This window comes from Streptomyces rubrogriseus, from assembly GCF_027947575.1.
Taxonomy (GTDB): Bacteria; Actinomycetota; Actinomycetes; order Streptomycetales; family Streptomycetaceae; genus Streptomyces; species Streptomyces rubrogriseus.
On record NZ_CP116256.1, the window covers coordinates 7,283,356 to 7,508,384 of the forward strand.

Sequence of the window (225,029 nt, forward strand, 5' to 3'; positions counted from 1 at the left end):
GCGTGCCCGGCGGCGGGCAGGCCGCTCCGGCGCGGCCGGGCTCCGAGGTGCCGGCCGGTGCCACGGACCTCCGCGGCGCCCCGGCGGAGCCGGACCGGCGTACCGGGCAGCCCACCGCGCCCGGACAGCCCACGCCCATGCGGCGGGACGGGGACCGGCTGCGCTTCGTGGGCGCCGCGACCCGGCGGATCGCCCGGGGCATGGACCTGGACGAGATCGTGATGGGGCTGTGCCGGGCCACCGTGCCCACCTTCGCGGACGCCATCCTCGTCTATCTGCGCGAGCCGCTGCCGGTCGGCGACGAGCGGCCCACCGGCCCCCTGGTCCTCAGGCTGCGGCGCACCGACCGCATACCGGCCGAGCGGGACACCGAGGGCGGCTTCGCACCCGCGGCCCAGCCGGAGCCCTCCGAGCTGGAGACGGTCGGCGCCGAGCTGTGCGAGGTGCGGCCGGGCAGCGCGCTGGCCGAGGTGCTGCGCGGGGTGCGCCCGGTCTTCACGGACACCCCGGCCGCCCGCGCCGCGCTGCCCGAACTGCTGGGCGAGGAGCGCGACTTCCCCCTGCCCGACGGCCGCAGGGCGATCCTCGCGCCGCTGCGCGGCCGACGCCGGGTGATCGGCGCCGCGCTGTTCCTGCGCGGCCCGGAGCGCATCCCCTTCGAGGCCGACGACCTGCTGGTGGCCGCCCAGCTCGCCACGCACAGCGCGCTGGGCATCGACAAGGCGGTGCTGTACGGGCGGGAGGCGTACATCGCCGACGAGCTGCAGCGCACGATGCTCCCGGAGAACCTCCCGCGCTGCACCGGCGTACGGCTGGCCTCCCGCTACCTCCCGGCCGCCGAGACCGCGCGGGTGGGCGGCGACTGGTACGACGCCATCCCGCTGCCGGGCAGCCGGGTCGCGCTGGTCGTCGGGGACGTGATGGGCCACTCCATGACGTCGGCGGCCATCATGGGCCAGCTGCGGACCACGGCGCAGACCCTGGCCGGGCTCGACCTGCCGCCGCAGGAGGTGCTCCACCACCTGGACGAGCAGGCGCAGCGACTGGGCACCGACCGGATGGCCACCTGCCTGTACGCGGTGTACGACCCGGTCGCGCACCGCATCACCGTCGCCAACGCCGGCCACCCGCCGCCCGTGCTGCTGCACCTGGGCGGCGAGGCCGAGGTGCTGCGCGTCCCGGCCGGCGCCCCGATCGGGGTGGGCGGCGTGGACTTCGAGGCCGTGGAGCTGGACGCCCCGGCCGGCGCGACCCTGCTCCTGTACACCGACGGGCTGGTGGAGTCCCGGCTGCGGGACGTGTGGACCGGCATAGAGCAGCTGCGGGAGCGCCTGGCGGCGACCGCGCAGCTGACCGGGCCGGACCATCCGCCGCCCCTGGAAGCCCTGTGCGACGAGGTGCTGGACATGCTCGGCCCGGGTGACCGGGACGACGACATCGCGCTGCTCGCCGCCCGTTTCGACGGCATCGCGCCCAGCGACGTGTCGTACTGGTTCCTGGACCCGGAGGACGCGGCGCCCGGCAAGGCCCGGCGGCTGGCCCGGCGGGCGCTCGCCCGCTGGGGCATGGAGGACCTCACGGACGCGGTGGAGCTGCTCGTCAGCGAGGTCGTGACCAACGCGGTGCGGTACGCCTCCAAGCCGGTCACCCTGCGGCTGCTGCGCACGGACGTGCTGCGCTGCGAGGTCGGCGACGACGTGCCGCAGCTGCCCCGGCTGCGGCAGGCGCGGGCGACCGACGAGGGCGGTCGCGGGCTGTACCTGGTGAACCGGCTGGCCCGGCGCTGGGGCGCGACGCGGCTGAGCACCGGCAAGGTGGTGTGGTTCGAGCTGAACCGCGGCTGAACCGCGGCCGGTCCGCGGCCGGTCCGCGGCCGGTGAACGGCGTCGCGCGAAGGGGCGCCCGGTGAGCACCGGGCGCCCCTTCGCGCGCGTCAGCGACCGCGTGCGGCCTACTGCCCCCAGTCCACGCCGGGGAGGTCCGGGTCCCCCGACTCGGTGGACCCGCCGTCCGGCGGCGGTTCGGTGGACGGGCTGTTCGACGGCGAGTTCGTCGGCGACTCCGGCGGTTCCTCGGTCGTCGGGTCGTTGGACGGCGGCGCCTCGGTCGTCGGGTCGTTGGACGGCGGCGGTGCCTCGGACGTCTCCTCATGGGTCGGCGACTTGGTCGGCGACTCGGGGGCCGTCGGCGACTTGCTCGGCCGCACCGCGGCGCCCTGCTTGGTCTCCAGGTCGAACTCGGTGACCTCGTCCATGACGCCGAAGGTGTACGCGGCCCAGATCTCCGCCGGCGGGCCACCGCCGTTGACGCGGTAGTCGACCCCGGCCGCCTTGTACATCGGGACCTGCTTGTGCGGCGGCTCGTCGTCCTCGCCGAACAGGCCGACGGAGGTGACGAGGCCGGGGGTGAAGCCGCTGAACCAGGCGGACTTGTTGTTGTCGGACGTACCGGTCTTGCCGGCCACCTTCTGCCCGTCGCGCAGCGGGTTCTCCCGGACGGACTTCTTGGCCGTACCGTCGTTGACCACGCCGGTGAGCACCGAGGTCACCGTGTCGGCGGCCTCCCGGCTGATGACCTGCTCGCCGATGGGGTCGGGCATCTCGACCTTGCGGTCCTTGTGCTCGACCGACTTCACGATCGCCGGGGTGACCTTCTTGCCGTGGTTGTCGAAGGTGGCGTAGACGCCTGCCATCTCCAGCGGGCTGGCGCCCATACTGCCCAGGGTCTGCGCGGGCACGGCCTGCTCGCCCTCGGTGTCCATGCCGAGGTCGGCGGCGACCTTCATGACCTCGGGCATGCCGACGTCGATGCCCATCTGCGCGAAGACGGAGTTGACGGACTTGTTCATCGCCTCCTGGACGTCGATCTCGCCGTAGTCGTGGTCGTCCTCGTTGGGCGGTGCGAAGCCGACCTCCTTGTCGCCGTCCATCACGGGGCGCTCGCTGTCGCCGTCGTAGAGGGTGTTGGCCGTGATCGGCACGCCGTCCTGGGTCTCGGCGTCGTGGTCCACGGCGGCGGCGAGGATGACCGGCTTGAAGGTGGAGGCGGGCTGGTAGTCGTCGCGGGTGGCGTTGTTGGTGTAGTGCTTCAGGTAGTTCACGCCGCCGTACATCGCCACGACGGAGCCGGTCTTCGGGTCGACGGAGGCGGCTCCGGCCTGGACGTCGGCGTCGACCTTGCGCTTGTCGGGGTCCAGCTTGCCCGTGAGCTGCTTCTTGACCGCCTCTTCCAGCGCGGCCTGCTTCTTCTTGTCGATGTTGAGGGTGACGGTGTAACCGCCGAGGTCCACCAGGGCCTTGGCCTGCTCCATGTCCTCGGCCGCGCCCTGGGCGACGAGCTGCTTCTTGAGCGCGTAGTCGGCCGCGTCGACCAGGTAGCCGACCTGGCCCTCCTTGCCCGCGGCGGCCTTGGGCTCCTTGGGCTCCGGGAACTTCATGCCCTGGCGGTCGCCCGCGCCGAGCCACTTCTGCTCGACCATGTTGTCCAGGACGTAGTTCCAGCGCTGCTGGACGAGCTTCTTGCCGGTCTCGCTGGCGATCGCCCAGTCGTACTGGTTCGGCGCCTGGAGCAGCGCGGAGAGGTACGCGCCCTGTTCGACCGTCAGGTCCTCGGCGTCGACGCGGTAGTAGGCCTGTGCGGCGGCCTGGATGCCGTAGGCGCCCCGGCCGTAGTAACTGGTGTTGATGTAGCCGGCCAGGATGTAGTCCTTGGACTTCTCCCGGTCCAGCTTGAGGGAGATGACCAGTTCCTTCAGCTTGCGCGAGACCGTCTGTTCCTGGGTCAGGTAGTAGTTCTTGACGTACTGCTGGGTGATCGTCGAACCGCCCTGCGCGCCCTTGCCGGAGAGGGTGTTGAGCACGCCGCGCGCGGTGCCCTTGAGGTCGACGCCGGCGTCGTTGTAGAAGGTCTTGTTCTCGGCGGCGACGAAGGTGCGCTGGACGTCCTTGGGGATCTTGGCGAGGTCGACGATCTCGCGGTTGCGCTCGCCCGTGCGCGCCATGATGCTGCCGTCGCTGTACTTGTAGACGTTGCTCTGCAGATCGGCCTCGGGGTTGCCCTCGGGGATGTCGATCATCATGTACAGCACGATGAAGGCGCCCATGCCGAGCAGGCAGAGGCCGAAGAACGTGCCGAGGATCTTCTTCCAGGTGAACAGCCGGCGTATCCGGCTCTTCCCGCCCGCGGCCGCGCCCGCGCCCGACGAACGGCGGCGTTTCGGCGCCGCGCGGCGTCCACCGCGCTGTCGCGCTTTTCTCTCTTCCGCTCGTCCCATGGGTCCGATCCGCTCCGCTTCGGTCATCTGTGGGCACGTCTCGCTCACGCGCCACACAGGTTCGTCGCTCAGGTCAGCTCAGAAAGCTAACACCGGGAGATGTGACAAACGGCAACCGATCCAGCCTTGTACGGACGTGAGAATCAGCACCCGCTCCATAGGAACCGACGTACGAGAGGGGTTCAAGGTTGTGATCCGGTGGTAAAGTGATATCACTTAGAGAGCAAAGAGAGAACGGGGGACCACCCATGTCCACGCACGATGCCCCGCAGGTCACCGCGGATGTGCCCGAGATGCCGGCGCCGCGGGTGCGCGAGAACCAGGCGCACAGCATCGGCGGCGGTTTCGCGCTGCTGCTCGGACTGGTCGGGCTGCTCGTCGGCGCCGGTCTGATCGCAGGCGCCACGGCGGTCGACTCGACCGGCGGCAAGGCCGTGCTGATCATCGGCGGCATCCTGATCGCCCTGGCCGCCTTCCTCGCGATGTGCGGCCTGAACATGGTGGCGCCGGGCGAGGCCCGCGTGGTGCAGCTCTTCGGGCGGTACCGGGGCACCATCCGCCAGGACGGCCTGCGCTGGGTCAACCCCTTCACCTCCCGCACCAAGATCTCGACAAGGGTGCGCAACCACGAGACGGCGGTCCTGAAGGTCAACGACGCCTACGGCAACCCGATCGAGCTGGCGGCGGTCGTGGTGTGGCGGGTGGAGGACACCGCGCAGGCCACCTTCGAGGTGGACGACTACGTCGAGTTCGTCTCCACCCAGACCGAGGCGGCCGTGCGGCACATCGCCATCGAGTACCCCTACGACGCCCACGACGAGGACGGCCTCTCGCTGCGCGGCAACGCCGAGGAGATCACCGAGAAGCTCGCCGTCGAACTGCACGCGCGCGTGGAGGCGGCCGGCGTGCAGATCATCGAGTCGCGCTTCACGCACCTCGCGTACGCGCCGGAGATCGCCTCGGCGATGCTCCAGCGGCAGCAGGCCGGCGCGGTGGTCGCCGCGCGGCGGCAGATCGTGGACGGCGCGGTCGGCATGGTCGAGGCCGCGCTCGCCCGGATCAGCGAGCAGGGCATCGTGGAAATGGACGACGAGCGCAAGGCGGCGATGGTGTCCAACCTGATGGTCGTGCTCTGCGGGGACCGCGCCGCCCAGCCGGTCCTGAACACGGGGACGCTCTACCAGTGACGAACCCGCCCGAGGATTCCGCGCCCGAGGGCTCCGCGCAGGGTTCCGCGCCGTCCGAGGGCTCGGCCCCGAAGCGTCGGCCGCAGCAGCGCAAGCAGGTGCTGCTGCGGCTGGACCCACAGGTCTACGAGGCGCTGGCCCGCTGGGCGGGCGACGAGCTGCGCTCGGCCAACGCCCAGATCGAGTTCCTGCTCCGCAGGGCGCTGGCCGAGGCCGGCCGGCTGCCCGGCGGCACCGGACCGCTGCCACGCCGTGGCCGCCCGCCGGGGGGCGGTGGCCCGGGGGCCGCGCCACCCTCGTGAGCGACTCTCGCCGGCCGCGCCTCCGCCACCGGACGAAGGCGCGGCCTCCGTCGTAGCGGAACCGTGACAATCGGCCCCCACCTGCGGTCCTGTGCCCGGGCCGGTCCCGCCCCGTACCCGCCGCCACGATCTCTGCACCGTGCGTATACATGGTGCGTATACACCGTGTGTAGAGTGCTCCGCATGTCCATCGGTCACACCCTCCTGGGGCTCCTGGAGTCCGGGCCGCGCCACGGTTACGACCTCAAGCGCGCCTTCGACGAGAAGTTCGGTCACGACCGGCCGCTGCACTACGGCCAGGTCTACTCGACGATGTCCCGCCTGCTGAAGAACGGCCTCGTCGTGGTCGACGGCATCGAGGCGGGCGGCGGTCCCGAGCGCAAGCGGTACGCGATCACCGACGAGGGGATCACCGACGTACAGCGGTGGCTCGCCACGCCGGAGAAGCCCGAGCCGTACCTCCAGTCGACGCTGTACACCAAGGTCGTCCTCGCGCTGCTCACCCACCGCGACGCCGCCGACATCCTCGACACCCAGCGTTCGGAACACCTGCGCAGCATGCGCATCCTCACCGACCGCAAGCGCAAGGGCGATCTCGCGGACCAGCTGATCTGCGACCACGCCCTCTTCCACCTCGAGGCCGACCTGCGCTGGCTGGAACTGACCGCCGCGCGCCTCGACAAGCTCCGTGAGGCGGTAACCCGATGACTCCCCCCGCAGGTTCCCTGCTCTCGGCGGACCAGCTCCGCAAGGCCTACGGCCCCACCCTCGCCCTCGACGGCGCCGAGTTCTCCATCCACCCCGGCGAGGTGGTCGCCGTCATGGGCCCCTCCGGGTCCGGCAAGTCGACGCTGCTGCACTGCCTCGCCGGCATCGTGCCGCCCGACTCGGGGACCATCACGTACAACGGGCGCGAGCTGTCGGCGATGTCCGACGCCCAGCGCAGTGCGCTGCGCCGCTCGGACTTCGGGTTCGTGTTTCAGTTCGGCCAGCTGGTGCCGGAGCTGACCTGTGTCGAGAACGTCGCCCTTCCGCTGCGCCTGAACGGCACCTCCCGCAAGGAGGCCGAGCGGGCCGCGCTGAGCTGGATGGAGCGGCTGGAGGTCGACGACCTCGGGAAGAAGCGGCCCGGCGAGGTCTCGGGCGGCCAGGGGCAGCGGGTCGCGGTGGCGCGCTCGCTGGTCACCAACCCGCGCGTGCTCTTCGCGGACGAGCCGACCGGCGCGCTGGACTCCCTCAACGGGGAGCGCGTGATGGAGCTGCTCACGGACGCCGCCCGCTCCACCAACGCCGCGGTCGTGCTGGTCACGCACGAGGCACGGGTGGCCGCCTACTCCGACCGCGAGATCGTCGTACGCGACGGCAAGTCCCGGGACATGGAGCGGGTCGTATGAACGTGCGCCAGTGGGCCGCCGACCTGATGCTGGGCGTCCGCTTCGCCTTCACCGGCGGCCGCGAGGGCTGGACCCGGGCCGTGCTGACCGCCGTCGGCGTCGGGCTCGGCGTGGCGCTGCTGCTGCTGACGACGGCGATCCCGAACGCGCTCGCCGTGCGGCACGACCGGGAGGCGGCGCGCTCCGACATCACCTTCGCCACCGACCCGATGCCGAAGGCGAACGACACGCTCGTGCTCGCCAGGCTCGACGACACCTTCCGCGACGACGACGTCCGGGGCCGGGCCCTGGAGCCCGAGGGTCCGCGGGCACCGCTGCCGCCGGGGGTGGAGAAGTTCCCGGCGGTGGGCGAGATGGTGGTCTCCCCCGCGCTGAAGGAGCTGCTGAACTCGGACTCCGGTGCGCTGCTGCGCGAGCGGCTGCCGGACCGGGTGGTCGGCACGATCGCCGAGGAGGGGCTGATCGGCTCGGCCGAACTCGCCTACTACCGGGGCGCGGAGGGGCTCGCGGAGCACATCACGTCGGGCCGGATCGAGCGTATCGACCGGTTCGGCGACCCGGACCCCGGGGAGGAGCGGTCCGACCCGGTACTGATCCTGCTGGTCCTCGTCGTCTTCGTGGTGCTGCTGATGCCGGTCGCGGTGTTCATCGCCGCCGCCGTGCGGTTCGGCGGCGAGCGTCGGGACCGGCGACTCGCGGCGCTGCGCCTGGTCGGCTCCGACAGCCGTATGACCCGGCGGATCGCCGCCGGTGAGGCGATGGCGGGCGCGGCGCTCGGGCTGGTCTTCGGTGCCGGGTTCTTCATGGTCGGACGGCAGCTCGCGGGCAGTGCCGAGGTGTTCCGCATCAGCGTGTTCCCCAGCTACCTCAACCCCTCGCCGGTGCTGGCGCTGCTGGTGGCGGTGGCCGTGCCGACGGCGGCGGTGCTGGTGACGCTGTTCGCGCTGCGCGGGGTGGTCATCGAGCCGCTCGGCGTGGTGCGTGCGGGCCGGCCGGCCCGGCGCCGACTGTGGTGGCGGCTGATTCTGCCGCTGGCCGGACTGGCGATGCTCTACCCGATGATCGGCAACGGGCGCGAGAACGGCGACTTCAACCAGTACCTGGTGACCGGCGGCGTCGTCCTGCTCCTGGTGGGCGTGACCGCGCTGCTGCCGTGGGTCGTGGAGAGCGTCGTCGCCAGGCTCGGCTCCGGCGGCGTGGCCTGGCAGCTGGCCGTGCGCAGGCTCCAGCTGAGCAGCGGGACGGCGGCCCGGATGGTCAACGGCATCGCGGTGGCCGTCGCCGGGGCGATCGCGCTGCAGATGCTGTTCGCCGGCGTGGACGACGACTACACCAAGTCCACCGGGCAGGACGTGTCGTGGGCGCAGATGGAGGCGATCCTCCCGAGCGGGGTCCCCATGGACCAGGCGGCCGTGAAGTTCCGCGACACCAAGGGCGTCGAGGCGGTCAACGCCTTCTCCGAGGCCTGGCTGGGCGACCGGTCCAAGGACCCGGACCACGGCACGACGCTGACCGTGGGGGACTGCGCCTCGCTGCGGGAGATCGCCAGGCTGTCGTCGTGCGCCGAAGGGGACGTGTTCGTCGTCCACGGCGCCGAGTGGGACGGCGAGGAGGACGTGCCGAAACTGGCCGCGCCGGGCCGGAAGCTCTACGTCGACCCGTCCTACGACGGCATCCCGAAGCGCCATGAGATCCCCTGGACGGTGCCGCAGGGCGTCAAGGCCGCGAAGCCGCGTACCGGTCTGCTGGCCGGGACCGACCGGGGCGGCGTCCTGATGACCCGGGAGGCGATGCCGGAGGCCCTCGCGCCGGCGCTGGACGGACACGCCTACCTCCGGCTGGACCAGTCGGTGCCGGACGTGCACGACCTGGTTCGGAACACCACCGTCGCCATCGACCCGCTGGCGGACGCGGTGGCCTGGGCGGCGACCGAGCGGACCGACCGGTTCGACGCCATCCGCACCGGCCTGTTCGTGGGGGCGGCGTGTGTGCTGGCGCTGATCGGCGCCAGTCTGCTGGTCTCCCAGCTGGAGCAGCTGCGCGAGCGCAAGAAGCTGCTGTCGGCCCTGGTCGCCTTCGGCACCCGGCGCCGCACGCTGAGCCTGTCGGTGCTGTGGCAGACGGCGATTCCCATCGTGCTCGGCCTGCTGCTCGCCTCGGTGGTGGGTCTGACCCTGGGCACGGTGCTGCTGAAGATGACGAACACCCCGGTCAGCGTCGACTGGACCGGCGTCCTGGCCATGACCGGCATCGGCGCGGGGGTCGTCCTGGTGGTGACGCTGTGCAGCCTGCCGCCACTGCTGCGGCTGATGCGGCCGGAGGGGCTGCGCACGGAGTAGGCCCCGCGGGTGCACGACCGAGGCACCGAGGACCGAGGGCCTGAGTGAGCGAGGGACCGGGGGACCGCCCGGCCGGGTGGTCCCCCGGTCCCTCAGTCGTGCACCGTCCGCACCGGCAGGTCCGCCATCGCCTCGCGCAGGGCCGCCGCCAGTTCCGCGTACTCCGCCGAGCGGGCCGCGCCCGTGCGCATGGCGAGGGCGATACGGCGGGTGGGGGCCGGGTCGGTGAAGGACGCGGTGAGGAGCTGGCTGGAGCGGGAGGTCTCCACCCGGACGGCGGTGCGGGGCAGCAGCGTCACCCCGAGGCCGCCCGCCACCAGCTGCACCAGCGTCGACAGACCGGCGGCCGAGGTCGTCGCCGGGACGCCCGCGCGGCCCGCCTCCCGGCAGATGTCGAGCGCCTGGTCGCGCAGGCAGTGCCCCTCGTCGAGCAGCAGCAGCTTCAGCTCGCGCAGCACCGAGCGCTCCAGGCCCTCCCGGCCGCCGAGCCGGTGGTCGAGCGGCGTGACCAGGACGAAGTCCTCGTCGAAGAGCGGGAGTTCGGTGACGCCGGGGACACCGAGGGGCACCGCGAGCAGCAGCAGGTCGAGCCGGCCGGTCGTCAGGCCCTCCAGGAGGCTCGCCGTCTGCTCCTCGTGGACCTGGAGGTCGAGGTCGGGATAGCGCTCGTGGACGAGGCGCAGCACCGTCGGCAGCAGGTACGGCGCCACGGTCGGGATGACGCCGAGCCGCAGCGCGCCGGTGAAGGGCGCCCGCACCGCCTCCGCCTCCTCGATGAGCGCGCCGACCTCCGCCAGCACCGCCTTGGTCCGCACCGCGAGCCGGGCTCCGGCCGGGGAGAGCAGCACCTTGCGCGTCGTACGCTCCAGGAGGGTGACACCCAGTGTCTCTTCCAGGGCGGAGACGGCGCCCGAGAGCGCCGGCTGGCTCATGCCGATCGCGGCGGCGGCGTCACGGAAATGCAGGTGCTCGGCGACCGCGTCGAAAGCCCGCAGCTGAGCGAGGCTGGGCTGTCTCTTCTTACTGGACACTAATAGCTACCTCCGATCAACTCGACCGAGTGTAGCTATTTCACTAATCAATGCACCCTGTGCCAACATCACTAACGTCCAACCCATGGGAAACGCTCGCAAAATGGGCGTTTCTTCGCTGCGCTTTTGGAGAGCACGTGCTCACTGTCGGTGACAAGTTCCCCGAGTTCGACCTGACCGCCTGCGTCTCGCTGGAGAAGGGCAAGGAGTTCCAGCAGATCAACCACAAGACCTACGAGGGTCAGTGGAAGGTCGTCTTCGCCTGGCCCAAGGACTTCACCTTCGTGTGCCCGACCGAGATCGCCGCCTTCGGCAAGCTGAACGACGAGTTCGCCGACCGTGACGCCCAGATCCTCGGCTTCTCCGGCGACTCCGAGTTCGTGCACCACGCCTGGCGCAAGGACCACCCGGACCTGACCGACCTGCCCTTCCCGATGCTGGCCGACTCGAAGCACGAGCTCATGCGCGACCTCGGCATCGAGGGCGAGGACGGCTTCGCGCAGCGCGCGGTCTTCATCGTGGACCAGAACAACGAGATCCAGTTCACGATGGTCACCGCCGGCTCCGTCGGCCGTAACCCCAAGGAGGTCCTGCGGGTCCTCGACGCCCTGCAGACCGACGAGCTCTGCCCGTGCAACTGGAGCAAGGGCGACGAGACCCTGGACCCGGTCGCGCTGCTCTCGGGAGAGTGATCTGACATGTCCCTCGACTCCCTGAAGTCCGCCGTCCCGGACTACGCCAAGGACCTGAAGCTCAACCTGGGTTCGGTCATCGGCAACTCCGACCTCCCGGCGCAGCAGCTGTGGGGCACCGTGCTGGCGACCGCCATCGCCTCGCGCTCCCCCATCGTGCTGCGCGAGCTGGAGCCGGAGGCGAAGGCGAACCTCTCGTCCGAGGCGTACTCGGCCGCCAAGTCGGCCGCCGCCGTGATGGCGATGAACAACGTGTTCTACCGCACCCGGCACCTGCTGTCGGACCACGAGTACGGCACCCTGCGTGCCGGTCTGCGGATGAACGTCATCGGCAACCCGGGCGTCGACAAGGTCGACTTCGAGCTGTGGTCCTTCGCGGTGTCCGCCATCAACGGCTGCGGCATGTGCCTGGACTCGCACGAGCAGGTGCTCCGCAAGGCCGGCGTGGACCGCGAGACGATCCAGGAGGCGTTCAAGATCGCCGCCGTGGTCGAGGCCGTCGGCGTCACGCTGGACGCCGAGGCGGTCCTCGCCGCCGAGTAGTCCCGCACGGGATTCGTCCCGGCGCGGCAAGCACGGCACGGGCCCCGCCCACCGAGAGGTGGACGGGGCCCGTTCGCGTACCGGTGCCCGGGCGGCGGCGCGCCGCCAGGACCTGTCTGACAATGCACGTCGTCGCCCGCAGACGAGAATTGTCAGACAAGCCCTAGGGGGTGTCCGGCGACGGGCCGTCCGCCGGGGGTTCCGGGGGCTTCGGCGGCCCCGGCACGCGGTCGACGGCCGGGGCGGCGTCGGTCGAGGTGGCTCCGTGCGGTCTCGGCGTCCGGCGCAGGGCGGCCTCGCGGGAGTACGCCCGCAGGTAGCCCACGACGGTGTTGGTCACCGCCACCAGCGGCACGGCGACCACGGCGCCGCCGATGCCGGCCACCATGCCGCCGGCGGCCACCGACAGCACCACCGCGAGCGGATGGACCCGCACCGCGCGTCCGAGGATGAACGGTTGCAGGATATGCCCCTCGATCTGCTGCACCGCCAGCACCACGACGAGCGTCATGACCGCCGCGAACACGCCCTGCGTCACCAGCGCCACCACCACCGCGAGCGCACCCGACACCACCGCGCCGACCAGCGGGATGAAGGCGAACAGGAAGATGAACACGGCCAGCGGGACGGCCATCGGCACGTCCAGGAAGTAGATGCCGAGGCCGATGAAGATGGCGTCGATCAGCGCGACTATCACCGTGCCGCGCACGTAGGCGGTCAGCGTCCGCCAGGCGCGCGGGCCGGCCCCGGCCACGCCCGGCCGGGCTGCCGCGGGTACCAGCTTCAGCGACCACTGCCAGATGCGCTTGCCGTCGTAGAGCAGGAACAGCGTCGAGAACGCGGCCAGCAGGATGCCGGTGAGCGCCTCGACGACGACCGTGACGCCTTCGAGTCCGGCCGACGTGATCTGGTCGGTGTTGGCGCCCACCGCGTCGCGCAGGTTCTTCGCGATCTCGTTGATCTGTTTGTCGGTGACGTGGAAGGGGCTGTTCAGCAGCCAGTTGCGCAGTTCGTCGATGCCGTCCTGGACCTGGTCGGAGAGGTTGTCGATGTTCTCCATGACCTGCCAGGTGACGAACCAGCCGATCAGTCCCATCACCACGAACCCGAGGATCGCGGTCAGGGCGGTGGCCGGCCCCCTCGGCACCCCGTGCCGGCGCAACCAGGCCACGGCCGGCTGGAGCAGCGCGGTGATCAGCAGCGCGGCCACGAACGCCAGCACCACGAGCTGTACGGCGCTGATGACCCGCATCAGCACCCACACGGTGCCCGCGAGCACCAGCAGCCGCCACCCCGCCTCCGCGGCCACCCGTACTCCCCAGGGCACGGCCTGAGCCGGATCGGGACGGTCGGCGAGTGCGACCGGACGGTGGGCGGCGAGGTGCTCGACCGCGGAGTCCCCGGCCTCGTCCTCAGCCGTGTCGTCCAGGGGCCGGCTCTCGTGGTCGGAGACCGGCCCGGGTCCGTGGTCGGCGTCGTCGCGCCGTGCTTCCTCGCGGCGCTGCTCCAACCGCTCGCTCGCCCGCGTCAGTCCGGCGCCGAGCCGGCCGAGCCACCCTGGCACTCGTGACATGATCCGTCCTCTTCCCCCGTCCTTCCCCACCACTCCCCCCTGGAGTCGTTCCGGTCCGACCGTACATGGCGGGAGCGCGAAAGCCCCTCACCACAAGACGGTGAGGGGCTGCGCGAGGTTGAGCGTGGACCGCGGCGCCGGGGAAGGCGGGCGACTACGGGCTCAGTACCAGTGGTTGGCCTGCCAGAAGGTCCAGGCGTCGCACGGGCTGCCGTAGCGGTTGTCCATGTAGCTGAGGCCCCACTTGATCTGGGTGGCCGGGTTGGTCCGCCAGTCGGCGCCCGCGGAGGCGTACTTGCCCGCCGGGAGGGCCTGGAAGAGACCGTAGGCGCCGGAGGAGGCGTTGACGGCCTGGTAGTTCCAGCTGGACTCGTGGTTCACGATGTTGCTGAAGCACTGGAACTGGCCGCTGGGCACCATCTGGCGCGCCATCGCCTGGATCTGGCTGGTGCTGTAGGAGCTCTGGACGGTGAAGCTGCTGGCGTCGCGCTGGGCGTCGCGGCTGGCCGCTTCCTTCTCCGCCTCGCGCTCCTTGGCCTCCGCCGCCGCCTTCTTGGCCTTCTCCTGCTTGTCCACGGCGGTCTTGGCGGCTGCCTTGCGGGCCGCCTCCTCGGCGTCCTTCTTGGCGCTCGCGTCCGCGGCGATGGCCTGCACGTCGGCCTGCTGCGTCAGGGACGCGGTCTGCACCTGCGCCTGCTCACCCATGGGGATGTCGGCAAGCAGAGTCGTGCCTGCTGCCGTCGCCTCCGCGTCGTCGTTGCTCTGCGCGACGCTGCCCGAGGCAACTCCGACGACGCTTCCGACGGCGGTGACCGCCGTGGCCGAGGCCACTGCGAATCCCCGGACCGAGATCCGGCTCACACGGTTTCCTTCCAGCATCGCCCGCTTCGGTGACCCTCGCGGACGCAATCGTGCCCCTGGCGCTGGCCTCCCCAACTACGGGTCACGGGAGGCACGGGCCCGGTGGACAACTCCCTGTGCGGGAGCGCCGCGTGGTGCTCGGGCGGCATACGACTCTGCTATGGAGTTGGATCTGGTGCTTCTGGGGCGCCGTACCTCCCCCACTGCCCTAAAGGTGTGGGAGGTACCCCCAGAGGTACACCTGTGTCGTATGCGGGGCCTGACAGGAGTGAGACTCTGCCGTAACCCGGCGGGGTGAGGCAATTCTGTGTTGCGTGTGAAAGCTCACATCTCGTTTGGCCCAGGGGATTCACGGAAATCGGCACACGCCGAGGCGCCGCCCGGCTAGGCTCTGGGCCTTTCCGGACGGCGCCGAACCGGCGGGTAACCGGCTCTCCCGCGGGCAATCGACCCGTCACGGGTCGGACTTCACGGAAGCGTCAGATGTGACCGTCCTCCAGCATTTCGGTCACGAGCGCCGCGATCTGGGACCTCTCGGAGCGCGTCAGGGTGACGTGCGCGAAGAGCGGATGCCCCTTCAGTTTCTCGACGACGGCGACGACTCCGTCGTACCGGCCCACCCGCAGATTGTCCCGTTGTGCCACGTCATGGGTGAGTACGACCCGTGAGTTGGCCCCGATCCGGGACAGCACGGTCAGCAGCACGTTCCGCTCCAGCGACTGCGCCTCGTCCACGATCACGAACGCGTCGTGCAGCGAGCGCCCCCGGATGTGGGTGAGCGGCAGCACCTCCAGCATCCCGCGCGCGGTCACCTCCTCGATGACCTCGCGGCTGGTGACGGCCGACAGCGTGTCGAAGACCGCCTGCGCCCAGGGGCTCATCTTCTCGGCCTCGGAGCCGGGCAGATAGCCGAGTTCCTGCCCGCCCACCGCGTACAGCGGCCGGAAGACCATCACCTTCTGGTGCTGCCGGCGCTCCAGGACCGCTTCGAGGCCCGCGCACAGGGCGAGCGCCGACTTGCCGGTGCCGGCCCGGCCGCCCATCGACACGATGCCGACGTCCGGGTCGAGGAGCAGGTCGAGCGCGATCCGCTGCTCGGCGCTGCGCCCCTTGATGCCGAACGCCTCCCGGTCGCCGCGCACCAGCCGGACGTTGCCGTCGGGCGTGACCCGGCCGAGGGCCTTGCCGCGCTCCGACTGGATGGTCAGACCGGTGTGCACGGGCAGGCCGGCCGCCTCGGGGACGTAGACCCGGCCCTCCTCGAAGAGCACGTCCACCTGCTCACCCGGCAGGGTGAGTTCGGACATTCCGGTCCAGCCGGAGGCGTCCGTGATGGCCAGCTCGGCGCGGTACTCCTCGGCCAGGAGTCCGACGGAGGACGCCTTGATCCTGAGCGGGAGGTCCTTCGAGACGACGGTGACGTCGAATCCCTCCGCCTGGAGGTTGCGGGCGACCGCGAGGATGCGGGAGTCGTTGTCCCCCAGGCGGTAGCCGGTGGGCAGCACGCTGGGGTCCGAGTGGTTGAGCTCGACGCGGACGGTGCCGCCGAGGTCCCCGATCGGGATGGGGGCGTCGAGGCGACCGTGCCGCACCCGGAACTCGTCGAGCAGGCGCAGGGCCTGCCGGGCGAAGTAGCCGAGTTCGGGATGGTGCCGTTTGGCCTCCAACTCCGTCACCACGACGATGGGGAGCACGACCTCGTGCTCGTCGAAGCGGTTCAGGGCGTTCGGGTCGGCCAGCAGGACGCTGGTGTCGAGAACGTAGGTGCGCCTATCTGGCTTGTGGCGCTTTGTGCTGGTCACCACGGAAGGACGTACCCCCTCGGAAGAGGTCGGGGAGCGACGGAGTGGACGCTGGGCCGGGAGGGCGGGAACGAGCCGCGCCGGGAGGGCGGGAACGAGCCGACCGGTCGGGGGGCCGCCGGACGGTCGTCGTCAGGCAGGTCCCTGGGGCCGCCCTGCACTGGCGCGGACCGGGGACCGGTCCTCCGCCGCGTCTTCCGTGCCGTGACCGCACGGTGGGGCTGGTGCAAAGGGCCTCCCGGGCGGACGGCTCCGTGCCGTCCGCTGAGATCCGACACCCGTGGTTCGGGCGTCGACCTGCTTGGTTTATGCCCTCGAACAAGCGCCGCCATGCCACGTCACGGGACGGCGCACCGGTGAACTCCTCGTTACGGGCGTACCGCTCGCAGGCGCCGCCCGCCCGGGCAGAAAAAACGGGCCGGTCCGTGGGGGGGAGACGGACCGGCCCGAGGGGGGGTTTCCACCATAACCCTTCGTAAGTGATGCTGCGTGCATCGGCGTGCCACAACTACTCTCCGGAGTCGTCCGGCGACGCCCGGATGACCACGGAAGCCCTTATTCCGGCCTGAACTGTGGCCAAATCGCCGCGCACCTCCGGGTGGGCGGTGATGCGCGTGCGACTGGAGCGGTGCGGCGGCGCCCGCCGACCGGCGCGACGGCGCGGAAGCCCGCTTCCCCCGTCCGGGTGACGCGACCGGCACGGTCGGCTTGACCGGGTCCGGTCCGGCGGCCACTGCGCACGGTCCGGCGATCGATCCGGCACCGCGCAGCCCCCTCCACTGCGCGGTGCCACGCGCGCAGCTTTGCTCACGCGAATTACCTGGCTCCGAACCTACGCGACCGGGCGGGTCGTTTTCGACCCGAAGAGGACATCGATGAATAACGATGTGGAAACCCTGTGAGGATCGACGGGTGATTGCGTACCCTGCCGCCTCCGTGCACGCGGATATTTGCGAAGGTGCGCCACTTAAGCCCGGAAGATCCACCCCTGGACGACCGAGCGCGACCGAGCACGAGCGAGGACGACCACGGACGGCCACGGACGCCACGGACGACCGAGGACGGAATCTGTCCTACTTCGTACCTAACCTCGCCTCATGACGAAGACGACGGGGATCACTTGGGCCGCGGCGAGCGCACGACGCCTGGAACGGCAGTTCCTGGCCAGGCGGGCTCGAACGGGCACGTCCGTCGCCGACGTGGCCGCCGCGATGCTCGGCGTCCACGCCCAGGTACTGTCCGCGGCCGAGCTGTCGGTCGGCCTGCGGGCCGACGGCGTGACCCGCGCGGACGTACGCGACGCCCTGTGGCCCACCGCTCCGCTCGCGCCACCCGCGCCCGGGCCCGTGCCCGCGCTGGTGAAGACGCACGGCCCGCGCGGGACGGTGCATCTGCTCCCGGCCCGCGACCTCCCGATGTGGTGCGCCGCGCTCCCCGCGATCCCGGCCGGCACGGCCGCCTTCCCCACCGGCGTACGCCTCACCGGGGAGCAGGCCGGGCAGGTCGTGGCCGCGATCGCCGACGCGCTCGACGGCGCCTTCCTGACCATCGACGAACTCGGCGAGGAGGTCGTCGCGCGCACCGGCCCGTGGGCCGGCGACCTGGTCATGCCCGCCTTCCAGACCATGTGGCCCCGCTGGCGCCAGGTCCTGCACCGGGCCGGCCAGTGCGGCGCCCTGTCCTTCGGCCCGAACCGCGGCCGCAGGGTGACGTACACCCGGCCGCCCCACTTCACCCCGCTGCCGCCCGAGGAGGCGTCACGGCTCCTCGTACGCCGATACCTGTACGCGTACGGACCTGCGACGCCGCAGCACTTCGCCCGCTGGCTGGCCGCGCCACCCGGCTGGGCGAAGGCCCAATACGCCGAGCTGGCCGCCGCGGGCGAGATCGAGGAGGTCCGCTTCGAGGGCGCCCCGGCGTGGGTGGCGGCGGGCGACACCGACTTCCCCGAGGCACCGGAGCGGGACGAACTGCTGCGCGGGGTGCGGCTGCTGCCGTACTTCGACGCGTACGTCGTCGCCGCGCAGCCGCGGGAACTGCTCTTCCCGGGGGCCGCCTACCGGCGGGCGCTGGCGGGCGGGCAGGCGGGCAACTTCCCCGTGCTCCTGGTCGACGGGGTCGCGGCGGGCGTCTGGCACCAGCGCCGCCGGGGCCGCCGTACGACGGTCACGGTCGAACCGCTGGCCCGTTTGACGGCACCACAGGAACGCCGGCTGGCGGACTGCGTGGAACGGGTGGGGGCCGTACTGGAGGCGACGGCGGAGCTGGTGATCGGAGAGGTGACGGTGGGGGCGCACGCGTGAGGACGCGGGCCCGTGTCCGTCCGGCGGGTGTCAGGGCCGCGTGCCGGGTGGGCTCGTGGCATCCGGCTTGCGCACGTCGAAGAGGTGGCGGGAGCTGTGGGCGACGAAGGGCCCGTCGGCCTCGATGCGTTCGTGCAGGTCGCGCAGCCGGTCCCGGTACGCCTCGACGGTGAACCCGGGGACCATCCACACCACCTTGCGCAGGAAGTGGACCACGGCACCGATGTCGAGGAACTCCATCCGCAGCCGCTCCGCCCGCAGCTCGACGACCTCCAGGCCGGCCGCCTCGGCGTCGGCGCGCTCACGCTCGGGGTCACGGTGCCGGCGGCTGTCCTCGGGCAGCGGACCGAGGAAGTACTCGATGAGCTCGAAGACGCTGGCAGGCCCGACGTGCTGGGCGAAGTAGGTGCCGCCCGGCATGAGCACGCGGGCCACCTCGTCCCAGTGCGGCTCGACGGGATGCCGGCTCACCACCAGGTCGAAGGCGCCGTCCGCGAAGGGCAGGGGCGCGTCGTCGGCCGAGGCGACCACCGGGACTCCGCGCGGACGCAGCAGCCGGGTGGCCTGGGCGACGTTGGGCGCCCAGCCCTCGGTGGCGGCGACGAGTGGGGCCCGGTGGGGACCGGCGGCTTCGAGGGCGAAGTCCAGCACCTCCCCTCCCCCGGTCTGCACGTCCAGTACGGCGGTGGCCCCGGCCAGCCGCCCGGCCATGGACCGCGCGTACCCCCAGGAGGGCCGGGCCTCGGTGGCCCGCCCCTCGAACCAGGAGAAGTCCCACCCTTCGGTGGGGACGGCGGAGCCTTCGGCCACGAGGTGCTCAAAGGTTCCGGGGTCGGCAGGGGGTGTCATGAGGAAGGCTCCGCTCGATGGCTCTGGGCAGCGAGGTTTTCGCGGGCTGACGGGTCTGCGGCCGGTTCTGCCGCCGGTTCTGCCGCCGGTTCTGCGGCCAGTTCCATACAGCGCCGGCGGGCCGGGGAGAAGTCGTAGGGCATCCAGCCGGAGGCTACGAGCGCGCTGACGGAGTCGGCCTCGCCCGCACCGTCGGTGGCAGGGTGCAAGGTGTCCCAGGCGTCGAAGAGGGCATCGTCGTCCGCACCCAGGCCGGAGTCCTCGATGGCGGCCTCCAGGGCGTCTTCGAAGGCGCGCCGCTCGGCGGCCACTTGAGCCACCCGTGGATCACCGACGGCGACACCGTCGTCGAGTGCCTCCTCGGCGGCGTCGATGCGGTCGGACTCCTCCCGCAGGGCGGGATGCGTGGCCAGGGCGACGAAGCGGGTGGCCTGGACGGCCGCGCCGAGCGGGCCGAGGATCCGCTCGGTGACCAGCAGACTGTCCAGGTCCGCCTGGCGCAGGGAGCCCTCGGGCAGGCTCTTGAGGCGTTCGGTGACGAAGTCGGAGAGCAGGCCCGTCCGGCTGCCTTCGGTGCGCATCCGCCGCACGGCGGCCCGCTGCCGCCGCAGTTCCGCCTCCCGTTCGGCGAGGGATTCCTCCAACCGCTCCAGGATGTCCTCGACACCTTCCGCGCTGTCCCCGCCGGTGGAAGCCGTGCCGGTGGCAAAGGCGTCACGGATGTCGTCCAGGGCGACCCCGGCGTCGGCGGTCTTGCGGATCCACAGCAGGCGGATCATGTCGTCGTACCCGTAACGACGGCGGCCGTCGCCGCCCCGCTCGGGCTCGGGGAGCAGGCCGATCTCGTGGTAATGCCGGATCGCCCGTGGCGTGCTGCCGACGAAGGCCGCCGCGTCACCGATCTTGACCTGGCGGGGCGGCACGAAGGACGAACACATGGGCAGGGACCCTTCCTCACGGCATCGGGACGTAGCTCCACCGGATCACATTCCGCTACGGAAGGTGCAACCCGTACGGCACGAGGCCACCGCCGGCCACCCACTCACCCTCAGGGCACCAGCGGCCGGACCCGCTCGGCGGCGAACCGGACGAACCCCTCCGGATCGGGCTCGTCCCCGGTCGGCTGGAGGATCACGGTGTCGGCCCCGGCCTCGGCCAGCCGCCGCACGGCGTCGGCAACGGCCTCCGCGTCTCCGGCGACCCCGAGATCCGGCACCGCCCCGACGCCTTCGGCGACCAGCTCGTCCCGAAGCCGTTCAGTGGCACCGGGTCCGGTGGCGGTGAGGAGGTACACGACGACCCGGTGCGCTTCCGTACGCCCGCTCGCCACCCGCCCTTCGTCGATGAGCCGCCGGGCGCGGCGCACCCCGTCGGGCGGGGTGTTCGCGGTGAGCACGGTGCCGTCGGCGGCCTCACCGGCCAGCCGCAGCGAGCGCGGCCCGGTGGCGCCGGCGAGCACCTCGACGGGCTGCTCCGGCGGCCAGTCCAGCGCGACGTCGTCGAGTCGGACGTAGCGCCCCGTCGACGTCACCCGCCCGCCCCTCAGCAACTCCCGCAGCGCCACGAGATGCTCCCGCAGCAGCGTCAGGGGCGACTCGGCCCGGGCCCCGACCTGTCCCATCCAGTCCTGCACCCCGTGCCCCACGCCGAGGACGGCGCGGCCGGGGAACATCCGGTGCAGGGTGGCGGCCTCCATCGCGGTGACGGCCACGTTCCGCAACGGCACGGGCAGCAGGCCGACCCCGACCCGCACCCGCTCGGTCCACGCGAGGGCGGCGGCGGCCGTGGAGATGCCGCCCTCCCGGAAACAGTCCTCCCACAGCCACAACTCCTCGAGCCCCACCTCGTCGGCGACGCGAGCCACGGCACGGAGCCGCTCGGGGGCGAGCTGGGGGCGGAACACAGCACCGAGTCCAGTCATGGCGCCTTCCTACCCTCGGCCGAGCCCCCGTTCAACACCATTTCGGGGCCGCCACCCCGGGGAGGGGCCGGTCTCACGCCACATGCTTCGGCACGGTCAACGGTTGACGGCCTGGATCTCCGAACCTCCGGCGTGATCGCCTGCGGGATGTCCGCCGACGGGTTGTACGACTTCCCGTTCACGTACCTGTCGTGCTGCTCGGCATCCCACTGGTAGCCCGTGGACTCGGCCTCTCAGACAGGCTCTTTGGCTTTTCGAGCTGCTCCGGAGTGCACTTCGGGGCGTAGTAGCACGCGGGCGGCATCCAGTTCGTCGCAGCGGATACGGAGCCGACGGACGCTCCGAGACCGTGCCGTTCCCGTCAGGCTCACCATGAACGCCCGTGTGACTTCCTTCAGGGCTGGCACTTGGCACTCCCCCTCTGGGACAACAACTTCCGCACGACCCAGACACCCTTGTCGTTCATACTCAATTGGGTGTTGTACAGCACGTAACTGTTCTTGGTCACAGGCGTTTTATTTGTCTTCTTCGGCTTCAGATACATGTCATAGGCTTTTCCCTGGTCTTCGCAGTACACGAGCGAGGCCTCCTCGTTTCCGCGCATGTTGACCACCGCGTCGTAGAAGCGGTAAGCACCCGTCACTCGTGCGTTCTCCTTGACGTACGCCTCAATGAACTCTTGCGTACCGGCAGCAGCTTCGCCCTCGTAGTAGTAGAGGTACGCCTTGTCGAGCGGGTCCTGATTGACGATCGCCAGATCCACAGCCTTGATGGACTGCTCCCCGTCGGCGAGAACAGCGTCCTTGTCCTTGTCCCCAGTCCTGGGCCAGTCGAAGGTGTAGGAGAGATCAGCGGGCAGTCCAATCGTCGGCCGGGCGGGCTCCGACGTCCCGGACGCAGCCGGTGACGCCGCTGGGGCGGAACCTTCAGTGTCCGCTCCTGCAATCTTGTCGTTGCCCTCAGAACTGTCACCACTTCCGCACGCGGACAGCGTCAAGGCCGCAGCGGCGGTCAGCGTGAGCCCCGCGATGAGGGTGGGTCGGCGGCGAATCACTGACGGCTCCTGGGTGGGACGAGGCTTCTCTTCAGCGAAGTAACGCTATGACCAGGGGCAGGCGGCACGCGAGAGGCACCTGTCTCCCCGGCCTCCCGGAAGTTCAAACGCCTGCACTTGCGGCTTCGACGCCAGTTGGACCCCGGCTCTTCGGCCAGTGCCTCGTCCTACCCCACAGTGTCGGCCCGGACCTCGCCCCGCACGGCCGACGAGCAGACAGAGGATGGTGCGCGTCCGCGACCAATGAGGACTGGCGAACACGGTCAGCGGTTGATGGCCTGGATCTCCTGGACGACGACGTCCTGGGTGGCGCCGAACGTACCGTCGGGAAGGTCGCCGCCCGCGCCGCCGGTGCCGGTCCAGTGGATTTCCCACGTGACCGTCGCCTGGAGCGGGAACGTGCCGTCGCCCGAGGAACGCAGGTACTTCACGCCGCACGGCGGTGCGTCGTCCGCCCTGCCCTTCTCGTAGGGAGCGCCGATACGGTCGTTCTTGATCTCGCAGACTCCCGACGCCGGGTAGGTCTCGGCGTCCGGGGTGCCCGGCTTGATCTGCAGCGAGACCGGCTCGGCCGTGGCCGTCGCCTCGATGCCGATCTCCTCCACGGACGCGGTGACCGAGACCGGCTTGAACTCGGCACCGTCCAGCCACGCCCACGTCGGAAGGTTCACCTTGGTCGCCTCGGCGGGCGCCAGCGTCACCTTGGTCCCGGGGACGCGGATCTCCGCGTAGGCGAGTTCGGCGAGGACCTCCGGGGTGACCGCGTTCTCCTTGTCCGCGGGTGGCGGGTCACCCGTGTCCACCCAGAAGTAGTCCGTGTCGCACTTGTCCCAGCCGGGCGGGAAGCTCTCGTTCACGTACGAGCCCCACCAGAAGCCCTCGCCCGTCTTGTCCTTGTTGAAGCCCTTCTTCTCATCCTTCGCGTTGTACTTCTCCCGCTGCTTGGCATCCCACTCGTAGCCCGTGGACTCGGCCTCCCAGATCGGTTCCAGGTAATCCTGCAACTCCTCGGGCGTGTACTTCGGGGCGTACCAGCACGCCGGCGGGCTCCAGGACGTGGACGACGTCACCGCACCGACCGAATCGCCGCTCCCGTTCTTCGAACGGTCGAAGACGACGCCGCCTACGGTGACTGAAACGGTGCCATTACCGTCGGCGTTGGCTTGTTGGTCCGTGGAGCCGCGACTGCCGCCCTCGCCTCGTCCGCCCGCGAAGGCCGACGGGGCCGATATCACCGAGACGAGAACGATCGCGGCTACGGTCGCACACCTCAAGGATTTACTTACGGCTGGCATTCTTTACTCCCCCGAGTCGACGCGATGTCGGTCGTCTGCCAGACGCCCTCAGCGTTCTTCGCAAGCTTTGCGTGGTAAAGGACGTAGCTGTCCGCCGTTGTCGGCGTGTCCTTGACCTTTCCCGTCTTTTTGTCCTTGATGAATGACTTGCTCTCGTCCGAACAGTAAGTGACGTACGCCTCAAGCTCCCCCGAGAGACTGACCTTGTAGTCGAAGTACCGCGTCTCACCAACCCAAGTGTGGTTCTTTTTGATGTACCCCGACGCATACGTGATCGAGTCACTCAAGGCGGACTCGGAATTGTAGAAGCCAAGCGCCTTGGTGTCGGTACTCCCCTCGAAGATCGCCTCATCAACAGAGTTGACACTCAGTGTGCTGTCCGCGAGGGCTGCATCCTTCGTCGCGTTACCCGTCTTCTCGTACTCGAAGACATTCTTGGCATCGGAAGGGAAGGTGATCTTCGGTCGGCCTGCGGTGTCCGTCTTGCTCGGACTCGGGGCAGCTGACGTCTCACTACCCGTGTCAGCACCCGCGATCTTGTCGCTGTCTTTTGCGGCACCGTCGTCGTCGCTTCCGCACGCGGACAGCGTCAAGGCCGCTGCGGCGGTCAGCGTGAGCGCTGCGAGCAGGGTGGGTCGGCGGCGATTCACGGTCAACTCCTGGAGGGGCGAGGCTTCTCTTCAGCGAAGCAACGCTATCCACCGGGGCCCGGGGACACCAGAGTGAAGCCCGTGGTCATGCCGGGGTCCACACGATGACTCGGCCGCCCACCAGGCACCTTCGGTCGAACAGCTCATCACCACACAGGCACTGGTGACCGATCCTTCACTGGACACGCCCAACGCCCACACCCGGACAAAGAGAGTCGCCGGTCGGTCGCGCGTCGGCCGCTAGGGCTGGCACTCGGCCGCCCCCCTCGTGGAGAGGATCTGCGATGTCTGCCAGACACCGTCAGCATTCTTGTCGAGCCTGGTGTTGTACTGGACATAGCTGTTCTTGGTGACGGGCGTCCTGGCCACCTCGCCGGTCTCCTTGTCCTTGCTGAACCCCTTGCTCTCGTCGGCGCAGAACGTCAGAACAGCCGAAGTCGTGCCCTTCAGCGTCACGTCCCGATCGAAAAACCGAACCTGACCGGTCACGGTAGCGTTGGCTTTTTCGAACTGCCCGACCCACGACACTGCTGCTTCCAGCGCCTTGCCCGTGTTGTAGAAGCCAAGCGCCTTGCCCTCAGGGTCCGTACCGCTGATGGCAGCGTCGACGGCGCGCATCCGCTCTGCGTTGTCGGCGAGAACGGCGTCCTTGACCGGGTCTCCGGTCTCTGCGTCTTCGAAGGTCAGCTTCAGGTCCGGCGGAAGCTCCACCTTCGGCCGGCCGACTGCCGCAGTGGACGAGGAGGAGGGGCTCGGCGAGGCAGACGGCTTGTCCCCCGCGTCCGATCCGGCGATCTCGCCCTCCCTCTTGCCCGGGTTGTCGTCGTCGCTGCCACACGCGGACAGCGTCAAGGCCGCAACGGCGGTCAGCGTGAGTCCCGCGATGAGAGTGGGGCGGCGGCGAATCACTGACGGCTCCTGGGTGGGACGAGGCTTCTCTTCGGCGAAGCAACGCTATCCATCTAGGGCGAACGGCACCAGCGCGGAGTCTGTCTCCATATGGTGTCCAGAGGGTCCAAATTCACTGTACATATGGCGCCTTGGGCCGCGACAGATTCGCACGGAGGGCACCTGAATGGGAAGACGGCGGTGGCGGGACGGGGCGGGGGCTCTGGTCGTGGTGGGTCAGGGTGGCGAAGGTGCGCGTGTTCCGTTGGAGATCGCCGGCTCGTATCGCGCGCGCAGCAAAGGGCTGTTGGGGCGCGACTCGGTCGACGGGGCGATGCTGCTGACGCCCGCCAACAGCGTGCACACGTTCCGGATGCGGATGGCCATCGACGTGGCCTATCTCGACCGGCGGCTCACCGTCATCGCCGTGCGCACGATGCGGCCGGGCAGGCTGGGGCTGCCCCGGCTGCGGGCGCGGCACGTGCTGGAGGCGGAGGCCGGGGCGATGGGTGAGTGGGGGTTGCGGGTGGGGGCGCGGGTGGAGGTCGTGGAGGGCTCGGCCGAGTCGGCCGGCGGGGCCGGCCGGCGGGACTAGTCGTCCGTGACGTCGACGGCGTGGTCGCCGCATCCCTCGAAGACGCTCGGCGTGCCGTGCGTGATCACGAGCAGGTACGAGGTCGGCACCATGGCGCAGTCCTTCTCCTTCCACTGCACGGCGAGGACCGTCCAGATGACGATGAGGACGACGACCACGATGGACGGCACGCTCCGCGTCGTGTGCCATGAGCTGCCACCGTGCGCCGGGCGGGGGACGCCCGGGCCGCCGGGGTCGCCGGGGTCGCCGGGGTCGCCGGGGTCGCCATGCGGTGGTCCGCTTCGGGCCGGCGAACGTTCCCAGGGGCGTCTGCCCTCCGGCTCCCCCGTGTCGTTCGGTGTCATCTCCTGGACTTCTCCCCCGCTCGGTGCAGTCTCGCCGTTTCAAGGTGCCAGGGATCGATGTCCCGGTCCTCGGCGGGGAGTGCAGGGCTGTTTGTCGTGGAGTGCGGTTCGGGCTTCGGTCGGGGAGATGCCGTAGGCCTCGCGGAAGGTGCGGCTGAAGGCGGCGGGGTGGCGGAATCCCCAGCGGGCGGCGATCTCGCCGATCGTGCGGTGTCGTAGGCGGGGGTCGCCGAGGTCGGTCCGGCTGCGTTCGAGTCTGCGCCGGCGGATCGTGGCGCTGACCGTTTCCGGCTCCTCCTCGAAGAGGGCGTGCAGCAGGCGTATCGAGATGTGGTGGTGGGCGGCGGTCGTCGCCGGGCCCAGGTCCGGGTCGTGCAGGTTGTGGTCGATGTAGGCGTTGATACGGGTGAGGAGCACCCGCCTGCGGCTCTCGGCCGGTAACGCCGGCGGGCTGTCCAGGCGGGCGGCGAGGAAGGTGACCGCGAGGTCGAGGGCCACGGTTCCCAGGCGGCGCAGCTCCGTCGGACCGCAGTGCGCGGTGTTCTCCCGCAGTCCGGCCAGGTAGGAGGTGAGCAGCGCGCCCGAACCGGTGCGGGCGGGCAGCGGCGTGGCCACCAGGCGGTCCGTTTTGTCGCTCGGCAGCGGCAGGGCGGTCCGGGGCAGCCGCAGCACGCTCACCCGCGAGGGGCGGCCCTGGTCCTGGAACTCGCAGGCCAGGGGCTGTGAGGTGTCGAAGAGGGCCACGTCTCCCGCCCGGAGGAGGGCGTTGTTGCGACGCTGCTCCAGACCGATCGGGCTGCCGTGGACGAGGAAGAGGTAGTAGTTCTCCGGGTCGGCCGCGCGGATGTGGTCCGGGGTCCGGCGCGCCGACATCGGGGAGAAGGAGAAGGCCGAGAAGTCGGTGTCCACCAGTTCCAGCGTGGTGACCTCGCCCTTGAAGTGGTCGGCGTGTTCGCTGGCGATCGACACCGGCATCACCGCCCGGCTGACCATGTCGCCCCACCAGCCGAACCCCTCCGGGCCGCTGACGCTGTTCGTGGAGAGGAACACCGAGGCCTCCCCCGTTCCGGTCTGCTGCACCGCTGTCCCCCGCTGCATGCGCCTCCGCCCCCGCCTCGGTCGCTCGTCTCCGGGCATTGTCCGCCGCCGTCCGGCCACGCGGGAGCGGTCGGCCGGTCAGTTCGGGAGTTCGGGCAATCCTGCGCCGATCGTCAAGGATGTCTGCGCGCTCGGCCGAGGACAGGGGGTGCGGGTGTACCTGACGGTAGTGAACCCGATCGGTGACGGAGAGGCTCGGTAGGAGATTTGAGCGGTTCGGGTGGCGGCGCCTCGCCAGGGCGGCGGATGGGGGAGGTGGCGGCCGTGGTCTCGGCGATCACGGCCGTCGCGGGGCTCCTCCTGGCGGTCTTCGGGATACCTCTCGTCGGGAACTCCTCGCCGATCGGGCGGAGCGTGGCGGACTCCGGCCGGACTTCCGGTGCGGCCCCGGCCGCGTCGCCTTCGGCTGCGGATGCGGGTTCGGGTTCGGATGCGGCCTCGGCGTCGGCCTCAGCTTCGGCTTCTGGTTCCTCGAAGGCGCCCTCTTCGGCGGCGCCTTCGGGTTCCGCGCCGACTGGGCAACCTCCTGCCGGAGGAGACGAGCCGCGCTCCTCGGCTTCGGCGTCGGCTTCGGCTTCGTCCTGCTCGTCGTCTCTGCCCAAGGGGTGGCGGCGGGTCGAGGTCCCCGCGCTGACCGTCTGCTTCGGCCGACCGGGCGGCTGGGGCGAGAAGCCCGCCAGTGAACTGCAGAGCTCCTGGGGTTCCCCGGACGGCGGGTACGACCTGACCGTCAAGCGGGACAGGACGTACGGCTCGACCGCTCGGGCGGCCTCCGCCGGGCAGCTGGCCTGGTATCGCGACACCTCCGAGTCGTCGATGGCCGACGTCGGGGTCACCACGCACAAGACGCGCCAGAACGGTCGGGACGCTCTCTGGCTGGAGATCGACTACCACTGGGAGAAGCAGAGCGCACCGCGCAAGCGCCTGGAGGTCTTCGTCGCCGGGAAGGCCGGTTACGTGTACCAGTTACTGGTCGACACCGAGGCGACCTCGCAGCGGCCGGCCGAGCAGAGCCGCCTGTTCGCGGCCGCGCGGAGGACCCTGCTGATCGACGTCAGCACGGGGTGACGTACGCGAGGGGACGCGGCCGTCGTGAGGGCCGTCAGCGCGGCGAGGGCCGTCAGGGCGGTCCGGGTGGGGTGTGGGCGGGGGTGGGTTCGGTACCTCATGGCGCGTCAGGGTTCCGTGCGGGGGAAGGAGACCTCGACCCTGCGGTTCTTCTTGCGGCCGGCCTCCGTCGAGTTGTCGGCGATGGGGTACTGCTCGCCGTAGCCGCGGACCTCGTAGGTGATGCCGGCGTCGTTGAGGGACTGGGACAGGACGTCGTGTACGGCGTTGGCCCGGCGTTTGGAGAGTACGTCGCCGTGGGCGGAGGAGCCGAGGTCGTCGGTGAAGCCGAAGACGCGGACTCTTGTGGCGTTCTGGGTCCTGATCTCGTCGGCGATGCCTCTGATGCGCGACTTCGCCTCCGCGCCGAGCTTCGAGCTGTCCTTGCCGAACAGCACCTCGGCCTGGAGCGCGAGCGTCACGCTGGTGTTGGTGTCCTCGCGGCGTTCGTCGCCGCTCTGCTCTTCCACCACCGACTTGATGTCCAGCACCTTCGCCTGCGCGAGCGTGGCCCCGTCCGGGAGCTTCAGGTCGGGGTCGTTGGGGTCCACCTCCACGGGGGCGGAGGCGGAGGGTTCGGTGCCCGGGGGGTCGTCGGCTGCGTAGGACTGGCTCACGCCAACGCTGGCGGCCGTCAGTACGGACGTCGTGAGGAACACTGCGACGCGGCTGTACCGCATTGTTCGCTTCATCCCGAGATCTCAATGGGCGCGGAGGCGAAAGTGGGGAGTTGGAAGGTGACCTTGCCCGTATCGGTCGGGGGTGCCGGAAACTGCATGAAGACGGGAATGGACGCTCCCGGCTTGATCCGAGGCATGTCCGTGGTCGTCAAGGGTCGGCCGTCGGTGTCACGCAACACGTAATAGCGCTTCTTCTTCGCAGGGTCCACAAGAGTGGCGCCGCCGAGTGATCCACCGTGGCGCATGATCTCCGTCTCGTCCCCCCTGGTCTGAATCGGGACGCGCGCCGCCTCAGCGCCGTCGTTCTTGATCTCACCGCTCACTGTCACGAAACCCCCCGCGTCACGTTCGGCGGAGTCGATAGTCAGCAGTAGGCCGTCCTCGCCTTTGAGTTCGGCCAGGGGAGAGTCGGTGCCCTCCTGCGCCGTGGGATCCGACTGCTCCCCTGCTGTGGCGGATGCCGATGCCTCAGCCTTGTCGTCGTCACCACCCCCACTGCTGCAACCGACCATGCAGAGGGTCAACCCGACCGCGACAGTCAATGCAGTCGCTCCGTTGCGGACCTTCAAGGCGAACCGGATGCCCATGACTCCGCTCCCTTCGTCACTCGTCGTCCCGATTAGCTGTCGGCCAGATGAACGTCGAACAGGTCCTGGGGCTTCGGCAACTCTGGGAGATCCTCCGGATCCAGTTCCCAGTCCTGATCATCGCAGGTGATCCTGGGAAGCACATCGTCCTTCCCGTCCCCGTCGGGCAGCTCGAATTCACAATTGGGTTCGATCACGGCAGTGGCAGATGCTTGCGCGTGCTTGTCCTCTGTACCGGGAACAATCGAGTCCCCGACCGGATCGTCCGTCGTGACCTCGACCCTGTATACGAGCGGGCCGTCCGGCTCACAACTGTCGACTTGGGCGTCGTTCTGTGCCGCAAGTTCAGAAGCACGCCAGCACGAGTCGCCGGGCCCAGTCCCCAAACCGTCGAAGATGCGATCCCACGAAGCGGGGTCCGACAGGTTGTCCGCCCACTCCCCCGCGAGCTGATCGCGGGTTTCCTGCGCTGCGGCGAGGGCGGCGGCATCAGCTGCCGTCTGTGCGCCGTTGCGGTTCGTCGCGGCTTGGCCGACCGCGAAGTACGCGAGCGCGAGGAAGAGCAGACCCGCCACCACTGTGACGTAGATAGGGAAGGCCTGCCCTGCGTCCCGTTGGCTGGAGTACAGCGTCAGTCGATGACCTCGTCGATCTTGTCCGTGATCGCGTTGTAGATCGTCTCGCCGATGTCCGTCCCCGTGATCGCCAGCACGATCGCCACCACCACGGCGATGATGCCCAGGTACTCCACCGCCGTCTGGCCCTTGTCGTGTTGGGTGGTGAGGCGGGTGTGCAGGTATGCGGCGGCGGTGTGGAGCCAGTTGGTCATGGTGTTCCCCTCCAGGGTGGGCGGAGCCGTGTTCCTCGTGCGGGTGGGCGGCGGTGATCTGCTGGCTGGTCGTGCCGGACGTCAGGGCGTCCACGATCTCCACCTCCCTCGCGCTCGGTTGGGACCTCGACCTGTCGGGAGTACCAGGTGTCGACTGTCCCACAACGGATTGCGAATGCGAAAGGTATTGCGGCGAAGTGAGGCCAATGGGTCCTTGGGTGCTGTGAGTTGACTTCTCCTGTTCATGTGCAGTCGCACTCCCCTACTCACCCGTGATCGTTCCGAAGTCCGTCCCCGAGCCCAGGATCAGGCCGGCGCCGAGGAGGATCATCGTGGCCGGGACCATGAAGGTCGTGATCATCAGCGTGGCCTTGGGGACCGCTCGGGCGGCCTTGCGGCGGGCGTTCTGGGCGTCCGTGCGGCGCATGTCCTTGGCCAGCGAGACCAGGGTGTCCACGATGGGGGCGCCCAGTTCCTCGCCCTGCTGGAGTGCCGTCACGAACATCGCCACCTGCTCGGAGTCGTTGCGCCGGCGCAGCTCCGTGAAGGCCTCCCGGCGGCTCATGCCGAGGTCCATCTGGCGCAGCGTGATACGCAGTTCGTCGGCCCAGGGACCTTCGTAGCGCGTGGACACCCGGTCCAGGGCCTGGCGGAACCCCAGGCCCGCGCTGACCACGACCGCGAGGACGTCCAGGAAGTCGGGGAGCGTGCGCTCGATGACGTCCTTGCGGACGCGGATCGCGGACCAGATGCCCACCTCCGTCCAGAACGCGCCGAAGGCCAGCAGGAGGAGGGCCACCAGGTACTGGCCGCGGAGGACGAAGACCAGGAAGCCGAGCGCGCCCAGGAAGCCGTAGACCGCGCGGCGGGCGGCGTAGCGGTCGATGGTGAGGCCGCCGGGGTTGCCGGCCAGGTCGATCCTGCGGCGGTAGCGGGCGACCAGGGCCGGGCCCATCAGGCGCAGTACGGCGGGGGCGTAGCGCATGCCCATGCGGTCGATGAGGGAGTGCGCCGCGCCGGTGCGGGTGGCGCCGACCTCCAGGGCGAGGGCGAGGTCGTCGGGGAGCTTGGCCTCGGCGCGGTACATGCGGACGCCGGCGAAGACGCCCCAGACGGCCAGGGCCATGAGGAGGGCCAGGAGGATTCCGGGGAGTGCGGGGGGCATGGCGGTCTCTTCCCTCCTCTCAGACGTCGATGCGGGACAGGCGGCGGATGAGGACGAACCCGACGGCGTAGAGCGCGAAGGCGGTGATCACGGCGGCCTGGCCGGCCGGGGAGCCCGTCATGCGTTCCAGGGCGCCGTCCTTCACCCCGTTCATCAGGAGCAACGAGCCGATGCCCAGGACGGGGACGGCGTACGACGTCATCGTGACCTGGGAGAGCTGGGTGCGGACCTCGCGCCGGGTCTCCTTGCGTTCCTCCAGGGTCTCCGTCAGGTTGCGCAGCGCGCCGACGACCTGGCCGCCCGCGCGGTTGGACAGCACGAGGGTGGTGACCAGGACCACCAGTTCGCGGGAGGGAAGGCGGCCGGCGAGTTCCCCGAGGGCGTCGTCCATCGAGGCGCCGATGGCGAGTTGGTCGGCCACCTTGCCGAGTTCCTCGCCGGCCGGGGCCTCCAGTTCCTCCGCGGCCATGCCGATGGCGGTGCGCAGGGCGAGTCCGGCCTGGGTGGCGTTGGCGAGGATGCGGGCGAGTTCGGGGAGCTGGTTGATGAACTTCTCGATGCGTTTCTGACGTTGCCAGTTGAGGAACTGGATCGCCGCGCCGATGCCGAGGAGGCCCGCCAGGGGGCCGAAGAAGGGGGCCAGGGCCGCCTGGCCGATCAGCCACAGGCCGGCGACCGTCGCCAGCATGTACGCGAAGAACTCGCCGGGGGTCACGTCCAGCCCGGTCGCCGACAGGCGGCGTTCCAGGTTCCGGCCCAGCCCGGTGCGGCGCAGGCGGCGGTCCAGGGTCGGGAAGCGGCGTCGGCGTCCGGCCGACGGTGCCCGGCCGGTCGCGGTGAGGCGGTCTACCAGGGCCGCGCGCTGGGCCTTGCCGGCGGCGTAGGAGTGCAGGCCGACGACCGCCAGGACGCAGGTCAGCAGCGTGACGCCGGTGGTGAGCGTGACGAGCGTGTCGAGTTCCGGTTCCATCGGGCGGTCCTACCTGGCTTCTCGGGTGGTGAGCTGGTCCGGTGTGTGGGCCACGCCGAAGGCCTGCGGGATGGGCTGGCCCGCCATGTAGAGGCGTTCGGCGGTGCGGTGCGGGAGCGGGTGGTACTCGTACGCGCCGAGGACGCGGCCGTCGGCGGTCATCGGGCGGGCGTTGAAGCGGGCGACCGTGGCCAGGCGGTAGGGCTCGCCGCCGTGGCTGGCCAGCATGGCGATCTCGGTGATGCGGCGGGCGCCGTCGGCGAAGCGGGTGAGCTGGATCAGGACGTCGACGGAGCTGTTGATCTGGTCGTGCAGGGCGACGAAGGGGATCTCCACGTCCGACATCGAGGCCAGCGTCTGCAGGCGCATCAGGGCGTCCTCCGCGCTGTTGGCGTGGACGGTGGCCAGCGAGCCGTCGTGGCCGGTGGACATGGCCTGGAGCATGTCCAGGGACTCACCGCCGCGCACCTCGCCGACGACGATGCGGTCGGGGCGCATGCGCAGCGAGTTGCGGACCAGGTCGCGGATGGTGATGCGGCCCTGGCCCTCGACGTTGGGCGGACGGGACTCCAGGCGGATGACGTGCGCCTGCTGGAGCTGGAGTTCGGCCGAGTCCTCGATGGTGATGATGCGGTCGGACTCGGGGATGAGGCCGGAGAGGGCGTTGAGGAGGGTGGTCTTCCCGGTGCCCGTCGCGCCCGAGACGATGATGTTGAAGCGGGCCTGCACCAGGCCCGCCAGCAGGTAGAGCATGTTCTCGTCGAGCGAGCCGAGGCCGATCAGCTCCTGGAGGGTGAAGGAGCGGGGGAAGCGGCGGATGGTGAGGGTGGCGCCGGTGAGGGAGAGCGGCGGGATGATGACGTTGACGCGCTCGCCGGAGGGGAGGCGGGCGTCGACCATCGGGTTCGACTCGTCCACGCGGCGGTTGACCGTCGAGACGATGCGCTCGATGGTCTGCATCAGCTGGTCGTGGGAGGCGAAGCGGAGGGGGAGCTGTTCGACGCGGCCGGCCCGTTCGACGAAGATCGCGTCGGGGCCGTTGACCATGATCTCCGTGATCGAGGCGTCCTCGAGGAGCGGTTCGAGGATGCCGAGGCCGAGGGCCTCGTCGACGACCCGGCGGATCAGCTGGGAGCGTTCGACCGTGGAGAGGACCGGGCCCTCGCGGCTGATGATGTGCCCGAGGACCCGCTCCAGGCGGGCCCGGCGCTCGGCCGTGGCGAGCGCGCTCATCTCGGCGAGGTCGATCTCCTCCAGGAGTTTGGCCCGGTAGGAGGCGACCAGGTGGCCGTCCTCGCCCCGGCTGCCGTGCTCCTCGGGGGAGTGGATGCGTGCGCGCAGGCTCATGCGTCCTTCGCTCCTCGGTCAGTGGTCCAGCGGCATGGTGGCGGTCTTGCGGGCCGGATCGAAGTCCCATCCGGGCACGATCGACGGGATCTCGACGGTGGCGGTGACCGTCACCTCGTCCCCGCCGTACGACTCCGGACAGTCGGTGCCGTCCGCCAACCAGCTGCTGACGGCCGCCGCGCACGCCGCCTGCGCGCTCTCCTGGAGCGAGGCGCTGCGCGCCCCGGCGCGGGCCGCGGTGCCGGCCTGCTGGGCGGTGTACGCGATCAGGCCGAGCTGTACGACGGCCATGCCGACGACGACCAGGATCGGGAGGAAGCCGAGGTACTCGATGGCCACCTGGCCCCGGTCCCTCGCCCGTTGCCCGCGGGAGTACGGCATGTCAGTCGTCCTCCTCTTCCACGGCCCCCGCGTGGCCGTGCACGGTGAACGGGAGGCTGAGGGTGCCCGGGAAGAGGAGGGGGACCTCGATGCGCACGTCGGCGGTGACGAAACCGCCCGCGGTGCCGCAGTCCACACCGGCACCTCCCTCCCACGCGCCCGGCAGCTTGTCCAGGCCCGCCTCCTGGCAGGCGCCCTGCCGCGCCCCGCGCCCGGCCGCGGTCGCCGCCCGTACCGCCTCGTCCGCAGCATTCCCCGCGAGCGTGTACGTGTATCCCACGAGCACGAGCTGCCACAGCACCACCAGCGTCGCGATGATCACCGGCGTCATGCCGAGGAACTCGATGGTGACCTGACCGCCGTCCCGGGCGCGGTCCCGCCCGCGTAACCCGCTCACCCGGCACCGTCCTTCCGGCGCCGGAAGCCGGACGCGCCCCGGTCCCCCTTGAGCCGGCCGTGTCCCTTCCGGCCCGTGTCGGGCACGCCGGCCAGGCCCAGTTCGCCCGCGAGGGCCCACAGGGCCTGCTTCACGGTGCTCCTGCCGTCCAGTTCGTGGACCCGGCCCGCGTCCACGGCGCCCTGGAGCTCCTTGAAGTTGGCGGGGACCGTGGTGGCGGCGATCGCCGTGCCGGTGATCTTCTGGATCAGCGGGGGCTGGATCTCCGTACCCCGGGTGTGCCGGTTGACGACCACGGTGGTCTCCGCCGCCTTGCGGATCTGCAGCCGTTCCCACATCCGCACCGCCCGCTTGGCGCCCCGTACGGCGACCACGTCCGGGGTGGTGACCAGCAGCGCCGTGTCCGCGCTCTCCACGGCGGCCGCGCCGGCCCCGCCGAGCTGGGCGCCGCAGTCGACGACGACCACCTCGTACCGGGAGCGCAGGGCGCCCACGATCTGGCGGGCGGCGCGGTCGGTGATCTCCTCGCCGCGTTCGCCCTCGCCGGGGGCGAGCAGCAGGGCCAGGCCGCTGTCGTGGCGGAAGACGGCGTCGGCCAGGACGCGCGGGGAGAGGTCGGTGATGGCGGCCAGGTCGGCCACGGAGCGGCGGAACTGGACGTCCAGGTAGGAGGCGACGTCGCCGGTCTGGAGGTCCATGTCGAGCAGGGCCGTGGACCGGCCGGAGGCCTGGGCGGCCAGGGCGAGTTGGACGGCGGTCAGGGTGGCGCCCACACCGCCCTTCGCGCCGCTGACGGTGACGACGGTGCCGCCGCTTCCGGTGAACACGTCGACGGCGCCGCCGAGGTGCCGGCGTACGCCCGCCGACCACTGGGCCACCGCCTGGACGCGGCTGGCGAGTTCCTCGTAGCCGAGCGGGAGGGCGACCAGGCCGCGGGCGCCGTGGTCCATGGCGGCCTGGAAGAGGCCGGGGCCGGGGTCGGAGGTGACGAGGACGACGCCGACGGCCGGGAAGCGGAGGGCGACCTCGCGGATCAACTCGAGGGCCGGGACCGGTCCGATGCGCTCGTGGACGACGACGACCTCGGGCAGTTCGTCGACCGATTCGGCGGCCAGGCGGGCGAGGGTGTCGACGAGCTGCGTGGAGTCGGTGACCGGGGCGACCGGTTCGGCGTCCGGCAGCTGGCTGAGCAGGGTCGTGAGGGACCGTACGGCGTCCGGGTCGCCGACTGCCGGGAGGATCCTCGTCGCCATACGGCTCTCACTTGTCCTTCGCGAGTTCGTACGTCCGGTCCTTGTCGGGGACCGTGGTGTCGCCGCCGGGGGCCACCAGCGCGAGCCGGACGCGCCGGGCGAACGACTCGGCGTAGGTGATGCGCTGTGCGTCGATGGTGGACAGGGCGAAGGTGATGGGGACGGCGTCGGTGGGTTCGCGGTCGCGGCTGTCCTCGTCGGGTTCGAGCGAGGTGAGTTCGCCGACGTCGATGACCCTGGCGCCGGTCACGATGATCTTGGACTGGTCGGGGTCGCCCTCGCGCGGGCCCTCGAAGGTGGCGTACACGTTGACGGTGGAACCCGGGGTGATCTTCCCGGCGACGCCGGTCGCCGCGTCGATCATGATGGCGACCTCCTGCTGTCCGGGCCGCAGGGCGGGCGTGTCGACGATCATGTCGGTCTGGAGCAGCGAGCCCGCCTTCAGCGTGGTCACGGCTATCTTGCCGCGGACCCGGGACAGGTCGGTGACGGCGTTCTCGGACAGCCAGCGCTCGGGCATCTCGACCTTCTCGAACTGCGTCGCGCCGAGCTCCGTGTAGGGCTCGATGTCGGACTTCACCCGGTACGCGGTCACCTCGGGGCCGACCTTGGACTTCACGTCGTTGATGACGGACAGCACGCCGGCGAAGGCGCCGAGGGCGCAGAGGACCGACAGGATCAGCAGGATGATGCCGCGGCGCTGACGGGAGTTCATGGGCCGTGCAACCTCATTGGGGGTCGGACGTCCGGGCGGTTCGGACGGGGGCGGGCGGGCAAGTGGCGGGCGGACGGGGGCCGGGCGGGCGAGGGCGGGAGCGCGGACGCCGACGGGGACGGGAAGCGGACGGGGACGGGGCGCTACGGACCTACCCAGTCAGGGCTCGTCTCTCACGACGGCGGCCGAGGGCGGGATCGCGGCGGTGGCCGAGCGCGCGGTCCCGGCCGTCGCCTCCGGCGCCGTCGTCGTAGACCGGTGGCGTCGCGGAGCAGAACACACAGCGGTCGCCGATGACGTCGATGCCGCACCAGTGGCAGGTGCTCCGCCGTACGGACGTGACGAGTTGGTAGAGGACCGAGAGGTCGGGGAGGTACGCGCAGAACTCGGTCAGCCGCCCGGTCCCCCACCAGGTGGCGGACTCGGCGGGCAGGGCCGTCTCGCGCAGCCCCTGGACGTGCCAGGACGGGGCGAGCGAGCCGGTGACCCAGTCGGTCGGGTGCTGCCCCTTGGCGACCAGCAGCCAGGTGCCGAACTCGGGTCCCGTCAGGGCGGCTTCCGGTCCGATCCGCACCAGTTGCGGCACCGGGTGGGCGACGACGCCGAACTGGCTGCCGGGCATCCAGGACCTGGCGTGCGCCTTCAGGCCCACGGGGACGTGGTCGAGCCGGGCGACGGAGCCGAGCAGGGCACCGGCGTGGATGTAGTGGGTGAGCAGCCGGCCGGCGGAGGCGAGGACTCCCGGGCTGAGGTCGCAGGAGGCCAGCTGGCGCAACTGGCGGGCCAGCACCGCGATGCCGAGCGGCGGCAGCGGCGGCCGGAACAGGGCGATGCGGTCGGTCTCCAGGAGGGCGCGGACGGTGTGCAGGCGGCGTTCCACACTCGCCGGGACGGCCAGGGAGCACACCACGATCACGTGTCCGTGCTGGTCGACCAGCGACTGGAGTTCGGCCAGTACGTGCTCCAGTGGGCGCCGGTCGACGTCCTGGAGCACGGCCGCGGGCAGGGTGCGTTCGTCCTGTGGCGGCAGTGCCAGGTCGGCACTGGTCACGGCAATGGCAGTTGGCACGCGCGGCTCCCCGTCTCCCATGCCCGTCGGCCCGCCGGTGTTACTCCGGCACACCCGGATGACTTCACTGCGTGACTACCTGAGCACTGTATCCACGCCTCTGTGACCGGAGAACAGCGTTTCTCCAGCCTGTGGAACAACTTGTGTTGCACAAGATGCGTCAAATCAGGGCAGGTTGAGCGTTTTCGATGTCGAGCCACCGCTTTCCGGACGGTGCGCCTCGGCCGCCAACTTGGTCCGTACCTACCTCTTGACACCTTCAATTGGTCTGGACCACCTTGTACGTCAGCGGTGGCCACCGTCCCCCATTCCGCCCCACCCCACCCCCGGAGGCAGCAGTGGACCCCGTACGCAGACGCAGCCGCGGAAGACGTGTCGGCTCCTTGACGGGCGCCGTCACCGCCGCCCTGGCCCTCGCGTTCACGGCCGTCGGCCCGGCCTCGGCCGCCGACGTCAACAACGCCAAGAACGCCGGTTTCGAGTCGGGTCTGAGCAACTGGACCTGCTCGGCGAACAGCGGCACCACCGTCGCCTCTCCGGCGCACGCGGGCTCCGCCGCGCTGAAGGCCACCCCGGCGGGGCAGGACAACGCCCGCTGTTCGCAGAGCGTCGCGGTGAAGCCCAACTCGACGTACACGCTGAGCGCCTGGGTGCAGGGCGGCTACTCCTACCTGGGCGTGACGGGCACGGGCACCACGGACGTGTCGACCTGGACCCCGGACTCGACGGCGTGGAAGCAGCTGAAGACCACCTTCAGCACCGGCTCCTCGACGACCTCCGTGTCCGTGTACACGCACGGCTGGTACGGGCAGGCGGCGTACTACGTCGACGACCTGTCCGTCTTCGGCCCCGACGGCGGTGGCGGCGACGGCGACCCCGACCCCACGGTCCCGACCGCTCCGGCCGGCCTGAGCGTCTCCGGCACGACCCCGAACTCCGCCTCCCTCGCCTGGAACACGGTCTCGGGCGCCACCGGCTACAACGTCTACCGCGACGGCACGAAGGTGACCGCGGTGACCGGCACGTCGGCGACGGTGACCGGCCTCGCGGCCTCGACGTCGTACTCCTTCCAGGTCACGGCGACGAACGCGGCCGGTGAGTCGGTGAAGTCGGCGGCGGTCACGGCCCGCACCACGGCGCCCGACGACGGCGGCGGGGACGGCGGCGACCTGCCCAAGCACGCGGTGACCGGCTACTGGCAGAACTTCAACAACGGGGCGACGGTCCAGAAGATCTCCGACGTGCCGTCCGCGTACGACATCATCGCGGTGGCCTTCGCCGACGCGACCACGACGCCGGGCGCCGTGACCTTCAACCTCGACTCGGCCGGACTCGGCGGCTACACCGTCGACCAGTTCAAGGCGGACGTACGGGCCAAGCAGGCCGCGGGCAAGAAGGTCATCATCTCGGTGGGCGGCGAGAAGGGCACCGTCTCGGTGAACAGCTCCGCCTCCGCGACGAACTTCGCGAACTCCGTGTACTCGGTGATGCAGGAGTACGGCTTCGACGGCGTCGACATCGACCTGGAGAACGGCCTCAACCCGACCTACATGACGCAGGCCCTGCGCGCCCTGTCGGCGAAGGCGGGCCCGGACATGATCCTCACGATGGCCCCGCAGACGATCGACATGCAGTCGACGCAGGGCGGCTACTTCCAGACCGCGCTGAACGTGAAGGACATCCTCACGGTCGTCAACATGCAGTACTACAACAGCGGCACGATGCTGGGCTGCGACGGCAAGGTGTACGCCCAGGGCACCGTCGACTTCCTCACCGCCCTGGCCTGCATCCAGCTCGAGGGCGGCCTCGCCCCGTCCCAGGTCGGCCTCGGCCTGCCGGCCTCGACCCGCGCGGCGGGCGGCGGCTACGTCTCCCCGTCGGTGGTCAACGCCGCCCTGGACTGCCTCACCAAGGCGACCAACTGCGGCTCCTTCAAGCCCTCGAAGACGTACCCCGACCTGCGCGGCGCGATGACCTGGTCCACCAACTGGGACGCGACGGCGGGCAACGGCTGGTCGAGCGCGGTGGGCGCCCACGTGGACGCGATGCCGTAACTCCGGCCGCCCCTACCCGTCCGCCCGACTACGCCGACCCGGCCCCTGCCCGCCTACGTGCGGGCGGGGGCCTGTCGCCGGCGTCAGCCGTCTCCCCACGTCGCGCGCAGGTCGGAACACCGCACCAGTACGGTCGCATCCGTCAGCGCGATCTCGTGCACGCAGCCGTCCGGTGTGGGGGTGATCTCGTCGAGGACCACGGTCTGGGCCTCCGTCCAGTCGATCTCCCGGCGGCTCTCCATCGAGAAATACGCGACCCCGACGTACTCGATACGCAGTCCCTCCTCGTGTTTCCACGCGTTCGGAGCGAACCGGATGCTCATGCTCTCGTTCCTGCCCACCGGGACGTGGACGTTGGACAACTCCAGGTCCTTCACGCACCGAGCGCTCCGGAAGTTGTAGTGGTCCGCATCCGTGGCGAACTTCCGCGCCCCCGGTGGCAGATCCTCACTCAGCCTGGGCAGTTGCTCCAGGTACTCCCCGGGATCCACGTGAAACCCGGGCAGTCGCGGGTCCCAATCGGCCTTTACGTACTTCATCCCTTGCAGCTCACTCCTTCGGCCGCCAGACGCGGACGCTTCCATTTGTCCCCGGTGATGTCCATGGTGCCCTTGTCGCCAAGCCGCCCGGTACCTCTCATGAAATCTACGGCCTTCCCCTTCAGCGCGTTCTCGACACTTCGCGGAACATCTACTTCTGCAGCCGACTTCCGGTGTTTGTTGAACCATCCGTCGCTGCCGAAGATTCCGACTTCACGGCCACGTTTGTCGTACACGTGTATCTCAAAGTCAGTGCCCTTTGTGCCTTCCTGCCACGTGTCCATTCTTCCTCGATATCCCTTCCCCAGCCCCAGCGGGTCCTTGGGGCCTCGGGGGGCGAGGCCGAGATAGTCGATCCATGTGTGGGGATTGTGCACGTAGGCGACTGGGTTGGGAGCCGGCTCAAGACCCAACGGGTCCGGCGCCGTGTACCGACCCGTGAGTGGATCGTAGTAGCGGTGATGGTTGTAGTGCAGCCCTGTCTCGGGGTCGAAGTACTGCCCCGGGAACCTGAGCGGCGTGTAGGCGGTGGCTTCCCTGCGCCATTCGGTCACCCCCCACAAAGTGGCCCGGGCGCGCCACGCCACTTCCCCTTGGTCCGACAGAAGTTCGGTCGGAGTACCAATCAGATCAGTCACAATGGCGAAGAACCGAGCGTCGACCTGTTCTCGGGTCTCCTTGTGCGTGACTGTCTCGTTCTGACTGAGAGGAACTACCCCTGTGTGGTCCCAGGACAAGGTCACGGCGCACGGCCGGTCGTCCGCGACAGTGGTCTGTTCGACCAGCGTCGGCCCGTCCCAGGTGAAGTCCGTCTGCTCCGCCACCAACTCACCGTCCTCGGCCAGGCGCTGCTTGGCGATGCGTCGGCCGAGCGGGTCGTACAGGTAACGCCACGTGGTTCCGTCCGGTGTGATCACGGAGGTGAGGTGGTCCTCTGCGTCGTAGGCGAAGCGCCACGTGTCGGGCTTGCGGGAGAGTCTGACCCGTCGGCGTAGGACCATGCGCCCGGCGTCATCGTGCTCGTACCTCACGCTGCCGGCGGTCCGTACAACCGTTCCGGTATATGCGCGGGTGCCACGAGCCTCCGTCTCGGCATGGTGGTCGGGCCAGGTGGCCTGGGCGACGTTGCCCATGGAGTCGTACGCGTAGGACTCGGACCAGCCCTCAGCGTGGATCGAGGTGACGTGCCCGACCGCGTCGAGGTCGAACCGTCTGAATCCGTGTTCGACGTCGGCGAGGCCCACGAGGTGGCCGTCAGGGCGGTAGTGGTAGCTTCGATCGCTGAGCGTCGCGCCGGACACGCTGACAGACTGGGCACTGAGACGGTTCGCCGGATCCCAGACGTACGAAATGGAGACTCGCTCTCCAACGTGCCGGGCCGTCTCACGACCGACGGTGTCGTGACTGAATGCCACGCTCCCCCCGTCCGTTGTCAGCGATGTGCGATTGCCTGCCGGGTCGTACGCGAAGGCGGACGTCGCTCCGGAGGGGGTCACTCGACGAGTCTCACGTCCCAGTACGTCATAGTCACGGCGCAGGGTGCGCCCGTTCGTGGTCTCGGCCACGATGCGTCCGTTTTCGTCCCAGTCGAGGGAAAGAGTCGCGTCGGGGCCGACAGCTTGCAACAGTCGGCCCTCCGCGTCATATGTGTATGTCGTGTTCGAACCAGCGGCGCTTTTCCAGTCGATGCGCCCCAGAGGATCACGGCCGAAGCGAATCGTCTGTCCCAGCGGTGTGGTTCGGGCAATGAGCCGACCGGCGGCGTCGTGCTGGTAGGAGTGGGTCCGGCCGTCGAAGTCCGTCTCTGACGTCAGCAGGCCGGTCGAGTCGTAGGAGTAGGACCAGTCGAGACCTTGGGGATTAGCGACCCGAGTAAGACGCAGTTCGGTGTCGTACTGAAAGTCGTAGCGACTCCCGTCCGGCAGGACACGCGCGGCGAGAAGGTCGAACGTGGTGTATTCATAACGCGTCCTACCACCTTGCGGGTCCACGTGCTCAAGGCAGTTTCCTTCGCCGTCATAGAACCACGTCTCACTATCGCCACTGGGATTGGTACGGCGAACCAGTCGCCCCTCCACCGTCCACTCCAGGCGGGTCGAGTGGCCCAGGGAATCGGTGATGACGACCGGTCGCCCAAGTGAGTCACGTTCGTAGCGGACAGCCGACCCCATGGGATCGGTGACCTCCTCGGGCAGCCCGCTGCGGTCGCAGCGAACGCGCGTCACTTGTCCGAGAGCGTCAACGACCTTTGTCAGTTGCCCACACGACCCGTACTCGTACCGGGTGACACTCCCGCCCGGGTCGGTGATCGCAGTACGGTTCCCTTTTTCGTCGTATTCCTGATGCCAGACAGCGCCGTCCGGGTACCGGACAGTGACAGGCAACGTGTGCTCGTTGTATTCCGCGGCCGCCGTACTGCCGTCCGCCCGAGTCACTGCGGTCAGATTTCCAGCCACGTCGTATGCGTACCGCGTTGACAGCCCGACTTCATCAGTGACGGTGACCAGCCGCAGACTCTCGTCCCATTCCTGAGTCATGGCGGCTCCCCGCGGGTTGGTCTCGCGGATCAGGCGGAGCGCCGTGTTATGGGTGTAGGCGCGGGTGTGGCCCAAGGAATCGGTCACACATGTGGTTCTCGTCTCGTCGTCGTAGGAAAGAGTCGAGGCCAGCGCGGAACCGGAACCGCCAGTGGCCCTCACTCGTCCTTGACCGTCATAGGCGTACCAATAATTGACGTTGTTACGGTCCGTCCACGAGGTGATGCGCCCCTCGGAGTCATAGGTGTAACGCATAGACGTGCCTGATGAATTGATTTCGCCCACCAACCGACCAGAATCGTCGTACTCATATCCGAGCAGGCTGGTGGGTGCGGCATGCGGGTCTGCGCAGTCGAGTAGACGCAAGCCCGTGATGCGCGACAGAGACGGGTGGTGGTCCAAAGCGATGTGGTATCCGCCGGAGTGAATCATCTCCGTCGGGATGTCGCCCTCGGCGTAGACGACGGTGATGCGATTGCCGTTGCGGTCCTGGACGTGCTGGAGGGGCAGGTCCACCGCCGTGCCGACCGCCGCGACGACCGGGCTGTGAAACACCTGCGTCAGGCCGCTGTCCGGGTCGGTGACACGGAGAGCGCCGTCGACATCATCGTCCCAGGCGAGGGTCAGGCGGGAACCTGCGGTTTCCGGGCATACCGCCTCGCCCGTCTCCGGATCGGGAAATGGAAAGCAGATGCGGGCGCCGTCCGCCCCTGCGTAAACGATGCATTCGTCGTCGACCTGCACGCGCTGGTCCAGCGTGGAGGCCCAAGACGGGCCGAACCAGCCGCCCCAACGGTAGGAAGAGAGGTGGGTCCGCTCCAGCACCAGGGGCAGCACTCCCGGCAACGACACGTCGGTGCGGGTCAGCACCATGTCGCCAGTAGCGACGTCGATCGGATCCCGCACGAACTTCTTGATCTCGTTGCGGATCGAGGCGGGCAGCTTGTCGAAGCCCGGATTGAGTCTCAGCCGCTCGAACGTCGCGCAGTTCAGCTTCAGGCCCTTGCCGAGCTTGGCCAGGTCGGCGGGTTTGAGGGCCTTCAGGCCCTTGCCGAGGGCCTTGCCCAGGGCGCCGAAGCCGACGCCCAGCAAGGCGCCCTCGGTGAGGATGCCGGCGAGTTTCTCCGGGTCCTTGAAGGCTTCCGGGTCGCGCAGGAGCGTGTCGAAGGCGGAGAACTTCATGCCCTCCTTCGCCATCTTCCCGGCCGCCGCGACCCCGCGGATCTCCTTCAGCGTCTTCAGCGCCCGCTCGACCGCCCGGATGACCTCCATCACCCCGCGGATCGCGGACGCCAGGACGGTGCCCTCCTGCTCGATCCGGGCGACCAGCGCGACCACCTTCGCCGCCCGCGAGCCGGCCATCAGCGTCGAGACGACCGCCGACGTGCCGCCGGTCAGCACGGACAGGGCGAGCCCCGCCAGTTCCAGTTCGGCGATCTCCGCCAGGATGACGCCGATCTCCGAAAGCAGCTCGTGCGCCTTGTCCGCGAAGTCGTCCAGCGCCTTCGCGCCCTCGCGGAGGGAGTCGGCCATCTCCGTGGCCTGCTTGCGAGCCGACTTGGCCCGCTTGTGGAGGGCCTTGGCGGCCTTGCCCTCCCACTCCACGTCCGCCAGTGACTTGCGCGCCGCCTCGGCCGCGTCGTCCAGGCCCTCGGCCAGCGCGCGCCACTTCTTGGCGAGTTCCCGGATGCCGTCCGGGTCCACCGCCGGGTCGGTGATGCCCAGGAACTCCAAGCCGTCGGCGACCGTGTCGCCGAACATGTGGTTGAACTTGTTGATGTAGTGCAGCGGGTTGAGGTCGACCACGCCCCGCTCAGCCCTTCTTCGCCCGCGCCGCAGCCGTCAGCAGCACCTCGAGCAGGTCGAAGGCGTCGGAGACGTCGCCCATGAACTTCGCCTCCGTCTCCCACTCCTCGTCCAGCTGCTTCGTCAGCTTCACGAGCGTGGTCATGCCCTCCTCGATGTCGTCCTTCGCGCCGAGGAGCGACCCCAGGGCGCCGAGGGCGGACAGGTCCTGCGATGCGGACTCGAACTCCTGCAACGGCTTGGCCGTGTGGTGTCCCACCGCCCGCAGCCCCGACGCCGCCTTGTGCAGCGACGCTGCCTCTTTCGCCAGGTCCGCCATGCCGGCCCTCCCCCGTGACTCACCCTGTGCACCTGCCAACGCGACGACGGTAGTGAGGGCGGTTCTACGGCAGGTATGGGCGGAGCCAAGGGACGGCAAAGTCCGACTGTGACCTACGTCCTCAAGGCGCCCCGTACGCCGCCGCGCTCGCCCTCGGCAGAGTCGTTCTGCAGGGAGGGAGCGAGCTGCTTCCGGCTCGGCACCGACACCACCGGCAACGAGGCCGACCACCTGCTGTGAATCCCGCTGTGAAGTCCGTGTGAAACATTTCCCGGGGTCCACCGCATCAATGAGGTGAAGGCGGTACACGGCGGCGGGGAGAGCGCGTAGATGAGGCAGGGGCGGGCGGACGAGTACGCCGAGTTCGCGGTGGCGCGGGCCGGGCACCTGTACCGGTCCGCGTGTCTGCTCACCGCCGGGGACACGCATCTGGCCGAGGATCTCGTGCAGGAGACCTTCGGGCGGCTCTACGTGCGGTGGGGGCGGGTGTCGCGGGCGGAGAACCCGGCCGCCTACGCGCAGACCGTGCTCACCCGCGCCTTCCTCGCCCATCAGCGGCGGCGCAGCAGCGGGGAGCGGGCGACCGACGTGTTCCCCGATCTGCCCGGCGCCGGTGACGGGGACGCGTCCCTGCGGCTGACCCTGCTGGACGCGCTCGCGCGGCTGCCCGCCAAGGACCGGGCCGTGGTCGTCCTGCGGTACTGGGACGACCGCTCGGTCGAGCAGACCGCCGACGTGCTCGGCGTCAGTTCGGCGGCGGTGCGGACGCGGTGTTCGCGGGCGCTCGGCCGACTGCGGGGGCTGCTGGGCGAGGACCTCTCGGAGTACGCCAGACCCTAGGGGGTGTCGTTTGGATCTTGCCGGGGTCGCGGGCCCTGGCACGCACATCTGCGGCGTTGTCGTCGGTTGCCAACGCTCCGCGTTGTCGCCCTCCTCCGCCTTGCAGCTGCACGCACCAGACCCCGCTCGGGTCGGCCACAGGGCACCGTCGGCCGCGGCCGGCCTGATCCAAACGACACCCCCTAGGCGGCCCCTGCCCGGACCGTCTCTCGTTCGCCGCTCGGAGCGGCTCATTTCGACTCACGTGTGGAAAGGGTGGTTCACCATGCTCGAAAACGATCGTCAGGACCCCTTCGAGGACCGGCTGGGCGCCGCCCTGCGCGACGCCGGTGACGGCTTCGAGGCCGATCGGGCGTCCCTCGTCACCGCCGGGCGGGTCCGGGGGCGGCGGGCCCTGCTACGGCGCAGGGCGGCCGTGGTGAGCGGGGTGGCCGGGGTCGCGCTGGCCGGGGTGGGCGGGGTGCTGGTCCTCCCGGCGGACGACCCGGCCGGCCCCGACCGGTCCCGGACGGCCTCCGCCGCCTCCGCCGGCACCGCGACCGCTGCCGCGGCCGCCTTCTCCGGCGACGACCTGCTGCGCGAGCTCAAGGGCCTGCTTCCCGGGGGAACGTACGGCGAGGAGTCGGCCCGGGGCTCGGACCACCAACTGGGCCCGGCCGTGCGGCTCGTGTACGACGACGGGGACGGGGCCGCCGCCGTCGGCATGGGCTTCGCGCGGGTGGAGCCGGGCAGCGCCCGGGTGCGGGAGCTGATGGCGTGTCCCGACCACAACATGACGCCGTACGACGACTGCTCCTCCGACCGGCTCGCCGACGGTTCGCTGCTCAGGCTGTACCAGGGCTACGAGTATCCGGATATGCGCGTGGACACCAAGCTCTGGACCGCCGACCTCGTCACCGCCGAGGGACAGCACGTCAGCGTCTCCGAGTGGAACTCCCCCGCGGAGAAGGGCGCCCCGGTCAGCCGGGACGAGCCTCCCCTGTCGACGGAGCGGCTGCGGAAGCTCGTCACCGCCGGGGTGTGGCGCGAGGTGGTCGACGCCATTCCCAAGAGCCCCAAGCCGTCGCGGTCGGCCGCGCCCCGCACCGAGCAGCCCGCGGCCTCGGGGAAGTCGGTCGGCGACACGCTCGCCGCGCTGCTCCCCGAGAAGCTGGACGTCGTCGCGCACGGCGGGCAGGAGTCGGAGTACGCGTACGTCGTCGTGGACGACGGGCGGGGCCGCAGCCTCGTCCAGATCAACGTGCAGTACGGGATGGCCGACGTCGCCGGGCAGCTGTACGCCGACGGCGAGACCCTGCCCGACGGCACGCGCGTCGCGACCCGGCAGGGTCCCGGCGAGAAGGCCGGTTCCGGCGTGGTGATGTGGACCGTTGACACGCTGCGCCCCGGGCCGGCGGGCTTCCGCGTGGTCATCAGCGCCTTCAACACCGACGACCAGAACGAGGACGCCACCCGGGACGCGCCCGCTGTGAGCATGGAGCGGCTGCGGGAGATCGCGCTCAGCGAGGAGTGGGACCGGTTGCGTTGACCGCGCCCGATGCCGCGTCGGCCGGCCGGCCCTTGGGGACCTCCGACCGACCTGCCACGTGAACAGACAGTCGGGTGGGCCCAGGCGGCGAGGTGTACGACTGCTGGCCGTGCCTTGCCGCCGACGCCTGACCGGTTCCGGACAGGTCCTCAACAGTCCGGAAGAGCAGCATCTCGACCGGTCACATCGGCTCCCACTCGGACTCGGATTCAGCCGGATCCTGGTTGGTGTCCTCGCTCCGGTAGTCCTTCGGAAGGTTGAGCACGAGGTCACCGGAAGGGCCACGGTAGAACCTGGCACCGGGGGCCTCGGCCATGATTTTGTCTTCCACGTACTTGCGGGCCGCTGGGACTTCAGCGAGCCACTTCGGCATGATCCAGTTACGGAAGAGCATGCCGTGACCACCCGAGGCGACCACTCGGTAGCCGTACTTCTTGCCGATGAACTGGTTCGCGGCCTCGAAGGCCCACTGGCAGGCCGCGCAGGCCAGCTTGACGCCGCCGATGTCGACGGTCTTCCTCCCCTGCTCTTCTGTACGCTGATTGGCCTTCCAGTGGGCGATGTGCTGACCGAGCAGCGTCAACTCGGCGTGCTGCGATCCCGGCTGGCCACCGTTGGTGTCCCCGACGCGGGAGCCGCTCCAGTCGGGGTTGCCCATGGCGTTGACGACTGCGCCCAGTTGTGGCCTGTTGTAATTGCCTTCGAAGTAGTCGCCGGCTTGTGCCGCCCGGACCTTGAAGAGGTCCTTGTCCATGCGCCGGTCTCCGTACGGCGGCACGGATTCGTCTCGTACACCGGCCAGTTCGTGGTTGATGCCGTCCCGCTGATCTTCTGTGACGTGGTTCCTGCCGGTGTTGCCGGCGATGCCCAGCCGGCCGTTCGGCATGACGGAGGTCGCCAGGTGCGGTGTTCCCCCTTGCGGGATCTGATCCATCCCGAGTCGCCCCAACCGGTCGAGCATCCGCAGTTCGGGCGAGCGGGAGTTCGAGACCCGCCCCGGGCCCTTCTTCCTGCGGTACATCCGGGCCTTGTAGACGGGAACCTCCGCGGCGCTGGAGTAGTGCTTGGCGGCGAATTCGGCCTCGAGCCGTGCCTTAAGCAGTTGACGTTCTCCACCATGGGCGGGGCGCATCCTCTGCGAGTCGGGCGCGCCGCTCTGCCACTCGCCGGTGGTCGCGTTGAACCACTCCGTCGGCTTCGCCTCCTCCTTCGCCTCTCCGGTCACGGGCGCAGGCGCTCGCTGGACAGTTGTGGCGCCTGAAGCGGCGGTGCGGGTCCCGGGCGCGACGGCCTCGGCACCGGTTCGGGCCTGACCGCGTCCAGCGCCGCGCTGGTTCCTTGATTCCTCAACCACTCGGGTCGCCGCGACGTTCCCGACCGCGCGCTGGAGGGTCAGGGCAGCCGTAGCGGACAGCTGTCCAGACTTCAGCTCCGGACGCGCCGACGCCGGTCTGCCGACGGCCGGTGCACCCTTGGGGGTTTCCTTGCCGAGTGCTTCGGGCAGGTCTCGCGCGCGCAATGGGAATCCTCTCGGGGCCCGGGACGGATCTCCCTTGATATCGTGCCGGGGGCCTTCGAACCAGAGCGGTTTGGGCAGGATCCGGTGCCCGAGGTGGCCAGATCTGGTCCTGATCTTCCGGCCCGGTCGGCTGCCCGGGCAGCCACCGTTCCCTCTCCCGTTCCGAAGGAATGTCCCGGGCCTGCGCCTGTCCGGCCAGTGGAGGGGCGCCCTCACCGGCACCGACAGCAGCAGTCGGCACGTCTACGCTGACCGCCGAGTCAGTCGACGGTGCCCCTTTCGACCTGGTTGCGGACTAGAAGAACTCCGACCACGGCTGGTCCCAGATCTGCTTCACGCACAGGACCAGGAACAGCAGCCCGGCCACGGCGAGCATGCCGTTGCTGAGGCTGCCGTTGCGCCATTCGCGGGGTGTGCGCGAGGAGTTGAGGAGCCACATCAGGGTGAGGGCGAGGAAGGGCATGAAGGCGGCGCCCAGGACGCCGTAGATGATGATCAGGCGGAAGGGCTCGTCCTGGAACAGCAGGATCATCGGCGGGAAGGTCAGCCAGAGCAGGTAGGCGCGGAAGGCCCAGGAGCGTTCGCGGCGGCCCGAGGCCAACTCGTCGCCCCGCGCCTCGCGTTCGCCGCGGCGGCGGGCCAGGAAGTCGGCGAACATCAGACTCACGCCGTGCCAGACGCCGATCAGCGAGGTGAAGCTGGTGGCGAAGAAGCCGATCAGGAAGAGCTTGCCGGTCGCCGTGCCGTACTCCTGCTCCAGGACGTCGCCGAGCTGGATCAGGCCCTTGTCGCCGCTCGCGATCGCGATGTTGGCCGAGTGCAGCAGCTCGGCGCCGACGAGGAGCATCGCGACGACGAAGATGCCGGTGGTGGCGTAGGCGACCCGGTTGTCCAGCCGCATGACCTTCATCCAGCCGGTGTTGGTCCAGCCCTTGGCGTTGACCCAGTAGCCGTAGGCGGCCAGCGTGATGGTGCCGCCCACGCCGCCGATCAGGCCCAGGGTGTTGAGGACCGAGTCCTTCTCGTCCGGGAGGACCGGGAGGAGGCCGGCGAAGGCGTCGCCCAGGTTGGGCGTGACGCGGATCGCCAGGTACAGCGTGACGACGAACATGACGCCCACCAGGACGGTCATGACCTTCTCGAAGACGTTGTACTTGTTGAACCAGACGAAGACCAGGCCCACCAGGCCGCAGGCGATGCCCCACCATTCGAGGTCCATGACGTCCGGGAAGAGGGCCTGGAGGGGGAGGGCGCTGGACGACATCGCCGCGGCGCCGTAGACGAAGCCCCAGATCACCGCGTAGATCGCGAAGAACCACGTGGTCCAGGAGCCGATGCTCGCCCAGCCGTCGAAGAGGGTGCGGCCGGTGGCCAGGTGCCAGCGGCCGCACGCCTCGGCGAGGGAGATCTTCACGAGGCAGCCGATGACCGCCGCCCAGAGCAGGGTGTAGCCGAAGTTGCTGCCCGCGATGAGGGTGGCCACGAGGTCGCCGGCGCCCACACCGGTCGCGGCGACGACGATCCCCGGGCCGATGTAGCGCCAACTGGACTTACGGGGGGCCTGGTCGGCCCCGGCCGATACGCCTGCGTCTGAGGTGTTGCCCGTGGTGTCCGCCATGGAGGTCAAGAAAGCCCATGGCCGCCGGTGCGACAAGAGGGCGTGCACGGATCTTCACCCGAAACGCTTACTCCGCGCGGGCCTTGGTCTCCTCGGCGCCCTCGGCGTCCTCGGCGTCCTTCTCTGCCCCGTCCGCCGTGTCCGCCGTCTCTTCGGCCTCCACCTCGGCCTCCACCTCGGTTTCGGACTCCGCCTCGCCGTCCTCGAAGTACGCGTCCAGGACCTCGTCCAGGGCCGATTCCCACTCGGCGAAACGGCTTCGGGAGGCGGCCTCGATCTCGATCGGGTACCAGCGGCGGTCCGGCGTGTGCACCGTGACCGTGAACCGCTTGCCGAAGCGGCCGGTCTCCGTCTCGACCGCCCCGACCTCGTCCCAGCGGAACTCACAGCCCTGGTCGTCGAGGGAGAGCCGTACGCCCTTGTGGTCGGCGACGATCCTGGCGCGGCGGTCGGAGGCCTCGAAGACGGGGCCGTCCACGGGGGCCTCGTCCTCCGCTTCCCGGGCGTCCTCGGCGTCCGCGGCGGGCGGTTCACCGGCGACCGAGGGCTCCGCGGTCTCCGCGGACTCCGCGTCGGCGTCCGTCTCCGCCTCGTCGCGTCTCACGTCCTCGGGCTCACCGGACACGGGTGCGGTGAGCCCGGGGATGAATGCCGGGTCGAATCCGGCGCCTTCCAGGGGCTGGCTCGTCGATCCTCTGCGCTGCTCCACGCGGGCAGTATGGTCGACGATCCTGTGTCGGACACAGCCAGCCCCGACTTCGTTATCAGACGCCTACACGAGCCGCCCGTACGAGCCGTACAAGCTACGAGCTACGAGCCGTACGAGTTACGAGTCGCGCGAGCCCCCGCCTACACGAACAGGCTCACCACCGCGGCCACCACGAACCCGGCGACCGACAGGACGCTCTCCAGCACGGTCCACGTCTTGAGCGTGTCCCGCTCGCTGATGCCGAAGTACTTGGCGACCATCCAGAAGCCGCCGTCGTTGACGTGCGAGGCGAAGATGGAGCCCGCCGAGATGGCCATGATGACCAGCGCGACGAACGCCTGCGAGTGGTCGCCCTCGGCCAGCAGCGGCGCCACGATGCCCGCCGTCGTCACGATGGCCACCGTCGCCGAGCCCTGCGCGACCCGCAGCACCACGGAGATCAGGTAGGCGAGGACGATCACCGGCAGGCCGACGTCGTTGAAGGTGTCGGAGAGTGCCTGGGCGACGCCGCTGGCCTTGAGGACGGCGCCGAAGACACCGCCCGCACCGACCACCAGCAGGATGTTGCCGACCGGCTTCAGCGAGGCCGTCGAGACGGTCTCCAGGGACTTGCGGGACCAGCCGCGCCGGATGCCGAGCAGGTAGTAGGCGAGGAGCAGGGCGATGGTCAGGGCGACGAACGGGTTGCCGAAGAACTCGATCACCGAGCGGAGGGTGGACGGGTCCAGGGCGATGGAGGAGAAGGTCGCGGCGAGGATCAGGACCAGCGGGGTGCCGATGATGCCGAGGACCGTGCCGAGCGCGACCGGGGTCTCGGTGGGCGCGACGCCCGCCGTGCGCTGCTCCTCGATGACGGCCTGCTTGGCCTCCTCGGACGCCTCGACCATGTCCTGCGGCACGGGCACGAAGATGCGGCGGCCGATCCAGGCGGAGAACACCCAGGCGGCGAGGACGGCGGGGATGCCGCAGACGATGCCCATGAGGATGATCCAGCCGAGCTTCACGTTCAGCAGTCCGGCGGCGGCCACCGGGCCGGGGTGCGGCGGCAGGAAGGCGTGGGTCATGGACAGGCCGGCCAGCAGCGGCAGGCAGTAGAGCAGGATCGACTTGCCGGAGCGCTTGGCGGCGGCGTAGACGATGGGCGCGAGGACGAAGATGCCCACGTCGAAGAAGACCGGGATGCCGAAGATCAGGCCGGTGAGGCCCATGGCGAGCGGGGCCCGCTTCTCCCCGAAGAGGCCGAGCAGGCGGGAGGCCAGCACCTGTGCGCCGCCGCTGACTTCGAGGATCGCGCCGAGCATGGTGCCCAGGCCGATGATGATGGCGACGTGGCCGAGGATGCCGCCCATGCCGGACTCGATGGTCGAGACGGCGTCCGACTTCTGGACGGTGCCGAAGAGTTCGGTGACCGACAGGCCGGCGAGCAGGCCGACGGCTATGGAGACGGCGAGCAGCGCCACGAAGGGCTGCAAGCGCACCTTGATGATGAGGAAGAGCAGCAGCGCGATGCCGATGGCGGCGACGGTCAGCAGACCGGCGGTGCCGTCGATCAGGGTGAGCAGACCGCCGGTGTGGGGTGGGGCCTCGGAGGCGGCGGCAAGAGGGAGGGACGAGTAGGACATACGGGGGTCCTCTGGATAAGTACATGGAGCTTTCGGGCAGGGAGGAGCGCGGCACGGCGCCCCGAGGGGTGGGGCGCCGTGCCGTTCACAGCAGTCGGGCGGAGCGGAGGGGAAGGTCAGCCGAGGACGGCGAGCGCGTCGATCTCGATGAGGAGGCCCGCGGGCAGACCGACGTAGACGGTCGTGCGCGCGGCGGGCGGCTGGGTGAGGCCCTGCTCCGCGAAGTAGGCGTTGTAGATCTCGTTCATCTCGGCGAAGTGGTCCACGTCCGTGAGGTAGACGCGGATCATCATCACGTCGTCCCAGGAGGCGCCGCCCTCCTCCAGGATCGCCTTGACGTTGGCGAGGGTCTGGAGGGTCTGCTCGCGCAGGGTCGGGCCGGCCGGGGTGGGGGCCTTGCCCTCCTCGTGGGGGAGGAAACCGACCTGGCCGGCGACCTGGAGGATGTTGCCCTTCTTCACGCCGTGGCTGAACTTCGCCGGGGGGACGGTGTGGGTCGCGGGGACGAGAGCGATCTTGTCGGTCATGCGGTGACTTCCTTGACTGGGGTCCTGCCGGAGTACTCGCCGCTGATGGCGTCCGCAGTACGGCGCACCAGCGGGAGCAGGGTGAGGAGTTCGTCTGCGGTGACGACCACGTTCGGCGCGGAGACCGACATGGCGGCCACCACCCGGCCGTCGGCGCCCCGGATGGGCGCGGCGACGCAGTTGATGGACTCCTCGTGGCCACCGAGGTCGGTGGCCCAGCCCTGTTCGCGCACCTTGGCGAGTTCCTTGAGGAACCCGTCGGCGTTGGGTGTCGAACGGGCCGTGTACATGGGGTAGTCGAGCTGCTCGGCCACGGCCCGGCGCTCGTCCTCGGGGAGGTCGGCCAGCAGCAGCTTGGCGACGGCCGCGACGGTGATGGCGACGGGCTTGCCGATCCGGGAGTACATGCGGACCGGGTAGCGGCTCTCGACCTTGTCGATGTAGAGCACCTCGTCCTCCTCGTGGACGGCGAGGTGGACGGTGTGTCCGACCTGCTCGTTGAGGCGTACGAGGTGGGGGTGGGCGATCTCGCGGACGTCGAGGTTCTCCATCGCCTCCTGGGCGAGGGAGATGAGCCGGGCGCCGAGGCGGTAGCGCTGGTCGGACTGCCGGTAGACGAAGCCGTGTTCGTGGAGGGTGCGCAGCAGCCGCAGGGCCGTGGACTTGTGCACGCCCAGGCGCTCGGCGACCCGGCCCAGGTCGGCGGGGCCCTCGGCGAGCAGCGGCAGGATGCTGAGCGCGCGGTCGACGGTCTGACTCATGGCGTACGTACCTCCTCCTCGGCCCCTTCCGCGGCGTGTGTCCAGCCGGGGCCGAGTCGCAGTCTCCCCCACGCGGCGTCGTCGAGGGCGACGAGGCGGTCGGCGTGACCGCGGGCGGGGGGTGCGGCGAGGTCGGCGGGGACGGTGAGGGCGGCGGCGGCCCAGAGGTGGCCGTGGCGCAGGCGCTCGCGTACGGGCTTTCCGCGCAGGGTGGCGGAGAGGAACCCGGCGGCGAAGGCGTCGCCCGCGCCGACGGCGGCGACGACGTCGACGTGCAGGGCGGGCACGGAGGTGGCGTCGGTGCCGTGGAAGGCGGTGGCGCCGCTCGCGCCCTGTTTGACGACGAGCAGCTCCGGCTCGGGCAGCGCGGCGCGGACGGCCTCGGGTCCGCCGAGACCCCAGGCGTCCCGTGCCTCGTCGTCGCCGACGAAGACGAGGTCGGCGCCGCGGGCCAGTTCCAGGAGCACCTCGGGGCCGTGTCCGTGCCGGGCGTCGCGCCACAGGCCCGGGCGGTGGTTGACGTCGAAGGAGACCAGGGGCCGGCCGGGTCGGCGGGCGGTCAGCTCGCGCACCAGGCCGAGGCAGTCGGCGGAGAGCGCGGGGGTGATGCCGGACAGGTGCAGGACGCGGCCGGAGCGGATCGCGTCGAGGTCCATGGTGTCCACGGACATCGCGGAGGCGGCCGAGCCCGCCCGGTAGTAGGCCACCTCGTGCGCGTCGGTGGCGCGGTCACCCGCGGTGCGGAAGTAGACGCCGGTGGGGCGGGCGGGGTCGCGGCGCACGGCGGAGACGTCGACGCCGTAGGCGCCGATCGCCTCGACGAGGTGGTCGCCGAAGCCGTCGGCGCCGGCCCGGCCGATCCAGCGGGCGGAGTGTCCGGCGGCGGCGAGCACGCAGGCCACGTTGGACTCGGCGCCGCCTATGGCGCGGTCGAAGGAGGGGACGTCGGCGAGGCGCCCGGGCCGGGAGGGCAGGAAGGTGACCATGGACTCGCCGAGCGCGACGACGTCCACGACGTCGGGGGCGGTGCTGGTTCGTCCGATGGCGGTCACGATGGTGGGGGCTCCTCGTCGCGTCTCGCGGGCGGCTGCTCCGTTGACCCCGCGTTCGCCGAGATGTTAGACAGCAGTAAGCGATATACGCAACGATCGTTGCAGGATTTGCAACGGATCAGATCAGGGAGGCTCCATGGCCCTCGACAACGGCCCCGCAGGCGGCCGCGAAGCCCTCGCCGAGCTGGCCGGGGAGCGTGTCGACCACCGCTTCAAGGGCCTCCCGCCGGACGCCTACGGCCTGACCGTCGCCGAGCTGGCCGGACAGCGCCGCAACCTCTTCACCGGCGGTTTCACCACCCCCGTCCTCGCGCTGTCCGCCGAGCGCCTGGAGCACAACCTGAAGCTCATGGAGACGTACTCCGCCCGGCACGGCCTCGCCTTCGCGCCGCACGGCAAGACCTCCATGGCGCCGCAGCTCTTCCACCGCCAGATCGAGCACGGCGCCTGGGGCATCACCCTGGCCGTGCCGCACCAGGTACGGGTGGCGCGGGCGTTCGGCATCCAGCGGGTCTTCCTGGCCAACGAGCTGGTCGACGCCGCCGCCCTGCGCTGGATCTCCGCCGAGCTGGACGCCGACCCGGACTTCGGCTTCCTCTGCTACGTCGACTCCGTGCGCGGCGTCGAGCTGATGGACGCGGCCCTGACGGACGCGGGCGCCGCCCGCCCGGTGGACGTCGTGGTCGAGCTGGGCGCCGGTGCGGGCGCTCGGACCGGTGTGCGCACCGAGGCCGAGTGCGCCGCGGTCGCCGACGCGGTGGCCGGCGCGCGGACGCTGCGGCTGGCCGGTGTCGCCGGGTACGAGGGCGAGGTGCCGGACGCCGACCCGGAGCGGGTGCACGCGTGGCTGCGGCGGCTGGTCGCGCTCGCCGTCGAATTCGACAAGGCCGGGCGGTTCGACGGCCTGGAGGAGATCCTGCTGAGCGCGGGCGGCAGCGCCTGGTTCGACGCGGTGGCCGACGTGTTCGCCGAGGTCCCCGACCTGTCCCGGCCGGTGCTGAAGCTGCTGCGCTCGGGCGCGTACGTCTCCCACGACGACGGCCACTACCGCGAGCTGACCCCCTTCAACCGGGTCCCCGAGGAGGGCGCCCTGGAGCCCGCGTTCCGGCTGTGGAGCCAGGTCGTCTCCCGCCCCTCCCCCGAGCAGGCGTTCACCAACGCGGGCAAGCGGGACGCGGCGTACGACCTGCACCTGCCCTTCGCCCAGGTGGTGCGCCCCGCGGACGGCGGTCCGGAGCGTCCGGCGACCGGCGTCGAGGTGACCGGTCTGTCCGACCAGCACGCCTGGCTGCGCACGGGCGGGGAGGCGGACCTGGCGGTGGGCGACTGGGTCGGGGCGGGCCTGTCCCACCCGTGCACCTCCTTCGACAAGTGGCAGCTGATCCCGCTCGCGCAGGCGGACGGGACGGTCGTCGACTACATCCGCACGTTCTTCTAGAGGACCCGGGATCCAGGAGGAGTCAGGCATGGAAGAGCTGGTCATCAGGGACGCCGACGTCGTGGACGGCTCCGGCGGCGACTCCTACCGAGCCGACGTCGTGGTCGACGGCGGCCGGATCGTCTCGATCGTCAAGGAGGCGGCGGCCGCCGGCTGCCAGCGCCCCAAGGCGCGCCGGGAGCTGGACGCCGAGGGCCTGGTCCTGTCCCCCGGCTTCATCGACATGCACGCCCACAGCGACCTGGCGCTGCTGCGGGACCCCGACCACAGCGCCAAGGCCGCCCAGGGCGTCACCCTGGAGGTCATCGGCCAGGACGGACTGTCGTACGCGCCGGTCGACGACCGCACCCTCGGCGAGGTGCGCCGGGCGATCGCCGGGTGGAACGGCCACGGGGACGACGTCGACTTCGACTGGCGGTCGGTCGGCGAGTACCTGGACCGGCTCGACCGGGGCATCGCGGTCAACGCCGCGTACCTGATCCCGCAGGGCACGGTGCGCGCCCTCGCCGTCGGCTGGGACGACCGGGAGGCGACGGAGGCGGAGCTGGAGCACATGCGGCGCCTGGTCGCCGAGGGCCTGGAGCAGGGCGCGGTCGGCCTGTCGTCGGGGCTGACCTACACGCCCGGGATGTACGCCAAGGACGCCGAGCTGACCGAGCTGTGCCGGGTGGTGGCGTCGTACGGCGGCTACTACTGCCCGCACCACCGCTCGTACGGGGCGGGGGCCCTGAAGGCGTACGAGGAGATGGTGGAGCTGACCCGGGAGGCGGGCTGCCCGCTGCACCTGGCGCACGCCACCATGAACTTCGGCGTGAACAAGGGCAAGGCGCCCGAGCTGCTGACCCTGCTCGACGAGGCACTCGCGGGCGGCGCCGACATCACCCTCGACACCTACCCGTACACCCCTGGCTGCACCACCCTCGTGGCGCTGCTGCCGAGCTGGGCGAGCGAGGGCGGTCCGGAGCAGATCCTGAAGCGGCTGGCGGACGACGACACCGCCGAACGCATCCGGCACCACATGGAGGAGATCGGCTCCGACGGCTCCCACGGCGTGCCCATGGAGTGGGAGACGATCGAGATCTCCGGCACGGGCGACCCGGCGCTCGCCGAGTACGTCGGCCGCACGGTGCTGGAGTCGGCGCGGCTGCGCGGCGAGAGCCCGTGGACGGTCGCCCGGAACCTGCTGCTGGCCGACCGGCTGGCGCCGACCATCCTCCAGCACGTCGGCCACGAGGAGAACGTGCGCGCGATCATGCGGCACCGGGTCCACACCGGCGGCTCGGACGGCATCCTCCAGGGCGCCAAGCCGCACCCGCGCGCCTACGGCACCTTCCCGCACTACCTGGGCCACTACGTGCGCGAGCTGGGCGTGCTCCCGCTGGAGGAGTGCGTCGCCCACCTCACCTCGCGCCCGGCGGCCCGGCTGCGGCTGCCGGACCGGGGGCTGGTCCGCGAGGGGTACCGCGCCGACCTGGTGCTCTTCGACCCGGCGACGGTGGCCGCCGGCAGCTCGTTCGAGGAGCCGCGGGTGCTGCCCACGGGCATCCCGTACGTGCTGGTCGACGGGCGTTTCGTGATGGAGGACGGGCGGCGCACCGACGTGCTGGCCGGACGGTCGGTGCGCCGGGTTCCGCGCTGAGCCCGGGCCGGTCCGCCGGGGCCGGCGCGGGCAGCCCCTACGGCTTGGGCAGGACGCAGCCGCTGCGCGAGAGGTCGAGCTTGTTGTCCAGGCCGAAGCAGGCGGGGATCTGGTAGGTCTGCTGGCCGTAGTTGATGCCCTCGCGGACCGTCACGGTGCCGTCCTCGGCGACCTCGCAGGGGTTGTTGTCGGTGCAGCGCCCGCCGTCCTCGTTGCCCGTGTTGTTGACGGCGACGACCTCGCCGGTGGCGTTGTCGACGACGGGCGATCCGGAGGTGCCGCCGATGGTCTGGCAGGCGGAGGTGTAGCGGACCGAGTCCTTCCAGGTCCACTCCCCCTCCTTCAGGCGGTAGGCGAACCCGTCGACATTGCAGGCGTAGGTGCGCTTCCAGTAGCCGGAGACGACGGTGATCGCGGTACCGGCCGTGGGTCGGGTGTCGTTCAGGGTGAGCGGGCTGATCCCGTAGGAGCCGCGGATCTGGGCGTACGTGCTGGTGAGCTGGTAGAGCGAGACGTCCGTGTCGGTCATCGTCGCGTAGGCGATCTTGCCGGCCCGCAGCGTGCCGACCCGGGTGCCGGAGGCGTTGAGCAGCCCGAAGGTGCGGCTGGAGGGCTGGTCCACGACGACCTCGCCGGCCGCCGGGAAGCCGGTCTCCAGGCAGTGGCCGTTGGACATGACGAGCGCCGGGTCGTCGTCCTCGGAGGCGGGCAGGCGCACGACCGAGCCGGAGCAGTTGCTGAGCGCGACGGTGCCGGCGAAGGACACGGCGCGGACGGCGGGAGCCGCGGATGACACGGGCGACGCGGTAGCCGCGGTAGCCGCGGATGACGCGGGAGCCGCGGGTGACGCGGCCGCCGGTGCCACGCCGACCCCGGTGACGGCCAGGGTGGCGAGCGCGGCAAGGAGAGGCTTGTTCATGTGGGGGTCCCCTCTTTGGAGGGCACCGGCCGGAGGTCGTCCGGGCGGCGCCGTATTGTCATGAGCATTCTCATGACGGAGAGGGGTGCGGACAAGGGCCGGTAACCGGCCGCCAGTTGGCGCGAACCGGCCCGCCGGCACCGTCACCGGCGGCCGCGGCCACCCGGACGGGGGCGTCTCACGTGGCGGAAGACACGGCCCATGGGCCGTAACCGGGTCGTAAGCTCGCGGACATGCAGGTGATCCAGTCGACCAAGCTCGCCAACGTCTGTTACGAGATCCGGGGCCCGGTGCTCGAGGAGGCGATGCGGCTGGAGGCGGCCGGGCACCGCATCCTGAAGCTGAACACCGGCAATCCGGCGGCCTTCGGCTTCGAGTGCCCGCCGGAGATCCTGGAGGACATCCTCCGCAACGTCTCCACGGCGCACGGCTACGGCGACGCGAAGGGCCTGCTGGCGGCGCGCCGGGCCGTCGTCATGCACAACCAGACCCTCGGCATCGAGACGGACGTCGAGCACGTCTTCATCGGCAACGGCGTCTCCGAGCTGATCGTGATGGCGATGCAGGGCCTGCTCGACGACGGCGACGAGGTCCTCGTCCCGGCCCCGGACTACCCGCTGTGGACGGCCGCCGTCTCACTGTCCGGCGGTACGGCGGTGCACTACCGCTGCGACGAGCAGTCCGACTGGATGCCCGACCTCGCGGACGTGGAGCGGAAGATCACCGACCGCACCAAGGCACTGGTGATCATCAATCCGAACAACCCGACGGGCGCGGTCTACGACGACGCGATGCTGCGCGGGCTGACGGACATCGCGCGCCGGCACAACCTGCTGGTCTGCTCCGACGAGATCTACGACAAGATCCTCTACGACGACGCCACCCACACCCCGACCGCCGCGATCGCCCCCGACCTGCTCACCCTCACCTTCAACGGCATGTCGAAGGCGTACCGGGTGGCCGGTTACCGGGTCGGCTGGATGTCGATCTCCGGGCCGCGCGCGCACGCCGAGTCCTACATCGAGGGCCTGACGATCCTGGCGAACATGCGCCTGTGCGCCAACATGCCGGGCCAGCACGGCGTGGTCGCGGCGCTCAGCGGGCGGCAGACCATCAACGAGCTGGTGCTGCCGGGCGGGCGGCTGCGCGAGCAGCGGGACGCCGCCCACGAGGCGCTGACCAGCATTCCCGGCGTGACCTGCGTGAAGCCGAAGGGTGCGCTGTATCTCTTCCCACGGCTCGACCCCAAGGTGTTCAAGATCAAGGACGACCGGCGGATGGTCCTGGACCTGCTGCGCCAGGAGAAGATCATGGTCGTCCAGGGCACCGGCTTCAACTGGCCCGAGCCCGACCACTTCCGGGTGGTGACCCTGCCGACGGCCGCGGACCTGCGCGAGGCGGTGGGCCGGATCGGGAACTTCCTGGACGGCTACGGCCAGCACTGAGTGTCCCGAACACCGTCAACTTTAGATTGAATCTAATATAGGATGGCTTCCTGAAGCACTCAGGAGGCCATCCATGTACGAGCCGATCCGCAGCAAGTCGGTCCACAGCACGATGGCCGGCACCACCACGGACTTCCCCGGCCGATCCCGGGACGAGGAGCTGGACATCCAGCTCGCCGGCCATCTCGCGGCGCTGCTCGCCGTCACCGACGAACTGCGCGCGCTGGGCCCCGACACCGGCCTGGACGCCGCCGCCGAGCGGCTGGCCGAGCAGGTGACCCGGCTGCGGGGAGGGCAGGCGCCGACCCGCCTGCAAGTGGCCGCCGCCCGCACGGAGCCGCTACCGGCGGCCCTGCACCGGCGGGCGCACACCCTGGCGGCCCGCGCCCTGGTGGTCGCGGCCTCCCGCGCCGACACGGCGGTCGCGATCCTGACCGCCGAGCGCATGGACGCGCACTCCGCGGCCCTGGAGCCGCGCCCGCTCGCGTCCCGCTAGCCCTCCCGGGCCCCCGAACGGCCCCGGTCCGCGCGCACCCGCAGCGACGCGCGGACCGGGTGCCACACATCCTCCGTCCGCCGGTCAGCCGAAGATCACCGTCAGGACGACGAAGACCAGGATGATCGCGAGAACGATCGCCCACACGGGCCAGGTACCGCGGCCGTCCGGGTCCTCCGGGCCGCCACCGCGCGGGCGGTCCTCCTTCAGCTGCGGGTCGGGGTCCCGCGGCCGGTCCCGCTTGTAGAAGTCGTCACCGTCTGCCATGCCCGGCCCCTCTCCCTTTCCCTGTTCTCCGCGGTCGCGCTCCTCCTGGTTCTCGCGGTCGCACTCCCCCGAGTACCGCGCGCAGAGTGGCGCATGCCCGTCGCGCGCCGGGGCGTTGTCGGTGGGCGCGCCTAGGATCGCTCCGCGTCAAGGGGATCAGGGGCGTCGGCGGCCCGGCGGCCGGCCCACCGAGCGAGCGGACGGAGAACGCCGTTGTCCTCGATACACGACTTCGCGACCTGGGAGCCGTTGCTGCGGCTCGTGCGGGCGTCCCACCCGGAGCGGCTCGCCGGGCCCGGGGGTCACGTCATGGGGCAGATCGGTCTCGGCGGGTGGAGCGTGCCCGTGCGGCGGCCGCACCCCGCGCCGGGGCGCGCGTCGCTGGTGGAGGACATGCAGGACGAGTTCACCGCGGTGGAGGCGATCCAGGCCGCCCTGAGGGCCCACGGCAAGGACTCGGTGTCGTTCATGGTCGAGACGCTCGCGGACGGGAGGACCGCGCTCCATGTCGTCGACTCCGGCCCCGCCGTGGAGCACGGCCTCGTCAGCCCCTTCGTCGGGACCCTGGTGCTGGTCGAGGGGGCGGTCCCCGAGCCCTGGCGGCGGCTGCCCGAAGCGGTGCCGGGGGCGGTTCCGGCGCCGTCGGCGGACCCGGCGCTGCTGGAGCGGACCCTGCGCGAGCGGCTCCCCGAAGCGGTCGGCGCGACCGAGGCGGAGATCGCCGAGGCGCAGGCGCGCCTCGGTGTCACGCTGCCCGACGAGCTGAAGGCGCTCTACCGCGTGGTCCGGGCACGGTGGCAGGACTGGCGCGGCGACTACGCGGCGCAGGAGCGCGTCGTCGACGCGGTCGGCTGTGAGCTGCTCCCCCTGGACCAGCTGTACGTCGCGGACGCGCGGTCCCGCCCGTGCCTGTGGCAGTTCGCCGCCACGGACGCCGTCGTCACCGCACCGGACGCCGCCGTGCAGGGCCTCGTCGGCTCGCCCGGCTGGATCGCCTTCGGCGACAACGGCGGCGGCGACCGGCTCGCCCTCGACCTGACCCCGGGGCCGGGCGGGCACACCGGGCAGGTCGTCATGATCGGCCACGAGGACAGCATCGGCGCCGGACTGCTCGCCGAGTCCCTCACCGACATGGTGGTGAACGGCCGGGCGGAGTGGAACGCGGGCCGGAACCGGGACGAACCGCCGGTGGTCGCCCGGCTGAACGTCCTCGGCGACGACGTGTCGGCCGCCGCCCGTCCCGAGCTGGAGGTGCTCGTGCTCGGCGGGCGGGAGGGCGAGCCGCGCAGCCTCGCCCCCGTCGCCGGACTCCCCCGGCTGCGCACCCTCGACGCCTACCCGGGCACGCTCGCCGACCCGCTGGAGATCGCCGGGCTGACGCGTCTGGAGTACCTGCGCCTCGGCCCCCGGGACTGGCGCGTCCTGCTCGACGCGGGCGCCGTCCCCCCAAGTCTGCTGGCGGCCCACATCGCGGTGCGGGGCGAACACCACCCGCCGGAGATCATCGCCCTCGCCAACGAGCTCCTGTCCCTGTGGGACCGCCCGCTGATCAGCCGGACGGTCCTCGAAGGCGACCTGGGCACCGACCGGACGGCGGAGGGCGGCGCCCGGTGAGCGGGGACGGTCTCGAGGGGCTGCTGGCGGCCGTTCACCGGCTGACCGCGCAGCGCACGGGCACGCCGGTGTGCGGGACGGCGGGGCACGGCGCGGGGCACGTGTGCCTGGTGCCGCCCGCGGGGGCCGGTCTGCCCGGCATCGAGGAGGCGATCGGCTCGCGGTTCGGGGAGCCGCTCCGCCTCGTCACCGGCGGCACCACCGAGGCGGCGGGCGGGCCGGCCGGGCTGCCGCTCGGCACGCCGTTCGGGGAGCGGGTCGTCGAGATGCGGGCGTGGCCGTACGGGGACCGGTGGATCGGCTGCGGCACGGTGCGCGCCGACGACGCGGACGGTGCCGTCCGGCCCGTGGTGCTCGTCGCCGAGCGGGCGGATCCCGCGGCCGGGGCGAGTGCGCCCGCGACCTGGGTGGACGGGATCGTCGCCGTCACCGGGTGGGGGACGGCGCGGGCCCGGGCGGTCGACTGGCCGGCGGTGGAGGCACGGCTCGGGACGCCGCTGCCCGGCGACTACAAGCGGCTCGTCGAGATCTTCGGCGGCGCCGGTGCCTTCGACGGCTACCTGCAACTCCAGGTCCCCGACGCGCACGACCGGAGCGCGGACATCGTCCGGCACACCGCGTGGCTCGGGGAGTGGGCCCGCACGCACGGCAGCCGCCTGTGGGAGCCGTACCCGGTGTATCCGGCCCCCGGCGGGCTGCTGCAGTGGGCGAGCACCGAGCAGGCGGACGGTTTCTACTGGCTCACCGGGGATCCCGACCCGGACAGGTGGCCCGTACTGGCGAAGGAGGACGTCCCCGACTCCTGGCAGCGGTTCGACGGCCCGGCCGGGGAGTTCGTCCACCGCATGCTCACCGAGCCGGACCACCCGTTCTCCACGGCCCGCTGGTTCGACGTCCACTGGTACCAGGACTACGGACCGGCGGCCTCGGACGAAGGCCGGGTCTGACGGCACCATCGGCACCATCGGCACCTGGCGGACCGTTCGGAGCGCCGACCGCCGTACCGGCCGCGATGCCGGGCGGGCCCGGACGTGCCGGAAGGGCGGGCCCGGACGTGCCGGAAGGGCGGGTCCGGACGTGCCGAAGGGCCGGGTCCGTCGCACGCCGTTGTGCGGGGACCCGGCCCGAGCGGGGCTTCCCCGCGCTCCGGGGTGCGAAGAGCTACTGGAGCGCGGGGAGACCCCCTACGTGACCGGCCTTCGTGACGACTTCGCGGGTCAGGGCTAGTCGGACCGGCCACGGAGCTGGGTGGGGACGGTGCTCAGCCCAGGCGCCGCACCAGGGCCCGGTACTGGTCCCACAGTTCGGCGGGCGTGTGGTCGCCGAAGGTGTTCAGGTGCTCGGGGACGAGTGCCGCCTCCTCGCGCCAGACCTCCTTGTCCACACTGAGCAGGAACTCCAGGTCGGCGTCGGCGAGGTCGAGTCCGTCGGTGTCCAGGGACTCCTTGGTCGGCAGCACGCCGATCGGGGTCTCGACACCGTCCGCCTTGCCCTCCAGACGCTCGACGATCCACTTCAGGACGCGGCCGTTCTCACCGAAGCCGGGCCAGACGAACCGGCCCGCGTCGTCCTTGCGGAACCAGTTGACGTAGTAGATCTTCGGCAGCTTGGACTGGTCCCCCCTCTGCGAGGCGGACTTGCCCACGTCGACCCAGTGCCCCATGTAGTCGCCCATGTTGTAGCCGCAGAACGGCAGCATGGCGAAGGGGTCGCGGCGCAGCTCGCCGACCTTGCCCTCGGCGGCGGCGGTCTTCTCGGAGGCCACGTTGGCGCCGAGGAAGACGCCGTGGTTCCAGTCGAAGGACTCGGTGACCAGCGGTACGGCGGTGGCGCGGCGCCCGCCGAAGAGGATCGCGGAGATCGGCACGCCCCTGGGGTCCTCCCACTCCGGCGCGATGATCGGGCACTGCGCGGCGGGCGTGGTGAAACGGGCGTTGGGGTGCGCGGCGGGCGTACCGGACTCGGGCGTCCAGTCGTTGCCCTTCCAGTCGGTGAGGTGGGCCGGGGTCTCCTCGGTCATGCCCTCCCACCACACGTCGCCGTCGTCGGTGAGGGCGACGTTGGTGAAGACCGAGTTGCCCCAGAGGGTCTTCATGGCGTTGGCGTTGGTGTGCTCACCGGTGCCGGGTGCGACGCCGAAGAAGCCGGCCTCGGGGTTGATGGCGTACAGGCGGCCGTCCTCGCCGAAGCGCATCCAGGCGATGTCGTCGCCGATGGTCTCCACGGTCCAGCCGGAGATCGTGGGCTCCAGCATGGCGAGGTTGGTCTTGCCGCAGGCCGACGGGAAGGCGGCGGCGACGTACTTGGGTGCACCGGTGGGCGGCGTCAGCTTCAGCACCAGCATGTGCTCGGCGAGCCAGCCCTCGTCGCGGGCCATGACGGAGGCGATGCGCAGGGCGTAGCACTTCTTGCCGAGCAGGGCGTTGCCGCCGTAGCCGGAGCCGTAGGACCAGATCTCGCGGTCCTCGGGGAAGTGCGAGATGTACTTGGTGCTGTTGCAGGGCCAGGGGACGTCCGCCTGGCCGGGCTCCAGCGGGGCGCCGACGGAGTGCACGGCCTTGACGAAGAAGCCCGTCTCGCCCAGCTCGTCCAGGACCGGCTGTCCCATGCGGGTCATGGTGCGCATCGAGGCGGCGACGTACGCGGAGTCGGTGATCTCGACGCCCAGCGCGGAGAGCGGGGAGCCGAGGGGGCCCATGCAGAAGGGCACGACGTACATGGTCCGGCCGCGCATGGAGCCGCGGAACAGGCCGCCTTCTCCCTGGTCACCGGTGAAGATCTCCCGCATCTCGGCGGGGTCCTTCCAGTGGTTGGTGGGCCCGGCGTCCTCCTCTTTGGCGGAGCAGATGAAGGTCCGGTCCTCGACGCGCGCGACGTCGGTGGGGTCGGAGGCCGCGTAGTACGAGTTGGGGCGCTTGATCGGGTCGAGTTTGCGGAAGGTGCCCTTCTCGACGAGCTCCCCGCACAGGCGCTCGTACTCGGCCTCGGATCCGTCGCACCAGACCACTGTGTCCGGCTGGGTCAGTTCGGCGATCTCGTTCACCCACGAGATCAGTTCCTGGTGGTTGGTGGGGACGGGGGGAGCCGCGATGTCGCGCGCCACGATTGCTCCTAGATGAGGGGTTTTTTGTTGGAGGCCCCGTGGGGGCTGCGACCCGGATGCGTGACGTGTGCCTCGTGGGCGCTCATCCGGTGTCGACCGCACTCATTTGATCATCCGACCTGAGTGCCCATCTGTCCAGAGGGCGTCACAACTGAGCGGCGTGAGGATCGCCACGCCGCCGGATCGGGGGTGCCCCGCCGGACTTCCCGTGAGACGATGGCCACTCGCCGTTCGTCATACGTCCGTACTGACACGTAACTTACGGAACCGTAGGTACGATGCGCCCATGACTGCGTCCGTCCCCGACGCGCCCAGGGACCTGCCGGCCGGCGGCCGCGGGCCCGTGGCGCTCTCCCTCCCGCATCCGGTCAAGCCGAAGCTGCGCGGTTGGCTGCACCTCGGTATGTTCCCCGCCGTCCTGATCGCCGGTCTGGTGCTCACCGCGCTCGCCGAGACGTCCGAGGCCCGCATAGCCTGCGGTGTCTACGTCCTCACCGCCTGCCTGCTGTTCGGCGTCAGTGCGCTCTACCACCGGGGCGACTGGAGCCCGCGCATGGACGGCGTCCTGCGCCGCCTCGACCACGCCAACATCTTCCTGATCATCGCGGGCACCTACACCCCGCTCACGATGCTGCTGCTGCCCGGCGCCAAGGGCGAGTGGCTGCTGTGGGGCATCTGGGCGGCCGCCGCGGCCGGGATCGTCTTCCGCGTCTTCTGGGTCGGCGCCCCGCGCTGGCTCTACACCCCCTGCTACCTCGCCATGGGCTGGGCGGCCGTCTTCTACCTGCCCGAGTTCATGCGGGCCGGCGGCATCGCCGTCCTCGTCCTGGTGATCGTCGGCGGTCTGCTCTACAGCGCGGGCGGCGTGATCTACGGCCTCAAGCGCCCCAACCCGTCACCGCGCTGGTTCGGCTTCCACGAGGTGTTCCACTCCTTCACGCTGGCCGCCTTCATCGCGCACTACGTGGGGATCTCGCTGGTCGCGTACTAGCCGCCGAGGGTCGTCGTCGCACGGTCGCCAACCGGCCGTCGCGTGGCCGACAATGATGCCTATGACCGCGGCACGTTCCCCCCTCTCCCCCGCCGGGGCCCCGCGGCCGGGCCTGCGGGAGCGGAAGAAGATCCAGACCCGTGAGGCGATCCGCGCCGCGGCCTACGGGCTGATCCGTCAGCAGGGGTACGAGGCCACTACGGTCGAGCAGATCGCCGAGCGCGCCGAGGTGTCGCCGTCGACCGTGCTGCGCTACTTCCCGACCAGGGAGGACATCGTCCTCACCGACGAGTACGACCCGGTCATGGCCGCGGAACTCGCCGCCCGGCCCGCGGGGGAACCGTGGTCGGACTCCCTGCGGCACGTGCTCCGCAAGGCCCTCGACCTCGGCGCCGGTGAGGAGGCCGAGCTGGCCCGGCTGCGGACGCGGCTGCTGGCCGAGGTCCCCGCCGTGCGGGCGCGCATGCTGGAGAACATGTCGGCCACCGGCCGGATGCTCGCCCGCGCCATCGCCGACCGCACCGGCCTCGACCCGGCCGGCCTCGAGGTCAGGATCGTGTCGATGTCCCTGGTCGGCGGCCTGATGGAGGTCTCCAGGTACTGGGCCGAGCACGACCACGAGGAGAGCCTGACCGAGCTGGTCGACCGCGCCCTGGACGCCCTGGAGAACGGGCTGCCCGCCCTCCGGGAAAGCCACCGGGAGGGCGACCGGGGATGCCACCGGGCGGACCGTCGGGACGGCCCTCGAAAAGACTGAGGCCCCGGCCCGGCCCCGTGGGATCCTGACCGGGTGAACGGTCCCGAGATCCACGTCGAGTTCGCCCCCGAGCTGCACCTGTTCGTCCCGCGCGCCCGCCCCACCGGCGCCGCCCGCGCGGCCACCGACGGCGTCTCCACCCTCGGCCATCTCGTCGAGTCCCTCGGGGTCCCGCTGACCGAGGTCGGCGCCCTGCTCGTCGACGGCCGCGAGGTCCCGCCGGGCCACATCCCGACGGGCGGCGAGTCGGTGCGCGTACGGCCCGTCCGGCACCCCCAGCGGGTTCCGGGCGCTCCCCTGCGGTTCCTGCTCGACGTGCACCTCGGTACCCTCGCCCGCCGCCTGCGGCTGCTCGGCGTGGACACGGCGTACGAGTCGACGGACCTCGGCGACCCGGCGCTCGCCGCGCTGTCGGCGGCCGAGAAGCGGGTCCTGCTCAGCCGCGACCGCGGACTGCTGCGCCGCCGCGAGCTGTGGGCCGGCGCCTACGTCTACAGCACCCGCCCCGAGGAGCAGCTCCAGGAGGTACTGGACCGGTTCCGGCCCGCGCTCAGCCCCTGGACGCGGTGCACCGCCTGCAATGGACTGCTCAGGACGGCCACCAAGGAGGAGGTGGCGGAGCAGCTCGAGGGCGGCACCCGGCGCTCGTACGACGTCTTCGCCCAGTGCACCGCGTGCGGCCGCGCCTACTGGCGGGGCGCGCACCACGAGCAGCTGGAGGCGATCGTGGAGCGCGCCGTGAGCAGGAGTACTCAGGGCGGTTGAGCAGTTCGGCCGATCACCGGCGGCCGGGCCGCGCGGTGTGATGGTCGGCATGACCACCGCGCCCCGGCTCCCCTCCGCCCAGCTCACCCACGCCCGGCTGTCCGCCCGCGCCCTGACCACCGGCTCCGTGGCCGGACTCGTCCTGCTCCTGCCGACCGTCGTCCTCGCGTGGACCGTCGTGCTCGCCTCCGAGCGCGGCAGCCGCTGCCTGACGTACGGCGAGCAGTGCTCGGGGGTGCCCGGCGACGCCCTGTGGGCGTGCTTCTGGGCCTCGGCCGCCCTGGGCGCACTGGCCCTGGCCTGGCCCCGCACCCGGTGGGCGCCCGCCAGGTGCGGGGCCGTGGCCCTGCAGTGGGGCACGCAGCTCACGCTGGGCGCACTGATCCTCGCCGGCGCCTGACGCCCCGGGCGGGCCGGACCGGTGCGCGCCGGCTCAGCTGCTCGGGGCGACGCCCAGTGCCGTACGCAGCCGGGCCGGGTCGGTGGTCGGTGCGTCGCAGGTGAAGTTCCGGCAGACGTACGCGGCCGGTGCCCCGCCCACCAGGGGCCGGTCGGCGAGCAGCGGGAACTCGTCGCTGCCCTCCGTCCCGAAGGCGACGACCGCCCCGGGCGCGGTCCCGAGCAGTGCCGTACGGTGCAGCCCGCGCGCGGCGGGGTCGGCCGGGTCCGGGGCGACCACGGCGACCTCGCGCGGGCCGTCGAGCAGCGCCTCGGCGGCCGCCAGGCCCCAGCCGATGAAGCGCGGGACGCGCGGGCCGAGCGCCTTCACCACGCCGAGGGCGCGTTCGGCGGCGACGCGGTGGGGTGCGGAGCCGGTGTGCGCGGCGTACGAGAGCAGGGCGCCCGCGGCGGCGCTCCAGCCGGACGGGGTGGCGTTGTCGGTGGGGTCCTGCGGGCGGCGGATCAACTGCTCGGCGTCGGCCGCGGTGTCGTACAGCGAGCCGGACTCGTCGGTGAAGCGGGTGAGGACGTGGTCGAGCAGGAAACCGGCGAAGTCCAGCCAGACGCCCTCCCCGGTGACCGACGCCAGCGCGAGGAAGCCCTCGGCCACGTCGGCGTAGTCCTCCAGCACCCCGGCGTTGGCTCCGGCCCGGCCGTCCTTGCTGGTGCGGGTGAGCCTGACCTGCTCGTCCAGGTGCAGGCGCACCAGCAGGTCGGCGGCGGCGACGGCGGCCTCGACCAGGTCGGGGCGTTCGAAGTAGGCGCCGGTCTCGGCGAGCGCGGCGATCGCCAGGCCGTTCCAGGCGGCGACCACCTTGTCGTCCCGGCCCGGGGCGGGGCGACCGTCCCGCGCGGCGAGCAGCCGCTCCCGCACCGACGCGACCCGCGCGGCGTCGAAGACGCCCTCCTGCTGCGGCAGTTGCAGCACGGAGGCGCCGTGCTCGAAGGTGCCGTCCTCGGTCACGCCGAAGTACTGCGCGGCCAGCTCCGCGTCCTCGGCGCCGAGGATCTCGGTGAGCTGCGCGGGCGTCCACACGTAGTACGCGCCCTCGACGTGCCGGCCCGTGCCGTCGTCGCTGTCCGCGTCCAGTGCGGAGGCGAACCCGCCCTCGGCGGTGCGCAGTTCCCGCACCATGAAGTCGGCGGTCTCCAGCGCGACCCGGCGGGCCAGGTCCGAGCCGGTGGCCCGCCACAGGTGGGCGTACACGCGGCACAGCAGCGCGTTGTCGTACAGCATCTTCTCGAAGTGCGGCACGACCCACTCGCGGTCCACGGAGTAGCGGGCGAAGCCGCCGCCCAGCTGGTCGTAGATGCCGCCGCGGGCCATCCGCTCGCAGGTGTCGGCCGCCATCTGGAGCGCGCCCTCGGCGCCGGTGCGGGCGTGGTGGCGCAGCAGGAACTCGATCACCATGGACGGCGGGAACTTCGGCGCCCCGCCGAACCCGCCGCGCTGCGCGTCGTACTCGCGGGTGAGCCCGAGCAGCGCCTGCCCGAGCTGCTCCTCGCCCGGTGCCTGGGCGTCGCCGTAGGCGATCTCCCGCCCGGCGAGGTCCCGAACGATCTTCCCGGCGACCTCGTCGACCTCGCCGCGCCGTTCCGCCCAGGCCTGCTGGACGCCCTGGAGCACCTGGCGGAAGGAGGGCATGCCGTGCCGGGGCTCGGGCGGGAAGTAGGTGCCGAAGTAGAAGGGCTCCGCGTCGGGCGTGAGGAACACGGTCATGGGCCAGCCGCCCTGACCGGTGGCCGCCTGCACGGCCTCCATGTAGACGGCGTCGACGTCGGGGCGCTCCTCGCGGTCGACCTTGACGCTGACGAAGTGCGAGTTGAGGTACTGGGCGGTGGGCCCGTCCTCGAACGACTCGTGCGCCATGACGTGGCACCAGTGGCACGCGCTGTAGCCGACGCTCAGCAGGACGGGGACGCCGCGCCGCCGGGCCTCTTCGAACGCCTCGGCCTCCCACGGCCACCAGTCGACCGGGTTCTCCGCGTGCTGGAGGAGGTAGGGGGACGTCGCCTGCGCAAGTCGGTTGGGCATGCCCCCATCCTCGCGCACGTGCCGCCGCCCCATCCGTACGCCACGGGTGCAGCGGCGTACGGACGGGGCGGCCGGAGCCTCGGGGAGGCTTGGGCTCAGTAGTCGACGCGGTCGGTCTTGGCGATCCAGGCGTCGAACGGCTGGGTGCGGTGGGGCAGGTCGAGGTGTTCCACGGTCATGGGCCAGTTCGCCTGCGGGCGCTTCTCGAACAGGTCGTAGAACTTGCGGTCGTCGAAGCCGGCCACGGCGGCGTCGTGGCGGTCGGCGGAGAAGACGAGGCGGTCGACGCGGGCCCACAGGGCCGAGGAGAGGCACATCGGGCAGGGCTCGCAGGACGTGACGAGCGTGCAGCCTTCCAGGCTGAACGTGTCGAGCGCCTTGCAGGCCGCGCGGATGGCGCTGACCTCGGCGTGCGCGGTGGGGTCGAGGCCGGCGGTCACCTGGTTGTTGCCGAGGGCGACGATCTCACCGCCCTTGGCGATCAGGGCGCCGAAGGGGCCGCCGCCGTTGCGGACGCTGGCGGTGGCCAGCTCGATCGCCTTGTCCATCCAGGCGCGCTCGAACTCGCGGATGCCGGTCTCGAGGGTGTCGGTCGTCATGCGTGCTCCTTCTTGGGCGGGGCGGCGTGCGGGAGTACGGCGTGCGGGCCGGTGCGCTTCACGGGGAGGATGCGTAGGAGCAGTACACAGCTCGCCGACGAGACCCGGCCAGGGGCCGAATACATGAACTACGGGTCGGCTGCGACCGACGCCTCGTAGATTCCTACAAGGGCGGACGACCGCCCCGGCGGGGGTCAGTCCCCGTCGGCCTCGAAGGTGCGCAGCAGGTCCGCCGCCACGCTCACGGCGATGGTCGCGGGCTCCTTGCCGGTGATGTCGGCCAACCCGATCGGGGTCTTGATCCGGTCGATGACGGCGTCGTCGTGGCCGCCCTCGTCGGCGAGGCGCTTGCGGAACCGCGCCCACTTGGCCGCCGACCCGATCAGTCCGACGGACCCCAGGTGGTCCGTGCGCAGGGCGGCGTCGCACAGGGCGGCGTCCTCGGCGTGGTCGTGGGTCATGATCAGGACGTGGGTGCCGGGCGGCAGCTCGGCCAGCACCTCCTCCGGCAGCAGCGGCGTGTGGTGCGTGTGCACCTGCGCCACGGCGTCCGACAGCACGCCGAGCCGCTCCTCGGCCAGCAGCTCGGCGCGGCTGTCGACCAGGTGGAGGTCGAGGTCCTGGCGGGCCAGGATGCGCGCCAGTTCCAGACCGACGTGGCCGACGCCGAAGACCGCCACCGCCCGGACCACCGGCAGCGGTTCGAGCAGTACGGCGACGGTGCCGCCGCAGCACTGCACGCCGTGCCGGTTGGTCACCTTGTCGTTGAGGGCGAAGTCCAGCATCTCCGGCTCCGGTGCGGCCGCCGCGATCATCTCCCGGGCCCGGTCGACGGCGACGGCCTCGACGTTGCCGCCACCGATCGAGCCCCAGGTTTCGGTCCGCCCCACGACGAGCTTGGCACCGGCGTCGCGTGGGGCGTGGCCGCGCACGGTCGCGACGGTCACCAGCACGCCGGGCTCCCGGCGGGCCCGCAACCGCGCGACCGCGGCGACCCAGGTCATGTCAGGCACCGCTCAGCGCTTCCACGCCGGTGCGGACCGCGCCGCCGGCGGCCGCCTCGTCGCTGACGCGGCCGTTCCCGGCGGTGCCGCCCTGCCGGGCCGACTCGATCGCCCAGTACACCGCCTCCGGCGTGGCGGGCGAGGCCAGCTCGACGGCCGTCCCCCGCGGCCCGAACGCGGCGGCCGCCTGCCGCAGCGCCTCGCGCACCGAGAACGCCAGCATCAGCGGGGGCTCGCCGACCGCCTTGGACCCGAACACCGCACCTTCCTCGGTGGCGTTCTCCAGGAGGGTGACGTTGAACTCCTCGGGCATCTCCGAGAAGCTCGGCAGCTTGTACGTGCTGGCGGCCTGGGTCAGCAGACGGCCGCGGTTCGGGCCGTCGCCGGTGTCCCAGCGCAGGTCCTCCAGCGTCAGCCAGCCCGCGCCCTGCACGAACCCGCCCTCGACCTGGCCGATGTCGATCAGCGGGGACAGGCTGTCGCCGACGTCGTGCACGATGTCCACCCGCCGGATGCGGTACGCGCCGGTGAAGCCGTCCACCTCCACCTCGGTCGCGGCGGCGCCGATCGCGAAGTACTTGAACGGCGACCCCCGGAACGTCTTGGCGTCCCAGTGCAGCCCCTCGGTCCGGTAGTAGCCGGCCGCGGAGAGCTGGACCCGCTGGAAGTACGCGGTGCGCACCAGGTCGTCCCAGGCCAGCTCCTGATCACTGCCCAGGCTCCGTGCGACGCCCTCAACGATGCGCACGTCCGCGGCGTTGGAGCCCAGTTGGCTCGCGGCCACCCGCAGCAGCCGTTCGCGCAGCTGCTCGCAGGCGTTCTTCACCGCCCCGCCGTTCAGGTCGGCTCCGGAACTGGCCGCCGTGGCGGAGGTGTTGGGCACCTTGTCGGTCCGGGTCGGGGCGAGGCGCACCTTGTGCAGCGGGATGCCCAGCGTGGTCGCGGCCACCTGGAGCATCTTGGTGTGCAGGCCCTGGCCCATCTCGGTGCCGCCGTGGTTGATCAGGACGGAGCCGTCCTTGTAGATCAGCACCAGCGCGCCGCCCTGGTTGAAGGCGGTGAGGTTGAACGAGATGCCGAACTTCACGCCGGTGACCGCGAGGGCCCGCTTGGTGTGCGGGTGCGCGGCGTTGAAGGCGGCGATCTCGCGCTCGCGGTCGGCGATGTGGCCGTTGTCCTGGACCTGCCGCCAGACGGCGGCGATCCGCTCGGGCTGGGTGACCGGCTGCCCGTACGGGGTCGTCTGGCCCTGGCCCGGCCGGTAGAAGTTGCGTTCCCGCAGCTCCTTGGCGTCCACGCCGAGCCGCGGCGCGCAGCGGCCGAGGATGTCCTCGATCACCAGCATGCCCTGCGGGCCGCCGAAGCCGCGGAAGGCGGTGTTGGAGACCGTGTTGGTCTTGGCGATGCGCCCGGCGACCCGGGCGTTGGGGATCCAGTACGTGTTGTCGATGTGGCACAGCGCGCGGGCGAGCACCGGCTCGGACAGGTCCAGGCTCCAGCCGCCGTCCGCGGTCAGCGTGGCGTCGAGGGCCTGGATGCGGCCCTCGGTGTCGAAGCCGATCTTCCAGGTGGCGTGGAACCCGTGCCGCTTGCCGGACATGGTGAGGTCCTGGGTGCGGTTGAGCCGGAACCGCACCGGGCGGCCGGTCAGTTTGGCGCCGAGCGCGGCGACGGCCGCGAACCCGTGCGGCTGCATCTCCTTGCCGCCGAAGCCGCCGCCCATCCGCAGGCACTGCACGGTCACCTCGTGGGCGGGCACCCCGAGCACGTGCGAGACGATCTCCTGGGTCTCCGAGGGGTGCTGGGTGCTGCTCTGGATGAACACCTGCCCGTTCTCGTCGACCTGGGCGAGGGCCGCGTGTGTCTCCAGGTAGAAGTGCTCCTGGCCGGAGAACTGGAACTCGCCGGTGAACACGTGGGCCGAGTCGGCGAAGCCCGCGTCGACGTCGCCGTGCGTCATGACGGGACGGGCGCCGTGGTAGCTGTCCGCCGCGACGGCGTCCTGGAGCGTGATGACCGAGGGCAGTTCCTCGAGGTCCACCTCCACTGCCGCCGCGCCGATCCTGGCGGCCTCCAGCGTCTCGCCGAGCACCCAGGCGACCGCGTGGCCGTGGAACATGACCTCGTCGGGGAAGAGCGGCTCGTCGTGCTTCATGCCGGCGTCGTTGACACCGGGCACGTCGGCGCCGGTCAGCACCCGCACCACGCCGGGCACCGCGAGGGCGGCCCCGGTGCGTACTGCCGTGACCCGGCCGCGGGCCTTCATGACCTGGACCGGGTAGGCGTGCAGCACGTCCTTGGTGCGCTGGACCAGGTCGTCGGTGTACAGCGCGGCACCGGTGACGTGCTGGACCGCACTCTCGTGCGGCATGGAGACGCCGACGACGGGCTTCTCGGGACGCTCGGACAGGTGGCTCATGACGGCACCGCCTCGGTGGTCTGTGCGTACAGCTTCAGCAGGCTCTGGCCGAGCATCGCGGCCCGGTATCCGGCGCTGGCCCGGTGGTCGCTCATCGGCGTGCCCTCGCCCCGCAGCACCTCGGCCGCGGCCTCGGCGGTCCCGGTGGTCCAGGGCCGGCCCTCCAGGGCGGCTTCGGTGGCGAGCGCGCGGACCGGGGTGGCGGCCACGCCGCCGAGCCCGATGCGGGCCTTGCGGACGGTGCCGTCCTCGACGTCGAGCGCGAAGGCGACCGCCACGCTGGAGATGTCGTCGAAGCGCCGCTTGGCGATCTTGTGGAAGGCCGTGACCGGAGACAGCGGCAGCGGCAGGCGCACGGCGCGGATCAGCTCGCCGGGCCGGCGCACGCTCTGCCGGTAGCCGGTGAAGTAGTCGGCCAGCGGGACCTCGCGCTCCCCGTCGGCGTCGGCGAGCACCAGCGACGCCTCCAGCGCCAGCAGCACCGGCGGGCTGTCGCCGATGGGCGAGCCGGTGCCCAGGTTGCCGCCGAGGGTCGCGCCGTTGCGGATCAGCCGGGACGCGAACTGCGGGAACAGCTGTGCCAGCAGCGGGACGCTGCCGTCCAGGCGGCGTTCGATCTCGGTGAGCGTCAGCGCGGCCCCGATCTCGACGTGGTCGGACTCGACCCGCAGGTCGCGCAGTTCGGGCAGCCGGTCGACGGCGATCACGCAATCCGCCCGGCGGGAGCGGATGTTGACCTCGACGCCCCAGTCGGTGCTGCCCGCGACCACCACCGCGTCGGGCCGCTCGCGCAGCAGTCGCAGGGTCTCGGCCAGGGTGCTGCGGCGCAGGAAGGCGCTGTCGTCCTGGCGGTACTCGGTGGCGACCGGCGCGGGCGGTTCCTGCTCGCGGCGCCGGGCCAGCGGGTCCTGGTCGGTGGGCGTGCCGACGGCGAAGGCGGCGTCGCGGATCGGCCGGTAGCCGGTGCAGCGGCACAGGTTGCCGCTGAGCGCGTGCAGGTCGAAGCCGTTCGGCCCGTGCTCGGCGTCGCCGCTGTCGCCGTCGTCGGCGCCGGTGGTCGCGCCCGGGCCCCGGTCCGCGTGCGCGCAGCGGTCGGGACGGTAGTACTCGGCCGCCATGCTGCAGACGAACCCCGGCGTGCAGTAGCCGCACTGGGAGCCGCCGCGGACCGCCATCTCCTCCTGCACCGGGTGCAGGACGGGCGGCGTGCCGGGCGCCTCGACGGTGGCGAGGCCCTCGGAGGTGACGACCTCCTGCCCGTCGAGCGCCGCGACCGGGACCAGGCAGGCGTTGACCGGCACCCAGTCGGTGGGCTTGTTCACCCCCGGGCGCGCCACCAGGACCGAACAGGCGCCGCACTCGCCCTCCGCGCAGCCCTCCTTGGTCCCGGTGAGGCCGCGCTCGCGCAGGAAGTCGAGCACCGTGGTGTGCGGGGCGGCCGGTGCGATCGGTGCTTCTTTTCCGTTGACCGTGATCCGTGCCGTCACCATGACAGACCTTCAATTCGAATCGGGGCAGATCGATTCGGGGCGGGTGGATTCGAGGCGGGTGGATTCGGGGCAGGTGGATTCATCGTGTTCGCCAATTTCGGGCAGCTTTCTATGTCCGGACGCGCCGCGGTGGAGAGGCGAGCGCACATCGGCACGCGACAACGGCATGCCGTGAAGTGGTGAAAGTGAGGGGGAAACCCGGAATGTGCCACGCGGGGGGCACAGCGGAACGGCGTGTCAGCAGCCGTGCGCGACCCGACCCGAAACCCACACCGTGCGGCGGGCGAGGCGGCTCAGGTCAGAGTTGGTGTACATCTGCCGGTCGCCTCCTGTCGGTAGTCATGGGTCGGCTTCCCTGGCAAATTAGTGGCTTCGGTCACCGGGGTCAAGAGCGGAATTCGTCGATTTTCCCGGCCGGTGCGGACCACACCTCCCCAGGGTCTCCTCGTCGCAGGACACTTGACCCACGCTTAACCGGGGAAGGACCCGGGGATGGGCCGGAAGGGCCCCTGGGACGCTTGGGGCCACCGGGGCGCCTGGGGCGACCCGGCAGGACACCGATGCCGCCGGAGGGGGCGCGACATGCGGGACAGTCATCGGGCGGAGGCCGAAGGGCTGCTCAGGCGGGCCGTGGAGGAGGAGGTACGGCGTTCGGGCGGACGCACGGACGGGAACGTACTGCTCTCCCGGGCCCGCGCCGCGCTGGACGCGATGGCGGGCACGGCCGGCGAGGAGTACTCGGCCTACACGCACGCCCTCGACGAGGCGGCGGCGGGACAGCTCACCTTCCGCCAGCGCTACGCCCGTGAGGGCGCCGGCACGCCCCTGCTGGTGGCCGCCGTGGCCGCGGTCGCCGCGGTGGTGGCCGACGTGGCGCTGGGCACCGGCACCGGCACCGCGGTGGGCGCGGGCGTGACGGTCGGGGTCGTCGGCGCGGCGGCGACCGTGGTGAAGGTGGTCGGGGCCCATGTGCCGGCCGCCCACCACCGGGCCGGGGCGGTCAGCCAGCCCGGCGGGCCCGAGCAGTTGCGGCTGCAGTGGCTCACCGCGCTGGAGGTGCGCGGCATCCGGCCGTTCCTGGACCAGCAGCGGATGCTCGCCGCGTCCACCGGACCGGCCAAGACCGGGCCGAAGCTGCGGGGCGCGGACAAGAGCGCGGCCGCCCGGGGACGCAGCGCGCTGGAGCAGTCGTTCGGGCAACTGCCCGAACCGGAGGGCGCGTTCGCGGGCCGGCGGGCGGAGATGGCGCGGCTGCGGCAGTGGGTGCAGGCGGCCCGCGCGAGCACGGAGACCAAACCGACGGTGGTGGTGCTGCACGGGGCGCCCGGCAGCGGCCGTACGACGCTTGCGGTCCGGGCCGTCCACGAGCTGCGGGACTACTTCCGCGGGGCCTGCCTGGTCGACCTGCGCGGGGCCGGGTCGGCGGCGGGCGGCTCCACGGCGGGCGGCTCCACGGCGGGCGGCGGCGGGTCCGGCGGACCGGGACCGGCCGGCTCCGTGGAGGGCGGGGAGTCGCCGCTGAGCACCCGGGACGCCCTGCTGCACCTGCTGAACCGGCTCGGGGCGCCGCGCGAACAGCTGCTGTTCCGGGAGCGCTCGTCCGCGGACCAGCAGGTCAAGCGGCTCAGCGAGCTGTACCACCAGCATCTGACGGGTGTCCCGGTCACCGTCGTCCTCGACGACGCCTCGGATCCCGAGCAGGTGCGCACGCTGGTGCCGGAGCGGTCGGACAGCCTGGTGCTGGTCACCGCGCGCCAGGCACTGCGGCTTCCGCCGGACCTGCCCGCCCGGGTGTACGACCTGCCCGTGGAGGCGCTGGACGCGGCGGGCGCGGAGGAGCTGCTGGGCGCCGCCGCCGAGGACGCGTCCGGCCCGTACGACGCCGAGTCGAGCGAGCAGATCCGGCAGCTGTGCGGCGGGCTGCCGCTGGCGCTGCGTATCGCCGGGTCGTCGTTGGGCCCGCGCTCGCCGCGCGCGCTGGCGACCGACCTGGCCGCCTACGGCCCGGTGGAACCGGTCGAGCGGGCGCTGTGGCTGCGCTACACCGACCAGTCGGAGCTAGGCCCGGCGGCTGCTGCGCCGGCTGGCGCTGGCCGGGCGCACCTCGCTGGGTGCCGCCGCCGCGGCCGCGCTGCTGGCCACGGACGAGACGGAGGCGACCCGGCAGCTCGCGGCGCTGTCGCGGGCGGGACTGATCGACCACGTCCGGGGCAGCCGCTACCGCCTGCACGACGTGGTGCGCGCCTTCGCCCGCGCCCGCCTCGCCGACGAGGAGGAGCCCGGCGAGCGGACGGCCGCACAGGAACGGCTCATCGCCAACTACGCCGAGCTGGCCGACTCCGTACTGCGGCTGGTCGACGGCAACATGTCGACCCGCTCCAACCAGTTCGGGCAGTACGGCTTCACGTCCCTGGACGAGGCGCTGCGCTGGCTGGACGACGAGTCGAGCTTCATCACGGCGGCGCTCAGGCACGCGGAGGGCGTCGACCAGGGCACGGTGCTGAACCTGCTGGGCGCGCTGTGCGACTACTGCCTGCTGCGCGGCGACCTCTACCGGCTGGGCGAGATCAACGAGCTGGCGCAGTCCGTGGACCAGGGGCTGCTGGTGCGCTCGGTGCAGTGGCGCACCGGTATCGCGGCCCGGCAGCTCGGTGAGCTGGACAAGGCGCGTACGACGCTGGCCTCCGTGGTCGACCTGTACCGGGACGCCCATCACGACGCCGGTGCGGCGCGGGCCCTGTGCTCGCTGGGGATCACGCTGCACCACCAGGGCAACCTGACCGACGCGGCGGCCAAGCTCCAGGAGGCGCTGGACCTCCAGGCCGCGCCGGAGCTGGCCACGGACCGGGCGTGGACGCTGCACGCGCTGGCGGCGGTGCAGCGCGACCGGGCCCGGCTGGCCGAGGCGCTGGAGCTGCTCACCGAGTCGCTGGTGCTGCACCGCGCGGGCGAGTCGGTGCACGGCCAGGCGTGGGCCCACTTCCAGCTCGGCCAGCTGCACCTGCGGATGGGCGACGTGCCGGGCGCGGAGTCGGACCTGCGGGCCGCCCTGGACCTGTACGGCCGCACCCAGGACGCCCGCGGCGAGGCCTGGGCGCTGACCCAGCTGGCGCGGGCCCGCCTGGTGGACGGGGACGTGTCCGCGGCGGTGGAGGGGCTGCGACGGGCGGAGACCCGGCACCGGGAGAACGAAGACGCGCGCGGCAAGGCGTGGACCATCTACTACCTGGGCCAGGCACTGGAGGAGACGGGCGCCCTGGACCAGTCGGTGCGCGCACTGGAACGCTCCCGCACGATGTTCTCCCGGATGCGGGACGTGTACGGCCTGGCCTGCGCCCGGCACCACTCGGCGCGGGTCACCCGGGACCAGCGCGCCGCCCAGACCGGTTCCCTGCGCAACTCGGGCTTCGCCCGGCAGCTCCTGGTCGACGCGCGCGCCGACTTCCAGCGCATCGGCGTCGGGCACGGCGAGGCATGGACCTGCCTGGAGCTGGCGGTCGTGGACGCGGGCAACGCGCGTACGCCGCAGGCGCTGGCCCTGTGCGACGAGGCCGCCGCACTGTTCGCCGGGTACGGCGACCGGCGCGGCGAGGACTGGGCCCGCTTCCTGCGCTGCACGCTGCTGCCCTACGCCGCCCCCGGCGGGGTGGAGATCGGCACGGCGGTGGCGCAGGAGGAGCTGGCCCAGCTGTCCCGCGCACGCCATCCCGCCCGCGACACCAAGCTGAACGACTACGTGGACGCCTACCAGCTCCTGCTGGAGCGCGGCGTACAGCTGGAGGCGGGCTGGCAGGCCTGGCGCCTGGGCATGGTCCCGGGCCGCCAGGCGCGGGAGGTGATGGGCGTGGCGGTCACGGCCTGAGGCTGGGCGTGGCGGTCACGCCCTGAGGCCGGGGCCGCCCGCCCTCGGGGCGGCCGACCGGGGTCAGCCCCGCTGGGGCTTCGCCTCGGGGCCGGCGGAGGCGTCCTGCTCCGCCGGCTCCTTGAAGTCCACCTTGCCCATGTGCCGGTTCATGGACTTCATCAGACCCCACACCGCCAGGGCCATCACCGCGAACACGATGAACCCGAGGACACCGGGGGTGACCTTGTCCTCGTCGAGCTCGGCGAGGGTGACGAGGTGCGTCATTGCCAGGCTTGCGCTTGCACTCATGTCAGGCATTGTCCCGGATGCCCGCGAAGAGGTCGTCCTCGGGGAGGGAGGTTTCCACGAGGGACTTGGCCAGCTCGTACTCCTCGGTCGGCCAGACCTCCTTCTGGATCTCCATCGGCACCCGGAACCAGCCCCCCTCGGGGTCGATCTGCGTGGCGTGCGCGATCAGCGCCTTGTCGCGGATCTCGAAGAAGTCCGCGCAGGGCACGTGCGTGGTGAGGGTGCGCTCCTTGCGCTCGAACTCCGACCAGCGCTTGAGCCAGTCCTCGTAGGGCGACTCCAGGCCGCGGTCCAGCAGCGCGTGGTGCAGCGCCTCGGTGCGGGGCCGGTTGAAGCCCTGGTTGTAGTAGACCTTCAGCGGCTGGTACGCCGTCCCGTACTCGCCCTCCGGGTACTTCTCGGTGTCCGCCGCGCCCTCGAACGCCACCATCGTGATCTTGTGGGTCATGATGTGGTCGGGGTGCGGGTAGCCGCCGTTCTCGTCGTAGGTGGTGATCACCTGGGGCCGGAAGGAGCGGATCTTCCGCACCAGCTCGCCGGCCGCCTTGTCGACGTCCTCCAGGGCGAAGCAGCCCTCCGGCAGCGGCGGCAGCGGGTCGCCCTCGGGCAGCCCGGAGTCGACGAAGCCGAGCCACTCCTGCCCCACGCCCAGGATCTCCCGGGCCTCGTCCATCTCCTTCCTGCGCACCTCGTGGATGTTCTCCTCGATGTACGCGTCCCCCTGGAGCTTCGGGTTGAGGATGGAGCCGCGCTCCCCGCCCGTGCAGGTCACCACCAGCACGTCCACCCCCTCGGACACGTACTTCGCCATGGTGGCCGCGCCCTTGCTCGACTCGTCGTCGGGGTGGGCGTGAACGGCCATCAGTCGCAGCTGGTCAGTCAAGACTCAATCCTCGGTCAGTCGGCGCCCCGGCGTGCAGCGGCGCAATCGCAGGCTTCTATAGTGACCGAATCGGGAGCGGAATAATTCCGGGGCCCGAGAACCCGGACCCGCTCCCGCGGAGAGGACGATCATGAGCACGGCGAGCACGCGGACTCCTCAGGGCCGCTACGGCCGCTCCTCGGTCGAGCAGGCCGACCGCACGCTCAAGATCGTCGGCGCCGTGCTCGGCGCGCTCCTGCTCGCACTGATCGGCTGGTTCGGCTACCACTACGTCGGTCAGAACAAGATCAGCGGCGAGCTGATCGGCTTCGAGCTCGCCGAGGACTCGGTGCAGGTGCACCTGGAGGTCCGCAAGGACGCCGGCGTCACCGGCTACTGCACGGTGCGCTCCCAGGCGGAGGACGGCGACGAGGTGGGCCGGGCCGACTTCCGCTTCGACGGGGACGACACCCGCATCGACAAGGTCGTCACGCTGCGGACCAAGGCCGCCGGGACGTCGGCCGAGCTGCTCGGCTGCCATCCGGAGTGATGCGGCGAGCCCCACTGGCGCCAATACCTGCCGCCTGACCTGCGGTGACAGGAATCTGGTGGCTTATGTCCTCCCCCTTTGGCCACTGAATTGTTAGGCTCGTGGTTTCGCCCTTCCGTGAAGGAACATCCTTCTGGGTAGGGCGTTGATTTGTATTCCCAGTACCAACGAGGAGCACCCGTGACCCAGACCAGCGAGAACGTCACCTGGCTGACCCAGGAGGCGTACAACAAGCTCAAGGAGGAGCTTGAATACCTTACTGGTCCTGCGCGCACCGAGATCTCTGCCAAGATCGCCGCGGCTCGTGAGGAGGGGGACCTGCGTGAGAACGGCGGGTACCACGCGGCGAAGGAGGAGCAGGGCAAGCAGGAGCTCCGCGTGCGCCAGCTGACCCAGCTGCTCGAAAGCGCCAAGGTGGGCGAGGCCCCGGCCGCCGGCGGCGTCGTGGCGCCCGGCATGGTCGTCACGATCGCCTTCGACGGCGACGAGGACGACACGCTGACCTTCCTGCTCGCCTCGCGCGAGTACGCGAGCTCGGACATCGAGACGTACTCTCCGCAGTCCCCGCTCGGCTCGGGCGTCCTCGGCCACAAGGTCGGCGACGACGCGCAGTACGAGCTGCCCAACGGCAAGCCGGCCTCGGTGAGGATCCTCAAGGCCGAGCCGTACAACGGCTGACCCGCCGCCTACTGCCGACGAGCCCCCGGTGTCCCCGTGACACCGGGGGCTCGTCGATGTCCTGCCGCCCTGCCGACCGGTCGTCCCTCTCGACCCTCGTCGTCAGCCGGCCGCTCTGCGGTACTTGCGCACTGCCAGTGTCCTGAAGATCAGGACGATCACGATCGAGTAGGTGAGCGTCGCCCAGACCGGGTGCTGCATGGGCCAGGCGTCCGACTGCACGACGCCCGGGTTCCCGAACAGCTCGCGGCACGCCTGGACGACCGCGCTGAACGGGTTCCACTCGGCGACATGGCGGAGCCACGGCGTCATCTGGGTGGGGTCGACGAAGGCGTTGGACACGAAGGTCACGGGGAACAGCCAGATGATCCCTCCGGAGGTCGCCGCCTCCGGTGTCCGAACGGACAGGCCGATCAGGGCGCCGATCCACGTGAAGGCGTACCCCAGGAGCAGAAGCAGCCCGAAGCCCGCCAGCACCCTCCCGATGTTGGTCGGCTCCGCCGATCCGGTGCGCCAGCCCACGAGCAGCGCGACGATCGCCAGGACGAGCAGGGTGATCGACGTCTGCACCAGGTCCGCGACGGTCCGTCCGGTCAGCACCGCGCCTCGCGCCATCGGCAGGGACCGGAAGCGATCGACGAGCCCCTTCTGCATGTCGTCGGCGATACCGGCCGCCGATCCGGCGGTGGCGAAGGTGACGGTCTGCGCGAAGATCCCCGCCATCAGGAAGTCCTTGTAGACGTCCGAGTCGGTGGTGCTGCCGACCTTGATGGAACCGCCGAAGACGTACGTGAACAGGATGACGAACATCACCGGCTGGATGATCCCGAACAGGACCATCTCCGGGATCCGGGTCATCCGGATCAGGTTTCGGCGGGCGATGACCAGCGAGTCCCGGACGGACTGGCCGATGGGGTTGGCGGACGCCGTGACCGGCGCGGCGTCGGTGGCGGCGCTCACTTGGCGGTCTCCTTCTCCTGCTCGTGGCCGGCGTCGTCCGCCGAGCCGTTCGTCTCGTCCGCCGCCTCGGCCACGTGGCCGGTGAGGGAGAGGAACACGTCGTCGAGGGTGGGGCGGCGCAGGCCGATGTCGTCGATCTCGATACCGCGGACGTCGAGTTCGCGGATGACCTCGGCGAGCAGCTTGGCGCCGCCCGTGACGGGCACGGTCAGCTTGCGGGTGTGCTCCTCGACCGTGGTCGAGCCCTTGCCGAATCCGGCGAGCACCTCGGAGGCCGTCGCCATGCGGCCGCGGTCGTGGACCACGACCTCGACGCGCTCTCCCCCGGTGCGGGCCTTGAGCTGGTCGGAGGTGCCCCGGGCGATGACGCGGCCGTGGTCGACGACCGCGATGTCGTGCGCGAGGTGGTCGGCCTCTTCCAGGTACTGGGTGGTGAGCAGGAGGGTCGTACCGCCCGCGACCAGCTGTTTGATGACCTCCCACAGCTCCTGCCGGTTGCGGGGGTCGAGGCCGGTCGTGGGTTCGTCCATGAACATGACGGGCGGGGAGACGACCAGGGCGGCCGCCAGGTCGAGCCGGCGGCGCATGCCTCCCGAGTACGTCTTGGTGGGGCGGTCGGCGGCGTCCGAGAGGTGGAACTGGTCGAGCAGCTCGGCGGCCCGCGCCTTCGCCGCCTTGCCCTTCATCTGGTAGAGCTGGCCCACCATTTGCAGGTTCTCGCGGCCCGTCAGGTACTCGTCGACCGCGGCGAACTGGCCGGAGAGGCCGATGGAGCGGCGTACCTCGTTGGGCTGCCTGAGGACGTCGATGCCCGCGACGACCGCCTTGCCGCTGTCGGGGCGCAGTAGGGTCGTGAGGCAGCGGACGGCGGTGGTCTTGCCCGCGCCGTTCGGCCCGAGCAGGCCCAGGACCGTGCCCTCGGGAACGTCGAGGTCGACGCCGTCGAGAGCCCTTACGTCACCGAAGGTCTTCACCAGGCCTTCGGCATAGATGGCGCCTGGCATGTGAGTCTCCACGTCGTCGGGGATTCTTCGGAAAGCCTAGGTTTGTACGTTTCGCCGCGCTCAGCGAGCGATTTACGACACACCATAACGCGATGTATCGCGTCTCACAATGCACTTGCTCGAACGAGTGACGAAGTGGCCGCCGGTGCCCCGCCCGGCTCAGGCGATGACGGTGTATCCCGCTTCCCGCAGCGCGCGGCCGACCTCGGTGCAGTGCTCCGGACCCTTCGTCTCCAGGTGCAGTTCGACCTCCGCCTCCGTGAGCCCGAGCCGCGGATGGGTTCGGACGTGGCTCACGTCGAGGACGTTAGCGTCGACCACTGACAACACCCCGAGAAGTGTGGCCAGCGCCCCGGGCCGGTCCGTCAGCCGCAGCCGGACCGCCAGGTAGCGGCCCTGCGCCGCCATGCCGTGCCGCAGCACGCCCTGCATCAGCACCGGGTCCACGTTGCCGCCGGACAGGACCGCCACGACCGGCCCCTCGAAGGAGCCCGGCGCGCTCAGCAGCGCCGCCACCGGGCTCGCCCCGGCCGGTTCCACGACCAGCTTGGCCCGCTCGAGACACAGCAGCAGAGCGGTGGACAGCTCGTCCTCGGAGACCGTGCGGACCTCGTCCACCAGGTCGCCGACGATCCCGAACGGCACGTCACCGGGCCGCCCCACCTTGATCCCGTCGGCCATCGTCGCCGGGTTCTCCACGGCGACCGGGCGCCCGGCGGCCAGCGACGGCGGGTAGGCGGCCGCGCCCTCCGCCTGCACGCCGACGATCCGCACGTCCGGCCGCAGCGCCTTCACCGCGACCGCGATCCCGGCCGCCAGTCCGCCCCCGCCGATGCCGACCACGACGGTCCGCACCTCGGGGCACTGCTCCAGGATCTCCAGCCCGACCGTGCCCTGGCCCGCGATGACGTCGGGGTGGTCGAAGGGGTGGATGAAGACCGCGCCGGTCCGCTCCGCGTGCTCCTGCGCGGCGGCCAGCGTCTCGTCCACCACCTGGCCGTGCAGCCGCACCTCGGCGCCGTAGTCCCGGGTCGCGCTGATCTTGGGCAGCGGTGCCCCCTGCGGCATGAACACCGTCGATCGCACACCGAGCAGCGACGAGGCCAGCGCGACGCCCTGCGCGTGGTTGCCCGCGCTCGCCGCGACCACGCCCGCGGCCCGCTGCTCGGGGAGCAGCCCGGCGATCCGCACGTAGGCGCCACGCAGCTTGAACGAGCCCGTCCGCTGGAGGTTCTCGCACTTGAGGTGCACCGGCGAGCCGACCAGCTGGGAGAGGTGCCTGCTGCCCTCCATGGCCGTCACCCGCGCCACGCCCGAGAGCATCTTCTGGGCTCCGCGCACGTCGTCGAGGGTGACGGGAGCGACGCGGGACGCTGTGCTGTAGCTCATAGCCTCCAGCATCGCAGTTCACGGGCGCCGTGCGCCGTTGTGACCAACCTCCGAGACCCGCTTTGCCCAGCGCCGGTACGCCCTGCCGCCCGGCCGCGTACCCTGTCCCCCAATTAGCAGCCCTCCACGAAGTGAGCCCCCGGCCATGCCCACAACACCTGAAATGTCGATGGACATGACGACCGCCGGTGACACCGGTCTTCTCGAGACGCTCCAGCACGAGGTCGCGCTCTTCGCCCGACGTGCCGAACAGACCCGGCTCGGCGGGGTCGGCCAGGTGCGCAACTCCATGGACCGCGCCGCCTACCTGCTGCTCAACCGCCTCGACAAAGAAGGCCCGATGGGCGTGAAGGCGCTCGCCGCGAGCATGGGGATCGACTCCTCGACGGTCACCCGGCAGGTGGCCCCGCTCGTCGACACCGGACTCGTCAAGCGGACCTCGCACCCCGAGGACGGACGCGCGGTGGTCCTCCAGCTGTCGCCGCGCGGCGTGGCGCGGCTGGAGGAGGTCCGCTCCTCCCGGCGTCAGCTCATGGCCGAGCTGACCCACGACTGGGCGCCGCAGGAGCGCGAGACGTTCTGCGCGCTCCTCGCGCGCTTCAACGGCGCCCTGTCCGCCCGGATGGCCCCGTCCGGCGTGTCGCCCACGGACGCCCCCTCGGGCTCCTGAACGCCCCTTCCCGCCCTTCCGGAGCTTTTCCCGAGCTTTCCCGGGTCTCCCAGAGCTTTCCCGGGCTTTCCGGAACGGGGTTCGTACCGAACCCTTGACCGGCGGCCCGCCCCTGGCCTGATATGAGACCTCAGGGGTCGTCGCCGTCTGGGCGGGAGGCGCGGTGCGAGAACGGCATGCGTCCCGAAATGCCCGCCGGGCCCGCGAGTTCGAGGCGTTCGTCGCGGGCGCGGCCGGGCGGCTTCTGCACGCCGCCACGCTGCTCACCGCCGAGCCCCCGGACGCCAACCCGCGCGCGCGGCGCCTGCTGGCCCTGAGCCTGGCCCAGACGTACGCGGACTGGGACCGTCTGCACGGGGAGGACCCGTACGACCGCGCCCGCCAGCACCTGGCCACGCGCTTCGCCCGTGCGGCCTGGCACCGGTACGGCGCTCTCGGCCGGACCCGTCGGCACCCCGCCGGACCCCTGGGCGGGCTCGCCCCGCAGGAACGCCTGCTCCTGGTGCTCAGGCTGTACGAGGGTGTCGCCGAGGAACAGACGGCCGCGTTGCTGGGCCTGCCCGTGGAGCGGGTACGGACGATCTGCGACCGGGCGACCGCCGCTCTGCTGCGCCCGCCGCCGTCACCCGCCCGCCCGGTGACGGCGGACGCGAGGGCGGCGACGCCGTGACGGACCCGACGACCGGCACACGCGCGTGGCGCCCGGGGAGGTACCCGTGAACCGCCCCCGGCGCGAGGCCGCCGCACGGCGGATCATGGAGCAGTCACCCCCGCGCGTGCCGCCCGACCTCTACGCGGAGGCCGTCCGCCGGGGCGGCCGCATGCTGCGGCGCAGGACCGCCGCCCGGCGCCTGATGTGGCTGCTGCTGGGCGCCGCGGCCGTGGCGTTCACGGTGTGGGCGCTGACCGTGCAGCCCTGGGTGGAGCCGCCCTCGGAGACGACCCCACCCGTGACCGGCTGGGAGGGCTGGTGAGCCCTCTTTCCTAGCCCAGCGCCTGCTGGAGGTCGGCCAGCAGGTCGTCGGCGTTCTCGATGCCGACCGACAGCCGCACCAGATCGGCGGGCACCTCCAGGGCGGAGCCCGCCGCGGAGGCGTGCGTCATCCGGCCCGGGTGCTCGATCAGCGACTCGACGCCGCCGAGGGACTCGCCGAGCGTGAAGACCTTCGCGCGGTTGCACACCTCGACGGCGGCCTGCTCGCCGCCCTCGACGCGGAACGACACCATGCCGCCGAACGCCTTCATCTGCTTGGCGGCGACCTCGTGCCCCGGGTGCTCGGGCAGCCCCGGGTACAGCACGCTCGTCACGCGCGCGTGCCGGGAGAGCATGTCGGCGACCTTGGTCGCGTTCTCGCTGTGCCGGTCCATGCGCACGGCGAGGGTCTTGGTGCCGCGCAGCACCAGCCAGGAGTCGAAGGGTCCGGCGACCGCACCCATCGCGTTCTGGTGGAAGGCCAGCTCCTCGCCCAGCTCCTGGTCGCCCACGATCAGCGCGCCGCCGACCACGTCCGAGTGCCCGCCCATGTACTTGGTCAGCGAGTGCACGACGACGTCCGCGCCGAGCGCCAGCGGCTGCTGGAGGTACGGGGTGGCGAAGGTGTTGTCGACGACGAGCCGGGCGCCGGCGTCCCGGGCGACCTGGGCGACCTGGGCGATGTCGGTGATGCCGAGCAGCGGGTTGGAGGGCGTCTCGACCCACACCGCCTTGGTCTTCGGGGTGAGGGCGGCCCGCACGGCGGCCGCGTCGCTCGTGTCGGCCACGGACCACTCCACGCCCCACCGGGTGGCGACCTTGGCGAAGAGGCGGAAGGTGCCGCCGTACGCGTCGTTCGGGATCACCACGTGGTCCCCGGGGCGCAGCAGCGTACGCAACAGGCAGTCCTCGGCCGCCAGTCCGGACGCGAACGCGAGGCCGCGACGGCCGCCCTCCAGGGCGGCGAGGTTCTCCTCCAGCGCCGTACGGGTCGGGTTGGCGCTGCGGCTGTACTCGTAGCCGCCCCGCAACCCGCCGACGCCGTCCTGCTTGTAGGTCGACACCTGATAGATCGGCGGGACGACCGCGCCCGTCAGGGGATCGGCGGTGTTGCCCGCGTGGATCGCGAGCGTCTCGAAGTGCTGACTGATGTGCCTGTCGCTCATGGGCACCGAGGGTAGCCGTGCGGAACGCCTCGCGCGTTTTCCACAGGGCGGGGGACGGGTTGGCCAATTGTCGGCGGCGTCTGGTTCGCTTGAGACATGGAGATTCTCTGGGTCCTGATGGCACTGGTCATGCTCGGCTTCGTGCTGCTCCAAGTCTCGCGGCGCCGACGCGGCGCGGTCGGCCTGGTCGAGCCCGGCCACCCGGACGCCGCCGACCCCGCGAACTACGGCTTCGCCCGCGAGGAGGAGCTGGACATCCGGATGCCGGGCCCCGACCAGGACCTGCTCGACGTCCTGGACCTGGTGCAGCGCACCCAGGACTACCGGGGGGCGATGCAGCTCCTCTCCGGCACGGAGGCGGAGGGCGAGCGGCGCTGGCAGCGCGTGCAGGCCTTCGCGGGTGCCGCGTCGCTGGAGCTGCGGCAGCGGCCCGGCGGTGTCGGGGAGACGCCGGGCGGGCAGTGGCTGCGGGTGTGGCGGGCCGAGGCGCCCAAGGACGCGGGCGGCGCGGCGGTGCACGCCGAGTTCCTGGTGCAGCAGGCGTGGCGGACGTCGACGCCGGGCTCGGACGACTTCCGGATCATCATGGAGGAGGCCAGGGCGGCCTGCGGCGAGGCGGCCCTCCTCGCGCCCGGGGACCCGGTCCCGTACATCGTCGAGCTGTCGGTGGCCCGAGGTCTCGGCTACTCGCGCGAGGAGTTCGAGCAGCTCTGGCTGAAGATCCTGGACCGCGCTCCCAACCACATGGGCGCGCACCTGGCCGCCCTCCAGTACTGGTGCGAGAAGTGGCACGGCTCGCGGCAGCTGGCGTACTCGTTCGCGGAGGCGGCGGCCGCCCGTGCGCCGCGGGGCTCCCTGCTGGCGGCGATGCCGCTGTTCGCGGTTTTCGAGCACCTGCCCGAGGTCAATCTGGTCAGCGGCTTCTACCAGAGCGAGGTCGTCACCAAGGCCGTCCACGGCGCCCTGCACGCGGTCCACTCGGCCCGCCCGGACGATCCCATGCAGGCGCACGTCCGCCACCTTCTGGTGTTCTTCCTGGTCCGCGGCGAGCGCTGGGCCGAGGCCATGAACCAGTTGACGGTCATAGACGGCCACGTGGGCGCCCTGCCGTGGACGCTGTCCGCCGACCCGGCGGCGGAGTTCGCGGTGTACCGCGCGCTCGCGGTGGCGGGGTACGAGGCGAACGGCGGCAGCCCGGCCACGCTGCCGCACTGAGCACGCCGTCGCACTGAGCAGCGGGCACGCCCACAGGGACGCGGTCCGGCCGTCATCGGCCGGACCGCGTCCCTGTGGGCCTCGTCCCGCTGAGCCGCCTCGGACGCTCAGCCCTCGCTGCCGCTGCGGGCGGGCAGTCGCCACCCCGGGCGCGGGAAGTGGCAGGTGTACCCGTCCGGGTAACGCTGCAGGTAGTCCTGGTGCTCCGGCTCGGCCTCCCAGAAGGGGCCGACCGGCTCCACCTCGGTGACGACCTTGCCGGGCCACAGCCCGGAGGCGTCCACGTCCGCGATCGTGTCCTCGGCGATCCGCTTCTGCTCGTCGTCCACGTAGTAGATCGCCGAGCGGTAGCTGAGGCCGATGTCGTTGCCCTGGCGGTTCTTGGTGCTCGGGTCGTGGATCTGGAAGAAGAACTCCAGGAGTGCGCGGTAGTCGGTCGCCTCGGGGTCGAAGAGGATCTCGATGGCCTCCGCGTGCGTGCCGTGGTTGCGGTACGTCGCGTTCGGCACGTCACCCCCGGTGTATCCGACCCGGGTCGCGGTCACGCCCGGAAGCCGACGGATCAGCTCCTCCATCCCCCAGAAGCATCCGCCCGCCAGCACGGCCCTCTGTGTCTGCGCAGCCATCGCGGCCCTCCAAAATCTCTCGGCTCGGTCGCCCACCCCCCCTCAACACGGGAGGGCTCCCGACGATTCCGCACCCGTCCGGCCGGCCATATGATCACGGCAAGGGGAGGGGAGTAAAACCTGTGAAGATTCATGTCAAGCGGGGCTTGGCCTCGCTCGTGGGCCTCGCGCTCGCCGGCACGGGCCTGGCCACCGTGGGCACCGCTCCGGCGGTGGCCGACTCGTACGACTGTCCGTCGGGCTACTTCTGCGGCTGGACGGGCGAGAGCGCCAACGGCTCGATGTGGAAGACGAACAAGAGCGTCGCGGACCTGGGCGGCTGGGACAACAAGATCCGCTCGTACGTCAACCGCACGACGAGTGTCGCCTGCGTCTACGAGGACAAGCACTACGCGCCGGGCGGCGGCTACTGGGCCCAGGAGCCGAACTCGCCCGGCGAGCTCAACGGGGACCCGGTCGCGACGACCAGCTCGGTCAGGTTCGTCCGCACCGAGCGCGAATGCAGTCAGCCCGCCTACCCCAGCTGGTCCTCCGAGACCTCACCGAAGGCCCTGGGCTTCGGGGACCTGAACGGTGACCGCAAGGCCGACGTGGTCACCCGCGACGAGGCCGGGCGGCTCTGGTTCTCCCCGGGCGACACCACCGGCCGGCTGATCGGCACCGGCGGCTGGAACGCCATGAGCGCCCTCACCCGGCACGGCGACTTCAACCGGGACGGGCGCGAGGACGTGATCGCCCGCGAGGCCGCGACCGGCAAGCTCTGGCTCTACCCCGGTACCGGAACCGGTTCCCTCGGCTCCCGCAAGCTGATCGGCAAGAGCGGCTGGAACGGCATGAGCGGGATCACCGCCTTCGGTGACCTGACCGGTGACGGCCACTCCGACCTGATCGCGGTCGAGAAGGCCACGGGCAGACTGTGGCTCTACCCGAGCACCGCCACCGGCGCTCTCGGCGCCCGCAAGCTGGTCGGCACCGGCGGCTGGAACGCCATGAACGCGCTGATCGGCATGGGCGACGTGACCGGCGACGGCCGGCCCGACCTCTACGCACGCGAGGCGTCCACCGGCAAGCTGTGGCTCTACCCGGGCACCTCGACGGGCAGGCTCGGTTCCCGCACGCTCGTCGGGACCGGTGGCTGGAACGCGATGGCGCACTTCCTCCCGGTCGGCGACTTCTCCGGCGACGGCGTGCCGGACCTGGCCACCGTGACCAACGAGAGGTACGTGCTGAACGGCTACCCGGGCAACCTGGGCTGGCTGGTCACCTACCGGGGCCGCGGCAACGGTTTCCTGACGTCCGGCGCGCCCACCCACGGGGAGTGGTGGGGACTCAACGGCTTCGTCTAGCACGAGCTAGTACGCCCTCGTACGACCAGAACCCCGAGGACGACCACCCCGCCCGGCACGGCGACGAAAACCACTGGCCGGGCGGGACGGGCCGACCCCACGCTGTACGCCATGCAGCAGCCCCAGCACGAGGTCCGGGCGGTCCACACCGCGTCCACCGTCACCGTCTACCAGGCGTACTCCCCGGAGATCGGCCTCCCGGCCGTCCGCGAAGGACGCTTTCCCGCCGCCTGGAAGCGGGACCGGATGACGTGGGTCATCAAGCCGCGTTCACAGACCTCAGTCGAGTCTGTCGGCGACGCCGGTGTGTCTCGGGGTGTCAGCCGTCGAAACGATCCCACTCGACCAGGTTGGCCAAGGGGGCGAGGGCACTGCGGTGGGTGGCGCCGGCCCAGGCGCTGAACCCGTTGCCGATTCCTTCGTCTGTGACATGCAGGACGAGGCCCGGAGCCACGTAGAAGCGCGTGGGAGCCGCAGGCCAGAACGGGCGCAACGGCACGAGAAGGAGTGCCTCGGCGAGCCGGTCGACCTGCTCTGCGGTGAGCCGAAGGGACAGCGCCACGTAGTCGGCGCCCATGGAGGCCTCGAAGAGCGAGAACTGGATGAGAAAGCCACTGAGTGGTTCCCGCTCGGCGATCGCCGGTTGGTCGTCCTCACTGAACCAGACGGTCGGATCCGTTTCGGGGTTGTCGAGCGTCCACAGCAGCGACCAGAAGAAGCCTCCCTGATTCTCTTCGCCGAAGACGAGCATCTCCCCGGTGGCATCGGTATGAAGCTTGGAAGGGGGAAAGAGTCGGTTCTGCACTCCCAGGCAGCGTGGGCGGTGCTGTGCCAGCCGGTAGAACTCCCTCAATCCGTCGGGCAGATCCCGGGGAAGCTCCGAATTCGACGGTGGCTCGTCCGTCTCGGACTCAGCGGGGTACCAGCCGGTGACGAACTGTTCGAGCGCACTGGCTCGCTGACCGTCCACATGCCGGAGCCACTCAAGGGTCGGAAGGCCCGATGGAGGGAGATCGGGACGCACGCGGGCCAAGTCGAGCCTGCTCAGGGGCGAATGAAGCCGAAGTGAGCAGTCGGAGAGTACGTGTACGCCGCTACCCGGTCGAACGACCGTTCCGGCCTGAGTCACGGATCCGGTGCCGAGATAGACGAGACCTTCCGAGTTGCGCACCGCCAAGTGAACAGGCAACTGCGCTTCACCTGCGCCTCGCTCCCAGGGCTCTTCCAGGAGCCGTTGCCCTACCGGAGTCGGAGCAGGGCCGAGAAGGCGGACCTCATCAGCGTTCCAGACGCAGCTTCTGTCGAGGGCATCCCCAGCTGCCACAATGATCAGTGTCCCGGCGTCGCCGATGCCAACAGTGGCGCTCCCGAAGGTAAAGCTCTCCGTGGCCGCCGTGTCACCGCAGAGCGTGTATGCCTGCTCCTCGTCCACGAGTGACATGGGCGACATACCGCGAGAGTGATCAACCATGGCGACATCTTCCTCTACGGTCCGGTGTCGGGTGTCACTCATGCCAGGAGCCGCCTGCCAGCAGGGTCCGTAAGGTTTGTGAACGCTGCTTGACGCGGGTCATCAAGCCGCTTTAACAGACTTCGCAGGGGGCGTCATACGCCACGCGAGGAGTCGTCTCGTTGGGCTTGCCAGAGAGAGCGCAGCATGGCGACCGCTCGCTGCGCGGCCTCGTGGGGCGTGGGTCGGGGTGCGTGAACCCTCGGGCCCGCCAGGTCCCGGCCACTGAGTGAACGGGCGGGGACCGCGGCCCAGTCATCGCGGTCCACCACGGCTACGTGCCCGTGCTGGTGGGCTGCTTCGTCCTGCCAGTCGTCCGGCGGTGCCATGAGGACACGCAGCGTCCGCTCGTCGAGCCACTCCAGTCCCAGAACTTGACGGCCGAACTCGTTCCCGATGAGAGAAGCCACGGCGCCCGATTCCAGGTCCAGAAGCAGCAGCTCCCCCTCGAAGAAGTAGCCACCGTCGTACTTACCGGCGCCTACCGCGAGCAGCGGGTGCCGGGGGTGGAAGGCCAGTGCGTGCACGGGGAAGCGTGAGCGAACGAGCGCGCGCCGGACGAAGGAGCGGCTGTCGTAGACCGCGACCGGCGTTGCTCTGCCGTGTGCCGGCGCGCCTGCAACGGCCAAGAGGCCGCGCTGCTCGTCGTGGACGACCTGGAACGGGTCTCCGACACCGAGGAAGGCCCAGCCCTCAGGGGGGTGTTCGCCAGAGGCTGTCATGCCGTGATCTTCTCAACCGACCTGCTTGGCGAGGTAGCTGGTTGGCGCGAGATCATGAGGACATGACGAAGCAGGGCAAGGCAGCGCCTCCAGCGGAGCAATCCGTCAGTGAGCCGGTGCTCTCCGCTTACCAACGCGCGCTGCGAGACCGGCTGCTCGCTGCCCCGGTCGTTTCCCCGCCCGCGCCTTGGCGCCCCGTCTTCGAGTACGCGTACGGCATCCCTGTCGGCGGACTACTCGGCGTCGGCTTCGCATCGCACCCCGCAAGCGGTCGAGACCTGGTCATGGCCGTCTCGCACGACGGTCACGGTCTCTTCGACGCCGTCACCGGCGAGAAGATCGCCAGGGATCGCGACCCCGACCCCGAGGGCAGCACCCCCGACGGTGTCGCCGACCTGACCTGCCCCGGACTGGGTCCGATCGCCGGCAGCCGCGTACACGTCGCCGGGCTCTTCGGCGGAGGACTTCACCGCACCACCGAGGACGGTTGGACCTTGGAGGTCGTCACCCCAGCTTGGCCCAACGACCGGGTTCTGCTGTCCCGCGACGGGGGCCTGCCCCACGCCGGTCCGCACGGGGAGCGGTGGTGGCACATCTTCCACGCCTCGTACTCCGAGATCCGGGCGGTCGGTTTCTCGCCTTCCGGGCGGACGATCGCCGTCGCGACGAGCAGTGACCTCTCACTGTGGACTCGGGTGACCGCTCAACAGGACTGAGCCGGTCGGCACCGCGTAGCGGTAGCGTCAGCCGGGTGGAGTCCTGTTGCGATCGTGCACCCGATGGCCTGACGAAGCGGGCCCGGAGCTTCGTCGTCACCCACGGCGTCAAGGTTGATGTGCCATGGGTGAACCAACACTGGGAGCATTGGCTGGCTGCCGGGATCCCCTCAGCGGAGGTCGACCGCGCAGTGGCGTATCAGGAGCGTTGGGGTGGTCTCGTCCTTCCTCCCGCTCCGCATTACGACGGCGGACCGAAGTACCTCGGTACCGACGTTCCGGAAGGTTCTCCGGCGGAGGGCTGGTGGTTCGAGGCCGGGCCTCAGCGGACAGCCGTGCCCTACTCGTTCATGATCGGCCCCCAGGGCGAGTTCGGCATTCATGCCGATCGCTGGACGCCCCTGCACCGAACCATCGAAGGATGGGTGGAGGCCCTCGCGCTCGCCCACCATGCATCGACGTGGGCGAGACAGACAACCAAGATCACAGGTGACGAGGTCGACGCCCTGGCCCTGGACACCTTCGAGCCGGTGCAGGAGGTCGAGGGCCTGACGGACACGTGGTGGCGGGGCTCCGACTCGTTGGTGGCCGTCTATGCGGGAGAGGCCGAATCCCTCTCAGCTCCCCGATGCCGCACCGCGCTGGTCTACTCCGGGCTCGACGAGTGGGGACTGTACGGCGGGGTTCCGGACGGGAAGAACGAAAAGGGGTTGTGAACGCGGCTTGACGTGGGTCAAGCCGTCGTTCCTGTGGATGATGTACCGCTGCGGGTGGGCCGCCAAGGAGGGGCAGGAGACCGTCCTGGCCGTGGAGATCGGTCGCGAGGGCTTCGAGTGGGCCCTGCGTCACGCGTGCCTGTCGAGCTACCAGCCCGGCGTGCACAGCGACCGGGCCGCCTGGCAGCGCGGGTTGAAGCGCTCGCCCGCCCGCGTCCAGTGGGACCCCGAACGCGACCTGCGCCTCCAGCCCCTGCCCTACCGCTCCCTGCAGCTCGGCCTGGCCGGCGAGGCCGCGCGCCGGTACGCGGACGAGTGGACGGTCGCCATCCGCGACGTGACTCCACTCGCCCACGAGGTCCACGCCCTCGTACGGGACGGTGACCTCGGCGCGGCACGGCGCCTGCTGCCCCGGGAGCAGCCGTATCCGGCCGCGGGAGAACTGCTGAGCAACCTGCGGTCGTGATGGCGCTGTCGGCGTGGACGGGTCAGTCCACCTCGACGCCGAAGTCGCGCAGCAGCTCCTCCAGGCCGCCCGGGTAGCCCTTCCCGCCCACGACGAAGTCCCAGTCGCCGTTGGACCTGCGGCGGAAGGAGCCGAGGACCAGGGCGGTCTCGTGCGGGCGGCCGTCGGAGACCTGGAGTCGGCCCAGCTCCGTCAGCGCCGGGTCGAGGAGGCGGATGCACGCGTCCGTGAAACCGGACAGGTCGGCGTCCGGATTCGCCTCCGGGTCGACGGCGGCCACCAGCACGAGGCGGTCGGCGTCGTCCGGCAGGGTGTCGAACGAGGCACAGAGCGCGGCCTTGTCGGGTGCGGTGGCGGACAGTGTCCGTACCGAGCCGTCCGGGGTCCGCGGGTTGTTGTAGAAGACGAAGTGGTCGTCGGTCAGGATCCGGTTGCCCCGGCACACCAGGGCGCACACGTCGAGGGCGACGCTCCCGGACCAGGACATGCCGAGGATGTTGTAGTCGTCGGGCACCGACGGGTCCGGGGCGGGCGGCGGGGTGGAGTCCGGGCGGCCGCCGTCGCCCAGCCGGCCGCGCAGGCCGTGGCGGTGCAGCAGGTCGACGAGTTCGGCCCCCGAGACCAGCTCCAGCGGCTTGCCGTTGGCGAAGGTGTGCGAGCCGGGGCCGAACCCCGAGGTGGTGACGAGGACGCCCTTGTTCGCCCCGGCGTCCTGGACGGTCCCGTACAGGTCGCGTACGGCGGTGGGCGGCACCGTGCTGCGGTACCGCTTCACCTGGACGACGATCTGTCCGCCCCGGATCGGGGTCGGGTCCAGGGCGTGGACGTCCACCCCGCCGTCGTTGGAGCGTTGCGTGGTGACCGCCCGCATCCCCATGGCCTCGAACAGCTCGGCCACGAGTCCCTCGAAGGCGATCGGGTCCATCTCGTACAGATCGGGTTCCTCGACGTCGCCGTGGGTGGTGACCCGGTGGCCGACCTCCTCGGGCCGGCGGCCCGGCCTGATCGCGACGAGCTGGTCCGGGCGGGCCGACACCTGCCCGCGCAGCGCGTCGGCCAGGCAGCTCTCCGCGTCCACCTGGGCCAGGTGCAGTTCGCGGAAGGAGGAGCGCTCGGCCATGACGGTGGCCAGGAAGATGCGGTCCGGCCGGCCCGTCGTGGGGTCGTGTCCGTCGACGAAGCCGTTGAGGGCCACCGACTCCAGGGCGCCGGACTCGTCGGCGGCGAACAGTTCGTGCAGCACGAGGAGCACGCACTGCGCGATGACCGCCTTGTAGAGGGCCCTGCGCTGTCCCACCGGTCGGGGGGTTTCCCGGTACTGGTCGGCCGCGTACATGTACCGCACGTACTTGGACTGCGGGACGACATCGCCCGCCGGCAGCTCCCAGTCGAGCACCAGTTGCCGGGCCACGGGGTCGTAGGTCATGGCGACCCGGCGGGGGAACCCCTCGGGCCAGGCCGTCGAGGTGTACAGGGCCGCGGAGAAGTACTCGACCACGGCTTCGGGCTCCCGGCGTCCGACGCCTTCGATCACCGCGGCCAGGGACGGCAGCTCTTCGGCGCGCATGAGGGTGGAGGGCCGGAAGACCGATGCCCGGCATCCCGAGGCCAGCAGCTCCTGGAGCACCGCGACCCGTGCGTCCAGCTCCTCGGTGCGGCGGATCGCGTCGGCCTGCTTGTACTCACGGTAGCTCTGAGCGGCCCGCCGCTCGTAGGCCCGTGCCTCCCGGGCGTCCTGTCTGTGCTGCCGTGCCTCGGCCTCCAGCCGGCGCTGTCGCTGCCGCTGCATCTCGGCCCAGACCCCGAAGGGCCCCGTGGTGCGACGACTCATGGGTTGTCAGCCCTCCCCCCTGCACCGGTTGTCCCCACAACCAGTTGTAGCGGGTCGACTTTATCCAGCAATCGCTGCCGCGCACATCCACTCGCCGCCCTTAACGACCGGGCCGGGATCAGTCCGCCGCGCGCAGCCCCGCGATCAGGGTGCGTACCAACTGCCGGGCGTCGTAACTCGGGTTGGGGGTCTCCGCGCCGATGCAGAGGTTGCCGACGCCGCGCATGAGCGCCAGGGGCGGTACGTCGGTGTCGATCTCGCCGGAGTCGGTGGCGGCGGCGAGGAGGTCGGTGCAGACGGGGACGAGGCGGTCGAGGAAGTACGCGTGGAGGGTCTCGAAGCCGGCGCTGTCGGACTGGAGGACCGCGGCGAGGCCGTGCTTGGTGACCAGGAAGTCGACGAACAGGTCGATCCAGCCCGCGAGCGCCGCGTACGGGGTCGGGCTGCTCGCCAGCAGGGCGGGACCGGCCTCGGCACAGGCCTCCACCTGGTGCCGGTAGACGCCGATGATGAGGTCCGCCCGGGTCGGGAAGTGACGGTAGATCGTGGCCGTGCCGACCCCGGCCTCGGCCGCGACGTCGCGCACGGGGGCCTCCACGCCCGATCTGACGAACACCGCGGCGGCCGCGTCGAGCAGGGTCTTCTCGTTGCGCCGGGCGTCCGCGCGCTTGGGCCGGGAGGCCGCCTGTCCCGTCGCCGCTTCGCCGTCCTTCACCGTGCCGTTCCCTTCACCGATTGATAAACGGGACACCGTTCCGTATTGTTGGGCGAGTAAACGGGACGGCGTTCCGCTTGGTGTCCTCATGATGCCAGAGCCCCGAGCCCGCCACCAAGTCATGCCCCCGATGGAGGAACCGTCATGCAGTACCGCACCTTGGGCCGCACCGGTGTGCAGGTCAGCTCGCTCGCGCTCGGCGCCATGAACTTCGGCAGCATCGGGCGTACCACCCAGGACGAGGCCACCGCCATCGTCGACGCCGCCCTGGAGGGCGGGATCAACCTCATCGACACCGCCGACATGTACGGCCGCGGCGAGTCGGAGGAGATGGTCGGCAAGGCGATCGCCGGGCGTCGCGACGACATCGTGCTGGCCACGAAGGCGAACATGCCGATGAGCGACGAGCCCAACCACCAGGGCTCCTCGCGCCGATGGCTGGTCACCGAGCTGGACAACAGCCTGCGCCGCCTCGGCGTCGACCACGTCGACCTCTACCAGATCCACCGGTGGGACCCGACCACGAGCGACGAGGAGACGCTGTCCGCGCTCACCGATCTGCAGCGCGCCGGGAAGATCCGGTACTTCGGGTCCTCCACCTTCCCCGCGTATCGCATCGTCGAGGCGCAGTGGGCCGCCCGCGAGCACCGGCTGGGCCGCTACGTCACCGAGCAGCCCAGCTACTCCCTCCTGCAACGCGGGATCGAGAGCCACGTGCTGCCGGTGACCGAGCAGTACGGGCTCGGCGTGCTGGCGTGGAGCCCGCTGGCCTCCGGATGGCTGTCCGGGGCGGTGCGCGCGGGACGCGAGGTCGCCACGCACCGGTCTGCGGTCCTGCCCGAGCGCTTCGACACCGCGCTGCCCGCCAACCGGGCCCGGCTCGACGCCGTCGAGCAGCTGGCCGCGGTCGCCGACGAGGCCGGGCTCACCCTGATCCAGCTCGCGCTCGGCTTCGTGACCGCGCACCCCGCCGTCACCGCCGCGCTCGTCGGGCCCCGCACCCTGGACCACCTCCACTCCCAGCTCGCCGCCGCCGACACGGTGCTCTCCGACGACGTCCTCGACGCGGTCGACGCCGTCGTCGCGCCGGGGACCGACCTCGCCGCGCACGAGAAGTTCGACGCCACGCCCGCGCTGCTCGACCCGGCGCTGCGCCGTCGGCGCCACCCGGCGGCCGCCTGAACGGCGGACGCCGAACCGTCAGCGCCCCGGGCGGCCCGCCCCCGCCGCCGCCTCGCCGCGCCCCCGGTAGCGGTACACGACGTACGGCCGCACCAGGTAGCCGAGCGGTGCCGTGAAGGCGTGGATCAGGCGCGTGTAGGGCCACAGGGCGAACAGGGCCATGGCGAGGAGTGCGTGCAGGCGGTAGACCAGCGGGGCCTGGGCCATGGCGGTCACGTCCGGGTCCAGTGCGAACAGGCTGCGGAACCAGACGGAGACGCCGAGCCGGTAGTCGTACGTGGACGCCGCCGTCGCACCGGACGCGGTGGCCGTCAGCCCGGCGAGGACGACCGTGAGCATCAGGGGGTAGACCACTCGGTCGCTCCGGCTGGTCGCGGCCCGGATCGCGGGGGTGCGCAGGCGGCGGTACAGGAGGAGGGCGAGGCCCGCCAGGGTCGCCAGGCCCGCGGTGCCGCCCGCGATCAGGGCGTTGGCGTGGTAGAGGTGCTCGCTGACGTGGAGGCGGTCGGTCAGCGACTCGGGGACCAGGAGCCCGGCCACGTGGCCGGCGATCACGAACAGCAGGCCGTAGTGGAAGAGCGGGCCCGCGATGCGCAGCAGCCGGCTCTCGTGCAGCTGGCTGGAACGGGTGGTGAAGCCGAAACGGTCGTAGCGGTAGCGCCAGGCCGTCCCCGCCACCAGCACCACCAGGGTCAGGTACGGCAGGACGCCCCACAGGGCGGTGTGCAGGTGCCTCATCGGCGGGCTCCGTCGTCGTGCGGCCGGGGCTGGGCGGGGAAGGGGCCCAGGACGTCGAGGCCCACCGCCTCGGTCGGCGGGCCGGTACGGGTCAGGCGCAGGGCCTCCTCGCGGCTGGCCGGTGCCCGGCCCGGCAGGCACCGGCCGACGGCCTGGAGGAGGGCGGCGTAGGGGCTGCGGTGGGCTTCGAGGGCGTAGCGCAGGACCTCGATCGCCGCACGGTGTTCCGTCAGCAGTGCGGTGCCCGCCTCGGGGGCGCGGGCGGCGAACTCCAGCATCAGCGGCAGGAAGTCGGGCAGTTCGTCGTCCGGCGGCAGCCAGCCGTGGGTGCGGTACACGGACTTGATACGGGCGAGTGCGGCGCCGCGGCGGCGGGTGTCGCCGTCGGTGTAGTAGGTGAGGTAGAGGCAGCGCCGGCGGCTGCGGTCGAAGGTGGCGACGTAGCGGGCGGCCACGGCGAGGGGGTCCTCCCGTTCCGCCCGGTCGCAGAAGGAGAGCAGGAGCTGGATCTCGGGGCCGGGGAGCGCGGCGACCGTCTCGCGGACGGTGCGCGGGCGGCGGGGCCAGTCCCGGTCCGGGTAGGCCAGCAGCAGGGCGGCGGCCTGGAAGACGACCGGTGCGGTGGTGGTCGTCGCGGCGCGGCTGGGGCTACGGCTCACAGCTCGGGCTCCGTCCGGACGGTGCCGCGGGCGCGCGGGAAGAGGCCGTTCGGGCGTCCCTTCCCGTTCCAGTTCAGGAGGTTGACCCGGCCGCGCAGCGCGGACGACGTGCCGGACCCGGCGGTCGGCGGCGCGTGGAAGGCGTCGGGGTCGAACTCCCCGAAGCCGGGTCCGGCGCCCGCGCCGTCCGGCATCATCCCCGGCCCGCCCACCCCGTCCAGGCTGCAACCCGCCCCGGTGCCGCCGGGGTCGGGGACGGAGCCGGTGTAGGCGGTCGGGATGACGTACCGCTCGTCGTACTTGGCGAGGGCGAGCAGCCGGTACAGCTCCAGGATGCCCGGCTCGTCCAGTCCGACCGCCTCGGCGATCCGCGGGTCCTGCTCCTCGCCGAGGTTGACGCGCCGCATGTGGGAGCGCATCGCGGCCAGCCGGCACAGGGCGGCCTCCACGGGCCCCGGATCGCCCGCGGTGAAGAGTTCGGCGAGGTAGCCGAGGGGAATGCGCAGCGTGTCGATGGCGCCGAACAGCGCGGCCGGGTCCTCCCCGTCGTGCCCGGTGCCGGTGAGGGCGTCGACGACCGGGGAGAGCGGCGGGACGTACCAGACCATGGGCATCGTGCGGTACTCCGGGTGCAGCGGGAGCGCGACGCGGTACCGGGTGATCAGCGCGTGGACCGGGGAGCGGCGCGCGGCCTCGACCCAGTCGTGCGGGATGCCGGACGCCTGGGCCGCGCGGGCCACCTCGGGGTCGTCGGGGTCGAGAAAGCAGCCGAGCTGGGCCTCGTACAGGTCCTTCTCGTCGGTGACCGAGGCGGCGGCGCCGACCTTGTCGGGGTCGTAGAGCATGACGCCGAGGTAGCGCAGCCGGCCGACGCAGGTCTCGGAGCAGACGGTGGGGTCGCCGGCCTCGATGCGCGGGTAGCAGAAGGTGCACTTCTCGGCCTTGCCGGTGGAGTGGTTGAAGTAGACCTTCTTGTACGGGCAGCCGCTGACGCACATCCGCCAGCCCCGGCAGCGGTCCTGGTCGACCAGGACGATGCCGTCCTCGACGCGCTTGTAGAGGGCGCCGGAGGGGCAGACGGCGACGCAGGACGGGTTGAGGCAGTGCTCGCAGATGCGGGGCAGGTAGAACATGAACGCCCGCTCGTAGTCGAGTCGGACCTGCTCGCTCATCCGGGCGAGGAGGGGGTCCGCGGCGAGCTGTGCGGGGCCGCCGCCGAGGTCGTCGTCCCAGTTGGGGCCCCAGGTGATCTCGGTGGGGCGGCCGTCGATCGCCGAGCGGGGCGGGGCGGTGGGGACGTCGTCGCCGAGGGGGGCGGTGGTGAGGTTCTCGTAGTCGTAGGTCCAGGGCTGGTAGTAGTCGTCCAGGGTGGGGAGTTCGGGGTTGGCGAAGAGGCGGGCGAGGCGGCGGGCGCGGCCGCCGGTGCGCGGGACCAGGCGCCCGCCCTTGAGGTGCCAGCCGCCCTTCCACTTCTCCTGGTCCTCGTGGCCGCGGGGGTAGCCCTGGCCGGGGCGGGTCTCGACGTTGTTGAACCAGACGTACTCGGTGCCGGTGCGGTTGGTCCAGGTCTGTTTGCAGGTGACCGAGCAGGTGTGGCAGCCGATGCACTTGTCGAGGTTCATGACCATCGCCACCTGTGCCATGACGCGCATCAGTACGTGACCTCCTGGGAGCGGCGCCGGACGGTGGTGACGGCGTCGCGCTGGTTGCCGGTGGGCCCGTAGTAGTTGGGGGCGAAGGAGAGCTGGCCGTAGCCGCCGATGAGGTGGGTGGGCTTGACGAGCAGCTTGGTCAGGGAGTTGTGGACGCCGCCGCGGCGGCCGTTCGCCTCCGACTTCGGCACGTTCACCAGGCGTTCCTGCACGTGGTACATGAGCACCGTGCCGTCCGGGACGCGGTGGGAGACGATCGCGCGGGCGACCACGACGCCGTGCGCGTTGACGGCCTCCACCCAGTCGTTGTCGGCGGCGCCGATCGCGTCGGCGTCGGCGGGGCTCATCCAGATGACGGGGCCGCCGCGGGCCAGGGTCTGCATCAGCAGGTTCTCCTGGTACTCGGAGTGGATGGACCACTTGGCGTGCGGGGTGAGGTAGCGGACGGTCACCGCGCGGCCGTCCCCGGTCGGTGTCGGTGCGTCGCCCAGCTCGGCCAGGTTCAGCGGGGGCCGGTAGACGGGGAGTTGTTCGCCCAGCTCGGCCATCCAGTCGTGGTCGACGTAGAAGTGCTGGCGGCCGGTGAGGGTGTGCCAGGGCTTCTTGTGCTCGGTGTTGACCGTGAAGGGCGAGTAGCGCCGGTCGGGTGCCTCCTTGCCGGACCACTCGAAGCTCGCCCCGACCTGCACGGGGCGCTCCTGGGTGTCCGAGAAGACCACCCGCCGCTCCCCCACCGACGCGGCCAGCTCGGCGAGCCCGGCGCCGGGGCCGACGCGGTCGGCGAGGCGGTCGAAACCCTCGGCGGCGAGGCGGCCGTTGGTGGTGCCGGACAGGGCGAGGATCGCCTCGCAGAACTTGACGTCGGTGTCGAGCAGGGGGCGGCCGTGAGCCGGTCCGGCGGGGGCCGTGCCGCAGCGGGCGGCGAGCCAGCGGGCCTCCTCGTGCGGATTGACGGTGACGCCCTTGACGGTCATGCCGTGCTCCTCGGCCAGCGGCCCGAAGGCGGCGAGCCGGTCGGCGACGGCCGTGTAGTCCCGTTCCACCAGGGAGACCTGAGGGGCGTTGCGGCCCGGCTCGACGGGGGTGCGGCCGTCGCGCCAGTCGGTGACCCGGCCGCCGGGCTGGGCTCTCTCGCCGGGTGTGTCGTGCTGGAGGGCGGTGGCGACCAGGTCGTGGGCCGTGTCGAGGCGGCCGGCGGCGAGTTCGCCGAGGCGGCGGGCGAGGGAGTGGAAGATCTCGAAGTCGGTGCGGGCCTGCCAGGGCGGGTTGATCGCGGGGCTGAAGGCGTGCACGAAGGGGTGCATGTCCGTGGAGGACAGGTCGTGCTTCTCGTACCAGGTGGCGGCGGGCAGCACGAGGTCGGAGAAGAGCGTCGTGGAGGTCATCCGGAAGTCGAGGCTCAGCAGCAGGTCGAGCTTGCCCTGCGGGGCGTCGTCCCGCCAGGCCACGGAGCGCGGCCGGTGCTCGGGCGGTGCCTCGTCGGCGGTGGCGCCGTCCCGGGCGCCGAGCAGGTGGCGCAGGAAGTACTCGTTGCCCTTGGCGGAGGAGCCGATCAGGTTGGCCCGCCACACGGTCAGCACGCGCGGCCAGTTGCGGGGCGCGTCGGGGTCCTCGCAGGCGAAGTCCACGGCGCCCGAACCGAGTTGGTCCGCGATCCAGTCACCGGGCTCCTGACCGCTCTCGCGGGCCCGGCGGCCGAGGTCGAGCGGGTTGGCGTCGAAGGTCGGGTACGACGGCATCCAGCCGAGCCGGGCCGACTGGGCCACCAAATCGGCGGTGTGCCGCCCGGCGAGGGTGCCGGGGGCGGTGGGCGACGCGAGGGCGTCGGCCGCGTGGGACTCGTACCGCCACTGGCCGGTGTGCAGGTACCAGTACGGGGTGCCCGCCATCTGCCGCGAGGGCCGGACCCAGTCGGAGGCCGTGGACAGCTGCTGCCAGCCGGTGTACGGGCGGACCTTCTCCTGGCCGACGTAGTGCGCCCAGCCGCCGCCGTTGACGCCCTGGCAGCCGGTGAGGATGAGCAGGGAGAGGAAGGAGCGGTAGATGGTGTCGGAGTGGAACCAGTGGTTGGTGCCGGCGCCCATGACGATCATGCAGCGGCCCCGGGTCTGTTCGGCGGTGCGCGCGAACTCCCGGGCCGCGCGGACCGCCGCCTCGGCCGGGACGGAGGTGAGGCGCTCCTGCCAGGCGGGCGTGCAGGGCTGCTCGGCGTCGTCGTAGCCGGCGGGCCAGTGGCCGGCGAGGCCGGGGCGGGCCACGGCGTACTGGGCGAGCAGCAGGTCGTAGACGGTGGTGACGAGCCGGCCGCCGATCTCCCGGGCCGGTACGCCGCGCACGACGGTGGCGCCGGGTTCGTCGAAGCGGGGCAGCACCACCTCGACACCGTTGTCGCCGCGGCCGCCCGTGTGCCCGTGCAGGGTGAGGAGCGGGTCGGTCCCGCCCAGGTCGAGGTTCCAGCGCCCCGCACCCTCCTTGCCCCACCGGTCGCCGAGGGTGCCGTTCGGGACGACCACGTCGTCGGTGTCGGCGTCGATCAGCACCGGCATCCAGGCCCGGGCCGCGGCGTCGGCGTGCCGGCCGAGACCGAGGTCGGCGGCGGTGACGAACTTGCCGGGCGTCCAGCGGCCCTCCTCGTGCTCGTCGAGGGCGACCAGGAAGGGCAGGTCGGTGAAGCGCTTGACGTAGTCGGTGAAGTACGGCACCTGCCGGCGCACGAAGAACTCGGTGAGCAGCACGTGCCCCATCGCCATGGCGAGCGCCCCGTCCGTACCGGGATGCGGGTGCAGCCACTCGTCGGCGAACTTGGTGGCGTCCGCGTAGTCCGGCGAGACGACGACGACCTTCTGGCCCCGGTAGCGGGCCTCCGCCATCCAGTGCGCGTCGGGGGTGCGGGTGACGGGGACGTTGGAGCCCCACAGCATCAGGTAGGCCGCGTCCCACCAGTCGCCCGACTCCGGTACGTCGGTCTGGTCGCCGAAGACCTGCGGGGAGGCGATCGGCAGGTCGGCGTACCAGTCGTAGAAGGAGATCATCGGGGCGCCGATGAGGGAGTGGTAGCGGGCGCCGACCGCGTGCGAGGCCATGGACATGGCGGGGATCGGGGAGAACCCGGCGACCCGGTCGGGGCCGTACTCGGCGATGGTGTGCACCTGGGCGGCGGCGGCGATCTCCAGCGCCTCGTCCCAGTCGACGCGGACGAAGCCGCCGCGACCGCGGGCCGACTGGTAGCGACGCCGCTTCTCGGGGTCGGAGGTCAGCTCGGCCCAGGCGGCCACGGGGTCGCCGCCGTGCCGGCGTTTGGCGTCCCGGTACATTTCCACGAGGACGCCCCGGGCCAACGGATGGCGAACACGGGTGGGCGAGTAGGTGTACCAGGAAAAGGAGGCGCCGCGCGGACAGCCGCGCGGCTCGTACTCGGGCCGGTCGGGGCCGACGCTCGGATAATCCGTCTGCTGGGTCTCCCAGGTGATCAGACCGTCCTTGACGTACACCTTCCACGAGCACGATCCCGTGCAGTTGACGCCATGGGTGGAGCGCACGACTTTGTCATGCGCCCACCGCTCACGATAAGGACGGTCGTTGACGTTCTGGTCCGTGCGGTACACGGCCCTCAGATCGAGGGTGGTAGGGGACCTCCGCAGCAGCTGACCTGCCTTCAGAAGCCGGTCGGCGGCGTCGGCCACGGCCTTCGCCCTGCTTCGCACCACGCTGCCATCTCCTTGCGAACGCGCCGGAGCAATGCCCGCCGGAATACGGCGGGCACGCTGTGTGCCGCATTCAGCATCTCGCCGGAATCCACTGCAGAAACGGTATTTCTTCAGCCTTTGCGGAGGAGGGGGAGAAGGTTTTGGTCCACTTTGCAATTGTTGTCATGCGCATATTCTTCAGCTACGCCGACTTTCGGCCAGAAAGGCCGGGAGAACTCATACGACCGCCCTCTCCGCCAGGAATTCGGCCCACGTCACCTTGCCGACCAGCGCGTCTTCCAGCGTGAGATTCTGGCCAGAACGGTACGCGCGCCCCGCTTTCCCGGGAATGCGCACCGGCAGCTTCGGGCGCCGGCGCCCGCCGCGCAGGTCCAGATAGGAACGGGCCAGCGTGGCCAGATCGAGGACCTCGGGTCCGGTCAGGTCGGGCACCCGGCCGGACGGCTCGGCGAGGGTCAGCTCGGCCAGGCGTACGGCGACCTCGCGGGCGGCCACCGGTTGCAGACGCAGCCCGCCGGGCACCGGGAGCACCGGCAGCCGGGTCATCTTCTCAATCATCGTCAGGGTCAGCTCGTGGAACTGGGCCGCGCGCAGCACCGTCCAGCCGAGGCCCGAGTCGGCGATCGCCCGCTCCGACTCCAGCTTGGTCCGCAGCCAGGCGAGGGGGACGCGGTCGGCTCCGACGACCGAGATGTACGCGAGGTGCCGTACGTCCGCGCGGGCGGCGGCGCGGACCAGGGTGCGGGTCGCCTCGTCGTCGCCCTTGGGGCCGCCCGCCAGGTGGAGCACGGTGTGCACGCCGTCGACGGCGGCCTCGACGCCCTCACCGGTGCGCAGGTCGCCGGTGACGTACGTGACGCCGTGACCGGTGGCGGGGCGGGTCTGCCGGGTGAGGACGCGGACGTCGTGGCCGGCCTCCCGCAGCAGCGGGACGACGTGGCCGCCGAGGGTGCCGGTGCCTCCGGTGACCAGGAGGGGCGTGCTGGGGGTCGAGGCGTGGTGCGTCATGGCTGCTGCTCCCGGTGTCCGTGGCGTCCGGGGAGCGGGGCCGGTGCCGAAGCACGGCCGCCCCGCCCGGACGTCCGCCGTGTGTGTCGTGGCGGTATGACCCGGGGCGGGGCGGCTGTGTGACAGGGAGCGGGGAGTAATCCGAGAAAACTTCCCCGGGCTCTCCCGGGAGGGATCAGATCGTCGCGGTGTCGATCACGAAGCGGTAGCGCACGTCGCTGGACAGGACGCGCTCGTAGGCCTCGTTGATCTCGGAGGCGGCGATCAGCTCGATCTCGGCACCGATGCCGTGCTCCGCGCAGAAGTCCAGCATCTCCTGGGTCTCGGCGATGCCGCCGATCATGGAGCCGGTCAGCGACTTGCCGCCGCCGAGCAGCGCGAACAGGTTGAGGGAGACGGGCTCCTCGGGGGCGCCGACGTTGGCCAGCGTGCCCTCCGTCTTCAGCAGTCCCAGGTAGGCGCCGAAGTCGAGCGGCGCGGAGACCGTGGAGACGATCAGGTCGAAGGTGCCCGCCAGCTCCTCGAAGGTGGCCGGGTCGCTGGTGGCGTAGTAGTGGTCGGCGCCCAGCTTCAGACCGTCGTCCTTCTTGCGCAGGGACTGCGACAGCACGGTCACCTCGGCGCCCAGGGCGTGCGCGAGCTTGACGGCCATGTGGCCGAGGCCGCCCAGGCCGACGACGGCGACCTTCTTGCCGGGGCCCGCGTTCCAGCGCCTGAGCGGGGAGTACGTGGTGATGCCGGCGCACAGCAGGGGCGCGGCCTCGTCCAGGGAGATGCCCTCGGGGATGCCGAGGACGAAGTTCTCGTCGACGACGACCTTCTCGGAGTAGCCGCCGTAGGTGGGCTCGCCGTCCTTGCCGACGCCGTTGTACGTCATCACGTTGCCGCCCGTGCAGTACTGCTCGCGGCCGGCCTTGCAGTTCTCGCACTCGCGGCAGGAGTCGACCATGCAGCCGACGCCCACCCGGTCGCCGACGGCGAACTTGGTGACACCGGGGCCGACCGCGGAGACGATGCCCGCGATCTCGTGGCCGGGGACCATCGGGAAGATGGCCTCGCCCCAGCCCTCGCGGACCTGGTGGATGTCGGAGTGGCAGATGCCGGCGAACTTGATGTCGATCAGGACGTCGTGTTCCCGCACCTCGCGCCGCTCGATGGTGGTGCGCTCCAGCGGTGCCTTGGCGGCGGGTGCTGCGTACGCGGCGACAGTGGTCATGCCGGGTTCTCCGGGTTTCTCTTGACGTGACTGGGTGATGCTTCCACCCTGCCTGCGACCTGCGGATCCACCCAGACCACGGCTTTGCGTACGACCGGCGTGCGTACCACCGACGGGGACAGGCTCATGTGCGTACGACCGGGAATACGTCCGGTGATACTGGAGGGTATGGATGGACAGCTTGACCGGCGGGCCGAACTGAGCGAGTTCCTGCGCACCCGGCGGGCCCGGCTCAAGCCGGAGGACGTGGGTCTGGAGTCGTACGGACGGCAGCGCAGGGTGCCCGGGCTGCGGCGCGAGGAGCTGGCGCAGCTGGCCGGGGTTTCGGTGGCGTACTACACGCGCCTCGAGCAGGGCAACGGGCAGAACGTGTCGGCGGAGGTCCTGGACGCCATCGCCCGCGCGCTGCGGCTGACCGACGCGGAGCAGGCCCACCTGACCCACCTGGCGAAGCCGAAGCAGCAGCGCAGGCGGGCGTCGGCGGGCCGGAGCCAGCAGCGACCGGTACGGGTGGCGCTGCTCCAGCTGCTGGAGTCGATCGACACGGTGCCCGCGTACGTGACGGGCCGCCGCTCCGAGATCCTCGCCTGGAACCGGATGGCCGCGGCCCTCTTCGGCGACTGGGGCAAGCTCCCGGCCGCCGAGCGGAACTGGGCGCGGCTGGTCTTCCTGAACCCGGACTACCGCGAGCTGTTCGTCGACTGGGACCAGAAGGCGTACGACATGGTCAGCTTCCTGCGCATGGACGCGGGCCGCCATCCGGACGACCCGCGCCTGTCCGCTCTGGTCGGCGAACTCTCCGTGAAGAGCGAGGAGTTCCGCCGCCTGTGGGCCACCCACGACGTCAAGGAGAAGAGCTACGGCGTCAAGCGGATGCGGCACCCGCTGGTCGGCGACCTGACCCTGTCCTTCGAGACGTTCCGCCTGGTCGACGACGACGAACAGGCCTTCATCACGTACCACGCGGAGCCCGGCTCACCGTCGGCGGAGGCACTGCGCCTGCTGGCGAGCTGGGGGACGGACGCGGCGGCTTCACTGTCGGCGTGACGGAGCCCGGCCTCCGCCGGCTCACGCGGCCGGGGCCGTCGCCCAGGAGCGCAGCTTCTCGGGGTTGCGCATCGCCCACAGGTGGCGGACGCGGTGGTCCCGGACGCCGAAGGAGTACACCGTCACGACGGTGCCGTCCTGGCAGCCGACCAGGCCGGGCCGCCCGTTGACCGTGCGTTCGAGCAGCGTCTGCCCGGACTGCCGCGGGCCGAAGCGGAGCAGTCCGCGCGCGATCGGCTCGCTGCCCCGCAGCGGGTGCTCCAGGGTGCGCACCACACCGCCGCCGTCGCCGACCGCGGTCACCTCGGGGTCGAGGAGCCGGATGAGCGCGTCGACGTCGTTGGTCTCCCAGGCCCGCTTGAGATCGCGTACGACGACCGCGTCCTGCGCCGTCGACGTGGCGGCGGTCTCCTGCGCGGTGCGGATCGCCCGGCGCGCCGTGGACGCCAGCCGGCGGCAGGCGGCCGGCGTGCGGCCGACGATCCCGGCCACCTCGGGAAACGGATAGCGGAAGACGTCGTGGAGGACGAAGGCGACCCGCTGGGCGGGGGACATCGAGTCCAGGACGACCAGGAAGGCCATGCCGACCGACTCGTCGAGGGTGATCAGGTCGGCCGGGTCGGAGGCGATGCCGGGTGTGCGTGCGGCGGTCCGCTCGGCGGGGTCGGCCAGCGGCTCGGGGAGCCACTGACCTACGTAGTGCTCCCGCCGGGTCCGGGCGGAGCGCAGGTGGTTGAGGCAGACCCGGCTGACGACCGTCGTGAGCCAGGCCCCCGGGGACACGACGGCTTCCCGCCGGTCCGCGGGCATCGCGTACCAGCGGGCGTACGCCTCCTGGACGGCGTCCTCCGCGTCGGCCAGCGAGCCGAGCATCCGGTAGGCCACGTTGATCAGTTGCCGTCGCTCGCCGGTGACCGGCGCGGATCGGGTGGTCGTTGCTGCGGATCGGGTGGTCATTGCCTCCGACGCTCCTTCTGCCGCGTGCGCGCGTGTCCTCACTCCCCTACGACGCGACAGCGCGGCCGTCTGTGACAAGCGGGCCGGAGGCCTTGGTCCGGGGCACGGGCTCACACTTCGGGGCGCCACGGTGTCGGAGAGGGAAAGGACGAACGACCGACTCGAAGGAGCGTCTCCGCCATGACCACCACCGAGGACACGACCACCACCGCCGCGGAGCAGGACGGGACGCGGTCCCGCCTGCCCGACCCCACCGGGCTCTACCCGGAGTTGACGGCCCTCTCCGCCGCCGTGCAGAAGGCGCTGCGCAACGGCCCGGTCCCGCAGGCCACCCTCGCCCTGATGCGCCTGCGCACCGCACAGGTGATCGGCAGCACCTACCACGGCGTCGCGGCGACCGACGCCCTGCGCAAGGCCGGTGAGGAGGAGCGGCGCATCACGGCCGTGGCGACCTGGCAGAGCGCCCCCTGCTTCACCGATCCCGAGCGTGCCGCGCTGGAACTCGCGGAGGCCGTCCTCACCCCGAACCCGTTCGGGGACCGGGTGAGTGACGACCTGTTCGCCCGGCTGTCCCGGCACTACGACACCGACGAGATCTGGAACCTCACCATGGCCCTGGGCCACTTCAGCCTGTTCACCCCGGTCGCCCTCGTCGGCAAGCCGGTGCCCGGCCGGCCCCCGGGGAGGAACTACACCGACTGACGGCCCGTCGCCGGCCGCACACCGTCAAGCCGAGGCGTTCTCCTTGACGGTGATGCGGCCCTTGCGGATGGTGGCCACGCGGGGGGCCTTCCGGGCGATCGCCGAGTCGTGGGTGACCATGACGAAGGTGAGGCCCAGCTCCTTCCACATGCGGTCGAGCACGTCCATGATCTCGTCACGGGTCGACTCGTCGAGGTTTCCGGTGGGTTCGTCCGCGAGGAGCACCTTCGGCTGCTTCACCAGGGCGCGGGCGATGGCGACGCGCTGCTGCTGGCCGCCGGACATCTCGCCGGGGAGGTGGCCGAGGCGTTCGCCGAGGCCGACGGAGGCCAGGGCCTCGGCGGCCTTCTCGCGCCGCTCCTTCGCCTTGACGCCGAGCGGGACCAGGGCGGTCTCGACGTTCTCCTGGGCGGTCAGGGTCGGGATCAGGTTGAAGGACTGGAAGACGAAGCCGATGCTCTCGCTGCGCACCCGGGTCAGCCTGGCCTCGGGAAGCGTGGCGAGGTCGGTGCCGTCGAGGACGATCCGGCCCGAGCTGGGCCGGTCGAGGGCGCCCAGCATCTGGAGCAGGGTGGACTTGCCGCCGCCGGTGGGGCCCTGGATGACCAGCCGGTCGCCGTCGGCGATGGTCAGGTCGACGCCGTCGAGGGCGTGCACGGCGGCCTTGCCGCGGGTGTAGCGCTTGGTGACGCCGCTGAGTTCGTACATGGTGCGACTCCTGGAGTACGGGGAAGGTGGAGCTACTCGACGCGGCGCAGGGCGTCCGCCGGGCGCAGCCGTGAGGCGCGCCAGCCGCCGAAGCCGCCGGCGACGAGCCCGCTCGACCACGGCCAGGGCGACCGCGAGGGCGATGGTGGTGAGGCTGACGGGTGCGGTCAGGGCGATGTCGAGGGTCTTGGCGGCCGCCTGTCTTCCGGGGCCGCCCAGGCCGCCTCCGCCGAAGCCGCCGCCGGCACCGCCCGCACCCCCGCCACCGCCCGTGCCGCCGCCCAACTGGGCCTGGAGCGTGGGGCTGACGGCGGTGACGGCGTACGCGCCCGCGAGGCCCAGCGCGATGCCGAGGGCGCCGCCGACCAGGCCGTTGACGACGGCTTCGCCGATCACCTGCCGGGTGACCCGGCCCGAGCGCCAGCCGAGCGCCTTGAGCGTGCCGAACTCGCGCACCCGGCGGGAGACGGCGGAGGAGGTGAGCAGACCGGCGACCAGGAAGGCGGCCACGAGGACGACGATCGACAGCCACTTGCCGACGCCGGTGGCAAGCGAGGAGGCGGTGGACAGGGAGCCGGAGACGGTGTCGGCGAGGTCGGCGGAGGTGGTGACCGTGGTACCGGGGACGTTCTTCTGGATCGCGGACTTGACGCCGTCGATCCGCTGCGAGTCGGTCGCCTTGACGTAGATGGTGGTGACCTTGTCCTTCGCGTCACCCAGCGTCTGGGCCTGCTTCAGCGGCAGGTAGAGGTCGGCCGCCGCGTCGCCGCTGTCCGCCGTGGCGATGCCCACGATCTCGAACTTCGTGTCCTTGACGGTGACCGTGCTGCCGGTCTCGAGCTTCTTCTCCTTGGCGTACGCCGAGTCGGCGACGGCGACCTTGGCGTCGGTCTCCGACTCCTCGAAGGTGCGGCCGCTGGTGATGGTGGACGTGGTCAGCGGGCCGAGGGCGGGCTCGGTGACGTCGGTGCCGTAGACGGAGTAGCTGTTGACGTCGAAGTCGGCGCCGCCGCCCTGGACGCGGCCCTGCGGCGACTGCCCGCCGCCCGGTCCGCCGCCCTGGCCCGCGCCGCCGCCCGAGCCGTCCTGCTGGAACTGGCCGCGGGAGAACTCGCCGCTGACCTTGACGACTTGCAGGCTCAGGCCGCCCACCGCGTCGGCGACGCCGCTCTGCCCGGCGACCTTGCCGACGGTCGTGCTCGCCAGCGACTGGAAGCCCTGCACCATGACGCGGTCGGTGCTCTGCTCCTCCTCGGAGCCGTCGTCCTGCGCGTCGAAGCGGAAGCGCGGCCGTTCGGCGGTGCCGCCGGAGGATGCCTCGGCGGCCTTGGTGACCGTCATGTCCGTGCCGAGCCCGTACAGGGACTCCAGGACCTTGTCCTGGGCCCGGCTCATCCCGGAGGAGACGGAGTCGACGACGATGACCAGCGCGATGCCCAGCGCCAGGCCCGAGGCGACGACGAGGGCCGCCTTTCGGCGGCGGCGCAGCTCGCGCCTCAGGTACGTGAAGAACATGGCCGCAACGTAAGGACGGCCCGTGATGAAGGGGTAAGGCCCGCGTAAGAGAAGGATGAGAAGCCGGGAAAGGCGGGGCGCCCGCCGCTCCCCTGCGGGGAGTGGCGGGCGCCCGTGCGAAGTGGCCGCGGCCCTGGGGGAGTTCGGCGTCAGACCGCCGAACCCGCCTTCCACTGGGCCCAGTCCATGTTCCAGCCGTTGAGGCCGTTGTCCGGGGCGATGGTCTTGTCGCCGGTGTTCTGGACGACGACCACGTCACCGATGATCGAGTTGTTGTAGAACCAGGCGCCGGGCGTGTTCGGGTCGTTGGCACCCTTGGCGTCGGCCAGGCCCACGCAGCCGTGGCTGGTGTTGACGCTGCCGAAGATGCCCTTGCCCCAGTAGTTGCCGTGGATGAAGGTGCCGGAGGTGCTCAGCCGCATGGCGTGCGGCACGTCCTTGATGTCGTACTCGCCCTTGCCGTCGTCGTCGGTGAAGCCGACGGTCGAGCCGTCCATCCGGGTCTCCTTGTACTTCTCGGAGATCACCATCTGGCCTTCGTAGGTCTTGTTGTCCGGGGAGCCGGCCGAGATCGGGATGGTCTTGACCGTCTTGCCGTCCTGCGTGACCTTCATCTGCTTGGTCTTCGCGTCGACGTAGGAGACCTGGTTGCGGCCGATCTTGAAGGTGACCGACTTCTGCTGGACGCCGTAGACGCCGTCGGCGCCCTGGACGCCGTCGAGGGCCAGCTTGAGGGTGACGGTCGAGCCCTCCTGCCAGTAGTCCTTGGGGCGGCAGTCCATGCGCTGGGTGGAGAACCAGTGGCAGGCGACCTCCTGGCCGCTGCTGCTGTTGACCGTGATGCCCTTCTGGACGGCGGCCTTGTCGGTGATCTGCTTGTCGAAGTTGATCGACACGGGCATCCCGACGCCGACGGTCTTGCCGTCGTCCGGGGTGAAGGTCCCGATGAAGCTGTTCTGGGGGGAGACCGTGGTGAACGACGCGTTCTCGTGGGCGGCGCGGCCCTCGGAGTCCTGCGCCGTCGCCGTGATCTGGTACTTGGTGGCGCGCTCCAGCTGACCGCCGGGCTTCCAGCTGGTCTTGTCGGCGGATATCTCGCCCTTGACCTCGGTGCCGTCCGAGGCGGTCATCTTCACCTCGGTGAGCGTGCCCTTGCTCACGGTGACGCCGGCGGAGTTGTTGATGGAGGCGTTGTCCGAGCCGCCCTTGGGCGTGATCTTGATCTGTGCCTCGGACGTCTTCTTGGCCGCCGCCTCGTCGACCTCGGCCTGCGACGTCTTGTCCCCACCCCCGGAGGTGTCGGCGTCGCTACTGGAACATGCCGAGAGCACCAGCACACCGCCGAGCAGTGCGGACGCGGCCGCCAGGCCCTTGCGCCGCTTACCGTCCGTCATCACACGCTTCTCCATCGTTGCCGATTCCCGAAACCCCGAGATACCCCGTCAATAACTTTCAACGCTACGACCGGTTCGTCCCGTTCCACATCGCTCACGGGTGTGGGGCATGCCACGTTTGCCGCCCGGAGGCAGGAGGTGGTGCGGGGAGGTGTCGGTCAGTGCGCACCGTGAGACGACGAAACCCCGGGCGGCGGTTGCCGCCCGGGGTCAGGAATTTCCCCACACCGCGTCAGCCGACCGTCATTTCCTCGTCTTCCGGGTCGTTCTCGCCGCCATCATCCTCGTCGAGGTCCCACTCGGGCGAGTCGGGGTCGTAGTCGATCTGCTCACTGCTCCAGGAGGCCTGCTGGAGCTCGACCCCGGGCACCACGCTGACCAGGTCGAACGGGTCCACGAGATGCGCCAGTGCCTCGGCGGTGTCCTCCGTCACAGCGTGCTCGGAGTCGGCCCGTTCCGCGTCGGACAGGTCGGTGTCGTCGGCGAGGGCCTGCAGGGCGGCCCCGGTGACGGCCTCCTCGTCGTCGATCTCTAGCACCAGCTCGACGCGAATACGTACAAACCGTGATGTCTCTGGAGTGCTCATGCCCGGAGCGTAAGGCCGACCGCTCCCGTGACTTTCCTGTGACCCGCGCCTTTCACTAACATCTGCCCACACGGCCAATTCGCCAGCGCCACAAGGGGATCGATATTCCGTGTCATCCGCTCGCCGTTCGTTGCTGACCGCCGCCGCCGCGGGCGGCCTGCTCTGTGCCCTGTGGTTCGTCCCGTCGGCGAACGCGACACCCGAGACACCGGTGCTCGAATCCGCCGCCGCGACCCCGTCTCCGCAGGTCACCGCCCAGGCGAGAGCCGCCTCCGCCGACGCGTCCACGGACACGGCGGCCACCGGCGAGGGCACCACCCGGCTGGCCGACACCGGCAGCTTCGACAGCACCCCGTACGTCGTCGGCGGCGCCCTCTGCCTCGGCCTCGGCGCCGGCTTCGTGGGCTACTCGGTCCGCCGGGAACGCCTCGGCCTTTGAGAGAACTTGACGTTCTTTTGGCTTTCTTGACCGTCGGAAGGCCCCTTGGCGGATCCGTCCGGCCGTCCGGTGCGCCCGGAGACGGTCCGAGGGGGCCCGGCGCCGCGCCGGGCCCCCTCGGACCTGTCACCACCGCCCGCTAGCGCAGCGGCCCCGTGACACTCTCCGCGGCCGCGACCAGGTGCCCGGCGCGCACGAACGCGTCCGCCGCGGCGAGGTCGGGCGCCAGGTGGCGGTCCGGTCCCGGACCCTGCACACCGGCCGCCCGTACGGCCTCGACGACGGCCTGCGACGCGGGCGCCGGGGTCAGGCCCTCGCGGAGCTGGATCGCGCGCGTGGCGGCGTACAGCTCGACGGCGATCACGCGCGCCAGGTTGTCGACGGCCGTGCGCAGCTTGCGCGCCGCCGACCAGCCCATCGACACGTGGTCCTCCTGCATCGCGGAGGACGGGATGGAGTCCGCCGAGGCCGGTACGGCGAGCCGCTTCAGCTCGCCGACCAGGGCGGCCTGCGTGTACTGGGCGATCATCAGGCCGGAGTCGACGCCCGGGTCGTCGGCGAGGAACGGCGGCAGGCCGTGGCTGCGGTTCTTGTCCAGGAGCCGGTCGGTGCGCCGCTCGGCGATGGAGCCGAGGTCGGCGACGGCGACGGCGAGGAAGTCCAGGACGTAGGCGACCGGGGCGCCGTGGAAGTTGCCGTTGGACTCGACGCGCCCGTCGGGCAGGACCACCGGGTTGTCGACGGCCGCCGCCAGCTCCCGCTCGGCGACGAGACCGGCGTGCGCCATGGTGTCGCGTCCGGCACCGGCGACCTGCGGGGCACAGCGCACCGAGTAGGCGTCCTGGACGCGGGGGGCGTCGTCCTGGTGGTGGCCGGTCAGGCCGGAGCCCTTCAGCACGGCGGCCATGTTGGCGGCGCTGGCGGCCTGCCCGGGGTGCGGGCGGATGGCGTGCAGCTCGGGGGCGAGCACGCGGTCGGTGCCGAGCAGGGCCTCCATGGTCAGCGCGGCGGTGATGTCGGCCGACTTGTAGAGGGTGTCGAGGTCGGCGAGGGCCATGACCAGCATGCCGAGCATGCCGTCGGTGCCGTTGAGGAGGGCGAGGCCCTCCTTCTCGCGCAGCTCGACCGGGGCGATCCCGTGCGCGGCGAGCAGCTCACCGGCGGGCCGTACGGTGCCGTCGGGACCCTCGGCGTCGCCCTCGCCCATGAGGGTCAGCGCGCAGTGGGAGAGCGGGGCGAGGTCGCCGGAGCAGCCGAGGGAGCCGTACTCGTGCACGACCGGGGTGATCCCGGCGTTGAGCACGTCGGCCATGGTCTGCGCGACCTCCGGGCGGACCCCGGTGTGGCCGGAGCAGACGGTCTTCAGCCGCAGGAACATCAGCGCGCGGACCACCTCGCGCTCGACGCGCGGGCCCATCCCGGCGGCGTGCGAGCGGACGATGTTGCGCTGGAGCTGAGCCCGCAGGTCGGGGCTGATGTGCCGGGTCGCCAGGGCGCCGAAGCCGGTGCTCACGCCGTACACGGGGTCCGGCTTGGCGGCCAGCGCGTCCACGATGCCGCGGGCCGCGGCGAGGGCCGCCACCGCCTCCTCGGAGAGCTCGATCCGGGCGCCCGCGCGCGCCACGGCGAGAACGTCGGACGCGGTGACCCCCGACGTCCCCACCACCACAGTGTGCATATCCATATTCAGGAGCGTACGCAGTGAATTCGATGATGTCACGAGGGGATGCGTCACGGATGCGCGCGGGCTGCGCCCCTTACCGCCCGCCTCGCCGCACCCTTGCCGGGTCCGGCGTCAGGGCGAGTGCCGCCCGCGGAACCTCCTGCGCTCCCCGTCCTCCGCCCGGGAGGGCTCGTCCGCGAGCCGCACGACCGGGTCGTCGGGTCCCTCGCGCCCCGCGACGACCGGCCCGGCCGCCCGCTCGGCCTTGGCGCGGTACTGGGCGGCGTCCGCGAGCCGGAACAGCCGGCGGGCGGAACGCACCGACCCGACCGGGGCCTCGGTGGACGCGACCCCGCAGGCCACGCCGTCCCCCAGCTCCAGCTCGGCCGCCCGGCGGCACAGCTCCTCGGCCGCCTTGACCACGGCGTCGGCGGGCGGCCCGACCGCGAGCAGACAGAACTCGTCCCCGCCGAGCCGCGCGGCCAGCGCCCCCGGCAGCATCGCCCCGCACAGCGACAGCACCGACCCGAACCGCTCCAGGAGCCGGTCCCCGACGGCGTGGCCGTGCGTGTCGTTCACCCGCTTGAGGCCGTTCAGGTCGCAGACGACGAGGCTGACGACGACACCCTCCTCGCGGTGCCGCTCCACGGCCTCGTCCAGCGCGGCGTCGACCGCGCGCCGATTGGCCAGCCCGGTGAGCGCGTCGGTGTACGCGAGCCGCCTGACCTCCTCCAGCCGCTCGGTCTGCGCGATCCCGGCGGCGACGACGGAGGCCAGTACGGTGGCGAAGTCGGCGTCGCCTCGTTCGAAGACCCGCTCCCCCACCGGCCGGGCCACGTACAGCTCGCCCCAGGCCCGCCCGTGCAGCACGATCGGCGCGACCACGCAGCAGCCGCGGCCCCGGCGGCGCAGGGCGGCGACCCGCTGGTGGACGTAGCCGGGGCGTCCGGCGGCGGGCCCTCGGCCGTCTCGACCCAGGCGTCGGGCTCCCCGCCGCCGGCCCAGCGTTCGTGCAGGAACTCGGTGATCTCCGCGAACTGGTGCACCGGGTAGGACTCGTCCTCCGGAAACTCCTCCTCGTCCTCGGCCCGCCGGCCGACGTTCACGAGGACCCGCAGCCGCCCCAGCTCCCGCTCCCACACCGACAGCGCGGCGAAGCTGCCGCCCAGCGCCAGGCACCCGCCGACGGCCGCCGCCCGCCACGCCTCCCGCGCGCTGTGCGCGGCGGCCATCCCCTGCGCAAGCGCCACCACGGCCGCGAGCCGCCTGTCGTCACCCATCACTCCAGGCTAGGGAGATTCACGAAGAAACGTTACTCAAACGGGGCGAACCGGGCGATTGCCTCCGGCTCGCGCGGTGGTGTCACTCGCGCGGTCGTGTCACTCGCCCGGCCACCGCGGTGCCCGCTTCTCGTTGAACGCCGCCACTCCCTCGGCGCGGTCCCCCGAGAACGCCACCGACCGCCACGCCGCGTCCTCGACCTCGAGTCCCGCACGCAGGTCCAGCCCGTGCCCCAGGCGCAGCGCACGCTTGGCCGCGCGCAGGCCCACGGGCGAGTTCGCGGCCATCCGGGCGGCCAGCTCCAGCGCCTCCTCCCGGTCCCGCCCCTCCTCCACCAGCTGGTCCACGAGCCCCAGCTCCCGTGCCTCCCCGGCCGCCACCCGCCGTGCCGTGAACACCAGCTCGGCCGCCCGCGCCGCACCCACCCGGCGCGGCAGCAGCTGCGTACCGCCACCGCCCGGGATCACGCCCACCGACACCTCCGGCAGCCCCACCACGGCGGTGGGGTCGGCCACGATCACGTCGCACGACAGCGCCAGCTCGAACCCGCCGCCCAGCGCGAACCCGTGCACGGCCGCGACCGTCGGCACCGGCAGCTCCAGCACCGCGGTGTACGCCCCGCGCGTCACCGGCCGCTGCCGCAGCAGATCGGCGTCGGTGAAGGAGTTGCGCTCCTTCAGGTCCGCCCCCACGCAGAACGCCCGCTCGTGCGTCGAGGTCAGCACCACCACCCGCACGCTCCGGTCCTCGCCCAGCGCCGCGCAGGCCGCCGCCACGGACCGGGCCATCGCGGTCGACACGGCGTTCATGGCCTTCGGCCGGTCGAGGGCGAGCTCCGCGACATGGCCCTCCCCGTGCCGCCGCACCAGGACGAACTCTCCGAACCGCTCCTCGCTCATGACACCCTCCGGTTAACGCGTGTTAACAAGTAGACCGCCCGATCATCGCAGCCGGGCTCGCCCGGGGGAAGGCCGGGCACGCCCGGCCCCGACCGACCCCGCTTACCCGTTCGAGTGACATACGGCCGACCGCCGTACCCCGGTCCGGGCCGGCCCGTAGCCTCGCTCCGCCATGGCGCAGCGGGGGCGCGTGCGCACCGGGGAGGGATCATGACGACGACCGGCACACCGACAGAGCCGCGGTACGCGTGGGGCCGCCGCGGGCGGCACCGCAGGCCCCGACCCCGCAAGGTGCTGCTGGCCGCGGGCGGCCTCGCCCTGGCGGCGGGCGCCCTGAGCGTCGTACGCCTGCTGCCCGAGCCCGGCGGCGACGTCGGCGGCCTCCGCGCCGGGGCGGAACCGCGCGTGGAGGGCGGCGGACGGGACACGGCCCCCGCCCCGGCGACGGCCCCCGCCACCGGCACCGTCGGCGAGCCGTCCGGAACCGGTCCCTCCGCGACGTCCGCCATGGGCGGCCTGAGCGGCTCCCCCGGACCGGGCCTCATACCCGGTCTCGTGCCCGCCCCCTCCGCGAGCGGTCCGGCGGTCCCGCTGCCCACCGCCCCGCCCGTGCGCACCCCGGGCGCCGCCCTGAAGCCAGGGCAAGGCGACGGCGAAGGGCCGGGGGAACGGGAACGGGGGGAGGACACCGGGGAGCGGGCCCCGGCCCCGGGGACTGCGCAGCCGTCGCGGTCCGACCGCCCCGTACCGCACCCGGTGCCGCCCCCGCCACCGGACCGCGGCACGCCCCCGCCGTCCGATCCGGCGCCGGAACCGGCGGATCCCGGCCTGTGCGTGCCGGTCATCGGCCTCTGCGTGGACCTGCTCGGCGACTGAGAAGCCCCGTACGACGGACACGGCCCACGACGGCCGCGGCCCACCCACGACGACCGGCGGCACGGGGCCGGGACGCCCGGGGTCTACGACTCCCCGCCGCCGCCGTCCCGGCGGGTGAGCAGCCACGGCTCGACCACGCCGAGGCCGCGCACCGGCCGCTGCCACATCGGCTGGAGCGCGAAGCGGTACACCGGCGGCTCCTCGCCCTCCTTCTCCGCCGCGGCGGCCTCCTCCGCCGCCGCAGCCTCCGAGGCGGGGGCGTCCCGGGTGCGGATCAGCTCCTCCGCGAAGGCCGTGTCGACGAGGACCGCGTCCTTGGGGGCTATCGAGGTGAGCCGGGAGGCCAGGTTGACGGTGGTGCCGAAGACGTCGCCCATCCGGGTGGTGACCGTGCCGAAGGCGATGCCGACGCGCAGTTCCGGCATGGTCTCGTCGTGGGCCATCGTCTCGACGAGGAGCAGCGCGATCTCGGCGGCCGTACCGGCGTCGTCGGCGGCGTAGAGGACCTCGTCGCCGAGGGTCTTGACCAGCCGTCCGCCGCGCGCGGCCACCAGGTCGGCGGAGGTGGTCTCGAAGGCCTCGACCAGCTCGCCGAGCTCCTCCTCCTCCATCCGCCGGGTCAGCCGAGTGAAGCCGACCAGGTCCGCGAAGCCCACCGCGAGCCGCCGGTCCACCATCTCCTCGTCGTCCCCGGCCTGGATGACGCGGCCGGCCGAGGCGGCGAGCTGGCGCCGCCAGACGTACACGAGGAACTCCTGCAGCTCGGGCAGGAGCAGTTCGACGATGGGGTACGTCACCTCGGTGCGCGTCATCCCCGGCTCCGGGGGCTCGGTCAGGCCCTCCAGGAAGGAGTCGATCTGCCACTCGGCCAACCGGGCGGTGGTCTGTCCCGTGGACCGGGCGACCTGGACGGCCATCGCCTCGCTGAGCAGTCCCGCCTCCACCAGACCGGCCAGTCGCCTGAGGGCGAGGACGTCGGCCTCGGTGAGCGCCTTGGCCTGGCCGATGTCGGCGAAGCCCATGGCCCGCCAGAAGCGGGAGGCCAGTTCCATGGAGACGCCCGCGCTGCGGGCGGCCTGGAAGGGGGTGTAGCGGCGCTCGGCACCCAGGATGAGCCCCTCGAGGCGCAGCGCGAGCGGGTCCTCGCCGGGATCGGCGGAGTCCGGGGCGGGCTCGGGGTCCACCCGGCCGTCCCCGTCCGCGCCGGAGCCGGTGTCGTCGACGGTCACGCCTGCTGCCTTTCCGATCTGCCGCGGTCAGGTTCGACCGGCCCCAACTTTACGTCAGGTGTGCCCCAGCTCACTCCCGTGCGGTCCGCACTCCGAGAGTGCCCGGGGGACGCGCTCACGCCAACCGCAGGTGCACGATGTCCCCGGCACCCACCGGCTCCTGCACCCCCTCCCCGGTCGCGAGGACCAGCCGCCCGTCGCCGTCCACGGCCACGGCCTCCCCGACGAGCGACCGGTCCCCCGGCAGCTCCGCGCGCACCATGCGCCCGAGCGTCGCGCAGCCCGCCGCGTACGTCTCCTGCAGCCCGCTGGCCGCCGGGTCGCCGCCCGCCGAGCGCCAGCGCCCGTACCAGTCCTCCAGCGACCGCAGCACGCCGCGCAGCAGCGGGTCCCGGTCGGTGTTCACGGCCCCGGCCAGCGCCAGCGACCCGGCCCGCGGGACCGGCAGCTCGTCGGCGCGGAGCGAGACGTTGATGCCGACGCCGATGACGACGCCGTCGTCCCCGGCCCGCTCGGCGAGGATGCCGCCGGCCTTGCGCTCCTCGTCGCCGACGGTCACCAGCAGGTCGTTGGGCCACTTCAGGGCGGTGTCGACGCCGGCCGCCCGGGACAGCCCGGTCGCCACGGCGACGCCGGTGAGCAGCGGCAGCCAGCCCCAGCGGGCCACGGGGATCTCGGCGGGCCGCAGCAGCACGGAGAAGAACAGCCCGGAGCGGGCGGGTGCCGTCCACTGCCGGTCGAGCCGCCCCCGGGCGGCGCTCTGCTCCTCGGCGACGAGAACGACACCCTCCGCCAGGTCGCCCTCGGCGGCCCGGGCCACGAGGTCGGAGTTGGTGGAGCCGGTGCGCTGCACGACGTCGACCTGCCGCCACAGCCCGCCGTCCCGCACCAGTCCCCGGCGCAGGGCCGTGCTGCTGAGGGGGGGCCGGTCCAGGTCGGACCACCTGTTGCGCGGGGAGTCCGGGGAGTCGGAGGAATCTCGGGGCGTCATGCAACCCACCCTAGGTGTGGGAAAGACCGCACTGCCGAACGGAAGGGCCCCTACTACTCTACGAACGAGTAACCGTCCCCCCTTTTGAGCAGGCAGGGAGCCGCATCCCGATGTCCGAGCCGGAAGAGCAGCAGCCCGACATCCACACGACCGCGGGCAAGCTCGCGGATCTCAGGCGCCGTATCGAGGAAGCGACGCACGCCGGTTCCGCACGCGCCGTCGAGAAGCAGCACGCCAAGGGCAAGCTGACGGCTCGTGAACGCATCGACCTCCTCCTCGACGAGGGTTCCTTCGTCGAGCTGGACGAGTTCGCCCGGCACCGCTCCACCAACTTCGGCCTCGACGCCAACCGCCCCTACGGCGACGGCGTCGTCACCGGCTACGGCACCGTCGACGGTCGCCCCGTGGCCGTCTTCTCCCAGGACTTCACCGTCTTCGGCGGCGCGCTGGGCGAGGTCTACGGCCAGAAGATCGTCAAGGTGATGGACTTCGCCCTCAAGACCGGCTGCCCGGTCGTCGGCATCAACGACTCCGGCGGCGCCCGCATCCAGGAGGGTGTGGCCTCCCTCGGCGCCTACGGCGAGATCTTCCGCCGCAACACCCACGCCTCCGGCGTGATCCCGCAGATCAGCCTGGTCGTCGGCCCGTGTGCGGGCGGCGCGGTGTACTCCCCCGCGATCACCGACTTCACGGTGATGGTGGACCAGACCAGCCACATGTTCATCACCGGCCCCGACGTCATCAAGACGGTCACCGGCGAGGACGTCGGCTTCGAGGAGCTGGGCGGCGCCCGCACCCACAACTCCACCTCGGGCGTGGCCCACCACATGGCCGGCGACGAGAAGGACGCGGTCGAGTACGTCAAGCAGCTCCTGTCGTACCTGCCGTCCAACAACCTCTCCGAGCCCCCCGCCTTTCCGGAGGAGGCGGACCTCGCGGTCACGGACGAGGACGCCGAGCTGGACACGATCGTCCCGGACTCGGCGAACCAGCCCTACGACATGCACTCCGTCATCGAGCACGTCCTGGACGACGCCGAGTTCTTCGAGACGCAACCCCTCTTCGCGCCGAACATCCTCACCGGTTTCGGCCGCGTGGAGGGGCGCCCGGTCGGCATCGTCGCCAACCAGCCCATGCAGTTCGCCGGCTGCCTGGACATCACGGCCTCCGAGAAGGCGGCCCGCTTCGTGCGCACCTGCGACGCCTTCAACGTCCCCGTCCTCACCTTCGTGGACGTCCCCGGCTTCCTGCCCGGCGTCGACCAGGAGCACGACGGCATCATCCGCCGCGGCGCCAAGCTGATCTTCGCCTACGCCGAGGCCACGGTGCCGCTCATCACGGTCATCACCCGCAAGGCCTTCGGCGGCGCCTACGACGTCATGGGCTCCAAGCACCTGGGCGCCGACCTCAACCTGGCCTGGCCCACCGCCCAGATCGCCGTCATGGGCGCCCAGGGCGCGGTCAACATCCTGCACCGCCGCACCATCGCCGACGCCGGTGACGACGCCGAGGCCACCCGGGCCCGCCTGATCCAGGAGTACGAGGACGCCCTCCTCAACCCCTACACCGCCGCCGAACGCGGCTACGTCGACGCCGTGATCATGCCCTCCGACACCCGCCGCCACATCGTCCGCGGCCTGCGCCAGCTGCGCACCAAGCGCGAGTCCCTGCCCCCGAAGAAGCACGGCAACATCCCCCTGTAAGGAGCCGCTGTGACCATCAAGGTCGTCCGGGGCAACCCCACCCCGGAAGAACTGGCCGCCGCCCTGACGGTGGTCAGGGCCCGCGCGGCAGCGACGGAAGCGGAGCCGTCCGGCCCCCAGTCGCCGCGCGACGCGTGGTCGGACCCGTCCCGCATCGCGACGACCCGCCTCCCCCACCCGGGCCCGGCGTCATGGACCCGCACGTACTGGCCCGGGTGAGGTCGAATACCCAGGGGCGCGGGGAACCGCGCACGGAACGGCACCCCCGCGCCCCGATTTAAGTACCCGTACTCAAGTCGCCGCCGCCCGCCAAGCCCCACGCTAGTGACATGCTGTGGTCCGACCCCGAGAACGAGCCGCCCAAGGAACTGCGCGACACGCAGGACATGCTGCGGCGGCTGAGCGTGTTCCTGGCGCTGGCCATGGTCCTCGCGATGATCGTCCTCGGCCTGGGCTGAGCCGGCCCCGCCCGGGTGACTAACCTGGCCCCATGACTCCTCAGTCCCGCCGCCGACTCGTCCTCGCCTCCCAGTCCCCGGCCCGGCTCGGCCTGCTGCGCCAGGCGGGGCTCGCCCCGGAGGTCCTCGTGAGCGGTGTCGACGAGGAGGCCGTCACCGCCCCCACCCCCGCCGAGCTGGCCCTCGCCCTGGCCGAGGCCAAGGCGTCCGTCGTGGCCGCGAAGCCGGAGGTGCACGGGGCGCTGGTGATCGGCTGCGACTCGGTGCTCGACCTGGACGGCCAGGCGCTCGGCAAGCCGGCGGACGCGGAGGAGGCCACCGCCCGCTGGAAGGCGATGCGCGGCCGGGCGGGCACGCTGCAGACCGGCCACTGCGTCTGGGACACCGCCTCCGGCCGCCACGTCTCGGCGACCGCGTCCACGGTCGTCCGCTTCGGCGAGCCGACCGACGACGAGATCGCCGCCTACGTGGCCTCCGGGGAGCCCCTCCACGTCGCCGGGGCGTTCACCCTGGACGGCCGCTCGGCCCCGTTCATCGACGGCATCGACGGCGACCACGGGAACGTCATCGGCCTCAGCCTGCCCCTGCTGCGCCGCCTGCTCGCCGACCTCGGGACGGGCATCACGGAGTTGTGGGCGCCGGCGGAGGACTGACCGGGGAGCCGTCATCGCCCTTGCCGTCCTCGGCCCGCTGCCCGGCGGCGGGCTGCTCCCGGGCGTCGTACGTCATCAGCAGCAGCACGATCAGACCCAGTACGACGATCATGAAGATGAAGGCGCCGGGCCCCACCAGCCCCCAGGTGAAGGCACCGAGCAGCCCGTGCACCACGGCGGCGCTGATCAGCAGGATCCGGCCGAGCCCCGCGGGCGCGCGGTCGCGCAGCGCCACGAGCAGGGCGACCAGGGCGCACAGCGCGAAGTACAGGCCGAAGACCACCCCGCCGATCTTCGAGGACAGGGACATCATGTCCGGGTCCAGACCGGCCAGGGACATGTCCTGGCGGTCGACGACGATCGCCAGGAACCAGTTCAGCGCCGCGACGCCGACCGCCTCCGCGAAGAGCACGACCGCCACGACCCACGCCACCGGCCTGCGCACCGACACCGGTCCCCACCCACCTTCGACCGCTGCCGCACAGGACAGCTGTTACCCCAAGTACGTTCGAGACCAGAGGAACGCTACTAACGGGTAAACCTCGCCACAAGGGTTCCGGCGCGAGCAAAGAATCATTGGGCCATTAGTAGGGACTCCACAAAGAAACCGAGTGGCCCGCAGCACGCCCTTACAGAGACCTTGACCACATCGGAGGGCTAGGGTTTCCCCCAGGAGTCCTGCGTACCGCGGTACTGCAAGGGCTTTCGGGGGTCGAGCGAGCCTCGAATCACGCTCCGTGTGGGCAAGCTCACCATTGGGGACGGGTCGAAGTGCCGTGTCGGCAGTCCCTAAACTCGGCTTGTTTCAAGGAGGGAGCCTCAATCGTGCGCAAGGTGCTCATCGCCAATCGTGGCGAAATCGCTGTCCGCGTGGCCCGGGCCTGCCGGGACGCCGGGATCGCGAGCGTGGCCGTCTACGCGGATCCGGACCGGGACGCGTTGCACGTCCGTGCCGCTGATGAGGCGTTCGCCCTGGGTGGTGACACCCCCGCGACCAGCTATCTGGACATCGCCAAGGTCCTCAAAGCCGCCCGCGAGTCGGGCGCGGACGCCATCCACCCCGGCTACGGATTCCTCTCGGAGAACGCCGAGTTCGCGCAGGCGGTCCTGGACGCCGGCCTGATCTGGATCGGCCCGCCCCCACACGCCATCCGCGACCTGGGCGACAAGGTCGCCGCCCGCCACATCGCCCAGCGGGCCGGCGCCCCCCTGGTCGCCGGCACCCCCGACCCCGTCTCCGGCGCGGACGAGGTCGTCGCCTTCGCGAAGGAACACGGCCTGCCCATCGCGATCAAGGCCGCCTTCGGCGGCGGCGGCCGCGGCCTCAAGGTCGCCCGCACCCTCGAAGAGGTCCCCGAGCTGTACGACTCCGCCGTCCGCGAGGCCGTGGCCGCCTTCGGCCGCGGGGAATGCTTCGTCGAGCGCTACCTCGACAAGCCCCGCCACGTGGAGACCCAGTGCCTGGCCGACACCCACGGCAACGTGGTCGTCGTCTCCACCCGCGACTGCTCCCTGCAGCGCCGCCACCAAAAGCTCGTCGAGGAGGCCCCCGCACCCTTCCTCTCCGACGCCCAGACGGCAGAGCTGTACGCGTCCTCCAAGGCCATCCTCAAGGAGGCCGGCTACGTCGGCGCCGGCACCGTGGAGTTCCTCGTCGGCATGGACGGCACGATCTCCTTCCTGGAGGTCAACACCCGCCTCCAGGTCGAACACCCGGTCACCGAGGAAGTCGCCGGCATCGACCTGGTCCGCGAGATGTTCCGCATCGCCGACGGCGAAGAACTCGGCTACGACGACCCCGCCCTGCGCGGCCACTCCTTCGAGTTCCGCATCAACGGCGAGGACCCCGGCCGCGGCTTCCTGCCCGCCCCCGGCACCGTCACCCTCTTCGACGCACCCACCGGCCCCGGCGTCCGCCTCGACGCCGGCGTCGAATCCGGCTCCGTCATCGGCCCCGCCTGGGACTCCCTGCTCGCCAAACTCATCGTCACCGGCCGCACCCGCGCCGAGGCACTCCAGCGGGCGGCCCGCGCCCTGGACGAGTTCACCGTCGAGGGCATGGCCACCGCCATCCCCTTCCACCGCACGGTCGTCCGCGATCCGGCCTTCGCCCCCGAACTCACCGGCTCCACCGACCCCTTCACCGTCCACACCCGGTGGATCGAGACCGAGTTCGTCAACGAGATCAAGCCCTTCACCACGCCCGCCGATACCGAGGCGGACGAGGAGTCGGGCCGTGAGACGGTCGTCGTCGAGGTCGGCGGCAAGCGCCTGGAAGTCTCCCTCCCCTCCAGCCTGGGCATGTCCCTGGCCCGCACCGGCCTGGCAGCCGGGGCCCGCCCCAAACGCCGCGCGGCCAAGAAGTCCGGCCCCGCCGCCTCCGGCGACACCCTCGCCTCCCCGATGCAGGGCACCATCGTCAAGATCGCCGTCGAGGAGGGCCAGGAAGTCCAGGAAGGCGACCTCATCGTCGTCCTCGAAGCGATGAAGATGGAACAGCCCCTCAACGCCCACAGGTCCGGCACCATCAAGGGCCTCACCGCCGAAGTCGGCGCCTCCCTCACCTCCGGCGCCGCCATCTGCGAGATCAAGGACTGACGAGTCCCGCACCACGACAGGGGCGCCCGACGGACCACCTCACACGGTCCGCCGGGCGCCCCTGTCACTGCCCGCCGGACGGGGACCGCCGGACGAGGCCCTACCGTCGCCGCATGTCGGCGACGCGCGCCCGCTCCGCTCCGCCCCCCTGCTCACCCAGCGCGGTGGCAGACCGCAACCCCGCGCCCGCAGCCCCCGGAACCTGACGGCGCGGCCCCGGAAGCGGCACGTCCCGACGTTGCTGACGCCCCACGGAATCACCCCCCGGGGCCCCCGAAGCCCCGGTGCCGTTCGCCGTACCACCCCCTGACGCCCCGGCCACGGCGATCTGCACGCCCTGGTCGGCCAGGGCCTGCAACTCGGTGGCGGCGCGGTCGTCGTGGCCCGGCGACTCGTCGGTGACCAGACGGGTGATGACGTCGGTGGGCACGGTCTGGAACATGGTGTCCGTACCCAGCTTGGAGTGGTCGGCGAGGACGACGACCTCGGCGGCGGCCTGGACCAGCGCCCGGTCGACGGAGGCCGACAGCATGTTGGAGGTGGACAGCCCCCGCTCGGCGGTCAGCCCGCTCCCGGACAGGAAGGCCTTGGAGACCCGCAGCCCCTGGAGGGACTGCTCGGCCCCCGACCCCACCAGGGCGTAGTTGGACCCCCTGAGCGTGCCTCCGGTCATCACCACTTCGACCCGGTTGGCATGGGCAAGGGCCTGGGCCACCAGCAGCGAGTTGGTGACGACGGTCAGCCCGGGCACTCGCGCGAGCCGGCGGGCCAGCTCCTGCGTCGTCGTACCCGCCCCCACCACGATGGCTTCGCCCTCTTCGACGAGGCCCGCGGCGAGATCGGCGATGGCCGTCTTCTCGGCGGTCGCGAGATGGGATTTCTGCGGAAAGCCGGACTCTCGCGTGAACCCGCCCGGCAGTACCGCACCGCCGTGCCGGCGGTCGAGGAGTCCTTCTGCCTCCAGTGCGCGCACGTCCCGCCGTACGGTCACTTCGGAGGTCTGGACGACGCGGGCGAGCTCACGGAGCGACACGGCCCCGTTCGCTCGCACCATTTCGAGGATCAATTGGCGACGTTCTGCAGCGAACACGAAACTGACAGTAACCCCAACGACCGTCTGCTTTCAGCAGTATGCGCCGAATAACAGAAGTTGTTCGCATGCCACCACCGGAAGTGGTATACGGGCCTACCCCGGCCGCCTATGCCACCCGCAAGCACCGCAACTCCCCGTGACCAGCGGGGAGTCATTTCCAGCCGCGCCCGCCGGCCTACTGCTCCCCGCCGGCCTTGCGCGTGTGCAACTGCCGCGCCACCTCCGCAATCGACCCCGAGAGCGAGGGATACACGGTGAAGGCGTTGGCGATCTGCTCGACCGTCAGGTTGTTGTCGACGGCGATCGAGATCGGATGGATCAGCTCCGAAGCACGCGGCGCCACCACCACACCCCCCACCACGATCTCGGTACCGGGCCGGCAGAAGATCTTGACGAAGCCGTCCCGGATGCCCTGCATCTTGGCGCGCGGGTTGCGCAGCAGCGGCAGCTTCACCACGCGGGCATCGATCTTGCCGGCGTCCACGTCGGCCTGCGAGTACCCGACGGTGGCGATCTCGGGGTCGGTGAAGACGTTGGCGGAGACGGTCTTCAGATTCAGCGGAGTAACGGCGTCGCCCAGGAAGTGGTACATGGCGATCCGCCCCTGCATGGCCGCCACCGAGGCCAGCGCGAAGACGCCGGTGACGTCACCGGCGGCGTACACACCGGGAGCCGAGGTCCGCGAGACCCGGTCGGTCTTGATGTGCCCGGAGTCCTTGAGCCGGACGCCCGCCTCCTCCAGCCCCATCCCCTCCGTGTTGGGGATGGCACCGACGGCCATCAGACAGTGCGACCCGGTGATGACCCGCCCGTCGGACAGCGTCACCTCGACCCGGTCCCCCACCCGCTTGACGGACTGGGCCCGCGACCGCGACATGACGTTCATCCCACGCCGCCGGAACACGTCTTCCAGAACGGCCGCCGCATCCGGGTCCTCGCCCGGCAGCACCCGGTCCCGCGACGACACGAGGGTGACCCGCGACCCGAGCGCCTGATAGGCCCCGGCGAACTCGGCACCGGTGACACCGGACCCGACCACGATGAGCTCTTCGGGCAGCTCCTCCAGGTCGTACACCTGGGTCCAGTTCAGGATCCGCTCCCCGTCGGGCCGTGCGTCCGGCAGCTCCCGCGGATGCCCACCCGTAGCGATGAGCACCGCGTCGGCGGTCAGCGTCTCCTCGCTCCCGTCGGCGGCCCGCACCACGACCTTCCGCGACCCGTCGAGCCCCTGCATGCCCTCCAGCCGACCGCGCCCGCGCATGACCCGCGCACCCGCACGGGTCACGGAGGCGGTGATGTCGTGCGACTGCGCCAGCGCGAGCCGCTTCACCCGCCGGTTGACCTTGCCCAGATCGACACCCACCACCCGGGCGGCCTGCTCCATGGGCGGAGTGTCGTCGGCGACGATGATCCCCAGCTCCTCATAGGAGGAGTCGAAGGTGGTCATCACCTCAGCCGTCGCGATGAGGGTCTTGGACGGCACGCAGTCGGTCAGCACCGACGCCCCGCCCAGACCGTCGCAGTCGACGACGGTCACCTCCGCGCCGAGTTGAGCGGCCACCAGCGCCGCTTCGTATCCGCCGGGTCCGCCGCCAATGATCACGATCCGAGTCACGTACCCCATTGTCCCGCACCCTTCAACGAGAGGCCGCCCGGGGCCACCACCGTGACGACGGCGATGCCCGACACCCCTGCCGTACCCTTCCCCTCATGTCGCTCTACGCCGCATACGCCGGCAACCTCGACGCGCGGTTGATGACCCGCCGCGCCCCGCACTCGCCGCTGCGCGCCACCGGCTGGCTGAACGGGTGGCGGCTGACCTTCGGGGGCGAGCACATGGGCTGGGAGGGCGCCCTGGCGACCCTCGTGGAGGACCCGATCTCCCAGGTCTTCGTCTCCCTCTACGACATCGCCCCGATGGACGAGGACTCCCTGGACCGCTGGGAGGGCGTGGGCCTGGACATCTACCGCCGCACCCGGGTCCGCGTCCACACCCTCGACGGCGAGGAGGGTGCCTGGACCTACGTCCTGAACGCCTACGAGGGCGGCCTGCCCTCCGCCCGCTACCTGGGCGAGATCGCGGACGCCGCCGAATCGTCCGGCGCCCCCCACGACTACGTCATGGAACTCCGCAAACGCCCCTGCTGAGGACGTCCTCGTCAAAACCTCCAACCCAAAAACCACCATCCCGTGACCTCTGCCATCTACGCGCGTAGCCGCAAACCGGCTACCCTCTTCGCGTGAACGCATCTCTTCTTCCGGACGACATCCAGGGCGACCCGTACGCCGCCGCCGACGCCGCCGCGGCCCGCCTGCGCGAACTCACCGGCGCCGAGACCCACGACGTCGCCCTCGTGATGGGCTCCGGCTGGGCACCGGCCGTGGACGCCCTGGGCGCCCCCGAGGCCGATCTCCAGGTCACCGACCTCCCGGGCTTCCCCGAGCCCGCGGTGGAGGGCCACGGCGGCAAGGTCCGCTCGTACACCCTCGGCGACAAGCGCGCACTGGTCTTCCTGGGCCGCACCCATTACTACGAGGGCCACGGCGTCGCCGCCGTCTCCCACGGCGTCCGCACCGCGGTCGCCGCCGGCGTCAAGACGATCATCCTGACCAACGGCTGCGGCGGCCTGCGCGAGGGCATGCGCCCCGGCCAGCCGGTCCTGATCAGCGACCACATCAACCTGACCGCCACCTCCCCCATCGTCGGCGCCAACTTCGTCGACCTCACCGACCTCTACTCGCCCCGCCTGCGGGCGCTGTGCAAGGAGGTCGACGCCACGCTGGAGGAGGGCGTCTACGCCCAGTTCCCCGGCCCGCACTACGAGACCCCGGCCGAGATCCGCATGGCCCGCGTCATCGGTGCCGACCTGGTGGGCATGTCGACGGTCCTGGAGGCGATCGCGGCCCGCGAGGCCGGCGCGGAGGTCCTGGGCATCTCCCTGGTCACCAACCTCGCCGCGGGCATGACGGGCGAGCCCCTCAACCACGAGGAGGTCCTCCAGGCGGGCCGCGACTCCGCCGCCCGCATGGGGAAGCTGCTCACCCAGGTACTGGGCCGGCTGTAGCCGAGGCCCAGTGGTCCGGCGTGGGCTTGGCACCCGGCACGGGGGTGGGTCGCGTGACCCGGCGCTGCCGGGGTGCCTCCCCCAGTGCCTGAACGGCCTGGGAGGTACCCCCACCGCCCACCCGTGCCGCCCCAGCGGCACGACTGCCCGCGACTACGGGGGCGACGGCCCGCGGGCGCGTACGGCGGGAAGGGGACGTGTCGGGGGGTGTTCGCCCGCAGCGGTTGGCGCGTCAACGCGGCGAGCCCTTGTAGCCGACCGATTCCGCGCCGTTCCGAGGACGAGCACCCCCCGGCGCGGCCCCGACCCACCCACAACGCACCGCGCTACGCGCACCCCCACCGAAGCCGCAGCGGCGCCGCAGGCACCCCGCACCCGCACCCGCACCCGCACCCGCACCCGCACCACCGACACCCGAGAGGCTGACCGACGTGCAAGACGTGCAAGACGACCTCCTCGCACGAGCCAAGGCATGGCTGGCCGAGGACCCCGACGCGGACACCCGCGCGGAACTCGCCCGCCTCATCGACGCCGAGGACCACGCCGAGCTCACCGCACGCTTCTCCGGCACCCTCCAGTTCGGCACCGCGGGCCTGCGCGGCGAACTGGGCGCCGGCCCGATGCGCATGAACCGCTCGGTCGTCATCCGCGCCGCCGCGGGCCTCGCCGCGTACCTCAAGAAAGAAGGCCGGCACGACGGCCTGGTGGTCATCGGCTACGACGCCCGCCACAAGTCCGCCGACTTCGCCCGCGACACCGCCGCCGTCATGACCGGCGCCGGCCTCAGGGCGGCCGTACTCCCCCGCCCTCTCCCCACCCCCGTCCTCGCCTTCGCGATCCGCCACCTCGGCGCGGTCGCCGGAGTGGAGGTCACCGCCAGCCACAACCCGCCCCGGGACAACGGCTACAAGGTGTACCTCGGCGACGGCTCCCAGATCGTGCCCCCCGCCGACGCCGACATCGCCGCCGAGATCGACGCCGTGCGCACCCTCCACGACGTCCCCCGCCCCGACACCGGCTGGCAGACCCTCGACGACGACGTCCTCGACGCCTACCTCACCCGCACGGACGCCGTCCTCGCCGCCGACTCCCCCCGCACCGCCCGCACGGTCTACACGGCGATGCACGGCGTGGGCAAGGACACCCTCCTCGCCGCCTTCGCCCGAGCCGGCTTCCCGCGCCCCACCCTCGTCACCGAGCAGGCCGACCCCGACCCGGACTTCCCCACCGTCGCCTTCCCCAACCCGGAGGAGCCCGGCGCGATGGACCTCGCCTTCGCGACGGCGAGGGCGGCGAACCCGGACCTGATCATCGCCAACGACCCGGACGCGGACCGCCTGGCAGTGGCCGTACCCGACACCGCGGAGGCCACCGGCTGGCGCATGCTCCGGGGCGACGAGGTCGGCGCCCTGCTCGCCGCCCACCTGGTCACCCGCGGAGCGCACGGCACGTTCGCGGAGTCGATCGTCTCGTCGTCCCTCCTGACCCGCATCGCCGCGAAGGCGAACCTCCCCCACGTCGAAACCCTCACCGGCTTCAAGTGGATCGCCCGCGTCGAGAACATCCGCTACGGCTACGAGGAAGCCCTCGGCTACTGCGTCGACCCCGCGGGCGTCCGCGACAAGGACGGCATCACCGCGGCCCTCCTGATCACGGAACTGGCTTCCACCCTCAAGCAGGCCGGCCGCACCCTCCTCGACCTGCTCGACGACATCGCCGTGGAACACGGCCTGCACGCCACGGACCAGCTCTCGGTCCGCGTGGAGGACCTCTCCCTGATCGCCGCGGCGATGAACCGCCTGCGCGAACAGCCCCCGGCAACCCTCGCGGGCCTCCCCGTCACCACCGCGGAGGACCTCACCCGGGGCACGGACACCCTCCCGCCCACGGACGGCCTGCGCTACACGCTCGACGGAGCCAGGGTCGTCGTCCGCCCGAGCGGCACGGAGCCCAAGCTCAAGTGCTACCTGGAGGTGGTCGTCCCAGTGGCCGAGCACGCCGGCCTCCCCGCAGCCCGCGCCAAGGCTGCGGACCTGCTGACGGCGCTCAAGCGCGACCTGTCGACGGCGGCGGGCATCTGAAAGGCCGGGGGTGCGAGGCACCCCGGCCGCACTCACCCACCCGCACCGCGGTCACCCCACCCCGAACAGCACCCCCAGCGCCACCGCCCCCGCCACGACCGGCACGACGATCTCGTACGCCCACCGCACCGTCACCCCGCCCTGCGAGCCCTCGGCCGCCTTCCGCGCCTCCCACAGCTCCCGCAGCTCGTCCATGACCTTGTCGGCCTCGGCCCGCACCGGCCCGTCGCCCTCGACGGCCGAGGACCCGGCACCACCGCCCCGCGTGCCGAACTGCCCCACGCCCCCGAGCACGCTCCCGCGCCTGCGCCCCCCGGCACCACCGGCGAGCCGCCGGTCCTCCTGCCGCGCGGCCTTCTTGCGCCCCCGCAGCGAGACGGGAACGGACCACAGCTGGAACTTGTCGCCGCCCTCGGTGAAGACCTCGTTCGAGTACGCGGACCGGAACGACTCGACCTGCGCCCAGGGCAGGACGATCACACGGAACGGATTGCGCACCCGCATCCGGTCGTCGTTGGCGAAGACGGCGGGCCGCACGGTGTAGGCGGCGACGAGCGGCACCAGGAAGACCAGCGCCGCGAGCGCCTTCCAGCGGGTGTCCCCCTCGCCCGTGACCAGGGCGTCGATGCCGAGCCACAGCGCGAGGGCGAGTACCAGCACGCCTCCGGAGATACCCGCGGGCGAGCGGTAGGCCCGGTCCTTGGACACGGGTCCCGAGGGCTGCGGCGAGGATGACTGGGGCTCCGGGGTGGTCATGCTGCCGATTGTGCCCGACGCCCCGCCCGGTGCTCACATGCGGTGCCGCTACATCGGACGAGCCCACGGGGGCTGTACAGACCGCTACGCGCGTAGATATGCTCGTCTGGTGACCATGCCCACCACTGCACCCGCCGCAAACGGACCCGCACAGGGCCCCGCAAACGGACCCGCACGCGGATTCGCCGACGTCACCGCGTCCGACAGCACCCTGCGCCGCTTCCTCCACGGACTGCCCGGCGTCGACACCGTCGGCCTGGAGGCGCGCGCCGCCTCCCTCGGCACCCGATCCATCAAGACCACCGCGAAGGCCTACGCCCTCGACCTGGCCATCTCGATGGTCGACCTGACGACGCTGGAAGGCGCGGACACCCCGGGCAAGGTCCGGGCGCTCGGCGCGAAGGCGGTCCGCCCCGACCCGACCGACCGCACGGCCCCGTCGACGGCGGCCGTCTGCGTCTACCCCGACATGGTGCCCACCGCCAGGGAAGCCGTCGCCGGCTCCGGCGTGAAGGTCGCGTCGGTCGCCACGGCGTTCCCGGCCGGCCGCGCCTCGCTGGCCGTCAAGCTGGCCGACGTGCGCGAGGCCGTGGCGGCGGGCGCGGACGAGGTCGACATGGTCATCGACCGCGGCGCGTTCCTGGCCGGTCAGTACATGAAGGTGTACGACGAGATCACCGCCGTGCGCGAGGCCTGCGGGACGGCCGCCCGTCTGAAGGTCATCTTCGAGACCGGCGAGCTGTCGACGTACGACAACATCCGCCGCGCCAGCTGGCTCGGCATGCTGGCGGGCGCGGACTTCATCAAGACATCGACCGGCAAGGTCGCGGTCAACGCGACACCCGCCAACACGCTCCTCATGCTGGAGGCGGTCCGCGACTTCCGCGCCCAGACCGGCGTCCAGGTGGGCGTGAAGCCGGCCGGCGGCATCCGCACCGCGAAGGACGCGATCAAGTTCCTGGTCCTGGTCAACGAGACGGTGGGCGAGGACTGGCTGGACAACCACTGGTTCCGCTTCGGCGCCTCCTCGCTCCTCAACGACCTGCTGATGCAGCGCCAGAAGCTGGCCACAGGCCGTTACTCCGGCCCCGACTACGTGACGGTGGACTGATCGACATGGCACCCACACCCTCATCCGCACCCGCGTTCGAGTACGCACCGGCACCCGAGTCCCGCGCGGTCGTCGACATCGCCCCCTCCTACGGCCTGTTCATCGACGGCGAGTTCACCGAGGCGGCCGACGGCAAGGTCTTCAAGACGGTCTCCCCCGCCACCGAGGAGGTCCTCTCCGAGGTCGCCGAGGCCGGCGAGGCGGACGTCGACCGCGCCGTGAAGGCCGCCCGCAAGGCCTTCGAGAAGTGGTCGGCGCTGCCCGGCGCGGAGCGTGCGAAGTACCTCTTCCGCATCGCCCGCATCATCCAGGAACGCAGCCGGGAACTGGCCGTCCTGGAAACCCTCGACAACGGCAAGCCGATCAGGGAGACGCGCGACGCCGACCTCCCCCTGGTCGCCGCGCACTTCTTCTACTACGCCGGCTGGGCCGACAAGCTCGACCACGCCGGCTACGGCGCGAACCCCCGCCCCCTGGGCGTCGCGGGCCAGGTCATCCCCTGGAACTTCCCGCTCCTGATGCTGGCCTGGAAGATCGCCCCGGCGCTCGCCACCGGCAACACGGTGGTCCTGAAGCCCGCCGAGACGACCCCCCTCTCCGCCCTGTTCTTCGCGGACATCTGCCGCCAGGCCGGGCTGCCCAGGGGCGTCGTCAACATCATCACCGGCGACGGCCGCGCCGGGGCGGCGCTCACCGCGCACCCCGACGTGAACAAGGTCGCCTTCACGGGCTCCACGGCGGTCGGCAAGCAGATCGCGCGCACGGTCGCGGGCACCCGCAAGAAGCTCACCCTCGAACTGGGCGGCAAGGGCGCCAACATCGTCTTCGACGACGCCCCGATCGACCAGGCCGTCGAGGGCATCGTCAACGGCATCTTCTTCAACCAGGGCCAGGTCTGCTGCGCGGGCAGCCGCCTCCTGGTCCAGGAGTCGATCCACGACGAGCTGCTGGACTCCCTGAAGCGCAGGCTCACCACCCTCCGCCTGGGCGACCCGCTGGACAAGAACACGGACATCGGCGCGATCAACTCCGCCGAGCAGCTGGCCCGTATCACCGCACTCGCCTGCCAGGGCGAGGCGGAGGGCGCCGAGCGCTGGTCCCCGGCCTGCGAACTGCCCTCCTCCGGCTACTGGTTCGCCCCGACGCTCTTCACGAACGTCACCCAGGCGCACACGGTGGCCCGCGACGAGATCTTCGGCCCGGTCCTGTCCGTCCTCACCTTCCGCACGCCGGACGAGGCGGTCGCCAAGGCCAACAACACGCCGTACGGCCTGTCGGCGGGCATCTGGACGGAGAAGGGCTCGCGCATCCTGGCGGTCGCGAACAAGCTCCGTGCCGGTGTGATCTGGTCCAACACGTTCAACAAGTTCGACCCGACGTCGCCGTTCGGCGGCTACAAGGAGTCGGGCTTCGGCCGCGAGGGCGGCCGCCACGGCCTGGAGGCGTACCTCGATGTCTGAGCGACTCAGCGTGCTGAAGACCTACAAGCTGTACGTCGGCGGGAAGTTCCCGCGTTCCGAGAGCGGCCGGGTGTACGAGGTGAGCGACGCGAAGAACAGGTGGCTGGCCAACGCCCCCCTCTCCTCCCGCAAGGACGCCCGTGACGCGGTGGTCGCCGCGCGCAAGGCGTTCGGCGGCTGGTCCGGCGCGACGGCGTACAACCGCGGGCAGATCCTCTACCGGATCGCCGAGATGCTGGAGGGCCGCCGCGACCAGTACGTCGCGGAGGTCGCCGACGCGGAAGGCCTGTCGAAGTCGAAGGCGGCGGCCCAGGTGGACGCCGCGATCGACCGCTGGGTCTGGTACGCGGGCTGGACCGACAAGATCACCCAGGTGGTCGGCGGCGGCAACCCGGTCGCGGGCCCCTTCTTCAACCTCTCCTCCCCGGAGCCGACCGGCGTCGTGGCCGTCCTGGCCCCGCAGAAGTCGTCCTTCCTGGGCCTGGTGTCCGTCGTCGCCCCGGTCATCGCTACGGGCAACACGGCAGTGGTGGTGGCCTCGGAGAAGTCCCCCCTCCCCGCCCTCTCCCTGGGCGAGGTCCTGGCCACCTCCGACCTGCCCGGCGGTGTGGTCAACATCCTCTCCGGCCGCACGGCGGAGATCGCCGCCCCGCTCGCCGCCCACCAGGACGTCAACGCGATCGACCTCGCGGGCGCCGACGAGGAGCTGGCGAGGGAGCTGGAGATCGCGGCGGCGGACAATCTCAAGCGCGTCCTGCGTCCACAGCCTGTGGACGACGCGGGCGCGGACTGGTCCGCGACCCCGGGCACGGACCGCATGACGGCGTTCCTGGAGACGAAGACGGTCTGGCACCCGACGGGCGCCCTGGGCGCCTCCGGCTCGTCGTACTGACCGAATCCTCCGTCAGCCGACGCCGACGGGCCGCGGCTCCTCCCCGTCCGGAGGAGCCGCGGTCTTCACTCGGCCGAGCAGGGCCTCAGTTCCGGCCGGCTGGGCGCGGTCTTCCGTCCCGTCAGCGGGGACAGGTCCTTCATGTACATTTCCGCCCACTCCTTTCCGGCCAGGATCTCCTTGAGCCCCGAGCACACCTTGCTCTTCAGGAGCGGGTCGTCCTTCCGCATCGCCACCCCGTAGGGCTCCGTGCCCGCGCCGCTGGGCAGCAGCTTCAGATGCGCCGGATCGTTCTGGGCGTACCCGGCGAGAAGCACGTCGTCCGAGGCGACCGCGTACACGCTCGAGCGCTTGTCCAGCAGTCTTTCCACGCACTCCTTGTAGGTGTCGGGCTGCCACTTCCCCGTGGTGTACCCGTCCTCCTTCAGCCTGTCCGCGTACGTGGAGTCCCGCGCCGTGCACACCTCGACCTGGTTCCGCTTCACGTCGACGGCTTCGCCGAGGTCGTACTTGGCGGAGTTCTTGCGGACGAGGAGGCTGCTGCCCGCCTTGTAGTAGGGGCCGACGAAGCTGATGCCGTCCCGCTTCTCACGCTCGGGCGTCATGCTGTACGAGGCGACGACGAGGTCCACCTCGCCGTTCTTCAGCTTGCTCGCCCGGTTGGCCGTGGTCACCCCGTAGAAGTCCACCTGTGACTTGTCGTAGCCCAGTTTGCCGGCGAGGGCGTAGGCGATGTCGACGTCGAACCCGCTCCACCCGCCGGTGTCCTTGTCGTAGAAGCTCAGCCCGGGCTGGTCCTCCTTCGCCCCGACCGTCAGCCGCTTCCTGGCGCTCTTCCACTGCTCCCACGCCTGCTCCGCGTCGCCCCCGGCGGCTCCCCCTCCCTGCTGCCCGGAGGCGTCGTCCTGCTTGCCCCCGGAGTCGCCCCGCGAGACGAGCCAGCCGCCACCGGCCAGCAGTACGACACACGCCGCGGCCGCCGCCACCTTCCAGCCCGACAGCCGCCCGCGGCCGCCGCCCGACGCCACCGGCGACGGCACGGAGGGAACGGCTCCGGAGGGAACGGCCCCGGAGGACGACGCGGCGGGCGCCGCCGCGGTCACCGCCGGCACGGGCTCCGAGTCGGGCGACGCGGACTCCGAGGCGGGCGGCGCGGACTCCGAGGCGGGCGGCGCGGGCCGGGCCGTGGGCGGGGGTGCGGGTGCGGGTGTGGCGGCCCTGGCGGGGGTCGGCCTGCCGGGGTCCGCGAGGACGTCCCGGAGCATCTCCTCCGCCCCGGCGGCGTCCAGGCGCCGGTCCGGGTCCGTCGTCAACAGCCCCTGGATGACCGGGCCGAGGGGGCCGGCGTACCGGAGCACGGGGTCGGGCGACTGCTGGATGTTCGCCTGCACCTCCCAGACCTCGTTGCCGCCGAAGGGCAGGCGGCCCTCGACCATCTCGTACAGCGTGACGCCCAGGGCCCACAGGTCGGAGGCGGAGGTGGGGCCGGGGGCGGCGGGAGCGAAGAGTTCGGGCGCCAGGTAGGGGGGCGTGCCGATGATGCCGCCGTGCCGGGTCACCCGGTCCGCGCCCTCGAAGGTGGCGATGCCGAAGTCCACCAGGACCACCTGGCCGCCGTCCCGCACCAGGACGTTGCCCGGCTTGACGTCGCGGTGCAGGACCGACGCCTCGTGAACCGCCCGCAGCCCCTGGGCCATCTGGAGGCCGATCTCCGCGGCCCTGGGCACGCCGAGGACCCGGTCGCGGCTCAACAGGTCGGCCAGCGACCGCCCTTCGAGCAGCTTCATCACGATCCAGACCTGGTCGGCGGTCTCGATCTGGTCGTGCACCGTCACCACGTTCTGGTGCTCGATCTTGGCGAGCGCCTCCGCCTCGCGACGGGCGCGCTGCATCGCCGCCTTCTGCGTGTCCGGGGTCATGGCCCTGCGGTCCAGGAGCCCCTTCACCGCGACGAACCGGCGCAGCCGCCGGTCGTGGGCCTTCCAGACCTCGCCCATGCCGCCGCTGCCGATGGGCTCCAGCAGCTCGTAGCGGCCCTCGATCACGGTGTGGGAGACGGGGGGACGATCCTCGGGATGCCCGTCGGCTCCGCCGCCGGCCCCGTTGATTCCGTCGTCGTTGTGCACTCGGCCCCCTAGCACCACTTGCGCGAAACGTGAGTCACCACAGATTAGACGGCCCCCACGGAGCCCCCGCGACGAACGGGCAGGGCGGACCACCGCGACGGAAACGGGCCGCGACCCCCCGCTCGGAGGGATCGCGGCCCGGCGTGCGCGGACCGCGTCAGCGCAGCAGCTCCGTCACCTCCCCCACCACCGGCACGGCACCCAGCGACTGGGCCTGAGCGACCGGCCCCGTCAGGGCCGTCGAGGTCAGCGGCTGGAAGTCGGCGACCTTCGTACCGACGCCGTTGTCCAGCGGGTCGACCCCGGTGCCGGCCAGGGGGTTGGGCTTGAGGTCGGCGACCGGGCCGGTGACGAAGCCGACGGTGCCGGTCACGGCCGCCAGGCCCGCCTGCGGGTCGATGTTGCCCAGGGACGTGGGGCGGGTGTGCGCCAGACCGGCGATGGTCTCGCCGCTGTCCGCGGAAGCCGTCGCCGCTCCTGCTGCCAGGGCGGCACCGGCGGTCGCCAGGGCGACCAGGGCGCGCTGTGCGTGCGGGGTGCGGGGGGACGCGTGTCGGGCCATCGCTGCTGCCACCTCTTGGTGTGGATTGCTACGGACTGCCCTGACAACAGCGCACACCGTGATCAGGTCACCGCACAGCGCGACCGAGATGTGACGCACGCGGCAAAGTCCACCCGCGGGGTCGTACGCCGGCCGTCGGATGCCTCAGACTGGTGTCCCGTGAGCTCCCATCCGCCCATACCGACGCGAGTCGTGCTGCTCTGCGGCCCCTCCGGCTCCGGCAAGTCCCTCCTCGCCGCGCACTCCGGCCTCCCGGTGCTGCGCCTCGACGACTTCTACAAGGAGGGCACCGACCCGACGCTGCCGACGGTGCCCCTCAGTACCGACATCGACTGGGACCACCCGGCGTCGTGGGACGCGGACGCGGCGGTCGCCGCCATCCGGGAGCTGTGCCGCACGGGGCGTACCGGCGTGCCCGTCTACGACATCTCGCTGAGCGCCCGCACCGGCGAGGAGACCGTAGACATCGGACGGACGCCGCTGTTCCTCGCGGAGGGCATCTTCGCCGCGGAACTGGTGGACCGCTGCCGGGAACTGGGCGTGCTGGCCGACGCGCTGTGCCTGAGCCGGGGCCCGCTGACGACCTTCCGCCGCCGGTTCCTGCGGGACCTGCGCGAGGGCCGCAAGTCCGTGCCGTTCCTGCTCCGCAGGGGCTGGCGGCTGATGCGGCTGGAGCGGTCGGTCATCGCCCGGCAGACCGCCCTGGGCGCCCACGCCTGCGACCGGGACGAGGCGATGGGCCGGCTGGCCGCCGCGGCGGCGGGACGATGCGCCACCAGCCGTACGGCCGCGTAACGCCTGCCCCCGCATGCGGAAGCGGGACTGGACGGACCCCCCGGCCCTCCAGTCCCGCTCCCTTTCCACCCCCGTGGATCCCCCGTGATCCCCGGCCCCCGTTGTTCCCCCGTGTCCCCCGTGGTGCTTCCCCGTGAGTAAGAGCCCGGGTCCCTCCCCCTGATACACCCCGGCTCGAAACTTTTTTCACGGGGCCCCGCCCCTCGGGCCCGGTCCCCCCCGGCCCGTACCTTCAGGCGACCAGTTCGCCGAAGGCGTCCTCCTGGTCACGGCCGAAGCTGAGGACCTCGTCCTCGCGCAGCCGGCGCAGCGAGCGCCAGATGCTGGACTTCACCGTGCCGACGCTGATGTCGAGGATGTCCGCGATCTCCGGGTCCGTGCGGCCCTCGTAGTAGCGCAGGACCAGCATGGTGCGCTGCAGTTCGGGCAGCCGGGCGAGCGCCTGCCACAGGACGGTGCGCAGCTCGGTGCCGCGCATCGCGTCCATGTCGCCGGGCGTCTCCGGCAGTTCCTCGGTCGGGTACTCGTTGAGCTTGCGGCGCCGCCAGGCGCTGATGTGCAGGTTGGTCATGGTCCGGCGGAGGTATCCGCCGACCGCCGCCTTGTCACTGATCCGGTCCCACGCCCGGTAGGTCGAGAACAGCGCGCTCTGCAGCAGGTCCTCGGCCTCGAAGCGGTCGCCGGTGAGGTGGTAGGCGGTGGCGTACAGGGAGGAGCGGCGCTCCTGCACGTAGGCGGTGAACTCCGCCTCCGACAGGGAGCGGTGCTCCCCCCGGTCCCCCGTGTTCCCCGTCTCCCCCGTGTTCGCGTCAACCACCGTCATGTACGCGGTGTGCTGACGCCCGGTGCCGCGAGCGCACCCCCGCCCGCTCACGGCACCGGACTTCTCGGAACCCCGGTGTGCGTGCACGTCGTGCAGACGCGTGACCACTGCGCTGGTGTTGGTGCCCTTCAGCGTGTTCATCTCGCGCCCCCCGTCGTGGACTGCCGGTTGCCTGTGACGAAAAGCCTGCCGCGGCGACTTCATGGCCGTGTCCGCCGACTGTCACAGAGCTGTCACAGGGGTCCGTCACCGCTGCACCACCCTTCCTTCACAGGGTCCGGCGGCGTCGTGGGAGCCCAACCGCACCCGCAGGTCGAACACCGGCCCCCTCATGGGCCAGAATGAGCGCGTGCCTTCCCTGTTGCTGATCGAGGACGACGACGCCATCCGTACGGCCCTGGAGCTCTCCCTGACCCGCCAGGGCCATCGGGTGGCCACCGCTGCCAGTGGTGAGGACGGTCTGAAGCTGTTGCGCGAGCAGCGGCCGGACCTGATCGTGCTGGACGTGATGCTGCCCGGCATCGACGGTTTCGAGGTGTGCCGTCGCATCCGGCGCACCGACCAGCTGCCGATCATCCTGCTGACCGCGCGCAACGACGACATCGACGTGGTCGTCGGTCTCGAGTCGGGCGCCGACGACTACGTCGTCAAACCCGTCCAGGGCCGGGTCCTGGACGCCCGGATCCGGGCCGTGCTGCGGCGCGGGGAGCGGGAGTCCACCGACTCGGCGAGCTTCGGCAGCCTGGTCATCGACCGTTCGGCGATGACCGTGACGAAGAACGGCGAGGACCTTCAGCTGACGCCCACCGAGCTGCGGCTGCTCCTGGAGCTGAGCCGACGGCCGGGACAGGCGCTGTCCCGGCAGCAGTTGCTGCGGCTGGTGTGGGAGCACGACTACCTCGGCGACTCCCGGCTGGTGGACGCGTGCGTGCAGCGGCTGCGCGCCAAGGTCGAGGACGTGCCGTCGTCCCCGACCCTGATCCGTACCGTGCGGGGTGTCGGCTACCGGCTGGATCCGCCTCAGTGACACGGGAACACCAGGGGGGTACCCGCGGCCTGGCCGCGGCGCGCAAGGGTTTCTGGTCCGGTCTGCGCTTCACCAGCCTGCGCCTCAGGCTGGTCCTCGTCTTCGGCCTGGTCGCGCTCACCGCCGCCGTGTCCGCGTCCGGCATCGCGTACTGGCTGAACCGGGAGGCGGTGCTGACCCGTACCCAGGACGCGGTGCTGCGGGACTTCGAGCAGGAGATGCAGAACCGGGCGGGCGCGCTGCCGGAGCACCCCACGCAGGACGAGGTGCAGCACACGGCGGGGCAGATGGCCAACAGCAGCCAGCGGTTCTCGGTGCTGCTGGTCGCCGAGAGCGCCGACGGCACCGCCGTGTACGGCAGCTCCGGCGGCCTGGGCGGCTTCGCGCTGTCCGACGTGCCCGAGTCGCTGCGCACGGCCGTGAACAAGGAGCAGAAGCTCACCTCGGCCAACAAGCACCGGTACCACCTGTACTGGCAGCGGACAACCGACGACGGCACCCCGTACCTGGTGGCCGGCACGAAGGTGATCGGCGGCGGGCCGACCGGGTACATGCTCAAGTCGCTGGAACCGGAGGCCAAGGACCTGAACTCGCTCGCCTGGTCGCTGGGGATCGCCACCGCGCTCGCCCTGCTCGGTTCGGCGCTGCTCGCGCAGGCCCTGGCGACGACCGTGCTGAAGCCCGTGCACCGGCTCGGGGTCGCGGCGCGGCGGCTGGGCGAGGGGAAGCTGGACACCCGGCTGCGGGTGTCCGGCACCGACGAACTGGCCGACCTGTCGCGCACCTTCAACAGCGCCGCCGAGAACCTGGAGAAGCGGGTCGCGGACATGGCGGGCCGGGAGCAGGCCTCCCGGCGCTTCGTCGCGGACATGAGCCACGAGCTGCGTACACCGCTGACGGCGCTCACCGCGGTGACGGAAGTGCTGGAGGAGGAGCTGGAGTACGCGGGCGAGGGCGAGGGGGAGGGCGGGAGTTTCGACCCGATGGTCGAGCCCGCGGTGCGGCTGGTGGTGAGCGAGACGCGGCGGCTGAACGACCTGGTGGAGAACCTGATGGAGGTCACCCGCTTCGACGCGGGCACCGCCCGCCTGGTCCTGGACGACGTCGACGTCGCCGACCAGATCACCGCCTGCATCGACGCCCGGGCCTGGCTGGACGCCGTCGACCTGGAGGCCGAGCGCGGCGTCCACGCCCGCCTCGACCCGCGCCGGCTGGACGTCATCCTCGCCAACCTGATCGGCAACGCGCTCAAGCACGGCGGGTCGCCGGTCAGGGTCTCCGTGGCGCGGGCGGACGACGAGATCGTGATCCGGGTGCGGGACAACGGTCCCGGCATCCCCGAGGACGTCCTGCCGCACGTCTTCGACCGCTTCTACAAGGCGAGCGCGTCCCGGCCGCGCTCCGAGGGCAGCGGGCTCGGTCTGTCCATCGCACTGGAGAACGCGCACATCCACGGCGGTGAGATCACCGCGGAGAACGCCCCGGAGGGCGGTGCGGTGTTCACCCTGCGGCTGCCGCAGGACCCGTCGCCGCCCGCCGACGAGGACGGCGGGGCCGACGAGGAGACCGAGGACCGGGGCAAGGACGCGAAGGGACAGGTCTGATGACCGTACGCCGTCTGCCGGCCCTCTCCGGGCTCGCGGCAGTGGCCGTGCTGCTGACCGGGTGCGGCATCCGCGCCACCGAGGTGCCCACCGACTACGGTCCCGCGCCGTCGCGGGTGCGCTGCTCGCTCGCCGAGCCGGACGTGTCGACGCGGACCACACCCGGGCTGCCGGCGCAGGTGTTCCTGCTGTGCGGCTCGTCGCTGGTGGCCGTGGACCGCACGGTGCGGGTGCCGGAGGGCGCCTCGGACTCGGGGCGGCGGGTGCTGGTGGCCCAGGGACTGCTGGACGAGCTGACGGCACAGCCGTCGGCCGCGGAGAAGGAGGCCGGTTACACGTCGGACGTGCGCCGCGGGATCGTGGTGACGGGACCGCGTTCCGGCGACCCCGAGGACACGCTGCGGCTGAGCACCGATCCCGACGACCTGACCTCGTACGCGCTCGCGCAGGTGGTGTGCACCTTCTCCGACTCCGCCGCGGCCGAGGGCGACGGCTCGGTGATCCTGGCCGGGCCCACCGACCGGTCCGCCCGCCGCTACTCCTGCACGGACGAGGTCCGGGCCCGGCCGGGCAGCAACGAACCGCCCGCGGACGAGGTCACGGGCGGCTGACGGGCCGCACCGCGCGGCACCGGGCGGGTGCCGCGCGAAGGCCCCGCAGGGGCCGTGTGGCGCAAGCCTCACCCTTGCGTGGAGGCGCCCGGAACCGCGCACGGCGGGGGGCGCGTCTAGGGGGACGTGCAGCGTCATGGGTTCCTCGGCGGCAGCGCCGCGCTCCGCATCCGTGTGACAGGAAGTGTTCTCCTGGTCGCACATCTCGCGTTCGTCGCCTGGTACGCGCTGCGGCCGCTGGACGTCCCCTGGGTACTGCCGCCCAACCTGGAGCCGTTCGCCGGGATCCGCGCCGACCTGGCGCTGGGCGGGCGCGCGGCGGCCCGTTCGATCGGCGGCTCGCTGGCCCTGCTGGCGCCGCTCGGCGTCCTGCTGCCGGTGGCCGGCGGGCGGCTGCACGTCTCGCCGCTGGCGTCCCTGCTGCGCACCACGGCCGCGGCCGCCCTGCTGTCGGTGGGCGTCGAGCTGCTGCAGACCGGGGTGCCCGGTCAGGTCGTCGACATCGACTCGGTGCTGCTGAACACGGTGGGCGTGGCCCTCGCGCACCTCGCCGTCGTCCCGGCGGGCCGGGCCCGGCTCCGCCGCTGGTACCGGCAGCACGGGCGGGAGGGCCTCCTCCAGGAGGAGCCCGGTCAGGGTCGGACCCCGACGATTCCCAGGGTCGGTATCGCCCCGTAGAGCGACGCTTTGTGCGGTTCGTCTCCGTAGCGTGGAGGGCAGATGAAGGGGAAGCCGGAGGGCAGCCCCACCCACACGCTCACGAAGGAGCCGCGATGTCCAGCCTCGCCCGCCCCACCCACGGCCGCATGATCGGCGGAGTGTGCGCCGCGCTGGCCCGGCGCTTCGGCACCTCCGCCGGCACGATGCGGGTGATCTTCCTGGTCTCCTGCCTGCTGCCCGGCCCGCAGTTCCTGCTCTACCTGGCCCTGTGGATCCTGCTCCCGTCCGAGGAGAAGGCCGCCCGTACGGCCTGGTGACAGACGTACCACCCCTCTGGTACACCGATGGGGCGCACCCGGCGACCGGGTGCGCCCCTTCGGCGCGTACGGGGGAGGCGGTGGCGCTCAGCCGCCCAGCGGGAGGCCGTTGACCGGCAGGCCCTGGGTGGGCAGCCCCTTCAGCGGCACACCGCCGAGCAGCTTGGCGACCGGCTCGGTCGGGCCCTCGGCGAGCTGCTCGGCGACCACCTGCTCGACCACCGGCTGCGCGACGGTCAGACCGGTGTGGGAGATCTTGCGGCCCTGCTCCAGCACGTTGCCCGCGCCGGGCGCCACCTGGGAGACGGTCTCCGCGGGGAGGGTGCGGGCGACGGAGTCCACCGTCTGCGCGGTGTCCGGGAGCTCGGGGGCCGCGGTGGCCGCGCCCGCGCCGGCGGCGGCGAAGGCGGCGCCGAGGGCGGCGACACCGAGGGTCTTGGCAGCAGACTGCTTCATGAAGATGCGTCCTCGTAATGGGGTGACGGGGATGTGAGCGGTCCTTGACCGTAAACACGCGCCACCCCCGGCGGCAAACATCGAAATGCGGACGGATGGTGAATGTCCGTCCACGTTTCCGTATTACCGTCGTCCCGCGTTCAGTCGTCGGATTCCGAAGAACCGCTGGTCGAAGCCGTCTGCTGGAACAGCCATTCGGATTTCAGCTCGGCATATCCGGGCTTGATGACGTCATTGATCATGGCCAGTCGTTCATCGAAAGGAATGAACGCTGATTTCATCGCATTGACGGAGAACCACTGCATGTCGTCGAGCGTGTAGCCGAATGCCTCGACCAGGTGCTCGAATTCCCGGCTCATGCTGGTGTGGGACATCAGCCGGTTGTCGGTGTTGACGGTGGCCCGGAAGTGCAGCCGGCGCAGCAGCCCGATGGGGTGCTCGGCGTAGGAGTCGGCGGCGCCGGTCTGGAGGTTGGAGCTGGGGCACAGCTCCAGCGGGATCCGCTTGTCGCGGACGTAGGAGGCGAGCCGCCCGAGCTTGACCGAGCCGTCCTCGTGGACCTGGATGTCGTCGATGATGCGCACCCCGTGCCCGAGCCGGTCGGCGCCGCACCACTGAAGAGCCTGCCAGATGGACGGCAGCCCGAAGGCCTCGCCGGCGTGGATGGTGAAGTGGTTGTTCTCCCGCTTCAGGTACTCGAAGGCGTCCAGGTGCCGGGTGGGCGGGTAACCGGCCTCGGCGCCCGCGATGTCGAATCCGACCACGCCCAGATCGCGGTAGCGGTTGGCGAGTTCGGCGATCTCCAGGGAGCGGGCCGCGTGCCGCATCGCGGTGAGCAGGGCGCCGACCCGGATGCGGTGGCCGTTGTCCCGGGCGCGCCGCTCGCCCTCCCGGAAGCCCTCGTTGACGGCCTCGACGACCTCTTCGAGGGTCAGCCCCTTCTCCAGGTGCTGCTCGGGGGCGTACCGCACCTCGGCGTAGACGACGCCGTCCTCGGCGAGGTCCTGCGCGCACTCGGCGGCGACCCGGACCAGCGCGTCGCGGGTCTGCATGACGCCGACGGTGTGGGAGAAGGTCTCCAGGTACCGCTCCAGGGACCCGGAGTCGGCGGCCTGCCGGAACCAGGTGCCGAGCAGGTCGGCGTCGGTTTCGGGGAGGTCCCCGTAGCCCGTCTCGCGGGCGAGTTCCACGACCGTGCCCGGCCGCAGACCGCCGTCGAGGTGATCGTGCAGCAGGACCTTCGGCGCCCGGCGGATCCGGTCCGGCGACGGTGTCTTCGAGACGGTCGCGGTATGCGTCGCGCTGCTCGCCGCGGCGCTCTTCTCGGTGCTTTGGCTCGTCATTTGCGCACTCTAACTCCTACGCGCGTAGAACACCGGGCGAATGCCCGGACCCGATGCGCTGTACGGACTCCCCGATATGTAACGGTGACCGCGCGGAAGGGTTCCGTACACCCGGTCTTCTGAGAATCTTCTGCCATGGCACAGCAAGCGACGCCGGTCCGTCGGGCCCGGCTGGGGCGGACGCTCGGTCCGGAGGGGACGGCGGTGAGCGGTGTGGTGCTGCTGCTCCCCGAGGGCGACGAGGTCTCCGACCGCAGGCCCTCCGCGCTGCTCGCGGCCGCGTCCGTGCGCGCGTTGGGGCGCAGGCTGGCACGCGCGGGCCGGGAGGAGGGTCTGGCCACGCATGTCGTGCACTACCGCTACCGCGGCTGGAACGGCGCCGAGGCCCACCTCGCCCGGGACGCCGAGTGGGCCGCCGACGAGGCCGTACGGCGCTACGGCGACGTACCCGTCTGCCTGGTCGGCACCGGAATGGGCGGCCGGGCGGCGTTGCGGGCAGCGGGGAACGAGGCCGTCAACTCGGTGCTGGCGATCGCCCCTTGGCTGCCGGAGGACGACGTGGCCGCGCCACCCGAACCGGTGAAGCAGCTCGCCGGGCGGCAGGTGCTGATCGTGCACGGCACCAACGACGGCCGCAGCGACCCGGAGTTGTCCTTCCGGCTCGCCTCCCGGGCGAAGAAGGCGAACCGCGGTGTGTGCCGGTTCGAGGTGCACTCCGACGGCCACGGGCTGCGGCAGTACCGGGACGAGGTCACCGCGCTGGCCGAGGACTTCGTGATGGGCGTGCTGTTCGGGCAGTCCTTCTCGCGCCCGGTGGAGGACGCCCTGGCCGCTCCCCCGCCGCTGGGACTGCGGATGCCGTTGGCGGCGGGGTTCGGGAAGTCGCTGCGGCGGTAGGCCCCCCGTCGCGAGGTTCAGGACGGCAGGAGGCTCCCCCGCCGTGACAGCAGGAACCTCTTGAACGCCGCGACGGGCGGCGTGTCCGTGCGTCCCGCCAGCCAGGCCACGCCGATCTCGCGGGCGGCGCGCGGGGCGGTGACCGTCAGTTCGACGACGCCGGGGCGGGGCACGGCGGGCGGCGGCAGCAGGGCGACGCCGAGACCGGCCGCGACCAGGCCGCGCAGCGTCTCCGCCTCCTCCCCCTCGAAGGCCACCCTGGGCCGGAAACCGGCCTCCTTGCACAGCGCGTCGGTGATGCGCCGCAGGCCGTAGCCGGGCTCCAGGGTCACGAAGATCTCGTCGGCGGCCTCGGCGAGGCGGATGCGCCGGCGCCCGGCCAGGGAGTGGTCGGCCGGGACGACCAGGCGCAGCTTCTGCTCGTCGAGGCGGCGGGCGACCAGGTCGGGGGCGTCGGGGACCGGGGAGGTGAGGCACAGGTCCAGCTCCCCCGCGCGCAGCCGCTCCAGCATGGCCTCGCCGTAGTTCTGCACGAGGCTGAAGCGGACCCGGGGGTGGTCGGCGCGGAAGGCGTGCAGCAGGCCGGGGACGGTCTCGGCGCCCATGGTGTGCAGGAAGCCGAAGGCGACCTTGCCGGTGGCCGGGTCGGCGTCGGCGCGGACCTCGTCGGCGGCCCGCTCGACCTCGGCGAGGGCGCGTTCGACGGAGCCGAGGAAGGTGCGCCCGGCGACGGTCAGCGCGAGGGTGCGGCCGCGCCGGACGAACAGGTCGACGCCGAGGTCCTCCTCCAGGCGGACGAGGGCGCGGGAGAGGGTCGACTGGGGGACGTTCATCTCCTGGGCGGCCCGGGTGACGTGCTCGGTGCGGGCCACGCCGGCGAAGTGCGCGAGGCGGGGCGCGAGCAGCGCGACGATGTCTTCTGTGTCACCGGACGGTGACAGGCGGGGCCGTGAGCTTTGCTGATGCACCATGGGAACGATTATGGCCATTCCATGCATTGGACGGATGAGTAAGGGGCTTCGTACCTTCGTGGCATGACTCCCGCCGATACCGGGGCGTCCACGGTCGTGGACGCCGCATCCGCCGCCTCCGACTCCCTCGCGTCCTCCGACTCGCGCATGGCGCCGGGCGGCCCCGGCTACCGCCGGATGAGTTTCGCGCTGTTCCTGGCGGGCGTCGCGACCTTCGCGCTCCTCTACTCCACCCAGGCCCTGCTGCCGCTGATCTCCGGCGACCTGGGCGTCACGGCGAGCGACGCGAGCTGGACGGTGGCCGCCGCGACCGGTGGCCTCGCGGTGTTCGTGCTGCCGATGAGCGCGCTGTCGGAGCGGTTCGGACGGCGTACGGTCATGACGGCGTCGCTGGCGGTCGCGGTGACCGTCGGGCTGCTGGTGCCCTTCGCCCCGTCGCTGCCGGCGCTGGTCGCGCTGCGGGCGGTGCAGGGCGCGGCGCTGGCCGGGCTGCCGGCCTCGGCGACGGCGTACCTGGCGGAGGAGGTGCGGCCGCGGGCGCTGGTCACCGCGATCGGCCTGTTCGTGGCGGGCAACAGCGTGGGCGGGATGAGCGGCCGGGTGATCACCGGCTGGGTCGCCCAGGAGTGGGGCTGGCGGGTCGCCGTCGGGGTGATCGGCCTGGTCGCGGTGGCCTGCGCGGTGGCCTTCCGGCTGCTGCTGCCGGCGCCGAAGCACTTCACGCCGGGCTCGCTGCGCCCGCGGGTCCTGGTCCGCACGGTCCGCGACCACCTGGCCGACCCGCTGCTGCGCCGCCTGTACGCGATCGGCGCGCTGTTCATGACGGTGTTCGGCGGCGTCTACACGGTGATCGGCTACCGCCTGACCGAGGCACCCTTCTCCCTCCCGCAGGGTCTGATCGGCTCGATCTTCCTGGTCTACCTGGTCGGCACGGTCTCGGCCTCGACGGCGGGCCGGCTGGTGGGCCGCCTGGGCCGCCGCGGCGCGCTCTACCTCGGCGCCGGTACGACGGCGGCGGGCCTGCTGCTGTCCCTGGCGCCGTCCCTGCCGCTGGTCCTGCTCGGCCTGGTGCTGATCACGGCGGGCTTCTTCGCCGGGCACGCGGTGGCGTCCTCGGCGGTCGGCAAGACCGCGCAGCACGGCCGGGCCCAGGCCTCGGCGCTGTACCAGTCCGCCTACTACGTGGGTTCCAGCGCGGGCAGTACGGTCGGCGCGGTGGCCTTCCACTCCGGCGGCTGGGCCGGCACGGTCGCGGTGGGGGTGCTCGCGGTGCTGGGCGTCGTGGCCATCACGGTCTCCGGGTCGCTGGCGGCCCGCCGCCAGGCCGCGGTCGCGCCCGTGAGGGCTCTGGGCCTGCCGCGCTGACCTGCGCCTTTCTTGACTGCACAGGCCATTGTCAGTCCCCTGCGGTAGCTTCCGAAGTGCGAGGCGCGAAGACGCGCACGACGGGACGCCACAGGGGTGGGTGGACGATGACCAACGGCACCGTGACGACGGAGCTGGACTCCGCGCTGGAGAAGCACCGGCCCGAGCTGACGGGGTACTGCTACCGGATGCTCGGTTCCTCCTTCGAGGCCGAGGACGCCGTGCAGGACACGCTGGTCCGCGCCTGGCGGAGCTACGACAAGTTCGAGGGCCGCTCCAGCCTGCGCTCGTGGCTGTACCGGATCGCGACCAACGTCTGCCTGGACATGCTGACCGCGGGCAACAAGCGGGCGCGTCCGATGGACCTGACGGAGGCGACACCGCTCGCCCAGGCCGCGCTGTCCCCGCGCCCGGACCACACCTGGCTGGAGCCGATGCCCGACGCCCGTGTGCTGCCGCAGACCGCCGACCCGGCCGAGGCCGCGGTCGCCAAGGAGTCCGTGCGGCTCGCCTTCATGGCCGCCCTCCAGCAGCTGCCGCCCAAGCAGCGGGCGGTGCTGATCCTGCGCGAGGTGCTGGCGTGGCGGGCGAGCGAGGTCGCCGAGCTGCTCGGCACCTCGGTCGCCTCCGTCAACAGCGCGTTGCAGCGCGCCCGCGCGACACTCGCCGAGCGGGCGGACCGCGGCGCCGACGCGGCGGTGTCGGACCCGTTGGACGAGGAGCAGCAGAAGCTGCTGGAGCGCTATGTCGCGGCCTTCGAGGGCTACGACATGACGGCGCTGACGGCGCTCCTGCACGAGGACGCGGTCATGACGATGCCGCCGTTCGACCTGTGGCTGGCCGGCCCGGCGGACATCACCGGTTTCATGACGACGCTCGGCGCCGCGTGCGCCGGGTCGCGGCTGCTGCCGGTCCAGGCCAACGGGCTGCCGGCCTTCGCGCACTACAAGCCGGACCCGGAGGCGGGCGGCTTCGCGCCGTGGGCGGTCCAGGTGCTGGAGATCTCAGAGGGCCGCATCACCGGGTTCCACTGCTTCCTCGACACCAAGCGGTGGTTCCCGCTCTTCGACCTGCCGCTCCGTCTCGAAGCGGAGGCCGACGAGGTCCAGTAGGGCGTGCAGGGCCGGATCGGGGTCGCGCAGCCGGATCCGGCCCCCGGCCCGCCGGGCGGTGAGCTCCAGCCGCGCCAGCAGGTCGACCACGGCGAGCCCCGGCGGCCCGAGACCGCCGACGTCGCAGACGACCACCCCGGCCCGGGTGCTTTCCAGCAGCGCGCGCACCTCGTCGCAGAACCGGGGCGTCTCCCCTCGGGAGACGGGCCCCGGCAGCACGAGTACGGCGGGTGTCACGGCGTCCACGTGCGGTAGACCCGGCGTCTGCCGGGAAATCATCGGTGCCCGCCGCCGGAGATCGCAGCAGAGATCACATTGACGTGCGCGGACTCCGCCCCGGAGGGTTTGCTGCATGCCCCACGCATCCCCTCCGTCTCCCCGTGCCATATCGTCCCCGGTCCGCCCGCTCGGCGGGGAGGTGCCGTGCAGGGGGTGCTGACCGGCTTCGCGGTCATCGCGGTGGTGATCGGCGTCGGCTATGTGCTCGGCCTGCGCGGCCATCTGGGCCCTCAGGGCCGCGAGGTGCTGACCAAGCTCGCCTTCCACGTGGCCTCCCCGGCCCTGCTGTTCACCACGCTGGCGACGGCCGACCTGTCGGTGGTCTTCTCCGCCCGGCTGCTGGTGACGGCCCTGTCCACGGTGGCGGTGGCCGGTGCGTTCGTCGCGGTGGGCGTCGTACGGGGCTGGGGTGTGGGCCGTACGACGATCGGCGCGCTGTGCTCCGGCTACGTCAACTCCGGCAACCTCGGCATCCCGATCGCCGTGTACGTCCTGGGCGACACCTCGCTGGTGGCGCCGGTGCTGCTGTTCCAGCTGGTGCTGGTGACGCCGGTGGCGGTGACGATCCTGGACCTGTCGCGCGGGGGCGCCGGGGGCACCCTGTGGCGGCGCCTGCTGACGCCGCTGCGCAATCCGATCGCGCTGGGCTCACTCGCCGGGGTCGCGGTCGCCGCGAGCGGCCTCGAGGTGCCCGACCCGGTCATGGACCCGGTGACGCTGATCGGCAACATGTCGGTCCCGGCGGTGCTGCTGGCCTTCGGCATCGGCCTGTGCGGCTCCACCATGCCGCTGCGGGGCGTGGAACGGCGGCCGGTGCTGCTCGCGGTCGCGCTGAAGGCGGTGGGCCAGCCCGCGGTGGCCTGGGCGCTGGCGTCCGGAGTCTTCGGTCTGCGGGGCCCCCAACTCCTCGACGTGGTGGTGACGTCGGCGCTCCCCGCCGCGCAGAACCTGTACACCTACGCGTCGACCTACGGGGTCGGCGAGCGCCTGGCCCGCGACGCCATCCTGGTCTCGACGGTGGTGTCCGTGCCGGTGCTGGTGGGAGTGGCGGCGGTGCTCGGGTGAGTCAGGCCTCGGGGAACTCACCGGTGTCGATGGTCAGGTCGAAGGGTGCGGGGAGCGTGAGGGAGTCGCCGAACTTCGCGGCGCTCAGCACCCGGTAGACATCACCCTTCGGTTCGCCGTACAGCGTCGCGGTGGGGCCGCCGGGTGCCCAGCGGTCGACGAGCAGGTAGAGGGGGATCCCCGCGGTGGCGCAGGCGGCGGGCTTGCCGATGCGGTCGTGCCGGGCGTCGGACTTGGAGGTGACTTCGACGACGAGCTCCGCGAGGGCGGCGGGGATGTGGGTGTCGGACTCCGTGTGATCCGGCAACTGGGTCACCACAAGATCCGGGATCAGCATCCCGAGGCGAGACGGCACCGATAGCGCGAGGGTCTGATAGATCCCCCATCGGTCAGGGATCACCGCGTACAGACGGCGCTGAATGCGATCGGTGATGTCGTTGTGAGGCAGTCCCGGAGCTGGTGACACGGTGATGATCCCCTCGATGATCTCCACCTTGCTGCCCTCGGGCCAATCCATCTCCTCCCAGAACCGGACGAGGTCGTCCCAGTTCTGGTCGGGCTCCTGGCTCACGGTGAGTGCGCTCATGGCGGTTCTCCTATCGGTGCGTCACCGATCCCAGCATGCCGAACGGGACCGGCACTGGTCTACCGGTCCCGTTCACCCGTACGAGGAAACCGCAGGTCAGGCGATGCGTTCCCGCACCACCGGCGAGGCGGTGAAGGGCGTGCCCGCCGGGGCCACGTCGTACGCGCCCTCCACCGCCGCCAGCGCGTACTCGAAGCGGTCCGGGGTGTCCGTGTGGAGGGTGAGGAGGGGCTGGCCCGCGGTGACCGTGTCGCCGGGCTTGGCGTGGAGTTCGACGCCCGCGGCGGCCTGCACCGGGTCCTCCTTGCGGGCGCGGCCCGCGCCCAGGCGCCAGGCGGCGACGCCGATGTCGTAGGCGTCGAGGCGGGTCAGGACGCCGGAGGCGCCCGCCTTCACCACGTGCTGCTCCTTCGACGTGGGCAGGGCCGCGTCCGGGTCGCCGCCCTGGGCCGCGATCATGCGGCGCCAGACGTCCATCGCGGAGCCGTCGGCCAGTGCCTTCGCCGGGTCGGCGTCCTTCAGGCCCGCCGCGTCGAGCATTTCGCGGGCCAGGGCCAACGTCAGCTCGACCACGTCCGCCGGACCGCCGCCCGCCAGGACCTCGACCGACTCGCGGACCTCCAGGGCGTTGCCCGCGGTCAGGCCGAGGGGGGTGGCCATGTCGGTGAGGAGCGCGACCGTCTTCACGCCGTGGTCGGTGCCGAGGCCGACCATCGTGGAGGCCAGTTCGCGGGCGTCCTCGATGGTCTTCATGAAGGCGCCGGAGCCCACCTTCACGTCCAGGACCAGCGATCCGGTGCCCTCGGCGATCTTCTTGGACATGATGGAGGAGGCGATCAGCGGGATCGCCTCGACCGTGCCCGTCACGTCGCGCAGCGCGTACAGCTTCTTGTCGGCCGGGGCCAGACCGTCGCCCGCCGCGCAGATCACCGCGCCGGTGGTGTCCAGGACGTCCAGCATCTCCTCGTTGGACAGGAGGGCGCGCCAGCCGGGGATGGACTCCAGCTTGTCCAGGGTGCCGCCGGTGTGGCCGAGGCCGCGGCCGGAGAGCTGCGGGACGGCCGCGCCGCACGCCGCCACCAGGGGTGCGAGGGGCAGGGTGATCTTGTCGCCGACGCCGCCCGTGGAGTGCTTGTCGGCGGTCGGGCGGGACAGGGACGAGAAGTCCATGCGCTCGCCCGAGGCGATCATCGCGGCCGTCCAGCGGGCGATCTCGCCGCGGTTCATGCCGTTGAGCAGGATCGCCATCGCGAGCGAGGACATCTGCTCGTCGGCCACCTCACCGCGCGTGTAGGCGTCGATGACCCAGTCGATCTGCTCACCGGTCAGCTCGCCGCGGTCCCGCTTGGTGCGGATGACGGAGATGACGTCCATGGCCATGTCTGGCTTTCCTAACGCGAGTTACTACTTGGTGAGGTGGTCGGGGCCGAAGGCCTGCGGGAGCATCCGGGACAGGGGCAGGATCCCCTCCGGGGTCTCCAGGAGCAGCTCCGGGCCGCCGAACTCGTACAGGAGCTGGCGGCAGCGGCCGCAGGGGACGAGTACCTCGCCCGCGCCGTCGACGCAGACGAAGTGCGTCAGCCGGCCGCCGCCGGTCACCTGCAACTGGGAGACCAGCCCGCACTCGGCGCACAGGCCGATGCCGTAGCTGGCGTTCTCCACGTTGCACCCGGTGACGGTGCGGCCGTCGTCGACGAGGGCGGCGGCGCCCACGGCGTACCCCGAGTAGGGGGCGTACGCCCGGGACATCGCGTCCCGGGCCGCCGTGCGCAGCTCCTCCCAGTCGGCCCCGGTCACTTGCCCTGGCCCTTGCGGTACTGCATGCCGTCCGCCTTGGGCATCCGCAGCCGTTGCGCGGACAGGGCGAGGACGACGAGGGTGACGACGTACGGCGTGGCGGAGACGACCTGGTTGGGGACCTCGTTGGTGCCGGCGTACCAGGCGAAGACCAGGGCGCCGACGACGAAGGTGATAGCGGCCTTGACGTACTTCTTGCGGATCACCAGCCAGATGGCGCCGGCGACCAGCAGCAGCGCGCCGAGCAGCAGCAGGGCGTGCACGTTGGCGGAGCCGCCGCGCAGGTTGAGGCTGTCGGTGTAGCCGAAGAGGCCGGCGCCGATGGCGAGGCCGCCCGGCATCCAGTTGCCGAAGATCATCGCCGCGAGGCCGATGTAGCCGCGGCCGCTGGTCTGGCCCTCCAGGTAGAAGGGGTTGGCCACGATGGACAGGAAGACGCCGCCGAGGCCGGCCAGGCCGCCGGAGATGATCACGGCCAGGTACTTGTACTTGTAGACGTTGACGCCGAGGGACTCGGCGGCGATCGGGTTCTCGCCGCAGGAGCGCAGCCGCAGGCCGAACGGGGTGCGCCACAGGATCCACCAGGTGGCGGGGATCAGGGCGACCGCGATCAGGGTGAGCCAGGAGACGTCGGTGACCAGGCCGCCGAGCAGGCCCGCGATGTCCGAGACGAAGAACCAGTGCTGGTCGTTGAGGCTGTCCAGCCAGCCGGACAGGCCCGGGATCGAGAAGTGGCCGAGGGAGTCGACCGGCGGGGACTGCTTGGCGGAGCCGCCCTGGTGGCCCTCGAAGGCGAGCGGGGCGAGGTAGCGGGTGGCGCCGAGGGCGAGGATGTTGATGGCCACACCGGAGACGATGTGGTTGACGTTGAAGGTGATCGTGACGATGGCGTGCAGCAGGCCGCCGAGGCAGCCGCCGACGATGCCGACGAGGACGCCGGTCCACGGACCCCACTGGAAGCCGGCCCAGGCACCGAACCAGGTGCCGAGGATCATCATGCCCTCGAGGCCGATGTTGACGACGCCCGCGCGCTCGGCCCACAGGCCGCCGAGACCGGCGAGGCCGATCGGCACGGCGAGCTGGAGGGCGGTGGACATCTGGCTGACGTTGGTGATGCCGTTGGCGCCGGTGATCAGGCGGACGATCGAGGTCAGCGCCAGGGCTCCGGCGATGACCAGGAGCAGCACGGGCCACGACATGCGGCGGCCGGTCGGTGGTGCGTGCTCCAGCGACGGCTGGTTGACGTCGGTCGCTGTGGTCGGAGCGGTCATCGGCCGGCCACCTCCTTCTTCGAGTTGTCGGTGGCGCCGAGGACGTGTCCGGCGGCCAGCTCCGCGCCGACCCGGCGCTGCTGGCGGCGCAGGCCCCACTCGCGGACGGCCTCGTAGGAGACGACGACGGAGAGGACGATCAGGCCCTGCATGATGACCGCGATCTCCTTGTCGTACCCGTGGAAGTCCAGCTCGGGGCTGGCCTTGTCGAGCCAGGCCCACAGCAGGGCGGCGAAGGCGATGCCGACCGGGCTGTTGCGGCCGAGCAGGGCGATGCCGATGCCGAGGAAGCCGATGCCGGTGGGGAAGTTGAGGCTGTAGGTGTGGGTGTCGCCGAGCAGGATCGGCAGGCCCGCGAGACCGGCGAGGCCGCCGGAGATCAGCATCGCGGTGAGCACCATGCGCTTGGGGTCGACACCGCTGGCCGCGGCGGCGGACTCGGAGGCGCCGGAGGCGCGCAGGTCGAAGCCGAAGCGGGTGCGGTTGAGGACGAGCCAGTAGCCGATGCCGAGGAGGACGGCGAGGACCACCAGGCCGTAGATCTCGCCGGCCGCGCCCATGTCGATGCCGGGGATCCAGCCGGACTCGTGCATCTCGCCGGTGGTGTTGTTGTTGCCGATCTTGACGCCGAAGACGTCGGGCAGCCACAGGTAGCCGATGACGGCGGTGGCGATGGAGTTGAGCATGATCGTCGCGACGACCTCGCTGACTCCCCGGGTGATCTTCAGGACGCCGGCGATGCCGGACCAGAAGGCGCCGGTGAGAACGGCGGTCAGGAGGAGCAGCGGGACCTGGAGGCCGGCCGGCAGGTTGGCGTGGGCGCCGACGATCGCGGCCATCATGGCGGCGAGCTGGTACTGCCCGTCGACGCCGATGTTGAAGAGGTTCATCCGGAAGCCGATGGCCACCGCGAGGGCCGCGATGTAGTACATCGACGCCTGGTTGATGATCAGGACCTGGATGTCGGAGAATCCGGCCTGCTCGAACATGAGGGCGAACGGTTCGACCGGGTTCTTGCCCGAGGCGATCAGGACGATCGCACTGAGCACGAAGGCCACGGCGAGCGCGATGACCGGTCCGGCCACCGCGAGGAGCACGCGCTCCTTGTCGAACTTCTTCATCAGCGGGCCTCGTCTTCCGGAGACTCGGGGGACGCGGGCGACTCGGGCGACGCGGGGGGCGCCGCGGACTTCGGGGAGCCGGTCGCGCCGTCCGGGGTCTCGGGGTTCTCTTCGTCTTCCAGGTGTCCGGAGGCCGCGCCGGTCATCGCCGAGCCGAGCGCCTCGGGGGTGATGGTGGCCGGGTCGGCGTCCGCGACCAGCTTGCCGTCGTAGATCACCCGGAGGGTGTCGGACAGGCCGATCAGCTCGTCCAGGTCGGCGGAGATCAGCAGCACGGCCAGGCCCTCGCGGCGGGCCTCGCGGATGTGGTCCCAGATCGCGGCCTGCGCGCCGACGTCCACACCGCGGGTGGGGTGGGCGGCGATCAGGAAGCGCGGCTTGTGGCTCATCTCGCGGCCGACGATCAGCTTCTGCTGGTTGCCGCCGGACAGCGAGGCGGCGGTGACGTCGATGCCGGGGGTGCGGACGTCGTACGTCTCGACGATGCGGCGGGTGTCCTGCTGGGCGTTCTTGAGGTCCAGCCAGACCCCCTTGCTGTTGGGCTTCTCGGTGACGTGGCCGAGGATGCGGTTCTCCCAGAGGGGGGCCTCCAGGAGCAGCCCGTGGCGGTGGCGGTCCTCGGGGATGTAGCCGACGCCCTGCTCGCGGCGCTTGCGGGTGGGCAGCGCGGTGATGTCCTGGTCGAGGAAGCGGATGGAGCCGGAGTCGGCGTGGCGCAGCCCGATGAGCGCGTCGACCAGCTCGGTCTGGCCGTTGCCCTCGACGCCGGCGATGCCGAGGATCTCACCGGCGTGGATGGTGAAGGAGATGTCGTCGAGCAGGGCCTTGCCGCTGGGCGCGGCCAGGCGCAGGGTGTCGACGGTGAGGACCGCGCGGTCGGTGACCGTGGACTCCGCCGTCTCGGGGGTGGGCAGCTCGCTGCCGACCATCAGCTCGGCGAGCTGGCGGGGCGTGGTCTCGGCGGGGACGGCCGTGCCGACCGTGGTGCCGCGGCGGATGACGGTGATCTCGTCGGCGACCGAGAGGACCTCGCCCAGCTTGTGGGAGATGAAGATGACGGACAGGCCCTCAGCCTTCAGCTCGCGCAGGTTGTCGAAGAGGGCGTCCACCTCCTGCGGCACCAGGACGGCCGTGGGCTCGTCGAGGATCAGCGTGCGGGCGCCGCGGTAGAGGACCTTGAGGATCTCCACCCGCTGGCGGGCGGCGACGCCCAGCTCCTCGACGAGGACATCGGGGCGCACGCCGAGGCCGTAGCGGTCGGAGAGTTCCTTGATCTTGCGGCGGGCCTTGGCGCCGATGCCGTACAGCTTCTCGCTGCCGAGGACCACGTTCTCCAGGACCGTGAGGTTGTCGGCGAGCATGAAGTGCTGGTGGACCATGCCGATGCCGCGCACGATGGCGTCGGCGGGCGAGGAGAAGGCCACCTTCTCGCCGTCGACCGCGATGGTCCCCTCGTCCGGCTTCTGCATGCCGTAGAGGATCTTCATCAGCGTCGACTTGCCGGCGCCGTTCTCGCCGACGAGGGCGTGGACGGTGCCCTTGCGGACGGTGAGGTGGATGTCGTGGTTGGCCACGACTCCGGGGAAACGCTTGGTGATCCCGGCGAGTTCGACGGCGGTCACCGGTTCGTTGACCGCCGCTCCGGCCGGAGGGCTGCTGGACGCGTTGATGGCGCACTCTCCTGGGGACGGGGGCCGTCTACGCGCGTAGCGCCCCTACGGCATCTAAAAGCGGCGGCACATCGACGCGACGGGGTACGGGGAGGGCGACTTCGAGGACGCTCTCCCCGTACCCCGCCGTGCGGCCGGGCCGGCGCGGTTACACGCTGTTCGAGGTGTTGCTGGTGCTACTCAGCCGTTCAGCTGCTCTTGACCTTGATCTCGCCGCTGATGATCTTCTCCTTGGCCGACTTGATGGCTGCCTGGAGCTCGGCGTCGTCCGCGAACTTCGGGTTGGAGTCCGAGAGACCGACCTCGCCGGACTTCAGATCGCCCCGAACGATACCGGTCTCCGGCTTGCCGTCCTCGACCGACTTCGAAAGGTTGTAGACGGCCGAAGCGACGTCCTTCGTGGCCGAAGTCAGGATGTAGTCCTTGTACTTCGCGAGGGCTTCCTGCTTGTACTGGTCGGAGTCGACGCCGATCGCCCAGACCTTGTTGGCGGCGGCGGCCTCGATGACGCCCTGGCCGGAGAGACCGGCCGCCGCGTACACCACGTCGGCCTTCTTCTCGATCTGGCCCTCGGCGGCGGTCTTGCCCTTGTCGGGGCTGGAGAAGCCGCCCTCCTCAGCGGTCTGCGTCAGGTACTGCGAGACGACCTTGATCTTCGGGTCGGTGTCCTTGACGCCCTGCTCGTAGCCCGCCTGGAACTTGTGGATCAGCGGGACGTCCACACCGCCCACGAAGCCGACCGTGTTGGTCTTGGTGCTCTTGGCGGCGGCGACACCGGCGAGGTAGGACGCCTCCTGCTCGTTGAAGACCAGGTCCGCGACGTTCTTCGCCTCGATCGTGGCGTCGTCGACGATGCCGAAGGTGGTGTCCGGGTACTTCTCGGCGACGTTCTTCATCGCGGAGGCGTAGGCGTAGCCGATGCCGACGACCGGGTTGTAGCCCTGCTTCGCCAGCGAGGACAGCCGCTGCTCCTTGTCGGCGTCGGTCTCGCCGTCGGTGGGCTCGACGTCGGCCGTCTCGTAGCCGAACTCCTTCTTGGCCTGCTCCAGACCGGCGTACGCCGCGTCGTTGAAGGACTGGTCGCCCTTGCCGCCGACGTCGTACGCGATGGCGAGGCCCTTGTCCCCCTTGGACTCCGAACCGGAGTCGGTCGAGGTACCACCGCAGGCGGCGAGGGCGAGGGCCAGGGAGGCGGTCGCTGCGCCTGCGACCGTGATCCGGGAAATCCGGCGCATGTCTGGTGCTCCTGTCGTACAAGCGCCGGGGACGGTTCGGCTGCGGCGCTGGCTTCGCCGCAGATTAACGCGCGTAGACCTGCCTGAAAACCCCTTCTGTCCACCTTGTTATCCGCCCGTGAGCAAGGACCCGCGAATGGGGGTACGGGGCTTGCCGGACGCAAACGGGGGGTGGCGGAGGGTGACGCCCGGCGGCGGCGGGCGGCGGACGCGGAAGCGGACGGGCACCCGGAGGTGTCCGTCCGCTTCGTGCGGGTGTGTGCGGGGGTGCGGCTACTCGGTCGCGACCTTGATGGAGCCGTCGACGATGCCGGTCTTGGCCTTCTCCACGGCCTCCTTGGCGCCCGGGACCTCGGCGAACTTCGGGTTGCTGTCGGACAGGCCCACGCCGTCGGACTTCAGGTCGAAGGTGTGGGTGCCGGTCAGCGGCTTGCCGTCCTCGACGGACTTGGCCAGGGCGAAGACCGCGCCGTTGATGTCCTTGAGGGCGGAGGTCAGGATGGAGTCCTTGTAGGCCGCGAGAGCCTCCTGCTTGTACTGGTCCGAGTCGACGCCGATCGCCCAGACCTTCGCCTTCGCGGCGGCCTCGATGACGCCCTGCCCGGAGAGACCGGCCGCCGCGTACACCACGTCGGCCTTCTTCTCGATCTGCCCCTCGGCGGCGGCCTTGCCCTTGTCGGGGCTGGAGAAGCCGCCCTCCTCAGCGGTCTGCGTCAGGTACTGCGAGACGACCTTGATCTTCGGGTCGGTGTCCTTGACGCCCTGCTCGTAGCCCGCCTGGAACTTGTGGATCAGCGGGACGTCCACACCGCCCACGAAGCCGACGGTCTTGGTCTTGGTGGCCTTGGCCGCGACGACGCCGGCCAGGTAGGAGGCCTCGTTCTCGGCGAAGACGAGGGACGCCACGTTCTTGCCCTCGACCACGGAGTCGACGATGCCGAAGGTGGTGTCCGGGTACTTGGCGGCGACGTTCTTCATCGCCGGGCCGTAGGCGAAGCCGACGCCGATCACCGGGTTGTAGCCCTGCTTGGCCAGGGAGGTCAGGCGCTGTTCCTTGTCGGCGTCCGTCTCGCCGTCGGTGGGCTCGATGTCGGCGGTCTTGTAGCCGAACTCCTTCTTCGCCCGCTCCAGACCGGCGTACGCGGCGTCGTTGAAGGACTGGTCGCCCTTGCCGCCGACGTCGTAGGCGATGGCGAGGCCCTTGTCGTCACCGCCGTCGTCGCCGCTCTCGCCGCTGGTGCCGCCGCAGGCCGTGGCCGCGAGTGCGAGCGACGCGACCCCCACCGCGACGCGGATCAGTCTTGATGTCCGACGCATCTGAAGTTCCCCATTCTCCAAAGCCCCGCAGCGGGCGCTCGGTTCGGCGCACAGTAACGCGCGTAGAACCTCCTGGGAACGGGGTTGCGCGGCGCCGTTATCCATTCGTGCCGCTGGCCGGTTACCGCCCTGTTAACGACCGGATCGAAGGGGGACTTACCACCGCACCGCCCGCCGCGCCGCCTACTGCACGGCGTCGATGAGGGCGGCCGCGGTGAACATCTCGACGCCCACCGTGATGGCGTGCTCGTCCACGTCGAAGTCGCCCTGGTGGAGGTCGCGGACCGTGCGCTCGCCGGGCGGGCGGACGCCGAGGCGGGCCATGGCGCCGGGCACGTGCTCCAGGTACCAGGAGAAGTCCTCGCCGCCCAGGCTCTGCTCGGTGCCCTCCACGGCGTCGGTGCCGCGCCGGGCGACCATGGCGGCCTGGAGCAGCTCGGTGCTGGTGACCTCGTTGACGACCGGGGGGACGCCGCGGACGTAGGTGATCTCGGACTTGGCCCGGTACAGGTCGGCGATCTCGTCGATGGCGCCCATCACCAGGTCGGGCGCCTGCCGCCAGGCGTCCAGGTCGAGGCAGCGCACGGTCCCGGCGAGTTCGGCGTGCTGCGGGATGACGTTCGGGGCGTGGCCGGACTCGATCCGTCCCCAGGTCAGGGCGAGCCCGCTGCGGCTGTCCACGCGCCGGGCGACGAGCGGGGGCACGTCGGTGACCACCCGGGCGGTGGCGGTGACCAGGTCGGTGGTGAGGTGCGGGCGGGCGGTGTGGCCGCCGGGGCCGTTCAGGGCGATTTCGAGGCGGTCGCAGGCGGAGGTGATGGGGCCGACCCTGAGCCCGATCTTCCCGGCGTCCACCCGGGGGTCGCAGTGCACGGCCAGGATGCGGCGCACCCCGTCGAGCGCACCGCCCTCGATGGCGTCGGCGGCGCCGCCGGGCAGCACCTCCTCGGCGGGCTGGAAGACCAGCCGCACGGGCCGGGGCAGCAGGCCCTGCTCGTGCAGGGCGGCGAGCACGAGGCCGGTGCCGAGGACGACGGTGGTGTGCACGTCGTGCCCGCAGGCGTGGGCGCGGTCGGGCACCTGGGAGCGGTAGGCGCACTCGCTCTTGGTGTCGGGGATGGGCAGGGCGTCGATGTCGGCCCGCAGGGCGAGCATGCGGGGCCCGCCGGACCACTGCCCCGAGTCGGTGCCGATGTCGCAGACGAGTCCGGTGCCGATGGGCAGCACGCGCGGCTTGAGACCGGCCCGCTCCAGCCGTTCCTTGATCGCGGCGGTGGTGCGGAACTCCTGGTTTCCCAGCTCGGGGTGCATGTGGAGGTCGCGGCGGAAGGCCACGAGCTCCGCGCGCAGCGCGTCCGGCAAGGTGCCGGGCAGCGCGGCTTCACCGGGAGTGTCGGCCTCGGACTCTGGGGACATCAACACGTTCACCCTTTGCAGCGTAGGGCTCCCGGGCGATCGATGGACCCACGATCAACAAAATTCAGCCCGTTAGGGGAAGAAAACTCGGCCGCCCTACGCATAGCCATCGTCTCGCTTGGGTAAACTCGGCCGCCTTTCCGACCGAGCCGATCATGAGATCACCGGGAGCGTTCCGACCGCTCCACGGCACCCGTCCTCTTCCTCACGGTTACCACGGGTGGCCTGCTCCACGCGCCCTACGCCGTGCCCGCCACCGCCGACAGGCGGTGCACGTCCCGTGCCGAGCCGGTGACGCTGCTCAGGAATCCGCGGGCCCGCGGTGAGGCCGACTCGGTGAGCCAGGCGGGGTCGATGTCGCAGACGGCGACGCGGACGTCGGTGCCGGCCAGGGCCAGCGGGAGGGTGTGGACGACGGTGGAGGGGAAGCTGAGGACGGTACGGCCGATCGGGCCGCGGCGGGCGATCAGCTCCAGCGGGAGGTCGGGGCGGACGATCTGCAGGCCCGTCTCCACGGCCAGCCGGTGCAGCTTCACGGCGCTCTCGCGGCGGTGGGCGAAGTAGCGGGCCGCGCCGTGGCTCTTCGCCAGGGCGCGTACGGCGTCCACGTAGCGGTCGGCGTCGACGACGCCGGTCTCCACCAGGGAGGTGCCGACCATGTCGGCGCCCTTGGTGATGCGGGGCGGGCCGAAGCGGGACCTGGTCCAGGCGAAGTCGTTGGCGGTGACGGTGACGCCTTCGGGGACGTCCTCGATGGGCATGGAGGAGAACACCGACACCTGCCGGTCCGGGGCCGGGGTGAGGCGGTGGCGGGCGGACCGGGAGACCGGGGCGAAGAGCAGGTCGCGCGGGCCGGGGCGGCTGCCCTTGCGGTGCCAGCGGACCAGGCGTTCGCCGTGGGCCAGCTGGGTGACGAACTCCATCGTGGCCGTGCCGTCGTCGACGACGACGAGGTCGTGGGCGCGGGTGATGGTGAGGAGCAGTTGCACGTAGCGGGAGAACGGGTCGCCCATGACGATCCGGTCCGCCTGGCGCAGCGCGGTGGTCAGGCCGCCGATCGTGCGGAAGGGGGCCGTGGCGCCGCCGCGCGCCTCCTCCCAGCGGATCTCGTGGCCCTCCTTGCGGGCCAGTTCCGCCATGCGGCGCAGCTGGCCGCGGGTCATCGGGTCGACGGGTGAGAGGACCACGAGGGTGAGCTCCGCGCCGGGTGCGCGGGTGTGCGCCCACTCCAGCACGTTCAGCAGTTGTACCGGGCTCTCGACGAAGGCGAGAGTGCGGGGGCCGGCGTTCCCGGCGCGGGGGCTCATCGGTGGAGGACCGTCCCGTGGTGAGTGACTCGGTGGCCGGGGATCAGACGGTGACGGGCTCGCCCGCGGCGGCGGCGATCTCCGCCTCGGCGACGACGCCGGTGACGCGGCGCAGCTTCTTCATCGGGCCCAGCTCCGAGTCGTAGACCTTCTTGACGCCGTCGCCGAGGGAGGCCTCGATGGTGCGGATGTCGCGGACCAGGCGGGTCAGGCCCTGCGGCTCGACGGAGGCGGCCTGGTCGGAGCCCCACATGGCGCGGTCGAGGGTGATGTGGCGCTCGACGAAGGTGGCGCCGAGGGCGACGGCGGCCAGCGTGGTCTGCAGGCCGGTCTCGTGGCCGGAGTAGCCGATCGGGACGTTCGGGTACTCCTGCTGGAGCGTGTTGATGACGCGGAGGTTCAGCTCCTCGGCCTGCGCCGGGTAGGTCGACGTGGCGTGGCACATGAGGATGTTGTCGCTGCCGAGGACCTCGACCGCGTGGCGGATCTGCTTCGGGGTGGACATGCCCGTGGAGAGGATGACCGTCTTGCCCGTGGCGCGCAGGGCGCGCAGCAGCTCGTCGTCGGTCAGGGAGGCGGAGGCGACCTTGTGGGCCGGGACGTCGAACTTCTCCAGGAAGGCGACGGCCTCGGTGTCCCACGGGGAGGCGAACCAGTCGATGTTCTTGGTCTTGCAGTACTCGTCGATCTGCCGGTACTCGTCCTCGCCGAACTCCACGCGGTGGCGGTAGTCGATGTACGTCATCCGGCCCCAGGGGGTGTCGCGCTCGATGTCCCACTGGTCGCGCGGGGTGCAGATCTCCGGGGTGCGCTTCTGGAACTTGACGGCGTCGCAGCCGGCCTCGGCGGCGGCGTCGATCAGCTTGAAGGCGTTCTCCAGCTCGCCGTTGTGGTTGATGCCGATCTCGCCGGTGACGTAGACGGGGCGGCCGGGGCCGGCCTCGCGGGTGCCGAAGGTGCGGATGCGGGAGTTGGTGCTCATGGCAGGGGGTTCCTTACTTGGACTGGGTGAGCGTGGGGGTGGTTGCGAGAGCGGGGTCGAGGGCGTCCAGGGACGGGCCGAGCAGCCAGGCCGCGATCTCCCGTACGGCGCCTTCGCCGCCGGGGACGGTGGTGACCGCGCGGGCCGCGCCGCGTACCGCGTCGTGGGCGCTGGCGACCGCGACGGGCCAGCCGACCAGGGCGAAGCACGGGAGGTCGTTGACGTCGTTGCCGACGTAGAGGACGCGTTCGGGGGCGATGCCCTGTTCCTCGCACCACTGCTTGAGGGCGAGGTCCTTGCGGTCGATGCCGTGCAGCACGGGCAGCTTGAGCTTGCGCGCGCGGGCGGCGACGACCGGGTTCACCTCAGTGGACAGGATCAGCATCGTCAGGCCGCTGCGGCGCAGGGCGGCGATGCCGAGTCCGTCGCCGCGGTGCACGGAGACGAACTCCCGTCCGTCGGTGTCGATCAGCACCCGGTCGTCGGTCTGGGTGCCGTCGAAGTCGAGGACCACGGCGTCGATGTCGGCCGCGGTCGGGAGGGCGCCGGGCCGTGCCGCGTCGAAGTGCGGCGCGAGGGCGCGGGCGCGGGCGAGGTCGTGCGGGTCGTCGATCTCCAGGACCCGGGCCGGGTCGGTGCGGACCAGTTCGGTGCGGCCGAAGAAGCGGTGCTGGTGCTTGCGGAAGCCGGGGGCGGCCATGGCGTAGGCGGCGCCGGTCTCCAGCAGGTCCTGGGGGCGGTCCTGGCGGCGGGGGCGGTACGCCTTGTCGTGGTTGACGCCGTGGCCGCCGTCGGCCCCGCCCGGTTCGTCGGCGCCGTCCCGCCAGACGAAGCCGTGGAAGGGGGCGACGGTGACGGCCGTGTCCGCGCCGTCCTCGACGACCGCGCCGGCCACCCCGTCGACGTCCTCGCGGACCAGGAAGGGGCTGGTGCACTGGACGAGCAGCACCACGTCGACGGCGGCGCCGTGCAGGGCCTCGTGGGCGTCCATGGCGTGCAGCACTGCGGCCTCGGAGGTGGCGGTGTCCCCGGCGATGGCGGCGGGGCGCAGCACCACCTCGGCGCCGGCCTCGCGGGCCGCCGCGGCGATGGCCTGGTCGTCGGTGGAGACGACGACGTCGGTCACCAGGCGGGCGGCCAGGCACTCGCGCACCGCGCGGACCACCAGCGGGACGCCGCCGACGGGGGCGAGGTTCTTCGCGGGCACTCCCTTGGAGCCGCCGCGGGCGGGAATCACGGCGAGCACCCGGCGCACCGAAGCGCCCGGACTCGCTTGGCTGTTGGACATGGCAACTGCTCCTTGCGCAGGTGTCGAGGCCGGCCCGGGGATCGGGGTCGTCACAGCTCCCCCATCCGGCGGATCACCGGGGCGACCCGCTGGACGCCGTGCCGGTAGGCGCCGCGGGCCGCGCGGCGGACGACCTGGCGGACCGGGCCGGGCGCGCGGTCGGCGGCCGGGGCGCCGGGCAGCGGCGTGCCGTCGGGGGCGAGGTGGTGGCGGGCGAGGATGCCGGGGAGGTAACCGGGGGCGGTGGCGAGGGTGTAGTAGGGGGCGAGGGGCGGCAGGCCGCCGGGCCGGACCAGCAGGGCGGCGATGCGGGCGCGGGCCTGGTCGAAGGCGGTCTCGTAGCCGCCGTCCGCCGCCACGCCCTGCCGGGCGACCCACTCGGGGTCGGGGGCGGGGCGGTGGCCGGCGTCGAGCTGGTCCCAGGAGGCGAGGCAGCCGGAGCCCACGAAGTGGTGGTTGCCGAGCGCCTCGCGCACCCCGAGGTCGCTGAGGACGACGGTGGGGATGCGGCGGTGCAGGGACTCCAGGGCCGCGGTGGAGCTGACGGTGACCAGGAGGTCGGTACGGTCCAGGACCTCGCCCATGTGCCCGTAGACCAGGCGGAAGTTGGCCGGTGGGTCGGCCCGCTGCACCAGCTTCTGGTAGGGCAGCTCCTCGATGTGCGTGGTGTGTTCGCCGGGCCTGGAGCGCAGCTTGAGCAGCACCTCGCGCTCGGGGTGCAGCCGGGCGTGCTCGATCAGCCGTTCGAGGAGGTACGTACGGTCCCTGCGGCTGTCCGGCACGGAGGGCTGCGCGGCGAAGACCACGGTGTAGGGGCGTTCGCCCCGGTCGCCCGGCTCACCGGCGTAGGCGGACCCGCCCAGGAAGGGCAGGGCGACCTCGGTCACCGCGGCGGCGTCGGCGCCGACCCCCTCGTACACGGCGCGGAAACGCTCCGCGTCCTGACGGGAGTTGGCGAGCACGAGGTCGGCGCCGTGGCGCAGCAGCAGGCCGTCGGCGAGCTTCTCGTAGACGACGCCGACGTATCCGGTGACGACCACGGGCCGTTCGGCGCGGTCCTGCCAGACGCGGCCCAGTCCGTGCAGCATCGCCTGGACCCCGCCGCCGACCAGGGCGAGGACGAGGACGTCGTAGGAGTCCTCGCCCCGCGCCCCGTCCATGGCGCGCAGGAACTCGACGGCGGTCACCTCGCGGAGCGAGTCCGCGCTGACGCCGACCTCCCGCAGCTGGCGGGTGGTGGGGGTGGCTCGGCCGCGCAGGAGGTAACCGTCGAGGTGGATCTCCGGGTCCCCGGGGCGGACGCGGGTCGCGGTGAGCGCGCCCCATTTCCACCGGGTGTCGGAGTCCGCCAGGACGGCGACTCGCAGGGCCTTCGTTGCACTTGCTGGCACGCCGTAGACGCTAGGAAGGCATTTCTAGGAACCGCCCAACCGGAATCCAACAAAGGGTGAACAGCACGTCGCCGAATGGGGAATCGGCCGGCCCGGTCCGCGGAATAGCATCCGCTTCACCGCTTCGCCACGCCTCGTTCACCTCGTATCAAGCCACGGGTAAAGCCGCATGCCGGAGCGCCGCCTAACGTCCCGCACGTGCCAACTCTCTCCGTCATCGTGCCGTTCTACAACGTGCGGCAATACGCACCCGACACCCTGCGGAGTCTGCGCGCGAACGCGCGGGACGACTTCGAATTCATTCTCGTCGACGACTGCTCGACCGACGGGACCGCGGACATCCTCGCGCGCGCGGAGCAGGAGCTGCCCGGGGCGGTCCTGGTCCGACACGAGCGCAACGGCGGCCTGGCGACCGCCCGCAACACCGGCATCGACCGGGCGCGCGGCGAGTACCTCACCTTCCTGGACGGCGACGACTGGCTGGCGCCCGGCCACTACGACCGGCTGGTCGCCGCGATCGAGGGGCTGGGCTGCGACTTCGTGCGCACCGACCACGTGCAGTGCACGGCCCGGGCCCGCACCGTGTACCGGGTGCCGCACGGCCGCAGGAACGTGGTCCTGCGGCCGCGGGACGCGATCCTGCCGGCCCACCGGTCCACGTCCGTCGACTACGCCTACGCCTGGGCCGGGATCTACCACCGGCGGCTGGTGGAGCGGGGCCTGCTGCACTTCACCGACGGGCTGCGCACGGCCGAGGACCGGCCGTGGATCTGGAAGCTGCACCGGGAGGCGGAGTCCTTCGCGGTGACCGGACTGCTCGGGGTCTTCTACCGGCGCGGCGTGGCGTCCTCGCTCACCCAGATCGGGGACGTCCGCCAGCTGGACTTCCTCCGCGCCTTCGACGAGGTCGTCGCGGGGGCGGCCGACGACCCCGACGCCGCGAACCTGCTCCCGAAGGCCGTGCGCACGTACTGCGCGATCATTTCCCACCATCTCGGTTCCATCGAAAGGTTCGAGCCTGCCGTGGCCCGGAAACTGAAGGCGATGAGCGCCGCCGCGCTGCGGCGGATGCCGCAGGACGCGCTCGACCAGGTGCTCGGCTCGATGGACACCGAGCGCGCCACCCGGCTGCGGCGGCTGCGCCGGCGTGCGGTCTCGGGCTCGGGCGCGGGGGTGGCCGCGTGAGCACGCAGATCTTCCTGGCCTCGACGCTGTACGGCACGGCCACGCTCGCCGCGGCCCTGGACGCGGGCTGCTTCGACGCGGCCGACCGGCGGATCCTGCTGGTCTCCAACAACGCGGCGACGCCCGAGACGACGCCCGCCCCGGACGAGATGCCCGGCTTCGAGCGGCTGCGGTCGCGGTTCGACGACGTGGTGTCGTGGAACGAGACGATCTTCCCCTTCCATCCCGGCGGCTGGTCGCCGCGGGTGGACGACGCACCGATGTGGGAGCGGTATCTGCGGCTGGCCTGGGGGCTCGGCGACGACGACGTGGAACTCGTCGTGGAGTCCATCCAGGTGCACCCGGCGCTGGGCGTGGCGCAGATCTTCACCGACGCGCCGCTGACCGTCTACGCGGACGGTCTGATGAGCTACGGGCCCACCCGCAACAAGCTCGACCCGCTGGTCGGCACGCGCGTGACGCGGCTGCTCCACCTCGACCTGGTGCCGGGGCTGACGCCGCTGCTGCTCACCGAGTTCGGCGTGGCGCCGGAGATCGTGCCGACCCAGGCGTTCACCAAGGTGCTGGCCGAGCTGGCGGACACCGGCGCCGGTCTGCCGGACGTCGAGGAACCGGCGCTGCTGCTCGGTCAGTACCTGTCGGCGCTGGGCATCCTCTCCGCCGAGGAGGAGGAGGACCTGCACGTGCGGATGCTGACCGGCGCCGTCGGGCTCGGCCATACCCGGGTGGTGTTCAAGCCGCACCCCACGGCCCCGGCGCGCTTCATCCGCTCCCTGGAGCAGGAGGCGGAGCGGCTCGGTGTCGACCTCACCGTGCTGGACACCCCGGTCCTGGCGGAGGTGCTGTACCAGCGGCTGCGCCCGGCGCTGGTGGTCGGCTGCTTCTCCACGGCCCTGCTCACCGCGTCCGCCCTGTACCGCCTGCCGGTCGCCCGGGTCGGCACCGGCACCCTGCTGGACCGGCTGACGCCGTACGAGAACAGCAACCGCGTCCCCGTCACCATCGTCGACGCGCTGCTGCCCGGGCCGGACGACGCCGAGGCCGTCGCCGAGGGGCGTCCGGGCCTGGACGCCGAGGCCCTGGCGGCGCTGGTGCGGGCGGTCGGTTTCGCGATGCAGTCCAAGATCCTGCCGGAGCTGCGGCCGGCCGCCGAGGAGTACCTGCGGAGCAGTCTCGACGCCCGCACCCGGCGGTACTTCAAGAAGCGGCGGCTCACGTCGTTGGGGCTGCCCGGCGGAATTCCGGAGCGGCTGGCGTTCCTGCCGCGCAATGCCACGGCACGCAGGGTCGTGCGCCGGGCGCGCAGCATTCGGCGGTCGGTCAAACGCTGAGGTGATTTCCGGTGTCGGGAACATGAACGTGGAATTACTCGCCCGCCGCGCCCCTTTCCGTTCATTTTCCCTTCACTCATTGGACGCCACTTCCCGTGCGATGATCCGCACGGGAAATCTCCCCAGAAAAATCACAACTCCGTGCATCTGTGCACCGCAGACCCTTGGGACTGGGCTGGTCGTCTATGCGTATCGCCGTCTTCATCGAGAACCGCAACGGTGTCGGTCTCACCGCAGGGATCATGAACGCACCGGGGGCGAGGGAGCACACCTTCCTGCTGGTCACCGCCGACCTCGAAGGGGACGTGGGGCGGTGGATCGAGGAGGAGGCCTCGGCCCGGCTCGACGGGGCGCGGGTGGACAACCTGTTCCGGGAGGAGGAGGCGCTCGCGCACGCGCAGTTCCTGGAGGAGACAGCCCCCCGAATAGCGGACTTCGTGCGGACGGAGTCCGTCGACCGGCTGATCCTCTTCAACGACCGCTCGCAGCGCGGCAGCAGGGTCGCCCAGGCCCTCACCGAGACGCTGCCGGTGGTCCTGGTCCAGGACGGGCATCTCGACTTCCACTACAAGAGGCTCGGCCCCGGGCTCCGCGACCAGAACTGGTACTACGGTGCCTCGGGCCCCGCCGCCGTCTGCGTCTGGGGGCCTTCCACCGCCCAGCACCTGCTGTACCGCAGGGCGGACGACGACCCGGTCGTCCACATCACCGGCGCCCTCGGCCACAGCGACGACCCCGGCCTGCTGCGCGCCACTCTCAATCCGGCGCCGCGGCCCGCGCGTTCCTCGCGGGAGCCGTTGCGGATCATCGTCCTCGACCAGCCCCTGGGCGACCAGCGCAAACTGGCGGCCGGTCAGCACCGCGAGTACCTGCGGGCGGCCTGCGAGGCGCTCGCCGAGTTCGGCGAGGTGGCGGTCAAGCCGCATCCCTCGACCCTCTCCGGTCACCTGAACTGGCTGGGCACGCTGCCCGGCGTCACGGTCCTGGACGAGTCGACGCTGGTGGACGCGGCGGGCCTGGAGTCCTACGACCTGGCGCTGACCTTCTTCTCCACGACCTACCTCCAGACCCTGCGGGCCGGTGTCCCGCTGGTGCTGTTCAGCCCGCCGCCGCTGAACATCGTCTTCCCCGCCGTCAACCACGCGCTGCTGCGCAACGTCGGCAGCGTGGGGGAACTCGTCGACGTGGTGGGCCAGTTGCACCGCACGGGCAAGTTCGCCGGCAACAACACCGGTGAACCGCTCACCCACTTCCTCACCTTCCACGACGACGTGGCGGAGCGGATCCTCACGGTGGTCCGGGAGGCGAAGGTCCGGGCGCCGCGGGCCGCGCCGGAGTCCGCCGAGGCCTCCCGCGCGCCGGTCGGCACCCGGGCCGAGCGGGCGCTGCGGGCGGTACGGGACCGGCAGCGGCCGCCCCGCTCGCTGGCCGTGCTGGGCCTGGGCTTCGGCTATGTCACCGGCGTGGCGATCCCGGTCCTGACGTACACCCAGGCGCTGCTCGCGCACTCCCCCGTGGACGTCCGCTACCTCGACCTGAGCGCGTACTGCCGTACCGAGGACGTGCTCGACGCGCTGCGGGACATCGATGTGGTCCTCGTCAACAGCCTCGCCCCGCTGTGGCGTTCGGCCATCGGCAACGATCTCGTCGGCACGCTGCTCGCCGAGGACCGGGCGGTGTTCCTGTACGCGCACGAGACCGAGCACGTGATGGCCTACGAGGCCGAGCACAGCGCGCTGCGCCACAAGGAGATGCTGAAGCTCCTGCCGCAGCTCAGCGTGCTGTGCGTCTCCACCGCCCAGGCCGACATGTTCCGCGGGCTCGGCGTCACCGATCCCGTCGTCGTCTACAACTCGGTTCCGCAGGACACCCACCGGGTCCGCGCCCGGGCCGTGCCGGGGGCGCTGCCGCGGATCGTGATGGTCGGCTCCATGCAGGACCGCAAGGGCCTGGACCTCTTCTCCCGGGTCGCGGAACTCGCCCACGCCGAGGGCCTGCCGTGGCGGTTCGCGTGGGTCGGCCACCGCACCCCGCGGATCGCCTCGTCGACCCTGCTCTCCGACCGGGTGACGTGGACGGGCGCGCTGTCCCGGCCCCGGGTGCGGGAGGAGTTGGCCGCGTCGGACGTCTTCTTCCTCTCCTCCGTGGACGACCCGATGCCGCTGTCGGTGGTCGAGGCGGTCCAGCAGCGGCTGCGGGTGGTCACCTACCGGCGGGTCGGCTCCCACGAGGTGCTCGACGGGGTGCCGGGCTACCGCTCCTTCGCCGACTACACCCCCGAGGCGGCGTTCGAGGCCCTGCGGGCGGTACTGGACGAGCGGGTCTCGGAGGGCGACTACCGGGAGGTCGAGGAACTGTTCGCCATTCCCGCGTTCACCGCCCGGATGACGGCCGCCCTGGGGCTTCCCGGACCCGGCCGGGTGCCGCACGGTCGGGACGCCGCGCCCGAGGAGGACCCCGGGACGGCGGACGGCGACGCTCCCGGAGAGCCGCGGGCGGTGATCCCCCAGCAGATCCGGCACCTCAACGAGGACTTCAAGCGCCACGTCGCCACCGGGAACGTCGAGGACGCCCTGCGGGTGGGCACCGAGATCCTGCGCCGCCGGCAGCCGGTGGACGTGCTGATCGGCATGGCCGAACTGCGGGCCGCCCGGGGCCGGACCGGTGAGGCGTGCCGGCTCCTGGCCGCCGCGGCCATCGCCGGGGGCGACCGGGGCCGGGTGTGGTCGGAGATCTCCCGGGTGGCGGCCCTGCTCGGCCCGCGCGGCCGCGCCATCCGCCAGCTGGCCCGCAGGGAGTCGGTCAGGGCCCAGGTGACCCATCACTCGGCGCGGCTGCGCAAGGGGGACTGAGCGGCGGACCGGCGGGGGCCGCGGCGGGCGTCCCCCGCCGGACAGCCGGAGTTCCCCAGAAGTTCTCCCGATGGCCCGCTCGGCTGTTCTTCTCCCGGCCGTGCGCATGCCTAGCCTTGCCCCACCCCCACCCGTGTTCCTCGCACTCACGTTCAACTCCGTGACGAATTGAGGTCCTTGACGCATGAACAGCCGTTCCCTCCTCCGCGGTCCGGCGGCCCGGCGTCTGCTGCGCCCGGTCGCCGACCTGATCGACGAGCGCATCGCGCGGCAGGTCCGTTCGGCCGCCCGGCGCGCCGAGGCCCAGGGGGCGCCGGACGGCCCGGACACCGAGCGGCTGGTGCGGGACGTCGAGGTGCTCAAGCGCCGGCAGCTCACCTTCGAGCTGCTCTGCGGCCCCCGGGGCCGCGGCATCTCGCGGATGGTGGCCGAGGCTCCGCTGGAACGTCTGTACGCCGAGGTCACGGCCCTGTCCGGGGACCGCGACGCGGCGGTGCGCAACGTCTCCGCCGCGTTCCGGCTGCTGGTCGCGCTGGAGTCGCTGGGCGTCGGCCGGATCGCGGGCGGCACCATGAACATCTGCGGCAAGCTCGGCACCATCCCGCTGCTCGACCCGCCGAACGACGAGGTCCTGGAGATCGGCACGCTGTACGGCATGTTCTCCGCCGGGCTCGTGCGGATGCTGGAGCGCGACGGCCGCGGCCCGAAGCTGACCATCGTCGACCCGTTCGCCGGCGTCCAGCTCCAGCCGGGCACCGAGCAGCGCCCCGACCCCACCGGAACCCCGGTCGACGAGCACGCCGTACGCACCAATCTGGGCCTGGCCGGCCCGGCGGGCGCGGCGGCGCGCATCCGGCGCGGGTACTCCGAGGACCCCGAAACCCGGGCCGCCGTCTCGGACCGCCGCTACGGGGTGATCGTCGTGGACGGCGACCACTCGGCCAAGGGTGTCGCCCAGGACCTCCAGTGGGCCGAGGAGATCTCCGCGCCGGGCGGGATCGTCGTCCTGGACGACTACGGCGACCCCCACTGGCCGGGCATCAAGGCCGCCCTGGACGACCACCTGAAGGGCGACACCCGCTTCACCTACCTGGGCAAGGCCGCGCACTCCGCGTACCTGCGGGCGTCCTGACCACCGATGAACGACCGGACAGCGGTCGAAGGAGTAGTACGAGCGTGACCAAGATGGTCGTGAGCACGTCCATACCGCGGCCGGAGGCGACCGTCTCCCCTCCGGCCCCGTCCGGTCCGGCACCGGCACCGGCGCCGCCCAGGTCCACGAAGGGGCGGCTGCGCGCCCTGGACGGACTGCGGCTGGTGGCCGCGCTGATGGTGGCGGCGTACCACTACGGCGGGCGCGGCGGTGACGTGACCGCGGCCTGGGGGTCGTCGCCGAAGTTCCAGTTCCCGACCCTGCACTCGCTGTTCGCGTACGGCTGCCTGGGCGTGCAGGTGTTCTTCGTGATCAGTGGCTTCGTCATCTGCATGAGCGGGTGGGGGCGGTCGCTGCGCTCCTTCTTCGCCTCGCGCGCCTCCCGGCTGCTGCCCGCCTACTGGGTGGCGGTCGTGCTCGTGACGGCCGTGTTCGCGCTGCCGGTCGTCGCCTACGAGGCGGTCTCGCCGAGCGAGGGGCTGCTGAACCTGACGCTGCTGCACCAGCCGCTGGGCGCCCATCGGGTCCTGGGCGTGGACTGGACGCTGTGGGCGGAGATCCGCTTCTACGCCCTGTTCGCCCTCTGTGTCGTCCTGCCGGGCGCGAGCCGGCGGCGGGTCATCCTCTTCTGCGCCTGCTGGACGCTGGGAGCGGCGATCGCGCAGGCGGCCGAGGAGCCGCTGCTCGACCTGGTGCTGATGCCGCAGTACGCGCCGTTCTTCATCGGCGGTATCGGCCTGTACCTGGTGTACCGGGACCGGCGGGACGCGTACGCGTGGGGCATCGTCGCCGTGAGCTGGCTGATCGGCCAGTACTTCGCCGTGCAGGACCTGTGGCGCCCGCCCTCCCCGGACGCCTTCGCCAACCGGACGTCGTTCGGCATCATCCTGATCGTCACGCTGGGCTTCGCCCTGGTCGCCGCCATCGCGCTCGGCTGGCTGAGCTGGGCCGACTGGCGCTGGCTGACGGTCGCGGGCGCGCTGACCTACCCGTTCTACCTCGTCCACGAGCACCTGGGCTGGGTCGTCATCGAGGCGCTCCACCAGGATCTGGGCGTCCCGTCGTACGCCACCTTCCTGCTGACGGTCGCGGCGATGCTCGTACTGGCCTGGCTGCTGAACCGGTACGTCGAGAACACGCTGACTCCCCGACTGCGGAACGCGCTGGCGCGGACACATTGAGCGATACGTGCGATTTTCTGACCGTCGTATCGCGCGGCCCCCTCCCTTTCGGGCGCCGAGGGGGCATCCTCGCCTCATGGCCACTGCGCAAGAGACGCACGAGTACCCCGGTGAGCTGAACGACGTCCCCGGCTGGTTCTGGCCGCTCGACCAGGTGCTGTTCTCCTGGTTCCTGGAGCGGCAGGAGCGGCTGGACACCCGCGGCGACCTGCTGGAACTGGGCGCCTACCTGGGCAAGAGCGCGATCCTGCTCGGGCACCGGCTGCGGGACGGCGAGACGCTCACCGTCTGCGACCTGTTCGGCGCCGAGCCGCCGGACGCGGCCAACCGGGCGGAGGCGGCGAAGTCGTACTCCTCCCTCACCCGCCAGGCCTTCGAACGCAACTACCTCTCCTTCCACGACACCCTGCCGAGAATCATCCAGGCGCCCAGCTCCGCGGTCGTCGACGAGGTCGCGCCGGGCAGCTGCCGCTTCGTCCACATCGACGCCTCGCACCTGTACGAGCACGTCGAGGGCGACATCGGCGCGGCCAAGGAGCTGCTGGGGCCCGACGGCATCGTCGTCCTGGACGACTTCCGCAGCGAGCACACCCCGGGCGTCGCCGTCGCGGCCTGGGAGGCGGTGCTCAACCGCGGGCTGCGCCCGGTCTGCCTGAGCAGCCAGAAGCTGTACGGCACCTGGGGCGACCCGGAGCCCGTGCAGGAGGAGCTGCTCGCGGCGCTGCGCGGGCGCGACGACATCGCCGTGACCGTGGAGCGGGCGGCCGGGCAGCGGCTGGTGCGGACCCGCGCCCGGGGCAAGCGGCTGCGGCCGCCCTCGCTGCCGCCCTCGCGGCACCCGGCGCCGGTTCCGCCCCCGAGGCGGGCCGGACGGACACCGCGGCGGTGCCGGAGCAGGCCCCGCAGCCCCGTCCGGCGCGGCCGAGCCGCCCGGACGGCCCGGCCGTCGGCCCGCCGGGACCGCACCCGCAAGCTCGCGCTGGACCTGCTGCCGCCGCTCGTCACGCGTGCGGTGCGCCGGTACCGGGCGGCACAGCGGGCGAAGGCGGGCGGCGCGGGCAGGGCGGCGGGAGCCGCTCAGTCGAGGCCGTAGGTCGCCGCGACACCCTCGATCACCAGGGCCAGCGCCTCCTCGAAGTGCCGGTCGTAGTCCGAGAAGATCTCCGCGCCCGCCGCGGCCGTCAGAGGGTAGTCGGCCAGCAGGCGGGCGCGCTCGTCCACGTCGAAGCCCTCCCGGCGCTCGCCGGGCAAGGGCTCGACGCCCTGTTCCTCGGTGACGAAGCCGAGGGTGAACAGGTACGCCGTCGTGTTCGCCCGCACCGCCTGCGCGAGGGTGAGTCCGGCGGCGGTGAACAGCCGCAGGCTCTCCTCCATCTGCTCGGCGTGCACCGCGCCGGTGAAGCGTGAACCGCTGAACACCTTGGCGCCGTCGCGGTAGCCGAGCAGGGCCGTACGCAGGCCGCGGTTGGCCTTGAGCAGCCGCTCCCGCCAGCCGTCGGCCGGGTCGAGGGGGGTCCCGGCGACCATCCGCCGGTACATCTCGGTGGCCATCTCGTCGAGCAGGGCCTGCTTGTCCTTGAAGTGCCAGTACAGGGCGGGCGCCTTCACGTCCAGCTCCCTGGCGATGGCGCGCAGGGTCAGGCCGTCGAGACCGACCTCGTTCAGCAGCTTCAGCGCCGTGTCCGCGACCCGTCGGCGGTCCAGGGGGGCGCGTCGTTCCGTACTCACGCTTGACAGCTTAACGGCGTTAAGGCCATCCTCGGACACCAACGGAACTTAACGACGTTAAGGAGACTTGTCGTGGATGCCGTGGATTCCGTGAATGCCATGAACACCGTTGATGCAATAGAAACGGATGTTCTGATCGTCGGTGCCGGACCCACCGGCCTCGCCCTCGGTGTCGACCTGGCCCGGCGCGGGGTCCGCGCACTGATCCTGGAGCGCGCGGCCGGGCTGTTCCCCGGCTCACGGGGCAAGGGCGTGCAACCCCGCACCATGGAGGTCTTCGACGACCTCGGCGTCCTCGGCGCCATCCACGCGGCGGGCGGCACCTACCCGGTCGCCATGGTCTGGCGGGACGGCGAGCGGGTCGGTGAGCACCACACGTTCGACGCGGCGGAGCCGGGCGAGGACTCGCCGTACAACGAGCCGTGGATGGTGCCGCAGTGGCGCACGCAGGAGATCCTGGCGGCGCGGCTCGCGGAGCTGGGCGGCACGATCGCCTTCGGCCGGGAGGTCACCGGTCTCACGCAGGACGCCGACACGGTCACCGCGCACCTGGCCTCGGGCGGAGCGGTCCGCGCCCGCTACCTGGTGGCCGCGGACGGCGGCCGGTCGGCGGTGCGCCGCGCCCTGGGCATCGGCATGACCGGCGAGACCGTCGACCCGAACCCGACGCTGGTCGCCGACGTCCGGATCAACGGCCTGGACCGCGACAACTGGCACATCTTCCCGCCCCACGACGGCGCCGACTTCCTCGCCGTCTGCCCGCTGGCCGGGACCGAGGACTTCCAGGTGACCGCGCGCTTCCCGGAGGACGCGGCCGTGGACCTCTCCCCGGACGGCGTCCGCAAGGTCGTCGCGGAGCGCTCGCACATCGCCGCCGAGGACGTGACCGAGGTGCGCTGGGCCTCCGACTTCCGACCGCGGGCCGCCCTGGCCGACCGGTTCCGCTCGGGCCGGGTCCTCCTCGCCGGGGACGCGGCGCACGTGCACTCGCCCGCGGGCGGCCAGGGCCTGAACACCAGCGTCCAGGACGCCTACAACCTGGGCTGGAAACTGGGCGCGGTGCTGGCGGGCGAGGCCCCGGCCGCGCTCCTGGAGAGCTACGAGGAGGAACGGCGCCCGATCGCCGCGCAGATGCTCGACCTGTCGACCGGCGTCCACCGCGGCGAGGTGCGGCGCGGCGCGGCGACCCGGCAGCTGGGGCTGGGGTACCGGGAGTCGTCACTGACCGTGGAGACGCGGGGCGCCGTCGGCGAGGGCGCGGTGCGGGCCGGGGACCGTGCGCCCGACGGGTCGGTGGACGGCGTACGGCTCTTCGACGCCTTCCGGGGGCCGCACTGGACGCTGCTGGCGCTGGGCGCCGACGCGCCCGGCGGTGACGTGGGGCCCGCGGTGCGGGTGGTGCGCGGGGGCTCGCACGGGGCGTACGGGGCGGGGCTGTTCCTCGTACGGCCGGACGGGTACGTCGGGTGGGCCGGCGACACGCCGGAGGGGCTCGGCGCCTACCTGGGCCGGTTCGGGCTGAGCGGCTGAGGCCCGAACCGGTTCCTCCGTGCCCTCAGAAGGCGTCCGAGGGCACGTACGTCCCCCAGACCTCCCGCAGCGCGTTGCACACCTCGCCGACCGTCGCCCGGGCGCGCAGCGCGTCCTTCATCGGGTACAGGACGTTGTCCTCACCCTCGGCGGCCTTCTTCAGGGCCGCCAGTGCGGAGTCCACCGCCGCCTGGTCGCGCTCCGCGCGGAGCCCGGCCAGGCGTTCGGCCTGCTGGGCCTCGATGGCCGGGTCGACGCGGAGCGGCTCGTAGGGCTCCTCCTCGTCGAGCTGGAAGCGGTTGACGCCGACCACGACCCGCTCGCCGGAGTCGGTCTCCTGGGCGATGCGGTAGGCGGAGCGCTCGATCTCGCTCTTCTGGAAGCCGTGCTCGATGGCGTTGACCGCGCCGCCGAGGTCCTCGACCTTGCCCATCAGCTCAAGCGCCGCCGCCTCGACGTCGTCGGTCATCCGCTCGACGACGTAGGAGCCGGCGAAGGGGTCGACGGTCGCCGTCACGTCCGTCTCGTAGGCGAGCACCTGCTGGGTGCGCAGGGCGAGGCGCGCGGACTTGTCGGTGGGCAGCGCGATGGCCTCGTCGAAGGAGTTGGTGTGCAGCGACTGCGTGCCGCCGAGGACCGCGCCGAGACCCTGCACGGCGACGCGGACCAGGTTCACCTCGGGCTGCTGGGCGGTCAGCTGCACGCCCGCGGTCTGGGTGTGGAAGCGCAGCATCAGCGACTTGGGGTTCTTCGCGCCGAACTCCTCCTTCATCACCCGGGCCCAGATCCGGCGGGCCGCGCGGAACTTGGCGACCTCCTCCAGGATCGTCGTGCGGGCCACGAAGAAGAAGGACAGGCGGGGCGCGAAGTCGTCCACGTCCATGCCGGCCGCGACCGCGGTGCGCACGTACTCGATGCCGTCCGCGAGGGTGAACGCGATCTCCTGCGCGGGAGACGCGCCCGCCTCGGCCATGTGGTAGCCGGAGATCGAGATGGTGTTCCACTTCGGGATCTCGGCCCGGCAGTACTTGAAGATGTCCGCGATCAGGCGCAGCGACGGCTTCGGCGGGAAGATGTACGTCCCGCGCGCGATGTACTCCTTCAGCACGTCGTTCTGGATCGTGCCGGTGAGCTGGTCGGCGCTCACGCCCTGCTCCTCGGCGACGAGTTGGTAGAGCAGGAGCAGCAGCGAGGCAGGGGCGTTGATCGTCATCGACGTGGAGACCTTGTCCAGCGGGATCCCGCCGAACAGCACCCGCATGTCGTCGATGGAGTCGATGGCGACACCGACCTTGCCGACCTCGCCGCTCGCGATCGGCGCGTCGGAGTCGTGGCCCATCTGGGTGGGCAGGTCGAAGGCGACCGACAGGCCCATGGTGCCGTTGGCGATCAGCTGCTTGTAGCGGGCGTTGGACTCGGTGGCCGTGCCGAAACCGGCGTACTGGCGCATCGTCCACGGCCGGCCGGTGTACATCGACGGGTAGACGCCCCGGGTGAACGGGTACTTCCCGGGCTCGCCCAGCTTCTCGGCCGCCTCCCAGTCCGCCAGGGCGTCGGGCCCGTAGACCGGTTCGATGGGCAGCCCGGACTCGGACTCGCGCGTCATGGTGTGATGCCTCCCGCTGAGCACATGTTCGTCTTCATCGAACTACCCGTCATCTACCCGCCGGTACGGGCCGATCCTTCGACGGACTGTATCCGCGCGCGTGCGCCCGGTGGAGAGGCGCACCCTGGGACCTTCCTCACAGGCCCGGAGCGGGCCCGGTCACAACGATGCCGTGCCGTTCGCGGCGCGTCATCCGGGGGAACATTCCTGGGGACGTCCGTGCGGGGCCGTGAGACGACGGGGGGCCGTGATGCGTATGACGGGCATGGGGAGCACGGGACGGGCGGTCGCCGTCGCGCTGGGGGCCGTACTGGTGGCGGGCGGCTGCACCGTGCAGGGCACGGGGCCCGACGGCAAGGGCCGCGCGCCGGTGCGCATAGAGGTCACCGGCCACCCGCCGAAGAGCGCGCCGGCCCAGGACCGGCGCCGGCCTTCGAGTGCGCCGCCCGCCGCCCCGGCGGCGGCCAGGGTGCTGTGGAAGCGGGGCGACAGCGGCCGGGACGTCCGCGAGCTGCAGGCCCGGCTGCGTCAGGTGGAGTGGCTGGTGGACGGGCCGACCGGGACGTACGACGACCTGACCGAGCGCGCGGTCAGCGGTTTCCAGGGCAAGCGCGGACTGCCGCGGACCGGCCGGACGGACTCCGTCACCTGGCAGCGGCTGCTCGGGATGTCCCACGAGCCGGGCAGGTGGGAGCTGTACCTGATGGGTGGCCAGCCCGCCGCCGCGCCCGACCCGCGCTGCACGAGCGGCCGGGTGCTGTGCGTCAGCAAGTCGAGCCGCACGCTGCGCTGGATGATCGACGGGCGGACCGTGTCCACGATGTCCGTGCGCTTCGGCTCGCAGTACACCCCGACCCGGGAGGGCGTCTTCCAGGTCTACTGGAAGTCCCGCCACCACGTCTCGACGCTCTACGACTCGGCCATGCCGTACGCCATGTTCTTCAGCGGCGGCCAGGCCGTGCACTACTCCTACGACTTCGCGGCCCGCGGTTACGCGGGTGCCTCGCACGGCTGCGTCAACGTGCGGGACGAGGCGGCGATCGCGGATCTGTACGCGCAGGTGAGGACCGGCGACAAGGTCGTCGTGTACCGGTGAGGCGGTGCGGCGGCACGATGGCCGGGCGGCGAATGGGGCGCGGGCGGGACCGGGGAACGTGTCCCGCCCGCGCCGAGGTGCACGAGCCGCAGGTACGGGGGGAACCCCGGCTCGGTGCGAAAGCCGATGACCAGTCGGCTCACTCATTACTGCGTCACGGCGGCCGAAAGTGTCACACCCCTGGCGAGAAAAATCCCCGCTGCCTACGAAAGCGCAGGTCAGAGGGGATCGCGGGGCTAGGCGGCGTGGGGCGCGCCGGTGTGCTGCGGCCGGGGCTGGTAGGCCGAGGAGGTGTGCGGACCGTGGGCCCGGTCGGGGTGGTGGGGGCGAGCGGGGTGGTGGGGACCGCGCCGGGGCGGGGCTGTGTCGGCGTCGTCGTCGCCGTTGCCGCCGTCGTCGTCACCGTCGTCGCCCTTGCCCTGGCCCTTGCCTTCGTCCTTGCCCTGCCCGTTGCCCTTGCCGTTGTCCTTGCCTTCGCCCTCGTCGCTCTTGGCGCCCTTGCCGCCCTTGCCGCCGTCGTCGCTCTTCTCGCCCTGGCCGTCGCCGGTGGCCCCGCGGAGCTCGCCCTCCCGGACCGGCCCTCGCGGGGTGGCCCGGTCGGCGTCGTCCCGGCCGCCGGTACCGGTTCCGGCGAGGAGGGCGCCGCAGTACTTCCCGACCCGCGAGGCTCCCCCGGCCGCCTCCTTCAGCGCGTGCCGGTGGGCGGTGTCGAGTTCCTTGCCGGCGCGCACCTTGCGGCAGGACGCGGCGAGGCTCGACCGCCGGCCGTCGGTGCCGCCGGGGTTCCGGTCGTCGGCGCCGCGGTCCCGGGCCTCGCCGCCGTCCCGCGCGGTGCCCCCTCGGGCGCACCCGGGGTGGCACCCGGCACCGACCCGCCCTGCACGCCGTCCAGCGGCGAGGGCGGGGCGAGCGGACGGCCGGGGAGGCCGCGGCCGAGACGGTGGCGGCGGGTTCCGGTTCGGTGCGGTCGAACGGCGTCGGCAGCACTCCGGTTCCGGCCGCGGCCGCCACGCCGCCGATCATGCCGACGGCCAGCGCGGCGGCCAGCCCGAGGCGCAGCGGGCGGCCCCGGCGCGGCCGCCGGGCGCTCTCGCCGCGCGAGCCGATGCGGACGGGACCGGCGCCGGAGAGCCGGTCCGCGGCGCCGTGCCCGACGGCGGCCGAGACCCCCGCCGACGCGTCGGCCTGTTCGGCGCGCACCTTGCGGAAGGCCGCCAACGCAGCGGCCTCGCCGGGGAGTTCCTCGCCGGACGGCACCGGCGGGGCGAGTGCGCCCAGGGCCGCGACGAGTCGTTCGGCACGGTCGCGAACCGCGGGGTCGGCACCCTCCAGTGGCTCTCCGCGCAGCAGGAACTCCGCCGTTTCGCGGTCCAGCCACTTGTCCTGCTCGTCGGCCATCACATGTCCTTCTGCGTCCGCGTACGCGTATGCGTCACACTCGCGGACGTCACCGCACGGCCGTGCGGTTCTCGCTGCGGCGGCAGGGCGTCGAGCCCGCCGCCGGATTCCGGATCGCCGCCGAGCAGTTCGGCCAGCCGCTTCAGGCCGCGGTGCGCCGCCGTGCGGACGGCGCCCGGCCGCTTGCCCAGGGTCTCGGCGGCGCTCTTGGCGTCGAGGCCCATCACCACGCGCAGGACGACCGCCTCGGCCTGGTCCTGGGGCAGCCGGGCGATGAGGGAGAGGGTGCTGCCGGTGGCCAGTGCCTCCATGGCCTCGCCCGCGGTGTCGGACTCCGCGGGCCTGCCCGTCAGCTCCGTCTCGTCGCCGCCGATCACCGGCCGGCGGCCGCGCATGCGGATGTGGTCCAGCGCGCGGTTGCGGGCGATGCGGGCGGCCCAGCCGCGGAAGCGGTCGGCGTCGCCGTCGAACCGTTCCAGGTCACGGGCTACCTGGAGCCATGTTTCGGAGGCCACGTCCTCGGCGTCGTGATCGCCGACGAGCGTGCGCACGTATCCCAGCAGGCGCGGCTGCACGGCGCGGTACACGGTCCGGAACGCGGTCTCGTCCCCGTCCTGTGCCGCACGCACCGCGGCGGTCAGCTCCGCGTCGTCCCCCAGCACCGAGAAGCCTTTCTGCGCCTGAGCCGGCGCCGCTCTCGCGGACGTGGTCCTCGCCGTCGTGGTTCCTCATCGATGGTTGCGGTGGTCTCCCGCAAGCCCGTGGCGGGAGCGAGCCCCCGCGCTGCATCGGCGCGAATGGCACGTTACGTCTTGAAACCGCCACTCGTCCATGTCCCCCTCGCATTGCCGTACAAGATGCAACTAACCCGTGACGCGGTGAGGTGTGACAGAAAACGCACTCCCGGCGCTGAAGGGAGTACGGGCCGCCGCGCGGCCCGTGCCGCGCGGCGGCCGGGGCCTCTCCTGTGGGGGGTGGCGGCCTCGGCCGTTGCCGGCACGCCTCCGCCCACCTGGGGCGATGCGGGAACTCCCGGTGTTGCCCGGTCGAGACGTCAGACGTCTCCGTGGGCACCATTTCCCTCGTACCGCCGGCGTGGGACCGCTCGGACCTACGGGTGGTCCAGGTCCGGCAGCTGTGCCGCGACGCCGCCCTCGCCGGCCTCCGGGTCGACGCCTCCGTCGCCGAGGATCCCGTCGGCGCCCGGTTCGGCGCCGGTGTCTCCCGTACCGCCGTTCCCCGCGTCGTTCCCGCCGACGTCGGTCCCGCCGGTGCCGTTCCCGGCACCGGTCGACGGTCCCGGCCCGGTCGGCAGGTCGAGCTGCTCGGTGCAGTAGGTCTCGACGCGCTCGGCACCGCCCGCCGCCGCGACCAGCCGCTGCCAGACCGCGGCGTCCAGCGCCTTGCCGTTGCCCGCCAGCCGCTCGTAGGCGCGGCAGTGGGCCTCGGTGTCCCGGCCGACGGCCGGGGGGCCCGGGGGCGTGGAGACGCGGGAAGGTGCGGATGTCCCCGGGGACGCGGAGGCTCCGGGGGGCGTGGTCGCGGTGTCCGGGGTGCCGTGGCCCGGCGTGGTGCCCGGTGGGGTGGCGACCGGCCGGGCCGGGGCGTCGTCGGAGGCGGCGGGCGGGCGGGTGCGGTCCGGGCCGCCGTCGTCCGCGGCGGAGCCGCCCCGCCCATGGCCGCGTAGGCGACGCCGCCCAGGGTGAGGCTCGCCAGCAGCACGGAGAGGGCGGTCTTCAGCGTGCGCCCCGGGTGTCGCCCGTCGCGCGGCCGCCAGTCGTCCCGCCGCCGGGTGCGCGCGGCACGGGCCGGTTCCGCGTCTCGGGCGGCCCGGAAGGCGGCCAGGGCGCGGCGTTCGCCCTCGGTGTCGGCGCCCTCCGCCCGCAGTGCCGCGGCGAGCAGCGCCTCCGTGCCGGGCACGCCGCCGGGGGCGGCCCGGGGACCGGTGTCGCGGCCGTCACCCGCCTCGTGCCGTGCGCCCATGCCCGCTCCCGCTCGGTCCGCGGGGCCGCCGCCCTCGGCGCCCCTCATGTCGACTCCCCCAGCGTCCGGGGGCCGTCATCCGTCACACCGTCGGCTCCCAGTTGCCGGGCGAGCCGCTTCAGCCCCCGGTACGTCGCCGTACGCACCGCGCCCGGCCGTTTGCCGAGCACGCGCGCGGCGGAGGGCCCGTCGAGCCCGACGACGACCCGCAGCAGGACGGCCTCGGCCTGGTCGCGCGGCAGCGCCGCGACCAGGCCGAGCGCGGCCCGGGTGGACAGCGTCTCCAGTGCCTGCTCGTGCGTGCTGTGCGGACCGGGCAGGTCCAGGACGTCCTGCTCCAGCGCCGTGGGTCGGGGCCGTACCTTCTGGCGGCGCAGGTGGTCCAGGGCCCGGTGCCGGGCGATCGTCGCCGTCCAGCCCCGGAAGCCGGCGCCGTCCCCCTTGAAGCGCCGCAGGTCACGGGCTATCTCCAGCCAGGCGTCCGCCGCGACGTCCTCGGCGTCGTCGCCGACCAGCCCGCGCACGTAGCCCAGGAGTCCGGGCTGCACGAACCGGTAGGCGACCGCGAAGGCGGCCTCGTCACCTTGCTGGGCCCGCGCGACGGCCGCGCCCAGTTCCCCGTCGTACGCCTGCACGCGGCGGGGTTCCCCTCGCTGGCCCAAGAACCGTCCTCGTCCGTACCGAGTCCTGCGCGCGCTCAGGTGAGCCCGCCCCCACGGTCATCAGCGTTGCGGCGCACGGAAGTGTCACAGGGAAGCGGTCGTCGCGTCCCGGCACAGCAGGCGCAGCGACCCGTCCCCGGCGAAGCAGCGGCGGGCCTCGTCGATCGGGTCCCACAGCCGGCCGTCCGGGGTGCGGACCCAGTGGTCGCCGCCGGTCGTCCACCACTCGCCGCCCGCCTGCCGCACGATCACCTCCCCGGCGTAGGCGCCGAGTCCGCGCAGCGCCGTCTCCACCGCGGCGTACGGCGCCTGCTCGCGCCGGATCGCGTCGATCACCCGGTCCACGCGCCACAGGCTCTGCGCCGAGTAGTCCAGGCGCAGCCGCGCGCCCTCGCGCATCGTGGCCACCGCGTCCGCCGCCCACCGCACCGGCTTGGCGGCGGCCGACGGCCGGGTCTGCTGCGGGCTCGTCGTCCCGCTCGTCCATCCGCTCGTCAATCCGCTGGTCACAGTCGTCACATGGGCTATAGCGCCGTACGGCGGGCTCGCGTCACACGTGGGAGGCGGTCGTTCCGCAACCGGCGCAGGACCGCCCCACCTCCCCCACGTCCGCCGCACCGCCACCGCGTGTTCCCCGCACGACGGTCACAGGCAGGGCCCGACGGCGGCCCCGGCGTTCAGCCCCGTCCCCGGGCCCGGCGGGAGACCACCGCGCGCAGCACGCGGCGCCCCTCCGTGGAGACCTCCAGAGCCGGACGCACCCCGGCCGCGCCGTGCCCGGCGAGCAGTTCCAGGACGCCGGCCTGGCGGCGCAGTTCGGCGGCGACGAGCGGGGAGCCCCTCCGTGCCCGCGTCGCGGGGGACGTCGCCCTCCGGGGCCGCGCCAGCCGCCGGGTCGAGCAGCCGGTGGATGCGGAGCGAGGCGGCGGAACAGGCGTCGGCCCACGTCCGCAGCGCCGGGCCGGAGCACTCGGCCGGCGCCGCCGCGAGCATGCGGCGGGCCAGGACCACGGCCTCGTCCTCACCCGTGGCGTCGGGGCCGGCGAGCTTGTCCCGCACCTGCGCCAGCGCCTCGGCCCAGTCGGGTCCGGGCGCGTCGCCGGACCCGTCGGCGAGCGTCGCCCACAGGGGTCTGAGGGCCTCGTCGTCGCCGTCGAGCAGCGGGACGCAGCGATCCAAACAAGCCAGCCCGCTCGCGGCGAGTCCGCGTGTGTCGGCCCGCGCGATCAGTTCCACCAGGCTCATCGGGTGCCTCCCAGTTCCGGCCGCTGCGCCCCGCCCACCACCACGGAGCCCGCACTGACCCTTACTGCGTGCGACGGCCCGGGAGTGTCACAGCGGCACGACGCCCAGCCGGTCGAGGAACCGGAAGAAGAGGTTTTCGGCCACGGGACCGGAGGCGAGGACCCCGTCGTCGCCACCCGCGTCGGGCTCCGCAGCCGGGTCGTCCGACAGCACCCGCGCCAGTTCGGCGGCATTCGCGGCACACCCCGCCTCGGCGGCCCAGGCGACGGCGCGCTCGGCGGCGTCCCGGGGTTCCAGGAAGTAGTCCTCCAGGGTGAGCCCGTCCCGCTCGGCGCCCAGGTAGCCGGCCATGGCGGTGCGCGCCAGGCAGGTCGTCCACGCCCCGCTCTCGGGCGCCGCCGCCTCCACGACCACGCAGTCGCTGTCCATCACGTAGCCGAACAGCGCGGGCGCGCCGGTCTGCCCGGCCAGGTCGTTCATGTTCCCGACGTCTCCGTCGCCGCCCGGGAACTCCCACACCTGCCAGCCGTCCGGCGCGGACTGGCGCAGGGCCATGTCCGCGGCGCCGGACAGCGCCTCCAGCTCCGCGAGCGGCCGCTCGGCGCGGCCGACGACGAAGTACCCCCAGTAGCCCATGTCCCGGTTCCCCCCGGCGTGTCGGTTCGGCTGGGCAAAAGACCACCACAGCCGTACGGGAGTTCGCAGCAGGATCGGCCAATCGGCGTGTTGGCCGCGTCGGTCGGGGTCAGTCGAGCCGGTTCGCCAGCGCCGCGAAGTCCGTCCAGGACAGCTCGGGCTTGCCGGGGTCCCACAGCTTCTGGACCGTCGCGGCCAGCGGCAGCCGGATGCCCTCGGCGACCTGGGCCTGGGTCTGGGCGTTCGGGAAGTCGCCCCAGACGGCGAAGCTGCCGCCGAGTATCTGGTCGTCGTACTTGGCGTCGACGGCGGTGGTGCCGCGCAGGACGCGCGGGGTCCACTGCTCGTAGATGCGCTCGCCGGTCGGATAGACGAAGGTCTGCGGCTGGCCGAGCACGTAGTAGAGGAACTCGTCGTTGTAGTTGAGGACCTGGCGGCCCTCGCTCAGGTACTCGGCCGGCGGGCGGGCGCCGATCTCCTTGCCGGTCCAGTAGGCGACCTTGATGTCCTTGAGCGGCTCGACGGAGGTGTCCTTGAAGAAGCCGTCGTTCCAGGCGCGCGGGGTGCGGTCGTGTGCCATGACCGTCTTGGCGCGGCCGTTGAGCCAGCCGGTGGTGAGGTCGGCGACGGTGCCGTCGGAGCCGTAGGCCTTGCGGGCCGCGGCGGCCAGCGTCGGGTAGGACGCCTCCGGGTTCGGCACCACGAGCGCCTGGTACTCGTCGGCGCCCAGGTGGAACTGGGAGCCGGGGAAGAGGTCGGCGTACTCGTTCAGCAGGTCGTCGACGATCTTCGCGGCCTCCGGCTTGGAGATGTCGATGGCGCCGCGGGTGGCCGTGCCCTGCGCGTTGCGCAGCTGGAGGTCGGGGTGCGCGGCGATCACGGCGCCGAGGTGGCCCGGCGAGTCGATCTCGGGGACGACGGTGATGTGGCGCGAGGAGGCGAGATCGATGATCTCCTTCATCTCGGCCTTGGTCAGGTGGTCGTCCGAGACGATCTCGGGGTGCGAGTCGGACTCGATGCGGAAGGCCTGGTCGTCGGAGAAGTGCAGGCCCAGCTCGTTGAACTTGAGGTCGCCCAGCTCCCGGATCCGGTCCTTGATCCAGTCGGCTGTGTAGTGCTTGCGGGCGATGTCGAGCGAGAAGCCGCGCTTCGGTTTCGCGGGCTCGTCCTTCACGACGCCCTCCGGCGCGGTGCCGCCGCCGTCCACCGCCTGTTTCAGGGTGCGGGTGCCGTAGTAGACCCCGGCCTCGGCGGGCCCGGTGACGGTGACCCGGCCGTCCCGTACGGTCATGGTGTACGACTCCGGGTTCGCGCCCTTGTCGGCCTTGACGTCGAGCAGCAGGTCCCCGGCGCGCTCGTCGTCCTTCTCCCCGGCGTACGTCATGCCCAGGTCGCCGGCGATCTGCTTGCCCTCGTCGGCGAGTCCGGAGTCGGCGACCACGACCCGGTTCCCCTTCTCGGGCTGCCAGCCGGGGCCGCGCGCGGCGGTGTGCTCGCGCACGGCGGGGATGGTGCGCGGCTCCTTGGACAGCGGGTAGGACCGGCTGGGGCTGGGGGCGGCCGCCTCGCCGGTGGAGGACCGGGCCGCCGAGCCCTCCCGGTCGCCGTCACCGCCGCCGTCGCCGTCGGCGGCCCACAGGCCGACTCCCACGCCGAGGGCGGCGACCACCGCGCCGGCGATCACGGCCCGCTGTCTCACCTTGTGCGCCGGTATCCGGCCTCCGTGCTGGCTCACAGCGCCAACCTAAGGTCGCTGTTGCCGTCATGCGTCCACCACATGTTCTGAAACTCTCCCGTTCGGGTGAAATTCGGGCATCGGACGGACACGCGTTGCCGTCACTCGATAACGTGACGCCACACCTTTCGCACAATCCCCTGCCGACACACACGGGAAGCCCACGAGGACCCACGCTGCCTGCGCACCGTCTCCCAGACCTCCCCCGCCGAGTGGCCATACCGGTACCGGTGCAAACACGCGCCACACCGGCACCGTCCGCCCCGCTGGAGCGCTTCAACGCGGCCCCCGCCGACGAGGCCACCCAGACCCTCCTCGCCTGCCTGCACTCCCACGCCTGGGCCCACCGCCTCACCGCCCACCGCCCCTACCCGGACCTCCCCGCCCTCCTGGCGGCGGCGGACGAGGCGGCCTACGACCTCTCCCCGGACGACCTGACCGAGGCCCTGGCGGCGGAGACGCTGCCCGCCCTGCCGGACGACACCTACGCGGCGGCCCACACGGCCCTCGGCGCGGCCCACGCCGCATACGAGTCCCGCTTCGGACACGTGTTCGTCATCAGCCTGGCCGGCCTGTCCCCGGACGAGACCCTGAACCACGTCCTGACAGCCATCCGGTCACGCTTGAACAACGACCCGGACGAAGAACGCCTGGTAACGGCCGAGGAACTGCGGCACCTGGCAAAGACACGACTGGGCAACGCCCTCTAAGGGGCGCGGGGAACTGCGCGAGCAACCACCGACCACCCGCACCCGCACCCGGCAAACCACACCAAACCCCACCCTCGTGGCCGCCCCCGCTCAAATTCACTGCTCCTTTGAGTGCAAGTTTGATCACAACGGCAGGCCCCCCGTAAGCGCCGCAGGCAACCGTCGCTACCATGCTGGGGGCCGGTGGACCGTACCCGGCCGGGCCCGACCGACAAGGAAAGCCGGCGCGGCCCCAATCCCCGCTCCCGGAGGAAATTTCCGTGCCGGCTGGAACGCTGTACCGCGGCCGGGAAGGAATGTGGTCCTGGGTGGCTCACCGAGTCACCGGCGTCCTCATCTTCTTCTTCCTGTTCGTTCACGTGCTGGACACCGCTCTCGTGCGGGTGTCCCCCGAGGCCTACGACACCGTCGTGGCCACGTACAAGACGCCGATCGTCGCGCTGCTGGAGTACGGCCTCGTCGCCGCCATCCTCTTCCACGCGCTCAACGGCCTGCGTGTCATCGCCGTCGACTTCTGGGTCAAGGGCGCCCGCTACCAGAAGCAGATGCTCTGGACCGTCGTCGCCCTGTGGGTCGTGCTGATGCTCGGGGCGATCTACCCCGTCCTCGGCCACGCCGCTCGTGAACTGTTCGGGAGCTGACGCCAATGTCCACGACTGAATCCCCCGCTTCCGGGATCGGCCCCGTCGAGGGCGCCTCCCTCTACTCGGCCGACAACCCGGCGCCGCTCATCGAGGCGCCCCGCGCCCGCACGAAGAAGACCCCGAAGTCCACCCGGGGCAACTTCGAGATGGTCGCCTGGCTGTTCATGCGCCTGTCCGGCGTCGTGCTGGTCGTCCTGGTCCTCGGCCACCTGCTGATCCAGCTGGTGCTCGACGGCGGCGTCTCCAAGATCGGCTTCGCCTTCGTGGCGGGCCGCTGGGCCTCGCCGTTCTGGCAGGTCTGGGACCTCCTGATGCTCTGGCTCGCGATGCTGCACGGCGCGAACGGCCTGCGCACGGTCATCAACGACTACGCGGAGCGCCCGAACACCCGCCTGTGGCTCAAGGGCCTGCTCTACACCGCCACGGTGTTCACCATCCTGCTGGGCACGCTGGTGATCTTCACCTTCGACCCGAACATCCGCTAGGCACGGGGCTGCGAAAATCATGAAGGTACACAAGTACGACACCGTCATCGTCGGCGCCGGTGGCGCCGGCATGCGCGCGGCCATCGAGTCGACCAAGCGCAGCCGCACCGCCGTGCTGACGAAGCTCTACCCCACCCGCTCCCACACGGGCGCCGCGCAGGGCGGCATGGCCGCCGCGCTGGCCAACGTGGAGGAGGACAACTGGGAGTGGCACACCTTCGACACGGTCAAGGGCGGTGACTACCTGGTCGACCAGGACGCCGCCGAGATCCTGGCGAAGGAGGCCATCGACTCGGTCCTCGACCTGGAGAAGATGGGCCTCCCGTTCAACCGGACGCCCAACGGGACCATCGACCAGCGCCGTTTCGGCGGTCACAGCCGCAACCACGGCGAGGCCCCGGTCCGCCGCTCCTGCTACGCGGCCGACCGCACCGGTCACATGATCCTCCAGACGCTCTATCAGAACTGTGTCAAGGAGGGCGTGGAGTTCTTCAACGAGTTCTACGTCCTGGACCAGCTGATCACCGAGGTCGACGGCGTCAAGAAGTCGGCCGGCGTGGTGGCCTACGAGCTGGCGACCGGCGAGATCCACGTCTTCCAGGCGAAGTCCGTGATCTACGCCTCCGGCGGCACCGGCAAGTTCTTCAAGGTGACGTCCAACGCGCACACGCTCACCGGTGACGGCCAGGCGGCCGTGTACCGGCGCGGACTGCCGCTGGAGGACATGGAGTTCTTCCAGTTCCACCCGACCGGCATCTGGCGCATGGGCATCCTGCTGACGGAGGGCGCCCGCGGTGAGGGCGGCATCCTGCGCAACAAGGACGGCGAGCGCTTCATGGAGAAGTACGCGCCGGTCATGAAGGACCTCGCCTCCCGCGACGTCGTCTCGCGCTCCATCTACACGGAGATCCGCGAGGGCCGCGGCTGCGGTCCCGAGGGCGACCACGTCTACCTGGACCTCACCCACCTCCCGCCGGAGCAGCTGGACGCCAAGCTGCCCGACATCACGGAGTTCGCGCGGACCTACCTCGGCATCGAGCCCTACACGGACCCGATCCCGATCCAGCCGACCGCGCACTACGCCATGGGCGGCATCCCGACCAACGTCGAGGGTGAGGTCCTCAGCGACAACACCACCGTCGTCCCCGGCCTGTACGCGGCCGGCGAGGTCGCCTGCGTGTCCGTGCACGGCGCCAACCGGCTGGGCACCAACTCGCTGCTCGACATCAACGTCTTCGGCCGCCGCGCGGGCATCGCCGCCGCGGAGTACGCGCAGAAGGCGGACTTCGTCGAGCTGCCCGAGGACCCGGAGTCCCAGGTCGTCGAGCAGATCGAGCGGCTGCGCTCGTCCACCGGCACCGAGCGGGTGGCGACGCTCCGCCGCGAGCTGCAGGAGTGCATGGACGCCAACGTCATGGTGTTCCGCACCGAGCAGACGATCAAGACGGCCGTCGAGAAGATCGCCGAGCTGCGCGCCCGCTACAAGAACGTGGCGATCCAGGACAAGGGCCGGCGCTTCAACACCGACCTGCTGGAGGCCGTCGAGCTGGGCAACCTGCTCGACCTGGCCGAGGTGATGGCGGTCTCCGCCCTCGCCCGCAAGGAGTCGCGCGGCGGTCACTACCGCGAGGACTTCCCCAACCGCGACGACGTCAACTTCATGCGCCACACCATGGCGTACCGCGAGGTGGGCGACGACGGCGCCGAGTCCATCCGGCTCGACTACAAGCCGGTCGTCCAGACCCGCTACCAGCCGATGGAGCGTAAGTACTGATGGCTACCCCTGTCATGGAGAAGAGCGACCAGGCCCCCGAGCCGGGCTTCGCCGACTCCCCCTACATCACGGTCACCTTCCGCGTCCGGCGGTTCAACCCGGAGGTCGCGGCCGAGGCGACCTGGGAAGACTTCCAGCTGGAGATCGACCCGAAGGAGCGCGTCCTCGACGCGCTGCACAAGATCAAGTGGGACCTGGACGGAAGCCTGACCTTCCGCCGTTCCTGCGCGCACGGCATCTGCGGCTCGGACGCCATGCGGATCAACGGCAAGAACCGCCTCGCGTGCAAGACGCTGATCAAGGATCTCAGCCCCGAGAAGCCGATCACGGTCGAGCCCATCAAGGGCCTGACGGTCCTCAAGGACCTGGTCGTCGACATGGAGCCGTTCTTCCAGGCGTACCGGGACGTGATGCCCTTCCTGATCACGAAGGACACCAACGAGCCGACGCGTGAGCGCCTCCAGACCGCCGAGGACCGCGAGCGCTTCGACGACACGACCAAGTGCATCCTGTGCGCCGCGTGCACGTCCTCGTGCCCGGTGTTCTGGAACGACGGCCAGTACTTCGGCCCGGCCGCGATCGTCAACGCCCACCGCTTCATCTTCGACTCGCGCGACGAGGCCGGCGAGCAGCGGCTGGAGATCCTGAACGACCGCGACGGCGTGTGGCGCTGCCGTACGACCTTCAACTGCACGGACGCCTGCCCGCGCGGCATCGAGGTCACCAAGGCCATCGCGGAGGTGAAGCGAGCGCTGATCACGCGCCGCTTCTGACGCCGTCGGCGTACGCCGGTTCACGGCTGTGAGGGCCCCGTTTCCCCTGGAAGCGGGGCCCTCTGGCATATGCCACACCATCGGGTGAACCCGTCGGCAACGGGCGTACGGGCACTCTCCACCCCCTGAGGATGGCCTCGACGCCAGTTCTCAGGAGGCACACGATGTCCGCAGCACCCGTCGAGCCGCCCCGCGGCGACCTTCCGCTGATCACGGAGGCGAACCGCATCATGGACCGTTCTCCGGGCTACCGCGTCGAAATCATCGAGGGCCAGCTCACCGCGACCCCGCCACCGGACGGCCCGCACGCCGTAGTCCTGACCGACCTCATCCTGCCCTTCGCGGCCGCTGGCCTCCACGGCTCGGAATCGAAGGTGGTCCAGGGCATCGGCCTCTGGCTTCCCATGGACGCCGAGGACTACGCGATTCCCGACCTGGCGATCGTGGACGCCGACGTCGACGACCACCTCGTCGAGAACAACTGCTACGACCCGGTCTGCTTCCGCCTCGTCCTGGAGGTCACCTCCAGCAACTGGAGGAACGACCTCAAGGCCAAGGTCACCGCATACGCCGCCGCCATGGTCCCCGTCTACGTGATCGTCGACCGCAAGCACCAGCGCCTCCACGTCCTGACTGACCCGGACTGCGCCGACTACTCCACCCACCGCGTCCACTCCCCGGGCGAGTCCGTCACCCTCCCCGACTCTCTCGGTGCCGAGGTCACGCTGGACGTCGCCGCGATCCTTGCCGCCGGACGGACGAAGAGCACGCCCGACGAGGGCTGACAATCAGCCGTTCCGGGCGACGATCGTCCTAGCCTGACGCCATGTCAGATGACGAGTCGTACGAACTGCTCGGGTTCGACAACGTACTGCTGCCCGTCGGTGACCTCGGTGAGGCCGTCGGGTTCTACGAGCGGGCCGGCTTCCCGGTCGCCTACCGGCTCGACGAGGCCGGGATCGCGCTGCTGAAGGTCGGCGTCGAGACGCCGGGGCTGCTGCTGCGGGTGGAGGAGGAGTTCGGGCGGCAGCCGCCGATGTGGCCCTCCGCGCGCGTGTGGCTGGAGGTGACCGACGCCCGGGTCGCCGCCCGCGCGCTGAAGGACGCCGGGGTGCCGCCGCTCGACGAGCCGTTCCCCGTCGCCACCGGCTGGACCGTCGAGTTCGCCGACCCGTGGGGCAACGTCATCGGCCTCACGGACTACTCCAAGCGCCCGGAGCTGGGCCGCCGCCCCTGAGCGGAACCTCCGCTTGAACGTGTTCAAAAACAGGTCTACAGTCAGTCCTGTCAGCGTTTTGAACGCGTTCAAGAAGGGGTGGGGCATGGACCGCACCGTCATCGCCTACGTCATCTACCTGGCCGTCAGCATCGGTCTGACCGTCTGGGTGGCCCGCACGCTCAGCCGCAACGGACGGGTCTTCCTCTCCGACGTCCTGCACGGCAACGAGAAGCTCGCGGACGCCGTCAACCACCTCCTGGTGGTCGGCTTCTACCTCGTGAACCTCGGCTTCGTCGCCCTCTACCTGAGCGACGACGAGACCATCACCGACACCCGGGGCATCTTCGAGGCGCTGTCGACCAAGCTCGGCGTGGTGCTGCTGGTGCTCGGCGTGATGCACCTGGGCAACGTGTACGTGCTCAACAAGATCCGGCGGCGCGGCCTGATGGAGCGCGAGCAGGTGCCCCCGGTCCCGCCGCAGGGCTGGGTGGCCCCGACGGCCGGGGCCTGAGCCGATGGCTCCCGCCCCCGGGACGACGGCCGGCGCCCCCGTGCGCCGGCTCACCGTCCTCTACGACGCCGAGTGCGCCCTGTGCACGCATGTACGGGACTGGCTGCTGCGCCAGCCCCGGCTGGTGCCGCTGGAACTGGTCCCGGCCGCGTCCCAGGAGGCGCGCAGGCGCTTCCCCGGGCTCGACCACGGGGCCACCCTGGACGAGGTCACCGCCGTGGGCGACGCCGGGCAGGTCTACCGGGGCGCCGCCGCCTGGGTCGTCGTCCTGTGGGCGCTGCGCGAGTACCGCAGGCTCGCCCACCGGCTCAGCACGCCCAAGGGCGCCTGGCTGGCCCGGGGGGCCGTCCTGGCCGCCGCCAAATGGCGGGGCGGGCAGCGGCAGTGGGGCGGCAACGGGTACCGGCGGGCCGACGGCTGGGTGTACGAGCCGGGGCTCGGCTGGATCTACGCCGGGCCGGGCTGTGACGACGGCACCTGCGCCACTGGATAGGCTCTGGACCCGTGCCTGCGACCAACGACGGCCCCGACGACGGCGCCCACCTCAGCAAGTCCGAGCAGACCCGCGCGCTGATCCTGGAGACGGCCATGCGGCTGTTCCAGGAACGCGGTTACGACCGGACCACGATGCGGGCCATCGCCCAGGAGGCCGGGGTCTCCGTCGGCAACGCGTACTACTACTTCGCCGGCAAGGAACACCTGATCCAGGGCTTCTACGACCGGATCGCCGCCGAGCACCGGGCGGCGGTCCGCGAGGTGCTGGCCCGGGAGACCGACCTGGAGGCGCGGCTGGCGGGCGTGCTGAAGGTCTGGCTGGACATCGCCACGCCGTACCACGAGTTCGCGGTGCAGTTCTTCAAGAACGCCGCCGACCCGGACAGCCCGCTCAGCCCCTTCTCCCCGGAGTCGGAGCACGCGCGCGTGGAGGCCATCAGCATCCACCGCGCGGTGCTCGCCGGGGCGAAGACCAAGGTGCCCGAGGACCTGCGGGACATCCTGCCCGAGCTGATGTGGCTGTCCCAGATGGGCCTCGTCCTGTACTGGATCTTCGACCGCACCGAGGGCCGCGAGCGCAGCTACCGCCTCGCCGAGCGCGGCGCCCGGCTCACCGCGCGGGGCGTCGTACTGGCCCGCTTCCGGGTGCTGCGCCCGCTGGTGCGGGAGGTGCACGAGCTGTTCACGGACTTCCTGCCGGGGATGACGAGGATGATGCCGGACCCCGCGAAGAAGCCGACGCGGGATGCCGGTCCTCAGGCCTGACGGGACGCCAGCTCGATCACCGTGATGTCCGAGGGCGCCCCCACGCGCGTGGGCGGGCCCCAGGCGCCCGCGCCGCGGCTGACGTACAGCTGGGTGTCGCCGTAGCGCTCCAGGCCCGCCAGCGTGGGGTTGGCGGCGCCCGCGATGAGGTTGCCGGGCCAGAGCTGGCCGCCGTGGGTGTGGCCGGAGAGCTGGAGGTCGACGCCGTGGTCGACGGCGTCGTGGATCTGCACCGGCTGGTGGGCGAGGAGCACGCAGGCGCGGGAGCGGTCCCGGTCGCCGAGGGCCCTGTCGTAGTCGGGGCCCTGGCCCTCGTCCTCGCCCGCCACGTCGTTGACGCCGGCCAGGTCGAAGTGGGGCAGCTCGGTGCGGGCGTTCTCCAGCGGGAGCAGCCCGAGCCGCCGCACCTCGGCGACCCACTGCTCGGCGCCGGAGAAGTACTCGTGGTTGCCGGTGACGAAGTACGCGCCGTGCCGCGCCTTGAGCTGGGCCAGCGGGGCGGCGGCCGGGCCGAGGTCCTTCACGCTGCCGTCCACCAGGTCGCCGACGACGGCGATCAGGTCGGGCTGCGTGGAGTTGATCGTGTCGACGACCTGCTGCGCGAAGCCGCGGCCGAGCACCGGGCCCAGGTGGATGTCGCTGACGACGGCGATGCGGAACCCGTGCGCCGCGCGCGGGAGCTTGGCCAGCGGCACCGTGACCCGCTTCACCTTCGGGCCGCTCAGCACACCGTACGTGCCGTAGCCGACCGTGCCGACGGCCGCCGCGGCGGCGGCACCGGCGACGACGCGGGAGACGAAGAGACGGCGGGAGGGTACGGCGAGGGGGCTGCCCTCGGACGGAGCTTCGGCACCCGGCGCCTCGGATGCCTCGGACGCCTCGGGCCTCACGGGTGCCTCGGGCGTCTCGGGCGTCTTCGGCGGAGCCGTGCCGGCCGGTATGCGCGAGGTGTCCGCGGCCGGGGTGACCGAGGGCTCCGCCCCCGCCGTCCGCCGCGCGGCCGCCCTGCGCTCCAGGAACCGCCGCAGCAGCGGCCGGACGACCTCGCCCGCGAGCACCGCGAGCAGCAGGTAGATCGACAGGGCCAGCCACAGGAAGCCCGGCCAGGCGAGCACGCGCTGGAGCCAGAACGGGGCGCCCGCGCGCTCGGCGACCAGCGCCCCGACCGCCAGCAGCCAGCCCCCGGCGATCACCGCCGCGCCGATCCGGCGCACGGGCCCCGGGGCGCGGGTGGTGTCGCGGAACAGGCGCCGCCACACATACCAGTTGGCCGTCACCAGGACGCCCACCATCAGCAACGCGACCAGCACGAAGACGACCACCATGCCGTCGTATCCCCTCGGTTGGGACGCCCGGGGCGTCCGTGACGTCCTCGTCGCCTATGACGTTCGGCGCAGTGCGCGCACGCCGCGCAACCCGATGACCCCGACGACCGTCCCCAATACGAAGGAGACGATCGCGAGCAGCAGGTGCACCCAGAAGTACGCCGTGGGGTCGCCGTCCTCGAAGGCGAGCCCGCTGCCGTCCTTGACCAGGTTTTTGACGAAAGTGATCCAGATGATCCAGCTCCACACCCCGAAAGCGAGCAGGAACCAGGAGACGGGGCGGCTGAGCTTCATGGTTTCAGTATCGCCGCACGCCGTCCGGATCCGTGCGCGGGGTGGGGAGGGGGGTGGGACCGACCCGATCGCGGGGGGTACGTTTCCGCTCGTGCCCGCTCCCAAGAAGGCCCTCAGGCGATCCCTGACGGTCACCTCCGCCGCCCTGACCGCTCTCGCCCTCCTCTCCCCCGCCGCGCTCGCCGCCCCGAGCCCGTCGACGAGTCCGTCGGCCACTCCGCCGGCGTCGATGTCGGGCGTGGGCGGCGCGCGGCTCGGGAAGCCCGGAACGCAGGTGGACCTGGCGGGCGGGGCGCCCGTGCTGCCGAAGGACCTCACGGCCCGGTCGTGGATCGTCGCGGACGCCGAGTCGGGCGACGTGCTGGCCGCGCACAACGCGCACTGGGAGCTGGCCCCGGCGAGCACCCTGAAGATGCTGTTCGCGGACACGCTGCTGCCGAAGTGGCCGAAGACGACGAAGCGCAAGGTCCAGGTCTCCGACCTCGCGGGCATCGGCTCCGGGTCCAGCATGGTGGGGATCAAGGAGAACGAGACGTACACGGTCGAGGACCTGTGGCGCGGGGTCTTCCTGATGTCCGGAAACGACGCGGTGCACGTGCTGGCCGCAATGAACGGCGGCGTCGAGCCCACCGTGCGGGAAATGAACGCACACGCCGAGGAACTCCAAGCCCTCGACACGACCGCGGTCAGCCCCGACGGCTACGACATGCCGGGGCAGGTCTCCTCCGCGTACGACCTGACGCTCTTCGCCCGTTCGGGGCTGCAGAAGAAGGACTTCCGCGAGTACGCCTCCACGGTCCGCGCGGATTTCCCGGGCGAGACGAAGAAGGACAAGAAGGGCAGGACGTCCCGCGAGCCGTACGAGATCCAGAACACCAACCGTCTGCTGCGAGGCGACTACGACGTCGAGGTCTACCCCGGCATCGCGGGCGTGAAGAACGGCAACACCACCAACGCGGGTTCCACTTTCACGGGCGTCGCCGAGCGCGGCGGCCGGGTGCTGCTCGTCACCGTGATGAACCCGGCGAAGGACGAGCACAACGAGGTCTACAAGGAGACCGCCCGGCTGTTCGACTGGGGCTTCCAGGCGGCCGGCAAGGTGCGGCCGGTGGGGGAGCTGGTGCGGCCGAGGAGCGCCACCGCGGCGAGCCCCTCGGCGGAGGCCTCCGGTGAGGCGGGCGGCACCGGGAAGGGCGCCGCGGGCACCAAGCCGGTGGCGGGTGCCGCGGCCGGGAACGGGGCCGGCGGGGCCGGGGTCGCGGCCGGTGTCGCCGCGGGGGTGCTGGTGCTGCTCGCAGGCGGTGCGTTCCTGATCAACCGGAAGTGGCCGCTGCCGGACCTGGTCCGTCGCCGGACCCGTCCGTGACGTCCGCGTCGCCCGGCTCCCCCAGTTCCTGCGCCTTGCTGCCCGTCGCCGTCCAGGAGGCGCAGAACAGCACCAGCTTCGCGGTGAAGTTGATCCACAGCAGCAGGGCGACGGGGACGCCGAAGGCGCCGTACATGCTCTTCGCCGCGACGCCCTGGATGTAGCCGCTGAGCAGCAGTTTCAGCAGTTCGAAGCCGACCGCGCCGATCAGCGCGGCCACCACCAGGCGGCGGCGCTCGGGCTGGACGCCGGGCAGCAGGGTCAGCACGTACAGCAGCAGCAGGAAGTCGGCGAGCACGGCGACGGCGAAGGCGGCGACGTAGAGCAGGACGCCGCCGACCCCGCCCTGGGCGAGGCCGATGGTGCGGATGATCCAGCCGACCAGCGCCGAGGCGACGGTGGAGATGCCGACGGTGATCAGCAGCGCGCCGCCGAGACCGACGAGGACACCCGCGTCCTTGGCCCGGTGCAGGACCGGGTTCTCCTCCTCGTCGGGCAGCTCCCACACGGCGCGCAGGCAGCCCCGGGTGGCCTCGATCCAGCCCATGCCGGTGAACAGGAGCAGGAGCGCGGAGATCACACCGACGGTGCCGGCGTTGTCGACGAGGCCCTGGATGTTCAGCTGGTCGGAGATGCCGGGGATCTGCTCGGCGAGCTTGTCCTGGAGCTTGTCCTGCTGCTGCTTGTTCAGCGTGGCGGCGGCGACGGCGGCGGCCAGGCTCAGCAGCGGGAACAGCGCGACGAAGCTGGTGAAGGTCATGGCGGCGGCCAGCCGGGACCACTTCACCCGGTCGAGACGCTCGTAGGAGCGCCACGCGTGCGTGGTCATCAGGCGGGCGATCCACGGTCCCACGACGGGGAGCTTCTTCAGCCAGTCCATGATCCGACCCTGCCCCCGCTCGTCGCGTTCCATGATCCCGAGGGCCCCCCGGATCCGGCCGCGGACCGGAAGACCAGTGTCCTTGTGCCCCAGAAGCGCAGGATCGTGCCCAGGATCATGCCGACCCCGGCGCCGGAGACCGTGTCGGCGCGCTGCGAGGTGAGGCCGAGCCCGTAGTGGCTGACGGCCAGGCAGAGCAGTTGCACGGCGGCGCCGGCGGCGTTCACGGCGAAGAACACCGCGCAGGGGCGCAGGCCCCGGGGGCGGCCGAGGTGGCGGTAGGTGCCCAGCGCGTTGCCCGCGTAGGCGACCGAGCAGCCCGCGACGAAGGAGAGGGCCTTGGCGGTGAGCGGGTCGAGACCGGCCGGGCCGCGCAGGCACGTGAAGAGGCCGAGGTCGACGGCGTAGGCGAGCAGGCCGGCGGAGGCGAAGCCCAGCAGTTCACGCCGGCCGGCTACCAATTGGCCACCGCCAGGCCGTACATCGCGAGCCAGACCACGCCGATCAGCGCGAGGGCGCGGTCGCGCAGGACGACGTCCTCGGGCTCGCCCGCGGTGCCGCGGTCGGCGAAGACGGCGTAGCGCAGGACGGCCAGGACGAAGGGGATCACGGAGAGCTGGCGCCAGGGCAGCACGCTGGTGTGCGGGACACCGCCCTCCTCCATGGCCCACAGGCAGTAGCCGAGGACGGCGACCCCGGCGGCGAGCTGCCAGACGAAGCGGAGGTAGCCGGTGGTGTACTCGGTGAGCAGCGCGCGCGTGGCACCGTCCTTCCCGGCCATCTGCACGGCTTCGGAGTAGCGCTTGGCGGCGACCATGAACAGGGCGCCGAAGCCGGTGGTGATGAGGAACCAGCGCGACAGGGGGATGCCGAGCGCGAGTCCGCCGATCATCGCCCGCATCAGAAAACCGGTGGTGACGACGGCGAGGTCGACGACCAGGACGTGCTTGAGGCTGACGCAGTACGCCAGTTGCATGGCCAGGTAGGCGGTCAGCAGGGCCGCGACGGGCGCGGGGCACAGCCAGGCGGCGAGGACGGGCGCGAGGACGCCCAGGACGCCTCCGACGGCGTGGGCGAGCGGCACCGGGACGTCTCCGGCGGCGACCGGGCGGTGCCGTTTGACGGGGTGGGCGCGGTCGGCCTCGGCGTCGCGGGCGTCGTTGACCAGGTAGACGGCGGCGGCGCAGGCGGTGAACAGGGCGAAGACCAGGGCGAGCCGGCCCAGCGCGTGCGCGGAGAACAGCTCGCCGGCGGCGGCCGGGGCCGCGACGACCAGGACGTTCTTGACCCACTGACGGGGGCGCGCGGTGCGCAGCAGTCCGGCCGGGACCCGTCTCGCGCGACGCGGCGGGTCGGGCTCCCGCTGCTGTTCGGGGCCGCGTTGGCGCAGGACGGCGGTGTCGGTGACGGCCGTGTCAGTCACGGGTGCCTCCGCGCATCCAGCCGGCACCGAGCCGGGCCGTGAGCGCGCCCAGGGCGGCGCCCGCGGCGACGTCGGAGGGGTAGTGGACGCCGACGACCAGCCGGGAGGCGCACACGGCGGCGGCGAGCGGCCAGGCGGCACGCACCCCGAGGGTGCCGAAGACCACGGCGGCCGCGGCGGCCGAGGTGGCGTGGGAGCTGGGGAAGGAGTGCCGGCCCGCGGTGCGCACCAGGGGGACGACGTGCGCGGGGCGGGGTCGGCGCACGACCCGCTTCACGCCCATGCTGACGACGTGGGCGCCCGCGGTGAGGGCGGTGCCGCGCAGCCAGGCCGTGCGCCGGGGCGCGTCCACGGCGGCCGCGGTGAGGCCCGCCGCGAGCCACAGCGCCCCGTGCTCCCCCGCCCAGGACAGGGCGCGTGCGGCGCCGGCCACGCGCGGGTCGGTTCCGTGGGCCCTGAGCGCGCTGACGATCCGGTGGTCCATGTCGTCGAGGTCGTCCATGTGGACTCACTGTCCACGCCCGCGGCACGCGAGGGCGGGCACACCGGAGCGACATACCATTAATCACCCGTTTCAGGGATGCTCCGAATGTTTTGGGACTAACCATTCACACATGGCGAGACGGGGCGATACGGTCACCGCCATGTCTGCCGACACCGTTCCCGACGCCGACTGGGGCACCGTCACCGGCTGGGGCCGCACGGCGCCCACCGCGGCGCTCCTCGTCCGGCCGCGGACCTACGAGGAGGCGGCCGTCGCCGTCCGGGACTGCGGGGTCCGGGGCGGCATCGCCCGGGGGCTCGGGCGGGCGTACGGGGACGCGGCGCAGAACGCCGGGGGTGCCGTGCTCGACATGACGGCCCTGGACCGCGTGCACGCCGTCGACGTCGCGGGCGGCACCGTGCTGTGCGACGCGGGCGTCTCCCTGCACCGGCTGATGGAGGTGCTGCTGCCGCTCGGCTGGTTCGTGCCGGTGACGCCCGGCACCCGCTACGTGACGGTCGGCGGGGCGATCGGCGCGGACATCCACGGCAAGAACCACCACGTGTCGGGGTCCTTCACGCGGCACGTGCTCTCCCTGGAGCTGCTCACCGCCGACGGCCGGGTCCGCACCGTCACCCCGGGCACGCCCCTGTTCGACGCGACGGCGGGGGGCATGGGGCTGACCGGCGTGATCCTCACCGCGACGCTGCGGCTCCAGCCGGTCGAGACGGCGCTGATGTCGGTCGACACCGAGCGGGCCGGCGACCTGGACGACCTGATGGCCCGGCTGACCGCCACCGACCACCGCTACCGCTACTCGGTCGCCTGGATCGACCTCCTCGCGCGCGGGCGGGCGACCGGCCGCGCGGTGCTCACCCGCGGCGACCACGCCCCGCTGGACGCGCTGCCCGCCCGTTCGCGCGCCCGGCACGCGCCGCTGGCCTTCCGCACCTCGCGCCTGCCCGCGACCCCCGACTTCCTGCCGGGCGGACTGCTCAGCCGTACGACGGTGGGCCTGTTCAACGAGGTCTGGTACCGCAAGGCCCCCCGGGAGAGCCGGGGCCGCCTCCAGCGGATCTCCACCTTCTTCCACCCGCTGGACGGCGTCCCGCACTGGAACCGGGTCTACGGCCGCGGGGGCTTCGTGCAGTACCAGTTCGTCGTCGGGCACGGCCGCGAGGAGGCCCTGCGCCGGATCGTGCGGCGCATCTCCGCCCGCCGCTGCCCCTCCTTCCTGGCCGTCCTCAAGCGCTTCGGGGAGGCCGACCCGGGCTGGCTCTCCTTCCCCGTCCCGGGCTGGACGCTCGCCCTCGACATCCCGGCGGGCCTGCCGGGGCTCGGCGCGTTCCTGGACGAGCTGGACGAGGAGGTCGCGGACGCGGGCGGTCGGGTCTACCTCGCCAAGGACTCCCGGCTTCGCCCCGAACTGCTCGACGCGATGTACCCCCGCCTGGCCGACTTCCGCGCCCTGCGCGCGGAGCTGGACCCGCGCGGGGTGTTCGTCTCCGACCTGGCCCGCCGCCTCGCCCTGTGACGCCCCTGCCACCACTGACATGTCTGGAGCAGTCGTGAAGGACGCCTTCGGCCTCCCCCAGTCCCTCCTCGTCCTCGGCGGTACCTCCGAGATCGCGCTCGCCACCGTGCGCCGCCTGGTGGCCCGCCGCACCCGTACGGTGTGGCTGGCCGGGCGCCCCTCCCCCGCCCTGGACGCGGCCGCCGGGCAACTGCGCGGGCTCGGCGCCGAGGTGCGCACGGTCGCCTTCGACGCGCTGGACCCCGAGGGCCACGAGGCGGCGCTCGGCAAGGTGTTCGCCGAGGGCGACATCGACCTGGTGCTGCTGGCCTTCGGCATCCTGGGCGACCAGGCGCACGACGAACGCGAGCCGCTGAACGCCGTGCGGGTCGCGCAGACCAACTACACCGGCGCGGTCTCGGCCGGGCTGGTCGCCGCCCGCTCCCTCCAGGCGCAGGGGCACGGCTCGCTGGTGGTGCTCTCCTCCGTCGCCGGTGAGCGGGCCCGCCGCGCCAACTTCATCTACGGCTCCAGCAAGGCGGGCCTCGACGCCTTCGCGCAGGGCCTGGGCGACGCGCTGCACGGCACGGGCGTGCACGTCATGGTCGTACGCCCCGGGTTCGTGCGCTCGCGGATGACCGAGGGGATGGCTCAGGCGCCGCTCGCCACGACGCCCGAGGCGGTGGCCACGGCCATCGAGCTGGGGCTGCGGCGGCGTTCGGAGACGGTGTGGGTGCCGGGCGCGCTGCGGGTGGTCATGTCCGCGGTGCGGCACCTGCCGCGGGCGGTGTTCCGGCGGCTGCCCGTGTGACGTCCGGCTGCCGGTGCGACGCCGGGCAGCCGGTCCGGGGTGCGGCTGCCGCCGGTCCGAGGTGCGGCCACCGGTGCGACGTCCGGCTGCCGGTCCGAGGTGCGGCCACCGGTGCGACGTCCGGCTGCCGGTCCGAGGTGTGGCTACCGGGTCGGCAGGGAGCCGGTCTCCACACGGCCGGCCTGCGGGGGCACGGTGGCGCTGCCGAAGGGGAACTCGCGCAGCTTGCGCCAGACCGCGTCGGCGCCCTGCTCGTACAGCGCGAAGCCGGTGCAGGGCCACTGGGCCTCGTAGTCGGACAGCTCCTCGTAGGCGCGGTCCATCGCCGCCTCGTCGATGCCGTGCGCCACGGTGACGTGCGGGTGGTACGGGAACTGCAGTTCGCGGGGGACGGGGCCGGACGCGTCGCGCACCCGCTTCTGCAGCCAGGAGCAGGCCGCCGCGCCCTCGACCACCTGGACGAAGACGACGGGCGACAGCGGCCGGAAGGTCCCGGTGCCGGACAGCCGCATCGGGAAGGGCCGGCCGCGTGCCGCCACCTCCGCCAAGTGCGCCTCGACGGCGGGCAGCGCGGCGCCGTCGACCTCGGTCGGCGGCAGCAGGGTGACGTGCGTGGGGATGCCGTGAGCAGCGGCGTCGCCGAAGCCCGCGCGCAGCTGCTGGAGCTTGCTGCCGTGAGGCTCCGGGACCGCGATCGACACGCCGATCGTTACGGTCCCCACTTCGTCTCCTGTCGTTGTGTGTCCTTCGGACGGACACCCGGATATCGACTGTACGGCCACCGCCGTGCCGTGGGCAGGCGCAACCGGAGTGATGTGCAGCGCTACGGCGGCATGCCGGGGCGCACGGACGGTGCCGGGGGCACCGCGGCGGCGGCACTCCCGGGCGGTGTCGCGGGTCAGTGCTTGGCGGGGAGGAAGCCCACCTCGTCGTACGCCCGGGCGAGGGTCTCGGCGGCGACGCTCCTGGCCTTCTCCGCACCCTTGGCGAGGATCGCGTCGAGCGTCTCCGGGTCGTCCAGGTACTGCCGGGTGCGCTCCCGGAAGGGGGTGACGAACTCCACGACGACGTCGGCGAGGTCCGTCTTCAGCGCGCCGTAGCCCTTGCCCTCGTACTTCCGCTCCAGCTCGGCGATCTCGGCTCCGGTGAGGGTGGAGTAGATCGTCAGGAGGTTGCTGACGCCGGGTTTGTGCTCGCGGTCGAAGCGGACCACGGTGTCGGTGTCCGTGACCGCGCTCTTCACCTTCTTCGCGGTGGCCTTCGGCTCGTCGAGGAGGTTGATCAGGCCCTTCGGGGTGGCCGCCGACTTGCTCATCTTGGCGGTCGGGTCCTGAAGGTCGTAGATCTTCGCCGTCTCCTTGAGGATGTACGCGGTCGGCACGGTGAAGGCGTCGCCGTAGGTCTGGTTGAAGCGGTCCGCGAGGTCGCGGGTCAGCTCCAGGTGCTGGCGCTGGTCCTCGCCGACGGGGACCTGGTCGGCCTGGTACAGCAGGATGTCGGCGACCATCAGCATCGGGTAGGTGAACAGGCCGACGGTGGTGCGGTCGTTGCCCTGCTTGGCGGACTTGTCCTTGAACTGCGTCATCCGGGAGGCCTCGCCGAAGCCGGTGATGCAGTTCATCAGCCAGCCGAGCTGGGCGTGCTCGGGGACGTGGCTCTGCACGAACAGGGTGCAGCGGTCCGGGTCGAGGCCGGCCGCGAGGAGCTGTGCGGCGGCGACGCGGGTGTTCTCGCGCAGTTCCTTCGGGTCCTGCGGGACCGTGATCGCGTGCAGGTCGACGACCATGTAGAACGCGTCGTGGGTGTCCTGCATGTCGACCCACTGGCGGACGGCGCCGAGGTAGTTGCCGAGGTGGAACGAGCCGGAGGTCGGCTGGATACCGGAGAGCACGCGCGGACGACGCTGCATGGCGGAGCCATTCCCCTGAGGGTGGTGGTGGGAGACGGGTGGGCGTTCAGAGGCCATGCTCACCATTCTCTCAGGCCGCGCGGGGCGGTCGGGCACTGGTTCGGAACAGGGAGGCTGCATTCCGGGCCCGGCGGTGTAACAAGGGCGGGGGCCGAGGGCGGGGACGGAGGGGGTACGGCGTGCGGTGGTGGGCGGGGGCGGCGCTGGCCGCGGTGGTGTGGGCGGGGGTGCCGGGGACCGCGGTGGCGGACGGTGCGGCGCCCCTGGTGGATCCGGACGTGGCGGTGATCGTGTGGACGGGCACGGGGCGCACCACGTCCTGGCACGCGGGTGAGCGGGACTTCGACCGGCTGCGCAGCCTGCTCGACCCGTCGTACTCGGGATCCGAGCCGGTGCCGGAGGACTGGACGCGGGACCGCCGTCCGCCGGTGCGGTTCACGGTGCTGTGGGGGCTGACCGGGGTCGGGGGGTGGCCGCAGACGGAGCGGGCGCCGGGCGGGGACGTGGCGATGCTGCGGCAGGACCAGCTGTTCCTGGCCGGGGACGGCACGCCGTGGGTGCGTACCGATCCGGCGCCGGACGTGGCGGACGACGACATCCGCTGGCACCGGGTGGACCGGGACACCTACGCCTGGCTGGTCGACGAGGGCTTCGTCGCGAAGGACGGGTCCGGGGACCAGGAAGAGGACCGCGGGCCGGACGGGGTGTGGTGGGCCGCCGCCGGGCTCGGGGCGGGCGTCGCGGGGACGCTGCTGGTCCGCCGCGCGGCGGACCGGTACCGGACCGGGCCGCCGCGCGGGGAGCCGCGTCAGGAGCTGATCGACCTGTAGCCGGCGCTCCGGGCGGCAGGTCAGCCGAGGTCGATCTCCGGGTACAGCGGGAAGCCGGCCACCAGGTCGGTGGCTCGGTGCGAGATCTCGTCGGCGACCTTCGCGTCGAGGACGTGGGAGGCCTTGGACGGGGCGCCGGACTTGGTGGTGCCGGGCTCGGTGGCGGTGAGGACGCGGTCGATGAGGCCCGCGACCTCGTCCATCTCCGCCGTGCCGAGACCGCGCGTGGTGAGCGCCGGGGTGCCGATGCGGATGCCGGAGGTGTACCAGGCGCCGTTCGGGTCGGCCGGGATGGCGTTGCGGTTGGTGACGATGCCGGAGTCGAGCAGCGCGGCCTCGGCCTGTCGGCCGGTGAGGCCGTAGGAGGAGGCCACGTCGATCAGGTTGAGGTGGTTGTCGGTGCCCCCGGTCACCAGGGTGGCGCCGCGCTTGGTCAGGCCCTCGGCGAGCGCGCGGGCGTTGTCCACGATGCGCTGGGCGTAGTCCTGGAACGCGGGCTGCCGGGCCTCGGCGAGGGCGACGGCCTTGGCGGCCATGACGTGCGGCAGCGGGCCGCCGAGCACCATCGGGCAGCCGCGGTCGACCTGGTCCTTGAGGGAGTCGTCGCACAGGACCATGCCGCCGCGCGGGCCGCGCAGCGACTTGTGGGTGGTGGTCGTCACGATCTGGGCGTGCGGGACCGGGTCGAAGTCGCCGGTGAGCACCTTGCCCGCGACGAGTCCGGCGAAGTGCGCCATGTCGACCATGAGGGTCGCGCCGACCTCGTCGGCGATCTCGCGCATGATCCGGAAGTTCACCAGCCGGGGGTACGCGGAGTAGCCCGCGACGATGATCAGTGGCTTGAACTCGCGGGCGGAGGCGCGCAGGGCCTCGTAGTCGATGAGGCCGGTGGCCGGGTCGGTGCCGTAGGAGCGCTGGTCGAACATCTTGCCGCTGATGTTGGGGCGGAAGCCGTGGGTGAGGTGGCCGCCGGCGTCCAGGGACATGCCGAGCATCCGCTGGTTGCCGAAGGCCTGCCGCAGCTCGGCCCAGTCGGCGTCGGTCAGGTCGTTGACCTGGCGGGCGCCGGTCTTCTCCAGGAACGGCACCTCGACGCGGGCGCCGAGGACGGCCCAGAAGGCGACCAGGTTGGCGTCGATGCCGGAGTGCGGCTGGACGTAGGCGTGGCGGGCGCCGAACAGTTCGCGCGCGTGCTCGGCGGCGAGGGACTCGACGGTGTCGACGTTGCGGCAGCCGGCGTAGAAGCGGCGGCCGATGGTGCCCTCGGCGTACTTGTCGCTGAACCAGTTGCCCATCGCCAGGAGCGTGGCCGGGGAGGCGTAGTTCTCGGAGGCGATCAGCTTGAGCATCTCGCGCTGGTCGGCGACCTCCTGGCCGATGGCGTCCGCGACGCGGGGTTCGACGGCTCGGATGACGTCGAGCGCGGCTCGGTAGGCGGTGGACTCGGGGGAGATTTCGGCGGGCAAGGGGTCCTCCGGACGTCGGTTGCAGCGTTCGCGGTACGGATGGCCCAGGCGCACGGCTCTCGGTGTTTCCGGGGCCGCTTCCCGATGGTTCGTCCCATCCCAGCGCGCCAGTCACGGCCCGGGGCCAGGCTACCGGGTGGGGCGGGGGCATGCCGTGGGTGTCCGTGATACGGAAGGGCGCCGGTCGAACCCGGTCGCGGGCCCGGCCGGCGCCGGTGGCGGACGCCGGGGCCTGGCTAGGGCAGCGCCCGGCACAGCGCGTCCAGGGCGCCGGTCCAGGCGTGGTCGGGCGGGGTGCCGTAGCCGACGACCACCGCGTCCAGCGGGTCGGTCGTGGCCTTCGGGTGGCGGAAGACGGACAGGCCGTGCAGGCCCAGGCCCTGCCAGGCCGCCGATCTGAGCACCTGCTGCTCGGTGCCGGGCGGCAGACCGAGTACGGCGTGCAGACCGGCCGCGATCCCGGCGATCCGCACCTCGGGGACCCGGCCGGCGAGGGCCGCGACCAGGGCGTCCCGGCGGCGCCGGTAGCGCAGGCGGGAGGCACGGACGTGCCGGTCGTAGGCCCCGGAGGCGAGGAACTCGGCCAGCGTGAGCTGTTCCAGCACGCCGCAGGTGTCGGAGCCGCCGCGGGTCGCCGTGACCTCGTCGGCGAGCCCCGGCGGGAGCACCGCCCACGCCAGTCGCAGGCCGGGGGCGAGGGACTTGCTGGCGGTGCCGAGGTAGACGACGTGGTCGGGGGCGAGTCCCTGGAGGGCGCCGACGGGCTGGCGGTCGTAGCGGAACTCGCCGTCGTAGTCGTCCTCCAGGATCAGGGCGCCGGTGCGCCGCGCCCAGTCCACGACGGCCGCCCGGCGGTCGGGGTGCAGCGGCACGCCGGTCGGGAACTGGTGGGCGGGGGTGAGCAGCACGGCGCCCGCGTCCGTGAGCGCCCCGGGGTCGGCGCCCCGGTCGTCGACGGGCAGCGGGACGGTTCGCAGACCGGCGGCTTCGAGCAGGTCGCGGTGGACGTGGAGGCCGTACGACTCGACGGCCACGGTGCGCACGCCTCGCGCCCGCAGCACCGCGGCCAGCACCACCAGGGCGTGCGCGACGCCGCCGCAGACCAGCAGGTGTTCGGGGGCGGCGCGCACGCCCCGGGCGCGGGCGAGGTAGGCGGACAGCGCGCCGCGCAGCTCGGGGTGGCCGCGGGGATCGCCGTAGCCGAAGGCGTCGTTGGGAGCGGCCGTGACGGCGCGGCGGGCGGCTCTGAGCCACTCGACGCGCGGAAAGCTGGCGAGGTCCGGGCTGCCGGGGCGCAGGTCGTGGAGGGGCCGGGCGGGCTCCCGGGGGCGCCGGGCCGAGGCTTCGGCCGGCGGGGCGGCGACACGGTCGGCGACGTGGGTGCCCGAGCCCTGGCGCGCGGTGAGCCAGCCCTCGGCGACGAGGTCGGCGTAGGCGTCGGCGACGGTGTTGCGGGCGATGCCGAGGTCGGCGGCGAGGACGCGGGACGAGGGGAGCCGGGTGCCGGGTCCCAGGCGGCCGGTGCGGACGGCCTCGCGCAACGCGTCGGTGAGGCCGCGGCGCAGGCCGGGACCGGTGGGTTCGAGGTGCAGGTCCACGCCGAGAGTGGCCCAGGAATTCGCCATGGAAATGGACCATACCGCTGGGCTGTTTCCTTCCTAGGGTCGAAGGCATGACGACACCCACCGATGACACGAAGACGCCGGGCTACGCCGCCGAGGTACCCGTCCGGCTGAACTGGTCCCAGCACGCCCCTGAGGTCTACAAGGCGATGATCCGGCTCGAGACCGTCGCCAAGCGGGGGCTGGACCCGGCGCTGTACGAGCTGGTGAAGATCCGCGCCTCGCAGATCAACCACTGCGCCTTCTGCCTCGACATGCACACCAAGGACGCCCTGGCCGCCGGCGAGAGTGTGGAGCGGATCGTGCAGCTGGCCGCCTGGGAGGAGTCGCGGCACTTCTACACGGAGAAGGAGCTGGCGGCGATCGAGCTGACCGAGGCGGTCACCGTGCTGACCGACGGCTTCGTGCCGGACGAGGTGTACGAGAAGGCCGCCAAGCACTTCGACGAGCCGGAGCTGGCGCAGCTGATCGCCGCGATCACGACGATCAACGCCTGGAACCGGTTCGGCGTGACCTGCCGGATGACTCCGGGCCACTACACGCCGGGCGGGCACGCGTGACGGCACGCACGCAGCTCCTGGACCGGGAGGTCGGGAAGGCGCTGTCGGCGCTGAGCGCGGCGGCCAAGAAGGGGCTCGGCGACCCGGTGCTCGCCGAGCTGGTGATGATCCGGGCCTCGCAGCTCAACCACTGCGCGTTCTGCCTGGACATGCACCTCACCCTGGCCCGCAAGAACGGGGAGGGCGAGGAGCGCCTCGGTCTGCTCGCCGCCTGGGAGGAGGCGGGGGACCTGTACGACGGGCGGGAGCGGGCCGCGCTCGCGCTGACCGAGGCGATGACCGTCCTGACCGAGGGCTTCGTGTCCGACGAGGTGTACGAGGAGGCCGCCGTACACTTCGACGACGGCGAACTCGCCCATCTGGTCGGGCTGATCACCGTCATCAACAGCTGGAACCGGCTGATGGTCAGCCGCAGGGTCCCACCGGGGGGTTACACACCGTGAGTCACGCCGCCGCGTTCCGCGCCCTTCACCACGGCCGGGTCCCGGACGACCCCCTCGTCCTGCCGGGCCCCTGGGACGCGGCGAGCGCCCGGGTGTTCGTGGAGGCCGGGTTCCCGGCGCTCGCGACGCCGAGCGCCGGGGTGGCGGCCTCGCTCGGGTACGAGGACGGGCAGACCCCGGCCGACGAGATGTTCGCGGCGGTCGCGCGGATCGTGCGCGCCGTGGACGTGCCCGTGTCGGCGGACGTCGAGGACGGCTACGGCCTGGCGCCGAAGGAGCTGGTGGAGCGGCTCCTCGAGGTGGGCGTGGTCGGCTGCAACCTGGAGGACTCCACCGACGAGGGGCTCAAGGACCCGGCGGAGCACGCCGAGTGGCTGGCCGGGGTGCGGGGGGAGGCCGGTGACCGGCTCTTCCTGAACGCCCGGATCGACACGTTCATCCGGGGCGTCGACGATCCGGGAGCGGCCATCGAGCGGGCCGCCGCCTATGTCGCCGCGGGCGCCGACTGCGTGTATCCCATCGCCGCCCCCACCGCTCTGCTGCCGCTGCTGCGGTCCGGGATCCAGGGGCCGGTCAACGTGTTCGCGCGGCCCGGGCAGGGCCCCGCGCCCGCCGAACTCGGCGGGCTCGGGGCCACCCGGATCACGTTCGGGCCCGGTCTCCAGCGGCATGCGGAGCAGTCGGTGCGGGAGGCCGCGGCAGGCCTCGCGGGCCGCCCCCCGAGGTGAGGGTCAGGGCAGCCACTGCTTCCAGACGGACTCGTGGCCGTCCACCCACTTCTTCGCCGCCTCCTCGGGCCGCATCTTCTGCTCGGCGATCATCAGGGAGACCTGGTTCTGGTCCTCCGTCGTCCACTTGAACCGCTTCAGGAACTCCGCCGCCTTGCCGCCCTCCTTCGCGAAGCCGGCGTTGAGGTACTTCTGCAGCGGGGTGACGGGGTAGGCACAGGCGACCTTCTCCGGGTCGGCGTCGCAGCCCTCCTCGTACGGCGGCAGCTTCACCTCGGTCATCGGGACCTTCTCCATCAGCCACTGGGGGGTGTACCAGTAGCTGAGGAAGGGCTTCTTCTCCTTGGCGAACTGCTGCATCTGGGTGATCTGGGCGGCCTCCGAACCGGCGAAGACGACCTGGTAGTCCAGGTCCAGGTTCTTCACCAGGGCCTTGTCGTTGGTGACGTAGGACGGGGAGCCGTCCAGGAGCTGGCCCTTGCCGCCGCTCTCCGCGGTGCGCAGCAGGTCGGCGTACTTGTCGAGGTTCTTCCAGTTCGTGACGTCCGGGTGCTTCTTCGCGAAGTACGTCGGGACGAACCAGCCGATGTGCCCGGTGACCCCGAGGTCGCCGCCCGCGGCGATGGTCTTCTTGTCCTGGACGTAGCGCTGTTCCTGCTCGGGGTGGCCCCAGTCCTCCAGGATGGCGTCGACGCGGCCCTGGCTGAGCGCGTCCCAGGCGGGGACCTCGTCGACCTGGACGGTGTCGACCCGGTAGCCCAGCTCGTGCTCCAGCAGGTACTGGGCGACGGCCACGTTGGCCTGGGCGCCGACCCAGGACTGCACGGACAGCGTGACGGTCCTGGCGCCCTGGGCGTTGGCGTACGGGGACGCCTGCTTGGTCATGTCGGCGGCGCCGCAGCCGGTGAGCAGCGTCAGCGCGGCCACGCCCGCGAGGGCGGTGGTCGTACGCATACGCAGTCGCAGTCGCATGTCAGGCTCCCTTCTTCGTCGTACGGCGTTCGGTGGGCTGGGTGACGCGGTCGAGCATCAGGCCGAGGCAGACGATCGCGGCGCCCGCGACCAGGCCGGTCGCCAGGTCGCCCTGGGCGAGGCCGAAGACGACCTGGTAGCCGAGCGCGCCACCGCCGACCAGGCCGCCGATGATGACGACGGCGAGGACCAGGACGACGCCCTGGTTGACGGCGAGCAGCAGGGCCGGGCGGGCCAGCGGAAGCTGGACCTGGCGCAGCTGCTGGCCGCTGGTGGCGCCGAGCGAACGGGCCGACTCCATGGCGGCCGGGTCGACCTGGCGCAGGCCCTGGGCGGTGATGCGGACGACGGCCGGGAGGGCGTAGACGACCGCTGCCGCCACGGCGGGCGCGCGGCCCACGCCGAACAGGGCGACGACCGGGATCAGGTACACGAACTGCGGCATGGTCTGGAAGACGTCGAGCACGGGCCGCAGCAGGCGCTCGAAGCGGTCGCCGCGGGCGGCGGCGATGCCGGTGGCGAAGCCGACGACCAGGGTCACGGCGACGGCGGCGAGTACCTGGGAGAGCGTGTCCAGGGACGGGTCCCACACGCCGAGCACGCCGATCGCGGCCATCGCGAGGACGGCGGTGAGCGCGGTGCGCCAGGTGCCGATCAGCCAGGCCAGGGCGGCGACGATCAGGAGCACGGACCACCAGGGCAGCCACTGGAGGCCGTCGCGGAGCGGGTTGAGGATCCAGCTGGTGAAGTGCGCGGCCCAGTCGGCGGTGCCGCCGACGACGGGAACGCCGGAGTACAGGTGGGCGGTCATCCAGTCGACGGCCCGGTTGACGGGCTCGGCGATGTTCAGGTCCCAGCCGTCGGGCCAGTCGAGGAAGCCGGCCAGGCGTCCGGCGAGCGCGACGGCCGCGGCGACGACCAGGGCGTACAGCCAGGTCACCGGTGACTTTCCGGACTCGCCGAGCCGTTCCCCGGCCGCGCCGGTCACCCGGTCCAGGACGACGGCGAGCAGCACGATCGGGATGCCGGCCGCGAGGGCCGCGCCGACGTCGACCGAGGCGAGCGCCTGGTAGACGCGGTCGCCGAGGCCGCCGGCGCCGATGACCGAGGCGATGACGGCCATGGACAGCGCCATCATGATCGTCTGGTTGACGCCGAGCAGGAGTTCCTTGCGGGCCAGCGGGATGCGGGCGGTCAGCAGGCGCTGACGGGCGGTGGTGCCGAGGGACTCGACGGCCTCCAGGACCTCCCGGTCCGCGCCGCGCAGGCCCAGCGAGGTGAGCCGGGCCATGGGCGGGGCGGCGTAGACGACGGTGGCCAGCACGGCGGCGGGGACGCCGATGCCGAAGACCAGGACGACGGGGAGGAGGTAGGCGAAGGCGGGCAGCACCTGCATGGTGTCCAGCACCGGGCGCAGGACGCGGTCCATCCGGTCGGACAGGCCGGCGGCCAGGCCCAGCAGGGCGCCGACGCCGACGGAGGCGAGGACGGCGACGACCATGAGGGCCAGGGTCTGCATCGTCGGCACCCACATGCCGAGCAGGCCGCAGGCCAGGAACGCCGCCGCGGTGCCCGCCGCGAGCTTCACCCCGGCCACCCGCCAGGCGACCAGGGCGCCGATCGCGGTGACCCCGGCCCAGCCGACGGCGAGGAGGGCGAGGTACACGGCGCGTACGGCGACGACCACGATGTTGCTGACGTGACCGAAGAAGTACAGGAACAGGGGGTGGCTGTCCCGGTTGTCGATGATCCAGTCGCTGGCCCTGCCGAGGGGTTCGGAGACGTCGACGGTGAGGGCGCTCGGCCAGGTGGCGCCGCCCCACTGGGTGACGGCCAGGGGGACGAGGACGGCGGCCAGAGCGGCCAGGGCGAGGAGCTTGCGGGTCGCAGGGTGGGTGAGTATGCCCGGCGGGGCGGCCTTCTCCGAGGTCGGTGCGGTGATCGTTGCCATTACGCCGGCTCCTCGGTGGTGGGCTCGGCGGGGGTCGTCAGCTTGCGGCGCTGGGCCGGTGCCGCTGCGCCCACCCGTGCCGCCCCAGCGGCACGACTGCCCGCAGCTGCGGCGGCTGCGGCACCGTCTGCTGCGGCGGGCGCGTCGGCTGTGCCCGCTACCACCGACAGGAGGTCGGATGCGTCGACCACGCCCAGGCAGCGGCCCTCGTCCATGACGCGGGCTGCCGAGCCTGCCCTTGCCACCGCCTCGATGGCCTCCGAGACCGTGGCCTCCGGGCGGATCGCCGGGCCCGTGCCCGCCTCGTCGGCGGAGGCGGCGGGGCGCATCGCCGTGCGGACGGTGAGGACCTGCTCGCGCGGGACGTCGCGGACGAACTCGCGGACGTAGTCGTCGGCGGGCGAGCCGACGATCTCCTCCGGGGTGCCGAGCTGCACCACGCGTCCGTCGCGCATCAGGGCGATGCGGTCGCCGAGTTTGAGGGCCTCCTGGAGGTCGTGGGTGATGAAGACCATCGTGCGGCCCTCCTCGCGGTGCAGCCGGACGACCTCCTCCTGCATGTCCCGCCGGATCAGCGGGTCCAGCGCGCTGAACGGCTCGTCGAAGAGCAGGACCTCGGGGTCGACGGCGAGGGCGCGGGCGAGGCCGACGCGCTGGCGCTGGCCGCCGGAGAGCTGGCCGGGGCGGCGCTGCTCCAGGCCCTCCAGGCCGACCTTGGCGACGATCGCGGCGGCCCGCTCGCGGCGCTCGGCGCGGCCCATGCCCTGGACCTCCAGGCCGTAGGCGACGTTGTCCAGGACGGTGCGGTGCGGGAGCAGGCCGAAGTGCTGGAAGACCATCGCGGCACGGTGCCGGCGCAGTTCGCGCAGCCGGGACCTGTCCATCGCCCGGACGTCCTCGCCGTCGATGGCGATGGACCCGGCGGTCGGCTCGATGAGGCGGGTCAGGCAGCGTACGAGGGTGGACTTGCCGGAGCCGGACAGGCCCATGACGACGAAGACCTCGCCCTTGCGCACGTCGAAGGAGACGTCGGCGACGGCGGCGGTGCAGCCGGTGCGGGAGCGCAGCTCGGCCGGGCTCAGGGCGGTGAGGTCCGGGTCGGCGGGGACGCGGGCGGCCTTCGGGCCGAAGACCTTCCACAGGCCGTCGACGGAGAAGACCGGGGGCCGCTCGGCCACGGTGTCGGTCGCGGCGGCGGTGGTGTTCTTGCCGGTGCCGCTCATCGGGCGTCACCGCCGATCAGCTCGACGGCGCGCTCGCCGACCATGAGGACGCCGATCATCGGGTTGACGGCGGGCATGGTCGGGAAGACGGAGGCGTCGGCGATGCGGATGCCCTCAAGGCCGCGGATACGCAGCTCCGGGTCGACGACGGCCTGCTCGTCGGTGGCGGCGCCCATGCGGCAGGTGCCCGCCGGGTGGTAGACGGTGTGGGCGACCTTGCGGGCGTACTCGCTCAGCTCCTCGTCGCCGGTGACGTCCGGGCCGGGGCAGACCTCGCGCTTGAGCCAGCCGGCCAGCGGCTGGGACGCGGCGATCTCGCGGGCGATCCTGATGCCGTCGACGAGGGTGCGGCCGTCGTAGTCGTCGCCGTCGGTGAAGTACCGGAAGTCCAGGGCCGGCTTCTCGGACGGGTCGGCGCTGGTGAGGTAGAGGCGGCCGCGGGACTTCGGCTTGGGGATGTTCGGGGTCATGGAGACGCCGAACTCGGGGCGCTGGTAGCCGAGTCGCTCCGGATTGTCCGTGAACGGAATCTGGTAGAAGTGGAACATCAGGTCGGGGCCCGCGTGTTCGGGGTCGCGGCGCACGAACAGACCGGCGTCGGAGTCCATCGCGGAGTTGTCCGGGATGGGCCCGTTGGTCTCCCACACGATCACCGACTCGGGGTGGTCGAGCAGGTTCTCGCCGACGCCGGGCAGGTCGAGCGCCACGGGTATGCCGAGGGCTTCGAGGTCTTCGCGGGGGCCGATGCCGGAGTGCAGCAGCAGGCGCGGGGAGTCGACGGCGCCGGCGCAGAGGACCACCTCGTTCCGCGCCTTGACCAGGATCTCCTCGCCGTCCTTGGTGCGGACGTGGACGCCCTCGGCGCGGGCGCCGTCGAGTTCGAGCCGGTACGCCCAGGTCTCCAGCATCAGCGTGAGGTTGGGGCGCTCGTCCATCACGGGGTGCAGGTAGGCCACCGACGCCGAGGAGCGCTTGTTGTTCTCGGGGTGGTAGGCGAGGTCGAAGAAGCCGACGCCCTCGGTGAACGGCTTCTTGTTGAAGCCCTCGATCCGGGGGACCTGAAGCGTCTGCTGCGCGGAGTCGACGAAGTCGCGGGCGATGGCGTTCCGGTCCTTCTCGTCGACCGGGACGATGTTGTTCTTCAGCCGGGCGAAGTAGGCCTCCATCTGGACCGCGCCCCAGCCCTTGGCGCCGGCCGCCTCCCACTCGTCCCAGTCGGACGGCAGCGGCTTGAAGGCGATGAGGGTGTTGTGCGAGGAGCAGCCGCCGAGGACGCGGGCGCGGCTGTGCCGGATGTGCGAATTGCCGCGCGGCTGCTCGGTGGTGGGGTAGTCGTAGTCCAGCTCGCCGCCGAGCAGGCCCATCCAGCGGCGCAGGGTCAGCACGTCGTCGCGGCCGACGTCGCTCGGCCCGCCTTCGATGACGGCGACGGTGACGTCCGGGTTCTCGGTGAGGCGGGAGGCGATCACGGAGCCTGCCGTACCGCCGCCGATGACGACGTAGTCGTAGACGTGAGTGGTTTCTGGCATGGGGGTACTCCAGTGGGGCGAGCGGATGGTGCGGGGACGTACGGAGACGGGAGTGGTCAGCCGGAGAACCAGCGGACGGGCTTCGGCGCCAGGTTCTGGTAGACGTGCTTGCTCTCGCGGTACTCGGCGAGGCCCGCGGGGCCCAGTTCGCGGCCCACGCCGCTCTTGCCGAAGCCGCCCCACTCCGCCTGCGGCAGGTAGGGGTGGAAGTCGTTGATCCACACGGTGCCGTGCCGCAGCCGGCCCGCGACCCGGCGGGCCCGTCCCGCGTCGGCGGTCCAGACGGCACCGGCCAGACCGTACTCGGTGTCGTTGGCGAGGGCTACGGCCTCGTCCTCGGTCCGGAAGGTCTCGACGGTGAGGACCGGTCCGAAGACCTCCTCCCGTACGACCCGCATCTCGCGGTGGCAGTGGTCGAGGACGGTCGGCTCGTAGAAGTAGCCGGACTCGGGCCGCTGGGGGGACGGCTCGGGACGGCGGCCGCCGCAGCGGAGTTCGGCGCCCTCGGCGAGGGCGGAGGCGACGTAGTCCTCGGTCTTGGCGCGCTGCTGCGCGGAGACCATCGGGCCGCACTCGACGCCCTCCTCGGTGCCGCGGCCGAGGCGGATCTTCGCCGCGCGGCGGGCGAGTTCGGCGACGAAGCGTTCGCGCACCGACTCCTCGACGATGAGGCGGCCGCCGGCGGAGCAGACCTGCCCGCTGTGGATGAAGGCGGCGTTGAGGGCCTGGTCGACGGCGGTGTCGAAGCCCTCCTCGGTCTCGCAGGCGTCGGCGAAGACCACGTTGGGGTTCTTGCCGCCGAGTTCGAGGGCGACCTTCTTGACGGTGACGGCGGCGGCCTGGGCGACCTTGATGCCGCTGGTCAGGCCGCCGGTGAAGGAGACCAGGTCGACGTCGGGGTGCTCGGCGAGCCGGGCGCCGACGGTGTGGCCGGGGCCGGTGACGATGTTCGCGACGCCGGTGGGGAGGCCGGCCTCGACGAGCAGGTCGATCAGGGCGACCGTGGTGAGCGGGGTGATCTCGCTGGGCTTGATCACGAAGGTGTTGCCTGCGGCGAGCGCCGGGGCGATCTTCCAACTGGCCTGGAGGAGCGGGTAGTTCCAGGGCGTGATCATGGCGCAGACGCCGACCGGCTCGTGCACGACGACGCTGTGGATGTCGGGCGAGCCCGCGTCGACGACGCGGCCGGGGGCCTCGCCCGCGACCAGGTCGGCGAAGTAGCGGAAGGCGTCGGCGACGCAGTCGATGTCGACGCGCCCCTCCTCGACGGTCTTGCCCGCGTCGCGGCTCTCCAGCAGGCCGAGCGTCTCGCGGTCGCGCACGAGGAGGTCGGCGACGCGGCGCAGCAGGGCGGCGCGCTCGGCGACCGGGGTGTGCGGCCAGTCGCCCGCGTCGAAGGCGCGGCGGGCGGCGGCCACCGCGAGGTCGGTGTCCTTCTCGTCGCCCTCCGCGACCACGGCGAACGCCACGGCGTCCGCGGGGTCGAGGATCTCGCGCGTGGCGCCGGAGGACGCCGCGAGCCACTCGCCTCCCGCGTGGATGGTCCGGTGCGCCCGCTCCGCCGGAGTGTGCGTGCTGTTCGCCATGGTCGGTGTTGCCTTCCGTTCCCGATCGGTCCCCCTGCGTCACCCGGGTGTCGCTCTCGGGGACCGGGAGCCCCTGCCCCGCGCCCCCGTTTGCATGCCGAATCGGTGGCCGAAAGTGCGGCGCATCACGAAGGAAAGCGACAAAAGGGCTTTATCGGTGCACGGAAACGGGCACGGGCCCCGTCCCGGTCTGAACCGGAACGGGGCCCGTGCGGGCGTCGGGGCGGGCTCAGATGAGGCCGAGACCGCGGACCGCCTCGCGCTCCTCCGACAGCTCCTTGACGGAGGCGTCGATGCGGGCGCGGGAGAACTCGTTGATGTCCAGGCCCTGGACGATCTCGTACGAACCGTCCTTCGTGGTGACCGGGAAGGAGGAGATGATGCCCTCGGGGACGCCGTAGGAGCCGTCCGACGGGATGCCCATGGAGGTCCAGTCGCCCTCGGCGGTGCCGTTGACCCACGTGTACACGTGGTCGATGGCGGCGTTGGCGGCGGAGGCGGCCGAGGACGCGCCGCGGGCCTCGATGATGGCGGCGCCGCGCTTGGCGACGGTCGGGATGAACTCGTCGGCCAGCCACTTCTCGTCGTTGACGGTCTCGGCGGCGTTCTTGCCCGCGACGGTGGCGTGGAAGATGTCCGGGTACTGGGTGGCGGAGTGGTTGCCCCAGATGGTCAGGCGCTTGATGTCGGCGACCGTCGAGCCGGTCTTCTTCGCGAGCTGGGTCAGCGCGCGGTTGTGGTCCAGCCGGGTCATCGCGGTGAAGCGCTCGGCCGGTACGTCCGGGGCGGCGGCCTGGGCGATCAGGGCGTTGGTGTTGGCCGGGTTGCCGACGACGAGGACCTTGATGTCGTCCGCGGCGTGGTCGTTGATGGCCTTGCCCTGCGGCTTGAAGATGCCGCCGTTGGCCTCCAGGAGGTCGCCGCGCTCCATGCCCTTGGTGCGGGGGCGGGCGCCGACCAGGAGGGCGACGTTGGCGCCGTCGAAGGCCACGTTCGGGTCGTCGGTGATCTCGATGCCCTGGAGCAGCGGGAACGCGCAGTCGTCCAGCTCCATCGCGGTGCCCTCGGCGGCCTTGAGCGCCGGAGTGATCTCCAGGAGGCGCAGCTTGACCGGCACGTCCGCGCCGAGCAGCTGGCCGGAGGCGATGCGGAAGAGCAGGGCGTAACCGATCTGGCCGGCCGCGCCGGTGACGGTGACGTTCACGGGAGTGCGAGTCATGGCGTTCTCCGTATGACAGCTGGCGGTGGGGCGTCCCGGCCCCGGGCGTTTGATCGATCTCTTGGTATCAAGAGATCGATCCAGCCGTCAGGCTATCGCGCCCGTGGTGTCCGGCACGTCCGGGTCGGTGTGGCCCGGCCCACAGGACCGAGCCGCGGAACGGCCGAAGGGCGCGCAAAAGAAGGCGGCCGCCTGTCCGGGAGAGGGAGGACGAAGGCGACCGCCGTTCGGGGATACCGTTGCCGGACTCCCGTGGGGGTACTTCTCGCGTGCCCGTGACGCCGCGGGACATGCCTGCCCGGGACGAATTTTCTTCGCCGGTCCGCTGTCGGCCGCCGGACGCCCGCCGCGCCCGCCCGCCGCTACTTCGTGCAGCCCTGCGTCCCCGCCGCCAGCGTCGCGCAGGCCGTGGCGTCGGCCGCGGACTTCACGGCGACCATCGGGGTGTACGCGACGGTGCTGCCGACGGTGCCGACCGTCGCCCGCTGCTCGCCCCCGCCACCGGCGCTCACCTGGACCTCGTCGCCCTGTGCGGCCTGGGTGACGCGGGCCCACGCGGCACCGCAGACCTCGCTGTAGCGGACCTCGACGGCGGCGGTGCCGACCACGGCGGTCGCGCCGGTGGTCACCAGGTCGCCGCCGCAGCCCATGGCTTCCGGGTCCTTGCCGGTGCAGGCGTCGCCGCTGCACTTCACGCCCGGCGGCAGCTTCGGGTTGCTGCTCACGGTGGGGGACGGGGAGGGCTTGGTGCCCTCGTTCTTCTTGTCGCCGCCGTCCCTCAGGAGGAAGAAGGCGCCCGCGATCACGACGAGGACACCGACGACGCCCGCGACCACGGTCGTCATCCGCTTGTTGCCGCCGCCACCCGGGGGTGTCCGGCGGGACGCGCGGGGGCCGCCCTGCGGTGGCTCGCCGTACGCGTCGGAAGGGGACTCGCCGTACGGGCCGGAACGGGGGTCGCCGTACGCGTCGGAACGGGGCTCGCCGTACGCGCCGGCGGGGCCGGGGCCGTGCGGCTCGGCGGGGCCGGTCGGCCCCACGGGCTCCCCGGTGCCGGTCCGGGCGTCGGAGCGGGCCGCGCGGTCACCCGTCGGCGCGGGGCCCCGGTACCCGGCGAGACCCCACGAGTTGCCGTCGGTCGCTCCGCCGGGGGACGGGACGGAGGACGCACCGGACCCGCCGCCGTCCCGGACCGCGCCGAGGGCCGAGTCGGGGCTGTCGGCGGCCGTCGGCTGGTCGGCACCGTCGGCGGCAGCGTGGGCGACACACCCGCGGGTCCGGCGACCCCGGACGCCGCCGACGCGCCGCCGCCGTGGCGGCCGGTCCGGCTCCCCTTGCCGTTCCTGCCGCCGTGGCCCGACTTGGCCGCGGAGCCGCCCGACCTGGCCGCGGGCGTGCCCAGTTCGCCGAGCGCCGCACGGGCCTGGGAGATCCGGATGGCCTCCATGGTCATGTCGTGGCGCATCTCCGAGCGGCTCCAGGCGCGCTCGGCCAGCTCCCACATGGTGGTCAGGTGGACGGGGTTGGTCCCCGTCACCTCCGCCAGCGCCACGATGGCACCCTTCGGCGCCAGCAGCCGGCCGTTCAGATAGCGCTCCCAGGACGTCTTGCTGTAGCCCGTGGCGTCGGCCACCGACGCCACGCTCAGCTCGCTGCGGTCCACGAGCCGGCGCAGCTGACTGGTGAACTCCCTGATCTGCGGATCGAGTTCCTCCGGCAAGGCCTTCCAACGAGGCACTGCTTCCCCCTCTTCCCCCGGTGACGTGCTGGTCGTTTCCCCGCTGGTCCCCGCGCGCGGCGTCCCCCCGCGCGGCACCCGTTTCTGGCTACCCACAGGGATGCGCCCGGTCAGGATCTCAGTTCCCGGGGT

Annotated in this window: 203 protein-coding genes, 6 pseudogenes and 1 riboswitch (1 of these 210 running past the window's edge); of the genes and pseudogenes, 88 read left to right on the forward strand and 121 right to left on the reverse strand. The window is 71.8% G+C overall.

Annotated elements, in window-relative coordinates:
• Positions 1 to 1,844: the 3' portion of a SpoIIE family protein phosphatase gene (locus tag Sru02f_RS32615; protein ID WP_167469670.1), read on the forward strand. Its footprint begins 325 nt before the window's first position; the window shows 1,844 of its 2,169 coding nt (coding positions 326–2,169); its start codon lies off the left edge, out of view; the stop codon is at positions 1,842 to 1,844.
• Positions 1,845 to 1,951: 107 nt separating this feature from the next.
• On the opposite strand, the gene Sru02f_RS32620 is transcribed toward Sru02f_RS32615, so the two are convergent.
• A complete protein-coding gene (locus Sru02f_RS32620) occupies positions 1,952 to 4,273 on the reverse strand; it encodes a transglycosylase domain-containing protein (protein ID WP_164274242.1) in 2,322 nt (773 codons plus the stop codon).
• A 248-nt stretch (positions 4,274 to 4,521) separates the two neighbouring features.
• Here Sru02f_RS32620 and Sru02f_RS32625 point away from each other — a divergent pair, with 248 nt between their 5' ends.
• From Sru02f_RS32625 to Sru02f_RS32645, 5 genes are all read left to right on the forward strand, one after another.
• Positions 4,522 to 5,460, forward strand: a complete 939-nt coding sequence (locus Sru02f_RS32625) for an SPFH domain-containing protein (protein WP_109033211.1) — start codon at positions 4,522 to 4,524, stop codon at positions 5,458 to 5,460.
• A complete protein-coding gene (locus Sru02f_RS32630; RefSeq protein WP_109033210.1) occupies positions 5,457 to 5,762 on the forward strand; it encodes a type II toxin-antitoxin system antitoxin in 306 nt (101 codons plus the stop codon). Before Sru02f_RS32625 ends, Sru02f_RS32630 begins: the two co-directional genes overlap by 4 nt.
• A gap of 183 nt (positions 5,763 to 5,945) precedes the next feature.
• Entirely contained in the window at positions 5,946 to 6,470 is a 525-nt protein-coding gene (locus tag Sru02f_RS32635; RefSeq protein ID WP_003973941.1) for a PadR family transcriptional regulator, read from the forward strand.
• Entirely contained in the window at positions 6,467 to 7,156 is a 690-nt protein-coding gene (locus Sru02f_RS32640; protein WP_109033209.1) for an ABC transporter ATP-binding protein, read from the forward strand. Before Sru02f_RS32635 ends, Sru02f_RS32640 begins: the two co-directional genes overlap by 4 nt.
• Positions 7,153 to 9,495 (forward strand): ABC transporter permease, encoded by a 2,343-nt coding sequence (locus Sru02f_RS32645; protein ID WP_174855146.1) that lies wholly within the window; start codon positions 7,153 to 7,155, stop codon positions 9,493 to 9,495. The genes Sru02f_RS32640 and Sru02f_RS32645 overlap by 4 nt, the downstream gene beginning before the upstream one ends.
• Before the next feature lie 92 nt (positions 9,496 to 9,587).
• Here the strand turns inward: Sru02f_RS32645 and Sru02f_RS32650 are convergent, their stop codons facing one another.
• Complete coding sequence (locus Sru02f_RS32650; protein ID WP_109033208.1) at positions 9,588 to 10,526, reverse strand: LysR substrate-binding domain-containing protein; 939 nt, start codon at positions 10,524 to 10,526, stop codon at positions 9,588 to 9,590.
• 137 nt (positions 10,527 to 10,663) lie between these two features.
• Here Sru02f_RS32650 and Sru02f_RS32655 point away from each other — a divergent pair, with 137 nt between their 5' ends.
• Entirely contained in the window at positions 10,664 to 11,218 is a 555-nt protein-coding gene (locus tag Sru02f_RS32655) for a peroxiredoxin (protein WP_003973945.1), read from the forward strand.
• 6 nt (positions 11,219 to 11,224) lie between these two features.
• Positions 11,225 to 11,761, forward strand: coding sequence for an alkyl hydroperoxide reductase (locus Sru02f_RS32660; RefSeq protein WP_109033207.1), 537 nt, complete (start codon positions 11,225 to 11,227; stop codon positions 11,759 to 11,761).
• A 163-nt stretch (positions 11,762 to 11,924) separates the two neighbouring features.
• Here the strand turns inward: Sru02f_RS32660 and Sru02f_RS32665 are convergent, their stop codons facing one another.
• The 3 genes from Sru02f_RS32665 to Sru02f_RS32675 form a co-directional block, all read right to left on the reverse strand.
• Positions 11,925 to 13,334: an AI-2E family transporter gene (locus Sru02f_RS32665; RefSeq protein ID WP_109033206.1), complete on the reverse strand. Its 1,410-nt coding sequence runs from the start codon at positions 13,332 to 13,334 to the stop codon at positions 11,925 to 11,927.
• A 162-nt stretch (positions 13,335 to 13,496) separates the two neighbouring features.
• Complete coding sequence (locus Sru02f_RS32670) at positions 13,497 to 14,195, reverse strand: aggregation-promoting factor C-terminal-like domain-containing protein (RefSeq protein WP_174855145.1); 699 nt, start codon at positions 14,193 to 14,195, stop codon at positions 13,497 to 13,499.
• Between the two features lie 479 nt (positions 14,196 to 14,674).
• A complete protein-coding gene (locus Sru02f_RS32675) occupies positions 14,675 to 16,000 on the reverse strand; it encodes a PhoH family protein (protein ID WP_003973949.1) in 1,326 nt (441 codons plus the stop codon).
• Between the two features lie 1,094 nt (positions 16,001 to 17,094).
• Here Sru02f_RS32675 and Sru02f_RS32680 point away from each other — a divergent pair.
• Positions 17,095 to 18,300, forward strand: coding sequence for a winged helix DNA-binding domain-containing protein (locus tag Sru02f_RS32680; protein WP_109033203.1), 1,206 nt, complete (start codon positions 17,095 to 17,097; stop codon positions 18,298 to 18,300).
• A 30-nt stretch (positions 18,301 to 18,330) separates the two neighbouring features.
• Here the strand turns inward: Sru02f_RS32680 and Sru02f_RS32685 are convergent, their stop codons facing one another.
• The 7 genes from Sru02f_RS32685 to Sru02f_RS32715 all read right to left on the reverse strand — a co-directional run bounded on the left by Sru02f_RS32685 (position 18,331) and on the right by Sru02f_RS32715 (position 24,978).
• Entirely contained in the window at positions 18,331 to 19,149 is an 819-nt protein-coding gene (locus Sru02f_RS32685) for a class I SAM-dependent methyltransferase (protein ID WP_109033202.1), read from the reverse strand.
• Entirely contained in the window at positions 19,146 to 20,087 is a 942-nt protein-coding gene (locus Sru02f_RS32690; protein WP_109033201.1) for a MerR family transcriptional regulator, read from the reverse strand. Before Sru02f_RS32690 ends, Sru02f_RS32685 begins: the two co-directional genes overlap by 4 nt.
• 110 nt (positions 20,088 to 20,197) lie before the next feature.
• Entirely contained in the window at positions 20,198 to 21,070 is an 873-nt protein-coding gene (locus Sru02f_RS32695) for an LLM class flavin-dependent oxidoreductase (protein ID WP_109033200.1), read from the reverse strand.
• 394 nt (positions 21,071 to 21,464) lie between these two features.
• Entirely contained in the window at positions 21,465 to 22,121 is a 657-nt protein-coding gene (locus Sru02f_RS32700; protein ID WP_174855157.1) for a hypothetical protein, read from the reverse strand.
• Between the two features lie 266 nt (positions 22,122 to 22,387).
• Positions 22,388 to 23,419 carry a hypothetical protein gene (locus Sru02f_RS32705; protein WP_167469669.1) on the reverse strand — a complete coding sequence of 344 codons (1,032 nt, stop codon included), beginning with the start codon at positions 23,417 to 23,419 and terminating at the stop codon, positions 22,388 to 22,390.
• A complete protein-coding gene (locus Sru02f_RS32710) occupies positions 23,407 to 24,069 on the reverse strand; it encodes a hypothetical protein (protein WP_109033198.1) in 663 nt (220 codons plus the stop codon). Before Sru02f_RS32710 ends, Sru02f_RS32705 begins: the two co-directional genes overlap by 13 nt.
• Before the next feature lie 240 nt (positions 24,070 to 24,309).
• The gene (locus tag Sru02f_RS32715) at positions 24,310 to 24,978 is read right to left on the reverse strand and encodes a hypothetical protein (RefSeq protein WP_109033197.1); all 669 of its coding nucleotides are present in this window, start codon (positions 24,976 to 24,978) and stop codon (positions 24,310 to 24,312) included.
• A gap of 166 nt (positions 24,979 to 25,144) precedes the next feature.
• Here Sru02f_RS32715 and Sru02f_RS32720 point away from each other — a divergent pair, with 166 nt between their 5' ends.
• Entirely contained in the window at positions 25,145 to 25,552 is a 408-nt protein-coding gene (locus Sru02f_RS32720) for a DUF192 domain-containing protein (protein WP_109033196.1), read from the forward strand.
• Here Sru02f_RS32720 and Sru02f_RS32725 read toward each other — a convergent pair.
• Entirely contained in the window at positions 25,549 to 25,722 is a 174-nt protein-coding gene (locus Sru02f_RS32725) for a hypothetical protein (RefSeq protein WP_109033195.1), read from the reverse strand. The genes Sru02f_RS32720 and Sru02f_RS32725 overlap by 4 nt on opposite strands.
• Positions 25,723 to 25,935: 213 nt before the next feature.
• Positions 25,936 to 26,994 (reverse strand): AraC-like ligand-binding domain-containing protein, encoded by a 1,059-nt coding sequence (locus Sru02f_RS32730; RefSeq protein WP_244941900.1) that lies wholly within the window; start codon positions 26,992 to 26,994, stop codon positions 25,936 to 25,938.
• Between the two features lie 816 nt (positions 26,995 to 27,810).
• Between Sru02f_RS32730 and Sru02f_RS32735 the strand changes: the two genes are divergently transcribed.
• Positions 27,811 to 28,062 (forward strand): hypothetical protein, encoded by a 252-nt coding sequence (locus Sru02f_RS32735; protein ID WP_244941899.1) that lies wholly within the window; start codon positions 27,811 to 27,813, stop codon positions 28,060 to 28,062.
• A 107-nt stretch (positions 28,063 to 28,169) separates the two neighbouring features.
• Here Sru02f_RS32735 and Sru02f_RS32740 read toward each other — a convergent pair whose 3' ends face one another.
• The 12 genes from Sru02f_RS32740 to Sru02f_RS32795 all read right to left on the reverse strand — a co-directional run bounded on the left by Sru02f_RS32740 (position 28,170) and on the right by Sru02f_RS32795 (position 37,515).
• Positions 28,170 to 28,781, reverse strand: a complete 612-nt coding sequence (locus tag Sru02f_RS32740; protein WP_109033192.1) for an OmpA family protein — start codon at positions 28,779 to 28,781, stop codon at positions 28,170 to 28,172.
• Between the two features lie 8 nt (positions 28,782 to 28,789).
• Positions 28,790 to 29,368: a hypothetical protein gene (locus tag Sru02f_RS32745; RefSeq protein WP_109033191.1), complete on the reverse strand. Its 579-nt coding sequence runs from the start codon at positions 29,366 to 29,368 to the stop codon at positions 28,790 to 28,792.
• 32 nt (positions 29,369 to 29,400) lie between these two features.
• On the reverse strand, positions 29,401 to 29,997 hold the full coding sequence (locus Sru02f_RS32750; protein ID WP_109033499.1) for a pilus assembly protein TadG-related protein: 597 nt from the start codon (positions 29,995 to 29,997) through the stop codon (positions 29,401 to 29,403).
• Between the two features lie 2 nt (positions 29,998 to 29,999).
• The gene (locus Sru02f_RS32755) at positions 30,000 to 30,197 is read right to left on the reverse strand and encodes a hypothetical protein (protein ID WP_109033190.1); all 198 of its coding nucleotides are present in this window, start codon (positions 30,195 to 30,197) and stop codon (positions 30,000 to 30,002) included.
• 262 nt (positions 30,198 to 30,459) lie between these two features.
• Positions 30,460 to 31,362, reverse strand: coding sequence for a DUF5936 domain-containing protein (locus tag Sru02f_RS32760; protein ID WP_109033189.1), 903 nt, complete (start codon positions 31,360 to 31,362; stop codon positions 30,460 to 30,462).
• Between the two features lie 19 nt (positions 31,363 to 31,381).
• Complete coding sequence (locus Sru02f_RS32765; RefSeq protein WP_109033188.1) at positions 31,382 to 32,332, reverse strand: type II secretion system F family protein; 951 nt, start codon at positions 32,330 to 32,332, stop codon at positions 31,382 to 31,384.
• Positions 32,333 to 32,341: 9 nt separating this feature from the next.
• The gene (locus tag Sru02f_RS32770) at positions 32,342 to 33,679 is read right to left on the reverse strand and encodes a CpaF family protein (protein WP_109033187.1); all 1,338 of its coding nucleotides are present in this window, start codon (positions 33,677 to 33,679) and stop codon (positions 32,342 to 32,344) included.
• An 18-nt stretch (positions 33,680 to 33,697) separates the two neighbouring features.
• Positions 33,698 to 34,060, reverse strand: a complete 363-nt coding sequence (locus Sru02f_RS32775; RefSeq protein WP_109033186.1) for a TadE/TadG family type IV pilus assembly protein — start codon at positions 34,058 to 34,060, stop codon at positions 33,698 to 33,700.
• Between the two features lies 1 nt (position 34,061).
• Positions 34,062 to 34,457, reverse strand: coding sequence for a TadE/TadG family type IV pilus assembly protein (locus tag Sru02f_RS32780; RefSeq protein ID WP_109033185.1), 396 nt, complete (start codon positions 34,455 to 34,457; stop codon positions 34,062 to 34,064).
• On the reverse strand, positions 34,454 to 35,710 hold the full coding sequence (locus tag Sru02f_RS32785) for an AAA family ATPase (protein WP_109033184.1): 1,257 nt from the start codon (positions 35,708 to 35,710) through the stop codon (positions 34,454 to 34,456). Before Sru02f_RS32785 ends, Sru02f_RS32780 begins: the two co-directional genes overlap by 4 nt.
• 7 nt (positions 35,711 to 35,717) lie before the next feature.
• The gene (gene cpaB / locus Sru02f_RS32790) at positions 35,718 to 36,425 is read right to left on the reverse strand and encodes a Flp pilus assembly protein CpaB (protein WP_109033183.1); all 708 of its coding nucleotides are present in this window, start codon (positions 36,423 to 36,425) and stop codon (positions 35,718 to 35,720) included.
• 151 nt (positions 36,426 to 36,576) lie between these two features.
• Positions 36,577 to 37,515, reverse strand: coding sequence for a hypothetical protein (locus Sru02f_RS32795; RefSeq protein WP_109033182.1), 939 nt, complete (start codon positions 37,513 to 37,515; stop codon positions 36,577 to 36,579).
• A 317-nt stretch (positions 37,516 to 37,832) separates the two neighbouring features.
• On the opposite strand from Sru02f_RS32795, the gene Sru02f_RS32800 reads away from it, so the two are divergent.
• A complete protein-coding gene (locus Sru02f_RS32800) occupies positions 37,833 to 39,548 on the forward strand; it encodes a chitinase (RefSeq protein ID WP_109033181.1) in 1,716 nt (571 codons plus the stop codon).
• Between the two features lie 83 nt (positions 39,549 to 39,631).
• On the opposite strand, the gene Sru02f_RS32805 is transcribed toward Sru02f_RS32800, so the two are convergent.
• The 3 genes from Sru02f_RS32805 to Sru02f_RS32815 are packed head-to-tail and all read right to left on the reverse strand — an operon-like array spanning position 39,632 to position 44,749.
• Complete coding sequence (locus Sru02f_RS32805; protein ID WP_109033180.1) at positions 39,632 to 40,087, reverse strand: hypothetical protein; 456 nt, start codon at positions 40,085 to 40,087, stop codon at positions 39,632 to 39,634.
• Entirely contained in the window at positions 40,084 to 44,430 is a 4,347-nt protein-coding gene (locus tag Sru02f_RS32810; protein ID WP_109033179.1) for a DUF6531 domain-containing protein, read from the reverse strand. Before Sru02f_RS32810 ends, Sru02f_RS32805 begins: the two co-directional genes overlap by 4 nt.
• A gap of 7 nt (positions 44,431 to 44,437) precedes the next feature.
• Entirely contained in the window at positions 44,438 to 44,749 is a 312-nt protein-coding gene (locus tag Sru02f_RS32815; protein ID WP_109033178.1) for a hypothetical protein, read from the reverse strand.
• Between the two features lie 108 nt (positions 44,750 to 44,857).
• Between Sru02f_RS32815 and Sru02f_RS32820 the strand changes: the two genes are divergently transcribed.
• From Sru02f_RS32820 to Sru02f_RS32830, 3 genes are all read left to right on the forward strand, one after another.
• Positions 44,858 to 44,989: a hypothetical protein gene (locus Sru02f_RS32820; RefSeq protein WP_280524903.1), complete on the forward strand. Its 132-nt coding sequence runs from the start codon at positions 44,858 to 44,860 to the stop codon at positions 44,987 to 44,989.
• A gap of 90 nt (positions 44,990 to 45,079) precedes the next feature.
• The gene (locus Sru02f_RS32825; protein ID WP_109033177.1) at positions 45,080 to 45,589 is read left to right on the forward strand and encodes a SigE family RNA polymerase sigma factor; all 510 of its coding nucleotides are present in this window, start codon (positions 45,080 to 45,082) and stop codon (positions 45,587 to 45,589) included.
• 265 nt (positions 45,590 to 45,854) lie between these two features.
• Positions 45,855 to 47,117 (forward strand): hypothetical protein, encoded by a 1,263-nt coding sequence (locus Sru02f_RS32830; protein ID WP_109033175.1) that lies wholly within the window; start codon positions 45,855 to 45,857, stop codon positions 47,115 to 47,117.
• Positions 47,118 to 47,298: 181 nt separating this feature from the next.
• Here the strand turns inward: Sru02f_RS32830 and Sru02f_RS32835 are convergent, their stop codons facing one another.
• The 7 genes from Sru02f_RS32835 to Sru02f_RS32865 form a co-directional block, all read right to left on the reverse strand.
• Complete coding sequence (locus tag Sru02f_RS32835) at positions 47,299 to 48,342, reverse strand: hypothetical protein (RefSeq protein WP_109033174.1); 1,044 nt, start codon at positions 48,340 to 48,342, stop codon at positions 47,299 to 47,301.
• 589 nt (positions 48,343 to 48,931) lie between these two features.
• Entirely contained in the window at positions 48,932 to 50,254 is a 1,323-nt protein-coding gene (locus Sru02f_RS32840) for an Nramp family divalent metal transporter (RefSeq protein WP_174855144.1), read from the reverse strand.
• Between the two features lie 67 nt (positions 50,255 to 50,321).
• On the reverse strand, positions 50,322 to 50,963 hold the full coding sequence (locus tag Sru02f_RS32845) for a hypothetical protein (protein ID WP_109033172.1): 642 nt from the start codon (positions 50,961 to 50,963) through the stop codon (positions 50,322 to 50,324).
• A gap of 140 nt (positions 50,964 to 51,103) precedes the next feature.
• Complete coding sequence (locus Sru02f_RS32850; RefSeq protein WP_109033171.1) at positions 51,104 to 52,585, reverse strand: GntP family permease; 1,482 nt, start codon at positions 52,583 to 52,585, stop codon at positions 51,104 to 51,106.
• Positions 52,586 to 52,701: 116 nt separating this feature from the next.
• Positions 52,702 to 53,112 (reverse strand): RidA family protein, encoded by a 411-nt coding sequence (locus Sru02f_RS32855; protein ID WP_109033170.1) that lies wholly within the window; start codon positions 53,110 to 53,112, stop codon positions 52,702 to 52,704.
• Complete coding sequence (locus Sru02f_RS32860; protein ID WP_109033169.1) at positions 53,109 to 53,873, reverse strand: IclR family transcriptional regulator; 765 nt, start codon at positions 53,871 to 53,873, stop codon at positions 53,109 to 53,111. Before Sru02f_RS32860 ends, Sru02f_RS32855 begins: the two co-directional genes overlap by 4 nt.
• Positions 53,870 to 54,925 (reverse strand): sugar kinase, encoded by a 1,056-nt coding sequence (locus Sru02f_RS32865; RefSeq protein WP_109033168.1) that lies wholly within the window; start codon positions 54,923 to 54,925, stop codon positions 53,870 to 53,872. Before Sru02f_RS32865 ends, Sru02f_RS32860 begins: the two co-directional genes overlap by 4 nt.
• A 136-nt stretch (positions 54,926 to 55,061) precedes the next feature.
• Between Sru02f_RS32865 and Sru02f_RS32870 the strand changes: the two genes are divergently transcribed.
• Together Sru02f_RS32870 and Sru02f_RS32875 are read left to right on the forward strand one after the other, a co-directional pair.
• Positions 55,062 to 56,363, forward strand: a complete 1,302-nt coding sequence (locus Sru02f_RS32870; protein WP_109033167.1) for an amino acid deaminase — start codon at positions 55,062 to 55,064, stop codon at positions 56,361 to 56,363.
• A gap of 28 nt (positions 56,364 to 56,391) precedes the next feature.
• Positions 56,392 to 58,002: an N-acyl-D-amino-acid deacylase family protein gene (locus Sru02f_RS32875; RefSeq protein ID WP_109033166.1), complete on the forward strand. Its 1,611-nt coding sequence runs from the start codon at positions 56,392 to 56,394 to the stop codon at positions 58,000 to 58,002.
• A gap of 37 nt (positions 58,003 to 58,039) precedes the next feature.
• Here the strand turns inward: Sru02f_RS32875 and Sru02f_RS32880 are convergent, their stop codons facing one another.
• Positions 58,040 to 58,921 carry a S1 family peptidase gene (locus Sru02f_RS32880; RefSeq protein WP_109033165.1) on the reverse strand — a complete coding sequence of 294 codons (882 nt, stop codon included), beginning with the start codon at positions 58,919 to 58,921 and terminating at the stop codon, positions 58,040 to 58,042.
• Positions 58,922 to 59,154: 233 nt separating this feature from the next.
• Between Sru02f_RS32880 and Sru02f_RS32885 the strand changes: the two genes are divergently transcribed.
• Together Sru02f_RS32885 and Sru02f_RS32890 are read left to right on the forward strand one after the other, a co-directional pair.
• Positions 59,155 to 60,366, forward strand: a complete 1,212-nt coding sequence (locus Sru02f_RS32885) for a pyridoxal phosphate-dependent aminotransferase (protein WP_102931996.1) — start codon at positions 59,155 to 59,157, stop codon at positions 60,364 to 60,366.
• A gap of 73 nt (positions 60,367 to 60,439) precedes the next feature.
• Entirely contained in the window at positions 60,440 to 60,862 is a 423-nt protein-coding gene (locus Sru02f_RS32890) for an SCO4983 family protein (RefSeq protein WP_109033164.1), read from the forward strand.
• Between the two features lie 84 nt (positions 60,863 to 60,946).
• On the opposite strand, the gene Sru02f_RS32895 is transcribed toward Sru02f_RS32890, so the two are convergent.
• Positions 60,947 to 61,129, reverse strand: a complete 183-nt coding sequence (locus tag Sru02f_RS32895; RefSeq protein WP_109033163.1) for a hypothetical protein — start codon at positions 61,127 to 61,129, stop codon at positions 60,947 to 60,949.
• 213 nt (positions 61,130 to 61,342) lie between these two features.
• On the opposite strand from Sru02f_RS32895, the gene Sru02f_RS32900 reads away from it, so the two are divergent.
• Positions 61,343 to 62,743 carry an SMI1/KNR4 family protein gene (locus Sru02f_RS32900; RefSeq protein ID WP_109033162.1) on the forward strand — a complete coding sequence of 467 codons (1,401 nt, stop codon included), beginning with the start codon at positions 61,343 to 61,345 and terminating at the stop codon, positions 62,741 to 62,743.
• The gene (locus Sru02f_RS32905) at positions 62,740 to 63,690 is read left to right on the forward strand and encodes an SMI1/KNR4 family protein (protein ID WP_109033161.1); all 951 of its coding nucleotides are present in this window, start codon (positions 62,740 to 62,742) and stop codon (positions 63,688 to 63,690) included. Before Sru02f_RS32900 ends, Sru02f_RS32905 begins: the two co-directional genes overlap by 4 nt.
• 314 nt (positions 63,691 to 64,004) lie before the next feature.
• On the opposite strand, the gene Sru02f_RS32910 is transcribed toward Sru02f_RS32905, so the two are convergent.
• Positions 64,005 to 65,846: a phosphoenolpyruvate carboxykinase (GTP) gene (locus Sru02f_RS32910; RefSeq protein WP_109033160.1), complete on the reverse strand. Its 1,842-nt coding sequence runs from the start codon at positions 65,844 to 65,846 to the stop codon at positions 64,005 to 64,007.
• Between the two features lie 286 nt (positions 65,847 to 66,132).
• Here Sru02f_RS32910 and trhA point away from each other — a divergent pair, with 286 nt between their 5' ends.
• From trhA to Sru02f_RS32930, 4 genes are all read left to right on the forward strand, one after another.
• Positions 66,133 to 66,837, forward strand: coding sequence for a PAQR family membrane homeostasis protein TrhA (gene trhA / locus Sru02f_RS32915; protein WP_109033159.1), 705 nt, complete (start codon positions 66,133 to 66,135; stop codon positions 66,835 to 66,837).
• Positions 66,838 to 66,898: 61 nt separating this feature from the next.
• A complete protein-coding gene (locus Sru02f_RS32920; protein WP_109033158.1) occupies positions 66,899 to 67,594 on the forward strand; it encodes an acyl-CoA-like ligand-binding transcription factor in 696 nt (231 codons plus the stop codon).
• A 33-nt stretch (positions 67,595 to 67,627) separates the two neighbouring features.
• Positions 67,628 to 68,359: a Mut7-C RNAse domain-containing protein gene (locus Sru02f_RS32925; RefSeq protein WP_109033157.1), complete on the forward strand. Its 732-nt coding sequence runs from the start codon at positions 67,628 to 67,630 to the stop codon at positions 68,357 to 68,359.
• A gap of 49 nt (positions 68,360 to 68,408) precedes the next feature.
• The gene (locus tag Sru02f_RS32930) at positions 68,409 to 68,759 is read left to right on the forward strand and encodes a hypothetical protein (RefSeq protein WP_159107557.1); all 351 of its coding nucleotides are present in this window, start codon (positions 68,409 to 68,411) and stop codon (positions 68,757 to 68,759) included.
• 33 nt (positions 68,760 to 68,792) lie between these two features.
• On the opposite strand, the gene Sru02f_RS32935 is transcribed toward Sru02f_RS32930, so the two are convergent.
• The 5 genes from Sru02f_RS32935 to Sru02f_RS32955 all read right to left on the reverse strand — a co-directional run bounded on the left by Sru02f_RS32935 (position 68,793) and on the right by Sru02f_RS32955 (position 76,347).
• On the reverse strand, positions 68,793 to 70,835 hold the full coding sequence (locus tag Sru02f_RS32935) for a thioredoxin domain-containing protein (RefSeq protein ID WP_167469666.1): 2,043 nt from the start codon (positions 70,833 to 70,835) through the stop codon (positions 68,793 to 68,795).
• 95 nt (positions 70,836 to 70,930) lie between these two features.
• Complete coding sequence (locus Sru02f_RS32940) at positions 70,931 to 71,434, reverse strand: nucleoside deaminase (RefSeq protein WP_109033154.1); 504 nt, start codon at positions 71,432 to 71,434, stop codon at positions 70,931 to 70,933.
• Positions 71,435 to 71,628: 194 nt separating this feature from the next.
• Positions 71,629 to 72,438 carry a xanthine dehydrogenase accessory protein XdhC gene (xdhC, locus tag Sru02f_RS32945; protein ID WP_109033153.1) on the reverse strand — a complete coding sequence of 270 codons (810 nt, stop codon included), beginning with the start codon at positions 72,436 to 72,438 and terminating at the stop codon, positions 71,629 to 71,631.
• A gap of 1 nt (position 72,439) precedes the next feature.
• Positions 72,440 to 74,857, reverse strand: coding sequence for a xanthine dehydrogenase molybdopterin binding subunit (gene xdhB / locus Sru02f_RS32950; RefSeq protein WP_109033152.1), 2,418 nt, complete (start codon positions 74,855 to 74,857; stop codon positions 72,440 to 72,442).
• Positions 74,854 to 76,347: a xanthine dehydrogenase small subunit gene (locus Sru02f_RS32955; protein ID WP_109033151.1), complete on the reverse strand. Its 1,494-nt coding sequence runs from the start codon at positions 76,345 to 76,347 to the stop codon at positions 74,854 to 74,856. Before Sru02f_RS32955 ends, xdhB begins: the two co-directional genes overlap by 4 nt.
• Positions 76,348 to 76,929: 582 nt before the next feature.
• Here Sru02f_RS32955 and Sru02f_RS32960 point away from each other — a divergent pair.
• Positions 76,930 to 79,002 (forward strand): NB-ARC domain-containing protein, encoded by a 2,073-nt coding sequence (locus Sru02f_RS32960; RefSeq protein WP_373103633.1) that lies wholly within the window; start codon positions 76,930 to 76,932, stop codon positions 79,000 to 79,002.
• Positions 78,962 to 80,209 (forward strand): tetratricopeptide repeat protein, encoded by a 1,248-nt coding sequence (locus Sru02f_RS32965; RefSeq protein WP_373103752.1) that lies wholly within the window; start codon positions 78,962 to 78,964, stop codon positions 80,207 to 80,209. Before Sru02f_RS32960 ends, Sru02f_RS32965 begins: the two co-directional genes overlap by 41 nt.
• Positions 80,210 to 80,272: 63 nt before the next feature.
• Here Sru02f_RS32965 and Sru02f_RS32970 read toward each other — a convergent pair whose 3' ends face one another.
• A complete protein-coding gene (locus tag Sru02f_RS32970; RefSeq protein WP_003974008.1) occupies positions 80,273 to 80,509 on the reverse strand; it encodes a hypothetical protein in 237 nt (78 codons plus the stop codon).
• The gene (mca, locus tag Sru02f_RS32975) at positions 80,502 to 81,362 is read right to left on the reverse strand and encodes a mycothiol conjugate amidase Mca (protein WP_164271803.1); all 861 of its coding nucleotides are present in this window, start codon (positions 81,360 to 81,362) and stop codon (positions 80,502 to 80,504) included. Before mca ends, Sru02f_RS32970 begins: the two co-directional genes overlap by 8 nt.
• 151 nt (positions 81,363 to 81,513) lie before the next feature.
• Here mca and Sru02f_RS32980 point away from each other — a divergent pair, with 151 nt between their 5' ends.
• Both Sru02f_RS32980 and greA read left to right on the forward strand, forming a co-directional pair.
• Entirely contained in the window at positions 81,514 to 81,912 is a 399-nt protein-coding gene (locus Sru02f_RS32980; protein ID WP_109033148.1) for a DUF4307 domain-containing protein, read from the forward strand.
• A 180-nt stretch (positions 81,913 to 82,092) separates the two neighbouring features.
• Positions 82,093 to 82,590, forward strand: a complete 498-nt coding sequence (gene greA / locus Sru02f_RS32985; protein WP_109033147.1) for a transcription elongation factor GreA — start codon at positions 82,093 to 82,095, stop codon at positions 82,588 to 82,590.
• Positions 82,591 to 82,692: 102 nt separating this feature from the next.
• On the opposite strand, the gene Sru02f_RS32990 is transcribed toward greA, so the two are convergent.
• The 3 genes from Sru02f_RS32990 to ilvA form a co-directional block, all read right to left on the reverse strand.
• On the reverse strand, positions 82,693 to 83,550 hold the full coding sequence (locus tag Sru02f_RS32990; protein WP_003974012.1) for an ABC transporter permease: 858 nt from the start codon (positions 83,548 to 83,550) through the stop codon (positions 82,693 to 82,695).
• Positions 83,547 to 84,554: an ATP-binding cassette domain-containing protein gene (locus tag Sru02f_RS32995; protein ID WP_109033146.1), complete on the reverse strand. Its 1,008-nt coding sequence runs from the start codon at positions 84,552 to 84,554 to the stop codon at positions 83,547 to 83,549. Before Sru02f_RS32995 ends, Sru02f_RS32990 begins: the two co-directional genes overlap by 4 nt.
• 159 nt (positions 84,555 to 84,713) lie before the next feature.
• On the reverse strand, positions 84,714 to 85,943 hold the full coding sequence (gene ilvA, locus Sru02f_RS33000; protein ID WP_109033145.1) for a threonine ammonia-lyase: 1,230 nt from the start codon (positions 85,941 to 85,943) through the stop codon (positions 84,714 to 84,716).
• A 163-nt stretch (positions 85,944 to 86,106) separates the two neighbouring features.
• Here ilvA and Sru02f_RS33005 point away from each other — a divergent pair, with 163 nt between their 5' ends.
• The 3 genes from Sru02f_RS33005 (at position 86,107) to Sru02f_RS33015 (ending at position 87,587) form a co-directional block, all read left to right on the forward strand.
• Complete coding sequence (locus Sru02f_RS33005) at positions 86,107 to 86,613, forward strand: MarR family winged helix-turn-helix transcriptional regulator (protein ID WP_037666375.1); 507 nt, start codon at positions 86,107 to 86,109, stop codon at positions 86,611 to 86,613.
• Between the two features lie 163 nt (positions 86,614 to 86,776).
• A complete protein-coding gene (locus Sru02f_RS33010; protein ID WP_109033144.1) occupies positions 86,777 to 87,283 on the forward strand; it encodes a sigma factor-like helix-turn-helix DNA-binding protein in 507 nt (168 codons plus the stop codon).
• 46 nt (positions 87,284 to 87,329) lie between these two features.
• Positions 87,330 to 87,587, forward strand: a complete 258-nt coding sequence (locus Sru02f_RS33015) for a hypothetical protein (RefSeq protein WP_109033143.1) — start codon at positions 87,330 to 87,332, stop codon at positions 87,585 to 87,587.
• 10 nt (positions 87,588 to 87,597) lie between these two features.
• Here Sru02f_RS33015 and Sru02f_RS33020 read toward each other — a convergent pair whose 3' ends face one another.
• Positions 87,598 to 88,752 (reverse strand): cystathionine gamma-synthase, encoded by a 1,155-nt coding sequence (locus tag Sru02f_RS33020; RefSeq protein ID WP_030870223.1) that lies wholly within the window; start codon positions 88,750 to 88,752, stop codon positions 87,598 to 87,600.
• Positions 88,753 to 88,848: 96 nt separating this feature from the next.
• On the opposite strand from Sru02f_RS33020, the gene Sru02f_RS33025 reads away from it, so the two are divergent.
• Positions 88,849 to 89,967 carry a hypothetical protein gene (locus Sru02f_RS33025; RefSeq protein WP_109033142.1) on the forward strand — a complete coding sequence of 373 codons (1,119 nt, stop codon included), beginning with the start codon at positions 88,849 to 88,851 and terminating at the stop codon, positions 89,965 to 89,967.
• Between the two features lie 107 nt (positions 89,968 to 90,074).
• On the opposite strand, the gene msrA is transcribed toward Sru02f_RS33025, so the two are convergent.
• A complete protein-coding gene (msrA, locus tag Sru02f_RS33030) occupies positions 90,075 to 90,593 on the reverse strand; it encodes a peptide-methionine (S)-S-oxide reductase MsrA (RefSeq protein WP_003974020.1) in 519 nt (172 codons plus the stop codon).
• Between the two features lie 122 nt (positions 90,594 to 90,715).
• On the opposite strand from msrA, the gene Sru02f_RS33035 reads away from it, so the two are divergent.
• Together Sru02f_RS33035 and Sru02f_RS33040 are read left to right on the forward strand one after the other, a co-directional pair.
• Positions 90,716 to 91,939, forward strand: coding sequence for an FG-GAP-like repeat-containing protein (locus Sru02f_RS33035; RefSeq protein ID WP_167469664.1), 1,224 nt, complete (start codon positions 90,716 to 90,718; stop codon positions 91,937 to 91,939).
• Between the two features lie 102 nt (positions 91,940 to 92,041).
• Positions 92,042 to 92,206: pseudogene (locus tag Sru02f_RS33040) on the forward strand (DUF4291 family protein); the annotation flags it as partial.
• A 52-nt stretch (positions 92,207 to 92,258) separates the two neighbouring features.
• Here Sru02f_RS33040 and Sru02f_RS33045 read toward each other — a convergent pair.
• Positions 92,259 to 93,371 carry a hypothetical protein gene (locus Sru02f_RS33045; protein WP_159107556.1) on the reverse strand — a complete coding sequence of 371 codons (1,113 nt, stop codon included), beginning with the start codon at positions 93,369 to 93,371 and terminating at the stop codon, positions 92,259 to 92,261.
• A gap of 173 nt (positions 93,372 to 93,544) precedes the next feature.
• Complete coding sequence (locus tag Sru02f_RS33050; RefSeq protein WP_109033140.1) at positions 93,545 to 94,171, reverse strand: hypothetical protein; 627 nt, start codon at positions 94,169 to 94,171, stop codon at positions 93,545 to 93,547.
• Between the two features lie 62 nt (positions 94,172 to 94,233).
• On the opposite strand from Sru02f_RS33050, the gene Sru02f_RS33055 reads away from it, so the two are divergent.
• Entirely contained in the window at positions 94,234 to 94,887 is a 654-nt protein-coding gene (locus Sru02f_RS33055; protein ID WP_109033139.1) for a hypothetical protein, read from the forward strand.
• A 594-nt stretch (positions 94,888 to 95,481) separates the two neighbouring features.
• Positions 95,482 to 96,069: a DUF4291 domain-containing protein gene (locus Sru02f_RS33060; RefSeq protein ID WP_373103635.1), complete on the forward strand. Its 588-nt coding sequence runs from the start codon at positions 95,482 to 95,484 to the stop codon at positions 96,067 to 96,069.
• Between the two features lie 22 nt (positions 96,070 to 96,091).
• Here the strand turns inward: Sru02f_RS33060 and Sru02f_RS33065 are convergent, their stop codons facing one another.
• Together Sru02f_RS33065 and Sru02f_RS33070 are read right to left on the reverse strand one after the other, a co-directional pair.
• Positions 96,092 to 97,900, reverse strand: a complete 1,809-nt coding sequence (locus tag Sru02f_RS33065; RefSeq protein ID WP_109033136.1) for a restriction endonuclease — start codon at positions 97,898 to 97,900, stop codon at positions 96,092 to 96,094.
• A 118-nt stretch (positions 97,901 to 98,018) separates the two neighbouring features.
• The gene (locus Sru02f_RS33070) at positions 98,019 to 98,615 is read right to left on the reverse strand and encodes a TetR/AcrR family transcriptional regulator (RefSeq protein WP_109033135.1); all 597 of its coding nucleotides are present in this window, start codon (positions 98,613 to 98,615) and stop codon (positions 98,019 to 98,021) included.
• Between the two features lie 144 nt (positions 98,616 to 98,759).
• Between Sru02f_RS33070 and Sru02f_RS33075 the strand changes: the two genes are divergently transcribed.
• The gene (locus Sru02f_RS33075) at positions 98,760 to 99,797 is read left to right on the forward strand and encodes an aldo/keto reductase (RefSeq protein ID WP_109033134.1); all 1,038 of its coding nucleotides are present in this window, start codon (positions 98,760 to 98,762) and stop codon (positions 99,795 to 99,797) included.
• 18 nt (positions 99,798 to 99,815) lie between these two features.
• On the opposite strand, the gene narI is transcribed toward Sru02f_RS33075, so the two are convergent.
• The 6 genes from narI to Sru02f_RS33105 all read right to left on the reverse strand — a co-directional run bounded on the left by narI (position 99,816) and on the right by Sru02f_RS33105 (position 108,777).
• Positions 99,816 to 100,535: a respiratory nitrate reductase subunit gamma gene (gene narI, locus Sru02f_RS33080; protein WP_109033133.1), complete on the reverse strand. Its 720-nt coding sequence runs from the start codon at positions 100,533 to 100,535 to the stop codon at positions 99,816 to 99,818.
• Positions 100,532 to 101,194: a nitrate reductase molybdenum cofactor assembly chaperone gene (narJ, locus tag Sru02f_RS33085; protein WP_109033132.1), complete on the reverse strand. Its 663-nt coding sequence runs from the start codon at positions 101,192 to 101,194 to the stop codon at positions 100,532 to 100,534. Before narJ ends, narI begins: the two co-directional genes overlap by 4 nt.
• Complete coding sequence (gene narH / locus Sru02f_RS33090; RefSeq protein WP_164270975.1) at positions 101,191 to 102,846, reverse strand: nitrate reductase subunit beta; 1,656 nt, start codon at positions 102,844 to 102,846, stop codon at positions 101,191 to 101,193. Before narH ends, narJ begins: the two co-directional genes overlap by 4 nt.
• Positions 102,846 to 106,553 (reverse strand): nitrate reductase subunit alpha, encoded by a 3,708-nt coding sequence (locus Sru02f_RS33095; RefSeq protein WP_167469663.1) that lies wholly within the window; start codon positions 106,551 to 106,553, stop codon positions 102,846 to 102,848. The genes narH and Sru02f_RS33095 overlap by 1 nt, the downstream gene beginning before the upstream one ends.
• A 216-nt stretch (positions 106,554 to 106,769) precedes the next feature.
• Entirely contained in the window at positions 106,770 to 107,561 is a 792-nt protein-coding gene (locus Sru02f_RS33100; RefSeq protein ID WP_109033130.1) for an SDR family oxidoreductase, read from the reverse strand.
• A 175-nt stretch (positions 107,562 to 107,736) separates the two neighbouring features.
• Complete coding sequence (locus Sru02f_RS33105; RefSeq protein ID WP_109033129.1) at positions 107,737 to 108,777, reverse strand: NAD(P)-dependent alcohol dehydrogenase; 1,041 nt, start codon at positions 108,775 to 108,777, stop codon at positions 107,737 to 107,739.
• Between the two features lie 168 nt (positions 108,778 to 108,945).
• On the opposite strand from Sru02f_RS33105, the gene Sru02f_RS33110 reads away from it, so the two are divergent.
• Positions 108,946 to 109,824 carry a helix-turn-helix domain-containing protein gene (locus Sru02f_RS33110; RefSeq protein WP_109033128.1) on the forward strand — a complete coding sequence of 293 codons (879 nt, stop codon included), beginning with the start codon at positions 108,946 to 108,948 and terminating at the stop codon, positions 109,822 to 109,824.
• A gap of 21 nt (positions 109,825 to 109,845) precedes the next feature.
• Here the strand turns inward: Sru02f_RS33110 and sigJ are convergent, their stop codons facing one another.
• On the reverse strand, positions 109,846 to 110,781 hold the full coding sequence (gene sigJ, locus Sru02f_RS33115) for an RNA polymerase sigma factor SigJ (protein ID WP_109033127.1): 936 nt from the start codon (positions 110,779 to 110,781) through the stop codon (positions 109,846 to 109,848).
• A 180-nt stretch (positions 110,782 to 110,961) separates the two neighbouring features.
• Here sigJ and Sru02f_RS33120 point away from each other — a divergent pair, with 180 nt between their 5' ends.
• On the forward strand, positions 110,962 to 111,483 hold the full coding sequence (locus Sru02f_RS33120; protein ID WP_109033126.1) for a carboxymuconolactone decarboxylase family protein: 522 nt from the start codon (positions 110,962 to 110,964) through the stop codon (positions 111,481 to 111,483).
• 24 nt (positions 111,484 to 111,507) lie between these two features.
• Here the strand turns inward: Sru02f_RS33120 and Sru02f_RS33125 are convergent, their stop codons facing one another.
• The 4 genes and pseudogenes from Sru02f_RS33125 to Sru02f_RS33140 all read right to left on the reverse strand — a co-directional run bounded on the left by Sru02f_RS33125 (position 111,508) and on the right by Sru02f_RS33140 (position 115,686).
• The gene (locus Sru02f_RS33125) at positions 111,508 to 112,191 is read right to left on the reverse strand and encodes an ABC transporter ATP-binding protein (RefSeq protein ID WP_109033125.1); all 684 of its coding nucleotides are present in this window, start codon (positions 112,189 to 112,191) and stop codon (positions 111,508 to 111,510) included.
• A 32-nt stretch (positions 112,192 to 112,223) separates the two neighbouring features.
• Positions 112,224 to 113,706, reverse strand: a pseudogene (locus tag Sru02f_RS33130) (ABC transporter permease).
• 149 nt (positions 113,707 to 113,855) lie between these two features.
• Entirely contained in the window at positions 113,856 to 115,100 is a 1,245-nt protein-coding gene (locus Sru02f_RS33135) for a L,D-transpeptidase (RefSeq protein WP_109033496.1), read from the reverse strand.
• A 232-nt stretch (positions 115,101 to 115,332) separates the two neighbouring features.
• A complete protein-coding gene (locus Sru02f_RS33140; protein ID WP_167469662.1) occupies positions 115,333 to 115,686 on the reverse strand; it encodes a hypothetical protein in 354 nt (117 codons plus the stop codon).
• Between the two features lie 109 nt (positions 115,687 to 115,795).
• On the opposite strand from Sru02f_RS33140, the gene Sru02f_RS33145 reads away from it, so the two are divergent.
• The gene (locus Sru02f_RS33145) at positions 115,796 to 116,125 is read left to right on the forward strand and encodes a hypothetical protein (protein ID WP_174855143.1); all 330 of its coding nucleotides are present in this window, start codon (positions 115,796 to 115,798) and stop codon (positions 116,123 to 116,125) included.
• A gap of 139 nt (positions 116,126 to 116,264) precedes the next feature.
• Here Sru02f_RS33145 and hutH read toward each other — a convergent pair whose 3' ends face one another.
• From hutH to Sru02f_RS33160, 3 genes and pseudogenes are all read right to left on the reverse strand, one after another.
• Positions 116,265 to 117,803: a histidine ammonia-lyase gene (hutH, locus tag Sru02f_RS33150; RefSeq protein WP_109033122.1), complete on the reverse strand. Its 1,539-nt coding sequence runs from the start codon at positions 117,801 to 117,803 to the stop codon at positions 116,265 to 116,267.
• 117 nt (positions 117,804 to 117,920) lie between these two features.
• Positions 117,921 to 119,068, reverse strand: a pseudogene (locus Sru02f_RS33155) (diguanylate cyclase domain-containing protein).
• A 99-nt stretch (positions 119,069 to 119,167) separates the two neighbouring features.
• Complete coding sequence (locus Sru02f_RS33160; protein ID WP_109033121.1) at positions 119,168 to 119,968, reverse strand: enoyl-CoA hydratase/isomerase family protein; 801 nt, start codon at positions 119,966 to 119,968, stop codon at positions 119,168 to 119,170.
• Between the two features lie 210 nt (positions 119,969 to 120,178).
• Between Sru02f_RS33160 and Sru02f_RS33165 the strand changes: the two genes are divergently transcribed.
• Positions 120,179 to 120,844 carry a hypothetical protein gene (locus Sru02f_RS33165; protein ID WP_109033120.1) on the forward strand — a complete coding sequence of 222 codons (666 nt, stop codon included), beginning with the start codon at positions 120,179 to 120,181 and terminating at the stop codon, positions 120,842 to 120,844.
• Between the two features lie 83 nt (positions 120,845 to 120,927).
• On the opposite strand, the gene Sru02f_RS33170 is transcribed toward Sru02f_RS33165, so the two are convergent.
• Entirely contained in the window at positions 120,928 to 122,073 is a 1,146-nt protein-coding gene (locus Sru02f_RS33170; RefSeq protein ID WP_109033119.1) for an adenylate/guanylate cyclase domain-containing protein, read from the reverse strand.
• A 115-nt stretch (positions 122,074 to 122,188) separates the two neighbouring features.
• Positions 122,189 to 123,064 (reverse strand): biotin--[acetyl-CoA-carboxylase] ligase, encoded by an 876-nt coding sequence (locus Sru02f_RS33175; RefSeq protein WP_109033118.1) that lies wholly within the window; start codon positions 123,062 to 123,064, stop codon positions 122,189 to 122,191.
• A 110-nt stretch (positions 123,065 to 123,174) separates the two neighbouring features.
• On the opposite strand from Sru02f_RS33175, the gene Sru02f_RS33180 reads away from it, so the two are divergent.
• The 4 genes from Sru02f_RS33180 to Sru02f_RS33195 all read left to right on the forward strand — a co-directional run bounded on the left by Sru02f_RS33180 (position 123,175) and on the right by Sru02f_RS33195 (position 125,878).
• The gene (locus tag Sru02f_RS33180) at positions 123,175 to 124,767 is read left to right on the forward strand and encodes an acyl-CoA carboxylase subunit beta (protein WP_011029952.1); all 1,593 of its coding nucleotides are present in this window, start codon (positions 123,175 to 123,177) and stop codon (positions 124,765 to 124,767) included.
• 9 nt (positions 124,768 to 124,776) lie between these two features.
• A complete protein-coding gene (locus Sru02f_RS33185; RefSeq protein ID WP_109033117.1) occupies positions 124,777 to 124,986 on the forward strand; it encodes an acyl-CoA carboxylase subunit epsilon in 210 nt (69 codons plus the stop codon).
• Positions 124,987 to 125,096: 110 nt separating this feature from the next.
• Complete coding sequence (mmpB, locus tag Sru02f_RS33190) at positions 125,097 to 125,225, forward strand: morphogenic membrane protein MmpB (protein WP_109033116.1); 129 nt, start codon at positions 125,097 to 125,099, stop codon at positions 125,223 to 125,225.
• 32 nt (positions 125,226 to 125,257) lie between these two features.
• On the forward strand, positions 125,258 to 125,878 hold the full coding sequence (locus tag Sru02f_RS33195) for a nucleoside triphosphate pyrophosphatase (protein ID WP_093456867.1): 621 nt from the start codon (positions 125,258 to 125,260) through the stop codon (positions 125,876 to 125,878).
• On the opposite strand, the gene Sru02f_RS33200 is transcribed toward Sru02f_RS33195, so the two are convergent.
• A complete protein-coding gene (locus tag Sru02f_RS33200; RefSeq protein ID WP_109033115.1) occupies positions 125,847 to 126,329 on the reverse strand; it encodes a hypothetical protein in 483 nt (160 codons plus the stop codon). The genes Sru02f_RS33195 and Sru02f_RS33200 overlap by 32 nt on opposite strands.
• 374 nt (positions 126,330 to 126,703) lie before the next feature.
• Here Sru02f_RS33200 and Sru02f_RS33205 point away from each other — a divergent pair, with 374 nt between their 5' ends.
• Complete coding sequence (locus Sru02f_RS33205; RefSeq protein WP_109034493.1) at positions 126,704 to 128,476, forward strand: acetyl/propionyl/methylcrotonyl-CoA carboxylase subunit alpha; 1,773 nt, start codon at positions 126,704 to 126,706, stop codon at positions 128,474 to 128,476.
• 100 nt (positions 128,477 to 128,576) lie between these two features.
• On the opposite strand, the gene Sru02f_RS33210 is transcribed toward Sru02f_RS33205, so the two are convergent.
• Entirely contained in the window at positions 128,577 to 129,566 is a 990-nt protein-coding gene (locus Sru02f_RS33210) for a DeoR/GlpR family DNA-binding transcription regulator (RefSeq protein ID WP_063646593.1), read from the reverse strand.
• 178 nt (positions 129,567 to 129,744) lie between these two features.
• Positions 129,745 to 131,193 carry an NAD(P)H-quinone dehydrogenase gene (locus Sru02f_RS33215; RefSeq protein ID WP_164275280.1) on the reverse strand — a complete coding sequence of 483 codons (1,449 nt, stop codon included), beginning with the start codon at positions 131,191 to 131,193 and terminating at the stop codon, positions 129,745 to 129,747.
• Between the two features lie 86 nt (positions 131,194 to 131,279).
• Here Sru02f_RS33215 and Sru02f_RS33220 point away from each other — a divergent pair, with 86 nt between their 5' ends.
• From Sru02f_RS33220 to Sru02f_RS33230, 3 genes are all read left to right on the forward strand, one after another.
• Positions 131,280 to 131,717: a gamma-glutamylcyclotransferase gene (locus tag Sru02f_RS33220; RefSeq protein WP_109034491.1), complete on the forward strand. Its 438-nt coding sequence runs from the start codon at positions 131,280 to 131,282 to the stop codon at positions 131,715 to 131,717.
• A 92-nt stretch (positions 131,718 to 131,809) separates the two neighbouring features.
• Complete coding sequence (locus Sru02f_RS33225; protein WP_109034489.1) at positions 131,810 to 132,634, forward strand: purine-nucleoside phosphorylase; 825 nt, start codon at positions 131,810 to 131,812, stop codon at positions 132,632 to 132,634.
• A 440-nt stretch (positions 132,635 to 133,074) separates the two neighbouring features.
• Positions 133,075 to 134,715 (forward strand): phospho-sugar mutase, encoded by a 1,641-nt coding sequence (locus Sru02f_RS33230; protein WP_167469763.1) that lies wholly within the window; start codon positions 133,075 to 133,077, stop codon positions 134,713 to 134,715.
• A gap of 51 nt (positions 134,716 to 134,766) precedes the next feature.
• Here Sru02f_RS33230 and Sru02f_RS33235 read toward each other — a convergent pair whose 3' ends face one another.
• Positions 134,767 to 135,471, reverse strand: a complete 705-nt coding sequence (locus Sru02f_RS33235; RefSeq protein WP_109034486.1) for a PH domain-containing protein — start codon at positions 135,469 to 135,471, stop codon at positions 134,767 to 134,769.
• 115 nt (positions 135,472 to 135,586) lie between these two features.
• On the opposite strand from Sru02f_RS33235, the gene deoC reads away from it, so the two are divergent.
• From deoC to Sru02f_RS33250, 3 genes are read left to right on the forward strand one after another with little or no spacing between them, the layout of a single operon-like run.
• Positions 135,587 to 136,582 (forward strand): deoxyribose-phosphate aldolase, encoded by a 996-nt coding sequence (gene deoC, locus Sru02f_RS33240; protein ID WP_109034484.1) that lies wholly within the window; start codon positions 135,587 to 135,589, stop codon positions 136,580 to 136,582.
• 5 nt (positions 136,583 to 136,587) lie between these two features.
• Complete coding sequence (locus Sru02f_RS33245) at positions 136,588 to 138,042, forward strand: aldehyde dehydrogenase family protein (RefSeq protein ID WP_109034482.1); 1,455 nt, start codon at positions 136,588 to 136,590, stop codon at positions 138,040 to 138,042.
• Positions 138,035 to 138,934 (forward strand): aldehyde dehydrogenase family protein, encoded by a 900-nt coding sequence (locus Sru02f_RS33250; protein WP_167469751.1) that lies wholly within the window; start codon positions 138,035 to 138,037, stop codon positions 138,932 to 138,934. The genes Sru02f_RS33245 and Sru02f_RS33250 overlap by 8 nt, the downstream gene beginning before the upstream one ends.
• Positions 138,935 to 138,999: 65 nt before the next feature.
• Here Sru02f_RS33250 and Sru02f_RS33255 read toward each other — a convergent pair whose 3' ends face one another.
• Both Sru02f_RS33255 and Sru02f_RS33260 read right to left on the reverse strand, forming a co-directional pair.
• A complete protein-coding gene (locus Sru02f_RS33255) occupies positions 139,000 to 141,060 on the reverse strand; it encodes a bifunctional serine/threonine-protein kinase/glutamate ABC transporter substrate-binding protein (RefSeq protein WP_109034479.1) in 2,061 nt (686 codons plus the stop codon).
• A 157-nt stretch (positions 141,061 to 141,217) separates the two neighbouring features.
• Positions 141,218 to 141,622, reverse strand: a complete 405-nt coding sequence (locus tag Sru02f_RS33260; RefSeq protein ID WP_109034477.1) for a hypothetical protein — start codon at positions 141,620 to 141,622, stop codon at positions 141,218 to 141,220.
• Positions 141,623 to 141,814: 192 nt separating this feature from the next.
• Here Sru02f_RS33260 and Sru02f_RS33265 point away from each other — a divergent pair, with 192 nt between their 5' ends.
• Positions 141,815 to 142,417 (forward strand): uridine kinase, encoded by a 603-nt coding sequence (locus Sru02f_RS33265; protein ID WP_164277948.1) that lies wholly within the window; start codon positions 141,815 to 141,817, stop codon positions 142,415 to 142,417.
• Positions 142,418 to 142,649: 232 nt separating this feature from the next.
• Here Sru02f_RS33265 and Sru02f_RS33270 read toward each other — a convergent pair whose 3' ends face one another.
• Entirely contained in the window at positions 142,650 to 143,381 is a 732-nt protein-coding gene (locus tag Sru02f_RS33270) for a SigE family RNA polymerase sigma factor (protein ID WP_016327117.1), read from the reverse strand.
• A gap of 208 nt (positions 143,382 to 143,589) precedes the next feature.
• Here Sru02f_RS33270 and afsQ1 point away from each other — a divergent pair, with 208 nt between their 5' ends.
• From afsQ1 to Sru02f_RS33295, 5 genes are all read left to right on the forward strand, one after another.
• Positions 143,590 to 144,267 carry a two-component system response regulator AfsQ1 gene (gene afsQ1 / locus Sru02f_RS33275; RefSeq protein ID WP_003974066.1) on the forward strand — a complete coding sequence of 226 codons (678 nt, stop codon included), beginning with the start codon at positions 143,590 to 143,592 and terminating at the stop codon, positions 144,265 to 144,267.
• A complete protein-coding gene (gene afsQ2 / locus Sru02f_RS33280) occupies positions 144,264 to 145,871 on the forward strand; it encodes a two-component system sensor histidine kinase AfsQ2 (protein ID WP_109034474.1) in 1,608 nt (535 codons plus the stop codon). The genes afsQ1 and afsQ2 overlap by 4 nt, the downstream gene beginning before the upstream one ends.
• Positions 145,871 to 146,482 carry a hypothetical protein gene (locus tag Sru02f_RS33285; protein ID WP_109034472.1) on the forward strand — a complete coding sequence of 204 codons (612 nt, stop codon included), beginning with the start codon at positions 145,871 to 145,873 and terminating at the stop codon, positions 146,480 to 146,482. The genes afsQ2 and Sru02f_RS33285 overlap by 1 nt, the downstream gene beginning before the upstream one ends.
• 126 nt (positions 146,483 to 146,608) lie before the next feature.
• Positions 146,609 to 147,160: a VanZ family protein gene (locus tag Sru02f_RS33290; RefSeq protein WP_109034471.1), complete on the forward strand. Its 552-nt coding sequence runs from the start codon at positions 146,609 to 146,611 to the stop codon at positions 147,158 to 147,160.
• A 95-nt stretch (positions 147,161 to 147,255) separates the two neighbouring features.
• Entirely contained in the window at positions 147,256 to 147,459 is a 204-nt protein-coding gene (locus Sru02f_RS33295; RefSeq protein WP_003974070.1) for a PspC domain-containing protein, read from the forward strand.
• Positions 147,460 to 147,546: 87 nt separating this feature from the next.
• On the opposite strand, the gene Sru02f_RS33300 is transcribed toward Sru02f_RS33295, so the two are convergent.
• Both Sru02f_RS33300 and Sru02f_RS33305 read right to left on the reverse strand, forming a co-directional pair.
• Positions 147,547 to 147,915, reverse strand: coding sequence for a hypothetical protein (locus Sru02f_RS33300; protein ID WP_011029937.1), 369 nt, complete (start codon positions 147,913 to 147,915; stop codon positions 147,547 to 147,549).
• A 140-nt stretch (positions 147,916 to 148,055) separates the two neighbouring features.
• Positions 148,056 to 149,258 carry an adenosine deaminase gene (locus Sru02f_RS33305; RefSeq protein WP_109034469.1) on the reverse strand — a complete coding sequence of 401 codons (1,203 nt, stop codon included), beginning with the start codon at positions 149,256 to 149,258 and terminating at the stop codon, positions 148,056 to 148,058.
• Positions 149,259 to 149,393: 135 nt separating this feature from the next.
• Here Sru02f_RS33305 and Sru02f_RS33310 point away from each other — a divergent pair, with 135 nt between their 5' ends.
• On the forward strand, positions 149,394 to 150,155 hold the full coding sequence (locus Sru02f_RS33310) for an alpha/beta hydrolase (RefSeq protein ID WP_109034467.1): 762 nt from the start codon (positions 149,394 to 149,396) through the stop codon (positions 150,153 to 150,155).
• A 17-nt stretch (positions 150,156 to 150,172) separates the two neighbouring features.
• Here the strand turns inward: Sru02f_RS33310 and Sru02f_RS33315 are convergent, their stop codons facing one another.
• Positions 150,173 to 151,126, reverse strand: coding sequence for a LysR family transcriptional regulator (locus Sru02f_RS33315; protein WP_003974076.1), 954 nt, complete (start codon positions 151,124 to 151,126; stop codon positions 150,173 to 150,175).
• 63 nt (positions 151,127 to 151,189) lie between these two features.
• Between Sru02f_RS33315 and Sru02f_RS33320 the strand changes: the two genes are divergently transcribed.
• Both Sru02f_RS33320 and Sru02f_RS33325 read left to right on the forward strand, forming a co-directional pair.
• A complete protein-coding gene (locus tag Sru02f_RS33320) occupies positions 151,190 to 152,491 on the forward strand; it encodes an MFS transporter (RefSeq protein ID WP_109034465.1) in 1,302 nt (433 codons plus the stop codon).
• A gap of 107 nt (positions 152,492 to 152,598) precedes the next feature.
• Positions 152,599 to 153,603: a sigma-70 family RNA polymerase sigma factor gene (locus Sru02f_RS33325; RefSeq protein ID WP_109034463.1), complete on the forward strand. Its 1,005-nt coding sequence runs from the start codon at positions 152,599 to 152,601 to the stop codon at positions 153,601 to 153,603.
• On the opposite strand, the gene Sru02f_RS33330 is transcribed toward Sru02f_RS33325, so the two are convergent.
• Positions 153,496 to 153,882: an STAS domain-containing protein gene (locus tag Sru02f_RS33330; RefSeq protein ID WP_109034461.1), complete on the reverse strand. Its 387-nt coding sequence runs from the start codon at positions 153,880 to 153,882 to the stop codon at positions 153,496 to 153,498. The two genes, Sru02f_RS33325 and Sru02f_RS33330, sit on opposite strands and share 108 nt — an antisense overlap.
• A gap of 144 nt (positions 153,883 to 154,026) precedes the next feature.
• On the opposite strand from Sru02f_RS33330, the gene Sru02f_RS33335 reads away from it, so the two are divergent.
• Entirely contained in the window at positions 154,027 to 154,947 is a 921-nt protein-coding gene (locus Sru02f_RS33335; RefSeq protein ID WP_109034459.1) for an AEC family transporter, read from the forward strand.
• A 1-nt stretch (position 154,948) separates the two neighbouring features.
• On the opposite strand, the gene Sru02f_RS33340 is transcribed toward Sru02f_RS33335, so the two are convergent.
• From Sru02f_RS33340 to Sru02f_RS33400, 13 genes are all read right to left on the reverse strand, one after another.
• Positions 154,949 to 155,533, reverse strand: coding sequence for a Uma2 family endonuclease (locus tag Sru02f_RS33340; protein WP_109034457.1), 585 nt, complete (start codon positions 155,531 to 155,533; stop codon positions 154,949 to 154,951).
• Between the two features lie 96 nt (positions 155,534 to 155,629).
• Complete coding sequence (locus Sru02f_RS33345; RefSeq protein ID WP_174855186.1) at positions 155,630 to 156,907, reverse strand: thymidine phosphorylase; 1,278 nt, start codon at positions 156,905 to 156,907, stop codon at positions 155,630 to 155,632.
• Positions 156,908 to 156,937: 30 nt separating this feature from the next.
• The gene (locus tag Sru02f_RS33350; protein ID WP_003974083.1) at positions 156,938 to 157,330 is read right to left on the reverse strand and encodes a cytidine deaminase; all 393 of its coding nucleotides are present in this window, start codon (positions 157,328 to 157,330) and stop codon (positions 156,938 to 156,940) included.
• Positions 157,327 to 158,601, reverse strand: coding sequence for an ABC transporter permease (locus Sru02f_RS33355; RefSeq protein ID WP_109034454.1), 1,275 nt, complete (start codon positions 158,599 to 158,601; stop codon positions 157,327 to 157,329). The genes Sru02f_RS33350 and Sru02f_RS33355 overlap by 4 nt, the downstream gene beginning before the upstream one ends.
• The gene (locus tag Sru02f_RS33360) at positions 158,598 to 159,722 is read right to left on the reverse strand and encodes an ABC transporter permease (RefSeq protein ID WP_109034452.1); all 1,125 of its coding nucleotides are present in this window, start codon (positions 159,720 to 159,722) and stop codon (positions 158,598 to 158,600) included. The genes Sru02f_RS33355 and Sru02f_RS33360 overlap by 4 nt, the downstream gene beginning before the upstream one ends.
• Positions 159,722 to 161,344, reverse strand: coding sequence for an ABC transporter ATP-binding protein (locus Sru02f_RS33365; RefSeq protein WP_109034450.1), 1,623 nt, complete (start codon positions 161,342 to 161,344; stop codon positions 159,722 to 159,724). Before Sru02f_RS33365 ends, Sru02f_RS33360 begins: the two co-directional genes overlap by 1 nt.
• Positions 161,345 to 161,580: 236 nt before the next feature.
• Positions 161,581 to 162,627 (reverse strand): BMP family lipoprotein, encoded by a 1,047-nt coding sequence (locus tag Sru02f_RS33370; protein ID WP_109034449.1) that lies wholly within the window; start codon positions 162,625 to 162,627, stop codon positions 161,581 to 161,583.
• Between the two features lie 273 nt (positions 162,628 to 162,900).
• Positions 162,901 to 163,944, reverse strand: a complete 1,044-nt coding sequence (locus tag Sru02f_RS33375) for a BMP family lipoprotein (RefSeq protein WP_109034447.1) — start codon at positions 163,942 to 163,944, stop codon at positions 162,901 to 162,903.
• 183 nt (positions 163,945 to 164,127) lie between these two features.
• Positions 164,128 to 165,360 carry a M20 family metallopeptidase gene (locus Sru02f_RS33380; protein ID WP_109034445.1) on the reverse strand — a complete coding sequence of 411 codons (1,233 nt, stop codon included), beginning with the start codon at positions 165,358 to 165,360 and terminating at the stop codon, positions 164,128 to 164,130.
• Between the two features lie 239 nt (positions 165,361 to 165,599).
• A complete protein-coding gene (locus Sru02f_RS33385; protein WP_109034444.1) occupies positions 165,600 to 166,667 on the reverse strand; it encodes a hypothetical protein in 1,068 nt (355 codons plus the stop codon).
• A gap of 43 nt (positions 166,668 to 166,710) precedes the next feature.
• Entirely contained in the window at positions 166,711 to 167,649 is a 939-nt protein-coding gene (locus Sru02f_RS33390; protein WP_087807607.1) for an N-acetylneuraminate synthase family protein, read from the reverse strand.
• 13 nt (positions 167,650 to 167,662) lie between these two features.
• Entirely contained in the window at positions 167,663 to 168,937 is a 1,275-nt protein-coding gene (locus tag Sru02f_RS33395; RefSeq protein WP_109034442.1) for an N-acylneuraminate cytidylyltransferase, read from the reverse strand.
• Positions 168,938 to 168,987: 50 nt separating this feature from the next.
• The gene (locus Sru02f_RS33400) at positions 168,988 to 170,328 is read right to left on the reverse strand and encodes a DUF6716 putative glycosyltransferase (RefSeq protein ID WP_109034441.1); all 1,341 of its coding nucleotides are present in this window, start codon (positions 170,326 to 170,328) and stop codon (positions 168,988 to 168,990) included.
• 198 nt (positions 170,329 to 170,526) lie between these two features.
• On the opposite strand from Sru02f_RS33400, the gene Sru02f_RS33405 reads away from it, so the two are divergent.
• The 6 genes from Sru02f_RS33405 (at position 170,527) to Sru02f_RS33430 (ending at position 179,123) form a co-directional block, all read left to right on the forward strand.
• Entirely contained in the window at positions 170,527 to 171,513 is a 987-nt protein-coding gene (locus tag Sru02f_RS33405; protein ID WP_109034439.1) for a glycosyltransferase family 2 protein, read from the forward strand.
• Positions 171,510 to 172,844 carry a polysialyltransferase family glycosyltransferase gene (locus Sru02f_RS33410; RefSeq protein WP_109034437.1) on the forward strand — a complete coding sequence of 445 codons (1,335 nt, stop codon included), beginning with the start codon at positions 171,510 to 171,512 and terminating at the stop codon, positions 172,842 to 172,844. Before Sru02f_RS33405 ends, Sru02f_RS33410 begins: the two co-directional genes overlap by 4 nt.
• A 185-nt stretch (positions 172,845 to 173,029) precedes the next feature.
• Entirely contained in the window at positions 173,030 to 175,696 is a 2,667-nt protein-coding gene (locus Sru02f_RS33415; RefSeq protein ID WP_109034436.1) for a glycosyltransferase family 4 protein, read from the forward strand.
• Positions 175,697 to 175,880: 184 nt separating this feature from the next.
• Positions 175,881 to 176,828 (forward strand): class I SAM-dependent methyltransferase, encoded by a 948-nt coding sequence (locus Sru02f_RS33420; RefSeq protein ID WP_109034434.1) that lies wholly within the window; start codon positions 175,881 to 175,883, stop codon positions 176,826 to 176,828.
• Positions 176,829 to 176,881: 53 nt separating this feature from the next.
• On the forward strand, positions 176,882 to 178,030 hold the full coding sequence (locus tag Sru02f_RS33425) for an acyltransferase family protein (protein WP_109034517.1): 1,149 nt from the start codon (positions 176,882 to 176,884) through the stop codon (positions 178,028 to 178,030).
• Between the two features lie 76 nt (positions 178,031 to 178,106).
• Entirely contained in the window at positions 178,107 to 179,123 is a 1,017-nt protein-coding gene (locus Sru02f_RS33430; protein ID WP_373103637.1) for a class I SAM-dependent methyltransferase, read from the forward strand.
• On the opposite strand, the gene Sru02f_RS33435 is transcribed toward Sru02f_RS33430, so the two are convergent.
• Complete coding sequence (locus tag Sru02f_RS33435; protein ID WP_109034431.1) at positions 179,108 to 179,758, reverse strand: TetR/AcrR family transcriptional regulator; 651 nt, start codon at positions 179,756 to 179,758, stop codon at positions 179,108 to 179,110. The genes Sru02f_RS33430 and Sru02f_RS33435 overlap by 16 nt on opposite strands.
• Positions 179,759 to 179,857: 99 nt before the next feature.
• Here Sru02f_RS33435 and Sru02f_RS33440 point away from each other — a divergent pair, with 99 nt between their 5' ends.
• Complete coding sequence (locus Sru02f_RS33440; protein ID WP_109034429.1) at positions 179,858 to 181,288, forward strand: FAD-dependent oxidoreductase; 1,431 nt, start codon at positions 179,858 to 179,860, stop codon at positions 181,286 to 181,288.
• Positions 181,289 to 181,313: 25 nt separating this feature from the next.
• Here Sru02f_RS33440 and Sru02f_RS33445 read toward each other — a convergent pair whose 3' ends face one another.
• A complete protein-coding gene (locus Sru02f_RS33445) occupies positions 181,314 to 182,894 on the reverse strand; it encodes an acyl-CoA mutase large subunit family protein (protein WP_109034427.1) in 1,581 nt (526 codons plus the stop codon).
• A 250-nt stretch (positions 182,895 to 183,144) separates the two neighbouring features.
• On the opposite strand from Sru02f_RS33445, the gene Sru02f_RS33450 reads away from it, so the two are divergent.
• Positions 183,145 to 183,990 (forward strand): L,D-transpeptidase family protein, encoded by an 846-nt coding sequence (locus Sru02f_RS33450; protein WP_109034426.1) that lies wholly within the window; start codon positions 183,145 to 183,147, stop codon positions 183,988 to 183,990.
• Between the two features lie 236 nt (positions 183,991 to 184,226).
• Here the strand turns inward: Sru02f_RS33450 and Sru02f_RS33455 are convergent, their stop codons facing one another.
• The 7 genes and pseudogenes from Sru02f_RS33455 to Sru02f_RS33485 all read right to left on the reverse strand — a co-directional run bounded on the left by Sru02f_RS33455 (position 184,227) and on the right by Sru02f_RS33485 (position 191,649).
• Positions 184,227 to 184,721, reverse strand: coding sequence for a hypothetical protein (locus Sru02f_RS33455; protein WP_373103639.1), 495 nt, complete (start codon positions 184,719 to 184,721; stop codon positions 184,227 to 184,229).
• Between the two features lie 666 nt (positions 184,722 to 185,387).
• Positions 185,388 to 186,050, reverse strand: coding sequence for an RNA polymerase sigma factor (locus Sru02f_RS33460; protein ID WP_109034422.1), 663 nt, complete (start codon positions 186,048 to 186,050; stop codon positions 185,388 to 185,390).
• 1,365 nt (positions 186,051 to 187,415) lie between these two features.
• The gene (locus Sru02f_RS33465) at positions 187,416 to 188,033 is read right to left on the reverse strand and encodes an RNA polymerase sigma factor (protein WP_109034419.1); all 618 of its coding nucleotides are present in this window, start codon (positions 188,031 to 188,033) and stop codon (positions 187,416 to 187,418) included.
• An 84-nt stretch (positions 188,034 to 188,117) separates the two neighbouring features.
• Positions 188,118 to 188,543 carry a hypothetical protein gene (locus Sru02f_RS33470; RefSeq protein ID WP_109034417.1) on the reverse strand — a complete coding sequence of 142 codons (426 nt, stop codon included), beginning with the start codon at positions 188,541 to 188,543 and terminating at the stop codon, positions 188,118 to 188,120.
• 167 nt (positions 188,544 to 188,710) lie between these two features.
• Positions 188,711 to 189,278 (reverse strand): annotated as a pseudogene (locus tag Sru02f_RS33475) (hypothetical protein).
• Positions 189,279 to 189,365: 87 nt separating this feature from the next.
• Positions 189,366 to 189,914 carry a hypothetical protein gene (locus Sru02f_RS33480; protein ID WP_109034414.1) on the reverse strand — a complete coding sequence of 183 codons (549 nt, stop codon included), beginning with the start codon at positions 189,912 to 189,914 and terminating at the stop codon, positions 189,366 to 189,368.
• A 109-nt stretch (positions 189,915 to 190,023) separates the two neighbouring features.
• Positions 190,024 to 191,649, reverse strand: a complete 1,626-nt coding sequence (locus Sru02f_RS33485; protein ID WP_244941925.1) for a beta-N-acetylhexosaminidase — start codon at positions 191,647 to 191,649, stop codon at positions 190,024 to 190,026.
• Between the two features lie 176 nt (positions 191,650 to 191,825).
• Between Sru02f_RS33485 and Sru02f_RS33490 the strand changes: the two are divergent.
• The 10 genes and pseudogenes from Sru02f_RS33490 to Sru02f_RS33535 form a co-directional block, all read left to right on the forward strand.
• Positions 191,826 to 192,388 (forward strand): annotated as a pseudogene (locus tag Sru02f_RS33490) (2-oxo-4-hydroxy-4-carboxy-5-ureidoimidazoline decarboxylase); the annotation flags it as partial.
• 231 nt (positions 192,389 to 192,619) lie between these two features.
• On the forward strand, positions 192,620 to 193,000 hold the full coding sequence (sdhC, locus tag Sru02f_RS33495) for a succinate dehydrogenase, cytochrome b556 subunit (RefSeq protein WP_003974113.1): 381 nt from the start codon (positions 192,620 to 192,622) through the stop codon (positions 192,998 to 193,000).
• Positions 193,001 to 193,005: 5 nt separating this feature from the next.
• Complete coding sequence (locus Sru02f_RS33500; RefSeq protein ID WP_007444154.1) at positions 193,006 to 193,488, forward strand: succinate dehydrogenase hydrophobic membrane anchor subunit; 483 nt, start codon at positions 193,006 to 193,008, stop codon at positions 193,486 to 193,488.
• A gap of 19 nt (positions 193,489 to 193,507) precedes the next feature.
• Positions 193,508 to 195,262 (forward strand): succinate dehydrogenase flavoprotein subunit, encoded by a 1,755-nt coding sequence (gene sdhA / locus Sru02f_RS33505; protein ID WP_109034409.1) that lies wholly within the window; start codon positions 193,508 to 193,510, stop codon positions 195,260 to 195,262.
• Positions 195,262 to 196,035 carry a succinate dehydrogenase iron-sulfur subunit gene (locus tag Sru02f_RS33510; RefSeq protein ID WP_109034407.1) on the forward strand — a complete coding sequence of 258 codons (774 nt, stop codon included), beginning with the start codon at positions 195,262 to 195,264 and terminating at the stop codon, positions 196,033 to 196,035. Before sdhA ends, Sru02f_RS33510 begins: the two co-directional genes overlap by 1 nt.
• A 164-nt stretch (positions 196,036 to 196,199) precedes the next feature.
• Positions 196,200 to 196,820, forward strand: a complete 621-nt coding sequence (locus Sru02f_RS33515) for a Uma2 family endonuclease (protein ID WP_109034405.1) — start codon at positions 196,200 to 196,202, stop codon at positions 196,818 to 196,820.
• A gap of 41 nt (positions 196,821 to 196,861) precedes the next feature.
• Positions 196,862 to 197,272 carry a VOC family protein gene (locus tag Sru02f_RS33520; protein WP_109034403.1) on the forward strand — a complete coding sequence of 137 codons (411 nt, stop codon included), beginning with the start codon at positions 196,862 to 196,864 and terminating at the stop codon, positions 197,270 to 197,272.
• Positions 197,273 to 197,357: 85 nt separating this feature from the next.
• A complete protein-coding gene (locus Sru02f_RS33525; protein WP_109034401.1) occupies positions 197,358 to 197,765 on the forward strand; it encodes a hypothetical protein in 408 nt (135 codons plus the stop codon).
• Between the two features lie 4 nt (positions 197,766 to 197,769).
• On the forward strand, positions 197,770 to 198,258 hold the full coding sequence (locus tag Sru02f_RS33530; RefSeq protein ID WP_109034400.1) for a thiol-disulfide oxidoreductase DCC family protein: 489 nt from the start codon (positions 197,770 to 197,772) through the stop codon (positions 198,256 to 198,258).
• Between the two features lie 11 nt (positions 198,259 to 198,269).
• Positions 198,270 to 199,025 carry a TetR/AcrR family transcriptional regulator gene (locus Sru02f_RS33535; RefSeq protein WP_109034398.1) on the forward strand — a complete coding sequence of 252 codons (756 nt, stop codon included), beginning with the start codon at positions 198,270 to 198,272 and terminating at the stop codon, positions 199,023 to 199,025.
• On the opposite strand, the gene Sru02f_RS33540 is transcribed toward Sru02f_RS33535, so the two are convergent.
• The gene (locus Sru02f_RS33540) at positions 199,016 to 200,350 is read right to left on the reverse strand and encodes a metallophosphoesterase (RefSeq protein WP_109034396.1); all 1,335 of its coding nucleotides are present in this window, start codon (positions 200,348 to 200,350) and stop codon (positions 199,016 to 199,018) included. The two genes, Sru02f_RS33535 and Sru02f_RS33540, sit on opposite strands and share 10 nt — an antisense overlap.
• Before the next feature lie 54 nt (positions 200,351 to 200,404).
• The gene (locus tag Sru02f_RS33545; protein ID WP_003974124.1) at positions 200,405 to 200,644 is read right to left on the reverse strand and encodes an SCO4848 family membrane protein; all 240 of its coding nucleotides are present in this window, start codon (positions 200,642 to 200,644) and stop codon (positions 200,405 to 200,407) included.
• Between the two features lie 91 nt (positions 200,645 to 200,735).
• On the opposite strand from Sru02f_RS33545, the gene Sru02f_RS33550 reads away from it, so the two are divergent.
• Entirely contained in the window at positions 200,736 to 202,010 is a 1,275-nt protein-coding gene (locus Sru02f_RS33550) for a D-alanyl-D-alanine carboxypeptidase family protein (RefSeq protein WP_331478599.1), read from the forward strand.
• Here Sru02f_RS33550 and Sru02f_RS33555 read toward each other — a convergent pair.
• From Sru02f_RS33555 to Sru02f_RS33570, 4 genes are read right to left on the reverse strand one after another with little or no spacing between them, the layout of a single operon-like run.
• The gene (locus tag Sru02f_RS33555; RefSeq protein WP_244941924.1) at positions 201,958 to 202,890 is read right to left on the reverse strand and encodes a YihY/virulence factor BrkB family protein; all 933 of its coding nucleotides are present in this window, start codon (positions 202,888 to 202,890) and stop codon (positions 201,958 to 201,960) included. The genes Sru02f_RS33550 and Sru02f_RS33555 overlap by 53 nt on opposite strands.
• Entirely contained in the window at positions 202,878 to 203,351 is a 474-nt protein-coding gene (locus tag Sru02f_RS33560; protein ID WP_109034390.1) for a GtrA family protein, read from the reverse strand. The genes Sru02f_RS33555 and Sru02f_RS33560 overlap by 13 nt, the downstream gene beginning before the upstream one ends.
• Positions 203,345 to 204,313, reverse strand: a complete 969-nt coding sequence (locus Sru02f_RS33565; RefSeq protein WP_109034388.1) for a decaprenyl-phosphate phosphoribosyltransferase — start codon at positions 204,311 to 204,313, stop codon at positions 203,345 to 203,347. The genes Sru02f_RS33560 and Sru02f_RS33565 overlap by 7 nt, the downstream gene beginning before the upstream one ends.
• Positions 204,306 to 204,815 (reverse strand): phosphatase PAP2 family protein, encoded by a 510-nt coding sequence (locus Sru02f_RS33570; RefSeq protein WP_109034386.1) that lies wholly within the window; start codon positions 204,813 to 204,815, stop codon positions 204,306 to 204,308. The genes Sru02f_RS33565 and Sru02f_RS33570 overlap by 8 nt, the downstream gene beginning before the upstream one ends.
• Before the next feature lie 142 nt (positions 204,816 to 204,957).
• Between Sru02f_RS33570 and Sru02f_RS33575 the strand changes: the two genes are divergently transcribed.
• Together Sru02f_RS33575 and Sru02f_RS33580 are read left to right on the forward strand one after the other, a co-directional pair.
• Positions 204,958 to 206,331 carry an FAD-binding oxidoreductase gene (locus tag Sru02f_RS33575; RefSeq protein ID WP_109034384.1) on the forward strand — a complete coding sequence of 458 codons (1,374 nt, stop codon included), beginning with the start codon at positions 204,958 to 204,960 and terminating at the stop codon, positions 206,329 to 206,331.
• A 34-nt stretch (positions 206,332 to 206,365) separates the two neighbouring features.
• Positions 206,366 to 207,121 (forward strand): decaprenylphospho-beta-D-erythro-pentofuranosid-2-ulose 2-reductase, encoded by a 756-nt coding sequence (locus Sru02f_RS33580; RefSeq protein ID WP_164278627.1) that lies wholly within the window; start codon positions 206,366 to 206,368, stop codon positions 207,119 to 207,121.
• A gap of 143 nt (positions 207,122 to 207,264) precedes the next feature.
• Here the strand turns inward: Sru02f_RS33580 and Sru02f_RS33585 are convergent, their stop codons facing one another.
• Positions 207,265 to 207,843 (reverse strand): 2'-5' RNA ligase family protein, encoded by a 579-nt coding sequence (locus Sru02f_RS33585; protein ID WP_109034380.1) that lies wholly within the window; start codon positions 207,841 to 207,843, stop codon positions 207,265 to 207,267.
• Between the two features lie 176 nt (positions 207,844 to 208,019).
• A complete protein-coding gene (trpS, locus tag Sru02f_RS33590) occupies positions 208,020 to 209,030 on the reverse strand; it encodes a tryptophan--tRNA ligase (protein WP_109034378.1) in 1,011 nt (336 codons plus the stop codon).
• Positions 209,031 to 209,209: 179 nt separating this feature from the next.
• Between trpS and Sru02f_RS33595 the strand changes: the two genes are divergently transcribed.
• Positions 209,210 to 209,860, forward strand: coding sequence for a hypothetical protein (locus tag Sru02f_RS33595; protein WP_109034376.1), 651 nt, complete (start codon positions 209,210 to 209,212; stop codon positions 209,858 to 209,860).
• 20 nt (positions 209,861 to 209,880) lie between these two features.
• Here Sru02f_RS33595 and Sru02f_RS33600 read toward each other — a convergent pair whose 3' ends face one another.
• Positions 209,881 to 211,326, reverse strand: a complete 1,446-nt coding sequence (locus tag Sru02f_RS33600) for a glycine hydroxymethyltransferase (RefSeq protein WP_109034515.1) — start codon at positions 211,324 to 211,326, stop codon at positions 209,881 to 209,883.
• Positions 211,327 to 211,361: 35 nt separating this feature from the next.
• Positions 211,362 to 211,451: riboswitch (ZMP/ZTP riboswitch) on the reverse strand.
• 111 nt (positions 211,452 to 211,562) lie between these two features.
• The gene (gene pdxR / locus Sru02f_RS33605; protein ID WP_109034374.1) at positions 211,563 to 212,951 is read right to left on the reverse strand and encodes a MocR-like pyridoxine biosynthesis transcription factor PdxR; all 1,389 of its coding nucleotides are present in this window, start codon (positions 212,949 to 212,951) and stop codon (positions 211,563 to 211,565) included.
• A gap of 47 nt (positions 212,952 to 212,998) precedes the next feature.
• Here pdxR and Sru02f_RS33610 point away from each other — a divergent pair, with 47 nt between their 5' ends.
• From Sru02f_RS33610 to Sru02f_RS33620, 3 genes are read left to right on the forward strand one after another with little or no spacing between them, the layout of a single operon-like run.
• Positions 212,999 to 213,508 (forward strand): carboxymuconolactone decarboxylase family protein, encoded by a 510-nt coding sequence (locus Sru02f_RS33610; protein WP_109034373.1) that lies wholly within the window; start codon positions 212,999 to 213,001, stop codon positions 213,506 to 213,508.
• Positions 213,505 to 213,951, forward strand: a complete 447-nt coding sequence (locus Sru02f_RS33615) for a carboxymuconolactone decarboxylase family protein (RefSeq protein ID WP_109034371.1) — start codon at positions 213,505 to 213,507, stop codon at positions 213,949 to 213,951. The genes Sru02f_RS33610 and Sru02f_RS33615 overlap by 4 nt, the downstream gene beginning before the upstream one ends.
• A complete protein-coding gene (locus Sru02f_RS33620) occupies positions 213,948 to 214,679 on the forward strand; it encodes an isocitrate lyase/PEP mutase family protein (RefSeq protein WP_109034370.1) in 732 nt (243 codons plus the stop codon). Before Sru02f_RS33615 ends, Sru02f_RS33620 begins: the two co-directional genes overlap by 4 nt.
• A 3-nt stretch (positions 214,680 to 214,682) precedes the next feature.
• On the opposite strand, the gene Sru02f_RS33625 is transcribed toward Sru02f_RS33620, so the two are convergent.
• From Sru02f_RS33625 to Sru02f_RS33655, 7 genes and pseudogenes are all read right to left on the reverse strand, one after another.
• On the reverse strand, positions 214,683 to 215,639 hold the full coding sequence (locus tag Sru02f_RS33625; protein WP_373103753.1) for an ABC transporter substrate-binding protein: 957 nt from the start codon (positions 215,637 to 215,639) through the stop codon (positions 214,683 to 214,685).
• A 13-nt stretch (positions 215,640 to 215,652) separates the two neighbouring features.
• A complete protein-coding gene (locus Sru02f_RS33630) occupies positions 215,653 to 217,602 on the reverse strand; it encodes an ABC transporter permease (protein WP_109034366.1) in 1,950 nt (649 codons plus the stop codon).
• Complete coding sequence (locus Sru02f_RS33635; RefSeq protein WP_109034365.1) at positions 217,602 to 218,825, reverse strand: quaternary amine ABC transporter ATP-binding protein; 1,224 nt, start codon at positions 218,823 to 218,825, stop codon at positions 217,602 to 217,604. Before Sru02f_RS33635 ends, Sru02f_RS33630 begins: the two co-directional genes overlap by 1 nt.
• Positions 218,822 to 220,354 carry a GMC family oxidoreductase gene (locus tag Sru02f_RS33640; protein WP_109034363.1) on the reverse strand — a complete coding sequence of 511 codons (1,533 nt, stop codon included), beginning with the start codon at positions 220,352 to 220,354 and terminating at the stop codon, positions 218,822 to 218,824. The genes Sru02f_RS33635 and Sru02f_RS33640 overlap by 4 nt, the downstream gene beginning before the upstream one ends.
• A gap of 56 nt (positions 220,355 to 220,410) precedes the next feature.
• Positions 220,411 to 221,940, reverse strand: a complete 1,530-nt coding sequence (locus tag Sru02f_RS33645) for an aldehyde dehydrogenase family protein (RefSeq protein WP_109034361.1) — start codon at positions 221,938 to 221,940, stop codon at positions 220,411 to 220,413.
• A 229-nt stretch (positions 221,941 to 222,169) separates the two neighbouring features.
• Positions 222,170 to 223,159 carry a malate dehydrogenase gene (locus tag Sru02f_RS33650; protein WP_003974145.1) on the reverse strand — a complete coding sequence of 330 codons (990 nt, stop codon included), beginning with the start codon at positions 223,157 to 223,159 and terminating at the stop codon, positions 222,170 to 222,172.
• A 362-nt stretch (positions 223,160 to 223,521) separates the two neighbouring features.
• Positions 223,522 to 224,897: pseudogene (locus Sru02f_RS33655) on the reverse strand (DUF2690 domain-containing protein).
• Positions 224,898 to 225,029: the final 132 nt, after the last annotated feature.

Excerpts from the sequence above, each read along its gene's own strand:
- Sru02f_RS32620 (WP_164274242.1), bottom strand. The coding sequence starts at position 4,273 with ATGGGACGAGCGGAAGAGAGAAAAGCGCGACAGCGCGGTGGACGCCGC.
- Sru02f_RS32625 (WP_109033211.1), top strand. The coding sequence starts at position 4,522 with ATGTCCACGCACGATGCCCCGCAGGTCACCGCGGATGTGCCCGAGATG.
- Sru02f_RS32635 (WP_003973941.1), top strand. The coding sequence starts at position 5,946 with ATGTCCATCGGTCACACCCTCCTGGGGCTCCTGGAGTCCGGGCCGCGC.
- Sru02f_RS32640 (WP_109033209.1), top strand. The coding sequence starts at position 6,467 with ATGACTCCCCCCGCAGGTTCCCTGCTCTCGGCGGACCAGCTCCGCAAG.
- Sru02f_RS32645 (WP_174855146.1), top strand. The coding sequence starts at position 7,153 with ATGAACGTGCGCCAGTGGGCCGCCGACCTGATGCTGGGCGTCCGCTTC.
- Sru02f_RS32660 (WP_109033207.1), top strand. The coding sequence starts at position 11,225 with ATGTCCCTCGACTCCCTGAAGTCCGCCGTCCCGGACTACGCCAAGGAC.
- Sru02f_RS32665 (WP_109033206.1), bottom strand. The coding sequence starts at position 13,334 with ATGTCACGAGTGCCAGGGTGGCTCGGCCGGCTCGGCGCCGGACTGACG.
- Sru02f_RS32680 (WP_109033203.1), top strand. The coding sequence starts at position 17,095 with ATGACGAAGACGACGGGGATCACTTGGGCCGCGGCGAGCGCACGACGC.
- Sru02f_RS32685 (WP_109033202.1), bottom strand. The coding sequence starts at position 19,149 with ATGACACCCCCTGCCGACCCCGGAACCTTTGAGCACCTCGTGGCCGAA.
- Sru02f_RS32690 (WP_109033201.1), bottom strand. The coding sequence starts at position 20,087 with ATGTGTTCGTCCTTCGTGCCGCCCCGCCAGGTCAAGATCGGTGACGCG.
- Sru02f_RS32695 (WP_109033200.1), bottom strand. The coding sequence starts at position 21,070 with ATGACTGGACTCGGTGCTGTGTTCCGCCCCCAGCTCGCCCCCGAGCGG.
- Sru02f_RS32705 (WP_167469669.1), bottom strand. The coding sequence starts at position 23,419 with ATGCCAGCCGTAAGTAAATCCTTGAGGTGTGCGACCGTAGCCGCGATC.
- Sru02f_RS32720 (WP_109033196.1), top strand. The coding sequence starts at position 25,145 with ATGGGAAGACGGCGGTGGCGGGACGGGGCGGGGGCTCTGGTCGTGGTG.
- Sru02f_RS32730 (WP_244941900.1), bottom strand. The coding sequence starts at position 26,994 with ATGCAGCGGGGGACAGCGGTGCAGCAGACCGGAACGGGGGAGGCCTCG.
- Sru02f_RS32735 (WP_244941899.1), top strand. The coding sequence starts at position 27,811 with ATGGCCGACGTCGGGGTCACCACGCACAAGACGCGCCAGAACGGTCGG.
- Sru02f_RS32740 (WP_109033192.1), bottom strand. The coding sequence starts at position 28,781 with ATGCGGTACAGCCGCGTCGCAGTGTTCCTCACGACGTCCGTACTGACG.
- Sru02f_RS32745 (WP_109033191.1), bottom strand. The coding sequence starts at position 29,368 with ATGGGCATCCGGTTCGCCTTGAAGGTCCGCAACGGAGCGACTGCATTG.
- Sru02f_RS32755 (WP_109033190.1), bottom strand. The coding sequence starts at position 30,197 with ATGACCAACTGGCTCCACACCGCCGCCGCATACCTGCACACCCGCCTC.
- Sru02f_RS32760 (WP_109033189.1), bottom strand. The coding sequence starts at position 31,362 with ATGCCCCCCGCACTCCCCGGAATCCTCCTGGCCCTCCTCATGGCCCTG.
- Sru02f_RS32765 (WP_109033188.1), bottom strand. The coding sequence starts at position 32,332 with ATGGAACCGGAACTCGACACGCTCGTCACGCTCACCACCGGCGTCACG.
- Sru02f_RS32770 (WP_109033187.1), bottom strand. The coding sequence starts at position 33,679 with ATGAGCCTGCGCGCACGCATCCACTCCCCCGAGGAGCACGGCAGCCGG.
- Sru02f_RS32775 (WP_109033186.1), bottom strand. The coding sequence starts at position 34,060 with ATGCCGTACTCCCGCGGGCAACGGGCGAGGGACCGGGGCCAGGTGGCC.
- Sru02f_RS32785 (WP_109033184.1), bottom strand. The coding sequence starts at position 35,710 with ATGGCGACGAGGATCCTCCCGGCAGTCGGCGACCCGGACGCCGTACGG.
- cpaB (WP_109033183.1), bottom strand. The coding sequence starts at position 36,425 with ATGAACTCCCGTCAGCGCCGCGGCATCATCCTGCTGATCCTGTCGGTC.
- Sru02f_RS32795 (WP_109033182.1), bottom strand. The coding sequence starts at position 37,515 with ATGGGAGACGGGGAGCCGCGCGTGCCAACTGCCATTGCCGTGACCAGT.
- Sru02f_RS32805 (WP_109033180.1), bottom strand. The coding sequence starts at position 40,087 with ATGAAGTACGTAAAGGCCGATTGGGACCCGCGACTGCCCGGGTTTCAC.
- Sru02f_RS32815 (WP_109033178.1), bottom strand. The coding sequence starts at position 44,749 with ATGGCGGACCTGGCGAAAGAGGCAGCGTCGCTGCACAAGGCGGCGTCG.
- Sru02f_RS32825 (WP_109033177.1), top strand. The coding sequence starts at position 45,080 with ATGAGGCAGGGGCGGGCGGACGAGTACGCCGAGTTCGCGGTGGCGCGG.
- Sru02f_RS32830 (WP_109033175.1), top strand. The coding sequence starts at position 45,855 with ATGCTCGAAAACGATCGTCAGGACCCCTTCGAGGACCGGCTGGGCGCC.
- Sru02f_RS32840 (WP_174855144.1), bottom strand. The coding sequence starts at position 50,254 with ATGGCGGACACCACGGGCAACACCTCAGACGCAGGCGTATCGGCCGGG.
- Sru02f_RS32850 (WP_109033171.1), bottom strand. The coding sequence starts at position 52,585 with ATGTCCTACTCGTCCCTCCCTCTTGCCGCCGCCTCCGAGGCCCCACCC.
- Sru02f_RS32855 (WP_109033170.1), bottom strand. The coding sequence starts at position 53,112 with ATGACCGACAAGATCGCTCTCGTCCCCGCGACCCACACCGTCCCCCCG.
- Sru02f_RS32860 (WP_109033169.1), bottom strand. The coding sequence starts at position 53,873 with ATGAGTCAGACCGTCGACCGCGCGCTCAGCATCCTGCCGCTGCTCGCC.
- Sru02f_RS32870 (WP_109033167.1), top strand. The coding sequence starts at position 55,062 with ATGGCCCTCGACAACGGCCCCGCAGGCGGCCGCGAAGCCCTCGCCGAG.
- Sru02f_RS32875 (WP_109033166.1), top strand. The coding sequence starts at position 56,392 with ATGGAAGAGCTGGTCATCAGGGACGCCGACGTCGTGGACGGCTCCGGC.
- Sru02f_RS32880 (WP_109033165.1), bottom strand. The coding sequence starts at position 58,921 with ATGAACAAGCCTCTCCTTGCCGCGCTCGCCACCCTGGCCGTCACCGGG.
- Sru02f_RS32885 (WP_102931996.1), top strand. The coding sequence starts at position 59,155 with ATGCAGGTGATCCAGTCGACCAAGCTCGCCAACGTCTGTTACGAGATC.
- Sru02f_RS32890 (WP_109033164.1), top strand. The coding sequence starts at position 60,440 with ATGTACGAGCCGATCCGCAGCAAGTCGGTCCACAGCACGATGGCCGGC.
- Sru02f_RS32895 (WP_109033163.1), bottom strand. The coding sequence starts at position 61,129 with ATGGCAGACGGTGACGACTTCTACAAGCGGGACCGGCCGCGGGACCCC.
- trhA (WP_109033159.1), top strand. The coding sequence starts at position 66,133 with ATGACTGCGTCCGTCCCCGACGCGCCCAGGGACCTGCCGGCCGGCGGC.
- Sru02f_RS32920 (WP_109033158.1), top strand. The coding sequence starts at position 66,899 with ATGACCGCGGCACGTTCCCCCCTCTCCCCCGCCGGGGCCCCGCGGCCG.
- Sru02f_RS32930 (WP_159107557.1), top strand. The coding sequence starts at position 68,409 with ATGACCACCGCGCCCCGGCTCCCCTCCGCCCAGCTCACCCACGCCCGG.
- Sru02f_RS32935 (WP_167469666.1), bottom strand. The coding sequence starts at position 70,835 with ATGCCCAACCGACTTGCGCAGGCGACGTCCCCCTACCTCCTCCAGCAC.
- Sru02f_RS32940 (WP_109033154.1), bottom strand. The coding sequence starts at position 71,434 with ATGACGACCGACACCCTCGAGACCGGCATCCGCGAGTTCGAGCGCGCC.
- xdhC (WP_109033153.1), bottom strand. The coding sequence starts at position 72,438 with ATGACCTGGGTCGCCGCGGTCGCGCGGTTGCGGGCCCGCCGGGAGCCC.
- xdhB (WP_109033152.1), bottom strand. The coding sequence starts at position 74,857 with ATGAGCCACCTGTCCGAGCGTCCCGAGAAGCCCGTCGTCGGCGTCTCC.
- Sru02f_RS32955 (WP_109033151.1), bottom strand. The coding sequence starts at position 76,347 with ATGGTGACGGCACGGATCACGGTCAACGGAAAAGAAGCACCGATCGCA.
- Sru02f_RS32960 (WP_373103633.1), top strand. The coding sequence starts at position 76,930 with ATGCGGGACAGTCATCGGGCGGAGGCCGAAGGGCTGCTCAGGCGGGCC.
- Sru02f_RS32970 (WP_003974008.1), bottom strand. The coding sequence starts at position 80,509 with ATGCCTGACATGAGTGCAAGCGCAAGCCTGGCAATGACGCACCTCGTC.
- mca (WP_164271803.1), bottom strand. The coding sequence starts at position 81,362 with ATGGCCGTTCACGCCCACCCCGACGACGAGTCGAGCAAGGGCGCGGCC.
- Sru02f_RS32980 (WP_109033148.1), top strand. The coding sequence starts at position 81,514 with ATGAGCACGGCGAGCACGCGGACTCCTCAGGGCCGCTACGGCCGCTCC.
- Sru02f_RS32995 (WP_109033146.1), bottom strand. The coding sequence starts at position 84,554 with ATGCCAGGCGCCATCTATGCCGAAGGCCTGGTGAAGACCTTCGGTGAC.
- ilvA (WP_109033145.1), bottom strand. The coding sequence starts at position 85,943 with ATGAGCTACAGCACAGCGTCCCGCGTCGCTCCCGTCACCCTCGACGAC.
- Sru02f_RS33005 (WP_037666375.1), top strand. The coding sequence starts at position 86,107 with ATGTCGATGGACATGACGACCGCCGGTGACACCGGTCTTCTCGAGACG.
- Sru02f_RS33020 (WP_030870223.1), bottom strand. The coding sequence starts at position 88,752 with ATGAGCGACAGGCACATCAGTCAGCACTTCGAGACGCTCGCGATCCAC.
- Sru02f_RS33025 (WP_109033142.1), top strand. The coding sequence starts at position 88,849 with ATGGAGATTCTCTGGGTCCTGATGGCACTGGTCATGCTCGGCTTCGTG.
- msrA (WP_003974020.1), bottom strand. The coding sequence starts at position 90,593 with ATGGCTGCGCAGACACAGAGGGCCGTGCTGGCGGGCGGATGCTTCTGG.
- Sru02f_RS33050 (WP_109033140.1), bottom strand. The coding sequence starts at position 94,171 with ATGACAGCCTCTGGCGAACACCCCCCTGAGGGCTGGGCCTTCCTCGGT.
- Sru02f_RS33055 (WP_109033139.1), top strand. The coding sequence starts at position 94,234 with ATGACGAAGCAGGGCAAGGCAGCGCCTCCAGCGGAGCAATCCGTCAGT.
- Sru02f_RS33060 (WP_373103635.1), top strand. The coding sequence starts at position 95,482 with ATGCGGGAGAGGCCGAATCCCTCTCAGCTCCCCGATGCCGCACCGCGC.
- Sru02f_RS33065 (WP_109033136.1), bottom strand. The coding sequence starts at position 97,900 with ATGAGTCGTCGCACCACGGGGCCCTTCGGGGTCTGGGCCGAGATGCAG.
- Sru02f_RS33075 (WP_109033134.1), top strand. The coding sequence starts at position 98,760 with ATGCAGTACCGCACCTTGGGCCGCACCGGTGTGCAGGTCAGCTCGCTC.
- narI (WP_109033133.1), bottom strand. The coding sequence starts at position 100,535 with ATGAGGCACCTGCACACCGCCCTGTGGGGCGTCCTGCCGTACCTGACC.
- narH (WP_164270975.1), bottom strand. The coding sequence starts at position 102,846 with ATGCGCGTCATGGCACAGGTGGCGATGGTCATGAACCTCGACAAGTGC.
- Sru02f_RS33100 (WP_109033130.1), bottom strand. The coding sequence starts at position 107,561 with ATGACGCACCACGCCTCGACCCCCAGCACGCCCCTCCTGGTCACCGGA.
- Sru02f_RS33105 (WP_109033129.1), bottom strand. The coding sequence starts at position 108,777 with ATGACCACTGTCGCCGCGTACGCAGCACCCGCCGCCAAGGCACCGCTG.
- Sru02f_RS33110 (WP_109033128.1), top strand. The coding sequence starts at position 108,946 with ATGGATGGACAGCTTGACCGGCGGGCCGAACTGAGCGAGTTCCTGCGC.
- sigJ (WP_109033127.1), bottom strand. The coding sequence starts at position 110,781 with ATGACCACCCGATCCGCAGCAACGACCACCCGATCCGCGCCGGTCACC.
- Sru02f_RS33120 (WP_109033126.1), top strand. The coding sequence starts at position 110,962 with ATGACCACCACCGAGGACACGACCACCACCGCCGCGGAGCAGGACGGG.
- Sru02f_RS33125 (WP_109033125.1), bottom strand. The coding sequence starts at position 112,191 with ATGTACGAACTCAGCGGCGTCACCAAGCGCTACACCCGCGGCAAGGCC.
- Sru02f_RS33135 (WP_109033496.1), bottom strand. The coding sequence starts at position 115,100 with ATGACGGACGGTAAGCGGCGCAAGGGCCTGGCGGCCGCGTCCGCACTG.
- Sru02f_RS33140 (WP_167469662.1), bottom strand. The coding sequence starts at position 115,686 with ATGAGCACTCCAGAGACATCACGGTTTGTACGTATTCGCGTCGAGCTG.
- hutH (WP_109033122.1), bottom strand. The coding sequence starts at position 117,803 with ATGCACACTGTGGTGGTGGGGACGTCGGGGGTCACCGCGTCCGACGTT.
- Sru02f_RS33160 (WP_109033121.1), bottom strand. The coding sequence starts at position 119,968 with ATGAGCGAGGAGCGGTTCGGAGAGTTCGTCCTGGTGCGGCGGCACGGG.
- Sru02f_RS33165 (WP_109033120.1), top strand. The coding sequence starts at position 120,179 with ATGACGACGACCGGCACACCGACAGAGCCGCGGTACGCGTGGGGCCGC.
- Sru02f_RS33175 (WP_109033118.1), bottom strand. The coding sequence starts at position 123,064 with ATGACGCCCCGAGATTCCTCCGACTCCCCGGACTCCCCGCGCAACAGG.
- Sru02f_RS33180 (WP_011029952.1), top strand. The coding sequence starts at position 123,175 with ATGTCCGAGCCGGAAGAGCAGCAGCCCGACATCCACACGACCGCGGGC.
- mmpB (WP_109033116.1), top strand. The coding sequence starts at position 125,097 with ATGCTGTGGTCCGACCCCGAGAACGAGCCGCCCAAGGAACTGCGCGAC.
- Sru02f_RS33195 (WP_093456867.1), top strand. The coding sequence starts at position 125,258 with ATGACTCCTCAGTCCCGCCGCCGACTCGTCCTCGCCTCCCAGTCCCCG.
- Sru02f_RS33215 (WP_164275280.1), bottom strand. The coding sequence starts at position 131,193 with ATGGGGTACGTGACTCGGATCGTGATCATTGGCGGCGGACCCGGCGGA.
- Sru02f_RS33220 (WP_109034491.1), top strand. The coding sequence starts at position 131,280 with ATGTCGCTCTACGCCGCATACGCCGGCAACCTCGACGCGCGGTTGATG.
- Sru02f_RS33235 (WP_109034486.1), bottom strand. The coding sequence starts at position 135,471 with ATGACCACCCCGGAGCCCCAGTCATCCTCGCCGCAGCCCTCGGGACCC.
- deoC (WP_109034484.1), top strand. The coding sequence starts at position 135,587 with ATGCCCACCACTGCACCCGCCGCAAACGGACCCGCACAGGGCCCCGCA.
- Sru02f_RS33245 (WP_109034482.1), top strand. The coding sequence starts at position 136,588 with ATGGCACCCACACCCTCATCCGCACCCGCGTTCGAGTACGCACCGGCA.
- Sru02f_RS33250 (WP_167469751.1), top strand. The coding sequence starts at position 138,035 with ATGTCTGAGCGACTCAGCGTGCTGAAGACCTACAAGCTGTACGTCGGC.
- Sru02f_RS33260 (WP_109034477.1), bottom strand. The coding sequence starts at position 141,622 with ATGGCCCGACACGCGTCCCCCCGCACCCCGCACGCACAGCGCGCCCTG.
- Sru02f_RS33270 (WP_016327117.1), bottom strand. The coding sequence starts at position 143,381 with ATGAACACGCTGAAGGGCACCAACACCAGCGCAGTGGTCACGCGTCTG.
- Sru02f_RS33285 (WP_109034472.1), top strand. The coding sequence starts at position 145,871 with ATGACCGTACGCCGTCTGCCGGCCCTCTCCGGGCTCGCGGCAGTGGCC.
- Sru02f_RS33295 (WP_003974070.1), top strand. The coding sequence starts at position 147,256 with ATGTCCAGCCTCGCCCGCCCCACCCACGGCCGCATGATCGGCGGAGTG.
- Sru02f_RS33300 (WP_011029937.1), bottom strand. The coding sequence starts at position 147,915 with ATGAAGCAGTCTGCTGCCAAGACCCTCGGTGTCGCCGCCCTCGGCGCC.
- Sru02f_RS33305 (WP_109034469.1), bottom strand. The coding sequence starts at position 149,258 with ATGACGAGCCAAAGCACCGAGAAGAGCGCCGCGGCGAGCAGCGCGACG.
- Sru02f_RS33310 (WP_109034467.1), top strand. The coding sequence starts at position 149,394 with ATGGCACAGCAAGCGACGCCGGTCCGTCGGGCCCGGCTGGGGCGGACG.
- Sru02f_RS33315 (WP_003974076.1), bottom strand. The coding sequence starts at position 151,126 with ATGGTGCATCAGCAAAGCTCACGGCCCCGCCTGTCACCGTCCGGTGAC.
- Sru02f_RS33320 (WP_109034465.1), top strand. The coding sequence starts at position 151,190 with ATGACTCCCGCCGATACCGGGGCGTCCACGGTCGTGGACGCCGCATCC.
- Sru02f_RS33325 (WP_109034463.1), top strand. The coding sequence starts at position 152,599 with ATGACCAACGGCACCGTGACGACGGAGCTGGACTCCGCGCTGGAGAAG.
- Sru02f_RS33330 (WP_109034461.1), bottom strand. The coding sequence starts at position 153,882 with ATGATTTCCCGGCAGACGCCGGGTCTACCGCACGTGGACGCCGTGACA.
- Sru02f_RS33340 (WP_109034457.1), bottom strand. The coding sequence starts at position 155,533 with ATGAGCGCACTCACCGTGAGCCAGGAGCCCGACCAGAACTGGGACGAC.
- Sru02f_RS33345 (WP_174855186.1), bottom strand. The coding sequence starts at position 156,907 with ATGGACGTCATCTCCGTCATCCGCACCAAGCGGGACCGCGGCGAGCTG.
- Sru02f_RS33355 (WP_109034454.1), bottom strand. The coding sequence starts at position 158,601 with ATGACCGCTCCGACCACAGCGACCGACGTCAACCAGCCGTCGCTGGAG.
- Sru02f_RS33360 (WP_109034452.1), bottom strand. The coding sequence starts at position 159,722 with ATGAAGAAGTTCGACAAGGAGCGCGTGCTCCTCGCGGTGGCCGGACCG.
- Sru02f_RS33370 (WP_109034449.1), bottom strand. The coding sequence starts at position 162,627 with ATGCGCCGGATTTCCCGGATCACGGTCGCAGGCGCAGCGACCGCCTCC.
- Sru02f_RS33375 (WP_109034447.1), bottom strand. The coding sequence starts at position 163,944 with ATGCGTCGGACATCAAGACTGATCCGCGTCGCGGTGGGGGTCGCGTCG.
- Sru02f_RS33380 (WP_109034445.1), bottom strand. The coding sequence starts at position 165,360 with ATGTCCCCAGAGTCCGAGGCCGACACTCCCGGTGAAGCCGCGCTGCCC.
- Sru02f_RS33385 (WP_109034444.1), bottom strand. The coding sequence starts at position 166,667 with ATGAGCCCCCGCGCCGGGAACGCCGGCCCCCGCACTCTCGCCTTCGTC.
- Sru02f_RS33390 (WP_087807607.1), bottom strand. The coding sequence starts at position 167,649 with ATGAGCACCAACTCCCGCATCCGCACCTTCGGCACCCGCGAGGCCGGC.
- Sru02f_RS33395 (WP_109034442.1), bottom strand. The coding sequence starts at position 168,937 with ATGTCCAACAGCCAAGCGAGTCCGGGCGCTTCGGTGCGCCGGGTGCTC.
- Sru02f_RS33415 (WP_109034436.1), top strand. The coding sequence starts at position 173,030 with ATGCGTATCGCCGTCTTCATCGAGAACCGCAACGGTGTCGGTCTCACC.
- Sru02f_RS33420 (WP_109034434.1), top strand. The coding sequence starts at position 175,881 with ATGAACAGCCGTTCCCTCCTCCGCGGTCCGGCGGCCCGGCGTCTGCTG.
- Sru02f_RS33425 (WP_109034517.1), top strand. The coding sequence starts at position 176,882 with ATGGTCGTGAGCACGTCCATACCGCGGCCGGAGGCGACCGTCTCCCCT.
- Sru02f_RS33430 (WP_373103637.1), top strand. The coding sequence starts at position 178,107 with ATGGCCACTGCGCAAGAGACGCACGAGTACCCCGGTGAGCTGAACGAC.
- Sru02f_RS33440 (WP_109034429.1), top strand. The coding sequence starts at position 179,858 with ATGAACACCGTTGATGCAATAGAAACGGATGTTCTGATCGTCGGTGCC.
- Sru02f_RS33445 (WP_109034427.1), bottom strand. The coding sequence starts at position 182,894 with ATGACGCGCGAGTCCGAGTCCGGGCTGCCCATCGAACCGGTCTACGGG.
- Sru02f_RS33450 (WP_109034426.1), top strand. The coding sequence starts at position 183,145 with ATGCGTATGACGGGCATGGGGAGCACGGGACGGGCGGTCGCCGTCGCG.
- Sru02f_RS33480 (WP_109034414.1), bottom strand. The coding sequence starts at position 189,914 with ATGGGCTACTGGGGGTACTTCGTCGTCGGCCGCGCCGAGCGGCCGCTC.
- Sru02f_RS33500 (WP_007444154.1), top strand. The coding sequence starts at position 193,006 with ATGTCCACGACTGAATCCCCCGCTTCCGGGATCGGCCCCGTCGAGGGC.
- sdhA (WP_109034409.1), top strand. The coding sequence starts at position 193,508 with ATGAAGGTACACAAGTACGACACCGTCATCGTCGGCGCCGGTGGCGCC.
- Sru02f_RS33510 (WP_109034407.1), top strand. The coding sequence starts at position 195,262 with ATGGCTACCCCTGTCATGGAGAAGAGCGACCAGGCCCCCGAGCCGGGC.
- Sru02f_RS33515 (WP_109034405.1), top strand. The coding sequence starts at position 196,200 with ATGTCCGCAGCACCCGTCGAGCCGCCCCGCGGCGACCTTCCGCTGATC.
- Sru02f_RS33520 (WP_109034403.1), top strand. The coding sequence starts at position 196,862 with ATGTCAGATGACGAGTCGTACGAACTGCTCGGGTTCGACAACGTACTG.
- Sru02f_RS33525 (WP_109034401.1), top strand. The coding sequence starts at position 197,358 with ATGGACCGCACCGTCATCGCCTACGTCATCTACCTGGCCGTCAGCATC.
- Sru02f_RS33530 (WP_109034400.1), top strand. The coding sequence starts at position 197,770 with ATGGCTCCCGCCCCCGGGACGACGGCCGGCGCCCCCGTGCGCCGGCTC.
- Sru02f_RS33540 (WP_109034396.1), bottom strand. The coding sequence starts at position 200,350 with ATGGTGGTCGTCTTCGTGCTGGTCGCGTTGCTGATGGTGGGCGTCCTG.
- Sru02f_RS33545 (WP_003974124.1), bottom strand. The coding sequence starts at position 200,644 with ATGAAGCTCAGCCGCCCCGTCTCCTGGTTCCTGCTCGCTTTCGGGGTG.
- Sru02f_RS33555 (WP_244941924.1), bottom strand. The coding sequence starts at position 202,890 with ATGGACTGGCTGAAGAAGCTCCCCGTCGTGGGACCGTGGATCGCCCGC.
- Sru02f_RS33570 (WP_109034386.1), bottom strand. The coding sequence starts at position 204,815 with ATGGACGACCTCGACGACATGGACCACCGGATCGTCAGCGCGCTCAGG.
- Sru02f_RS33575 (WP_109034384.1), top strand. The coding sequence starts at position 204,958 with ATGTCTGCCGACACCGTTCCCGACGCCGACTGGGGCACCGTCACCGGC.
- trpS (WP_109034378.1), bottom strand. The coding sequence starts at position 209,030 with ATGCAGCGTCGTCCGCGCGTGCTCTCCGGTATCCAGCCGACCTCCGGC.
- pdxR (WP_109034374.1), bottom strand. The coding sequence starts at position 212,951 with ATGGCGAATTCCTGGGCCACTCTCGGCGTGGACCTGCACCTCGAACCC.
- Sru02f_RS33610 (WP_109034373.1), top strand. The coding sequence starts at position 212,999 with ATGACGACACCCACCGATGACACGAAGACGCCGGGCTACGCCGCCGAG.
- Sru02f_RS33630 (WP_109034366.1), bottom strand. The coding sequence starts at position 217,602 with ATGGCAACGATCACCGCACCGACCTCGGAGAAGGCCGCCCCGCCGGGC.
- Sru02f_RS33635 (WP_109034365.1), bottom strand. The coding sequence starts at position 218,825 with ATGAGCGGCACCGGCAAGAACACCACCGCCGCCGCGACCGACACCGTG.
- Sru02f_RS33640 (WP_109034363.1), bottom strand. The coding sequence starts at position 220,354 with ATGCCAGAAACCACTCACGTCTACGACTACGTCGTCATCGGCGGCGGT.
- Sru02f_RS33645 (WP_109034361.1), bottom strand. The coding sequence starts at position 221,940 with ATGGCGAACAGCACGCACACTCCGGCGGAGCGGGCGCACCGGACCATC.
- Sru02f_RS33650 (WP_003974145.1), bottom strand. The coding sequence starts at position 223,159 with ATGACTCGCACTCCCGTGAACGTCACCGTCACCGGCGCGGCCGGCCAG.